The 230,686-nt window shown below is 40.0% G+C and carries 221 protein-coding genes, 1 other RNA gene, 3 pseudogenes and 4 riboswitches; of the genes and pseudogenes, 39 read left to right on the plus strand and 186 right to left on the minus strand.

The genetic code is table 11. The features are described from left to right. Positions 1 to 92, plus strand: a 92-nt coding sequence (locus tag LQ203_RS04685; RefSeq protein WP_230156708.1) for an IS3 family transposase, incomplete at its 5' end; no start/stop codon positions are given. A gap of 58 nt (positions 93 to 150) precedes the next feature. Here the strand turns inward: LQ203_RS04685 and LQ203_RS04690 are convergent. After that, positions 151 to 1,104 carry a DMT family transporter gene (locus LQ203_RS04690; protein ID WP_230156168.1) on the minus strand — a complete coding sequence of 318 codons (954 nt, stop codon included), beginning with the start codon at positions 1,102 to 1,104 and terminating at the stop codon, positions 151 to 153. A 315-nt stretch (positions 1,105 to 1,419) separates the two neighbouring features. Here LQ203_RS04690 and LQ203_RS04695 point away from each other — a divergent pair, with 315 nt between their 5' ends. Continuing rightward, a complete protein-coding gene (locus tag LQ203_RS04695) occupies positions 1,420 to 1,821 on the plus strand; it encodes a YnfA family protein (protein ID WP_290370523.1) in 402 nt (133 codons plus the stop codon). A gap of 641 nt (positions 1,822 to 2,462) precedes the next feature. On the opposite strand, the gene LQ203_RS27430 is transcribed toward LQ203_RS04695, so the two are convergent. From LQ203_RS27430 to ssrS, 3 genes are all read right to left on the minus strand, one after another. Beyond that, on the minus strand, positions 2,463 to 2,594 hold the full coding sequence (locus LQ203_RS27430; protein ID WP_290370524.1) for a hypothetical protein: 132 nt from the start codon (positions 2,592 to 2,594) through the stop codon (positions 2,463 to 2,465). A gap of 373 nt (positions 2,595 to 2,967) precedes the next feature. After that, the gene (locus tag LQ203_RS04700) at positions 2,968 to 4,335 is read right to left on the minus strand and encodes an aromatic acid/H+ symport family MFS transporter (protein ID WP_230156171.1); all 1,368 of its coding nucleotides are present in this window, start codon (positions 4,333 to 4,335) and stop codon (positions 2,968 to 2,970) included. Positions 4,336 to 4,672: 337 nt separating this feature from the next. Next, positions 4,673 to 4,860: non-coding RNA, 6S RNA (gene ssrS, locus LQ203_RS04705), on the minus strand. A 319-nt stretch (positions 4,861 to 5,179) separates the two neighbouring features. On the opposite strand from ssrS, the gene tatA reads away from it, so the two are divergent. Continuing rightward, entirely contained in the window at positions 5,180 to 5,386 is a 207-nt protein-coding gene (tatA, locus tag LQ203_RS04710) for a twin-arginine translocase TatA/TatE family subunit (RefSeq protein WP_230156174.1), read from the plus strand. 322 nt (positions 5,387 to 5,708) lie between these two features. On the opposite strand, the gene LQ203_RS04715 is transcribed toward tatA, so the two are convergent. Further along, the gene (locus LQ203_RS04715; protein ID WP_230156177.1) at positions 5,709 to 7,007 is read right to left on the minus strand and encodes a globin-coupled sensor protein; all 1,299 of its coding nucleotides are present in this window, start codon (positions 7,005 to 7,007) and stop codon (positions 5,709 to 5,711) included. A gap of 744 nt (positions 7,008 to 7,751) precedes the next feature. On the opposite strand from LQ203_RS04715, the gene LQ203_RS04720 reads away from it, so the two are divergent. Beyond that, positions 7,752 to 8,810 (plus strand): DUF3900 domain-containing protein, encoded by a 1,059-nt coding sequence (locus LQ203_RS04720; protein ID WP_230156179.1) that lies wholly within the window; start codon positions 7,752 to 7,754, stop codon positions 8,808 to 8,810. A gap of 575 nt (positions 8,811 to 9,385) precedes the next feature. Here LQ203_RS04720 and LQ203_RS04725 read toward each other — a convergent pair. Next, positions 9,386 to 9,817 (minus strand): hypothetical protein, encoded by a 432-nt coding sequence (locus tag LQ203_RS04725; RefSeq protein WP_230156182.1) that lies wholly within the window; start codon positions 9,815 to 9,817, stop codon positions 9,386 to 9,388. A gap of 286 nt (positions 9,818 to 10,103) precedes the next feature. Next, entirely contained in the window at positions 10,104 to 10,355 is a 252-nt protein-coding gene (locus LQ203_RS04730; RefSeq protein WP_230156185.1) for a hypothetical protein, read from the minus strand. Between the two features lie 143 nt (positions 10,356 to 10,498). Here LQ203_RS04730 and LQ203_RS04735 point away from each other — a divergent pair. Continuing rightward, a pseudogene (locus LQ203_RS04735) lies at positions 10,499 to 10,793 on the plus strand (DUF3898 domain-containing protein); the annotation flags it as partial. A gap of 306 nt (positions 10,794 to 11,099) precedes the next feature. On the opposite strand, the gene LQ203_RS04740 reads toward LQ203_RS04735, so the two are convergent. Then, positions 11,100 to 11,612 carry a GNAT family N-acetyltransferase gene (locus tag LQ203_RS04740; RefSeq protein ID WP_230156188.1) on the minus strand — a complete coding sequence of 171 codons (513 nt, stop codon included), beginning with the start codon at positions 11,610 to 11,612 and terminating at the stop codon, positions 11,100 to 11,102. 689 nt (positions 11,613 to 12,301) lie between these two features. Here LQ203_RS04740 and LQ203_RS04745 point away from each other — a divergent pair. Further along, positions 12,302 to 13,216 carry an iron-hydroxamate ABC transporter substrate-binding protein gene (locus tag LQ203_RS04745; protein ID WP_230156190.1) on the plus strand — a complete coding sequence of 305 codons (915 nt, stop codon included), beginning with the start codon at positions 12,302 to 12,304 and terminating at the stop codon, positions 13,214 to 13,216. 198 nt (positions 13,217 to 13,414) lie between these two features. Here the strand turns inward: LQ203_RS04745 and LQ203_RS04750 are convergent. The 3 genes and pseudogenes from LQ203_RS04750 to LQ203_RS04755 form a co-directional block, all read right to left on the minus strand. Next, positions 13,415 to 13,747: pseudogene (locus LQ203_RS04750) on the minus strand (tautomerase family protein); the annotation flags it as partial. Between the two features lie 138 nt (positions 13,748 to 13,885). Next, positions 13,886 to 14,062, minus strand: a complete 177-nt coding sequence (locus tag LQ203_RS27645; RefSeq protein ID WP_356713889.1) for a 3-hydroxyacyl-CoA dehydrogenase NAD-binding domain-containing protein — start codon at positions 14,060 to 14,062, stop codon at positions 13,886 to 13,888. A 53-nt stretch (positions 14,063 to 14,115) separates the two neighbouring features. Beyond that, entirely contained in the window at positions 14,116 to 14,490 is a 375-nt protein-coding gene (locus LQ203_RS04755) for a hypothetical protein (protein ID WP_230156192.1), read from the minus strand. Positions 14,491 to 14,874: 384 nt separating this feature from the next. On the opposite strand from LQ203_RS04755, the gene LQ203_RS04760 reads away from it, so the two are divergent. Together LQ203_RS04760 and LQ203_RS04765 are read left to right on the plus strand one after the other, a co-directional pair. Next, positions 14,875 to 15,606 (plus strand): IclR family transcriptional regulator, encoded by a 732-nt coding sequence (locus LQ203_RS04760; RefSeq protein ID WP_230156193.1) that lies wholly within the window; start codon positions 14,875 to 14,877, stop codon positions 15,604 to 15,606. Beyond that, positions 15,602 to 15,856 (plus strand): DUF3898 domain-containing protein, encoded by a 255-nt coding sequence (locus LQ203_RS04765; RefSeq protein ID WP_290370536.1) that lies wholly within the window; start codon positions 15,602 to 15,604, stop codon positions 15,854 to 15,856. The genes LQ203_RS04760 and LQ203_RS04765 overlap by 5 nt, the downstream gene beginning before the upstream one ends. Before the next feature lie 231 nt (positions 15,857 to 16,087). On the opposite strand, the gene LQ203_RS04770 is transcribed toward LQ203_RS04765, so the two are convergent. The 3 genes from LQ203_RS04770 to LQ203_RS04780 form a co-directional block, all read right to left on the minus strand. Continuing rightward, a complete protein-coding gene (locus tag LQ203_RS04770) occupies positions 16,088 to 16,507 on the minus strand; it encodes a hypothetical protein (RefSeq protein ID WP_230156195.1) in 420 nt (139 codons plus the stop codon). Between the two features lie 836 nt (positions 16,508 to 17,343). Beyond that, a complete protein-coding gene (locus LQ203_RS04775; RefSeq protein WP_230156197.1) occupies positions 17,344 to 18,306 on the minus strand; it encodes a peptidoglycan-binding protein in 963 nt (320 codons plus the stop codon). A 187-nt stretch (positions 18,307 to 18,493) separates the two neighbouring features. Next, positions 18,494 to 18,703 (minus strand): hypothetical protein, encoded by a 210-nt coding sequence (locus LQ203_RS04780; protein ID WP_230156199.1) that lies wholly within the window; start codon positions 18,701 to 18,703, stop codon positions 18,494 to 18,496. A gap of 255 nt (positions 18,704 to 18,958) precedes the next feature. On the opposite strand from LQ203_RS04780, the gene LQ203_RS04785 reads away from it, so the two are divergent. Continuing rightward, entirely contained in the window at positions 18,959 to 19,204 is a 246-nt protein-coding gene (locus LQ203_RS04785; protein ID WP_230156202.1) for a hypothetical protein, read from the plus strand. A gap of 549 nt (positions 19,205 to 19,753) precedes the next feature. Here LQ203_RS04785 and LQ203_RS04790 read toward each other — a convergent pair. The 5 genes from LQ203_RS04790 to LQ203_RS04810 form a co-directional block, all read right to left on the minus strand. Next, positions 19,754 to 20,248, minus strand: coding sequence for an antitoxin YezG family protein (locus tag LQ203_RS04790; RefSeq protein WP_230156204.1), 495 nt, complete (start codon positions 20,246 to 20,248; stop codon positions 19,754 to 19,756). Continuing rightward, the gene (locus tag LQ203_RS04795; protein ID WP_230156206.1) at positions 20,226 to 22,196 is read right to left on the minus strand and encodes a T7SS effector LXG polymorphic toxin; all 1,971 of its coding nucleotides are present in this window, start codon (positions 22,194 to 22,196) and stop codon (positions 20,226 to 20,228) included. The genes LQ203_RS04790 and LQ203_RS04795 overlap by 23 nt, the downstream gene beginning before the upstream one ends. Next, entirely contained in the window at positions 22,193 to 22,483 is a 291-nt protein-coding gene (locus LQ203_RS04800; RefSeq protein WP_230156208.1) for a YwqI/YxiC family protein, read from the minus strand. Before LQ203_RS04800 ends, LQ203_RS04795 begins: the two co-directional genes overlap by 4 nt. Continuing rightward, a complete protein-coding gene (locus LQ203_RS04805) occupies positions 22,483 to 22,911 on the minus strand; it encodes a DUF5082 family protein (RefSeq protein ID WP_230156211.1) in 429 nt (142 codons plus the stop codon). The genes LQ203_RS04800 and LQ203_RS04805 overlap by 1 nt, the downstream gene beginning before the upstream one ends. A gap of 242 nt (positions 22,912 to 23,153) precedes the next feature. After that, positions 23,154 to 23,402, minus strand: coding sequence for a hypothetical protein (locus LQ203_RS04810; RefSeq protein ID WP_230156213.1), 249 nt, complete (start codon positions 23,400 to 23,402; stop codon positions 23,154 to 23,156). Positions 23,403 to 23,854: 452 nt separating this feature from the next. On the opposite strand from LQ203_RS04810, the gene LQ203_RS04815 reads away from it, so the two are divergent. Then, positions 23,855 to 24,265, plus strand: coding sequence for a hypothetical protein (locus LQ203_RS04815; RefSeq protein ID WP_230156216.1), 411 nt, complete (start codon positions 23,855 to 23,857; stop codon positions 24,263 to 24,265). Positions 24,266 to 24,419: 154 nt separating this feature from the next. Here the strand turns inward: LQ203_RS04815 and LQ203_RS04820 are convergent, their stop codons facing one another. The 19 genes from LQ203_RS04820 to LQ203_RS04910 all read right to left on the minus strand — a co-directional run bounded on the left by LQ203_RS04820 (position 24,420) and on the right by LQ203_RS04910 (position 43,515). Then, on the minus strand, positions 24,420 to 24,713 hold the full coding sequence (locus LQ203_RS04820; protein WP_230156218.1) for a hypothetical protein: 294 nt from the start codon (positions 24,711 to 24,713) through the stop codon (positions 24,420 to 24,422). A gap of 287 nt (positions 24,714 to 25,000) precedes the next feature. Beyond that, the gene (locus tag LQ203_RS04825; RefSeq protein WP_230156221.1) at positions 25,001 to 26,026 is read right to left on the minus strand and encodes a serine hydrolase; all 1,026 of its coding nucleotides are present in this window, start codon (positions 26,024 to 26,026) and stop codon (positions 25,001 to 25,003) included. A gap of 119 nt (positions 26,027 to 26,145) precedes the next feature. Further along, positions 26,146 to 26,976, minus strand: a complete 831-nt coding sequence (gene nadE / locus LQ203_RS04830; RefSeq protein ID WP_230156223.1) for an ammonia-dependent NAD(+) synthetase — start codon at positions 26,974 to 26,976, stop codon at positions 26,146 to 26,148. Positions 26,977 to 27,010: 34 nt separating this feature from the next. Beyond that, complete coding sequence (locus LQ203_RS04835; RefSeq protein WP_230156225.1) at positions 27,011 to 28,480, minus strand: nicotinate phosphoribosyltransferase; 1,470 nt, start codon at positions 28,478 to 28,480, stop codon at positions 27,011 to 27,013. Between the two features lie 62 nt (positions 28,481 to 28,542). Continuing rightward, a complete protein-coding gene (locus LQ203_RS04840; protein WP_230156227.1) occupies positions 28,543 to 29,094 on the minus strand; it encodes an isochorismatase family cysteine hydrolase in 552 nt (183 codons plus the stop codon). A 15-nt stretch (positions 29,095 to 29,109) separates the two neighbouring features. Then, positions 29,110 to 29,874 carry an NUDIX domain-containing protein gene (locus LQ203_RS04845; protein WP_230156229.1) on the minus strand — a complete coding sequence of 255 codons (765 nt, stop codon included), beginning with the start codon at positions 29,872 to 29,874 and terminating at the stop codon, positions 29,110 to 29,112. 192 nt (positions 29,875 to 30,066) lie between these two features. Then, on the minus strand, positions 30,067 to 31,596 hold the full coding sequence (locus LQ203_RS04850; protein WP_230156231.1) for an acyl-CoA carboxylase subunit beta: 1,530 nt from the start codon (positions 31,594 to 31,596) through the stop codon (positions 30,067 to 30,069). Between the two features lie 23 nt (positions 31,597 to 31,619). After that, positions 31,620 to 32,402 carry an enoyl-CoA hydratase gene (locus LQ203_RS04855; RefSeq protein ID WP_230156233.1) on the minus strand — a complete coding sequence of 261 codons (783 nt, stop codon included), beginning with the start codon at positions 32,400 to 32,402 and terminating at the stop codon, positions 31,620 to 31,622. A gap of 20 nt (positions 32,403 to 32,422) precedes the next feature. Then, a complete protein-coding gene (locus LQ203_RS04860) occupies positions 32,423 to 33,322 on the minus strand; it encodes a hydroxymethylglutaryl-CoA lyase (RefSeq protein ID WP_230156235.1) in 900 nt (299 codons plus the stop codon). A 17-nt stretch (positions 33,323 to 33,339) separates the two neighbouring features. Next, positions 33,340 to 33,552, minus strand: a complete 213-nt coding sequence (locus LQ203_RS04865) for an acetyl-CoA carboxylase biotin carboxyl carrier protein subunit (RefSeq protein WP_101221971.1) — start codon at positions 33,550 to 33,552, stop codon at positions 33,340 to 33,342. Between the two features lie 39 nt (positions 33,553 to 33,591). After that, positions 33,592 to 34,941: an acetyl-CoA carboxylase biotin carboxylase subunit gene (locus LQ203_RS04870; RefSeq protein WP_230156237.1), complete on the minus strand. Its 1,350-nt coding sequence runs from the start codon at positions 34,939 to 34,941 to the stop codon at positions 33,592 to 33,594. 12 nt (positions 34,942 to 34,953) lie between these two features. Further along, the gene (locus tag LQ203_RS04875) at positions 34,954 to 36,600 is read right to left on the minus strand and encodes an AMP-binding protein (RefSeq protein WP_230156238.1); all 1,647 of its coding nucleotides are present in this window, start codon (positions 36,598 to 36,600) and stop codon (positions 34,954 to 34,956) included. Positions 36,601 to 36,712: 112 nt separating this feature from the next. After that, the gene (locus LQ203_RS04880; RefSeq protein WP_230156239.1) at positions 36,713 to 37,855 is read right to left on the minus strand and encodes an acyl-CoA dehydrogenase family protein; all 1,143 of its coding nucleotides are present in this window, start codon (positions 37,853 to 37,855) and stop codon (positions 36,713 to 36,715) included. Between the two features lie 97 nt (positions 37,856 to 37,952). After that, entirely contained in the window at positions 37,953 to 38,588 is a 636-nt protein-coding gene (locus LQ203_RS04885; protein WP_230156240.1) for a TetR/AcrR family transcriptional regulator, read from the minus strand. Positions 38,589 to 38,767: 179 nt separating this feature from the next. Further along, positions 38,768 to 39,529 (minus strand): hypothetical protein, encoded by a 762-nt coding sequence (locus tag LQ203_RS04890; RefSeq protein ID WP_230156242.1) that lies wholly within the window; start codon positions 39,527 to 39,529, stop codon positions 38,768 to 38,770. A 28-nt stretch (positions 39,530 to 39,557) separates the two neighbouring features. Continuing rightward, entirely contained in the window at positions 39,558 to 40,604 is a 1,047-nt protein-coding gene (locus LQ203_RS04895; protein ID WP_230156244.1) for a cytochrome d ubiquinol oxidase subunit II, read from the minus strand. A 15-nt stretch (positions 40,605 to 40,619) separates the two neighbouring features. Continuing rightward, positions 40,620 to 41,978, minus strand: a complete 1,359-nt coding sequence (locus tag LQ203_RS04900) for a cytochrome ubiquinol oxidase subunit I (RefSeq protein WP_230156246.1) — start codon at positions 41,976 to 41,978, stop codon at positions 40,620 to 40,622. Between the two features lie 575 nt (positions 41,979 to 42,553). Continuing rightward, positions 42,554 to 42,733, minus strand: coding sequence for a Glu/Leu/Phe/Val dehydrogenase dimerization domain-containing protein (locus tag LQ203_RS27650; RefSeq protein ID WP_356713899.1), 180 nt, complete (start codon positions 42,731 to 42,733; stop codon positions 42,554 to 42,556). Positions 42,734 to 43,008: 275 nt separating this feature from the next. After that, positions 43,009 to 43,515: an acyl-CoA thioesterase gene (locus tag LQ203_RS04910; RefSeq protein ID WP_230156709.1), complete on the minus strand. Its 507-nt coding sequence runs from the start codon at positions 43,513 to 43,515 to the stop codon at positions 43,009 to 43,011. Between the two features lie 598 nt (positions 43,516 to 44,113). Between LQ203_RS04910 and LQ203_RS04915 the strand changes: the two genes are divergently transcribed. After that, complete coding sequence (locus tag LQ203_RS04915; RefSeq protein ID WP_230156710.1) at positions 44,114 to 45,565, plus strand: flavin monoamine oxidase family protein; 1,452 nt, start codon at positions 44,114 to 44,116, stop codon at positions 45,563 to 45,565. Positions 45,566 to 45,697: 132 nt separating this feature from the next. On the opposite strand, the gene LQ203_RS04920 is transcribed toward LQ203_RS04915, so the two are convergent. The 3 genes from LQ203_RS04920 to LQ203_RS04930 are packed head-to-tail and all read right to left on the minus strand — an operon-like array spanning position 45,698 to position 49,327. After that, entirely contained in the window at positions 45,698 to 46,810 is a 1,113-nt protein-coding gene (locus tag LQ203_RS04920; protein WP_230156250.1) for a Ger(x)C family spore germination protein, read from the minus strand. Beyond that, entirely contained in the window at positions 46,807 to 47,901 is a 1,095-nt protein-coding gene (locus tag LQ203_RS04925; RefSeq protein WP_230156252.1) for an endospore germination permease, read from the minus strand. The genes LQ203_RS04920 and LQ203_RS04925 overlap by 4 nt, the downstream gene beginning before the upstream one ends. Next, entirely contained in the window at positions 47,873 to 49,327 is a 1,455-nt protein-coding gene (locus tag LQ203_RS04930; RefSeq protein ID WP_230156253.1) for a spore germination protein, read from the minus strand. The genes LQ203_RS04925 and LQ203_RS04930 overlap by 29 nt, the downstream gene beginning before the upstream one ends. Before the next feature lie 147 nt (positions 49,328 to 49,474). On the opposite strand from LQ203_RS04930, the gene LQ203_RS04935 reads away from it, so the two are divergent. Genes LQ203_RS04935 through LQ203_RS04945 form a run of 3 tightly spaced genes read left to right on the plus strand, consistent with a single transcriptional unit; the run spans position 49,475 to position 53,214 of the window. Next, the gene (locus LQ203_RS04935; protein WP_230156254.1) at positions 49,475 to 51,022 is read left to right on the plus strand and encodes a spore germination protein; all 1,548 of its coding nucleotides are present in this window, start codon (positions 49,475 to 49,477) and stop codon (positions 51,020 to 51,022) included. A gap of 18 nt (positions 51,023 to 51,040) precedes the next feature. Then, on the plus strand, positions 51,041 to 52,132 hold the full coding sequence (locus LQ203_RS04940; RefSeq protein ID WP_230156255.1) for a GerAB/ArcD/ProY family transporter: 1,092 nt from the start codon (positions 51,041 to 51,043) through the stop codon (positions 52,130 to 52,132). Continuing rightward, positions 52,129 to 53,214 (plus strand): Ger(x)C family spore germination protein, encoded by a 1,086-nt coding sequence (locus LQ203_RS04945; RefSeq protein ID WP_230156256.1) that lies wholly within the window; start codon positions 52,129 to 52,131, stop codon positions 53,212 to 53,214. Before LQ203_RS04940 ends, LQ203_RS04945 begins: the two co-directional genes overlap by 4 nt. A 42-nt stretch (positions 53,215 to 53,256) precedes the next feature. Here the strand turns inward: LQ203_RS04945 and cysI are convergent, their stop codons facing one another. Next, positions 53,257 to 54,975 (minus strand): assimilatory sulfite reductase (NADPH) hemoprotein subunit, encoded by a 1,719-nt coding sequence (cysI, locus tag LQ203_RS04950; protein ID WP_230156257.1) that lies wholly within the window; start codon positions 54,973 to 54,975, stop codon positions 53,257 to 53,259. Between the two features lie 27 nt (positions 54,976 to 55,002). Beyond that, a complete protein-coding gene (locus LQ203_RS04955) occupies positions 55,003 to 56,817 on the minus strand; it encodes an assimilatory sulfite reductase (NADPH) flavoprotein subunit (RefSeq protein ID WP_230156259.1) in 1,815 nt (604 codons plus the stop codon). Positions 56,818 to 57,158: 341 nt separating this feature from the next. On the opposite strand from LQ203_RS04955, the gene LQ203_RS04960 reads away from it, so the two are divergent. Then, positions 57,159 to 58,061 (plus strand): LysR family transcriptional regulator, encoded by a 903-nt coding sequence (locus LQ203_RS04960; RefSeq protein ID WP_230156260.1) that lies wholly within the window; start codon positions 57,159 to 57,161, stop codon positions 58,059 to 58,061. A gap of 301 nt (positions 58,062 to 58,362) precedes the next feature. Here the strand turns inward: LQ203_RS04960 and LQ203_RS04965 are convergent, their stop codons facing one another. From LQ203_RS04965 to LQ203_RS05020, 12 genes are all read right to left on the minus strand, one after another. After that, on the minus strand, positions 58,363 to 59,322 hold the full coding sequence (locus LQ203_RS04965) for a VOC family protein (protein ID WP_230156263.1): 960 nt from the start codon (positions 59,320 to 59,322) through the stop codon (positions 58,363 to 58,365). Between the two features lie 39 nt (positions 59,323 to 59,361). Beyond that, entirely contained in the window at positions 59,362 to 60,150 is a 789-nt protein-coding gene (locus LQ203_RS04970; protein ID WP_230156265.1) for an SDR family NAD(P)-dependent oxidoreductase, read from the minus strand. A gap of 41 nt (positions 60,151 to 60,191) precedes the next feature. Next, complete coding sequence (locus LQ203_RS04975; protein ID WP_230156267.1) at positions 60,192 to 60,701, minus strand: aromatic-ring-hydroxylating dioxygenase subunit beta; 510 nt, start codon at positions 60,699 to 60,701, stop codon at positions 60,192 to 60,194. Between the two features lie 21 nt (positions 60,702 to 60,722). Further along, positions 60,723 to 62,024, minus strand: a complete 1,302-nt coding sequence (locus LQ203_RS04980; RefSeq protein WP_230156269.1) for an aromatic ring-hydroxylating dioxygenase subunit alpha — start codon at positions 62,022 to 62,024, stop codon at positions 60,723 to 60,725. A gap of 39 nt (positions 62,025 to 62,063) precedes the next feature. Further along, positions 62,064 to 62,849: an aspartate dehydrogenase gene (gene nadX, locus LQ203_RS04985; RefSeq protein ID WP_230156271.1), complete on the minus strand. Its 786-nt coding sequence runs from the start codon at positions 62,847 to 62,849 to the stop codon at positions 62,064 to 62,066. 16 nt (positions 62,850 to 62,865) lie between these two features. Further along, the gene (locus tag LQ203_RS04990; protein ID WP_230156274.1) at positions 62,866 to 64,311 is read right to left on the minus strand and encodes an aldehyde dehydrogenase family protein; all 1,446 of its coding nucleotides are present in this window, start codon (positions 64,309 to 64,311) and stop codon (positions 62,866 to 62,868) included. Positions 64,312 to 64,324: 13 nt separating this feature from the next. Further along, positions 64,325 to 66,013, minus strand: a complete 1,689-nt coding sequence (locus LQ203_RS04995; RefSeq protein ID WP_230156277.1) for a thiamine pyrophosphate-binding protein — start codon at positions 66,011 to 66,013, stop codon at positions 64,325 to 64,327. 29 nt (positions 66,014 to 66,042) lie between these two features. Then, a complete protein-coding gene (locus tag LQ203_RS05000; RefSeq protein ID WP_230156279.1) occupies positions 66,043 to 66,834 on the minus strand; it encodes an SDR family oxidoreductase in 792 nt (263 codons plus the stop codon). A gap of 104 nt (positions 66,835 to 66,938) precedes the next feature. Beyond that, positions 66,939 to 67,877 carry a VOC family protein gene (locus tag LQ203_RS05005; protein WP_230156281.1) on the minus strand — a complete coding sequence of 313 codons (939 nt, stop codon included), beginning with the start codon at positions 67,875 to 67,877 and terminating at the stop codon, positions 66,939 to 66,941. Positions 67,878 to 68,003: 126 nt separating this feature from the next. Continuing rightward, positions 68,004 to 68,537 (minus strand): cupin domain-containing protein, encoded by a 534-nt coding sequence (locus tag LQ203_RS05010; RefSeq protein ID WP_230156282.1) that lies wholly within the window; start codon positions 68,535 to 68,537, stop codon positions 68,004 to 68,006. A gap of 279 nt (positions 68,538 to 68,816) precedes the next feature. Beyond that, positions 68,817 to 69,629, minus strand: coding sequence for an IclR family transcriptional regulator (locus tag LQ203_RS05015; RefSeq protein ID WP_230156283.1), 813 nt, complete (start codon positions 69,627 to 69,629; stop codon positions 68,817 to 68,819). Positions 69,630 to 69,741: 112 nt separating this feature from the next. Next, positions 69,742 to 70,572: an alpha/beta hydrolase gene (locus tag LQ203_RS05020; protein ID WP_230156284.1), complete on the minus strand. Its 831-nt coding sequence runs from the start codon at positions 70,570 to 70,572 to the stop codon at positions 69,742 to 69,744. 710 nt (positions 70,573 to 71,282) lie between these two features. Here LQ203_RS05020 and LQ203_RS05025 point away from each other — a divergent pair. Continuing rightward, complete coding sequence (locus LQ203_RS05025; protein ID WP_230156285.1) at positions 71,283 to 72,572, plus strand: MFS transporter; 1,290 nt, start codon at positions 71,283 to 71,285, stop codon at positions 72,570 to 72,572. A gap of 386 nt (positions 72,573 to 72,958) precedes the next feature. After that, on the plus strand, positions 72,959 to 73,141 hold the full coding sequence (yppF, locus tag LQ203_RS05030) for a YppF family protein (protein ID WP_230156286.1): 183 nt from the start codon (positions 72,959 to 72,961) through the stop codon (positions 73,139 to 73,141). Positions 73,142 to 73,351: 210 nt separating this feature from the next. Here yppF and LQ203_RS05035 read toward each other — a convergent pair whose 3' ends face one another. From LQ203_RS05035 to LQ203_RS05060, 6 genes are read right to left on the minus strand one after another with little or no spacing between them, the layout of a single operon-like run. Next, complete coding sequence (locus tag LQ203_RS05035) at positions 73,352 to 74,677, minus strand: gluconate:H+ symporter (RefSeq protein ID WP_230156288.1); 1,326 nt, start codon at positions 74,675 to 74,677, stop codon at positions 73,352 to 73,354. Between the two features lie 55 nt (positions 74,678 to 74,732). Beyond that, positions 74,733 to 75,455, minus strand: coding sequence for a GntR family transcriptional regulator (locus tag LQ203_RS05040; protein WP_230156289.1), 723 nt, complete (start codon positions 75,453 to 75,455; stop codon positions 74,733 to 74,735). Positions 75,456 to 75,472: 17 nt separating this feature from the next. After that, a complete protein-coding gene (locus LQ203_RS05045) occupies positions 75,473 to 76,486 on the minus strand; it encodes a sugar kinase (protein WP_230156290.1) in 1,014 nt (337 codons plus the stop codon). Continuing rightward, complete coding sequence (locus tag LQ203_RS05050) at positions 76,479 to 77,234, minus strand: KDGP aldolase family protein (protein ID WP_230156291.1); 756 nt, start codon at positions 77,232 to 77,234, stop codon at positions 76,479 to 76,481. Before LQ203_RS05050 ends, LQ203_RS05045 begins: the two co-directional genes overlap by 8 nt. Beyond that, entirely contained in the window at positions 77,231 to 78,340 is a 1,110-nt protein-coding gene (locus LQ203_RS05055) for a DgaE family pyridoxal phosphate-dependent ammonia lyase (protein ID WP_230156292.1), read from the minus strand. Before LQ203_RS05055 ends, LQ203_RS05050 begins: the two co-directional genes overlap by 4 nt. Next, the gene (locus tag LQ203_RS05060) at positions 78,318 to 79,421 is read right to left on the minus strand and encodes an amidohydrolase/deacetylase family metallohydrolase (protein WP_230156293.1); all 1,104 of its coding nucleotides are present in this window, start codon (positions 79,419 to 79,421) and stop codon (positions 78,318 to 78,320) included. The genes LQ203_RS05055 and LQ203_RS05060 overlap by 23 nt, the downstream gene beginning before the upstream one ends. Before the next feature lie 870 nt (positions 79,422 to 80,291). Here LQ203_RS05060 and LQ203_RS05065 point away from each other — a divergent pair. Then, entirely contained in the window at positions 80,292 to 80,612 is a 321-nt protein-coding gene (locus LQ203_RS05065; RefSeq protein WP_230156294.1) for a hypothetical protein, read from the plus strand. A gap of 168 nt (positions 80,613 to 80,780) precedes the next feature. Here the strand turns inward: LQ203_RS05065 and LQ203_RS05070 are convergent, their stop codons facing one another. Both LQ203_RS05070 and LQ203_RS05075 read right to left on the minus strand, forming a co-directional pair. Then, on the minus strand, positions 80,781 to 82,373 hold the full coding sequence (locus LQ203_RS05070; protein ID WP_230156296.1) for a long-chain-fatty-acid--CoA ligase: 1,593 nt from the start codon (positions 82,371 to 82,373) through the stop codon (positions 80,781 to 80,783). Positions 82,374 to 82,739: 366 nt separating this feature from the next. After that, positions 82,740 to 83,186, minus strand: coding sequence for a MarR family transcriptional regulator (locus tag LQ203_RS05075; RefSeq protein ID WP_230156298.1), 447 nt, complete (start codon positions 83,184 to 83,186; stop codon positions 82,740 to 82,742). A gap of 122 nt (positions 83,187 to 83,308) precedes the next feature. On the opposite strand from LQ203_RS05075, the gene LQ203_RS05080 reads away from it, so the two are divergent. Continuing rightward, a complete protein-coding gene (locus LQ203_RS05080; protein WP_230156300.1) occupies positions 83,309 to 84,496 on the plus strand; it encodes an MFS transporter in 1,188 nt (395 codons plus the stop codon). Between the two features lie 90 nt (positions 84,497 to 84,586). Here the strand turns inward: LQ203_RS05080 and LQ203_RS05085 are convergent, their stop codons facing one another. The 32 genes and pseudogenes from LQ203_RS05085 to LQ203_RS05240 form a co-directional block, all read right to left on the minus strand. Continuing rightward, on the minus strand, positions 84,587 to 84,817 hold the full coding sequence (locus LQ203_RS05085; RefSeq protein WP_230156302.1) for a hypothetical protein: 231 nt from the start codon (positions 84,815 to 84,817) through the stop codon (positions 84,587 to 84,589). Positions 84,818 to 85,089: 272 nt separating this feature from the next. Continuing rightward, positions 85,090 to 86,133: an oxidoreductase gene (locus LQ203_RS05090; RefSeq protein WP_230156304.1), complete on the minus strand. Its 1,044-nt coding sequence runs from the start codon at positions 86,131 to 86,133 to the stop codon at positions 85,090 to 85,092. A 53-nt stretch (positions 86,134 to 86,186) separates the two neighbouring features. Beyond that, positions 86,187 to 86,609, minus strand: coding sequence for a DUF1801 domain-containing protein (locus LQ203_RS05095; protein ID WP_230156305.1), 423 nt, complete (start codon positions 86,607 to 86,609; stop codon positions 86,187 to 86,189). Between the two features lie 486 nt (positions 86,610 to 87,095). Continuing rightward, the gene (gene nagE, locus LQ203_RS05100) at positions 87,096 to 88,571 is read right to left on the minus strand and encodes an N-acetylglucosamine-specific PTS transporter subunit IIBC (protein ID WP_230156306.1); all 1,476 of its coding nucleotides are present in this window, start codon (positions 88,569 to 88,571) and stop codon (positions 87,096 to 87,098) included. 176 nt (positions 88,572 to 88,747) lie between these two features. Next, entirely contained in the window at positions 88,748 to 89,986 is a 1,239-nt protein-coding gene (locus tag LQ203_RS05105) for a DUF1343 domain-containing protein (RefSeq protein ID WP_230156307.1), read from the minus strand. A gap of 12 nt (positions 89,987 to 89,998) precedes the next feature. Continuing rightward, the gene (locus tag LQ203_RS05110) at positions 89,999 to 91,939 is read right to left on the minus strand and encodes a glycoside hydrolase family 3 protein (protein ID WP_290370525.1); all 1,941 of its coding nucleotides are present in this window, start codon (positions 91,937 to 91,939) and stop codon (positions 89,999 to 90,001) included. Between the two features lie 211 nt (positions 91,940 to 92,150). Further along, the gene (locus LQ203_RS05115) at positions 92,151 to 93,167 is read right to left on the minus strand and encodes a MupG family TIM beta-alpha barrel fold protein (protein WP_230156308.1); all 1,017 of its coding nucleotides are present in this window, start codon (positions 93,165 to 93,167) and stop codon (positions 92,151 to 92,153) included. Next, positions 93,164 to 94,531, minus strand: a complete 1,368-nt coding sequence (locus tag LQ203_RS05120) for a PTS transporter subunit EIIC (RefSeq protein WP_230156309.1) — start codon at positions 94,529 to 94,531, stop codon at positions 93,164 to 93,166. The genes LQ203_RS05115 and LQ203_RS05120 overlap by 4 nt, the downstream gene beginning before the upstream one ends. A gap of 33 nt (positions 94,532 to 94,564) precedes the next feature. Next, a complete protein-coding gene (locus tag LQ203_RS05125) occupies positions 94,565 to 95,422 on the minus strand; it encodes a MurR/RpiR family transcriptional regulator (protein ID WP_230156311.1) in 858 nt (285 codons plus the stop codon). Between the two features lie 11 nt (positions 95,423 to 95,433). Then, positions 95,434 to 96,342 (minus strand): N-acetylmuramic acid 6-phosphate etherase, encoded by a 909-nt coding sequence (murQ, locus tag LQ203_RS05130; protein WP_230156712.1) that lies wholly within the window; start codon positions 96,340 to 96,342, stop codon positions 95,434 to 95,436. 257 nt (positions 96,343 to 96,599) lie between these two features. Then, positions 96,600 to 96,776 carry a hypothetical protein gene (locus LQ203_RS05135; protein WP_230156313.1) on the minus strand — a complete coding sequence of 59 codons (177 nt, stop codon included), beginning with the start codon at positions 96,774 to 96,776 and terminating at the stop codon, positions 96,600 to 96,602. Positions 96,777 to 96,889: 113 nt separating this feature from the next. Then, positions 96,890 to 98,071, minus strand: a complete 1,182-nt coding sequence (locus LQ203_RS05140; RefSeq protein ID WP_230156316.1) for an ABC transporter substrate-binding protein — start codon at positions 98,069 to 98,071, stop codon at positions 96,890 to 96,892. 21 nt (positions 98,072 to 98,092) lie between these two features. Beyond that, positions 98,093 to 98,800, minus strand: a complete 708-nt coding sequence (locus LQ203_RS05145) for an ABC transporter ATP-binding protein (protein WP_230156317.1) — start codon at positions 98,798 to 98,800, stop codon at positions 98,093 to 98,095. Next, the gene (locus tag LQ203_RS05150; RefSeq protein WP_230156319.1) at positions 98,793 to 99,557 is read right to left on the minus strand and encodes an ABC transporter ATP-binding protein; all 765 of its coding nucleotides are present in this window, start codon (positions 99,555 to 99,557) and stop codon (positions 98,793 to 98,795) included. Before LQ203_RS05150 ends, LQ203_RS05145 begins: the two co-directional genes overlap by 8 nt. 2 nt (positions 99,558 to 99,559) lie before the next feature. After that, positions 99,560 to 100,555 (minus strand): branched-chain amino acid ABC transporter permease, encoded by a 996-nt coding sequence (locus LQ203_RS05155; RefSeq protein ID WP_230156321.1) that lies wholly within the window; start codon positions 100,553 to 100,555, stop codon positions 99,560 to 99,562. Position 100,556: 1 nt separating this feature from the next. Next, positions 100,557 to 101,420, minus strand: coding sequence for a branched-chain amino acid ABC transporter permease (locus LQ203_RS05160; protein WP_230156323.1), 864 nt, complete (start codon positions 101,418 to 101,420; stop codon positions 100,557 to 100,559). Positions 101,421 to 102,602: 1,182 nt separating this feature from the next. Further along, positions 102,603 to 103,526 (minus strand): type I pantothenate kinase, encoded by a 924-nt coding sequence (coaA, locus tag LQ203_RS05165; protein WP_230156325.1) that lies wholly within the window; start codon positions 103,524 to 103,526, stop codon positions 102,603 to 102,605. Positions 103,527 to 103,650: 124 nt separating this feature from the next. Further along, entirely contained in the window at positions 103,651 to 103,947 is a 297-nt protein-coding gene (locus LQ203_RS05170; protein ID WP_230156327.1) for a hypothetical protein, read from the minus strand. A gap of 12 nt (positions 103,948 to 103,959) precedes the next feature. Further along, a pseudogene (locus LQ203_RS05175) lies at positions 103,960 to 104,367 on the minus strand (NAD(P)H-dependent oxidoreductase). Positions 104,368 to 104,409: 42 nt separating this feature from the next. Beyond that, positions 104,410 to 105,042 (minus strand): efflux RND transporter periplasmic adaptor subunit, encoded by a 633-nt coding sequence (locus LQ203_RS05180; protein ID WP_230156329.1) that lies wholly within the window; start codon positions 105,040 to 105,042, stop codon positions 104,410 to 104,412. A 2-nt stretch (positions 105,043 to 105,044) separates the two neighbouring features. Further along, positions 105,045 to 106,676 (minus strand): MFS transporter, encoded by a 1,632-nt coding sequence (locus LQ203_RS05185; RefSeq protein WP_230156331.1) that lies wholly within the window; start codon positions 106,674 to 106,676, stop codon positions 105,045 to 105,047. A gap of 318 nt (positions 106,677 to 106,994) precedes the next feature. Then, on the minus strand, positions 106,995 to 107,417 hold the full coding sequence (locus LQ203_RS05190; RefSeq protein WP_230156334.1) for a MarR family transcriptional regulator: 423 nt from the start codon (positions 107,415 to 107,417) through the stop codon (positions 106,995 to 106,997). A 398-nt stretch (positions 107,418 to 107,815) separates the two neighbouring features. Continuing rightward, positions 107,816 to 109,516 carry a sigma 54-interacting transcriptional regulator gene (locus LQ203_RS05195; protein ID WP_230156336.1) on the minus strand — a complete coding sequence of 567 codons (1,701 nt, stop codon included), beginning with the start codon at positions 109,514 to 109,516 and terminating at the stop codon, positions 107,816 to 107,818. Positions 109,517 to 109,646: 130 nt separating this feature from the next. After that, positions 109,647 to 110,048, minus strand: a complete 402-nt coding sequence (locus LQ203_RS05200; RefSeq protein ID WP_230156338.1) for a MaoC/PaaZ C-terminal domain-containing protein — start codon at positions 110,046 to 110,048, stop codon at positions 109,647 to 109,649. Further along, a complete protein-coding gene (locus tag LQ203_RS05205) occupies positions 110,045 to 110,497 on the minus strand; it encodes a MaoC family dehydratase N-terminal domain-containing protein (RefSeq protein WP_230156339.1) in 453 nt (150 codons plus the stop codon). The genes LQ203_RS05200 and LQ203_RS05205 overlap by 4 nt, the downstream gene beginning before the upstream one ends. 17 nt (positions 110,498 to 110,514) lie before the next feature. Then, entirely contained in the window at positions 110,515 to 111,279 is a 765-nt protein-coding gene (locus tag LQ203_RS05210) for an SDR family NAD(P)-dependent oxidoreductase (RefSeq protein WP_230156340.1), read from the minus strand. Between the two features lie 20 nt (positions 111,280 to 111,299). Further along, positions 111,300 to 112,475 (minus strand): acyl-CoA dehydrogenase family protein, encoded by a 1,176-nt coding sequence (locus LQ203_RS05215; RefSeq protein WP_230156341.1) that lies wholly within the window; start codon positions 112,473 to 112,475, stop codon positions 111,300 to 111,302. Between the two features lie 26 nt (positions 112,476 to 112,501). Continuing rightward, entirely contained in the window at positions 112,502 to 113,653 is a 1,152-nt protein-coding gene (locus LQ203_RS05220; RefSeq protein WP_230156342.1) for an acyl-CoA dehydrogenase family protein, read from the minus strand. A gap of 37 nt (positions 113,654 to 113,690) precedes the next feature. Then, entirely contained in the window at positions 113,691 to 115,292 is a 1,602-nt protein-coding gene (locus tag LQ203_RS05225) for a long-chain fatty acid--CoA ligase (protein ID WP_230156343.1), read from the minus strand. Positions 115,293 to 115,594: 302 nt separating this feature from the next. After that, positions 115,595 to 118,039, minus strand: a complete 2,445-nt coding sequence (gene parC / locus LQ203_RS05230; protein WP_230156345.1) for a DNA topoisomerase IV subunit A — start codon at positions 118,037 to 118,039, stop codon at positions 115,595 to 115,597. Beyond that, on the minus strand, positions 118,029 to 120,014 hold the full coding sequence (gene parE / locus LQ203_RS05235; RefSeq protein ID WP_230156348.1) for a DNA topoisomerase IV subunit B: 1,986 nt from the start codon (positions 120,012 to 120,014) through the stop codon (positions 118,029 to 118,031). Before parE ends, parC begins: the two co-directional genes overlap by 11 nt. A gap of 403 nt (positions 120,015 to 120,417) precedes the next feature. Continuing rightward, positions 120,418 to 120,828 carry a CoA-binding protein gene (locus tag LQ203_RS05240; RefSeq protein WP_230156350.1) on the minus strand — a complete coding sequence of 137 codons (411 nt, stop codon included), beginning with the start codon at positions 120,826 to 120,828 and terminating at the stop codon, positions 120,418 to 120,420. Between the two features lie 496 nt (positions 120,829 to 121,324). On the opposite strand from LQ203_RS05240, the gene plsY reads away from it, so the two are divergent. Beyond that, complete coding sequence (gene plsY, locus LQ203_RS05245; RefSeq protein WP_230156352.1) at positions 121,325 to 121,912, plus strand: glycerol-3-phosphate 1-O-acyltransferase PlsY; 588 nt, start codon at positions 121,325 to 121,327, stop codon at positions 121,910 to 121,912. Between the two features lie 61 nt (positions 121,913 to 121,973). Here plsY and LQ203_RS05250 read toward each other — a convergent pair whose 3' ends face one another. Further along, positions 121,974 to 123,272, minus strand: coding sequence for a globin-coupled sensor protein (locus LQ203_RS05250; protein ID WP_230156353.1), 1,299 nt, complete (start codon positions 123,270 to 123,272; stop codon positions 121,974 to 121,976). A 350-nt stretch (positions 123,273 to 123,622) separates the two neighbouring features. On the opposite strand from LQ203_RS05250, the gene LQ203_RS05255 reads away from it, so the two are divergent. After that, positions 123,623 to 123,772 carry a YycC family protein gene (locus tag LQ203_RS05255; protein ID WP_230156354.1) on the plus strand — a complete coding sequence of 50 codons (150 nt, stop codon included), beginning with the start codon at positions 123,623 to 123,625 and terminating at the stop codon, positions 123,770 to 123,772. Between the two features lie 205 nt (positions 123,773 to 123,977). On the opposite strand, the gene LQ203_RS27435 is transcribed toward LQ203_RS05255, so the two are convergent. Then, positions 123,978 to 124,112 carry a hypothetical protein gene (locus tag LQ203_RS27435; RefSeq protein WP_290370526.1) on the minus strand — a complete coding sequence of 45 codons (135 nt, stop codon included), beginning with the start codon at positions 124,110 to 124,112 and terminating at the stop codon, positions 123,978 to 123,980. A 192-nt stretch (positions 124,113 to 124,304) separates the two neighbouring features. Beyond that, positions 124,305 to 124,850: an 8-oxo-dGTP diphosphatase gene (locus LQ203_RS05260; RefSeq protein WP_230156355.1), complete on the minus strand. Its 546-nt coding sequence runs from the start codon at positions 124,848 to 124,850 to the stop codon at positions 124,305 to 124,307. 89 nt (positions 124,851 to 124,939) lie between these two features. On the opposite strand from LQ203_RS05260, the gene LQ203_RS05265 reads away from it, so the two are divergent. Next, positions 124,940 to 125,236 (plus strand): HesB/YadR/YfhF family protein, encoded by a 297-nt coding sequence (locus tag LQ203_RS05265; RefSeq protein ID WP_230156356.1) that lies wholly within the window; start codon positions 124,940 to 124,942, stop codon positions 125,234 to 125,236. Between the two features lie 43 nt (positions 125,237 to 125,279). Here LQ203_RS05265 and LQ203_RS05270 read toward each other — a convergent pair whose 3' ends face one another. The 7 genes from LQ203_RS05270 to acnA form a co-directional block, all read right to left on the minus strand. Further along, on the minus strand, positions 125,280 to 125,573 hold the full coding sequence (locus LQ203_RS05270; RefSeq protein WP_230156357.1) for a hypothetical protein: 294 nt from the start codon (positions 125,571 to 125,573) through the stop codon (positions 125,280 to 125,282). 26 nt (positions 125,574 to 125,599) lie between these two features. After that, on the minus strand, positions 125,600 to 126,031 hold the full coding sequence (locus LQ203_RS05275) for a thioesterase family protein (RefSeq protein WP_230156358.1): 432 nt from the start codon (positions 126,029 to 126,031) through the stop codon (positions 125,600 to 125,602). A 137-nt stretch (positions 126,032 to 126,168) separates the two neighbouring features. Then, positions 126,169 to 126,414: a small acid-soluble spore protein Tlp gene (tlp, locus tag LQ203_RS05280; RefSeq protein ID WP_230156359.1), complete on the minus strand. Its 246-nt coding sequence runs from the start codon at positions 126,412 to 126,414 to the stop codon at positions 126,169 to 126,171. Between the two features lie 67 nt (positions 126,415 to 126,481). Beyond that, the gene (locus LQ203_RS05285; protein WP_230156360.1) at positions 126,482 to 126,625 is read right to left on the minus strand and encodes an acid-soluble spore protein N; all 144 of its coding nucleotides are present in this window, start codon (positions 126,623 to 126,625) and stop codon (positions 126,482 to 126,484) included. Between the two features lie 145 nt (positions 126,626 to 126,770). Then, complete coding sequence (locus tag LQ203_RS05290) at positions 126,771 to 126,902, minus strand: FbpB family small basic protein (RefSeq protein ID WP_230156713.1); 132 nt, start codon at positions 126,900 to 126,902, stop codon at positions 126,771 to 126,773. A 264-nt stretch (positions 126,903 to 127,166) separates the two neighbouring features. Next, positions 127,167 to 127,700, minus strand: a complete 534-nt coding sequence (locus LQ203_RS05295; protein ID WP_230156361.1) for a TlpA disulfide reductase family protein — start codon at positions 127,698 to 127,700, stop codon at positions 127,167 to 127,169. A gap of 206 nt (positions 127,701 to 127,906) precedes the next feature. Then, positions 127,907 to 130,618: an aconitate hydratase AcnA gene (gene acnA, locus LQ203_RS05300; protein ID WP_230156362.1), complete on the minus strand. Its 2,712-nt coding sequence runs from the start codon at positions 130,616 to 130,618 to the stop codon at positions 127,907 to 127,909. 385 nt (positions 130,619 to 131,003) lie between these two features. Between acnA and sspO the strand changes: the two genes are divergently transcribed. Next, complete coding sequence (gene sspO / locus LQ203_RS05305) at positions 131,004 to 131,156, plus strand: small acid-soluble spore protein O (RefSeq protein ID WP_034312428.1); 153 nt, start codon at positions 131,004 to 131,006, stop codon at positions 131,154 to 131,156. Between the two features lie 163 nt (positions 131,157 to 131,319). Here sspO and LQ203_RS05310 read toward each other — a convergent pair whose 3' ends face one another. Next, positions 131,320 to 131,583 (minus strand): hypothetical protein, encoded by a 264-nt coding sequence (locus LQ203_RS05310; protein ID WP_230156363.1) that lies wholly within the window; start codon positions 131,581 to 131,583, stop codon positions 131,320 to 131,322. 115 nt (positions 131,584 to 131,698) lie between these two features. Between LQ203_RS05310 and LQ203_RS05315 the strand changes: the two genes are divergently transcribed. Next, entirely contained in the window at positions 131,699 to 131,842 is a 144-nt protein-coding gene (locus LQ203_RS05315; protein ID WP_083450736.1) for a small acid-soluble spore protein P, read from the plus strand. 215 nt (positions 131,843 to 132,057) lie between these two features. Here LQ203_RS05315 and LQ203_RS05320 read toward each other — a convergent pair whose 3' ends face one another. The 21 genes from LQ203_RS05320 to LQ203_RS27440 all read right to left on the minus strand — a co-directional run bounded on the left by LQ203_RS05320 (position 132,058) and on the right by LQ203_RS27440 (position 150,997). After that, positions 132,058 to 133,077 carry a thiazole biosynthesis adenylyltransferase ThiF gene (locus tag LQ203_RS05320; RefSeq protein ID WP_230156364.1) on the minus strand — a complete coding sequence of 340 codons (1,020 nt, stop codon included), beginning with the start codon at positions 133,075 to 133,077 and terminating at the stop codon, positions 132,058 to 132,060. Beyond that, positions 133,074 to 133,841, minus strand: a complete 768-nt coding sequence (locus tag LQ203_RS05325; protein WP_230156366.1) for a thiazole synthase — start codon at positions 133,839 to 133,841, stop codon at positions 133,074 to 133,076. The genes LQ203_RS05320 and LQ203_RS05325 overlap by 4 nt, the downstream gene beginning before the upstream one ends. Position 133,842: 1 nt before the next feature. Beyond that, complete coding sequence (gene thiS, locus LQ203_RS05330; RefSeq protein ID WP_230156369.1) at positions 133,843 to 134,046, minus strand: sulfur carrier protein ThiS; 204 nt, start codon at positions 134,044 to 134,046, stop codon at positions 133,843 to 133,845. Positions 134,047 to 134,060: 14 nt separating this feature from the next. Then, positions 134,061 to 135,185 (minus strand): glycine oxidase ThiO, encoded by a 1,125-nt coding sequence (thiO, locus tag LQ203_RS05335; protein WP_230156370.1) that lies wholly within the window; start codon positions 135,183 to 135,185, stop codon positions 134,061 to 134,063. A 1-nt stretch (position 135,186) separates the two neighbouring features. Continuing rightward, entirely contained in the window at positions 135,187 to 135,798 is a 612-nt protein-coding gene (tenI, locus tag LQ203_RS05340; RefSeq protein ID WP_230156371.1) for a thiazole tautomerase TenI, read from the minus strand. 41 nt (positions 135,799 to 135,839) lie between these two features. Continuing rightward, positions 135,840 to 136,616, minus strand: coding sequence for an energy-coupling factor transporter transmembrane component T (locus tag LQ203_RS05345; protein ID WP_230156372.1), 777 nt, complete (start codon positions 136,614 to 136,616; stop codon positions 135,840 to 135,842). Positions 136,617 to 136,632: 16 nt separating this feature from the next. Then, positions 136,633 to 138,099 carry an ABC transporter ATP-binding protein gene (locus LQ203_RS05350; RefSeq protein WP_230156373.1) on the minus strand — a complete coding sequence of 489 codons (1,467 nt, stop codon included), beginning with the start codon at positions 138,097 to 138,099 and terminating at the stop codon, positions 136,633 to 136,635. Positions 138,100 to 138,111: 12 nt separating this feature from the next. Beyond that, positions 138,112 to 138,696 carry an ECF transporter S component gene (locus LQ203_RS05355; protein WP_230156374.1) on the minus strand — a complete coding sequence of 195 codons (585 nt, stop codon included), beginning with the start codon at positions 138,694 to 138,696 and terminating at the stop codon, positions 138,112 to 138,114. A 14-nt stretch (positions 138,697 to 138,710) separates the two neighbouring features. Next, entirely contained in the window at positions 138,711 to 139,394 is a 684-nt protein-coding gene (tenA, locus tag LQ203_RS05360) for a thiaminase II (protein WP_230156375.1), read from the minus strand. A 129-nt stretch (positions 139,395 to 139,523) separates the two neighbouring features. After that, positions 139,524 to 139,651: riboswitch (TPP riboswitch) on the minus strand. Between the two features lie 265 nt (positions 139,652 to 139,916). Next, positions 139,917 to 141,278 (minus strand): aromatic acid/H+ symport family MFS transporter, encoded by a 1,362-nt coding sequence (locus tag LQ203_RS05365; RefSeq protein ID WP_230156376.1) that lies wholly within the window; start codon positions 141,276 to 141,278, stop codon positions 139,917 to 139,919. A 26-nt stretch (positions 141,279 to 141,304) separates the two neighbouring features. Beyond that, complete coding sequence (locus LQ203_RS05370; RefSeq protein ID WP_230156377.1) at positions 141,305 to 142,078, minus strand: fumarylacetoacetate hydrolase family protein; 774 nt, start codon at positions 142,076 to 142,078, stop codon at positions 141,305 to 141,307. Further along, positions 142,069 to 143,094 (minus strand): 4-hydroxy-2-oxovalerate aldolase, encoded by a 1,026-nt coding sequence (gene dmpG / locus LQ203_RS05375; protein ID WP_230156378.1) that lies wholly within the window; start codon positions 143,092 to 143,094, stop codon positions 142,069 to 142,071. The genes LQ203_RS05370 and dmpG overlap by 10 nt, the downstream gene beginning before the upstream one ends. A gap of 34 nt (positions 143,095 to 143,128) precedes the next feature. Next, positions 143,129 to 144,013, minus strand: a complete 885-nt coding sequence (locus LQ203_RS05380; RefSeq protein WP_230156379.1) for an acetaldehyde dehydrogenase (acetylating) — start codon at positions 144,011 to 144,013, stop codon at positions 143,129 to 143,131. 18 nt (positions 144,014 to 144,031) lie between these two features. Further along, positions 144,032 to 144,814, minus strand: coding sequence for a 2-keto-4-pentenoate hydratase (locus LQ203_RS05385; protein WP_230156381.1), 783 nt, complete (start codon positions 144,812 to 144,814; stop codon positions 144,032 to 144,034). 17 nt (positions 144,815 to 144,831) lie between these two features. After that, on the minus strand, positions 144,832 to 146,307 hold the full coding sequence (locus LQ203_RS05390; protein ID WP_230156382.1) for an aldehyde dehydrogenase: 1,476 nt from the start codon (positions 146,305 to 146,307) through the stop codon (positions 144,832 to 144,834). A gap of 45 nt (positions 146,308 to 146,352) precedes the next feature. Further along, the gene (locus LQ203_RS05395) at positions 146,353 to 146,814 is read right to left on the minus strand and encodes a RidA family protein (protein WP_230156384.1); all 462 of its coding nucleotides are present in this window, start codon (positions 146,812 to 146,814) and stop codon (positions 146,353 to 146,355) included. Further along, positions 146,798 to 147,823, minus strand: a complete 1,026-nt coding sequence (locus LQ203_RS05400; RefSeq protein ID WP_230156386.1) for an amidohydrolase family protein — start codon at positions 147,821 to 147,823, stop codon at positions 146,798 to 146,800. The genes LQ203_RS05395 and LQ203_RS05400 overlap by 17 nt, the downstream gene beginning before the upstream one ends. After that, complete coding sequence (locus LQ203_RS05405) at positions 147,808 to 148,368, minus strand: 3-hydroxyanthranilate 3,4-dioxygenase (protein WP_230156388.1); 561 nt, start codon at positions 148,366 to 148,368, stop codon at positions 147,808 to 147,810. The genes LQ203_RS05400 and LQ203_RS05405 overlap by 16 nt, the downstream gene beginning before the upstream one ends. A gap of 44 nt (positions 148,369 to 148,412) precedes the next feature. After that, a complete protein-coding gene (locus LQ203_RS05410; protein WP_230156389.1) occupies positions 148,413 to 149,162 on the minus strand; it encodes an IclR family transcriptional regulator in 750 nt (249 codons plus the stop codon). Between the two features lie 31 nt (positions 149,163 to 149,193). Then, complete coding sequence (locus tag LQ203_RS05415; RefSeq protein WP_230156390.1) at positions 149,194 to 150,675, minus strand: 4-hydroxyphenylacetate 3-hydroxylase N-terminal domain-containing protein; 1,482 nt, start codon at positions 150,673 to 150,675, stop codon at positions 149,194 to 149,196. A 190-nt stretch (positions 150,676 to 150,865) separates the two neighbouring features. Continuing rightward, positions 150,866 to 150,997 (minus strand): hypothetical protein, encoded by a 132-nt coding sequence (locus LQ203_RS27440; protein WP_290370527.1) that lies wholly within the window; start codon positions 150,995 to 150,997, stop codon positions 150,866 to 150,868. A gap of 238 nt (positions 150,998 to 151,235) precedes the next feature. Between LQ203_RS27440 and LQ203_RS05420 the strand changes: the two genes are divergently transcribed. Next, positions 151,236 to 152,042 carry a protein kinase gene (locus LQ203_RS05420; protein ID WP_230156391.1) on the plus strand — a complete coding sequence of 269 codons (807 nt, stop codon included), beginning with the start codon at positions 151,236 to 151,238 and terminating at the stop codon, positions 152,040 to 152,042. On the opposite strand, the gene LQ203_RS05425 is transcribed toward LQ203_RS05420, so the two are convergent. The 17 genes from LQ203_RS05425 to LQ203_RS05505 all read right to left on the minus strand — a co-directional run bounded on the left by LQ203_RS05425 (position 152,039) and on the right by LQ203_RS05505 (position 167,176). Next, on the minus strand, positions 152,039 to 152,206 hold the full coding sequence (locus LQ203_RS05425; protein ID WP_230156392.1) for a hypothetical protein: 168 nt from the start codon (positions 152,204 to 152,206) through the stop codon (positions 152,039 to 152,041). The two genes, LQ203_RS05420 and LQ203_RS05425, sit on opposite strands and share 4 nt — an antisense overlap. 327 nt (positions 152,207 to 152,533) lie before the next feature. Further along, positions 152,534 to 152,806 (minus strand): HU family DNA-binding protein, encoded by a 273-nt coding sequence (locus tag LQ203_RS05430; protein ID WP_230156393.1) that lies wholly within the window; start codon positions 152,804 to 152,806, stop codon positions 152,534 to 152,536. 179 nt (positions 152,807 to 152,985) lie between these two features. Next, positions 152,986 to 154,503, minus strand: a complete 1,518-nt coding sequence (locus tag LQ203_RS05435) for a cobyric acid synthase (RefSeq protein ID WP_230156394.1) — start codon at positions 154,501 to 154,503, stop codon at positions 152,986 to 152,988. A 12-nt stretch (positions 154,504 to 154,515) separates the two neighbouring features. Continuing rightward, positions 154,516 to 155,052 carry a cob(I)yrinic acid a,c-diamide adenosyltransferase gene (locus tag LQ203_RS05440; protein WP_230156395.1) on the minus strand — a complete coding sequence of 179 codons (537 nt, stop codon included), beginning with the start codon at positions 155,050 to 155,052 and terminating at the stop codon, positions 154,516 to 154,518. 14 nt (positions 155,053 to 155,066) lie between these two features. Continuing rightward, positions 155,067 to 155,630: a nitroreductase gene (locus LQ203_RS05445; protein WP_230156397.1), complete on the minus strand. Its 564-nt coding sequence runs from the start codon at positions 155,628 to 155,630 to the stop codon at positions 155,067 to 155,069. After that, positions 155,609 to 156,418, minus strand: a complete 810-nt coding sequence (gene cobA / locus LQ203_RS05450; RefSeq protein ID WP_230156399.1) for a uroporphyrinogen-III C-methyltransferase — start codon at positions 156,416 to 156,418, stop codon at positions 155,609 to 155,611. The genes LQ203_RS05445 and cobA overlap by 22 nt, the downstream gene beginning before the upstream one ends. Positions 156,419 to 156,432: 14 nt before the next feature. Next, entirely contained in the window at positions 156,433 to 157,833 is a 1,401-nt protein-coding gene (locus LQ203_RS05455) for a cobyrinate a,c-diamide synthase (protein ID WP_230156401.1), read from the minus strand. A gap of 17 nt (positions 157,834 to 157,850) precedes the next feature. Beyond that, positions 157,851 to 158,972: a cobalamin biosynthesis protein gene (locus tag LQ203_RS05460; RefSeq protein WP_230156714.1), complete on the minus strand. Its 1,122-nt coding sequence runs from the start codon at positions 158,970 to 158,972 to the stop codon at positions 157,851 to 157,853. Further along, positions 158,972 to 159,748: a precorrin-4 C(11)-methyltransferase gene (gene cobM / locus LQ203_RS05465; RefSeq protein ID WP_230156403.1), complete on the minus strand. Its 777-nt coding sequence runs from the start codon at positions 159,746 to 159,748 to the stop codon at positions 158,972 to 158,974. The genes LQ203_RS05460 and cobM overlap by 1 nt, the downstream gene beginning before the upstream one ends. After that, positions 159,745 to 160,452 carry a precorrin-2 C(20)-methyltransferase gene (gene cobI / locus LQ203_RS05470; RefSeq protein ID WP_098371853.1) on the minus strand — a complete coding sequence of 236 codons (708 nt, stop codon included), beginning with the start codon at positions 160,450 to 160,452 and terminating at the stop codon, positions 159,745 to 159,747. The genes cobM and cobI overlap by 4 nt, the downstream gene beginning before the upstream one ends. Beyond that, on the minus strand, positions 160,445 to 161,659 hold the full coding sequence (gene cbiE, locus LQ203_RS05475) for a precorrin-6y C5,15-methyltransferase (decarboxylating) subunit CbiE (protein WP_230156405.1): 1,215 nt from the start codon (positions 161,657 to 161,659) through the stop codon (positions 160,445 to 160,447). The genes cobI and cbiE overlap by 8 nt, the downstream gene beginning before the upstream one ends. Next, positions 161,622 to 162,755, minus strand: a complete 1,134-nt coding sequence (locus tag LQ203_RS05480) for a cobalt-precorrin-5B (C(1))-methyltransferase (RefSeq protein WP_230156407.1) — start codon at positions 162,753 to 162,755, stop codon at positions 161,622 to 161,624. Before LQ203_RS05480 ends, cbiE begins: the two co-directional genes overlap by 38 nt. Positions 162,756 to 162,760: 5 nt before the next feature. Then, complete coding sequence (locus LQ203_RS05485; RefSeq protein ID WP_230156409.1) at positions 162,761 to 163,408, minus strand: precorrin-8X methylmutase; 648 nt, start codon at positions 163,406 to 163,408, stop codon at positions 162,761 to 162,763. Positions 163,409 to 163,423: 15 nt separating this feature from the next. Continuing rightward, on the minus strand, positions 163,424 to 164,191 hold the full coding sequence (cobK, locus tag LQ203_RS05490) for a precorrin-6A reductase (protein WP_230156411.1): 768 nt from the start codon (positions 164,189 to 164,191) through the stop codon (positions 163,424 to 163,426). Beyond that, entirely contained in the window at positions 164,188 to 165,117 is a 930-nt protein-coding gene (locus LQ203_RS05495) for a sirohydrochlorin chelatase (RefSeq protein ID WP_230156413.1), read from the minus strand. Before LQ203_RS05495 ends, cobK begins: the two co-directional genes overlap by 4 nt. A gap of 20 nt (positions 165,118 to 165,137) precedes the next feature. Beyond that, positions 165,138 to 166,793: a precorrin-3B C(17)-methyltransferase gene (cobJ, locus tag LQ203_RS05500; protein WP_230156415.1), complete on the minus strand. Its 1,656-nt coding sequence runs from the start codon at positions 166,791 to 166,793 to the stop codon at positions 165,138 to 165,140. 14 nt (positions 166,794 to 166,807) lie between these two features. Beyond that, positions 166,808 to 167,176 (minus strand): (2Fe-2S) ferredoxin domain-containing protein, encoded by a 369-nt coding sequence (locus LQ203_RS05505; protein WP_230156417.1) that lies wholly within the window; start codon positions 167,174 to 167,176, stop codon positions 166,808 to 166,810. A 148-nt stretch (positions 167,177 to 167,324) separates the two neighbouring features. Next, positions 167,325 to 167,515: riboswitch (cobalamin riboswitch) on the minus strand. A 201-nt stretch (positions 167,516 to 167,716) separates the two neighbouring features. Further along, positions 167,717 to 167,913, plus strand: a riboswitch (cobalamin riboswitch). Here LQ203_RS05505 and LQ203_RS05510 point away from each other — a divergent pair. The 5 genes from LQ203_RS05510 to LQ203_RS05530 all read left to right on the plus strand — a co-directional run bounded on the left by LQ203_RS05510 (position 167,896) and on the right by LQ203_RS05530 (position 170,771). Next, the gene (locus LQ203_RS05510; RefSeq protein WP_230156419.1) at positions 167,896 to 168,054 is read left to right on the plus strand and encodes a hypothetical protein; all 159 of its coding nucleotides are present in this window, start codon (positions 167,896 to 167,898) and stop codon (positions 168,052 to 168,054) included. Its footprint overlaps the riboswitch before it by 18 nt. Positions 168,055 to 168,087: 33 nt before the next feature. Beyond that, positions 168,088 to 168,831 carry an energy-coupling factor ABC transporter permease gene (locus tag LQ203_RS05515; RefSeq protein ID WP_230156421.1) on the plus strand — a complete coding sequence of 248 codons (744 nt, stop codon included), beginning with the start codon at positions 168,088 to 168,090 and terminating at the stop codon, positions 168,829 to 168,831. Position 168,832: 1 nt separating this feature from the next. Further along, a complete protein-coding gene (locus LQ203_RS05520; RefSeq protein WP_230156422.1) occupies positions 168,833 to 169,144 on the plus strand; it encodes an energy-coupling factor ABC transporter substrate-binding protein in 312 nt (103 codons plus the stop codon). Then, the gene (cbiQ, locus tag LQ203_RS05525; RefSeq protein WP_290370529.1) at positions 169,131 to 169,907 is read left to right on the plus strand and encodes a cobalt ECF transporter T component CbiQ; all 777 of its coding nucleotides are present in this window, start codon (positions 169,131 to 169,133) and stop codon (positions 169,905 to 169,907) included. The genes LQ203_RS05520 and cbiQ overlap by 14 nt, the downstream gene beginning before the upstream one ends. Before the next feature lie 18 nt (positions 169,908 to 169,925). Further along, positions 169,926 to 170,771 (plus strand): ATP-binding cassette domain-containing protein, encoded by an 846-nt coding sequence (locus tag LQ203_RS05530; protein WP_230156423.1) that lies wholly within the window; start codon positions 169,926 to 169,928, stop codon positions 170,769 to 170,771. A gap of 103 nt (positions 170,772 to 170,874) precedes the next feature. On the opposite strand, the gene LQ203_RS05535 is transcribed toward LQ203_RS05530, so the two are convergent. The 10 genes from LQ203_RS05535 to LQ203_RS05580 form a co-directional block, all read right to left on the minus strand. Next, positions 170,875 to 171,096 (minus strand): YozQ family protein, encoded by a 222-nt coding sequence (locus LQ203_RS05535; RefSeq protein ID WP_230156424.1) that lies wholly within the window; start codon positions 171,094 to 171,096, stop codon positions 170,875 to 170,877. 215 nt (positions 171,097 to 171,311) lie between these two features. Further along, on the minus strand, positions 171,312 to 172,739 hold the full coding sequence (locus tag LQ203_RS05540) for an alanine/glycine:cation symporter family protein (RefSeq protein ID WP_230156425.1): 1,428 nt from the start codon (positions 172,737 to 172,739) through the stop codon (positions 171,312 to 171,314). Between the two features lie 466 nt (positions 172,740 to 173,205). Further along, entirely contained in the window at positions 173,206 to 174,780 is a 1,575-nt protein-coding gene (locus LQ203_RS05545; RefSeq protein ID WP_230156426.1) for an AMP-binding protein, read from the minus strand. Further along, the gene (locus LQ203_RS05550; RefSeq protein WP_230156428.1) at positions 174,774 to 175,982 is read right to left on the minus strand and encodes an acyl-CoA dehydrogenase family protein; all 1,209 of its coding nucleotides are present in this window, start codon (positions 175,980 to 175,982) and stop codon (positions 174,774 to 174,776) included. Before LQ203_RS05550 ends, LQ203_RS05545 begins: the two co-directional genes overlap by 7 nt. A 168-nt stretch (positions 175,983 to 176,150) precedes the next feature. Further along, positions 176,151 to 177,056, minus strand: a complete 906-nt coding sequence (locus tag LQ203_RS05555) for a LysR family transcriptional regulator (protein WP_230156430.1) — start codon at positions 177,054 to 177,056, stop codon at positions 176,151 to 176,153. A 124-nt stretch (positions 177,057 to 177,180) separates the two neighbouring features. Then, positions 177,181 to 178,419: an MFS transporter gene (locus LQ203_RS05560; RefSeq protein WP_230156432.1), complete on the minus strand. Its 1,239-nt coding sequence runs from the start codon at positions 178,417 to 178,419 to the stop codon at positions 177,181 to 177,183. A 295-nt stretch (positions 178,420 to 178,714) separates the two neighbouring features. Continuing rightward, the gene (locus tag LQ203_RS05565; protein WP_230156434.1) at positions 178,715 to 178,927 is read right to left on the minus strand and encodes an alkyl sulfatase C-terminal domain-containing protein; all 213 of its coding nucleotides are present in this window, start codon (positions 178,925 to 178,927) and stop codon (positions 178,715 to 178,717) included. A 41-nt stretch (positions 178,928 to 178,968) separates the two neighbouring features. Then, on the minus strand, positions 178,969 to 179,184 hold the full coding sequence (locus LQ203_RS05570) for a hypothetical protein (RefSeq protein WP_230156436.1): 216 nt from the start codon (positions 179,182 to 179,184) through the stop codon (positions 178,969 to 178,971). An 836-nt stretch (positions 179,185 to 180,020) separates the two neighbouring features. Continuing rightward, on the minus strand, positions 180,021 to 180,197 hold the full coding sequence (locus LQ203_RS05575; RefSeq protein ID WP_230156438.1) for a hypothetical protein: 177 nt from the start codon (positions 180,195 to 180,197) through the stop codon (positions 180,021 to 180,023). 74 nt (positions 180,198 to 180,271) lie between these two features. After that, positions 180,272 to 181,150, minus strand: coding sequence for a LysR family transcriptional regulator (locus LQ203_RS05580; RefSeq protein WP_230156440.1), 879 nt, complete (start codon positions 181,148 to 181,150; stop codon positions 180,272 to 180,274). 244 nt (positions 181,151 to 181,394) lie between these two features. Here LQ203_RS05580 and LQ203_RS05585 point away from each other — a divergent pair, with 244 nt between their 5' ends. Together LQ203_RS05585 and LQ203_RS05590 are read left to right on the plus strand one after the other, a co-directional pair. Further along, a complete protein-coding gene (locus LQ203_RS05585) occupies positions 181,395 to 182,021 on the plus strand; it encodes a chromate transporter (protein WP_230156442.1) in 627 nt (208 codons plus the stop codon). 50 nt (positions 182,022 to 182,071) lie between these two features. Then, positions 182,072 to 182,617: a chromate transporter gene (locus LQ203_RS05590; protein WP_356713942.1), complete on the plus strand. Its 546-nt coding sequence runs from the start codon at positions 182,072 to 182,074 to the stop codon at positions 182,615 to 182,617. A 199-nt stretch (positions 182,618 to 182,816) separates the two neighbouring features. Here LQ203_RS05590 and LQ203_RS05595 read toward each other — a convergent pair whose 3' ends face one another. The 3 genes from LQ203_RS05595 to LQ203_RS05605 all read right to left on the minus strand — a co-directional run bounded on the left by LQ203_RS05595 (position 182,817) and on the right by LQ203_RS05605 (position 185,630). After that, positions 182,817 to 184,133, minus strand: coding sequence for a Na+/H+ antiporter NhaC family protein (locus LQ203_RS05595; protein ID WP_230156444.1), 1,317 nt, complete (start codon positions 184,131 to 184,133; stop codon positions 182,817 to 182,819). 190 nt (positions 184,134 to 184,323) lie between these two features. Then, a riboswitch (SAM riboswitch) is annotated at positions 184,324 to 184,431 on the minus strand. Between the two features lie 311 nt (positions 184,432 to 184,742). Continuing rightward, the gene (locus tag LQ203_RS05600) at positions 184,743 to 185,414 is read right to left on the minus strand and encodes an SOS response-associated peptidase (protein ID WP_230156446.1); all 672 of its coding nucleotides are present in this window, start codon (positions 185,412 to 185,414) and stop codon (positions 184,743 to 184,745) included. A 60-nt stretch (positions 185,415 to 185,474) separates the two neighbouring features. After that, positions 185,475 to 185,630, minus strand: coding sequence for a hypothetical protein (locus LQ203_RS05605; protein WP_155727292.1), 156 nt, complete (start codon positions 185,628 to 185,630; stop codon positions 185,475 to 185,477). 354 nt (positions 185,631 to 185,984) lie between these two features. Between LQ203_RS05605 and LQ203_RS05610 the strand changes: the two genes are divergently transcribed. Further along, positions 185,985 to 186,737 (plus strand): 3-oxoacyl-ACP reductase family protein, encoded by a 753-nt coding sequence (locus LQ203_RS05610; protein WP_230156448.1) that lies wholly within the window; start codon positions 185,985 to 185,987, stop codon positions 186,735 to 186,737. Between the two features lie 199 nt (positions 186,738 to 186,936). Here LQ203_RS05610 and hutG read toward each other — a convergent pair whose 3' ends face one another. Continuing rightward, on the minus strand, positions 186,937 to 187,893 hold the full coding sequence (hutG, locus tag LQ203_RS05615; protein ID WP_230156449.1) for a formimidoylglutamase: 957 nt from the start codon (positions 187,891 to 187,893) through the stop codon (positions 186,937 to 186,939). Between the two features lie 121 nt (positions 187,894 to 188,014). Between hutG and LQ203_RS05620 the strand changes: the two genes are divergently transcribed. Continuing rightward, entirely contained in the window at positions 188,015 to 188,899 is an 885-nt protein-coding gene (locus LQ203_RS05620; RefSeq protein ID WP_230156450.1) for a LysR family transcriptional regulator, read from the plus strand. 714 nt (positions 188,900 to 189,613) lie between these two features. Here the strand turns inward: LQ203_RS05620 and LQ203_RS05625 are convergent. The 7 genes from LQ203_RS05625 to LQ203_RS05655 form a co-directional block, all read right to left on the minus strand. Then, on the minus strand, positions 189,614 to 189,967 hold the full coding sequence (locus tag LQ203_RS05625) for a DUF2294 domain-containing protein (RefSeq protein ID WP_230156451.1): 354 nt from the start codon (positions 189,965 to 189,967) through the stop codon (positions 189,614 to 189,616). A 21-nt stretch (positions 189,968 to 189,988) separates the two neighbouring features. Next, complete coding sequence (locus tag LQ203_RS05630) at positions 189,989 to 190,399, minus strand: phosphate-starvation-inducible protein PsiE (protein WP_230156452.1); 411 nt, start codon at positions 190,397 to 190,399, stop codon at positions 189,989 to 189,991. A 195-nt stretch (positions 190,400 to 190,594) separates the two neighbouring features. Next, positions 190,595 to 191,083, minus strand: a complete 489-nt coding sequence (locus LQ203_RS05635; RefSeq protein WP_230156453.1) for a DUF1641 domain-containing protein — start codon at positions 191,081 to 191,083, stop codon at positions 190,595 to 190,597. Positions 191,084 to 191,256: 173 nt separating this feature from the next. Beyond that, positions 191,257 to 194,208 carry a formate dehydrogenase subunit alpha gene (gene fdhF, locus LQ203_RS05640; RefSeq protein WP_230156455.1) on the minus strand — a complete coding sequence of 984 codons (2,952 nt, stop codon included), beginning with the start codon at positions 194,206 to 194,208 and terminating at the stop codon, positions 191,257 to 191,259. 539 nt (positions 194,209 to 194,747) lie between these two features. Continuing rightward, positions 194,748 to 195,764 carry a GTP 3',8-cyclase MoaA gene (moaA, locus tag LQ203_RS05645; protein ID WP_230156457.1) on the minus strand — a complete coding sequence of 339 codons (1,017 nt, stop codon included), beginning with the start codon at positions 195,762 to 195,764 and terminating at the stop codon, positions 194,748 to 194,750. A gap of 57 nt (positions 195,765 to 195,821) precedes the next feature. Then, positions 195,822 to 196,619: a formate dehydrogenase accessory sulfurtransferase FdhD gene (gene fdhD, locus LQ203_RS05650; protein WP_230156459.1), complete on the minus strand. Its 798-nt coding sequence runs from the start codon at positions 196,617 to 196,619 to the stop codon at positions 195,822 to 195,824. Between the two features lie 76 nt (positions 196,620 to 196,695). After that, positions 196,696 to 197,745 carry a P-loop NTPase gene (locus tag LQ203_RS05655; protein WP_230156461.1) on the minus strand — a complete coding sequence of 350 codons (1,050 nt, stop codon included), beginning with the start codon at positions 197,743 to 197,745 and terminating at the stop codon, positions 196,696 to 196,698. A 1,014-nt stretch (positions 197,746 to 198,759) separates the two neighbouring features. On the opposite strand from LQ203_RS05655, the gene LQ203_RS05660 reads away from it, so the two are divergent. Continuing rightward, complete coding sequence (locus tag LQ203_RS05660; RefSeq protein ID WP_230156463.1) at positions 198,760 to 199,113, plus strand: DUF2294 domain-containing protein; 354 nt, start codon at positions 198,760 to 198,762, stop codon at positions 199,111 to 199,113. 365 nt (positions 199,114 to 199,478) lie between these two features. Here the strand turns inward: LQ203_RS05660 and ggt are convergent, their stop codons facing one another. The 4 genes from ggt to LQ203_RS05680 form a co-directional block, all read right to left on the minus strand. Next, positions 199,479 to 201,554, minus strand: a complete 2,076-nt coding sequence (gene ggt / locus LQ203_RS05665; protein ID WP_230156465.1) for a gamma-glutamyltransferase — start codon at positions 201,552 to 201,554, stop codon at positions 199,479 to 199,481. 220 nt (positions 201,555 to 201,774) lie between these two features. Continuing rightward, positions 201,775 to 203,769 carry a TRAP transporter permease gene (locus LQ203_RS05670; RefSeq protein WP_230156467.1) on the minus strand — a complete coding sequence of 665 codons (1,995 nt, stop codon included), beginning with the start codon at positions 203,767 to 203,769 and terminating at the stop codon, positions 201,775 to 201,777. Continuing rightward, positions 203,762 to 204,268 (minus strand): DUF1850 domain-containing protein, encoded by a 507-nt coding sequence (locus LQ203_RS05675; protein ID WP_230156468.1) that lies wholly within the window; start codon positions 204,266 to 204,268, stop codon positions 203,762 to 203,764. The genes LQ203_RS05670 and LQ203_RS05675 overlap by 8 nt, the downstream gene beginning before the upstream one ends. Before the next feature lie 84 nt (positions 204,269 to 204,352). Next, entirely contained in the window at positions 204,353 to 205,327 is a 975-nt protein-coding gene (locus LQ203_RS05680) for a TAXI family TRAP transporter solute-binding subunit (RefSeq protein ID WP_230156469.1), read from the minus strand. A gap of 450 nt (positions 205,328 to 205,777) precedes the next feature. Between LQ203_RS05680 and LQ203_RS05685 the strand changes: the two genes are divergently transcribed. After that, positions 205,778 to 206,683: a LysR family transcriptional regulator gene (locus tag LQ203_RS05685; RefSeq protein ID WP_230156470.1), complete on the plus strand. Its 906-nt coding sequence runs from the start codon at positions 205,778 to 205,780 to the stop codon at positions 206,681 to 206,683. Between the two features lie 184 nt (positions 206,684 to 206,867). Here the strand turns inward: LQ203_RS05685 and LQ203_RS05690 are convergent, their stop codons facing one another. After that, complete coding sequence (locus tag LQ203_RS05690; RefSeq protein ID WP_230156471.1) at positions 206,868 to 208,910, minus strand: sigma 54-interacting transcriptional regulator; 2,043 nt, start codon at positions 208,908 to 208,910, stop codon at positions 206,868 to 206,870. Positions 208,911 to 209,112: 202 nt separating this feature from the next. Between LQ203_RS05690 and LQ203_RS05695 the strand changes: the two genes are divergently transcribed. Both LQ203_RS05695 and iadA read left to right on the plus strand, forming a co-directional pair. After that, entirely contained in the window at positions 209,113 to 210,534 is a 1,422-nt protein-coding gene (locus LQ203_RS05695; protein WP_230156473.1) for a C4-dicarboxylate ABC transporter permease, read from the plus strand. A 39-nt stretch (positions 210,535 to 210,573) separates the two neighbouring features. Next, a complete protein-coding gene (gene iadA, locus LQ203_RS05700; protein ID WP_230156475.1) occupies positions 210,574 to 211,746 on the plus strand; it encodes a beta-aspartyl-peptidase in 1,173 nt (390 codons plus the stop codon). Positions 211,747 to 212,115: 369 nt separating this feature from the next. On the opposite strand, the gene LQ203_RS05705 is transcribed toward iadA, so the two are convergent. The 6 genes from LQ203_RS05705 to LQ203_RS05725 all read right to left on the minus strand — a co-directional run bounded on the left by LQ203_RS05705 (position 212,116) and on the right by LQ203_RS05725 (position 217,472). After that, complete coding sequence (locus LQ203_RS05705; protein ID WP_230156477.1) at positions 212,116 to 213,108, minus strand: NAD(P)/FAD-dependent oxidoreductase; 993 nt, start codon at positions 213,106 to 213,108, stop codon at positions 212,116 to 212,118. Between the two features lie 173 nt (positions 213,109 to 213,281). Continuing rightward, the gene (locus LQ203_RS05710; RefSeq protein ID WP_230156479.1) at positions 213,282 to 213,530 is read right to left on the minus strand and encodes a ferredoxin; all 249 of its coding nucleotides are present in this window, start codon (positions 213,528 to 213,530) and stop codon (positions 213,282 to 213,284) included. 97 nt (positions 213,531 to 213,627) lie between these two features. Continuing rightward, positions 213,628 to 214,422, minus strand: coding sequence for an alpha/beta hydrolase (locus LQ203_RS05715; RefSeq protein ID WP_230156481.1), 795 nt, complete (start codon positions 214,420 to 214,422; stop codon positions 213,628 to 213,630). Positions 214,423 to 214,426: 4 nt separating this feature from the next. Beyond that, the gene (locus LQ203_RS27445; protein ID WP_290370530.1) at positions 214,427 to 214,555 is read right to left on the minus strand and encodes a hypothetical protein; all 129 of its coding nucleotides are present in this window, start codon (positions 214,553 to 214,555) and stop codon (positions 214,427 to 214,429) included. 341 nt (positions 214,556 to 214,896) lie between these two features. Next, a complete protein-coding gene (locus LQ203_RS05720; protein ID WP_230156483.1) occupies positions 214,897 to 215,685 on the minus strand; it encodes an SDR family NAD(P)-dependent oxidoreductase in 789 nt (262 codons plus the stop codon). A 506-nt stretch (positions 215,686 to 216,191) separates the two neighbouring features. Then, positions 216,192 to 217,472 carry an MFS transporter gene (locus tag LQ203_RS05725; protein ID WP_230156484.1) on the minus strand — a complete coding sequence of 427 codons (1,281 nt, stop codon included), beginning with the start codon at positions 217,470 to 217,472 and terminating at the stop codon, positions 216,192 to 216,194. Between the two features lie 763 nt (positions 217,473 to 218,235). On the opposite strand from LQ203_RS05725, the gene LQ203_RS05730 reads away from it, so the two are divergent. Further along, positions 218,236 to 219,258: a hypothetical protein gene (locus LQ203_RS05730; RefSeq protein WP_230156485.1), complete on the plus strand. Its 1,023-nt coding sequence runs from the start codon at positions 218,236 to 218,238 to the stop codon at positions 219,256 to 219,258. A gap of 311 nt (positions 219,259 to 219,569) precedes the next feature. On the opposite strand, the gene LQ203_RS05735 is transcribed toward LQ203_RS05730, so the two are convergent. The 10 genes from LQ203_RS05735 to LQ203_RS27450 all read right to left on the minus strand — a co-directional run bounded on the left by LQ203_RS05735 (position 219,570) and on the right by LQ203_RS27450 (position 230,318). Continuing rightward, complete coding sequence (locus LQ203_RS05735) at positions 219,570 to 220,325, minus strand: IclR family transcriptional regulator (RefSeq protein WP_230156486.1); 756 nt, start codon at positions 220,323 to 220,325, stop codon at positions 219,570 to 219,572. A gap of 178 nt (positions 220,326 to 220,503) precedes the next feature. Beyond that, positions 220,504 to 221,499 carry a biotin-dependent carboxyltransferase family protein gene (locus LQ203_RS05740; RefSeq protein WP_230156487.1) on the minus strand — a complete coding sequence of 332 codons (996 nt, stop codon included), beginning with the start codon at positions 221,497 to 221,499 and terminating at the stop codon, positions 220,504 to 220,506. Beyond that, positions 221,496 to 222,254, minus strand: a complete 759-nt coding sequence (gene pxpB, locus LQ203_RS05745; protein WP_230156488.1) for a 5-oxoprolinase subunit PxpB — start codon at positions 222,252 to 222,254, stop codon at positions 221,496 to 221,498. The genes LQ203_RS05740 and pxpB overlap by 4 nt, the downstream gene beginning before the upstream one ends. A gap of 22 nt (positions 222,255 to 222,276) precedes the next feature. Beyond that, positions 222,277 to 223,068: a putative hydro-lyase gene (locus LQ203_RS05750; protein WP_230156489.1), complete on the minus strand. Its 792-nt coding sequence runs from the start codon at positions 223,066 to 223,068 to the stop codon at positions 222,277 to 222,279. Between the two features lie 64 nt (positions 223,069 to 223,132). Beyond that, positions 223,133 to 224,272, minus strand: coding sequence for an NRAMP family divalent metal transporter (locus LQ203_RS05755; protein WP_230156718.1), 1,140 nt, complete (start codon positions 224,270 to 224,272; stop codon positions 223,133 to 223,135). 119 nt (positions 224,273 to 224,391) lie between these two features. Continuing rightward, entirely contained in the window at positions 224,392 to 225,150 is a 759-nt protein-coding gene (locus LQ203_RS05760) for a 5-oxoprolinase subunit PxpA (RefSeq protein WP_230156491.1), read from the minus strand. Between the two features lie 327 nt (positions 225,151 to 225,477). Beyond that, entirely contained in the window at positions 225,478 to 226,605 is a 1,128-nt protein-coding gene (solA, locus tag LQ203_RS05765; RefSeq protein WP_230156492.1) for an N-methyl-L-tryptophan oxidase, read from the minus strand. Between the two features lie 128 nt (positions 226,606 to 226,733). Further along, on the minus strand, positions 226,734 to 228,293 hold the full coding sequence (gene hutH / locus LQ203_RS05770) for a histidine ammonia-lyase (protein WP_230156493.1): 1,560 nt from the start codon (positions 228,291 to 228,293) through the stop codon (positions 226,734 to 226,736). Between the two features lie 75 nt (positions 228,294 to 228,368). Then, positions 228,369 to 229,754, minus strand: coding sequence for an MFS transporter (locus tag LQ203_RS05775; protein WP_230156494.1), 1,386 nt, complete (start codon positions 229,752 to 229,754; stop codon positions 228,369 to 228,371). 429 nt (positions 229,755 to 230,183) lie between these two features. Then, complete coding sequence (locus tag LQ203_RS27450) at positions 230,184 to 230,318, minus strand: hypothetical protein (protein ID WP_290370531.1); 135 nt, start codon at positions 230,316 to 230,318, stop codon at positions 230,184 to 230,186. Positions 230,319 to 230,686 lie beyond the last annotated feature (368 nt).

Here is a 230,686-nt window from a genome sequence, read left to right on the forward strand (position 1 = left end):
ATATCCATTACTACAATCATCAACGAATCAAGGTAAAATTAAAAGGCATGAGCCCGGTAGATTACCGGATTCATGCCCTCAAGGCTGCCTAATTAAATAAAGTGTCTAACTTTTTGGGTTCACTTCACCTCAAGGATGGACCTTTTTTATTCATTTCACACTTTGCTCCCCGTTATATTCAAGATTCACTTTTATGGAATGTTCTTTCTTCCGTCCAAAATAATTCGTGCCTACAACACCTAAAATGATTAGTATGGACCCGGCTATATCATAGATTGTTATCTGTTCATTAAGAATGAAAGCTCCCGCAGCAATCGTTACTACCGTAGAAAGATTTGCAAAAACACTCATTTGTGACGCTTTGATTTTTGATAAAATCGTATTCGATAATAACGATGTGACCAATGAAGCCAATATTCCCAAATACAATATGGAGCTGATGAATTCCGTGCTCGACAATGGTGAAAAGAATTCCAGCATCGTTCCTTGCTTTATATGGGAAACGAGTGCAGCCACATTAAAAATGACAAAGCCCGTTCCCATCATGAAAAAGGACATTTCACCTGGTGTATAGTCCTTGGCAAGTGAACGGGTCATTGTTGTATAACATGCGGTTGCGATACAGGAAAACAGGATCAGCACCATACCAAGCATGTCGGAAAAATTGATTGTGCTCCCTTTCACCACAAAAATAAAAATGACCCCCACCACCGACAAAACAATCGAAAGCTTTTGATATAAAGTTGTTTTCTCCTTCAAGAAATATCCAGCTATCATCAAGGTTAGAATCGGTGTGACGGCAGATAATATCCCTGCATCGGTTGATTGCGAGTACTTAAGTCCAAAAGTTTGAAAAGCAAAGAAAAGAGTTGGGAATAACAGTGAAAGCGGAACCAGGTTTTTAACTGACTCCCAGCTATAGTTCACCTTAATGACTTTTGCGGCGACAAGCAATGAAATGATGACGAAAGAAACGGTGAATCGAAACGCCAAAGTATCCAGCGGATCCGATTCAGCAATGGCCATTTTCGTAAATAAGAAAGATAGACCGACAATACTTGAATGAAGTATGGCCAACATGTATGCAAATGTTCGCGATTTCATGGATGCAACTCCTCAACTAGATTACTATAGTTTATTTTTAGGTATAATACCCTTTGCAACTGAATTGCAATCCAGGTTAGAGCTAAAAGATAATAATGCCTTAATCTTTTTAAAAGCTAAAATCTTAATAGATGAATATGCGGGCTATAGAGTCCCTTTGAAAGTCAAAATAACTCTCTTTTATAGAAGGATTATGCACATACTTTACCGGAGATGCCCCCATTTTTGAAAAAGGATTATATTTAAGACACTGCCAAGCATGATCATTTTCCGTTTCAATATGATAAAATTCAACCAGGAAGCGAGGATACATATATGTTAGTTACTACTGTAATTTTCCTTATGGCTGGTCTAGCCGAAATTGGCGGAGGTTACCTTATTTGGCTTTGGTTAAGAGAAGGAAAATCCATTTATCTAGGTTTAGCCGGAGGTTTCGGGTTGGTGTTATACGGCATCATCGCGACTTTCCAAACGTTCCCTACTTTTGGACGTGTATATGCTGCATATGGCGGGGTTTTCATTGTTTTATCAGTTTTATGGGGATGGGGCATCGATAAGAAAACCCCTGATTTAATGATTGGATTGGAGCTGCAATCTGTTTGGTCGGAGTGTCAGTCATTATATGGGGTCCTAGACACTAAAAAAAGGGCCTTATGCCCTTTAATTTCTTTTACCAGAATCCCAATTTGTTGTTTGGGCGTACTTCTCATTTCCTAGTATCTTCAGATTACCAAGTTCTCCATTGGATATTTTTCCATTCAACAAGGAAATCAGCTATTCGCGTATTTAAACATTTTCATACAGTGATTCAGCCTCGGTCTACATTATATCAATTTCTTTTCCTGCCTGATTAATGAACCAAATCGCCACTGCTGCAATGATGCATGGAATGGCAAAAGCTAAAAAATTGGCTTGCAATGACAACTTCATATCAAGCAGGACCCCACAGAAAGTGGGAGCGAGTATCCCGCCAATTTTGCCGACACCTGTAGAACGGATATCATTCGGATAATTCTGGTAAACATATGCATTCGTTACGATTTGTGTACCTGTTGTCGTACCTCCTGCAATGGCAATCAGAACATAAAAATGTCAACCGATAATGAATTATACATATATAGAACTAAATTCACTAGATTTCAACTTAATTTTTAGTATATTGCCAATAATCAAAGGCATCGGCCGCAATAATCCAACAAAAAAACTCTTATCATTGAGGGAAATGTCCTTTATACTATTCAAAATTTATGATAAGTAGCTACACTTACCAATATTTCATATTCTAAGTACTCAGTTATACATTTTTCAGCGCAAAAAAAAGCCCTCTTTTCAAAGAGGGCTTTTAACGATTATATGGATTAAGCTTCCAATGCTTCTTTCCTCTTTCTTTTCTTTGATTCAGTTATTAGATCAAAACCAAGGTAAAGGATAATGGCTCCGCCTAGCAATTTTATATATAACGGAATGTCCGCTATAAAGAAATAAATCATAGAGTATAAAACCCCTATAATGCATGACCAAAAAATAAAATGTTTTAAAATTTTCAAAGTAATGACTCCTCTCAAAAGGTGAGATTAATTTCTAGTTCGCTCCATTTCAAGGAGGAATTAATTTATCCGTAACCTCATTCTAACATTATTCATAATAAAATGGAGTGATACGAATACCGAAGATATGAACATTTAAGCAATTTTTCTCGTATATTTCATAATTGAAACTATTTTTTATTCAATCCGTTTGTAGTCAATTTTCGTAATTTCCGCTTAGAACGATAGGTTGATTGCCTCAGGAATGCCGTCTAAAACAAAGGTGCATGAAATGACAGCAAGGATAACCTTGCAAGACATTTCATGCATTTGATTTTTATAATACATTCACTTTATTGGACTCTACCCCTATTTCTTCATCTGTTTCCGCATGACCATTTTTATAATAAGCCATTTTCACTGGAACGAATGATAAAGCGATAGCGGCAATAAGACCTGGAATAGCGAAGGCAATGAAATTCAATTGGATGGGTAGCGCGATGGACAGTAAAAATCCACCAAGTATGGGTCCAAGCATACCGCCAATCCTTCCGATCCCAGATGCCACTCCTAGTGCCGTCGATCTAATGTTTGGTGGATAGTACTGTGATACATAAGCTTGGATAAGGTTTTGGGCGCCAATGGTACAGGCTCCCGCGATCGCCACCAACGTGTAAATCACGAAAGAACTTCCGCCCATTCCCAATAGTGTCAAGCTGACTGCCCCAAGCGCATACATCGGCACAAGCATTTTTTTAGATCCATATCGATCACATAGTTTAGCGATGATCAGCGTACCTACGATGGCTCCCCCTTGAAGAACGATCAAGAAACCTAAGCTTGAATTCAGGGCATACCCTGCCTCGATCATTAGCTTTGGAAGCCATGTATTCAAACCATATACCATCAATAGGCACATGAAAAAGGCAATCCAGAACATCAACGTGCTTAGAGCGCGGGAGTCCTTAAATAATCCAACCATCGGCATATTGGAATCCGTTTTTTTCACTTCTACAATTTCATCATTAATATCGAAGTTGCTATCCGGACTGACCTTGGATAATATTCCGATTAATTCCTCTTTGCTGTTAATTCTGACCAAATGCGTCGAAGCCTCTGGTAAACGTTTCATCATGAAGGGTAAAAATAATAATGGTATTCCTGCAAACCAAAATATTGACTCCCATCCTAATATCGGCATAAGCAGAATACCGAGTATCGGGGCAAGCATCCCCCCAAATGAATATCCACATAAAACGATCGAAACGACCATGCTCCGCATCGTTTTCGGTGCATAATCCGTCAATAACGCAATGACGTTCGGCATGATCCCCCCTAGCCCTAATCCCGCCAAAAATCGGAAAGTAGAAAACGTTGTGGGCGTATTCGCAAAGCCACATAATAGAGTAAATAAACTAAATAAAATCAGTGATATCGCAATAACGTTTTTTCTGCCAATCCGATCTGCTAAGGTACCAAAGAAAATCGCCCCGAACATCATTCCAAATAGACCGTAGCTGCCCATAGCACCCGCTTCCACAGAAGTAAGGTTCCACTCCTCCGTCAATACCGGGACGACCGTTCCGTAAACGACAAGGTCATAGCCATCGAAAAGGATAATTATGAAACACCATGCCAGCAACCCAAAATGAAAGCGGTTAAATTTACTGTTACTAATTACCTCGGTCGTGTTAATCCTAGCCATATAATTTTCTCCTCTCAAGGTGACTGTAGTAATTCCATCCAAATGATAGCGCTTACGAAAAATCCTAAAAAAATATAATCTAATCACCCTTTTTTATACAAATAGTGAACTAAGTTATCTAATTATTATTATAATAGGCAATTATCAGATATATCAATAAAAACTTTCAAAATTTTTTCATAAATCATAAAGCCTTACAATAACCCGTTTGAAAGATATACTGAATCCAGGATTATTACAAGGAATCATGATTTTCGATAACATCCTTATATATATCCATTTTCTTTGAAAAAACAAAAAACCAATTCCTTATCGGAATTGGTTTCTAATTCTAAATATGTAAGCCGCCATTGCCGTATTCAAGTAAGAAAGTTTTAAACCACCACTCCTCAAAGTGGGTGTTTGCAGAAAAAATCCTGTTGTCCAAGTCAGTGACGAGGCATAACATTCCTCTTTCAATGTAAAACTCCCTATTACAGCTTAAAGGTTAAAACTTAATTATCATTACGAACAACGCAGCTTGTATAGTTATAATACCTAACTTCCTTCAATCTTGCAAGTTTTTTTTCATGTTATTCTATATGCTTGTTAAGGAAAATAGTTGGATGCCCAATCTTTACATATGGCGAATCTCTCTATTAAATGGTTCAATCCAATCGTGTGGCTCTCTGCAAGTGCTCACTTTCTCTCCCTAAATCAATGTACAAAATTAGCTAGTAGAGATCCGCTTAAACCGAAGTATAATTTCAGCTGTTAAACCTTACAATAAATAGTAAATAACATTTGCAAATACTTGTCAGGAGTCTATAATATGAACTAACAGATTTGATTGGAGTGACTAGTTATGCTTTCAAACATTGGTTTTCCCGGTTTAATTTTAATCCTTCTTGTAGCTTTAATCGTTTTTGGACCGAATAAGCTACCACAAATCGGACGCGCAGTCGGCAACTCACTTAGGGAGTTTAAGGATGCAACCAAGGGAATAACAGAAGAAATTCAAGAGGAATTCAAGGATGACGTTCAAGCGGCAAGAAAAGAATCGATAAAATAAAGCATGAAAAAGACGCCTGCACGCAGCAGGCGTCTTTGATGCGTTTGAGGCATAGAACCGTCAGGCCACATCCCGACGTTTAGCTAAAAGCATGTTCTTCGACTTACACAAATTAGCTCATCGCTTTATTAATATAACATTTCCCCTTTGTAATTTCAAGAGAATTATTAAAATGGTTGATTTCGACATCACAACTCAAATTGCAAAGCGCTATTTAAAAAGAGCTTGGTTTTGTTCTAAAAACCTTTTTGAGGATTTTTCAACAAAATATTCTATCGAGTTGTTTAATAAAATATTAAATATCACGAAACCCCTTTCTACCCTACAAGTTCATCGTCGTTTGAGTCAGTTGATCCGAGGAAATGGCCACTTGATTGAACGCTTCGTTAATTTCATCGAATATATCATTCAGTTCTGTCATTTCTTTGGTGATATTTATATTCTGCTCTTTTACTGAAAGCATGGCATGTGCTATATCGGTAAAAAATATGCCCGTTTCTTTTCCTTGTTGCGTGCCTTTAGTAATCTCCCCGCTAACCACAGAGATTGATGAATTCATAACATTGGTAAAATGAGCAATGCCACTAACCAGTTTCACTACTTCTGAAACTGATTCCTTGGTATTTTCGGAAAGCTTTCTTACCTCTCCCGCAACAACCGCAAAGCCTTTACCATTTTCCCCTGCTCTCGCCGCTTCAATCGCTGCGTTCAATGCCAACAAATTAGTTTGATCTGCAATTGATGTGATAATCGTTACGATTCGCTCAATTTCCTTTGAGGTCTTGGCCAGCTGTTCCATATCCTTGGAAATGATCGTCATTTGCTCTTGCGTTTTAACCAATCTCTGCTCTAATCCTTGTAATAGCTTTACTCCTTCTATTGATTTTCCCTCTGCAACTATGGCAATCTCTGACCCCTTTTGAGTAAAGTCGTGAATTTCTACTACCTTATTCGCCATTAATTGAGTAGCTGAACTTGTTTCATGACTGATTGCTGCCAATTCTTCTGCATTATGATTCACCTGCAGTTTTATCGTTTCTTTTTCTTCTAAGTTTTTTTGACGAATCCTTTCATTTTCAAGCTCATACGCCTCTAAAACTATTTGCTGCTCTAAATTGAAAATTTTTGTGACGGCCAGAATGTGATTCTGATATTGCTCAATATCCTTTATATTGGAAATCACATAAATGATTATTGATTGCAGTAAATCTTGAAAAGCACTCATATACCATTTTGGCTGCAGTTCAATTCGCACATGTCCATGTGCGATAACGTAACGCTGTTTAATATACGCATCATTAATGTTTCCGCTAAACATTTCGAACATATGACGATGCAACGTCTTTTTCAACCTGTCAACGGAACTGTTATCTGATATGATTTTCATTAACGAGGATTCATTTTCTAGATTTTTATAAAAATTATCAACGATTTGGGTTAAATGTTCTTTTACTTTGTCTTGCAAAGAACGAATGATACATAAATCCCCAATCGTTAAATGGATCATATCGACTTGAAATAATACGCTCGGATAATCCATGATGTTTATCCCGACTTGTTCCTTAAATTGCATATAGTCTATTAAATCTATATTTTTTTTATTTCTCCATATACTTTTCATTATTGAAATGCCCTCCAATTTTTCTATCCATATATAATATTTCGACATACTACCTGTTAATCTTAATCTAATTTGATAAATTTCCCTCTAATGCAGATGATTTCACACAATTGTTTTGAACCAAATACGCTCAAACAAAAAACAACACTCCTGAGAGGTGTTGAATTCCGCTCCAGGCACTCGCTTTCCGCGGGCGGTCCGGGATGCGCCTGCGGGGTCTCCCTTGGACGCGCTTTTCCGCAGGAGTCTCGTACCTTCCGTTCCATCAACTTGTTTTAACATTTGGTAGAACCCTTTTTGTCTACAAACACAAACGGTCAAATTGTAAAAACCTAAAAAAACTGTAAACAAACTCAATTATTATCGAGTTTGTCCATAGTCTGAAACAACCCACACTTTAATAACGACCATTATGTTATTGATTCTAGTCGTTTATTTCGTACCTCTAGAGATCAATGAGTTAATTGTCATTACAATCAAATACGCAGGCCTTGACTATTCCATTTGATACTTTGGAATCTTTCCCATGCGTTCAATAGATCGATTTGGTGAGCTTTGAAAATTTCTAACACTATTTACAATGAATATTTATTTCTCTATCTTTATTTTCACGAAATAATAAACCAATATTTATCTAATCCTTCACACACCAATAGTTTGACGGAATCAAAGTACATCTCTATACTTATTAAGTCTTAAAAAAAGTACGGGAAATATGCTTAATAATTAGAGAAGGTGACATTCATGGATTTTACGATTGACTATCTGTCTTTTTATTTAATTCAAGTCGAAGGAAAAGGCGAACAGGCTGATAAGCGATTTAAACATTTTCAAACTCTAGATGCTGTAGAATACGAAGAAAGTCCTCTAAAGGATTTTTTGGATGGGGAATTGATGAAGATTTCCAAAAGAAAAGTGGACCGTCATCCAAAAACGGAACAAATACCGACGAAAATCGGTTCTTTTATTGTCGAAGGAGGACATGCACTTGATTCCAACCCTAATTACAATGTATTTAACCGTGTTCGCTATGCTAAATCGAAAGAAGAGTTCCAGCAGGAAAATGAACAATTCACAAGGTCTTATATTGACACAAGTGCCGTCCGTGGCGGTGTATTCCTCATTGCATCTGCAAAATTAACAAAGTATTTTGATGAGCCATTCGTATTCTTGTTAAAATGTGATTTCGAACCAAAGGTTGCTTCCATCTCGGATGAACGGACTTTGATCAGGCACGTTGAAATGGCGATAACCACAAAAAATATGAAATCGATTCAATACCCCTACATGCCCGAAGAAGGAATGGTCGAAGAAGCCGAACTGAAAATCCACCAGGCCTCACATGCCCGCTACTTCGAGGACTTCTTGAAATTCGTCGAATATGGTGAATCGATGCCTGAAATCATGAAAAACCAGGTCATCCACATGGTTCATGAACATGTATCCGCACAATTCGAAGAAAACAGTGACGAACTGCACAAATTCGAACAGGACCTGGAAATCTGGGAAACAAGCGATAAGCGTGAAATTCAAGAACGCCTTGAAACGCACCAGGTCGTCGAAGCCACAGCCCAGATTGTCGAGCATACACCTGAAGCCGAACTGCGAATGAAGCTTGGCAGTACGTCTGTCAAAGGACTTCTAGCCGATTTCGGCGAAAGCATTCATTTAGGGAAGATTAATGGGAAGTATGTATTGATGATAGAAGCCGATACGATACAGTTCGATAAAGGTGTTTCTCCTATTGAATTTCACAGGCCGGATGATTTGATGGAGATTGTGGAACGGATTAGTAGGAAGTAGATTGGTTTTGGAGAATTTTGAAGAGTTTTATATTGGCTTTTGTATGCTTTGTCAATGCTAGAAGTATTGAAATATATACGATTGCAAGGGTTTATGTGACCACATTTGTGACCACGAAATTAACGTTAAAAAGAGGGTTTGTGACCAAAAATGTGACCACGGTTGTGACCATAAAAAATAAAAAATCAAGGTCTTAGTGGTTTTGTTTTAAGGCTTCCATTTAATGAAATTATTATTTTTGCCGCTCAGCTTACAAAAAAGCAGAGTGGTTTTTCCTATTAAAGTTCTATACAAGCAAAATATAAAAATTCAAAAAAGGAAACGCTCAATAAAAGCATTTCCTTTTAATATTTATAGTGGAATAGTTTAAGAAGACCTACCTAGAGAATAAAATGCAGCTGGATAACAAAATCATTCTATCTATTTTTAAGCTCTCACTATCATATACTCTAAAACAGTTTTGGTTTTTCTTAAATCTGTATCGTTTAATCTATCAGCTGTTTTACTGCTCCCCAATCTTGGTTTGACTTCATCGTCAACCTTCGAAACTGTACTTTCATCACTTAAATCAAGTACTACTTTTGTATCAGGCTTCGGACTAGTATCGACAGTTTTCTCTTTTTTTGGTTTTTTTCTTCTTTTCTTCTCTCATTTTTTTCTTCCTCTGTCATCGATAACAAGTCAAATGCTCTATCCAAAGATGCATACTTTTGCTTCTTTGTTAAAATACCAAATACTTCTCCCTCTTTATACGACCCAGATTTGCTTTTTACATTAGCAGTAAAATAATCACAATCGGCTGAATGCTGTTCATGCCTCCAGTTCCTAAAATAGCCACGATTTAATTTACTATCATATACATAACTCATTTTTGCCTCACACCCTGTAAAAGCGCAATACAAATTCTCTCTGTACTTCTCCTCGTAATCTTTTGCTGACATAGATTCTACATTGACTTTCACTTCATTAGTATCAGAACGATAAATAACTTCATCAACACTTGCCACAAACCTCCACCTCCGAATTATTAAAGCTAATATAAGTTTTGATATGTACTACCGCTACATTCAATTTCATTTGAATCGACAAGTCTTGAATAAATTGATCAAAAGGTAATTTAATCGGATCAACACCAGCTAGAAATTCACTAAGATAATGTTCCGCTTCCTTCTTAACATTCATGTATTAGTAAAATTAATAAAACCACCAATCTTAATGACTGGTGGTTTTTGTGTATTTATAAAAAAGACAAAGTATTTTAAATCAAAAATACTTTGTCCCCCAATTAATATCCTAGAATAAACGGATGAACACGGCAACTCCGGTTAGCCCGAAGTCAAGGTTCAATACTTGTACAAATCTATTTCCAAGTAAACAACGTACAGCAGCTCTGTAGGAATCACCAGGATCTAAATTGTTAGCACAAGGAGCAGCACTTCCAATCACTGTAGCTTGTACAATTGTACGCTGAGCTAAAGGTATTATCGAAGCTCTTTCCCAAAGAATCGTAACTACATCAACAGATTTAGAACTAGAACCAGACATATAATTCACCTCTTTTCATTGTTAATATATTTAATGCAATTTCAGACAGCTTGGTTCATTCTTTTGTCATGCTACACAAAAAAAAGGCGATTTATTATCTGATTATTCAAGAAAAATTCTAGCAACTTATTCAAAAGGAAACGAGCGACAAAAGGGAAATCCAGGAACGCCTTGAACCCCCCCAAGTCGTCGAAGCCACAGCCCAGATTGTCGAACATACACCTGAAGCCGAGCTGCGAATGAAGCTTGGCCAGTACATCTATCAAAGGACTATTAGCCGATTTCGGGGATAGTATCCATTTAGGTAAGATTAATGGGAAGTATGTATTAATGATTGAATCCGATACAATAGAGTTCGATAAAGGTGTTTCTTCTATTGAATTTCACAGGCCGGATGATTTGATGGAGATTGTGGAGCGGATTAGTAGGAAGGTTTAAGGACTGGTGATGAATTGTGATCATTAAAACAGAGCCATTTAAGAGTATGTAATCGTTTGTATGATCAAAATTGTTATCATTTTATGCTCTTATGATTAAGGACACCTAATATATTAAATCAAAAAAGACAGTGAGATTATATTTTGCTTACTGTCTTTTCGTTTATGACTAAACATTATGTTATGAAACACATTCTTTCTTCATTGTCGTTTTCTCGCTTAGATGATTAACTCTTGGCATGTCATTCATTTGTTATTCTACAATCAAAAAACAATCACCTTATTATAAGGTGATTGTTTTTTGCCCCTATTCATTCGATAGATAAAGTCGATACGCCTTCACAATGATACCATCATCAGCAGGTTGGAAATCGAATTGCGGCAATCGTACAAAGCCCATACGTTCATACAATCGCATAGCCGTCTTCATAAAATCTGCGGTATGTAAGCCAATGTACTGTGAACCGTTTACTTTTGTTCGACGAATACATTCTTTAATTAATGCCTCTGCAACACCTTTGTGTCGTGCCTGTGGTGTGACTGCAAGCATTCTTATCTCAGGATAATCTAACATGTCAACAAGTCCTTTGTAGGCATCTGATTTCGCAGGAAACAAAGCAACACTACCTACCACTTCCCCATCTAAATCAGCAACTAGAAGTTCAACATCACTCTGTTCATCGGCAACTGACGATATAGATTTCTTCAGAGCATCCCAGTGCCCTTCAGGAATGCTTTGAGCATGTTCTTCATAGGCCTTCACTCTCTGTTCACGAATCATTTCTACTTCATAAAATAAAGCCTTACGAATTTTCACCATTTAATCCACCACTCCTCTTATTCAGCTACACCTTTAAAGTATACTCTCTTTGTTTATTAATCCAATAGAATATACATGCAAATTAGTCTAATAAGATCAAATTATAAAAATTCATATTTGTTCTATAAGATTTGCATAAAGAAAGAGTCAGTATCTAGTACGATTATGGTAGTTAAAAACAAAGCTAAAAAAGAGAGTTAATACAAAGTAATACTTTAGGAGTAAAACGTTTTCTTCCCTACTCAGATCCAAATATAATCCCAATTAAACGTAGCTTACCTTCATTGTTTTGCTCTTACTCTTGCTTCATTTGTCTTGGGCGTATACCTTAAATGTTGAACCCTTCTTTTGTGCCTTAATTTTCACTTTATAGTTTCCTCAACTATCCACTCATAATTTTGATTTTAAGCAATTGATCTGAAATAAAATTAAAAGAACACCGTTATAAACCACTGAAATTTGCCTACTTTATTCAACAAAAAGCCGAGGAATTATCCCTCGACTCTTTCGTTGAATTTTGAATAATCACCTTTATCCATATACCTACTTAAAAGTCCTTACTTCATATAGTTCACCAATCTAACGATAATCATTGACAATGATTATCATTACCATTAATATTTGAAGTAGTCATTGAAAATGACTATCATTATTAATTACATACTAAAATTAGCAAGGAGAAAATCAATATGAAAAAGCTATTCATTCCATTCCTACTCTTGTTCATACTTATTCTTAGTGCTTGTGGGAACAACGAGACAGGGAACGAAAATAATGCATCCAAGACTAAAAAAGAAACAGTTATGTATCAATCTGAAAATGGCCCAATTGAGATTCCTAAAAATCCAAAAAGAATAATTGCTCTCTCCAATGGACCTAATGTTTTGGCTTTAGAGGGTAATATCGTTGGCATTGATCAATGGACTAATATGAATCCCCTTTTTAAAGAAAGACTAAAGGGAGTGGAAGTCGTATCAGAAGATAACTTGGAGAAAATCATTGAACTGGAACCGGACCTAATCATAGCGGGATCTGAGATGAAAAATATTGATAAACTAAATGAAATTGCCCCTACTGTAGTATACACTTGGGGAAAATTAGATTATTTATCACAGCAAGTAGAAATCGGTAAACTCTTAAACAAAGAAAAGGAAGCAAAAGACTGGGTTAATGATTTCAAAGAGCGTGCAGAATCCGCAGGAGAAGCCATACGAGCAAAAATTGGTGAAGATGCAACCGTTTCTGTAATTGAAAATGATGCTAAGGAGTTTTATGTTTTTGGAAATAATTATGCACGGGGAACAGAAATATTGTATCAAGCAATGCATTTAAAAATGCCTGAAAAAGTAAAAGAAAAGGCACTTAAATCCGGCATTTATGTCCTCTCATCGGAAGTGCTTCCTGAGTATACTGGAGATTATATTATCTTTAGTAAAAATCCAGATGTTGTTAATTCGTTTGTGGAGACCGACACGTGGAAAAATATACCTGCAGTTAAGAACGATCGTATATTTGAAATAAATAGTAAAGCATCCACCTACAGTGATCCAATCACTCTAGAGTACCTTCTGGAATTTTTCGAAAAATCATTTCTTAACAATTAGTAAATAAAGAAGGAATTCTTATTAATAGAATTCCTTCTTTATTTACTATTTTTAATAGGGCTGTTTTCGTAAGGATTGATAGTATCGGTCCGTGTTAGTCCACGTTATTCGTGGGCTTTTTTTATTCGTCCTCCCTCACCCATCCATAACCTAGAACAACCGTTTCATTAACATACAAAGGATTTAAGAGAATTTCATTTATAATTTACCATTTAAAAATTGGGCTTCTCCTAGTCCAAAGCTCCAATCAGCATCCACATTGGTAACAATTGAAACCATAATATCCTTTGGTTCTATTCCACAATTTTCTCCCAACTCTTGAACCAAAACTTTATAAAAATTTTGCTTCTGATCTTCCCTTCTTTGCTTACTAGTTACACTTATTACTACTATGTTCTTACTTCTCTCAAAACCTAACCCGGTATCTTCAATTATTAATTCATGTACAGGATGCTGATGAACAATTTGATATCGATCTTTTTCGGGTACATCGAAAGCTTTAACAACTGCCCTGTGAGCAGCATCTAATAGATTTAAATATTTTCAGCCACCTTTTAATTACAAAATGTCAGAAGGCTTTATTTCAAACGCCTCTTTTTATACTTCTTGCACGATCCGCCCCTGCTCTTTTGTTTTACATTATTTGACTCCTCTATATCTTTCATCTCCTCAAACGATGAAGAAAAAGTCATTCTGCCAACATACATCATTTACTTCTTCATCAATTAATCCTCCTTTTCGTATTCTTCCATCCATATGATGTTGGAGCGACTCCTTTGTCTTTTTTAGATTTTCATCGTTTATATCATATACAACAACCGAATATCCCCTCATTGCACATATCATGGCGATTTGCGATACATTTGTTTCTTAGCCCATTACCGCTATTTTTGAGATTTTCAATTTGCATTCTCTCTCGCTTCTTTCTCTTGTTCCTCTTGAACTAGTAATCTTTTTAGTAACTTCCCCACTGTGTTCCGGGGTAATGAATCACGAATTTCAAACTCCTTTGGCACTTTGTAACGTGTTAGCTTAAGATAGCATTGATCTCTTAATCCGTCTAAATCGATTTGGCATCCATCTTTTGGAACAACATAAGCTTTTACGGTTTCTCCATTTTCTTGGTTTGGAATACCGACTACTGCTGCCTCTTTCACATCTGGATGCTCATATAGGACACCCTCAACTCCCTGAGGATAAATATTAAAGCCGCCAACAATAATCATTTCTTTTTTTCGTCCGACGATGTAAAAATAACCGTCTTCGTCCATCATGGCTAAATCACCAGTGTAAGCCGTCCATTTTGTAATGAGTTGTATGTTTCTTGCTCATTGTTCCAATAACCTTTCATTACTTGTGGACTTTTATTAATAATTCCCCAATGCACTTCGGTGGCAGTTTTTGTTTGTTATCATCGACGATAATACAACCAGTACCAGGCACCTGTATCCCGATACTTCCGACAGTTCATACTACATTTTAATAGAAGAATAAAGTGCACAACACTTCACTTTTCGTTGTCTTTTTGGAGCATCCCCTTTAATGATTGCAGGGACAAAGGAAACTAATCCATCTCAATAACTGGCCCATTTCCTTGCTATGATATAATATTTTTAATAATCATTTTATTATGGAATTTTACTTGGAGGATTTTATTTATGAACACGAAGATTTCGTCTACGGTGCAGCGCGCAATCAAAATTATCAATTTTTTAAATGAAACACCTGGTCCACAAGGAGTTAAAAATATCAGCGAAAACCTTAATATTTCTCCCCCTATCACCCATCGTCTGCTTACTACGTTGAAAATGGACGGTATGGTATTCCAAGATATAGAATCAAAAAAATACTCACTTGGTACGGTGTTTATTGATTATGCAAATAAAATAATGACCGATGTACCTTTTATCTCTATAATTGATCCGCAATTAATTAAATTAAGAGACGAAACTCAGGAAACGGTAGGCTTTTATATGTTAACGAGCATGATCAGGATGTGTGTAATTGAACATGTAAGTAATCAGGAAATAAGTAGAAGAGCAGGGGTGGGTAATAGGATTCCCCTACATCTTGGCTCAAGCGGACGTGTAATTTTGGCATTCCTTAGTGAAGGTTTACAAGCACAGGTATTAAGCATTCTTCCAGAGGAAGAAAGAAAAATACTTAAACAGAAACTGGAAACGATTGTAAATAACCGTTATTCAATAAATGAGGAAGAAATCACGAAGAACGTAGCTGCATTATCAGCACCTATATTCGGTGCAAAAGGGAAAGTCATTGGGGCTATTTCTATTTCAGGGCCAGTCTTTCGATGGAATAAAGAATCGATGGAACAACATATCTCTTTATTGTTAAAAACGACTGAAAGTATTTCAAAATCATTATATTAAAGTAAGATTACAGCATACCGATGGAGAATGTTATCAGCAAGCCGAACACCGTATGAAGCTTTGGAGTATGTCCGCCAAAGGACTCTTGGCAGATTTCGGCGATAGCAACCTTTCAGGGAAAATTCTCGGGAAGTATATATTGATGATTGAAGCCGATATGATCCACTTCGATAAAGGTGTTCCGCCGATGAAATTCGATAGGCTTAAAGATTTGATGGAGATCGTGGAGCGGATTAACAGAAAGGTTTGAAAGGAAATTAAAACGTGTATTTGAGCATTCTGTTACCAATAACAGTCATACAAAAGGTTTCTAGAGCATTCTTAACAGACAGAGGGAATAATAAAAGCATTCTCTCTGTCTGTTTGTACTACAAATCCAAATATTCTTTTGATGAAACTACATACCCTTGCTTTTAATAGTTAATAATTTTTTTTTTCATATTGTCTTCCTTCTTTCCAACTTTCGCCTTATTGGCCGAAGTTAGTAAGCTATGCGGGATACTTGCTTAAATTGATCCTTTGTGCACTGAATGAGGGTTTCATTCTCCTCGCCGTCTTCGTCGATCAAATAAATATACGCATTCGAAGTGTCTTTTTTCATTGCTCGGACAGCTACATCTGTGATTGCACCGACTGACCCTACAAGTGCTGTACTTAGAATTGTGTTGCTTTTAGTTTTAGCACCGTTACGATTTTGACTTTGTTCCCACTCAATCCGTGAAAGTGTGAAGTGCTTCTGTCCAAATGCCGTTGTGACCTTAACCTGGCCTGGCTCTCTACCCTTCATTATCGACATTTTATTAACGAGTTTTTTGCCTTCTACATGATCGGTTAATACGTGACCGCCTGCCAATACACCGACTGAAACCTGAGGTCTAAAAACCTGTTTCCAAAATCGCATAAAAGCACCGCCCCTTTTCCAATATATTATATTATATATACGCATCCGCCCACGAATTGGTTCATCTTGCCACGTTTGTATCCTTTACCCCCCTCACTCTCTTCGGCAAGGATGCTCCCGGATGAGCGCGCCGATATTAAGTCACCTCTGCTCACCGGCAATTAACACAAAAAAGGCCGCTGTCAAAACGATCAGCAGTCCGATATTAAAGTAGCCTAGTGCCCATGTTATATTAGATGACCGCGCGATTATTTAATCGAGTACGTGTGGTGTCATCGGTTATAAACATGAACTCCTTTTGCCTCACAATAGATTAGCATACCCCACTTAGTGTGGTTGCTCTATTGTCCGACTAAAAAAGAGCCCCATATAGGCTCTTAAAATAAAGTCTTAATTAATAATTTTATCCATCCAAAAAAAGATATCCATAACGGTATGCTCAAAGATGTACCAAACAAAAGACCTTTCAAGAAATTACCTTCGCGTTTACTCACCTTATTGAACACACCTTTCGGCTTCATATTCTTGAAATTATTATAAATGAAAGCGCTTCCTTTGTATATGAGTAGTTCGACACAGTATGTTGAATGCTCTTCAATGAAAAAGGAATCCGTTCATTTTATTGTTTGAAAGTCAAGATAAGAGGTGACTTCTTCCTTTTTAATAGGGTAGCAAGGATTTACAAATAGGGATATTAAATGAACAAGTTCATAGTGAAAAATAACCCATCCAAATCAATCTTTCTTAGGACCAACAAAAAAAGCCCCCTCTTAAATGATGGACCCTTTCAGTCATCTGAAATCATTTTGGCAATCTTGGTTCAACTCAATTTCATATCATCCGAATAGTTTTGCAAATGTATCTTCACCAGCAATACCATCGGCAGATAATCTTGCAGCCCGTTGGAATGCCTTCACCGCCGTTTCCGTTCCACTCCCAAAGATACCATCCATGCCATGTGGATTATACCCTTCCATATAAAGTACTGCTTGAAGGATATAGGTGATATTCCCTTTTGCCCCTTCCCTCACATTAGGTGAAGCCGCTTTTGTTTGAGGTCCCCATATTCCATCAACAATAAGCTTTGAACCATATTGCTTATTCAATTCGGTTTGGAAACCCTTTATCAGCGCTTTTTTAGTATTCTGACCATAATAACCATCCACATCTATTTTCACATTATAGCGGCTATTCAATGTCTTTTGAATGGACTTGATTGTTGGATTGCCACTGTCCTTAGGAGGTGTGTCTTTATCAATGACTTCCGATTCAACTTGTGTTACCGGTGGAGGGGTTGCATTCACTTTTGATATTAAAATAGGCTTTATTCCTGCTTTTAACTGAGAATAAGAAAGTCCGCCCGTCATATCCAAGTGCGGGTAATCTTTAAAATTTGACCAATCCCCGCCCCAAGTAAAGCCCAAGGATTTACCAATAGCCGCTGCCCTTCTCCATTTTGCATCAACTGTCCATATGGCATTCTTTCCATCATCACTGACTATGAAATAATCAATGGCTAGTCCATAGTTATGATAAGATTGACCTGGCATCGCGTTGGTCACGACCGGTTTCGATAAATCACTATAGTTTATTCCATTGTAGCTATAACCTAGGCGACCTTGACCATACAACTTAGCTTGCTCTTCCATAGAACGATAACCTGCACTGATTTGCACGAAAATTCCCTCTTGATATGCCCGTTTAACCATTTCCAATGCTGCTTCTTTAACGACTGGGTGTATCCCGCTCCCCATATTCTTTTCTGATCGATCCATTAAAGTTTCTAATTTAACTGTCAATATAATCACCTCCTAATATGTTATGGCACATATTAGGAAATGCTTGTACAACTACCTTGACGTTACAAAAAAACGCCCGAATTTCTTATTTTTCATATCATAAAATCCCTTTATATTTCAAATTTATGAAAATCTAAGTATGAGGTAAAAAAAAAAGCACGACCCTTAGGGAATGTGCTTTTTACTTTTATAGAGGTCTATTTTGATCTTCTTTCCCCTTACCAATAACTCTTATCAACTCATCCAGCTTTTCATTTCTTTCCTGATCTAATTTTGTCTTAGCATTAATGAATTTTATCACTTTAATGACAAAATAAATACTTAAAACAAGAAGTCCTAGATAAAACAAAATTGGTATGATTGCAAAAAGACCGATTAAACTACTGGCATGGTCCATGAAAATTTCTCCTAAAAGTAAAATATACTATTATTATACAGTAAAAACAGAATTAGAAGGAGAACTACACAAAAATCATCCACAGCTATCAGCACACGCCCATTCATTTAATTCTCTCCATTATATACTCTATAAAGAATCTTCTTTATTTATTACGTAAATCCGTAAAATTAACTCTATCTCAATCACTTAAGTTTTGCCTTCCAAACCTTGCCATCATATAATGGAGCTATTAAAGCTGAAGGGGGAATGCAAATGAACGAAGGAAGAGATCCATTTGTATCATCACTCGCTTCTCATTTAAATAAAAGGCTCACTCGTTTAGCAGAAGAAAGGGATATCAAATTAGAAAGATTGTTGGATAAATCCGTCGAATTGTTACTTGAATATATGGAAGATAACGAATTGATCAATGACCATGTTAAGTTAAACAATGTTGAAGCCATAAATAAAAATAATGAAATCATTCAGCAAAGTCGACAAATCCTTAATAAAGATTAGCTCAATAACACTCATCCATCTCGGTTGAGTGTTTTTTATGAATTATTATCCCTCTCACAATTTCGTAATGCGTACTAAATAAAAAAGGACAGTCACTAGGACTGCCCCTGTAGTGTAATGGCATACAGATTAATGATGATCCCTTTTTTTGCATTTTTTACATTTACAACGCTTTCCAGGGTACCATACTTTACTCGGGTCATTGTTCTCAAAACATTTTTCTACAAAACAACAATTTATCTCCATGCTAACACCCTCCTTACTATTGTATATGCAAGGTCTGATGGAAGGTGTGGACAAGTAGCTAAAATTTTCGACGTGAACGTAAGTTACTTCATTTTACGTGATTCTGGACAATTTCCCATGCTACTTTTTTCTAAGCCACTTTTTTGAAGTAAATCTAAATGAATTTAAGTCCTCATGACCTATTATCTGAAGAACTTGATATGACGTGAGATAATACATATTCATATTTCAACAATGAAAAGACAAAAGACCTTAACTTTACCGTTAAGGTCATACAAAAGAACATGCTTTTCTTATCCTCCATTATTCTTTCTTAAGGTATTCTTCTAAAATACTCTTATCATATTCAGATTCAGGTAAAAGGCCTAATCGACTATATTCCCAAATAACCCTTCTTTCGTGATCATCTGCATCTGAAAGATCTTCATAATCATAGTCAACCTTAAATTTACCGTTACTTTCTAAAATAAAAGTTAAATTGGTCCATTGTTCTTGATTATTATTTTTAAATTCATCTGATAATTCTTTTAAGGCCTTTATTAACCTCCGCCATGTATCTCTATACTCCCTTCTACTAATACTATGTAATTCAGGGATATCATGGCTATATATGAGTGTATCATTAATATTAGACTGATAGAAAAAGAACGCAGTCCCTGTCCCCTCAGTAATTTCTCCATACAAAATTACTTTACTCCATTCTTCTGGAATCATCTCATTTACAGTTTGAGCTATATTCTGATAATAATCATTTAGTTTTGATTCATTCAATTTTTTATCCCCCTGCTCTATTTTCAAATGTTCTTAACTCCCAACGACCATCGTCAATTTTATACTCTATGTCGAAACTTGTAGGTCGAGTTGAACTTCCCTCATACACAGGATAAATTTTCACTTCAACTGTTTTAGGAGGAATATTGTCTAAAGCTTTTGCCCAAGATATTTCGAGTTTTTTCCATTCTCCCATATTCAGGTTGGCATTCATAGGAACAAGGTTGTCTAGATGACCAGACCCTTTAAATATGCTAGCGATTAAGTGGCCCCCTTGATCATCTGGCAAGCGATCTTCCCTTCCAGCAATCCGCTGTGCATAATTGTTTCGTTTACCACTGCCTAAGTCGAGAGAACCTTCCACACTTGTTATCCGACCCTTTTCGTCTGTTTTATATAGATGACCACCAGGGGATGTATATTCAATATTGGGTTTTAAAACTTTCTTCATTCGCTCTCTTGTATAATGCTTTCCATACTCCACTTTTGTAATTTCAATGGATCCTTTTGCTAGCACTACTTTGCCTGTACCCTTACCACCATCACTCTTCACCGCAAACTTCTGTACAATATCCTTAATAGTCGTTTTATCAAAAGTCACATGCTTGAAGTTGTTTCCATACGCCGTGGCTAACTCTTCGACTCTGATACGAAGAGGTACTTCCACATTGCCGATTTGCCGGCCGAATACTTTTGCCTTCTGAACCTGCTTTTGCGCAAATTCCTTGCTGTAAGGGACGAACTTTGTACCACTCGCTACTTTATCTGCGATCTTGGCAGCACCTGCCACACCGCCGATTCCGAGTGCCATCAACAGGCCGTTTTGGCGCTGTTCCTCGGTTAGCTGGTTGCCGAACATGTCTTTGCCGGTGACCGCTTCGCCGAGGCCATTGGCTGCGAGGAGTCCGTAGATTCCGTATTCGGTTTTCTGGAGGAGGCTAAAGCCTTTTGTCGTTTTATAGGCATCGAGTGCGTGGTTCGCTGCGTTGAGTCCTTTGGCCGTTTTGTATAGGGCGCTGCCGCCTTTGATGGCCCTGCCGGCCCAGCCGACGACGGGGATGAATCCAGCGGCTGCCATGGCGCCGGCGGCGATTCGTTCGGCATCGGACAGCTTACGGCCCGTTACTGGATCGACTCCGGTTGAGGCCCTGATTGAATCATAATATCCCGTGAATTCCCCTGTAAAGGTTTTTGTGGTATCCCAGGCTTTTTCATACCATGGGCGGTTTTCAAGTTCTTCCATTTCGCGTTCGATTTTCCGGGCTTCGGCTTGTTCCTTTTTGAAGGTCTGATAGTCTTTCATCTGACCGGCGACTTCATCCTTCACTTGATAGACGTCACTATTCTTAAATGCCGATTGGTTGAACGTCATCGGCGAAACGTTGCCGTCCTGTTTGGTGGCATCAAGCAAGGCGCGGAATAAGCCAACGGCCACGTTTTCCTGCCCGACGGACACATCATATTCCTCGACCAATTGCCGGTCGACATTCTCGACCTTTGTCACGGTGTCATCCAGTCTCTGTCCGGCCAGCGTGATTTTTTCATTAAAGTCATTTTGGTTGAACATATCAAGAGGAAGGATATCGTCAATGCTGTTCAGGATCCTTTGAAGATCGCTCGCTTGTTCATCGACAAGCGACTTCGCTTGGTTAATGCCGGTCGAGACTTCGCCATCTAAAAAGGGAACCTCGACCACCGTATTTCCGGATAGATCCGCCTCTTCCAGGCTGGCCGGGATGCCTTCCAAAAAACTGATCTGGGTAGTGAAAAGTTCCATCCAGGCGTCCGCCACCTCGATTTGCGCTTCATAGAAGCTTTTGATGGCGGTGGCACCAGCCCCTTGAAACTCATTATCCAAGCCAACGATGCCCTGAAATTCCTTTTTCAGGGCTGCGACTTCTTTCTTTAATTCTTCATATTGCTTGGCACGCGACTTAGTTGCAGCCGTCAATGTCTTGGCTTCATATATTTTCATCGCGGCTGGTACCCATGTGAAGACGTATGGGCGATGGCTTCATCCTGATCTTTTAATAAGTCAATGTTGGCACGGGTATCTTCAACATTTTTCTGGACGATTTTGATATATTGCTCAAAGACCTTCTCCAGGTTCGTTTCCCGATCGATCCATTTCGAGGTGAATTCCAATTTATTGTTGCCAAGTTCGCCTGCCGGCAGATTTCCGAGCGTGACTGTACCAAGTGCCGTCTTCACCTGATCGACTTGCTTCGTTACGGCAGGATGATTCAGTTTGATTGTCGTCATTAAAACAACCGCCTTTTTAAATCTGATATTTTGCTTTCCAGCTGCTCAAATGCCTCTTCGCCTTTACTTAAAAGGTGGTCGGCTTCTTGGGCTATATTCCCCGCTATGCTCAGAAGCGTATTCTCGGCATTTAACTTTGTAATCATCGCTTCGATTTTCCATTGGTAATCGTCATAATCGTCATGAATGATACTGAACATCACATTATAGGCATCATGACGGGCTTCCTGAAAATGATCTGAGCGCTGCCCTGTCCAGCTGCCACCTAGCTCAGGGTCTTTTATTTTCCTGATCTCGTTAAGGCACATACTCTGTTCTCTTATAATATCGTTTTTCGCATCTACCAAACGTTCAATTTTCACATTTAAATCAGCTTTTTTACCGGAGATAGCAGAGTGTATATTACTCAATATATCTGCATATACCATGAAACTCACCTCAAAAACAGTATATTCCTACACTAACTGTCATATTTTTCTTATTTATCATTATAAGGATTATAGTCCGAGAGTTAAATAGGGAAAAATATGCTATTTTATCAGTTAAAAGAGAAGTTTGGCATACAAAAGTTTCATACATACCATATTCTTTATACCCTGAATTTTACCAATTTTAAACAATAAGTAAAAAATGTCACCTCGTTAGATCCCCTATAAAAATTTCAACCACTTTATTCAAACTGCCCCAGACTATATCTGTTCATCAAATCACCCTGAACAAACTCCCTGCAAGTAGAAGATAGATGTGACCGTTCGGGATGAATCAAATCTCCAAAAGGCAAATCACCGACAAATTTAACTTCGCCTTCAAAACTCTGTCCGGATTCAGCATCAAAACCGATTACTTTCACAAAGCAAGTTTTGTGTCCGGTTTTCATAAAATCAATTACCGTTAACACATGATTATGTACATCATTCATTCTTTTTTCCTCCAACCATGAAAACATTGAGTAAGGATAAGATCATACAAATTATTCTTTACTAACCTTATAAATAAAGAAACCGATCAAAACAATCATCGCTAAGATCGCTATAGGCATTAAAATATTGGAAATAGGTACACCTACTTTCCATGAAAAAACTTATTCTTTATTTTTCTATGTATTTTGATTGATCTATTCACCATTAACTATACCTTTATTTAGCTGTCATTGCATGTCTTGACTTTCCAAGACATCACTTATGCTTTTCTTATGTTTCCCAATAAAACGCGAAAGAATGAAACACTTACATAGTAGAAGATATACTCGCCTTAGCATGTTTATGATCGCATATTACGTTAATGTAAGGTCAGCTTTTACACCCCTGAAAACCAGCCCTCTTCTATATAGATTTATAACCTGCTATAATCTAAGGATTGGAGGTGTGAAAAATGAAAGAAATCATCCAGATATTAGCGGAAGTCGTCAATAATCTTCACGATTTCATTTTATTCTTTGTGAGTGACACATTAAATTCAAATGCAACGGACAAAGATCTGCATTTTTGGATAATGGGAATCATCGGTATCATCATATTTTTGTTCGTGTTATTTATATCTAATTTAATTTCCCGAATGCGTTTTGGGATTACGATACTCTCTTTCCTTTATACCTTTACTGTCATGGTTGTTTTAGTATTTGCCATTGAAATACAACAAGCCCTTACCAGCAGAGGGAATATGGAATTTCAAGATGCTGCGGTAGGTCTTTGGGGGTTCATCGTATTTTTCATCGTTTTTGCTGTACTATCATCCATCTTCCTTTTGGTGAAGAATTTTTTCAGGCCATCAAAAAAAAGGTAACGATAGGTCACCTTGCTTAAGATATTCCTTATAGCCGTTCGAATTTTTTATTGACGGGAATGAGGAAAAACTCTCTGTAGCACCATCTAAAATCGAAAGGTAAGGTTACAGGGAATTAAGTTTCGAGGCGATGTAACTGAACACCAAATATTAATTACTTCTGTTCATTTTCATTAAATAAATCGATGCTAAACAGATTAAAAGAATCGTCGTCATGATTACGTTCCTGATCATATCCGGATATTTCAGAACTATTTTCCTTACGACGGCGATTCACTTCCCGCAATTCCTCTTCTAGAAATTCTGCTTGACCGTGGGAAAGCTTAATTGTGATTTCATTATTTTGATCATCTGCAGCTTTCAAGAGAACATAGCTATCCGCTGCATTTCGTAAAGTTACATTACTTAGTGTTAAATTCATGTTTGCGAGTTCATATCTTGCTTTCATAACGTAAAAAGAACCTCCATCGGATCATACCCGTTAGAATTATGTATATTAAATATACTCTACTTTAAGATATTTAAATATACAAATCCTTTGTTTACTACTTTAGAACCAAAAAAAGCATCAATCCCGATATATATGGAATGAGGTTTCAAGTCTTTAACATGCTTTGTGACAATCCGGTCTTCATGACTGGTTTTGGAACCGATGTCCATTAGGATAGCTGATAACTCGGAGTTCAAGAAATGCTCATATTAAGGAACCTTTCCTTATCGAAAGGTTCCTTTTTGTTATAGTTCCTTCTCTATCACACAGGTAATATCGTATGGACCCATGCTTTCATTTGAAGTAATGACGGTTTTGATACGATTTTCCGGATATACCGCAGAATTGAAGCTTACACCCGGGTCATACCCCATGAGATGATATTTGAAAATCTCGTCATTTTTTTTACTTATCCATACACCATACCCGTAGTATTCCCCTTCATCTTCCGTAGAAATATGGGGTTTCAATAAAAGATTGGTATATTCTTGATTCAGTAACTGATTGGAAAATAACCCTTCCCAAAACCTGAACATATCTGATGCAGTAATATATGCCCCTCCATCCGCACCGCCTTTGATTGGAAGGGAATAAACATTTGTTCTCCATGTTCCGTTTTCATCGTCAATGTATCCCAGCGCCGTGTTTTTAGGAAGCTTGTCCATGGAGAAGTAACCGGAATCTTTCATTTCACAAGGCAGAAAAATATTCTTATTGATATATTCGGAAAATTCATGTCCTGTTAGTTCCTCAACAATCAATCCTAATAAAATATAGCCGGCATTATTATAATGGAATCGTTCCCCGGGTTCGAACATCATCATGTCATTTTGAAACATCGGCAGGAAGTCTTTTAATCTTTTTATATGGTACATCGGATTTTTCTGCCATAGCTCTTCAAAATCCTCCATCACGTTTTCATCAAAGTAATCAGGAATACCCGATGTATGTGTTAAGAGGTGATGTATCGTTACATTTTGATGGAAATCAGGAAACACGATCGAAAGACAGTCTTTTAGCTGAGAATCAAACCTAAGTTTCCCTTTTTGTATTAACTGGCAAATCGCAATCGCGGTAAACAGTTTACACCCAGAAGCAATTCCGAACCTTGTTTCAGTCGTATTCATCATTTCATCCGAGCGATTAGAATAGCCATGGGCTGAGCAATGGATCAGATCATCTCCCGTTTTCACACCAATTACTCCCGAGAATTCAATTTGCTTGCTGGTTTCGTTAATACACCTGGATAAATCCATATGTAAAGTAGACATTTAGTTTTCCCCTTTGCCGGAAAAATTTTCATTTATGATGCGTTGGTCATGGTGCTAGTTATGGTCCTGAAAAAATCCCGCATCTTATTGTGATGCGGGATTACTTATCTCAGCTTCTTTTATTTCCACCAAGTATCATAAACATTAATGGCTTCATTCCGTTTATGTTCGGTTTTGGTATACCAACCCTCGATGATTTCGGCAGCTTCCGTTCTGATTTCCTTACTTTCAAGGTAATCATCGATTTCATCGTAGCTAACACCTAAAGCAACTTCATCAGGGATTAAAGGTTTGTCATCTTCTAAATCGGCAGTTGGAATTTTCGTATAAAGACGCTCAGGAGCACCGACGAATTTCAGGATTTCCTTTCCTTGCCTTTTGTTTAATCTGTATAATGGGATGATATCCGCTGCACCATCACCATGTTTCGTAAAGAAACCTGTGATTGCTTCAGCTGCATGGTCTGTTCCAAGCACGACTCCTTTGTATAGTCCGGCTAAATCGTATTGCACCTTCATCCGCTCACGTGCTTTGACATTTCCTTTTAAGAAATCCGATAGCTTTTCAGGCACAGCTTCTTCCACTGCCTTTACTGAGGCATCCACTGCACCCTTGATGTTGACTGTTACCGTTTGGCTTGGCTTGATGAATTTCAAAGCCAGTTGCCTGTCTTCTTCATCAGCCTGTACTCCATATGGCAAGCTTACAGCCACAAACTTATAGTCGCTGCCATTCGTTTCTTCATTCAATTCATTGACAGCCGTTTGGGCAATATAACCCGCCAGTGTTGAATCTTGCCCCCCAGATATTCCAAGTACAAAACTTTTCAGAAACGTATTTTTCTTCAAATACCCTTTTAAAAGATCGACACTTTTCCTGAATTCGATTTCAGGATCGATCGTTGGTTGGACAAGTAATTTTTTTACGATTTCTTTTTGTAATGGACGCATTGGCATAGCCCCTCTTTCTAATGAAATAGCTTCGTCATTTCGTAAGCATTCTCTCTACATTGGCTTTAACTTCATCTATATTCCTCATTTTATTATCCCAACAATCCTGGCTCAGGTCTACCGGATATTCTTCAGGATTAAGTGCACGAAGGTATTCAGGCCATAATACTTGAAGGTTTTTTTTCGTGAAGGCCTTGATTTCGTCAATGGATGGTAATTCATAGATTAAACGGCCATCCTCGAAAATATTCTCATGCAAATCAACCGCATCGAAATCCGTGACAAATTTACTTAGAAAGGTATGGACAGGATGAAACATTTTTAATTTTTCCTGTTCCTGCGGTTTTTCATATTCCATGGCTAAATAATCGCCTTCAGCATGGTGGTTCACTTTATTGATGATTCGGTATACCCGTTTTAAGCCAGGTGTCGTAACCTTTTCAGGATTAGAAGAAATTTTGATGGTATCTCTCATATTCCCATCTTCACCTTCGATTGAAACCATTTTATAAACAGCACCTAGCGCTGGCTGATCATAAGCCGTAATCAATTTTGTTCCGATACCCCAAATGTCTATTCTTGCTCCTTGCTGCTTCAGGTTGATGATCGTATATTCATCTAGGTCATTGGAGGCAACAATCTTTGCATCATGGAAACCTGCAGCATCCAGCATACGTCGTGCTTCTTTCGAAAGGTAAGCTAAGTCGCCGCTATCAAGGCGGACGCCAATGAAATTGATTTTATCGCCGAGTTCCTTCGCAACACGGATTGCATTCGGAATGCCAGAACGCAATGTATCATAAGTATCGACTAAGAAGACACATTCTTTGTGTGAAACTGCGTATTTATGAAATGCCGTATATTCATCTTTATAAGCTTGGATCATGGAATGGGCATGCGTTCCTGAAACCGGAATGCCGAACAGCTTTCCAGCTCGTACATTACTAGTAGAATCAAAACCTGCAAGATAGGCTGCCCTCGCTCCCCAAATTGCAGCATCCATTTCTTGTGCTCGTCTTGAACCGAATTCAAGGGCTGATTCGTCGCCGATGACTTGTTTGATGCGCGAAGCCTTCGTTGCCACGAGTGTGTGATAGTTCACAATGTTAAGCAATGCCGTTTCTATTAGTTGGGCCTCACCCAGCGGTGCCTCCACCCGTAATATCGGTTCATTGCCAAAGACAAGCTCCCCCTCTTTCATGCAGCGAATCGCTCCCGTGAAACGGATGTTCTTCAAATAATCCAAAAATTCTTCATCGTAATGCAATTCCGTTTTTAAATAGTCGATATCACTTTCCGAGAAGCAAAAGTTCTGTAGGTAATGGACAATTTTTTCAAGTCCCGCAAAAATCGCATATCCGCTGTTAAATGGAAGTTTTCTGAAAAATATCTCGAAAACGGCCTTTCGGTCATGTGTTTTATCTTGCCAATAAGTTTGGGCCATATTGATTTGGTATAGGTCCGTGTGTAAGGCGTAACTGTCGTCGTTGTACTTTTTTTCCATGGATAGTTCCTCCCAAAAGAGAAGCATTCGCCTCCCTTCTATTCTGTTGCGTGTATGGATATTTATAGAATGGTTGCTCCAAGAGATCCTTTAAAATGCCCAAGCGCCCATTCGTGGCCGGTTTCATTGAATGAGGCCACCGCATTTTCATATATAAAAATAGTATAGCCTAAATTGTAGGCGTCAATTGCCGTATGTAAAATACAGATATCTGTACAAACCCCGACTAAATATACATCGGTAATGTGACGTTCCCTTAGTCGGAGATCAAGGTCCGTTCCTGCAAATGCCGAATAACGCGTTTTATCTATATAATGAACATTCTTCTGATTTTTATTTGTTTCATATTCTTCTTTTAACATCCCATATAGGTCCCTACCCATAGTACCGTTAATATTATGCGGAGGAAATAAATTCGATTCAGGATGAAGGTGGTCTCCTTTTTCATGTAAATCAATGGCGAATACAGTATAATCCCCTTGCTTGATAAATTCCTTGGTGATCCCGACAAGTGCCTTCTCAATATCCTGGCCTGGCTTCCCGCAGGACAATGAACCCCCGTCTGCCACGAAGTCATACGTATAATCAATATTGATCAATGCCTTTTTACCCATTTCACCTATTCCCCCTTAATAATAAATAGAGTCCATGACAACTTCTGCATTAAACCGGTAAAGTTGTGAAGGCCGATATGAATTACGTTTGGTTTTCTTCTGCATCCCTTTTTCATCCAAGACTTTCTCCAAGAACGGAAGTTTAGGGGCTTTTGCATAAAAAAGTGAATCTGCGCTTATTTTCGCATCATCTCTAGCTGTCAGCAATACGCGTTGCAGTTCAGACAGAGTAAACTCATCTGGCAGGAATTTTTGGGCTATCGTCGTTTGCACCATTTCTTTTTTCATTAAGTTCATCGCGTCATTAATGATTGTATAATGATCAAATGCAAGCTCTAATTGTAACGCTTCCTGTATCGTGAACAATTCAACCTCAGCTGCATCGTCATTCGCTTTTCTTTGATTGAGAAAATCTTCCTGGACAATGGCGTAAAAAGCATTGGATATGATCCAACCCCTGGGATCGCGTCCTGGGCGGTCATAAACACCAAAATGTTTGACATGGAACCCAGCTACACCCGTTTCTTCTTTTAATTCTCGTTTAGCTGCTTCATACGCAGTCTCCCTGGCGTTTACAAAGCCTCCAGGCAAAGCCCATTTATCTCCTTCAACATTTGGGCGTCCTTCCTTATCATTCGTCGCACGTTTGATTAACAATAGCTTTAAAAACATTTCAGGTGGGGCTTTCTCTGCCGTTTTCTGCGAAGTAATAGTAAAGATCGCAATGTCTGCTGTGTATCCATCTGGAGTAATATATTTCTTTTTTTCCTGCTGAACCATGGCAACGCTCACTTTCTTTCACTAAGTATGGGAATGAGTAATTAGTAAATCTTTAATTACTAATTATAGTACCCTTCCTTGTAAGATTTAGCAACTCTAAAAGTAATAAAATTTTCTCATTATTAGAAAAATCATTTATTTTACGCATGATAAACAGCCCGGTCAGGATGACCGGGCTTGTTTCTAGAATTTTTAGACGGGATAGACACCGTGTTTACGATCGGTAAATGTCAATTGTTTACTGCCATAAGCTTCAAATCGGGCGCATAATTCATCACGCAGGTCATTTGGCTGAATGATTCCATCAATTATCATTTCGGAGGCCAACCGGTAAATATCAATGTCTTCATTATATTCATTACGTTTCTGTTCGATGAAGGCAGGGCGTTCCTCTGGTTCCATTGCATTGATTTTATTGGCATAGACTGCATTGACCGCAGCTTCTGCCCCCATGACCGCAATCAATGCCGTCGGTAAGGCAAGGACGCAGTCCGGTTCAAAAGCGGGACCAGCCATCGCGTATAGTCCAGCACCATAAGCCTTTCGGACAATGACAGAAATCTTGGGAACAGTGGCTTCACTCATCGCCGAAATCATTTTCGCACCATGGCGAATGATCCCTGCCTGTTCGACCTTCGTCCCAATCATGAATCCTGGTATATCCACTAGGAACAACAGCGGTATATGGAAAGCATCACATAAATTGATGAACTTAGCTGCCTTATCAGCTGAATCATGGAACAGGACGCCGCCTTTGACACGCGGCTGATTGGCAATGATCCCTATCGTTTGTCCATTTAACCGGGCAAGCCCGGTAATTAATTCGGGGGCAAATAACTTCTTGATCTCACAAAACGATTGCCTGTCAATGATCCTGTCGATCAGGTCATACATATTAAAGGCTGCATTCTGATTTTTCGGGATCAGTTCTTCCAATGTTTTTTCAAATTCAGCAGGCAGCTCAGGTTTTGTGGCTTTAGGCTTTTCTTGATAATTTCCTGGAAAATAGCTTAAGTATCTGCGGGCAAAAGCGATGGATTCTTCTTCCGACTTAACAAGCACATCTCCGCATCCCGAAACAGAACAATGCATTTTCGCCCCGCCCATTTCCTCTTCGGTCACCTTTTCGCCAATGACCATTTCTGCCATTCTCGGTGAACCTAAATACATGGATGCATTACCATCAACCATTACGACAATATCACAAAAAGCAGGGATATATGCCCCTCCCGCTGCCGACGGACCGAACAATAGACAGATTTGCGGGACTTTTCCAGATAACTTCACTTGGTTGTAGAAGATCCGTCCTGCACCACGGCGTCCTGGAAACATCTCAACTTGGTCCGTAATTCGAGCACCTGCAGAATCGACTAAATATAGAAGTGGCAACTGTAGCTTATCAGCTGTTTCCTGAATCCGAATGATTTTCTCGACGGTCCTTGCTCCCCAGGATCCAGCTTTTACAGTCGAATCATTGGCCATGACACAAACTCTCTGTCCGTTGATTTTTCCGATGCCTGTAACGACACCATCTGCTGGAAGCCCATCACTGGCACAATTGGCAAAGAAAGCGTCCTCAATTTCAACCCCTTCATCAAAAAGCAGCTCTAGCCGTTCACGTACGAAGAGCTTTCCTTTTTCAGCATTTTTTTGATGGTATTTTTCTAAACCGCCTTTTTTAATCGTTTCAACCGTTTCGGTTAGTTTATCCGTCGTTACCATTCATGTTCCTCCTTCAATTGAAATCATTGACCCGTAAATACTGGCTTGCGCTTTTCCTTGAATGCTGACAGACCCTCTAGTCGGTCCCGGGTTTGCAACGTTGTCTGGTAACAGTCTTTTTCAATTTGCAGTCCGGTTTTCAGGTTCGTATCTGCCCCTTGGTTGATCGCAGCTTTTGCTGCCCTAAGTGCTAATGGGGCATTGACTGCAATTTCCCCAGCCAGTTTTTTCGCTTCCTCAAGTAAATGTTGGGGTGGATACACATGACTGATGATATTCAAGGCCTGTGCGGTTTTTGCTTCCAGTCTCCTAGCCGTAAAAATCAGTTCTTTCGCTGTTGGAACTCCGACGATCCGCGGCAGGCGCTGAGTACCGCCTGCACCTGGGATGATTCCTAATGCCGTTTCTGTCAGCCCCACCTTTGCCGTTTCCGATGCAATGCGTATATCACAAGCTAGTGCCAACTCCAATCCTCCGCCAAAAGCCGAGCCGTTAATTGCTGCGATGACTGGGACTGGAAGGTTTTCTACAGCGGTAATCGTGTCACCAATCAGCTTGACTGTCTCCTTGACCTTATCATCATTCATCCCTGCTCGTTCCTTAAGATCCGCACCAGCACAAAAGGCCTTTTCCCCAGCCCCTGTTAAAATGACGGTTCGCAAATTGGATTCATTCTTCAGTTCATCCAGCCCTTCGAATAAGCAATGAAGCAATTCTGTGGATAATGCATTAGCAGCATCCGGACGATTCAAAGTCACGATGGCAATTCCCTTTTCATCATGACTGATCTCAACTAATGAAGTCATAGCTTCCCCCTCCATTCCTATTAGTGGGCGTTATATACAGCCATCTGATGGCTAGGCAAAGGTTTCTCTAAAAAGCTTTGTATCATTGATGCTGCCTTTATTAGTTTTTCTTGATTGATGCCTGTGTGAATCCCCATATTATGAAGCATATGAACCAGGTCATCTGTAGCCACATTTCCGCTCGCACCTGGAGCATATGGGCATCCTCCTAAACCACCGAGCGAAGAGTCGAAAGTCTCCACTCCATAATCCAGTGATTGGAGAACATTGGCGAGTGCCATGCCCCTTGTATCATGAAAATGGAGGGCCATTTTGCTTATATCATATCTTTTAACAGCCCGTTCAAGGAACAAGGCAACCTGTCTCGGTGATGCAACACCTATGGTATCACCCAATGAGACCTCATTGATTCCGTATTCAAAAAGTTGGTCACAAACACGGAAGACCTGTTCGGGTGAAACCTCCCCTTCATAGGGACAGCCAAAAACGGTTGAAACATACCCCCTAACCGTTTTCCCGCTTTTTGCTGCTGAGCCGATGACATCCTTCATTACTGGAAGAGTATCGGAAATCGATTTATTGATGTTTTTAAGATTATGGGTTTCACTGGATGACATGAAAACTGAAACTTCATCGATATTGGCCTCAAGAGCCGACTCAAGTCCCCTTTGATTGGGAACTAGTGCGGCATAAGTGATATCGGGGTTGCGCTTAATTCCCTTAGCCACCTCTATGGAATCACTCAATTGTGGAATCCACTTTGGATGTACAAAAGAAGTCACTTCTATATAAGATAGGCCTGTTTCAGAGAGCTGATTGATCCAATCGATTTTGCTGTGTGCCGGTATCATGACCTTTTCATTTTGCAGCCCGTCACGCGGACCCACTTCCTTAATTGTCACATTTTCAGGCCAAATCATCTTACCACTCCGTTCTTTTATTCAATGACCGCCAATACGTCGCCCTCATTTACAAAATCCCCCTCATTTACTTTAAGTTCTTTAATGGTACCCGCTTCCTCTGCGGCAATGGGGATTTCCATTTTCATCGATTCCAAAATAATGATATCCTGTCCGTCGGTTACACTTTGCCCTTCATTTGCTACGATTTTCCATACGCTTCCTGCCATGCTTGCCTTTAATTCTGTCATCTTATATTCCTCCTGATCATTAATGTTTTTAAACAAGGTCTATACAGTCAATTTTTTAATATATTTGTCAATGAAATCCGTGGTCGTATCACCTTGGGAAAAAGCTTCATGTGAGATGATTTCCTTGAGAAGCGGAATGTTAGTTTTTATTCCTTCTATAATATAGTTGTCCAACGCTTCTCTTAACCTCTCGATTGCTTTTTCCCTCGAATCGCCGCTCACTACCAATTTGGCGATCATCGGGTCATAAAAATGGGATACGACGGATGTTCCATGAACAGCCAATTCATGGCGGATCCCATCCCCTTCCGGAAGTTTCATGCTGGTGATTTTCCCCGGTGCTGGATAAAAGGTTTTCGGGTCTTCAGCATATATTCGTACTTCTATCGAATGTCCATCCCTATTGATCTCTGCTTGAGTGAATTCCAGTTTGTTACCCGAGGCAATTTTAATTTGCTGTTCGACCAAATCGAATCCTGTAATTTCTTCGGTGACAGGATGCTCAACCTGAAGGCGAGTATTCATTTCAAGAAAATAAAAGTTTTTATCCGCATCCACTAAAAATTCAAGTGTACCCGCATTGCTATATCCGATGGACTTAACTGCTTTGATGGCAGCCAACCCCATTTTGTTTCTTGTTTCTTCGTCCAGGAATGAAGAGGGAGCCTCTTCCACGACCTTTTGGTGGCGCCTTTGAACGGAGCATTCCCGTTCCCATAAGTAAACAGTGTTCCCAAAGGAATCCGCTAAAACCTGTATTTCAATATGACGAGGCTTTTCTATCAATTTTTCAATGAACATATCTCCATTGCCAAAAAACAGCTGGGCCCGTTTTTGGTTCCCTTCGAAGGCTTTGGAAAGTTCTTCTTCATTAGTCGCGGCCTGCATGCCGATCCCTCCGCCGCCGGCTGCTGCTTTCAACATGACTGGATAGCCAATCTTCTCGGCAACGGCTGCCGCTTCTGCACTATCGATTAATGGACGTGAAAATCCTGGAACCAATGGAAGTCCCGCTTGCTCCATCTTTTTCCTTGCCTCGACTTTATTGCCCATCTGCTGGATGACTTCTGGTTTGGGTCCGATGAATATCAAGCCGGCTTCTTCGCATGAACGCGCGAAATTTGCATTTTCACTAAGAAATCCGTATCCAGGATGAATGGCCTCCACGCCTGCTTCTTTAGCAATTTCTAAAATCTTCTCGACGTTTAAATAGCTCTCCTGAACTCTCGGGCCTCCCAATAAATATGCCTCATCTGCTAATCCCACAAATGGCGAATCCGAATCTGCATCGGAATGGACGGCGACCGTAAGTATTCCCAACTTCTTACAAGTTCGGATAATACGTGATGCTATTTCTCCTCTGTTTGCGATAAGAATTTTTCGAATCATTCGATATCCTCCTTATTTAGTACGTTCCGTCAGTAGGTCAAGCGTTTGTTCCCGCAGCTTATACTTTTGAATTTTTCCGGATGCCGTCATTGGATAAGCATCGGTAAATTGAATGTATCGGGGAATTTTATGAAAAGATATTTTCCCTTTGCAATACTCTATCAATTCTTTCTCCGTCAGGGCTTCACCTGCTTTCAATATGATCCATGCCGCTACCGCTTCCCCATACTTCTGATCGGGAACCCCAAGTACCTGGACATCGAGAATGTCAGGATGCTGATAGAGGAATTCTTCTATTTCGCGCGGATAAATGTTTTCCCCTCCACGTATGATCATATCTTTCAGCCGGCCTGTAATCTTGCAATAGCCATTTTCATCCATCACGGCTAAATCTCCCGTGTGAAGCCAGCCTTCAGGATCAATAGCCTGCTCCGTAGCTTCCGGGTTATTATAATATCCCTTCATTACATGGTATCCTCTTGAACAGAGTTCCCCCTGTTTGCCGCGCGGAACTTCTTCTCCAGTAGCTGGATCGATAATTTTCACTTCCACCTTCGGCAGGGCCCTTCCCACTGAGGAAACCCGAAGCTCGATCGGGTCATCCGTTTTAGTCATCGTAATTCCCGGAGAAGATTCGGTTTGACCATAAGTAATCGTAATTTCAGAGATTCCCATCTTATTCACCACGCTTTTCATGACTTCGATCGGACATGTGGAGCCTGCCATGATTCCTGTCCTCAAAGACCGTAAATCATATTGGTCGAAGTCATCGAGATTAAGTTCTGCGATGAACATCGTCGGTACACCATGTAGCGCCGTACATCTTTCTGCTTCAACGGCCTGAAGGACAGTACGAGGATTAAATTCCACGATGGGCACCATTGTGGCCCCAACGGAAACAGAGGCCATCGTACCAAGGGAACAGCCGAAACAATGAAACATGGGAACGGGGATGCAAAGCCGATCATCCTTCGTAAGCTTCATGCATTCAGCGACGTTCAATCCGTTGTTGACCAAGTTAGAATGAGTCAACATCACACCTTTTGGAAATCCTGTCGTCCCTGATGTGTATTGCATATTAATCACATCACCGGATGCTAATTCCCCCATCCTCATGTCCAATGACTCCTCTGAAACGGATGCGCTCCCGCTAATGACTTCATCCCACGAAAACGTGCCAGGGTAACGTGTTTTGCCTAAAACGATGATATTTTTCAATTTTGGCAGTTTCTCAGATTGTAATTTTCCAGGTTTTGCAGTTTTCAATTCAGGGACAATTTCATACAGCGTATCTATATAGGAATGATCCTTGTATTGTTCCATCAGGATGATCGTCGTCGAATCCGACTGCTTAAGCAGATATTCCAGTTCACTTGAACGGTAATTAGTATTGACCGTAACCAGAACCCCGCCCATTTTCGCGGTGGAAAATTGGGATATAAGCCATTCAGGTTTATTGGACGCCCAAATAGCGATATGTTCCCCTTTTTTAATATCAAGTGACATGAACCCCCGGGCCGCCTGTCGGCAAATCTTTTCAAATTCGCTGTACGTATGGCGAAGTCCAAGTTCATGGTAAACCACCGCTTCATTATCCCCGTATTGTTCAGCAGTCTTTTCAAGCAGTTTTCCGATCGTAACATCTAGCAAATCAGACATCAAACTCCTCCTATCAAATAAAAGTAAGAGTGAACGCTTTTTGCTGTATAGATAACATCTGCCTTTCCAGTAAATGAAACAATGTATTATTGTTCATTTGCGTTCCAAAAAATTAACAGCCTAATTGTCTGGCGATCACGATTCTTTGAATCTCGGATGTGCCTTCCCCAATTTCCAATAACTTTGCATCTCTTAAATAGCGTTCCACTTCATATTCCCGCATATAACCAGAACCGCCATGTATTTGAATCGCTTGATTGCTTGCGCGGAACGCGGTCTCACTTGCAAAAAGCTTGGCGTATGCCGCTTCCTTTGCAAAGGGTTTTTTATTGTCTTTTAACCATGCAGCCTTATATACCATATTCCTTGCCAATTCAATTTCCATGGCCATGTCAGCAAGTTTGAATTGAATCGCCTGGAAACTTGAAATGGATTTACCAAATTGAACGCGCTCTTTTGAAAAAGCTAAAGCCTTATCAAAGGCTGCCTGTGCTATGCCGACGGCCAAAGCGGCAATTGATATCCTTCCACCATCCAACGTGAATAAAAACTGTTTAAATCCTTTGTCTGGATCACCCAATAAATTTTCCTTTGGCACTCGGACATTATCAAGGATGATTTCACACGTATTGGAAGCGCGAACACCCATTTTTTCATAATTGCTATTGATGGTCAGCCCTTTGGTATCCGTTGGCACGATGAATGCCGAGATAATGTTCTTGCCATTGGAATCTTTACCCGAAACAGCAGTAACAGTGATGGTTCTTGAATAGCTGGCATTGGTTATCCATGTTTTCTCACCATTTATCACATATTCATCACCTTCTAATACCGCACTCGTTTTCGTACCGCCCGCATCCGAACCCGCATTAGGTTCTGTCAATCCGAAAGCTGCCAGTGTTTCACCGGTCGTGATGGGAACCAAATATTTTTGTTTCTGTTCCTCGGTTCCGAAATAGTAAATGGGACTTGCTCCGAGCGAAACGGCTGCTGCATAACTTAAGCCGGTTCCCCCGCACGCTTTGCCAACCTCTTCAACGGCAATTGCATACGATATCGTATCTCCGCCCGAACCGCCATATTCTTCAGGAAACGGAATTCCTAGCAATCCGAGTTTCCCCATTTTTTTGAATACATCCTCCGCAAACATCGACTTTGCATCTAACTCTATCGCAATGGGTTTAATTTCCTTTTCTGCAAATTCCCTAACCATTTCTTTAATCATCTGCTGTTCTTTAGTAAGTGAAAAATCCATATGTTCATTCCCCTTTCGATTGAGACCGACTAGTTGGTCTGTACAAACCAAGTTTTACTGTTTAATCCACAGCCAATTGGTTCTTCAGTAAAAATGGCTAGGTGATTTCCGCTTCTTTTTGTTTATCTGTCAATAGGGCATTCAGAATTAAATCTACGTATATATCACCGATTTCATCGATCGTTTTTCCACCGTCCCTTTTGTACCATTTGTAGGACCAGTTCACCATGCCCAGAATGGACATGCCGGTAATTTCCACCGGCAATTCGCTGCGGAATATTCCCTTGTCAATGCCTTCTTTGATGACGGAAAAAATGATTTCTTTATACATTTGACGCTTTTTTTTGATTGCTTCAACATAAGGTGGTTTTAAGTAAATGCTTTCTTGATAGAAAACTGAGATGTGTGGTTTATAGAGGTCAAAAACTTTAACGAATGATTGAATGATTTTTTGCATTTTTTCTGTCGGATGGGTACTTTCAGAAATGGCTTCCTGTGCTTTTATTAAAACATATGTAATAAAATAATCATGGATGACAAATAAGAGTTCATCTTTGGAAGAGAAATGGTGATAAAAACCACCCTTGCTAGTTCCGCATGCCTTAACGATTTCGTTAACGGAGACACCATGAAAACCATGCTGATCGAAGAGCGTCAACGATGTTTCAATTATTTTTTCTTTTAACTCCGTAAGACTGCACCCCCTTTTGTATCCGCTTACATTTAACGACATAAAGAGTATGGTTATGTAGTTAACTGGATTTATTTAAATTTTACCAAATATTTAAAAATTGTCAATTTTTAAATACAAAAGAAAAACAGCCCCCATGACCAAGAGCTGTCACCACAATAGAACGGAAGGATAGGCAATGGGTTAAACTAAAGTCCTATCCTTTTTACCATGCTCATTGCCTATTCATTCTTTTTTGCCTTGACTGGCATGACATTGGCTTTTACTAGCTGCCAGCCCTTGTCATAAGTCCATACCGATTTAATCTCCAATATCGGATCACGTTCATCGGATCCTTTTACATGTTGGATCCCCATGAGCCCCTTTCCTTTGCCCAAAATGGACTTGATGTCAAGCGTTGAGTATGGATCAACCAAAAGCTCGGTTGGTTCATTTAGCTTTCCATCGTGGTAAATGCCCAATTCATCATACGTTTGTTTTCTAGACCTGACATCTATCACCACAGGATTTTGTCCTTCAATTATGATTTCTGCTTTGTAACCGTCAAGAAATTGGGCCATTACAGGGACAGGTGGCGGTACTTCCAGTTCCTGCACTTTCCCATCTTTGAACGTATAGGCGTAACTGGTAATCAAACGATCCTTGCCTGCCATCAAAACCGTGACCAATACGTCCTGAATCCCATCCTTATTCAAGTCCGCAACCTTTAAATCAGGATTATAACCTGCATCCAGCGGGACGCTGATTGTACGGCGATTGCTTTCAACGCTCAATTCAATTTTTTTCAGAAACTTGCTTCCTATCTCATATGGCAGTCCTTGAACCTGGATGATGTCTATTTTCTGATCACCTGTTACATCTCTTTTTGTGGAAATATATGTGCCATCAACTTGAAAATTTTTATCATGTGCCTCAACTGCTTGATAGCTCAAAAAGAGTGAGATGACTAAAACCGCATATTTTAGCAGATCTAACTTTTTCATAATGATAACCTCTCTTTTCCAAGATGGACTAATTTGTCATTTGCCGCCGTTTGAACTTTCGACGCTGATCTTTCATGAATATGGACCAGAAATAATAGAAACCTGGAACTAATATCGCAAAACCGACGATATATGTGGCAAAAACTGCCCGGAATGATGTCGGGTCGGTAAACCCTGAAAGGATCGTGACATTTGGATAAATGATATAGGGTAAATGAGCGAGTCCGTAAACATAGCTGCCGATTAAATACTGAATGATGATCGCGATTACGGCGAGGCGAGGCATTCCTTTGACCTCCCGCTTAGAAAAATAGGGAAGATACAAAGCTACCCCGCTAATGATAAAAAAGATTAGCGAAACGAGTAACAATGCTGAGTTTTTCATCATCCCTTCGTAGAGCCAATTCGCTTCATTTTTTAATGTGAACATCACCATCAGTGCCATGACTAACATGAGCGGTCCGGTTATCATCGCATCCCTGCGGTATATTTTGTATGCTTTCATTTCATCAGCCTGTTTGGAGTAATCAGACAGTAGCAATGATGATAAAAAAAGCGTGCTCATAATTCCGAACCCCACAAATGCATACTCATTAGGACTCGTGAATAGTTTAGAAAGATTCAATTCTTCATTTCCTCTCACGCCTTCGACAAATCCAAGGTGTGTGATTGGCAATACGCTGATTAATAGCCCGGGTATGATCAATCCCGTTAATCCTGATATATACGTTAGCACTTTTTCATATTTATCTACGCTATGTGAAAAAACCAAGAACGCACTCCTAATGCAAAGAAGCACCAAAATAAGGCTCGCTGGAACGATCAAGGCTACTCCAATCGGAAAAACTGCACCTGGGAATAAACTATAAATCGCAATAACAAGACCAACGACAAAGGTATTAGTCACTTCCCACGTTGGTGATAAATAGCTGTTCGCTATCTTCGTAGCATTCGTTTCTTCCTTCTTAATGTAAGTCATGGCCCAGAAGCCAGCGCCAAAATCCATAGAAGCCATGATGGCATAAAGAAAAATAAAGCCCCAGACCAGTGTTATTGCAAGAAGAGCATCACTCATTGACCTTCCCCCCTTTTATGAGTTCGAATCGAAAAGCCTCACATCTTTCTGTTCGGCTTTATAAATATCATCCATCACAGAATGACGTTTAAAATAATATAAAAGTGTAAACACGACAGATACGCATAAAATGAAATAGACAAGAATGAACATCGAGAATAAAAAACCAAGATTTTCATACGAAGTTACTGAATCCGCTGTGGAAAGCATCCTGTATATCGTCCATGGCTGCCTGCCTGTACAAGCAAAAATCCAACCGCATTCAATCGATATCACCGAAAGCGGACCTGCAGCAACAAACAGCCAGAGAACCCATCTCGGGTACTCCTTCTTCAGCCACTTATTCCATACCAATGCAAACAAGGCTAATGCAATTAAACCTGAACCAATGATGACCATGGCGTTGAATAAGATATGGACATAAAGCGGCGGCCAATACTCTTCTGGAAAATCGTTCAAACCGGTTACGACCGTATCGAAACTGTTACCTGATAAGAAGCTTAAAACCCATGGAAATTCAATCCCATACTTCACTTCCTGGGCTTCCCTATCTGTATAACCGAATAAGGTCAGACCTGCATGATCCTTCGTTTCGAACAAGCCTTCAGCGGCCGCCAATTTCTCGGGCTGTTCCCTATATAAATGCTGGGTTGTCGCATGGCCGTTGAGTGCCGTCAAAAAAGAAAAAACCAAACCTAAAACGATACTGAGCTTCAGTGCTTTTTGGTGAAAATTATATTCAGTAGTGCCATATTTGTTCTTTAACATCTTATAGGCTGCAACTGCCGCTACGACAAATGCGCCTGTTGTATAAGCAGTCAGTGCCGTATGTCCTGCTGTCACTAAGAAGCTAGGGTTAAAGAATGCCGCCCAAGGATCAACATCGACTATTTCCCCATTTTCAAACCTGAACCCAGCAGGTGTACCCTCGAAAGCATGGACATTTGATATCAAAACAGCTGAAGCCATCGCTCCGAATGCAACAAAAAATAAACTCACGATACGGGCCCATGGCTTGATTTTTTCAGCAGCGTACACGTAGATGGACATGAACAATGCTTCAACCATGAATGCATAAATCTCGATTTGGAACGGAAGCGCCATGACACGTCCAATCACTTCCATGAATCCAGGCCATAATAGGGAAAGTTGCACACCCGCAATCGTACCAGTCGGGATACCAACCCCAAGTAACACTCCTAATGTTTTGGTCCAGCGTTTGGCCATGACCACATACTGTAAATCCTTAGTCCTTTGATACATCAATTCCGCAGCCAACATCATCATCGGCAATCCGACGCCAATCGTTGCAAATATGATATGTACAGCCATATTCGTCCCGAACATCGCACGGGCCATTTGTATATGATCCATACTGTCTTCCTTTCTAAGCTTTGTCTCTTGGTAGTATCTCCGCTGGAAAGGAAAATATTTAATAATATTCCACAATCTAAGTTTTCATAGGTTTTACAGAAGGTCAGAATTTTACTTATTGATTTTTTTTGATGTTTGTTTATTGAGTATTCTATCGAGGTTATTATTAGGATAATTTTACTTCGGTTGATGCTTCTTAACCGAGTTAACTGCTTGTACCTTCTATATTTCCCCGCCTAGGCTACCAATTAATACGGTGTGCCGATTGCAATCTTAATTGCTTCTTTGACACTGTCAAACTACATCGTAACGAAGACCGGTCGAAAGATTCCTTCTTGTTAGATCGTCATTTCGTTCATTACATCAGCAAAAATAGTAGATTTCACATAGAAGTCTCCGTCCAAACCTTTTGGCTTGCCTGAACCACCAGCGATAACTTTCGCACTGTTGAACAATTCTTGATTCTTGTACCACTGCTGCTAAACTGCGAATTCTTCAAAATTCTCTAAAGAACTGTTTATTCAGTTTATATTTCCTTCACATAAAAATACACACATACCCTACTATATAGTAGTCTATGTGTGTATTCCGGCCTGCATTGACTTTTGCCCAATTTCAAGAATATTTTTCCTATTTACGCCTTTTTCTCTACCAGAAGGAAGATCAAAAATCCCACATTTTATACTCATCCACATGGATAAAGCAGTTACTTCTGGATGAAAACGAACTCGTCCCTTGTAGGTCCAACTATTCATTTTGTTGAGAACGATAGCCGGTGAACACTGTTACTGAACCATCACCCATTCGAACAAGAATTCGTACAGTATGGATTCGAAAAAGTTATTTCAGTAACTGTACATTTCAATGTTATATCCTAACTTTTGAATTACTTTTTTTATAATAGACTGGTTCTAACTTAGTAAATTTAATATGTCCTTTGCTTATTGTCCGGTTTTTGACTTGATCGATATTGATAAGGATTGCCTCTTGCCTTCTTTGCACTCATAGGTTATAAGTTTCTATATGAAAGTTAAGGATAATCTACATTTAAAAACGTAGCCACATCTTTGCTTTTTTGTTTTCTCTGACTACGCATCCTGGCTCGATCTAATGCCGTTTCATGTAATTTTTTTTCTTCTTCTGTCTCCGGAATAACTTTTGGAACACGTGTTGGACGTTTATGTTCATCAAGTGCAACAAATGTTAATAGAGCAGTCGCTGCAATTCTGCGTTCACTGCTTTTTAAATCTTCAGCAATAATTTTCACAAATACCTCCATTGAAGATGTGCCTGTCCATGCGACATAAGATATAAAACAAACTGAATCTGTTGTCCGAATGGGATGTAAAAAGTCAACTGAATCTGTTGAAGCAGTTACACATTCGCTGCGACTATGACGTGCTGCAGAAATCGATGCTACTTGATCGACGTCACTCATTAATCGGCCGCCAAATAATGTATTATGATTGTTCACATCATTTGGAAATATACGACTTGTTCTTATCACCCTTGATTCTCTGCAATATTTTGCTTCTATAAACCCGTCCTCCTAAAACATGGGACCTGAAATCACCCTTGTAAACTTTTATATATGGTTATATTATGATAAAATTTTGAGCTTTTTATCCTTAAAACACGATCGGCCAATTAGCCTAGTGTTCCGAGAATGTACAGCTTGCTTTCCCAGTTTCGAACTCTAAACGTAAAATAAATAACTTTCTGTGAAAACTTCACCCATTGTTATGCCGATTAGCTTTTGGTTTCAAAAGACAAAGATTGAAAATACATTATTGAAATTCGAAACAATGAATTTAATCATTTTTGAAAAACTTCCTTGCAACGCTTGATGCCACAGGTATTTAATATCCACTTTCTTTATTGCTTGATCATCTTTTAACCACGAATCAGATTATTCATTTCCTGCACTTTTAAATTATCTAATAACTGAGTATTCCACATAAAGGATAAACATAGTGGAATATGATAGCCATAATCAATCATGACAATTTATTGAAGATCCTTCATAAATGGAGACCCATTAGGAATATGATAGCGTAAATCCCAAATAGGAAAGTGTAACCCAGAGAGGAGAAAACACTTTGTCCTTTTTCAGAAATTCGCTTTCACCCGATCAAATGCTGACTGCGATCAGATACGGCCTTGGACCTTCCCAAATCCCCAAAAAAATCATAATCATTGGTGCCGGCATGTCTGGGTTGGTTGCAGCATCCCTTTTAAAACAAGCGGGGCACGATGTAACGATATTGGAAGCAACCGGGAGGGTCGGAGGACGTGTATTGACCATACGGGAGCCATTTTCAGAAGGTTCCTACCTTGAAGCCGGTGCCATGCGCATTCCGAATTATCATTACTTAGTGGCTGAATATATCAAGAAGTATGGTTTACGAGTCAACACTTTTGTGAACACCACTCCTAATGATCCCATTTATGCCAATGGAATCAAGACGACCGCTGCCATCTATCAACGGAACCCGGATATACTGAGGTACCCTGTAGCTCCCCATGAAAGAGGAAAAACAGCTGAGGAATTACTCAACATGGCAATTAAGCCTGTAACTGACTTTATCAATCAAGACCCCATTAATAATTGGAAGATCGTCATTAATGAATTTGACAAATACTCCATGAGTTTCTTTTTGCAGTACAATCCAGTAGGGGTGAGTCTATCATCGGGCGCGCTTGAAAGCATTAAAGTTTTATTGGGTATAGAAGGATTCCCTGAACTTTCTTTTCCTGCCTTACTTCGGGAGCTAATGCCAATCTTTAATCCAGAGACAAATTTTTACTCAATCGAAGGAGGCAACGACAGGCTTCCATATGCTTTTCTACCTGAATTGAAGGATCATCTAAACTTCAGATATGAAGTGACAAAGATCATTCAACATGATAATCAAGTAACCATCCATTCCAAACATACTCAAAGCAGAAGACCCTTAACGGTCACCGGTGACCTTGCCATCGTGACTATCCCTCTTCAATTGCTGCAATTTATAGATATTGAACCCCGGAATTCCTTTTCCCATAATAAGTGGAAGGCAATAAGAGAACTCCATTATGCTGCGTCCACAAAAATTGGACTTCAGTTCACACATAGGTTTTGGGAAAAGGAAGGAATCTTCGGAGGTAAATTGACGACCGATTTACCCATTAGATTTTCTTATTATCCCAGCCAAACGAGCAACCAGAGTGAATCCGGTCTCATCTTAGCAAGTTATACATGGGAAGATGACGCCACTTTATGGGATATACTTCCAGAAAATGATCGTTTACAACACGCGTTGAAAAATTTGGCAAAGGTCCATGGAAAACAAGTGTATGATCACTTTTTATCAGGAGCTTCTTATAGCTGGACACTGAATCAGTATGCATATGGCGCTTTCTCCATGTTTAAACCTGGTCAGGAAACGGACCTGTTTCCATACATCCCAACCCCTGAAGGAAGGGTCCACTTCGCTGGCGAGCATACTTCAACCGTACCAGCATGGATTGAAGGAGCCATTCAATCCGGCATCAGGGTTGCACATGAAGTGACGAATCTTCCAAGAACATTCGATGAGCATGGATAAAATGAAGGTACCTTTTCTTTGAAGTTTTAAATCAATTAAAGAACCGTGACAAAAAAACCTTCCCATTCGGAAGGTTTTTCATTCAGAAGATTTATCTCATCATTTGGAATGTAATTTTTTGAACATGCCTATTCACTTTACCCCTCCTTTTGAGCCAAAGTCTATGATCCTTAGGTCCACCTGATAATTTATATCGGCATTACTGAAAATTTCGTCCCATTTGTTCTTATTTTTCTCCCAAAACTTTGGATGCTGATTTTCCACATAACGATACAATCCTGCTACTCCCGTTTTATATTTATGCTGTAATTTCCAAACGATTTCCTCAACGTCCTCCTCCACTTTATCCTCGGCAACACGCTCAGCATCTTTTAAATAGCTTTTTTTGAATGAATTTTCTTTACCATACCAATCTTCCGAAAGCCTTGTTGTGTAACCGACTTTGACGTTGATCGTCAAATGATCGCCATTCAATTCTGTCGTGACTTTTCTCTTTGTCCGTTTAATCACTTCGACACTGAAAGGATTACCGTGATGTACCGCTTCGATTATTCCTCCTTTCACCTCTCCGTTCAACCAATTTAAAGAAGCTATATCCTCATTATTCATGACTCCGACCAATTTTGAATTGTTAATCACTCCTGCGCCCTCCAATATTAATTTCTTACCTTTAATTTCAACGCCCTGAATGGCAAAGCTTCCATCTGACTGCAAACTTGATGAAGCATTGCCCAGTGTTAAAGGAGGAAGGATTTTATTCGTTCGCTTCACATTATCTTTCAATTCATATATTACATTCGAAGGGATCTCCCCATAGTCGGCTAACCCCAAAATCTCCCTTGTCGGCCTCTTTGTTAAATAAACAAGACAACTTCTTCTTGTATTGTTATCGCGTATAGATTGATTTATGATTGCTTCCATGGGGATTTTCCTTAATACATCTTCATTAATGAGTAATATACGCTGGTGATTGGTTAAAACTGTATTGGTGATGAGCAAGGAATCCCTTATTGCCTCGTGCAGAGTTTTGGCACTGACGGTGACATTTTTATATTTTAATTGAGCTTGGTTTTCCTGCAAGCTATTTCCTGGAGGTACGAGAATTTGCTCTGTTAACATGATTTCGTTTTTCTTTTTACTTTTATCGATTCCCATTCCCACCACAAGGGATAATTCTTCAATATTATGACTGTCCCAACAGCTTGAAAGCAATGGAATAAGCAAAATCAACCATAGTCTTTTCATCCGCTTCTTCTACTCCTTTTCAATTGAACAATGATGAAAGTAATAATTGGCAACCCGATTAATATAAAGGGAAAAATATAACCCAGTATATCGCTAAATGTAAAAATCTCGATTGTATTTTTAGGGATTTTGGCTAGAAAAAAAACGAGCGGAACCAGAACAATAAGGTTCGTTGTATAGGAATTGTTGAAAATTTCAGTCAGACCTTCTGCTGCGAAGTAATAGTAAATCGCATGTGTACAAAAAAACTGAAGAATCCATGTGATTAAGAGAAATAGCTCTAAACGCTCTATAAATATCCCTTTTACTTCATACGACTGAACAAAAGAAATCGTCGGCCAAGTAACAGATTTAACTTCGGGCACAGTCAGTGTAGCCACAACCAGAACATATGTAATCACATATAAAATGACAGGAATGAAAAACCCGATTAAAACTCCACTCTTTACCTTATTTTTATTTTTAACTGTGCCAAACATAAAGATGAACAGTTCAATCCCAAAAAAAGATAAAGTCCCAGAGCCCATTCCCTTCATCACAGGGAGGAATCCTTTGCCAAGGACAGGCTGCAGATTTTTTATATCGATTACCTTTATACTAAGCAAGTAAATAAGTAAAACGATGACAATTGTCAGTGGAAGAAAGAAGACGCACACTTTTGCTATGGCTTTTATTTTGCCTGTCAAAAGATGCACAGTCGCTAAAATCATGGTAAGTATCACGATTTCAACCGGCGTTTCCTCCAATAAATAAAAACGAACCATTTCACCCATTGCAAGCACTTCAAAACTTGCCACACCAGTAAAGTACACCACAACGATCAATCCAACCATTTTATAGAGCCACTTTCCAAATGCCTCCTCCATGTATGCGTAATAGTTAGTAACTTGATGTTTCTTTAACATGACAATCAATAAACATATGAAAAGGCTAATTAAGACCCCATTAAAAATTAAGACAATCCATCCATCGGACGAATTAATTTTTTCAGTTATCGTCCTTGGCAGCGTCAGCATCCCAACACCTAACATGCTGCAAGAAATGATTGCAGCCAATTCTCCACTAAGAATTTTGCCGTCCGCTTGACTCAAGGATGTTACCTCCTTTTTTCCGCTTCGGTAACCTGAAGAACGCGTCCTTCCAAGTCTTTTTACCAATGAAATCCATTGGTTGAAAATAAGGTTCTTGAAAGCTAGTCAATTTTGACAAATGGCTGATCACGATGATAAAGAATAAAGTGGTTCCGTATAGACCTAGTACGGCGGAAAAAATCATCGCGCCAAACCTTAATGCCCTGAAAGCAAGACCGAAGCTATATTGCGGGACGGTAAATGAGGTAATCGTCGTGATCGAAACGATGATGACCATGAGGGAACTCACAATATTCGCTTGAACAGCTGCTTGGCCGATTATGACCCCACCAACCAACCCAACCGTCTGCCCGATGGGAGATGGAAGACGAATACCTGCTTCGCGAAGCAGTTCAATCGTCAATTCCATGATGATCGCTTCAACAAAAGGCGGAAAAGGAACGTTTTCCCTTGTACCTGCTATGGTCATAGCAAGCTCTGTCGGCAGCAATCCTGGGTTGAACGAAACTAATGAAATATATATTCCTGAAAGAAATACGGTGACAAATAATGAAAAGTAACGGAGGGCACGCAAAAAAGAGCCTGCTACCCATCTTTCATAATAATCATCCGGAGACTGCAGCAACATCGTGATTGTCGTCGGTGCCATCAATGCAAATGGCGAACCGTCCATCATGATGACCACCCTGCCCTCCTGCAGTGCTGCCAGTACTTTATCCGGACGCTCCGTGTTCTGGATTTGCGGGAATGGTGAAAACGCCGTATCTTCAATTAGCTCCTCAAGCATACCCGAGTCTTGAAGATCGGTTGCTTTTACTTCATTGACCCGCTGGTTGACTTCTTTTATCAAGGAATCGCTTGCTTTACCCTCGTAATAGATCAATGCAACTTCTCGCTTTTCCATCGTCCCAATTTTATGCTGTTTAACGATTAGACTCGGATGACTTGAATACTGCCTAATTAAGCCGATATTTTCCTGCAGGCTTTCGATAAACCCGATCTTCGGTCCACGGACAACCCTCTCTGTCGATGGCTCACTAAGAGCGCGAATTTTTTCTTTTTCAAGATTCAAGACATAACCTGTCACGATTCCATCTATAAATAAAAGCGTTTTTCCATCAAAAATGTACTCCTTGGCTTTTTCATAGGTTTCTATATCTTGTTCTCTGACAGGACAGATTTTGGATAAGACCAGCTGCTCGATCGAAATCGGGTGATTGGTTTCAACCTGGGCAGCTGATAAATCCAGAACGATTTCATTAAATGCAGGATAATCCATCGTTCCATTGACAAAAACAAATAAACCGGTGGATTCATAACCGGGAATGAACACCTCTTTAAAAACTACATCATCTTGCATATCCAATAGAGATTTCAAATTTTCCTGTTTTTGATCCAATCTTTTATGCAAGGTCTTGGTTTGCATGGTGAACTCCTTTAATAAATGCGTTTTATTCTTACTATCCTCCTTTTTTCATCTTTATATTCGATTAAGGAAAACGAGATTAAAAATAACAACCCTATTCAAAAATGGTTAATATGTAATTTAATTGCAAATGATAGGATAATAAGCTTGAGTTTAGAGGTGACAACATTGTTTAACCGCAGAAAGTTCAATAAAACAAACCAACAAAAAAACGATATAAATAACGAATTAACTAAAATTTCCGATGTAAGGGATCTATTTAATGCCCTTTCTTTATCTAATGATTTCATGAACCATCAAGGAACATATAATGGCGTAGGTTATTGGGTATCTTTTTACCGCTCATTAATTGACGCGCAGGAGCTACACAAAAATGTTCTATCTGTCATACCATCTCTGGAAACGATCAATTTGGAACAAATGAAAGATAGCATTCCTATAGAAGACACCCTCATCACCAGCACAAAGGTTGTTATTGAGGAAAGGATCATGCGAGGGGCCATTGCGATTCGGTTGGATTCGAATCTTGATGAGTGTTTGTTGATAAATATTGCCGCCAGCCGTGGTCGACAAGTTGATAAACCCGAACTTGAATTTGGAATCATAAGTCCTCAAGAAGCTTTTGTCGAGGATATTGATATCAATCTGAATCTAATCAGAAAAAGGCTGCCTATCCCAGAGTTGCAGGTGAATGAAACGACTGCGGGCACCTTAACTAAAACAAAAGTCGCCGTTTTATCTATAGAAGGAATTGTTGATCAGAAAAATGTTGATACCGTTATACAAAGGATCAATGACGTAGATTTTGATGAAATATTGGATGGATCTCACCTCGCACAAATGCTTTATGATGATTCAAATACCTTGTTTCCTCTTTTTCTATATACGGAAAGACCTGATCGCATCACAAGTGCATTAGCTGAAGGTAAAGTAGCCCTGATCGTAGATAGATCCTCTTCCGTTTTAATTACCCCAACCATTTTTTTGGAATACTTTATTACGATGGAAGATTATAATATGCCCTGGATTCCAGCGTCGGCATTCCGTTTATTACGAATATTCGCGGTCGCTTTTTCCATATTCGCTACCCCCATTTATGTAGCTGTGCTGACTTATCATTATGAACTCATTCCAAAAGACCTTTTGGAAACGATTGTCACATCAAGGAACTTGATTCCTTTTCAGCCATTGATTGAAGCTTTATTTCTAGAAATTTCCATTGAATTATTACGTGAAGCAGCCGCCAGGCTGCCAACGAAAGTTGGTCAGACATTAGGTATCGTCGGCGGTATCGTTATCGGACAAGCTGCTGTTGTAGCAGGCCTGACCAGTAACATCTTGTTGATCATCGTTGCCCTATCGGCACTGGCATCATTTGTAACGCCTATTTATAAAATGGGCAATGCCATTCGGTTACTGCGGTTCCCCTTTTTATTGGGGGCTCAAGTTTGGGGGCTTCTTGGAATTTCCATATTGTCCGTTTTTTTGATGACACATCTTATCAAGCTAACTTCGATGGGACACCCATACCTGGAGCCCATATATCCCTTCCGCATGAAAGATTGGAAAGACAGCTTTGTTCGGCTTCCGTTTAATCTTTTTAAGTCGCGACCTGTAAATTTACGCACAAAAAATACAGAAAGACAGGCACAGACCAAAAAATCACCAAACAAAAAAAATGATTTTAATGAATGATTTGAATGAGGGTCCTATATGAACCAAGCAGGTGTTAATGAAAAATATAAGGTTTCACCGTTCTATGTGTTTTTTTTAGTGCATTCGATGCAAACAGGAATAGGTGTGTTAAGTTTTCAAAGAGTTTTAGCGAAGTCAACGGGGACGGATGGCTGGATGTCGATACTCCTAGCCGGACTGATCGTTCATATTTTTATTTGGATTATCTATAAAATCTTCAGTATTGTACCTGGTGATATCATTACCGCCAATAATCAAGCATTCGGGAAATGGATTGGGAATTTCTTCAGTCTATTATTCGTTTTTTACTTTTTGATTCTTGGGATGACAGTCATGATCAGCTATATAAATATCATACATGTATGGATGTTTGAAGAGGTAGGTTCTTGGGCTTTTTCTTTGGTTTTCTTGATTCTGATTTACTATATAAATACGGGAGGGTTCCGGACGATTACGGGGATTACCTTTTTAAGCAATATATTAACATACTGGCTTTTATTTGTTCTTTTTTATGCCTTGAAATATTCTGAGTTCACCAATTTGCTTCCTATGTTCACCCACAGCCTATTGGATATTATGAAAGGAACTAGAGAAACTTCCTTAACTCTGATTGGCTTTGAGTTGATCCTGATGTTTTATCCGTTCATCAAAGATGCAGAAACTTCTCAAAAATATGCTCACGCCGGAGCTTTAATGACAACGTTAATAACCGTGTTCGTTTATGTAGTTTCACTGGTCTTTTATTCACAAAAACAGTTGGTCTTAAATATATGGCCTACACTGACAATGACCAGCATTGTCGAATTTCCCTTTATTCAACGGTTTGAATATATAGATATTTCATGGTGGGCCATAGTTATCATTCCAAACATGACCATTTCCTTGTGGGCTGCCAGCAGGGGTATCAAGCGCTTATTCAATGTCCAGCAAAAGTATCCGTTATGGGGGATATCAATTTTTATTCTCCTTATCAATATTTTTGTTTTTGATATCGATTCCATTTATGTATTGAATAAAATAATCAACCCATATGGGGTGCTCTTCATTGTTGTATACTTGCCTCTTTTATTGGTCATCATCTATATAAAGAAAATGAGGAATCGTTTATGAGAAAATTACTTCCTGCTATCTTGGCTCTTTCCCTTCTTTGCAGCTGTGCACAGCCAAGAGTGGTTGACGAGGTTAATATGTCCCAAGCCATAGGCTACGATTTAATCAAGGATGATATGATCGAAGGAATATTCGTCATCCCCATTTTCCAACAAGATACGATGGGTAAATATCAAATCTTAAGCGGAAAATCCACGACGGCGAGTGATGTCCAGGCTGTCGTTTCCAAAAAAGCGGATAAGCCGGTGTTGCTTGGACAGACTCGCATCATTTTATTCAGTGAGGAAATCGTTCATAAAATCGGAATTACAGAACTGACCGATTATCTTTATCGTGATCCCCAACTTGGCAACAGGATTATCTTGGGCATCGTCGAAGGAAAGGTAAAGGACGTCGTTAATACGAAACCACCAAATTCGAATGTGAATATTGGAATTTTTTTATCGGATTTAATTAAACAACAAAATATAACCGGGAACGGACCGGATACTAACCTTCATCTTTTTTTAAGACATTCTTTAGAAAGTGGAGGTGATTCGTATCTTCCTATAATAATAAAACGTGGTAATCATGTAGCTGTTTCCGGTAATGCCTTGTTTCATGAAAATAAGATGGTCAGTAAAGTGAAAACTGGAGATATGTTTGTTTTCAAGACATTAGTTCAATTTCATAGACGGGGAATTTACAAATTCAAATTAAAAGACAAGAAAAAAAGCTATATTGTAGTGGAAAGTATCCGAAGCGGGTCAAATTATAATATATCCGGCTCAGAGAGTCAGCCCTCCATTACCATTAACATCAAAATTAATGGTCAAATCAAGGAATCAATGAGGAGTGATAACCTTACTAATAGAGAGATGGTTAAAAAGATAGAACACGATATGGAAGATGATTTAACCAGACAGGCTAACCGCCTTATTGCAGAATTTCAGAAAAAAAACATTGACCCCATTGGCTTAAAGGAAAAATACCGCGCCAAAAATAAAAAAATGACCTATGAACAATGGAAAAAGATATATCCCACGATGGATATTAAAGTAAAAACTAAAGTTAACATTATTCAAACTGGCGTATCGGAATGAAAAGAGAGGCAGGAATGCATTCCTGCCTCTCTTTCGTTTTAGTCAATCATGAAAATTCGTTCCGTCCGTCACTTCTTTTACGATGCCAGCCTTGATGACAAAGTCCCCGAAATGCTCTCCTTCCTGACGTTCTTTCGCATAACGGGAAAGAAGTACACGCAACTCTTTTAAAATTTCTTCCTCACCAATGTTTTCACGGTACATTTTGCTTAGTCTGCTTCCATCGAATGCAGCACCGAGATACATATTATATTTCCCAGGTGCTTTACCGATAAAACCAATTTCTCCAAGTGCATGCCGGGCACAGCCATTCGGGCAACCGGTCATGCGGATCGTAATTTCCTCGTTCCGCAGTCCGTTTTCATCAACGATGGTCTCAATTTTATCAAGCAGCACCGGCAAATAACGCTCTGCTTCTGCCATTGCCAATCCGCATGTTGGAAGGGCCACGCATGCAATCGAGCTACGGCGGATCGCTGAATGATGTGCACCATCCGTCAAACCGTATGTTTCAAGCAATTCTATGATCTTCTTCTTTTTCTGACTTGATACATCGGCAATGATCAGGTTTTGATTGGCGGTCAAACGGAAATCACCCGTATGAATTTTTGCGATTTCGCGCAAACCGGTCATCAGCTTGTAATCATTGATATCGGCGATTCGGCCACCCTCGACAAATAATGTAAAATGCCATTTTCCTTGCATGCCTTTTACCCAGCCATAGCGGTCACCATTATTGTCAAAATGATATGTTCTCGCTTCCTCCAGTTTCCATCCTAACCGATTTTCAAGTTCAGCCTTTACCGGTTCGAGCCCAAGCCTGTCAACCGTATACTTGAACCGTGCATTTTTCCTGACGGAGCGGTTTCCGTAATCACGCTGAATTGTAATGATCTTCTCAGCCACATCCACTATTTTGTCTGGCTGGCAAAATCCGATTACTTTGGCTAGCTGGGGATATGTCGCTTTATCACCGTGTGACATTCCCATACCGCCCCCGATCGCCACATTAAAACCAACGAGTTTTCCACTTTCAACAATTGCTATGAAGCCAAGATCCTGAGAGTAGACATCAATGTCATTAGATGGAGGAACCGCAATGCCTATTTTAAACTTCCTTGGCAAATAAAGTGGTCCATACATTGGTTCGACTTCTTCCAATTCAGGTGTTCCGACTACTTTTTCTTCATCAAGCCAGATTTCATGGTATGCCCTTGTTCGGGGCAATAAATAATCACTCAATTTTTTCGACCATTCATATACTTCAGAATGGATTTTGGATTGAAATGGAATCGAATTGCACATTACGTTCCGATTTACATCACCGCATGCCGCGATGGTATCCAGCATGGACGCATGGATTTCCTGAATGGTTTTTTTCATATTCCATTTTAAAATACCGTGCATTTGAAACGTCTGTCTTGTCGTCAATTTCAAAGTGCCGTTGCCGTATTTCTGAGCGAGGTCATCCATAACAAGCCATTGAGATGGCTGTGCAACCCCACCTGGCATGCGGACACGCAGCATGAACTGATAGGCAGGCTCAAGTTTTTGTTTTTGGCGTTCATTTCGAAGATCCCTGTCATCCTGCAAATAGCTGCCGTGATGTTTCATTAATCGATTGTCATCATCTGGAATGCCGGCGCTGATTCGATCGAGCATCACTTCTCCAAGTGTTCCTCGCAAATAATTGCTTTTTTCTTTTATTTGCTCAACATCACTAGGCGGGCCTTCCGGTGCTTTTAATAGTAGGTTCACCATGTTGTAATCTCCTTTTCATCCTTATTTTCAGTACACATCACGTTGATAGCGTTTATTCTGTTGCATTTCGTCTAGGTAAGCTTGCGCATCAGCATGGCTCATTTGACCTTCTTTTTCAATGATCTCAATGAGCGTATTATGGACGTCATGTGCCATATTTTTTTCGTCACCGCAAATGTATAGCGCCGCTCCTTCTTGAAGCCATTCGTATAATTCTCTGCTCTGCTCCTGCATCCGGTGTTGAACATACACTTTTTCATCCGTGTCACGCGAAAAGGCAACATCCATTTTCGAAAGTACACCTGTTTTCAACCACTTTTGCCATTCAGTTTGATATAGGAAATCGGTCACGAAATGCTGATCCCCGAAAAAGAGCCATGTTTTCCCTTTCCCATTCATTTCTTCCCGCTCCTGGATAAAGGATCTGAACGGAGCAATTCCTGTCCCCGGTCCAACCATGATGATTGGAGTGTCTGGGTTCTTAGGCTGCTTGAAGTTCTGGTTATGCTGAATGTATACAGGCAGCGTATCCCCTTGCAGTATACTGTCGGCACATAATATCGAGCAGACACCTTTTCTTTCCCGTCCGTGGCTTTCATATCGGACAGCTCCGATTGTCAAATGCACCTCATCCGGATATGCGGATAAGCTATTCGCGATCGAATAAAGACGGGCTGGCATTTTTCGAAGGATGGAGATGAACTCTTGCGCCGATTCACCCCATGAACCAAAATCAAGGACAAAATCAAGCAAATCACGGCCTTCACGATATTCTTTTAGTTTTTCTTCATTTCCAGGTGATAGAAGTGCCTTTAAATCCTCGTTGCCTGAAAGCTGTGCTGCTTGCTCAAGGAGTGATTTTGTTAATACGGTTATTTCAAAATCAGAGATGAGCGATTCCCTAAATTTCCGAAGGTCACCTTGCTTGTTGACCTTCACGACCTCTTCTGATTCCCAATTGAGTTCCTTAAGAAGCATATCCACTAAAACCGCATCATTCTGCGGATAAATACCAAGGCTGTCACCAGGTTCAAATGTTAGGCCAGAGCCCTCCAGTGATAATTCGAGATGGTGTGTCTCTTTATTGGAGCCACGGCCGTTCAAGTTTATATTTTCCAGCACCTCCGCTTTAAACGGGTTCGTCCTGGAATACGCGTGAGCATTTACTGGAGCTGCCGTAGTTGGAACGGCGGTAACTTTACTCCCTTGCTCCTCACTTAAGCTAGTAATGACTCCTTCCAGCCATTCTGCAGCAGGCTCATCATAATCAAGGTCACAGTCCGTCCGCGGGAAAAGCCGCGTCCCGCCCAGTTCTTCCAGGCGCCTATCGAATTGTTTTCCCGTTTCACAGAAAAACTCATATGAGCTGTCCCCAAGCGCCAATACGGAAAAGCGGAGATCTTCAAGTCTTGACGCCCTTCTGCCATGAAGAAACTCATGGAATGACAACGCATTATCCGGTGGATCACCTTCTCCGTGCGTACTTACCACAATAAGAAGATTCTGAACCTTTTTCAAGTTGTTCACTTTATAGTCACTCATGGATGAAATGGTTACTTGATATCCATTACCCTCAAGCGTTCTTTTAGCATTATCAGCCAATCCTTGAGCATTTCCCGTCTGTGAACCGTAAAGGATGGTAACCTCTTTTGATATTGTCTTCCCGCTAGATTGAGCTTCCATCACCCGTACGTCGGCTGTACCTGTATCGGACACTGTCAAAGTTGCGGCCAGAAAACCGCTCAGCCAAACTTTTTGTGTTTCTGTCAAGCTTGGAAGTAGATTGTTAAGAAGCTCTGCCTGTTCATGATTAAAAGGACTGTTACTTACTTGAAGTTGCACGTTTTCCACCTCACAAAGGAATATAAACTTATGTTAGTTGATTCTTATGTATTACGAGTGGGTTTAAACTTTTTTCTCAATCTATGAAACTCATTTACTCCTATAGATCAAGTTGGTTTTAACCGTAAAAAAATTTAGAAAATTCAGCTCACTTAAGGAGGGAACACTTTTTCACAGCTCGCTATAAATAAAAATAAGGTTATTAAGGACGATCGCCTTCCCTAGCCTAGACTCTTCCTAAAATAAGTTTCTCATTAAACTTTACCAGAAGGCACATCATTAGTAAAATATATATAATTTATTGCAACTATTAAGAATATTAATAATAAGGCGGGATTCCTATGTATTATGATGCTTTAAAAACATTTGTGACCCTTGTAGAAGTAAAAAACTTTACAAAAACAGCTGAAATGCTGCTTATGTCACAACCAAGTGTAAGTTTACACATTAAAAAATTAGAGGAAGAGTTTCAAACCAAATTATTTCTACGCTCCCCTAAATTCTTAAAAGTCACTTTAACAGGAGAAATCCTGTACGATCGGGCTAAGCAAATGCTCACCATCTATGAACAGACCAGACAAGACATATTAGAACATGATAGGTCCATCAAAGGGGAATTAAAGATTGGGGCAAGTTTTACAATAGGAGAATACATATTACCTTCATTACTCAATGACCTTCAAAAAGACTATCCGGAACTTGAGCTTCAAGTTGTTATTGGAAACACCGAAGAAATTGTTCAAGCCGTTCGGTTATACAAAGTGGATATTGGTTTAATCGAAGGTCAAACAAATGAAAAAGAGCTTTCCGTACACCCCTTTATGCAAGATGAGTTATTCGTCGTTTCTTCGAACGATCATGAGCTCGCTTGTAAACGCGAAGTAGCGATTACTGACCTACATAACCAAGCATGGGTAACTAGGGAAGTTGGATCTGGTACACGTGAATACCTTAATCACGTCATACGTTCAAATGGCTTGAAAATTAAATCGATACTTACCATAAGCAGTAACCAAGGAATTAAAGAAACACTTATAAAAAATGGTGCAGGTCTCGCTCTTCTCTCCCGAAGTGTCATTGAGAGGGATGTTCAAAATAAATTACTTTCGATTATACAGTTGAAAAATGAGTCCTTTAACAGAACGCTTTCGTACGTCTATTCCCCAATTATGGAAGATAAAAAGAATGTCAAGACTTTTATAACTGAATTAAATAAAAAGTGGCCTATGAAGCCAAGCCGATAGGATGACCATTGGAGAAAACGTTTTCATTAATCTATTACATGTAAAAGACCTTATGATGTGTATATCAAACTATATAAATATGTAACAACATTTCGCAATATTTCCATCCATACCGAGTCATGGTTGGAAATATTGCATGCCATTGCCTTATACATGCTTTTGGGATTTCACATGTCTAGTGAATCAGCTAGTAGGAGAATGCTGAAAAATGGCTGTACGATAACTTTAACCTAACCATGTAAGTGTGATGAGTTCATGAAATCGCAGCATGAACACCATTTAGTGGTCACATGAACAAGATTTACCCATCAAAACGTTCTAGCAATTCAATAATCACTTTATAAGTCGATGTTGTATCCATATAGGCATATCTTCCTTTTCCGTTAAAAAAGTTTCCTGTCTGTATGACCGGATAGCCCATTTCTTCTAACATCTTCATTTTAGCCTCCATGTCTTTAACGACAAAAGAGATATGGTGAACACCCTCACCATATGTTTCAAGATGATCTTTCCACGTACTAGGTGATTCGCCCGGCTCGATCAATTCAATCTGAATGAACGGAGTATCAATGAACATATATGTTGATTTTCCTTCGGTGGGCTTCCCTTTGTAAATCACATTTGTAATTTCGGTTGATCCAGAATGAATGATGGGAGGTTTTTCAATACCCAACAACTTACAATATGCATCTGCAGCCGCATCCAGGTCTTTTACAACTAACGCAAGCTGTTCCACTTTGTTAGTCCCTAATAACGGCTGAACACTTGCATCTTCTGGTTTTTCCCATGCCGTTTTTCTTGTCTCTTCACTTTCAAGCAGTTCAACTAACGTTTTGTGATCATCTAGTGTATCCACATATACATACCGGCCGTCACTCGAAGTGAATTCACCCGTTTGCAAAGCTGGGTATCCACTTTTTTCCATGATTAGCAGCTTCTTTTGAATAGAGTCTACATCAAAAGCAATATGGTGGATCCCTTCACCTACTTCATCCAGGAACTCACGCATCGTTCCTGGATTTTTATCGGGTTCTATTAGTTCAAATTGGACGGTTGGTGTATTTAGAAAAGCCAGTTTAGATCTTGCCTCCGTTGGTACACCTCTAAAGGTCACTTTCGATACTGTACTATCACCCGTTAGAAATGGATCTGTCATCTTAATGCCTAGCAATTTTGTAAAAGCTAGATTAGCAGCTTCAATATCTTTTACAACGAATGCTAATTGATTAATATTCCTATTGCCCAAAAGTGGTTCAGTCATATTTATAAACCTTCTTTCTAAGTTTATTTAGGTATAAACTCAACCAAGTCCGCGAACTGACAAACCACCATCACTGGAAATGACTTCGCCAGTAATTGCGCGCGCTTCGTCCGATGCTAGGAGGACATAAGCACCAACATGATCTTCGGGCATCTGGGCAAGCTGAAGTGGGTTTCTTTTCTTTATGCTGCTGGCCTTCGTCTCATTATCCACGATTTTCACAAATGGTTTTAGAGGTGGTATGACCGATAATGCTGTCAGTGTTCCTCCAGGTGCTACAGCATTAACGCGAATATTCGGTGCGAGTTCGAACGCTAGTTGCCGCATCAAACCGATTTGAGCATGCTTGCTGGCTGTGTACCATACGCCGCCTCCATCAGGATAGAAACTTGCACCAGATACGGTGAAAATAATATTGCCATTTGTTTTTTGCAGTTCATCAAGAGCTGCTTTCGCACCGAAGAATGAGCCTTTAACATTAATATTGAGCAGAAAATCATATGCTTCGGAAAGTGCATCGGGAGTTACGTCAGAAAATTTTGCAAATCCATCGAAGACTCCTGCATTAGCAATGAAAACATCGAGCTTTCCAAATTGCTCGACAGTGGCCTGTACAGCCTTTTCATTGTCTTCGTAAATACTTACATCTCCTTGGTTAATGAGAATCTCTTCTCCAAATTCCTCTTTCATTTTCTTTAACGTTTCCAAAGAGCGGCCAATGATGCTGACTTTTGCCCCTTCTTGTATAAAACGTCGAGTGACAGCTTCCCCTATACCCGAATTGCCTCCGGTAATCAACACCACTTTATCCTTTAACCCCGTTGCCATTGTAACCAACCTCCATATGATCTTTTATGTGCTAGTCAATATTATACGAAGATAGCAAGATTCCTAGTATTTATCGTTGTTTGGTCGACAATGAATACTCGTTTGGAGAGTTTCCATTTACCATCTTCAAATATGAATTCATCATTTCTTTCCCCCGAAATCAAATCGTGTTGAATATCGGTGCTGCGGCTTCGATAGATAAGCAGATAGCTCTTCACGATTGCCTTTTCCCCTTCAATGTAGTCTTTAACGCTCACGTTAGAGACAAAACGCCGTGTTCTTGATGGCGGGATTTCGGCCCATGCATAATCCGTTTTCAATCGATCCACACGCAGCCTCAACAGCTCGATATCATCATTAAATGTGAACATGTCTGTCGAATAATCCGGACGTTCCACACCTTCTTTATTGACTCGCACAGGCATTTGATAGCGCAAGCTAGAGTGCATTAAATCGAACCAACCATCAAATTCAATATCATCCAGCAATTCTGCTTCATCATACAACCACTGTTCAAATTCACATTTAATCAGCATTTTTTCCACGTTCATTTCCCTTCCCCCTCCCGTTTATCATTTCGTCATCAATTCCAACCAGTATTTGTAAAAATTCCGTTGGCTCGCTTCTGTGAATTTATCATCGTAAGCAATCCCCGGCCCTATAAAATCAACAGGTTCACGATGAAGACCCATAGTATAATTATAGGTTAAATTCTTTATAAAAGGCATTGGGCCTTGGGCTGCTTCTGTAATGTCCGTAAATACTTCCGTATCATCCTGTTCAAAAATACCGGATGGGCTAAAGGTCAAGATAAACGAATCTCTTGACCGGTCTTTCCAATCTTGAGAGGCGTTTTTTTCCACAAGCATCCAAGCAATCACTTCCATTTTATTGTGACCAATTGGGCGCCACATTCTAATGGAAGTGTTAGAGATAAACTGGTCTTTGATTTTTGTATGGGAAATTAAGAATGACAAGTTCGGGAAAACGTTTCCAATCATATTCTTTAAGTTTGATAACACTTCATACTGTTCTTCAGACAAATTACTTTTAAATTCTTCTTTCAATTCTTCCGGGAATGCGAAGTCGGGATTCGGTGTCCCTAAATTTAATCCATGGCCGTTATCCATATGGATTTGAAAACCACGCTTCGAGTAGGTTGCGTTGGGTACCATGCCCAGTTTTGCAATGGAACCATGTGTGACCATCGTGTGATAGGAATCACCAACAAAGTTATCTGAACCCACTTTCCAGTTGGAATTGACAATGAATCTTTGAGGGACCCCGATCACTTCCATTTCAGCGCGCCCTACGAGTAAATCCAAATACCATTTTATATCGCCAAGAAAATCTTCAAGCGGCTCGGCTTCTTCATTCCAAGTTCCAAATAAAAGACCTTTATAGGATTCCAGTTTCACTTTGTGAAGACCCATTTCTGAACGGTCAAGCGTACCTCCATAAATATCCTTTTGCAGGGGCACACCCACGAGCTCCCCTGTGTTTTTAAAATTAAAACCATGATAAGGACATGTAAATAAAGATTTGTTCCCCTTATCTGCACGACATAGCTTCATTCCACGATGTGTGCACATATTGTAAAATGCGCGGATTTCCCCTTCACCATCACGCGTGATGATGAGCGAGTAGCCAGCAAGTTCGCGGGTCATGAAGTCACCTTTGTTTGGAACTTCAGATTCATGGCCGACAAACACCCATGTTTTCAAAAACACTTTTTCATGTTCGATATCGTATACCTTTTGATCTCCCAGGAGGTATGCAGGTATGACGCCTTCCTCTGGTTTAACCGTTTCATTCAAATAGTTAACAACTTGATGTTTAGACATTTCTTCTAATGATTTATCTGTTTTAAGCATATTTTTTCCTCCCCCTTCATTAGCTTGATTTATCATTCATTACCCGATTTGAAGGCACTTTTCCTTGTTTTGCAGCGTAGCCAAAACACTTAACGCGGCTAGATAACTCGTTTTTGGATTATTTGGCATCGGATCATTTTCCACTTCAAGTCTGAATTTCCCGAACGAACCTGACGCTTCAATTAGGTGAATGTTTTTAGTCACATTTGGATCGGCAATGATTTTCACTTTCGTCTTTTCAGGTCCAAGACCAGCCAATGACAGCACAATCGCCACATTAATATTTCTCGGAAACTGCTTGATCGCTTCTGAAGCCGATCCTTGGAATAAGACCGTTTCTTCTACCAATGACGAACCTGATGGCAATGCGTTGGGAGGCTTTCTTGTGGTTATGCAAACGGATTCAAGTCCATTCACAGCTTTTGCCGATTTAAGTACATCAAGACCTCCGATCGCACCAGAAGGTAGGAAAATATTAACGTTATTATTTCTGCAAATATTGTTTGATTCTTCTGCAAATCCAGCATCCGCCATCACTCCTATGCTGCTTAGCAAAAGATCTTTTCCGCTTTTAAGAACGGTCATTGCATACTCTTCTGCAGCTTCAATCGTTGCTGCTTCTATGACTACATCCACATCCGATTTAAGAAGTGCGTCGACATCCCTATAGGACTGTGTACTAAATTCCTCAGCTAGTTGGGCTGCGATTTCTTCACGGCGTGCATAAATCGCAACGATTTTCCCACCTGGAAGAAGTCCGTCATTATTTATTGCCTGAAGCAGGAATTTCCCGATGTTCCCGCATCCGATTAAGCCTAATTTCATGAAGTTTCATCCTTTCTCAATCAGCAAACCCGAATGAATCTGCAAAGAATTCCAACCCACAATGCCTTGTTTCCCGGGAAACGCCACTTTCCTTTAAACCAGGGAAATCCAGAGCCAAGTCGCTGAAAACGGTATGATTATTATGGAAAACCGCACCAGCTTCAAGGCGATCTGCCATTTCGATAGCAATATCTTCATTCTCGGTCCAAACAGATGCACGCAGGGCAAACTCACTATCATTTGCTAATTTTACAGCTTCATTAATATCATTGAAAGGTAAAATTGGAATGATGGGTCCGAATTGTTCGACCCGAACCACTTCACTATGCTGATTGACACCTGTAATAATAGAAGGAAGCATATAGTAACCTTTATCCCAAGTTTCTGGATTTAGTTGAATGCCTGCAGTGATTATGTTTCCGCCTGAATGTTCCGTTCTTTCGATCAAGCCATTCACGTAGTCATACTGTGCTTTATTATTCAATGGACCCATTGTTACATCAGGCTGAATACCATCACCAACTACCACCCGATTAAATTCTTTAGTCAGTTTTTCAACAACCTCATCAAAACGTGATTCTTGGACGTACACTCGTTTAACCGCAGAACACACTTGACCTGAGGCTCGTAAAATCCCCATTCTCAAACGTTTGATTGCCGCTTCATCCATATTGGCGTCCTCCATGATGATAGCAGGATCATTGCCGCCAAGTTCCATATATACTTTTTGTAGATTTCCAGCTGACTTCTTCATTATATCTTTTCCGGTTTCAGTACTCCCGACAAATGCCACTGTCCGGACTCGGGAATCCGAGCAAAGTTTGTCACCGATAGCTTTTCCTGATCCTGACACTATATTGATGACTCCCGGAGGAAAGTGTTCCGCTACTACTTTCAAAAAAGTCATAATCGTTAATGGGCAATTCGTGGCAGGTTTTACTACAACGGCATTGCCTGCTAAAACAGCAGGTATAACCCGTTTAAAGGTTAATATCATTGGAGAATTCCACGGTGTGATAATTGCCGTGACTCCTCTTGCTCTTCTTCTGATTTGGACTTTTTGTTTTCCTGGAAGCACTTCTGGTTTCCACCAATCAAGTAACTCTGCCGCGCAGCCTTTCATGACTTCAACACAGCGTAATAAATCTTTCTTAGCTTCAACAAGGCTTTTCCCATTTTCCCGGACAAACATGGTTACATTTTCTTCAATTACTTTTGATAATTCTGCTGCCGCTGCATTCATCCGGTTAGCCCGATCACATATATCCGTTCGCGACCATGTTCTAAAAGCCTTTTCAGCCGCTTCGATCGCATCATTGACAATTTCCTCAGAACATTTTGCCACCTGGCCAACCACTTCCGATGTGTTTGCAGGATTGCTCACATCAGCTTTTTCTGCACTTTCCATCCATTCTCCATCAACAAGGTATTTTCCTGAAACAAATGGGTACGTCGAAATCATTCAAATTCCTCCATTATAATTTTTTGGGCTTAAAAGCTTCCGCAGCTCCTGGAGGTCCTCCAAATGGCTTGGCCATCGGTCCCACAGCTTCCATATCAACAACGATCATTGAAGGCTTACGTCTTTCTTTCGCCTTTTTCAATTCGGATACGAATTCATCTCCAGACCCAATCCTGACAGCATTAAAGTGCATGGATTCTGCCAGTTTTACGAAATCGGGACTCAATAAATCCACGGCTACCTGTCGCCCATACGCGGCTGTTTGAATATTGCGAAGAACCCCATAGCCTGAATCATCAAACAATACGATGATAACTGGTAAGTTTTCTTCAGCTGCCGTTACCATTTCCCCGACATTCACCATAAACCCACCGTCTCCAGCCATCAGAACCACGGTTTTATCCGGACATCCCTTTTGGGCACCAATTGCAGTCGGAAGACCTTGACCAATTCCTCCCCCTGATGCATGAATGGATGTTCTCGGCTCACGGATTTCAAATAAACGGCTGCCCCAAACGTTTGCCTGTACAGTTACGTCACGAACTAATATCGTATCAAACGGTAATATCTCCCTCATGCCATCTACAAATTGCTCATAAGGACCTAGCGTTTCTCGAAGTTGAGCGCGCACTTCATTTCTAAGCGAACGGACTTCTTCTATATAAGAAAGTTCCGCTTGTACTGAATTTTCTTCAAGCTTCTGATTAATGGCAGCAAGCATATCTTTGGCATCGCCAACCAAACCTAGCGTTGCTTTATAGTTTCGGTTAATCGCCTGCAAATCCGCATCAATCGCTATATGTTCTTCAGGCACCGGTACCTTCCAATTGGACGTTTCATTTCCTCTGAATCGGACACCTACGCTAATCAATAAATCCGCATTCCTTAAAAACTCTTTTGTTGGCTCATAAGCCGCAAAATGTCCTATACATTGTTCATGGGTTTCCGGGATCGAACCTTTTCCAGATTGACTGGTTATTACTGCTGCACCCAGGATCTCCGCCAATTTCCGCAACTCTTGCGTGGCATTGGCACTGATGACCCCACCTCCGGCCCATATCACAGGACGGCGTGCTGCAACTATTTTTTGTACGGCTTGTTCAGGAATGAATGCATTTGACTTTATTTCAACCGATGATTCCCGTACCCCATCGAGCGAGAGATCTTCTATGATAGCCGATTGGTAATCAATAGGAATCTCCAAAGTAACTGGTCCCGTCGGCGCAGTCAATGCTTCTGTTATCGCCTTCCTTACAACTGCAGCAGTTTGGGCAGGATTTCTAAGCCTTACAGCATTTTTACAAGCGCCGCTCATCATTGAGAGCTGGTCTTTACATTCATGTATGTATCCTCTGCCCGTTCCAAGATAAGAAGAAGCAACTTCCCCTGTAAGATGTAGAAGAGGGACGCCAGCGGCCCAAGCTTCCACTAATGAACCAGCCGCATTTCCCGCCCCTGTTCCAGTACTGGTAATCACTACACCTAATTTACCAGTCGCGCGGGCATAACCATCGGCCATATTGACTGCACCGCTCTCTCCGCGGGAACAAATGAGTTTAATGCTACCTTCTCTAAGAATCGCATCATAGATAGGCATATTATGAATACTGACAATCCCAAATGCAGCTTCCACTCCTGCAAGCACGAGCTCCTTTACGATGGAATCGGCAGTTGTGAACTCTATTTTTTCTTTTATTTTCATCGCGTTATCCTACCTTTTTTATAATATGATTATAATGCCTTACCGATCGCTCCTGCCGTTTCAATTGTCGAACCCGCTACATAACTTGCTTTGTCTGAAGCAAGGAAAACAATGACACTGGCGACTTCTTCTGCTTCGCCTACACGACCGAGTGGAATATTCCGTTTCTTCGCAAGATCACCGTAATATTCTTCCGGATCCATATCAGGTGCATTTTTCAATCTTCTACGCTCCCATTGATCGGTCCGGATCAATCCAAGACTCACGGAATTCACTAGTATATTGTCAAAGGCTAGTTCCTGGGACAGCGTTTTGCTTAAATTCAAGAGACCAGCCCGTGCTGCTGCAGTCGCTACCATGTGACGTTCCGGTTCTTTAGCAAGTGTTGCATTAATATTAATGATCCGACCGCCTCCCCTTTTCACTAAATGAGGGTGCACAGCACGAACCGCATATATAATGGCAAAAAACTTTAATTGAATTTGTTCATCCCACTGGTCATCCGTAATGTCAAAAAAGTAACCCATCACGCTTTGACCGGCTGCATTCACCAATATATCGATCCCGCCGAACCTTTCAGCCGTCCCATTAATAAAAGAATCCACATCCGACTTTGAGGTGACATCACAAGTTGATGCAAAGATATCTGCCTTATCACCAAATGTGAGCAAATGACTTTGGGCATTTTCCATACGCTCGCTGCTTCTGCCGCATATAGCCACTTTCGCTCCCTCAGCTAAAAACATTTCTGCTGTTTTTAAGCCCACGCCCGACGTGCCGCCCATAATGACAGCCACTTTTCCTTTCAAACCTAAATCCATTCTCATCACTCCTTTTCAAAGCCATTTTCCTTAAACGCTGTCCCTTAATAGTACAAAAAGGTAACTTTACGCGGATGGGAAATGGCGGATAATGTAACTTCTTCTCATTTTTCCGCCAAGACTGAATCATCTATTTCAGCATCCACCCAGCCCGGATCAGGATCTCCTCCCATTGCCTTGCGTGCTTCGGGCTTCGGAGGCCCAGCAATACCCCATTGATCCATTAAGTGCGGTACCCGTTTCCATACACGTGCTCTCCATTCTGATTCATCTTCAATCGTTTCCAAATAGCATGTATACTCCATAACGAAACCGCCTGGGTCCTGAAAATAACAGAAAATATTGTCTCCAGGGCCATGACGCCCAGGTCCCCAGAGTTCTGACAGCCCCGCTTTTCGAACATTGCTTATGCCGCGCATCAGTTCATCCACGGAATCGACTTCGTATGCAATATGATTGACGGAGGCATGTACATCTTGGTTAAAGGCAATGGAGTGATGCTTCCTATTGCACCTTAGAAAAGACATTTGGTGCTCGCTCCAATCAGTCACTTTAAAACCAAGTACATCTGTATAAAACTCAACGATCATATCTAAGTTTTTTGTGTTCATGACAACATGATTCAGTTTCACTGGATCTACATTTTTATTGTTCCAAACGGATGTTTGAACCTCCACCCAAGCTGAAAGCTCAATCACTCGGTTTTCTGGATCGATGAACCTCAGGCCATAACCAGCACCTGCTTCCTCCAAATATCCAGGTTGTTTAATAATTCGAACTCCCTTTGATTGCAATATCTCAGCTGCACGGTCCACTGCATTTTTATCGACCATGCCGAAAGATATATGGTGCAACCCACGTTTTTCACCATTATGAAGGCTTAAAATATGATGTTCCGGTCCAGCGCCGCGAAAATAAACGGTATTCTCTTCTTCTGGAACATCCACTCTATCCAGTCCCCAAACCTTTTCATAAAACACTGCTTGCTCGTCAAAATTCGGCGTAATCAAACCAATATGTCGTAAATGAGTAATTCCAAGCATCTTTTTTATACCTCCCATAAAATAGATTGCTTTTTTGATAGGTTGCATCGACCACATTTAACAATCTAATCGAAAAGGGCGCCTCATTAATTTTCATAATGCAGGTGCCCCTCTTTGGTAAAATGATCAGTCTTTAATGATGGCTTCTCTTTCTTTGGAGCGTTGCTTACGTAGTTCTTCCAGCGCGCTTCCTTCAGGATATGTTGGCAGGTTAGGCTTCACTGCCCCAAGCATTACAAGCATGCGCGCCTCGACATCGCCGTCATTTCTAATTCCCCGATATACTCCAGGCGGGCTGCTGATGCAGTCTCTTGCACTTAGTTTGATCTCATGCACTTCGCTATAGCTATCTTCTTGAATCAAAGCCGTAACTTCACCCTCAAGAATGAAAAACACTTCTTCTACATCATCGTGAAGGTGTAAAGGTCCGATACATCCCGGGGGAAGCACCATTGTACTGAGTGTAAAATGCTCACCAGCAATTACATTCGTATCGTTATTCGCCGTGGCCCCACGTCCGATATACCTCATCTGTGCACGTTTATAAGCTGGATCGACTTCTTCTTGGAATTTCAAGACGTTCCAATCAAGTGTACGGTCTTTCAATCTAGCAACATGTTTTTTTTCAAAGTCTTTCACTGAAAAGGTTTCTTTTGTCATTTTAAAAATCCTCCCTTATTGGTTGTTTCTAACTCGCATTGTGTTTCATTAGCAAAACATTGTTTTATCTATGAATTAATTCTAAAATGAAACCCTTACATTGTCAATGAGTTTTTAGAATATTTAAAACTATTTTTATAATCCGAACAATCCACTCTCTTGGAATAACTTGAAACATCTCAACCGAATAGTTCATTTTCAAAACGACAAAAAAATGTGGATACCCTATAAAGGTATCCACACTATCGAAATTTCATTTTTCAGATTGACACTTAAACATTATAAGAAATCATCATGTTGAAACGGCTTAGCTCCACTATATCCCATATAAACGGATAACTGCCGAGATACCTCCAACAGTTTCGGCAAGGCGATTTTATCGATGAAATCTTCCTGGTAAGCCGACTCTGTTGCCACGACATTCAAGGCAGCCAATACTTTTCCAGTCCGATCAAAAATTGGAGCGGCAACGGAAAGGATCCCTGGGTGGAATTCCCCGCTTGTCATTGAATAACCATTTTCCCGAATGGATTCCAACTGTTTTTGAAACTCACCCGGCGTTGTAAGGGTTTTGTCTGTATATGGAGTGAGGTTTGAGATTTTGAACATTTGCATAAGCATTTCTTTCGGCTGATAAGCCAAAAGTAATTTCCCATTGGCCAACGCATGTGCTGGCAGTCGTAAACCTATGTTTACATTGACGGCGGATACCCCTCTGATAGGGGCACTTCCTACATACACAACTTCCTGCCCATCCAAAATGGACAGATGGCAGGAGGCTCCGATTTCATCACGAAGAGTCTCCATATAAGGCTGGACTATTTCCTGGAATTTCAAGCTATACAAATAACTGAAACCCAATTCAAGGACTTTAGGGGTTAAACTATAACGTTTTGTATGTTCATCCTGTGACAGATATCCAATATTTTGTAATGTAAATAATAATCGATAGGGTACAGTTCTGCTTACTCCCAGTTGTTTTGCAATTTCTGAAAGCGATAAACTCGGTTGTAGTTCATTAAAGAGCTTAATGATTTCCAAGCCTCTTACCAATGAATTCGCACTATATTTCTCTTTCTCTTCGCTTGCCATTCAAGTATTCCTCCCGTTGTAAAAAAACTATTCAGTTACGCTGACTGTATTAAAAATTGACACCTTGAAAGAAAAAACTTGCAGTATATGTACAACTTAGCCTGCAAGTTACTTAGTAAATGTTTTGTATCTTGCTTGCTTCATTTTTGGCCAATTGTCTCTGTAAAAACTGTGTAACCAATTCATTGAACACCCTTGGATCTTCCTGATAGCATAAATGGCCGGTATTCGGTACGATGACAAATTCGGAATTCGAAATCAATTCATGAAAAATTCTTGATTCACTCACAGGTGTGACCTGATCCAGTTCACCACACATCACCAATGTCGGTACAGTAATGGAAGAAAGGATATCCATTTGGTTTAAATTTGATAAAGAGTAAGAGACAGAACGATATCCAGCAGGACGCACTTGCGACATGATGCGCTCAGCTTCCTTCACCACCTCTGCAGGAGCATTTGGCGACACTAGCGCTTTCACTCTTTTTTTTGCAAGTTCACTTGGTTTTAACGTATCGATGGACTGTAATCTATTCTCGAGTTTTCGCTTATTTTCTTTTAGGCTAACACCAGCTGCCCCACGTGTCGCATCAGAAATGATCAAGGCATCAACCATTTCCGGGAAACGGCTTGTAAAATCAATAGCGATTGCCGAGCCCATCGAATGACCGAGTAGGTTAACGGATTGCAAACCAAGACTATCAAGAAATTCTTTCAAGACATCCGCAAACTGTGAAAATTCGTGAAATTCTGCTTTAGGATCGGAGCTTTCCCCGTACCCTGGTGCGTCCCAGGCAATTACTCTAAATTCTTCACTCATCTGACTGAGCTGTTGACTCCATGATTGAGAATTATTCCCTAAACCATGCAGGATAACGAGAGCTTTACCTTCTCCCGATTCCCGATAGTGTATCGAGTATTCTTTTAGTTGACTAATTGGCATCCTTTCTAACCTCACAATCCTTTTCTCTTCATGGATAAATAGTTTATGTGTTTATTAATTAAATCATATTTACATATATAAAACTATTCGAACGGTCTATCTTCATTGACGTACCGATAGAATAACACTGAATGAATCTTGATCACCCAATTATATTGAAATATGCAAATAAGAAAAAATAAAAAAGATCACTCATATGTTCCGTCATTTACATCTTGTGATTTTCCATAATAAGTATTTCACATATAAAACATTATACCTGAATTATAGATTTTTCTGATTTTAAATTCAATATGAATAAGTCAGAATTTTTAATAATTTGATATAAATTACTTTATTTACACAAAAAATCAAATCTCCTTCCATTTTGATTAGTGGTCCTTCATCTGATTCTCAAGAAAGGTTTCTGCATGCAGGATACGACGAAAAATAATCCACCGTTTATTTATTCTAAAAATAAAAAATTATCAAAATATTAAATTGACAATCAAATCTATTTATTTTATCGTTAATAAAGTAAAACCATGTTTTCCTAACAAAACACTAATCATGCATATTCATCTGTCAGTATTTTGAAGAAAGGCGAAATTTGGTCCCTTAAAGTGAATTCATCAATAGTAGATTTCTTAATTACCGTAATTCACTTATTTTCACGGGTAATTGTTAAGAGTGTTTTAAGTAATGCTAACAATAGACAAGGAGATGGTATTATGTTAAATGGGCAAAAAAGATGGTTGTATATTGCCGTTCCCATTTTTTTCTTTTGGTTTTTTGGACAAATTGATAAGGTTGGCATTTCCATCATTCAAACTGATCCAGAATTCTTGAACGCGCTCGGTATAACAGGCGATGATAAAAATGCAAAAATCGGTCTTCTTTCTTTTGTTTTCACCATAGCTTATGGAGTGTCCAATCTTTTTTGGGGCTTCATCATCGATAAATTAGGTGCTCGAAAAACAGCCATCGCCGGTTTATTCGTCTGGACAATTACCATGATTACTTCTGGCCTGGCAAATTCATATGAAGTGTTTTTATTAAGCAGGATCATTCTTGGTTTTGGTGAGGGGATGATGATACCTGTATCAGGGAAATTCATATCCAACTGGTTTAATAAACGGGAATTAGGTAAGGCCCAGGCATCATGGCTTACCGGAAACTATTTAGGTCCGGCGATTGGAGCCGTTTTATTGGTTCTCGTAATATCTTTACTCCACTGGCAAGCCGCTTTCTTTATGCTTGCAGCCTTCAACTTAATTATTAATATCCCTATGTTCATCTTCATGACTAGAAATACACCTGAAGAGCACCCCCATGTCAGTAAGGAAGAATTGGCATTCATTCGCCAATCGTATGACCAAGATAATGAAAGCAATGCTTCTGAGAATAAAAGTTTCGCTCAGGATTATCGTTTCTGGATAGTCTGGTTCGGCATGCTCGTATGTTCTTTCCTTTTTTTCGGCATCAGCATTTGGCTCCCTACCTATCTTATCGAAGCGAAAGGGTTTGAAAAGGAAGGGATGTCAAGCATTACTTCCCTGTCTTGGCTATTTGCTTTAGGATTTGTCGTCGCATGCGGTTATCTCGCCGACAAAACGAGGCGTCCAAGTTTGATGGCCTCGATTCTATTTTCATTGACAGCTGTCTTTTTAACAGTAGCAGTCTTCATTCCCAATCCTATTATGGCCGGGATATGTATGGGACTGGCAATGGGATGTCAAGGCGGTGTATTCCACCTAAGTAATATGCTCATGGTAAAATACTCAACACCCCAAACCGCCGGACGGGCTGCGGGTCTGTTAGGATTCACGAATATCATGGGCGGCTTTTCCAGCTATATTATGGGCTGGCTTCGCGACTTATCTGGAGGGGACTTCAGTACATCGATTGCCATGCTGATTTTCGCAGCCATTTTAGGTTTGGGAGCATATATATTCTCCATAAAAAAAGAAGCGGCAGAACTATCTTTATCGCCTTTGACTGAGCAAAAAATCCAAGTATGAAGTGAGATCGTAGGCTCCTTGTAAACTCAGTGCGAACATGGGGTTATATCATTAATAGAATTTACAGCCCTTGAATTCTCAGGGGCTTTTTCACCTTCTTTTGGATTTAGATCAACGTTTATAACCATTTTTCCATCCCCCCCATTCATTCGATCATCTTGAAAACATCAAGCAGGTTTATTATAGGGTTATTAAGAGTAAAAAGAGCTCATACCAATTGGTATACCTCTTTTCTCATTCGCCGAAAAAAGTTTGTCCATTTCCCTCAAACCATTTCTTTTTTTGTATAAAAATGTCGATAGTTAAAATATTCAAAAAATGATAATTACTTGAATACCCGTGTTATATTGTTAATGAAAAAAATACTTGTCAAGTAAGGTGAGTGTGTGACTATAGAAGTTTTAATACTCCATTATATTCAGGAAAAACGTCAAAAGCCTAATCATGCCAATGAATTGTTGGATTATATTCAGAAAGAATATGTAAACGGGAAGCTGTCAATCCTTCAATATAAAAGGCTCTGTCAGGATTTATATCTTCGAGGTGCAAAACAAACATATTCTGGATAATACTAAATACCCCTGTCATTGGGATACCACTTCGAGAAAAAATGTTACTGGCCAGTTGCATCGGACTAACTTAAAGATATTCAATCCCTTTTCATTTACTAACAAGGAACCATCACTTTATATTTTCCAAATTGAAAAGCCCCCGTGAAATGTCACTAATGACATTTCACGGAAGCTTACTTTGGCAATTGCAAAATTTCCTTATACAGACTATATGAATATGTCCAATATTAAAACAAGGCCGAATGCCACAAAAGAAAGTAAAGTTTCCATGACTGTCCAGGTTTTGAATGTTTCTTTAACAGTTAATCCCATATATTCTTTCACTAACCAGAAACCGGCGTCGTTAACATGGGAAAACATAAGGGAACCGGCTCCCGTGGCAATAACAAGTAATTCTAAGTTAACACCAGTCATATTGGCAACGACCGGTGAAACAATTCCAGCAGCCGTGGTCAAAGCGACGGTTGCAGAACCAGTGGCAATCCGGATCAATCCGGCCACCAGGAATGCTAGTACGATTGGTGATAATGATATTTCTTCAGACATGGAAGCGATTGCAGTCCCTACACCACTATCAATTAAAATTTGCTTGAATCCGCCACCCGCACCGATAATAAGGATTATGGAAGCTAATGGCAACAAGCATTCTTCCGTTAACTTTTTAATTAGTGATTTGTCCATACCTTGTCGGTAGCCCAAGAAATAGTATGCTGCAAAACAAGAGATTAATAAGGCGATCACTGGACTGCCGATAAATAATAAGAACTTTTCAATGGAACCCGGTAGTGGCAGATAAGGCGCCACGACAGTTAAGACCATTAACAATACAGGCAGAAGGATGATAAAGAACGAAATTCCTGTTCCTGGTAATCCATTTGATTTTGTTTCCACTCTGATTAAATCAGGTTCCCCAACAGGAATGACCCGTTTATGAATCCATTTTGCGAATAAAGGTCCTGCAATCACAGCTGTCGGGAATGCGATGATCAAGGAGTAAAGAAGTACGTGGCCCATGTTTGCATTATAGATTCCTATTGCTGTCATGGCTCCTGGATGCGGTGGTACCAGCCCATGCACGATCGATAATCCGGCAAGCACTGGTATTCCGATTAATAAGATGTTCACTTTGGTTGACTTACGAATGGAAATGACCAAAGGAAGCAATATGACTAAACCAACTTCAAAAAATACCGGAATACCGATGATGAAACCAGAAAGAAGCATGGCCCATGGCAGATTTTTCACGCCGAATTTATGAATGAAGAAGTCAGCTACCTGCATACCAGCACCTGAGTCGGACATCATCTTCCCTAAAATGGTCCCTAAGGCCAAGATGCCAATAAGATGTCCAAGTACAGCTCCGACACCGGTTTCATAAGCTCCTACAATTTTGTCCATAGGCAGACCAGAAAACACAGCTAAAAATAAACTGGCTACAGTCAAGCTTATGAATGCATGCCATTTCCACCATGATACCCCTAGAATAACAATGACGATTGCTAACAGCGTGATTCCTAATAAATATAGCTCCATATGTTCTTCCCACCTTCAAGAAATCGCTTACAATTGAACCAATACAATAAATCGATTATTGTACCGGCTCGTTATAAGTCACAATGTAGTTCTGTTTGGCCGTGTTATAATATCCTTCACTATATTCCATGACATTCCCGTCCCCATCACTGGAAATCCGAATCCTTGTTAGTACCGGACTATTGTTTTCGATTTTCAGTGTTTCGCAAATGTTATCGGAAGCGATAGTAACGGCAAACTCATCTCTGAATGTTTCAAGTTTGACGTTTTGATCTTCCAAAAAGCGGTACAAAGAATTGATTTGGACCTCTTTTATCTCATCATGGTTTAGATCAAGTGAAACATAATGTGTAAAGTAAATATAAGGTTCATTATCCAATAAATATATTCGTTCGATTCGTATGCAGTGGTCACCAAATAAAGAATGCAGCTTAGAGTCTGAAGAAAGGTCAACTTGGCTTATGTTTAACATTTTTTTTACCATGAAGTGCCCTTCCTCCACCAATAGCTCTGTGAAACGCTTTCCTTTAGAAAGTTTGACAATCGAACCATTAGCAATGACTCTAGTGCCTTTGCCGCTTTTCTTTTCAACATAACCCTCTTGCACGAGTTCTTTAATTGCATTGCGGACAGTGACCTTACTTACATTAAATTCTTCTTCCAATAGAGGCTCAGAGGGAATGTTTGTGTCGATGGCATAAACCCCGTGTAAAATACGATCCTTCAATATTTCTTTTATCTGTAAATACATCGGTCCATTTTTTCTGTTCACATTCATTCCTGATCTCCTGCCTTTTATCTCTTAATATCTTCCATTTTACCTTCCATTGCCGAGAGTATCTCCTTTTCGGTTGCCAAAGGAGTATCCCCAACGACAGTACACGCCAGCATTCCTGATACAGCCGCAAAGCGAACTGTCTTTTCAGGGGAATATTCCTGCATTTCGCCATGTAAAATTCCGCTGGTATATGCATCGCCTGAACCTATTCTATCATATACGGAAAATGATAAGATATCGGAAAAGTAAAATGTTTCTTCCTTGTACATGTATCCCCTCAATGTATGGGTATTATCATTGTTGATCGAACGATGTGTCCCTGCTATCGATAGAATATTGAATTTTTTAGCCACTTCAGGAATTAACTCATTAAGCTGCTCTTCTCTCGTGGAGCCTTTTGACTTCATTCCTAAAATATATAAAGCGTCTTTTTCATTCATCATGACGATATCAGCCAAGTAAAGCATTTCCTCATAATGAGGCTTAGCGTCAGCGTAACCTCCCTCCCATAAGGAAGGGCGGTAATTGCAATCGAAACAGACCGTACCGCCTTTTTCTTTGACTTTTCTAGCCAGAACCTTCATACTTTCTCGAACGTTTTCTGACATCGCAAGCGTGATTCCACAAAAATGGATGATATCCGTTTTTTCCGCAATCATATCCATATCATAATCGGATAAGGACGCTGTATTAAAACTGCTTTCCAGTCGATTTGAATAGGTGACACGGCTCGCCCGTTGTCCGAAACCATTTTCCAAAAAGTACATCCCCAAGTATTTTCCGCCTCTATAGAAGAAGTCGCGTCCAATACCTAAGCGCTGCAAAGAAGAAACCGCCGAATCCCCAAGCGGGTTATCTGGTAGTTTTGTCACAAGATACCCATCATGCCCAAGCTTTGTCATCGCAGAAGCAACGTTTACCCCCGTGCCTGAAAAGGAGTATTGTAATGTGTTAGCCTGTGTTAGCATTTCATAACCTGGTACCTGCAAACGCATCATCACTTCTCCGAATGCTACAATTCTTTTAGGCATGCTTTTCAACCAATTTTTTGGTTATGGTTAATAATTTTCGTACATCCTCCCCATTCGTTTTTCCAGTTTCTTCATCGATGATGGAAGAATAGACATGGGGAATGATTTTAGGCACTTTTGCTTCTAAAGCTATTTCCAGAATGGTTTCGAAATTTTCTAAATCGATTCCACCAGTTGGTTCTAAAGCAAACCCCTCTTCGCCACAAGCTTTTGCCACTGCACGATATTCATCTTCATGCTTCAGCCCTTTCATCGGGAAGTATTTCAGAGCATTTCCACCCATATCACGAACCAATGCTATGGCGGCTTTAATAGGGACAATGGCAGTTTCACTTGCACCTGCACTTACTGGACCAGTGGAAATATTCACATAACCAACTTTACCAGTTGGAGAAACAAGTGAATTTATCCAACTATCCTTCTCACCTAAATTGGCCCTTGTAGCACCTACACTTGGAAAAACCTGATTAATATGACTGCCGGGATAGTATTTTGCAATTTCTGCTACAACTGCTGCCTGTCTATTATCACCAGCGCCCAAACCAATTGAAACTGCTTCATCAATAGCTTCCCCGTACTCTTTCATTGCTGTAACGCCAGCTTCTACAGTTGGATAATCCTTAGAAAGAACACCCACCAATACATGACCTTCCGCTGCTTCAAAGACTTCCACTGCATTTTCCACACTATTAGCTAGTACATTCAGGGCTACACGATCATTAAAAAACCGTTTGTTTATGTTAGTCATCCTTGATTTCCTCCTAAAATGGTTCTTAACTGAGCTTCAATTACGTTGATATCATCACCTTGCAATGGACGTGGATCTATATCGAAAAACCCTTGCCGTATACCATAATCACGCGTATAAATGGCAATATCGCCATTTCTAAGCTGCTCGTTCACTTCTTTCGCCGTTGTTTCCGTAACCGAAGGATCGATGGAAATACGTGCTCTATATATGGCACGACCCGCTTCATCTTGTACAATCGTTACTTTTACGCCATTGATTGAATCGAGTGATGTGAGCACTTGTAAACTTGCTTTTTCTTTCTCGCTATTATCCGTTTTGACAAAATACTCATCCAAAGCCTGAAGCAGCCCAAAGGTAGTTTCCTTACCGACCTTCATACTCCTGCCGATACAATGCAATTGAACCTTTAGCCATCCGATATATTTTTTTCTGCCAGCTACGATACCTGATGTTGGTCCTTCAATGGCTTTTGACCCACTATAAATCGCTAAATCGGAAAATTGTACATATTTCTCCAGGTCTTCCTCCGCTGCCGCATCAACAATCAGAGGGATATTATTTGTTTTGGCCACTTCCCATGCTTCTTCGACCGATATCATATTTTTTTGAACGGCATGATGTGATTTTACGTATAAAATGGCGGAAGTATTTTCATTAATGGCATCCGCAATATGCTCTGCCTTTCCTTCGTTTGCATACCCAACTTCAACCAACTTTCCGCCACCAAGGTAAATCATGGTTTCAACCGGTGCACCATACTGGACGTTATGGCCTTTCAACATGATGATTTCATTTTTTTGAATAGGATCTTGATGAAGTCTTTCGCTTTTCCTTCTGTTCCCTTCAGTCACGATCGCTGCTACGGAAAGGGCGATTCCACTGGATGCAGAGTTTACGACAACCGCTGCTTCGGATTGAAGTAAATTTGCTATATGCTGACCAGATTTATCGACCAAATCAGAGATTTCAACATAATTTTGTCCGCCTTTTTTCATCGCGTCCATCACCGTGTCAGTTGGAGCAGAAACTCCCAATATGCTCATTCTTCCGCTTGCATTGATGACTCTTTTCAGGCCGTATTTAGCATTTAATGAACTCTCCATTTATAACCACTCCTTTTACGACAACTCTTTTATCTGCCATTCTTTTTTCGCCTTCGGAATCCAGTAAAAGGGTCGACTCATCTTCGATTGAGAATAGTGTCAGGTTCGCAATATCCCCAACTGCAATCCTTCCCAGCTCTGGCTTATGCAACCAAGCTGAGGCATTAACCGTAACTGCATCGATTACCTCTTTTAATGGATATCCGAGATACAAAAATTTAGTAAGCACACTTGCCATGCTAAAAACTGGCCCATTTACTCGGTTTCTCCGATATATATCCGTACTGATCGTATTGAAGCGGATCCCCTTCTCCTTCGCCGTTTCAGCAGTCGGAAAAGAAAAACTTGCTGTCCCATGACCGACATCCAAATGCACACCACGTTCAATTGCTTTACTGAACTCAGGTAAGGGTTCTCCATTCTCATCAAATAAATTATTGGCTTTACCATTTAAGTAATGTGTAATAATGTCTTCTTTTTCAAGTAAATCAAGGACCTCTTTAATATCAGGCGGCCCTGAACCGATATGAACCATTAATGGTAAACCAGTATCAGCCGAGAACTTCCTAGCGATTTTTAATGGCTCGACACCATTTGGACCAACCACACTTTTACTTATTCTCGCTTTTAGTCCAACGATAAAATCACCGTGCTCGGAAATAGCTTTTCTTAATTCCACTTCGTCCAGCCATGAAATATCCGATAACTCATCAATCCTTTTCAATCCAATCCGCGAAATATTCAGAAAGGCGAAAACGTTCGTTTTGGAATTTTCACAACTGCTAACAAGATCGGATATCCTGTCAGCCCCGGTACTTCCTGCATCAATGATCGTTGTTACACCTGTTTTATATCCAATTTCATCAACATCGTCACCATAAGGATCAAATTCTGGGAAGGCATGTACATGCATATCAATCCAGCCGCTGGAAACAACAACTTTGTCCTCATAATCTATTATTTCATCTCCAGTTGCAGTTCCGGGCAGAGCGATTTCTTTAATCATCCCATTTTCCAATATGATATCCGCTGCATTTCCCTCTAACATCCTTACATTTTTCAGAACTAGCCTACCTGTCATTTTCCTCATCCTTTTCGGTAAATCCTATCGATTGTAAGTAGCATTGTATACGTTTCCAATGAATTGTGAGGATTCATTTCATCTCTTTACAAAAATAGATTATCATATATCCTCAAACTAATCAATATAACGTTATAATGTTTGATTTGAATTTACATAATTTTTATTAGATCAACGCTTATTTTTCTATGTGCTTCTTAGTTTCTTCATATAATATGATCTTATTAGCTTTTTTTAATTTTTTCGTGCCATTCATAAAAAAAAGGCGGGACGAAAAACAATCTGTTTTTCGTCCCGCCTTTTTTTTTTACGAATTCACAAAATCCATTGATGTAAGTTTCTATTCTAATTATCCGGAAATAATGCTTTTTTTAAAAAAACTAACTCTAAGTCAGACTAAAGACAAAAGGGTTTAAAGGGTTTAAAGGGTTTGAACGTTGCCTCCAGGCACCCGGCTTTCCGCGGGCAGACCGCCCTCGACGCCTTTGCGCCTATGGGGTCTCACCTATACACGCTTTTCCGCAAGGAGTCTAGCACACTCGCTCCAATCAACTTTGTTTCAAAATTTAGATAGAACCCCTTTGTCTACAAACTGATTTATATCCTTTTTTTCTTTTTATTCAACCATATAATTAATCCAATTATTGCTATAAATAAAATTAATATGTCTATGTTGTACATAGAAAATAAATTTCGATCAGCTATTATTACTGAGGACATCCTGATTATAAAACCTAGACATATCGAAATAAGTACAATTATTACTCTTTTAAAACTCCTTTCCTTAGTTTCCATATTTATCTTGACCTCCCGCATATAGTTATATAGTACGATATTATACAAATACAACCAACAGCAGGCAACATTGAAATGAGCAAACCTATTGCTCATCAAGCTAAACTAACAAATACCCAATTAGGAAAGATGGTAAAGGCTCATCAAAAGGGAACAACATCGTTAAGCATCGTAAGAACTCTTGTGTTTGCAGGTGGCCCAAACGCACCAGCAGGAGTAGCTACTGCACTGGCATCAGCACTTGCTGGCAGTCCTAATAGTTTAATAGCAGCATATTATTCCGGAAAACACGCTTATCATATATCAGTCTATGCTAGTGGTAATAAAACAAGTTTATCTAAAATAACGTATATATATTACACAAAGTCAAATCTTTCATTTAGAGGCCCTCATTAATTAATCTATCTCGATCCTAGTACTACAGAGGAAATGGCGCTTTCCATAAATACAAAAACCAAGAATGCTTATTCAAAAGCATTCTTGGTCTTGTTATTTGCCGTACTTTATTTGATTTTAACTTTTTATGACAACACCTTACTATATATCCCGTTCCTATTAAAGCCTTTAATTTACCTTTTTCGATCCTTTCCAATGGATTTCCCTTAAACGATATTTTTGCAGTTTTCCCGTTGCCGTTTTCGGTAAAGACTCTACAAATTCAACTTTTGTCGGTGCTTTAAAGTGAGCCATTTTTGAGCGGCAAAAGGTAATGATCTCATTTTTCGTCACTTCCACATTGGGGTGCAGTACAATGATTGCCTTAGGCGTTTCACCCCATTTATCGTCTGGGATGGCAATAACCGCCGCCTCCAATACATCAGGATGTTTATACAATACCCCTTCCACTTCAGTCGAAGAAATATTTTCTCCTCCCGAAATGATTAAATCCTTTGCCCTGTCCTGTATTTCAATATATCCATCAGGATGGGTAACTGCCAGATCCCCAGTGTAAAACCAGCCATCCCTAATGGCTTCGGCCGTCCTTTCCGGATCCTTATAATACCCTTCCATGACAACATTTCCGCGAGTGATGATTTCCCCTAATTCCTTCCCATCCCAAGCGACCTCTTTCCCGCCTTGATTGACCACCATCGTTTCCCCATTAAAAACCAATTCAATACCTTGTCTTGCCTTTATTATGGCTTGTTCTTCCGCTGATTTAGCTTCAAATTCATCGTTCCACTCGTTATATAGGATAAACGGGGAAGTTTCCGTTAATCCATAGACATGTATCATATTCAAACCAAGGATTTCCTGAGCTTTATGAATAAGCGCTGCTGCTGGAGGAGCACCTGCCGTTGCCATCCGTGGCCGTACCTTGATATCAGTATCTTTTGCTTTAGGATCATTCACTAGCATATTGACGACAGTTGGTGCTCCACATAACAATGTAATATTATGCTGTTCGAATAAATGGAGGATATGAGGGGGATCAACTTTTCTTAAACATACATGAGTCCCGCCAGCAGCCGTGATCGCCCATACGCCGCCCCACCCATTGGCATGAAACATTGGCAGGGTATGGAGGTACACATCATCATGCTTTAAACCAAGATGATATATGAAATTGGCAGCATTCATGTAATTCCCGCGATGTGTCAACATTACCCCTTTTGGTTTCGATGTCGTTCCGCTCGTATAATTAATAGTCAAAAGCTGATTTTCATCGATTTCACCCTCTGGCAGTCCAACTCCATCATTTGCATGCAGGATGAAATTCTCATAGTCTATTCCAGGTAAAGTGGTTTCATGCCCTTCAACAGGCACGATAATGATTTTTTCCAATGATAATTCAGTTAAGATTTTCTCGATTGGAGCCGTGAATTCCTCATCGACTATTAATATTTTTGAATCGCTATGCTTGATAATATATTCCAAATCCTCAGCAGAAAGCCGGTAATTCAATGGCACCATGATCGCACCGATTTGACAAATGCCATAAAAGCATTCCAGCATATAATGAGTGTTTGGCAGCATTACTGCAATATGGTCGTCTTTTTCAATTCCTGAAGAAAGCAATGCTTTGGAAAGTTGATCGACCCGGTTCCCGAATTCTCTGTATGTATACTCTTTCTCTTCATCGATGACAGCCACTTTATGAGGATAATATTTTACGGCCCTGCGCTTCCAATCCATGGGGGTTAATGGTGAAAACATTTTACCCAACTCCTTCTATTATTATTTTCATTGCTTATATTTATTTAAATGAAGCGCAATCCTCTGCCTGGTTCGTTAATCATGAAGAGTCACTGAGAAAAAATCCTTAGATGACTAAGTCCGTTTCACCTGACCTTTAGACCACCGGTGAATGGAAAAAAAGCGAAAACAGAATAAATTTATGGGTATGGTTAAAAACAAAAAGTTTGTGAAAACACTTATAGTTAATTGACTTTTCTGATAATTCACCCCCTAAAAGCAGTGAGATTAGAGAAGAATTCACTGCTTTATTAAAAAAGGACCAGTTGAGATGAACGATGATGCTTTTTCTTTCTATTATAATGGAACCATTACCCTTTAGTAAGACTATATTTTATTCTCTAAACATGACGACACATGTTCGGTTAGTTTCCCCACGATTTGTTTAAGGCGTACGGTTTCCTCTTCATTTAAGACGCTATAAAAGTCACGAAAGATTTTGGCGAAACACATATTGATGGAATGATAGGTTTCTCGTCCACTTTCGGTGGATTGAATGTAAACGACCCGGCGATCATCCTCACTATGTACCCTTTCAATCAAATTCTTCCGTTCGAGCCGGTCAATTAGTGCAGTTCCAGCAGCAGGTTTGATCTTCAAATGATTCGAAACATTTTTGGCAGCCATGGATCCGTCCAAGACTATTAATTGCAGTGCGCGAAACTGTACAGAAGTCAAATCGTATTTAACCAATAACGGTTCCACCAATTCCTGTGAGAGTCTGCTTAGCTCTTTAATCTCAATATGTAAATTATACAATTCACTTGAATTCATGTTTGACAATCCTTTCTTATTGACAACTATCTATCTAAAACTATAACATAATTAACGTATCAAAAAATTAACCATGCGAATTAAATTGGTTATTGATTTCCAAAGAGAAAGAGAGGCTGTCCATGTCAGCAGAACAACGAAAAAAGATCATAATCCTCATGATCAATATGTTTATAGCAATAGGAAGTTTCGGTATCATCATTCCCATTTTACCTGCATACCTTGCCTCCATTAATCAAGGCGGAACAGCCGCCGGCCTAATGATCGCCATTTTCGCAGGTGCTCAACTTATCTTTTCGCCAATTGCGGGGAAATGGACTGACCAATTTGGGCGCAGAAAAATGATTATTTATGGATTGGTCGGTTTGACTTTATCCATGTTTATTTTTTATGCAGTCAATTCTATTTGGTTATTGTATGCTTCTCGTATAATCGGTGGAATTGGAGCCGCTTTGCTTATTCCAGCAATATTTGCTTACGTTGCAGATATCACAACATTTGATCAGCGGGCTAAAGGTAATAGTTTAGTATCTGCCGCCATGTCACTGGGAATTGTAATCGGTCCAGGGATTGGTGGATTTTTAGCTGATTTTGGCTTAAAGTTTCCATTTTTGATTTCTGCGCTAGTATCATTATCAGCAGTGGTCTTTTCTATTTTTGTTTTAAAAGAAAGCGAAACGGCACAAGTTGCCCAAACTACGGAAGCCAAGAATGAATCGATGGTTCGCAAGATTGCCTTATCTGTAAAAATGCCTTATTTCATCCCACTGATCATTACACTTGTAATGAGCTTTGGATTAATGGCATATGAGTCAGTAATTGGTCTTTATCTTGATAATCAATTCAATTCAAGTCCTAAGGACATCGCCGTCATGGTTACAGCTACCGGAATCGTCAGCGTAATCGTTCAACTGTTTGTCGTTGACCGGATTGTACGCCGTTTCGGGGAAATTAATGTGTTGAATATCTTTATCAGTGTTGCAGCCATCGGTTTCCTCCTATCACTTTTTGCTTCAAGTTACCTGATTTTCTTTTTAATCTCACTAATCATCTTCCTTTCCACATCCATCTTACGTCCAGTTCTGAACACGCTGATTTCGAAGATGGCAGGGAATGAGCAGGGCTTTGCAATGGGTATGAATAATGCATATATGAGCATCGGAAATGTGCTTGGACCCACTCTTGCCGGAATGATGTATGATGTCCACATCACCTATCCGTTCATGTTAGGCCTTTTCCTCTTAATCATTACATTAATGATCACCATGGCTTGGCAAAAACGATCTCTTCATTCGAAGGCATTATCCTAGAGCTGAAGAAAGCAATATCCTTTTAACACCATAAAGAAAAACCCCCGGATAGCGGTCACTATTCGGGGTTTTTTTATGATGTTTATTATCCTATCCTCTTGTAATCGTGATCCTCCAAAACTGTTTATTCACGAGTAAAACGTTCGAATACCAGAGTAATTGCTCAAAATTCACGAGTAAACGTACGATTCTCACGAGTATTTGCTCAAAATTCACGAGTAAATGTACGAATCTCACGAGTATTTGCTCAAAATTCACGAGTAAACGTACGCATCTCACGAGTATTTGCTTAAAATTCACGAGTAAATGTACGAATCTCACGAGTATTTGCTCAAAATTCACGAGTAAACGTTACAAATACACAAATTCGCTTCCAACTTTCGAATATTTGCTCCAAACTCTTGTGTTAATAGCTCAAATCATACGTAACGCTCGAATTCCAGAGATGCTCCGTAAGTCTCTTAGGTAGCTTTTTCCCTAATAAACCGGAATTCGTGTAAATGACCACAATAAAAAGCGGCCCTTTTCCTCTAAAAAGGCCGCTTTTTATACAGTGCTTCTCATTCCATATTGTTATAAGGGGAAAATGAATTTCATTTAATATAAACGGCTTTCTTCCCTTTACTGCTTTCAAAAGCCGCATCGATGATTCTAATGACGGAAAGGCCCTCCTGAGCAGTGACCGGAGCTTTTTTCCCATTCAAAATACTCTCAGCAACTTCCTGGTAATACGTTAAATAAGAACCATGTTGAGTTTGAATGGTTTCATGTGTTTCATTTTCTCCTTCAATCGTAACTAAGTGACCATAAAATTCAGGATCATCTGCACCCCAAGAGTCATCCAACGGTTTTTTCCCCTCACTTAAGGCTGCCTCTTGGCAATCAAGACCGTACTTGATAAATGATCCTTTACTTCCATGCACCTGAAAGCGCGGTCCATTAACCGGAACGATTGAGCCTGAATGCAATATTACTCTCAGCTTTTCATACGCTAATATCACATGGAAATAATCATCCGTTTCGGCATTCTCTTTTTGCGAAAATACATCAGCCCATACGAATTGCGGCAACCCAAACAAATTCAAGGCTTGATCGATGAGATGTGACCCTAAATCATATAACATACCTGATCCCGGGCCTGGCTTTTCTCTCCATCTATCCCTGACCACCGGCCTGAATCGATCATAATGTACTTGGTATGTATTGATTTCCCCAAGCACACCATCATTGATAAGTTTTTTTACCGTCAAAAAGTCATTATCCCATCTCCGGTTATGATAGACGCTTATTAGGAGTTTCTTTTCCTCGGCAATCTTAATGAGCTCTTCTGCCTCCCAGGCCTCCACTACCATAGGTTTCTCCAAGACGACATGTTTACCTGCTAACAAGCTTTGTTTGGCCATTTCAAAATGCAACCCGCTTGGTGTCGTAATAACCACCAAATCAATGGATCCGTCTTCAAGAATTTCATCCAAGCTTCCTACCACTTCCACGTCCTTCAAATCTTTTTGGACTTTTTCCTGTTTGGAACTGACTACTTTCGCTATTTGAAATTGCCCTAATACACTAAGTAAAGGCGCATGAAATGTAGCTCCTGACAATCCGTATCCCACTATACCCACTTTAATTTTTCTCATTTTCGTTCCCACTCACTTTCTTGTTCAATCTAAAAAACATGCACTTACCTTTATTACACTTCAGAATATTTTTCTCTCAGAAACTTTACAGACTGATTAATTAATTCTTCCAAAACATTGATGCTAATATCTGCCACTTTATTGATGTACACACAGCCTTTTCCGGAAGTGTATTTTCCAAAAGCCTGCAATAATTCTCCCCTTTTTATGTCACCCGGAGCAAGATATAAACTTATTTTTGCTTTTCGAGGTGAAAAGCCGACTAGGGGGGCATCGCCTTCGTGACCAGATTCATATTTATAATGATAGGTACCGAACCCTATGATACTCGGTCCCCACATCTTTGCTTCAAAACCTGTCGTTTTTGTGAATATATCCAATAATTCATATGCATCTTCACGCTTTTTAAGATTATCGACTCTCTCAATGAACTCAATGACACTGCTGTCTGTTTCCTTGGTTTTTTGTTGATACATGATCGGAACCACTCCCATACTAAAAAGTAGTAAAATTAAAAGGTTATCCTATGCTCTAAACTTAGAGGTTGACATTTATGTATGCAGCTACAGCTTAAACAAATCTTGAGGATCATTTCTGTTGTTGGGTTTACAGGAAATCACAGCCATTTACAATAGATAATATGGAAATCCTGACTCTTCAAATGAAAGACTGAAGAAATTCATTGATAGCCTTTACCCAACGCCCTTAATATATTATAGAACATCGATTCGTTTTATTCTAATTTCAGAGCAGAGTATATATAGATAAATCTTCAATATTATATTTGTCCCTAATATGACACCACTATTTTTGGCAGATTCTTGATTTCTCATTAAAATCACTACGACCAGATTGGATTCAGGGGCACAATACTGATCGTAGCGTATCCATATATTCACATTCATAAACCAGTAGTTTTATATAAGTAGAATTGGAAGGCACAATACAGTTTATCCCAAACCCTATTGTCTTCGGATCTTTTCAATTTCATCAGCTATGAATTGTACCTGCGTCCCTACAATGACTTGAATGCTTTGAGGACCAACGATATTAATTCCTGCAACCCCTGTCGAGTTGATTTTATTCTGATCGACAGCTCCCATATTCTCCACTTCAACTCTTAAACGGGTAACGCAATTATCAACAGAAATTACATTATCGTCTCCGCCTAATGCCTCATAAATCGCAGAAGCCATAGCAAAGAATTTACTCTCATTAGACTCGACTTCACTGCTGGCCGCTTGTACATGCTCTCCTCCACCTTCAAGCCCATCATCTGGGTCATCAGCTCTACCAGGAGTCATTAAATTGAACTTGGCGATCAAGAAGCGGAATAAGAAATAGTAGATGACAGCAAAAACCAGGCCTTGAAGCAGTAGCATATAGGGTTCATTTGCCAAGGGCAACCTTGAACTCAAAACAAAGTCAATAAATCCAGCACTAAAACCAAACCCTGCTGTCCAATGGAAAGTTGCAGCAATAGCTAACGAAATTCCGGTCAATAAGGCGTGCACCACAAAAAGGGCTGGTGCAACAAACATGAAGGCAAATTCCAATGGTTCAGTAACTCCTGTAAAAAATGAAGCGAATCCCGCTGCGAGCATTAATGAAGCCACTTGTTTTTTCTTCTTGGTTTTTGCCGAATGGTACATGGCAAGAGCTGCAGCAGGCAAACCGAACATCATGACAGGAAAGAATCCCGCTTGGTACATGCCTGTGGTTCCTTTTATTCCCTTTCCTGCCCAGAAATTGCCGATATCATTGAGTCCTATTACATCAAACCAGAATACGGAGTTTAACGCATGATGTAAACCCGTTGGAATCAACAGCCGATTGAAGAACCCATAGAGTCCCGCTCCAGCCGCACCTAATTCACTTATACCTTCACCAAATATAACTAACCAGGAGTAGATAAGCGGCCAAACGAAGAATAATATAAGGGAAACCAGCAACATAGCAACAGCAGTAAGTATGGGGACAAGCCGTTTACCACTAAAGAAAGCGAATGCATCTGGCAGTTCGACCTTACTAAACCGATTATACATAGAGGCTGCGATAAGTCCAGAGAGAATTCCGACAAATTGATTTCCTATTTCCTCAAATGCTGGATTAACATCTTTAACATCGACTCCCTGCAGCATAGCTACTGATTCTGTCGAAAGCAATGTCGTTACGACTAGATACGCTACTAACCCGCTCAAAGCGGCTGATCCGTCTTTACCTTTCGACATCCCCAATGCTACCCCTACAGCAAACAGGATAGACATATTGTCAATGATGGAAGAACCAGCTTTGATTAAGAAAGCCGCTAATGGACTTCCCGCTCCCCATCCTGCTGGGTCTATCCAATAGCCGATCCCCATCAAGATGGCTGCTGCCGGCAATACGGCTACTGGAAGCATCAAGGAACGACCAATTTTTTGAAGGTATTTTTTCATCCCGCTTTCCTCCTGACCATTACAGATTTAGGGTAAACCCCATATTCTATTAGACAACGCTTCCTTCCATTTTAGAACTTCATTTCATATATTAATTTTCATATAACCATTTACTCCTCCTTCAAGTGATCCCAAAAAAAAGAAAAGTCCAAATTGACTTTTCTTTTTTTTACCTTTTATTTATAGAGCAAGTAATGTTTGCGAACCTTTTTAAAAGTATCCTGCTTTACTTGATATTCTTTCATGATTTCATTTACTGATGAACCATCTTCAATTCGTGACCTTACCCAGCCATTTCCAATCAATAGACTGAAATTGTTTGCTTTGAGGAATTCAAAATCACCAGGATATAAATCATGAATGGTCTTGATGATGTGAAGTCCAGTAGGTACGGCTTTGAATTCCTCTCTATCCGTTACATAAATTTCCACCCCATGGCTTAGTGTACCTGCATGCTTTGAGAACATAGGTGTAAAAGAGGCTGCCCTGAATTTTACGCCAGGTAACCGTAATGCATTTAATTTCCCGGCAAGTTCATCGCTGTTTATATAAGGAGCACCAATCAATTCGAATGGTTTTGTCGTGCCTCTGCCTTCCGAGACATTCGTCCCCTCGATTAATCCTGTAGCGGGATATACGAATGTAGTGGAAACTGTCGGCATGTTCGGTGATGGCATAACAAACGGGAGCCCCGTATCGTCATAATCCATATCTCTCTTCCAGCCTTTCATCTGGATGACCTTTAGATCTGCTCCAATATTAAATTCCTTATTGAACAACATTGCGAGTTCCCCAACTGTCATCCCATGCTTAAGCGGTATGGGGTACAAACCAACAAACGATGAGAATTCAGATTCAAGTACCGGTCCATCCACCGACTCCCCGCCTTGTGGGTTCGGACGGTCGAGCACGATAAAGGGGATATCATTTTCTTTTGCTGCTTCCATTGCATAAGCCATCGTGTAAATGTACGTGTAATAGCGTGTTCCGACATCCTGGATATCAAATACAAGAACCTCAACATCTTTTAACATTTCAGGCGTCGGTTTTTTCGTTTTACCATATAAGCTATAAACGGGTAACCCTGTTTTTTCATCTATATAATATTCCACACTTGCACCAGCTTGCGCATCTCCACGAACTCCATGTTCGGGACCAAATAACGCCGTCAACTGAATATCCGGATCGTCATGAAGTAGATCGACGATGCTGTTTAATTTAGAATCGATGCCAGTTGGATTCGTAATCAATCCGACTTTTTTTCCTCTTAACACGTTCTTTTCTTCTTTTAAAAGGACTTCAATTCCAGTACTGACTTTTTGTTTTTTCTTCTCTTTGACAGCCGTTACACTTTTTGAGGAAACGATGCCGAAAGAAAGCAGACAAATGGAAAATATGATCATGATTCTTTTCAATTTGTTTCCCCCTTATTTATTAATGGGTTTTCCTGATTTTATATCTAATCCATATCCAAATTTATAAAGACTTTCAGAGGGATTAGTCACTGATGGTATATCGACAGGTAAAGCGCCTTTAGGTTTTGATTCTCCAAAAATCGTCGAGATGCCTGCAGGAATATTAGGCTGTCGATAACGCCCATTAGAATAACCTTTATATCCATATACAGCAAGCACCGCTTTCGCTTCCTCAAAGTTTGCAACGTCATAAGGGTTTCTTAAACTCATTAAAACAAATTCTTTATCTTTCTTCTTCGCTTGATTCATGACCGCTCTTGGAAAGGCTGTTGCCCACTTTGAAGGCTCTTGAATGCTATCATCGATCACACCATCCTTGATAGCCGGATCGTTTTTGACAATATAGGAACCAGTTATGACAAAGTCTGTCTCATCAATAAGTCTTGCCACTTGATCTGTAAATGATTTTCCCGAGAAACTCATACCCGATACTTGCACTTTTTTTATTTTCTTTTTCTCAGCTAATTCGCTGATGCTCCTTTTCATTGATTCAACTTGGTCATCAAAAGGAGCAAGAACTAAAACTTTATCATTTTTCTTAGGTTTGAACGGCAATGTTCTGCCTTCATTTTTCAATAGAGTGATGGCATCCTCCGCGATTTCCCTTTCTTTTTTCAAATGATCTTTATTTCCGACCACTTGAAGCGCGGTTTTGATTTTTTTATCGATTGGCGTTTTATCAGGGTTTAAAATCCCTCTTTTCTTTTTTAAATTCAGTATCCTCGTTACAGATTGATTCACTTGATCTAGAGGAATTTCCCCGCTTTCCACTGCTGCCTTCACCGCATTGAATACAGAGGTGATATTTTTTTCCATTTGAAGCGAATTTACTTGTGCAGGCATCAAGGCAATGTCGACTCCCGATTTCAGGGCAAGGACCACGGCTTCTTCCTGTCCGAAATTGTCTGCAATGGCTTGCATATTCAGAGCATCTGTAACCACAACGCCGTCAAAACCCATTTCTTCACGTAATAGACCTGTGATGACCTTATGTGACAATGTTGCAGGAACCATAATTTCTTGTCCGTCTTTTTTACTGATATACGTAGTGTCATCGAATGAAGGAAATTGAACATGTGCAGTCATCATCATATCCACTCCAGCATCGATGGCTCTTTGAAAGGGAACCAACTCGATGGAACGCAACCGCTCTTTATCATGAGAAACAAGAGGGAGACCATAATGACTATCGACCGCTGTATCTCCATGGCCAGGGAAATGCTTGGTGGTTGCTATCATGTTCTGATTTTGCAATCCTTTTATCGTCTGAATGCCAAGCTTTGATACAAGTTCTGGATCAGAGCTGAAGGATCGAACGCCAATAACTGGATTTCCGGGATTATTATTGACGTCGACAGACGGACCAAAATTCACATTTATGCCGAGTGACGATAGTTCCCGTCCAATAATTTCTCCAGTTTTATAAGCGTAACTCTCTTCTCTGGCTGCACCAAGTGCCATATTACCAGGAAGGTTCGTTCCAGTTTGAAGGCGAGTTACGATTCCTCCTTCCTGATCAATCGTTATAAACAGCGGAAGGTCTGGGCTTGCCATCTGTAAACCATCGGTTAGCCGTACCGTTTGTTCGGTATCGACTACATTCTCAGCAAACAGGATCACACCGCCTAGATGATACTTTTTAATGATGCTTGCAACTTCAGCGTTCATTTCAATGAACCCTGTGGCCCTCCCTTCTCCTTCTTTCTGCCAATTACGAAAATCCGGCATGAGCATTTGACCGACTTTTTCATCCACCGTCATGTTTTCTACGATCTCCTGAATATCCAATGCTGGTTTTTCATTCTCTAAACCCTTTGCTGTCGCATTCCCACCAAGAAAGGATATAACCAAGAATACTGCAATCCCAGCAGAGGCCCATTTTTTCTTTAACATTAGGGTTCCTCCTTTATACTTTTTTAGTTCTTGTATCAACACTTCCATGCCCACTACAATGAAAGAGTTAAAAAAGAAAGTAAAGTACCTGTATGGATCCTCTAAAGAAAACAGGCGGAATCCACGATCATTTCAGCCGCCTTTCTTTAACACGCCTTCATGTCAAAATGGGAAATACCCCGCTTACCCCAGAATCATTGATCGTTGGAACTCACTGGCCTTCACTTTTCAGAACTATGGATTGACCAGGTTTTAGAAGGGCCAGCAGGGGCAGATCTTCTTCTATAACTTGCCCTATCACATTGACTCGATGATCTTCCCCCATATCTTTCTTGCAAATTTGAACCTCTCCCCGATACCGTCCGTATGCGTCATTGTCCATCGTTATGGATCCAAGGCTGCGTGCAACTGTATTACTCGGCTCAATATTCGCTGTGACCCGGGTATTTTGCAGCCGGTAAACATGTTGAGAAACATCTGGCCTCAATTTGTACTGACGGCTGTGCAAAATTCCGGATTTCATTCTAATAGATAGAATATTTTGTTTTTTGTAGGCCGATAGATTCTCAAGTAAATCATTCTCCGTTCCTTGATCTCCAACGAAAACTCCTTCGACATATTGAAACAGCTCAACACCGGCAGCGTAAGGATTCATCAGCCTGTGTTTTTCAAGCGTCGGGAGCCCGTCATGCAAAGGCCCGCGTTTATTCCCTGCACCCGGGATAAAAGCAAAAATCGGTATCCCGTATTTCTTGAACATCCGATTTTGTTCATGAAAGAATTCTTCCTCAAGGCCCGTTTCACGCCTTGGATAAAAGTTATGCCAAGCTATCAATCTTTCCGGTTCCACTCCGCTTTGAAGCACGGCTAGAAGTTCATCTTCAGTCAACGTACTTGCGTTTAGTGAAAGGGAAAATATCTTTGACAAAGATGTAACCGTTTCTTGGTCAAACCCATCATCAAGCCGAATTCCTTTAACTCCTAATGGCAATAAATCCGTTAATTTACAGATTCCCAAATGATCGAGCGTGTTTAATGAGACATCTGCATGAATTTCCATTCCATAAGATTCCGAGAGCTTTAAAAGTTCGATCATTCTCTTTACGAGATCACCCTTCTCTTCAGGAATATGAAGCGAGGTAAACGCTCGCTTCACTCCTATGTTAGCAGCATGAATGATTTGGGCTTCTGCATGTGGATCCTGTAGATAAAAAGAGATTCCAATCACTTGAATTCAACCGCCATTTCATCTTTAAATCCAAACAAATAGGTAAAAATAAATCCTGCTACGTAGGATAGGAGCAATCCAGCCAAAAACAGTCCGATTTGATTAGCATGCACTAAAAAGGTAAGCGGCAGTCCAGATACACCGATGGCCGATGTCGCAATTCCGAAATGAGCTTGGAATGCTCCCCCTACTCCTGCACCTAAACAGGCGGTTAAAAAAGGCCTGCCAAGTGGCAGCGTCACTCCAAATATAAGGGGTTCGCCGATACCAAGCATTCCTGACGGAAGTCCGCCGCCGATTGCTCTTTTTAAACTCGCTTTCTTTGTTTTCATGTAGATGGCAAATGCCGCGCCTACTTGGCCCGCACCTCCCATGGCCAAAATGGGAAGAAGGGGATCATCTCCAATCGAATTGATCAATTCTAGATGAACAGGCGTCAAACCTTGATGTAAACCAGTTATGACAAGAGGAAGGAAGGCCGCACCAAGCACGAATCCAGCTACAACACCACCGAAATCCAATACATTCAATAACCCTGTCGTAATGGCATCCGATAAAAATCCGCCTACCGGCATAAACACAATGTACGTAACAATCCCAGTAATGAGCAAAGCGAAGGTTGGCGTCAAAATGATATCCAGTGATTGTGGAATGAATTTCCTGACCTGTTTTTCCACCAAAGCTATAAATATCGCGGCAAAGAGGACTCCTATTAACCCTCCGCGGCCAGGGAGCAAATTTTCACCGAATAATGAAATGTCGCCGACGGCCGGATTGATGACCAAGATACCCGCCAGTGCCCCAAGTGCGGGGGAACCACCGTATTCCTTTGCTGCATTCGTCCCCACCAAAATTCCCAAGTAGGCAAACAACCCAGATCCGATAACGGTTAAAATGATAGCTACTTGCGATTCTGCTGCAAGCCAGCCCGCTTGAACGATCGCTTTTGTAATTCCGGTTATCAAACCTGATGCTACTAATGCGGGAATGAGAGGAATGAATATACTTGCAATCCTGCGTAAGAATAGTTTAAAAGGTTTCGCGTTTTTCCTATTAATCTCTGATTTGTTCTTCGAGGCCATTTCTTTTAAGTTCAAGCCGTCAGAAAACGCTAAAAGCTTTTCGAATTCTGTATGAACCTTATTCACCACGCCTGGTCCTAATACGATTTGTATCGTTTCTTCTTCAATGATACCAAGAACGCCTTCCGTATTTTTTATTTCTTCCATGTTTATTTGTGAACGATCGATTGGCAATACCCTTAGTCTGGTCATGCAATGTGCTGCTGATGCTACATTTGATGCCCCGCCCAATTTCCCCAATAACTCTTCTGCTAAACTGGTGTACTTATCTCCCTTGCCCATTCAAAAGCCCCCTTTTCCAATATTTCGAAATGTTCATTTATATCGATCTGTCATCGATTTAATTGCAGCTTTTGTGTTATCAATATATTGGACAGTTTCTTCATATTGCTCTGAAGCCATCCCCAAAAACAAAATATCAATCATATATAACTGTGCCAATCGTGAGGATGTTGCAGCACTTCGAAACGGTGCTTCATTTGAAAAGGATGTATATAGCGTCGCATCACACAACGAAGATACCGTTGTTTGACCAAAATGAGTCAGTCCGATCGTTTTGACCCCACGTTCTTTTGCTAGCTTCAGGATATTGACAACTTCAGGTGTTTCACCGGAAAATGAAATGGCAAAAACAATGTCATTTACATCAGCATTGGCAATCAAGGTTGCAACTAAATGCATATCTGTAAAAGCCGTTGCCCCTCTATTGATTCGAAGCAATTTTTGCTGGGCGTCTGCAGCGACAATATGAGAGGCACCCACTCCACAAAAGTGGACGGTTTTAGCGTTCAGCATCAGCGTAATCGCATGTTTGAGATTGTTGTGATCGATGATTTCAGATGTGTCGCGAATGGTCTGAATCGAATTACTCGTCGTTTTTTCTACAATCCGATACAGTGATTCCAAAGGCTCGATATCCCGGTAGCCCTGTTCAACAGTCTTCATCAAGTCTCCAGCTATCCGTATTTTTAAATCTTGAAATCCTTTTACTCCGAGCGATTTACATAACCTAATAACGGCAGCCCCGCTTGTTTTAGCAGAAGTACTCAATTCCTGTACAGTGCTATTCACCACTTCATGAGGATTTTGAAGAATATATTCTGCTAGTTTTTGTTCCGATTGCGGGAGCTTGCTCAACATCGTCTGTATAATGGATAATCCTCCTGTAGCCATTGCACCTCTCCTTAATCTTCATAGATCGAGATGGCTTTTCTGACATCTCCATCCGCTTTTTCTAGTAACTCCATTGCTTTAACATAATCTGTTGACGTTTTTATCATGACAATTGCTGGTTTAACTTGATTATTTGCTTTTTCAAGCATTTTAGAGGCATGATCATAATCAGCATCCGTTACAGTTTCGATCATGCTGATGGCACGATCCTTCAGTTTTTGATTGCTTACCTTTACATCAACCATCAGATTTTCATACACTTTTCCCACTCGGATCATGGTAGCCGTTGAAATCATATTGAGGACCATTTTCTGAGCGGTTGCCGCTTTCATCCTTGTGGAACCTGTTAAAACTTCTGGTCCGACCACCACTTCAATCCCTATATCAGCTTCTTCTGTGATGCTCGCATTTTCATTGCACGATAAAGCCACCGCTTTTGCCCCAACTTTTCTTGCATAACGTAAAGCCCCTCTCACATAAGGGGTACGGCCGCTTGCCGCAATGCCAATAACCGTATCATCCGCTGTAAGATCCACGTCCATTAAATCACATTCCCCAAACTCTTCTTTATCCTCCGCTCCCTCAATGGCCCGAACAAACGCCTTTTCCCCTCCTGCGATTATTCCCAGCACCATTTCAGGTGGTACGCTGAAAGTCGGCGGACATTCCACGGCATCAAGAACACCGAGTCTTCCGCTCGTTCCTGCCCCAATGTATATGAGTCTCCCTCCTTTCTTTATCGATTCACAAGCCCATTCAACTACTGTTCTAATTTCCGGCAAAACTTCCTGGACGGCTGCTGCCACTTTTAGATCTTCCTTATTGATTGCTGAGATGATTTCCAACGTATTCATGCGATCGATGTTCATCGTCCCTTCATTTCTCAATTCAGTCGTTAATGAACGCAGATGTTCTTCCATAGACAAATAAGTCCTCCTATTATTCTTCTCTTAAATATAATTTCATTTTTTAATAGATAAAATTGAAATTATATTTCATATTATATTCAATGATAACGCTTTCATTACTTAAGGACAAGATATTTTTGTAATAATTGTAAGATATAGATCATTCCCCTTAAAAACCCAAGCGCACCAGTATCTCTCTTTGGAATCAAATAAAAAGCCTTACATGGATCTGGCTACTTTATCAAGTCGCCGCCGTTCCATTTCTTTACTTAATAGGCACTGGCAATCACGATATCAAACAACATTCTCTTTTGCAGGTAACATGGCTGCCATCTAGATAAATTCACTCCAAGCTTGAAATAATGGAGTATATTGCCGTTATCTACTCTATCATCGGAGCTTCCTATTTTTGGCACTCCCGATTTTTTCAAAAAAAACGTGTACATTGCCCCTCCAAATGGACAACGTACACGTACAAGAAATATACCAATATGCTAATCTAGGACACTGCGTCTAAATAATATCGACTTTGATGGACAAGCCCCATCCCTTTTTCCCCTTAGCGAACGGGCACCACTTTTCCATCTTCAACCGCTCCCACGACAATGGTCGATGCGAATCCGCCATTTTCATCAATGGAAGGAATATCGTATATTTTTTGATCTGGCCCCATATTTGTAAGCCCATCCTGCATGTGTTCACGAATAGCCTTAGCATCATCAACACTTCCTGCAGATTTCATCGCTTCTACAAACGCATACATGGCAATATAATTCAAACCGACTTCGGAGCTCGGATCTTCCTTATATTTTTTTTGATATTTCTCAACGAAGGCTGGCACTGCGTCTTCATCTGAATCCATCAGTGGCAGAACACCTATTGAACCTTCCAATGTTTCATATGACCCTGCAATCGGCTTCATTTGATCTAGCTTTGCCTGATCCATAATAATGAAACCACCTTTAAACCCTAACTCCCGAGCTTGCTTCGCCACTTTTGCCGTAGGTTCCGAAGCACCCCCGATAAACAGCACATCAGGATCTTTTTTCAATGCATTGGTAACAATCGTAAAGAAATCGGTTTCTTTGGCGAAATCAATGGATGAATTATAAACGACCTTCCCCCCTTGTTTTTCCCAATGTGGAAGAACCGCTTCCGTCCAGTCTTTACCGTATTGAGAAGCGGTCGGCAATGCTGCAATTTTCTTGCCAAAATGCTTCATTGCATATGTTGTAAAAGGTTCGATATATCCTTCGTAATTCGGTGGAATTCGAACGGTCAATGAATTTCCGCTATCGGTCACTGATGGTTCACTCGTATATGCGCCAATGATGAATTTCTCTTGTTCATTAAAGACCTGCAGTGCCAGTACACCCCCGCTATGCGGTGTAAAAATGATTGGCGTATCATATTCCTGAATTAATCTTTTAGCATTCGCCCCTGTTTCATTTGGTAAGTATTTATCATCCAATGATACTAAATTCAGCGTGTATTTCTTACCCTTTACATCAAACCCGCCTGCATCATTAATTTCATTGACGGCCATTTCGACACCATTCAAAGTCCGTTTCCCATATAGAGCTGCTGCCCCGCTTAATGGACCACTAAAACCAATGTTCACGACATTCTCACTTTTCCCTTTACTGCCACTGCTGGACGCGGGACTTTCTCCTTTATTGCAACCAGCCAAAACAATCATAATTAACACCAGAAAGACAAATGATACTTTCAGTTTTTTCATATATATCCCCCATTCCTATTTTCAGGCTCCAATATATGCTTTCTTTACTTCGTCATTGGCCAATAACTGACGTGCTGTCCCTTGAACGACAATTTCCCCATTTTCATAGACATATCCTTTATCTGCAATTCTGAGTGCAGCATTCGCGTTTTGTTCAGCAAGCAGGATTGTGATTCCCTCACGGTTTATTTCTTCAATGACTTGAAACATCTGTTCGACAATAAGAGGTGCAAGTCCAACCGAAGGCTCATCAAGCATCAACAATTTTGGCTTGGACATCAACGCCCTTCCTATTGCCAGCATTTGCTGTTGGCCGCCGCTCAGGCTTCCGGCTTCATCTTGGTGCTTTTCTTTTAAAATAGGGAATAAATGATAGACGTATTCCAACAAACCCCTGATTTCCGCCTTGTTCTTTCGGTGAATATAGGCACCCATTCTCAGGTTTTCCTGGACGGTCATTTGTGGAAATAGTTTACGGCCCTCTGCACACTGTACTATTCCTTCCCGTACATTCTTGTCCGGGGCCCTGCCTCCTATGGGAATGCCTTGAAAATGAATTTCTCCCTGTGACAGCTTACTGATACCGCTGATTGAACGAAAAGTCGTACTTTTTCCTGCCCCATTAGCTCCTAACAATACAACGATTTCCCCTTTGGAAACCTCGATATTCACATGTTTAATGGCAGTAAAACTCCCATAAGCCACTGCAACATCCGTTAACTTAAGCACTCGCACTACCTCCCAAATAGGCTTTAATCACCGCTTCATTTCCGCGGATTTCCTTAGGTGTGCCCTCGGCAATTTTTTCCCCGTAATTAAGGACCATGATGTGATCTGCCAAGTTCATGATCATATGCATTTTGTGCTCGATTAAACATACTGTCAGTCCCGATTGATTTAATTTTTTAATCAGTTCCGTCAGCCCTTCCGTTTCATCCGGGTTGATTCCGGCAGCAGGTTCATCAAGAAAGATAATTTCCGGTTCCGTTGCAAGGGCTAGGGCAATGGCTGTCCGTTTCTTTTCCTCCTGAGAGATGCTAGATACCATTCTGTCGGCCGATTTCGTCAATCCAACAATATCAAGTACTTCCATTGCCTTATCCCTGCATGCTGCTTCCTCTCGTTTTAAGCGTTTCGTTCTTAGGATGGCATCCATCAAATTGGATTTTGTTCGAAGTCTATGCCCGACAATGACATTATCCAACACGGTCGATTGATCAAACAGGCTTGTCGTTTGAAAGGTCCTTGAAATCCCAAGGCCCGCTATTTCATTGGCACGGAGCTTGGTGATGTCAATCCCTTTAAATAGCACCGTCCCTGAACTTGGTCGATGAAAGCCACTGATCAAGTTGAAAAATGTGGATTTCCCTGCACCATTCGGTCCGATGATTGCATTGATTCCTCCTTTTTCAATCATAAAATCCACATTATTGACCGCCGCTAATCCACCAAACCGTTTTGTCAAATTCTTCGTTTCAATCAGCAAGTTCATCCCTCCTCTGCCTTAATGGGAAATTCTTTTCTCACCCCTGACATTTTCTTACCTTTCCGCTTGCTCTGCCAATCAAAGACGGCTCCCGTGATTCCGCGAGGATAAAAGATGATGATCAATGTAAGCAATGGACCGAATATCAACATTCGATATTCTTGGAGGAATTGAAGGTTCTGTGAAAGGATCACAAGCAGTAATGTACCAACCAAAGGACCTGAAAGTGTTCCGATTCCACCAACCAATAAATACATCAAAAGATCGAACATGATGGATGTGGAACCAATATCAGGCCCAATGAAACGAATGAATGAAGCATACAAGGCACCTGCCAGCCCAGCGAAAAATGTGGATAGGACAAATGCGGTCAACTTATTCTTCATTGTCGATATACCAATCGTTTGAGCGAGGTCCTCGCTGTTCCTGATGGCCATGTAAGTCCTGCCTGTCAACGAGCGGATAATTCGATAGACGATTAAAATGACGGCAAGCAAGAAAATGAGGACTAGATAATATTGTGAAGCAGCAGTTTCAAATGTGATGGGACCGATATTTCCAGGAGCAGGGATGCCGATCAATCCTCTTACACCCTCTGTAAGCCCCTCCCATTTATCGATGACCAGATAGATGATGTAACCCACACAAAGGGTATATATCGCGAAAAAGTGTTCCTTTGTCCTTAATGCGATCAAACCGATTAAAAAACCAATGGCACAGGTGATTAAACAGGCTCCAACAAGTGCCAGCCAAAAGTTCATTCCCGTTTTAACCGTCAGCAGGCCGAGCGAATATGCCCCAATTGCAAAAAATCCAGCATGTGCAAGTGACAGATAACCTGTATAGCCTGATAATAAATTGATTCCATATACAGCTATCGCCCAAATGAATGAAAGTGTCAGTATGTGAAGATAATAGTCGTTTTGTGCGATGAAAGGGAATGAAAATGCAAGGATGATAAGAGCAATAAGTCCATTGCGTTTCGTTAAAATCTTCAAGCTACCTCTCCCCCTTGGCAAAAAGACCTGTTGGCTTCACGGTTAATATTACGACTAAAAGAATGAAAGCAATGATGTCTTTATAATCATTAGAAATATATGTTGCGCCAAGGCTTTCGCTGAAACCTAGAATATATCCGCCAACGATCGCACCCGGAATGCTCCCCATCCCGCCCAGTATGATAATGACGAATGCTTTTAAGATGACTAAATGCCCCATTCCAGGAAAGACAAGGTTAATCGGTGAAGCAAGGGATGAAGCGATGGCGGCTAATCCCCCAGAAATCATGAAGGTCAGCATCGCAACTTTATTAATGTTGATTCCCACCAATGACGCACCTTCACGGCTTTGGGACATCGCTATTATCGTTGAACCGGTATACGTTTTCTTAAGGAAGAGATAAAGTAAAACCATCACCGCAATGGCTGATACGATGATCAATAAACGCTGAAGGGTGAATGTCAAGCCCATGATATTGACGACTTGTCCATATGGAGATGTCATTGTATGGAAGTCGGCACCCCAGACAAATTGGGCAAAAGCTTCAAGAAAAAGAAGAATGCCGATTGCTGCAATTTTATCGTGCAATGGAGGTGCCTCCCTTAACAAACGGAATACGAAACGCTCCAAGAGGACACCCAACAAGCCAACAACGATAACGGATACAAACATGGCAAGCCAGTAATTGACCCCATATAATGTCATCATCGACAATGTGATATATCCTCCTAACATATATAGGGCACCATGCGCAAAGTTCGGGATATGCAAAATTCCATATACTAGCGTCAGTCCGAGGGCAACTAGACTATAGACGCTGCCAATCGTCAATCCATTAAAAAGCTGCTGGATCAAAATATCCATTTACTTCCTCCCTGAATAATTATTTAATTTTACTTGGCCGCTCATTCACTGATTGCTTACAATCCTGTCCATATTTGGAAAGCACTCATCTTTAAGGAAACCAATTATCTTACGCTAAAACAAAGGATCTCTTTCAAACCATTTCTTCCTTGACCAGCTGGCGCTTTTAGTTTTACCATCTGCATTAAGCGGCAATGATTGTTTTTACATGAAATTACTAAGACACTTTATAATGGTTCAACAATCGATAACAATGACCATCTAATGCTTCTTGATCGATAACAATTCCCTGCTTTGGGACAACAAACGCTATAACTTTACCACTTGTCCAAAGGCACTGAAGCTCACCACCTATTTATATTCATTTAAGAAGTAGCTGATAAAGCCTTTGTGTTGATAGCGCTTTCATTTTTGATCAAGTATTTCTATTGCGCATCTTCTGGAATCCACCTATTTTCCCTTACAGTATTTAAGGGATTGAATGGTATGATGATCATTCCCAGTTTAGTTTGATCGCCGGATAATGGGCTTTTATAAATCATGATGATTTCCAAGCAGGAGGCCAATTTTATTTCCAAGCCTTATACCATGCTGCAGCAGTCCATACACATATCATTTCATTTAAGTAATGATTCGTTCTAAGATGAATGCTGACAAATCCTAAAATATCACCTCCGTGTTGTATAGTTTTCTTTCAATTTCTCTGAATGACTGGATCGTTCAACCCTCTCACCTCGCCCTTTCTACAGAGTTATTCCGTAGAACAATTTTCCTATTATGAATGCAAGTGCCGTGCCATAGTTAAAACACTATCAAAACAGCAAATTTACCAGACGTGTGAATTCATTATTGAATTGTAAAAATGAAATGAAAGGGCTCCATATGGGTTAACCGTCATTCAATTTTGACTGAATAAAACCATTTCTGAATTAATTAGAGCATAAAAATGAAAACGGAAAATTACGGGACACTTAAGTAAGTCATTAAGCGCAAATCGACAAAAATAAGGGGTTACCGATAAAGTAACCCCCATACTCACCTATTCTTTTCATTGACCTTTAATCGATATTTTTTAAGTTTCCTTATTGTTGCCTGGAAACTGCATGTTCAAGCGGCGCTGAATTAAGGTTTTCATAAAAATTCGTTAATATAGAGTAATGGACCTCGCGAACAAAGTATGCATTATAACTTTCGTAAAAAGATATTTTCAACGTTATGATTTGACCCTTTCTTCAAAACTATATTGGCTCGCCCTTTTGTCGGTAATATATTTTCAAGTAAATTCACTAAATTAATTTCTTCCCAAATTTGAGTCGCTAGCTTAATAGCATCTTCTTTAGACAAGTTTGCGAAACGACAAAAATAGGATTTGGTATCTTGAAAAGCTGTCTCTTGAAGTAGGAGAAACCTCTCGATATACCATCTTTCTATGTCCTGTACCTCAGCATCAACATAGAGTGAAAAATCAAAAAAGTCACTGACAAATATTTGACTTTCTTTGTCCACTTGTAGAACATTAACACCTTCCACTATTAAAATATCTGGATTACAGATAGTTTGCACTTCATCCGGCAGAATATCATACGTCAAATGTGAATAGATCGGTGCTTCCACTTTATCTTTCCCTGCTTTTACATCTCCGATAAAATTAATTAATTTTTGAGTATCATAACTTTCAGGAAACCCTTTTCTTTTCATCAGTCCTTTTTTTTCTAAAAAGTCATTTGAGTACAAAAAACCATCTGTTGTAACTAAGCCTACGTTTCTATGATTGTCCCATCTAGATAATAGTATCTGAAGTATCCTTGCTGTTGTACTCTTCCCTACAGCAACACTCCCTGCAATTCCAATAATATAAGGTACTTTTTTAGCGTTATTTTTTAGAAAGGAAGTAGTAGCGGTATGAAGTTGCTGAGACGCTTTGACATATAAATTAATTAAACGAGTCAAGGGCAAATAAATCTCTTCTACTTCATCAATGGATATTTCTACATTTATTCCCTTTACATTTTCTAATTCTTCTTCAGTTAAAGGAAGAGGAGCGTGATTTCGTAAAGATGCCCACTCTTTTCGATTGAATTCAAAATAGGGAGTATAGGAACTCATGATTTATGTTACCTCACTTTTTAGAGTTAAGTTCATTCTTAGGAATAATTCTACACTTATCTGTTTTTTTCATTCTCACGCTTACGATTCATGTTTTTTAACGCTTTTCTATAATCTTCATCCTTCATAGCCAATCGACTATGTTCAAATCTTCCTGCGTCGTGTACTGGAAACCTTGAAGGGCTTGGCGGTAGGTCTGACCGTTCATGCGCTGAACCTGCCCTTTTGAATCGGCGGTACCAATTAGAGTCTCCTCTAGAACCAATTCAGATTTGTCAGGTGAATGGATAGCTTCCTTACCAATTTCATTTATAACCGCTTCATGTGCCCCTTCTTCTTTTGAAGGTGACCAAAAATTAATTTTGAATAATCCCGCCATAACAGCCTTAGCCAATACTATACAAGCAATAATGGTCACCATCTGACCAACTCCTTACTGTACATATGCTAGATTTTGTGTGACTTCCGCTACACGTTTTCCTAAAGCTCTTCCTAACTCTTGGGCTTGCTTAGGAAGCAAATCTGTACGATCAATGGTAGCTTCTAATCCTCCATGAACAGTAGCAGTGGTACAAAATACAGCCCCAATTTTGTTTATCAGCTTACCTTCTGCCCATAAAAACCCTAATTTATCAATCCAAGCTTTTTATCCAGAGCTAATCGTCCCGAAATGTCCAGGACATCCCGATACATTCGCATCATTTCTGATAGCTATTATACTTCAGATTGTTCCACATGATCGATAAACACTACTGCACCCTTCTTGAGCACCGTCTGCTAAAGAATCCGCCAGTGCCTTTGTATGTTCACCTTCGCTATCATAGACAATATAGATTTTCATAAAGTTTCCACTCCTCTTCGGTGCATTCATTCCAATTTTCGTCTACAACGAGATTTTGATTTTAGCATTCATACCAGGAAGCACTTTGGCAGATGGATTCATAATAGAGATTTTAACAGAAACTTTTTGAGTGACCTTCGTGAAATTGCCCGTATTTTGCTCTGGTAACGTCGAAAATACAGATTTCGTTGCATAGCCGATTTCTTCTACTTTTCCTTCGAAAGTTACATCGGTATCGCCATCAACGTTTATATCCACTGAATCACCTTTTTCAATGTCCTTTAAATCTGTTTCTTTGATGTTGGCTGTAATGAATAAATGCTTGAGGTCTGCAGCCTGGGCAAGCACTTGGCCGCCTTGTACTAACTGGTTATTACCCGTTCCATTTTTAATAATCGTTCCCCCCATGGTCGACTTTATGGAAACGGTTTGACCTCCTTCATCAATTGTTCCTATTGTATTTCCTTTTGTAACAGATTTACCTTCTTTGATATCCCATTCTTTGAGCATACCAGAAGCTGGTGCTACAATTTGAACCATGTCTGCAGATACCTTCGCATCATCGGTTTTAACAAAGCTCTCATTTTGATAATAAAAGTAAGCACCGCCCGCTAGTAAAGCAATTATAACAAGAACCCCTAAAATATTCGCAATTATCAAACGATCTTTTCTCATACTTATTTCCCCTTTTTATTAGTTTTTTCCGATGGAGCTGGAAGTAAAATGTGCTGCTCTTTCTGCACAAGCGACCTTCCTTTACCGGTTACAGTCTTTCCAATGGAAGCCAACAGCATGATAATGCCTAATATCAAAAGAATGGTGAATAAATCATGGTAAGCTCCTAGAAGCGCACCTTTTTGGCTATTCACAACCATCGAGTAATAGGCCATGCTTTTTGCCTCTGTCAGTGTCTGTCCATTATTGATGTAGCTGCGGACCAATTCGGCCATCTCCGAGTTAGTCTGGGGGTTCAATAGTGAAATTTCTCCTCGAACATCTTCATAGTGAATCGCATGCATTCGATAAGCGAACCATCCTAGTACTGGTGCAGCAATTGCACCAATTAAATTTCTCATTGAATGTAGGGATGTCGACCTTAGCGTTGCCTTGTGAATGTCACCTGCTAATGCTGTTCCCAATGCACCTGATATTAGCACCATGCTTATGCCAACACCTATACAAGCCATCTGAACATTTATTGCCGTTAAAGAAGCCTGGGTTCCAATTGCTCTCCATTGAATACTGACAATTATTATGATGATGGATCCTACCATTCCCAGTCTCCCTGCACCCCATTTGTCATACAGCAGAGTACAGACAACACCTGACGCCAGGAAGCCCACAAAAAACCAAAAATAAAAATAAGTAAGGTATATGAATGGAGGATCAAGAATGTTACGCAAAAACCCATTCGCTCCTGCAATCGCAACGATTAGAGCAATATGAGCGGATATAGCCATAATGGTTCCTGAAACCGTTTTTGCTGACCATAATGATCGGATTGGAATAAGCGGATCAACAGCATTAACTTCAACCGCTATGAACAACACCCCCAATAGAAGCGCAATCACAAGAAATGGCCAAACCTGATTTGATGTAAAGCCGTTTTCTTGTAAATTATACAGCGGGAAAATCAAGTCCATTATTAATAAAGTGAATAAAAGTATTCCCTTCATGTTAAGTTTCGCTCCTGAGTTTAACTCTGGCTTCTTTTTGGGTAAGATTCTGAACCCTATTACAAGGCAAATAAGGGATGAAAGAATATTTAACAAGAATATCCAACGCCACTCAGAAATACTCAAAGATAAGGATCCAAAAAATGCACCAACCGCGCTACAACCAAATAACCCACCTATCGCAAACAATAAAAACAGATTACGCACCTTGTTTGGGTAAGATCTTAAACTATGCGGAAGGATTGTCAAAAACAATACTCCTGCACCTAAACCTTGGAGTGATCTGCCAATGGTGAGCGGAATGATCCCCCAGCTTAGAATATTGATGATCGTTCCACCAATGAATATGAAAATGAAAGTGAGATAAATTTTTCTTGTGCCATATTTCATGGGAAGGATACGGCCGAATGGGAGACCTAGCGAAAAAGCCAAATTTGAGCAAATGGATGGAAGTAACATAACTTGTGTACTTAAGTTAAGTCCATTTTGAATAACCATTTGATTCAAGATGTAGGAAAGACTTGTAAAGTATTGAGGCCCAAAAGAAAATAACGTTAATATAGACATGAGCACATATTCCGGTAAAAGGGGTTTCTTTATTTCGCCAACCAATACATTATTTGGTGAATTCATATAATTCCTCCTTTCTTTCTAAGCTAATTTTAAATGTGAAATTCCATTTATTAATCATGTTTAAAGAAAAAAGTCTTCACCATCCATTCATAATGATTAATAAAACATGTTACCTAATCAAACTTGCTATTTACAATTTGTATTATACAATATACATAAAAAATATAGCAATAAAAATATTACTCAAACAACCCTAAAACACGGTAAGATGAAAAAGCCTAATTCAAATAAAAACATTTGAATTAGGCTTTTTCATGATGAGAATAATTAAAATATATAATAATTAATACTGTTTACTGCCCATCAAAATTCGGATTATCATTGTTTCCAGTTCTTAATATCCCGATTCAAACGTGTTAAATTTTTCTGAAGAACGTTTAAATCTTCCTTTGACCAGTCTTTTAGGATATCTGATAATCTTTCGTGACGAGCCTTCTGAGCGTTATGTAATATTTCTTGCCCTTCATTGGTAATTTCAATTAAGCTGATTCGTCCGTTTTTCGGATCTGGATAGCGGCGAATGAATTCCTTTGACTCCAAAGCGGCAACCTGGCGACTTGCGGTAGATACATTCAGTCTCAAATGGTCTGACAATACATTAATGCCTATTGGCCCATGTTTATCCAATTCACTAAGCAGTAAATACTCAGATCGATCTAGGTTGCCTATTCGACTACTAGGAGATGTTGTTAGACGTACAAGCAGGGCGATGTCATATTCAATTAACCGGATTGAGTCCAAATCTATATCTCCTTTCTAGTAATTTATTTGAAAAATAATTAAGTTGAACGAGTGTAGCTGGTTCTTTATTTTCTTATTAAAATGATCCACTACTCTTGTATGTGTATAAAAACAATATACATGATTTTCAATCTCTTACCAAGTTTTAAAGCTTTAATAAATCGTTATAAATCAATATATTGGATAGGAGTTAATCAGATATTTAATTGATAATTCCCCTGTATGTCTCCGACCTTCTGAAGCTTTGTGTGAAATTCTGTATTGTTAACTATGGTTATATGTAACTCTTGCCCCTCCCGTGAATAAATCGGAATTTTTACGTCTATAGCATATTTAGTCAAAAAAACTGCACCTCCCTTTGTTAGATGTTGTTCAACAAGGGAAGGTGCAGTTTATACTCACCTATTCTTTTCACTGACCTTTAAGCGATATTTTTTAAGTTTCCTTACAATTGTTGCCTGGCTCGAATCAAGGGCTTCTGCGATTTCATATGTAGTTTGGTAGGTTTCCGCTGCTTTCGTCAAGATTTCCTTTTCTGCTTTTTCCACCGCTTCTTTTAGAGTTAGGGGTGAATGATAGTTCGACTGATTCAGCTTATCCGGTCGATATTCTTCGGGCAGATCGTTGATCGATAATAATTGATTATCCGTTAGCACGACGAGCCTTTCCACAATATTAATCAATTCACGGACATTTCCTGGCCAATCATGTTGAAAAAAGTATTCTTTCAGTCTCGAATCAATTTCTTTTGAAAATTTATATTGTTCGTTTGCTTTCCTTAAAAATAAGTCAGTCAATGCTAAGATATCTTCTCTTCTTTCCCTTAGTGGAGGAATTGTAATAGGAATGACATTCAGCCTATAAAAGAGGTCTTCACGAAAATCACCGGATTTGACCATTTCCGATAAATTGCGGTTTGTGGCTGCTATTATGCGTACATCGATTTTCTTTGGTTTCGTTCCTCCGATTCTTTGAATCTCCCTTTCCTGAAGGGCCCGAAGTAGCTTTACTTGCAGTTGCAGGGGAAGCTCACCAACTTCATCCAAGAATAAGATCCCACTCTCTGCCAGCTCAAACATCCCTGGTTTACCTTTTTGATTGGCGCCGGTAAAAGCTCCTCCTTCGTATCCAAAGAGCTCGGATTCCAATAAATCCGCCGGAATGGCCCCACAATTGATTTTAATGAAATCTCCTTTTTTAGATCGGATGCTCCGATTATAAATATTTCGTGCAAGCACATCTTTTCCAACGCCCGTTTCTCCTAGAATGAGTACAGTCGCATCAATATCCGAAATTCTTTCAGCAATCTCATAAATCGATTTCATTTTATCACTGACAAAGACGACTCCATCCTTACTTGTTATCTTCCGCAGTTTTTCAATTTCCTGCTTGTATTGATTATTCAATTCATTCACTTTCGTCAACTCATGCATCAGTTCATTTAAATCAGATAAATCCCTTATATTCGTAACGACTTGTTCTATTTCCCCTTTTTCATTAAAAACGGGACTACCGGTTATCAATGTTTCTTTTCCAGCAAAATTATCCTGTACGACAGATACCGTTCTTCTCAGCTTTACTACCTTATGCGTCACCGAGGCATTCAAGATGCCACGTTTAATTAGTTGGTCCACCGACTTACCTATATAATACTCCTTTGGAATGCCAGTGATCCGTTCAATTGCTGAATTCGTATACAGAGTAATCCCTTGTTGATCGGTGATATATATCCCATCATAGGAATTTTCGATAATGGCATCGAGAGCGCGATTCAGTTTTTCCGAATCATGAGCATCACTCAATAAATCATCCAAAAACTGTGTTTCCCTGCCTATATAAAGAATATTGTCATTATCGATTTGTTTCATTAATAAAAATAAATACCGTTTGTCACGCAGTCTTGCAGCTGCAAGTCTTTTATTATCGAGAAATTGCCACTCATCAAATAGTTCGGTTAATGCTGCAGTTCCATTGTGATTCACCATTGGATGGAAGTACCTGCCCCAATCCTTGATCCGGTCTTGAGAATCCACGACTAGTGCAGGAAAGGTCATTCCTTTGAGCAAATTAATCCGAGAATCCTGTTTTACTTGATTCATTACTAGTTCACCGCCGCAAAAAGAATTCTTTTTAAGTACAATTCTGGAAAAATTACGAATCTCCTTTAAAATTGTCGAATTTTACTCCTAAAAAAAGTAGTGATGAAATTAATTTCATCACTACTTTCCTTCAGAAGACCTTAAAAATAACCTCTCCACTGATCGCTTCCTTCCCTGACTGATTAGTGGCTGCAACTTTGAAAAAATACCTATCTTCTTTTTTTTCTATTAAATCCGCTTGAAGGGTTATCACATCATTCAATAAAACCATACCTTTGAAACGAATCTTGTATTCTTCGATAAATCCGATTTCATAAAGATTACTGAAAAGCTTTGCAAGGTTTCCCATCGTCCACATACCATGTGCAATGATTCCGGGAAGACCTGCATTTTCCGCTTCCTCATCAATCGTATGAATCGGATTGAAATCCCCAGATGCACCAGCATACTTAATGAGATCCAACCGAGATACAGGATCCAGCACAATAGAGTGTAACGAGTCACCAATATGCAGTTCGGTTAATGTCGTCACTTACTCATCACCATCCTTCTGATCGTTTCATTGATAATGACAAGCTGTTCAGCTGTAAAAACAATTTCCCCTTTTGCATCGGTGCCATAATTTTTAAAGGCGAGAAATCCCATTTCCCCTTGTTTTCCTTTTTTCTCATAGTAATCCTTCACTTCCGTGTAACAGGTGATTTCTTCCCCAACCTTAAGCGGCCTGTTGTAGCGGTAAATCTGCTCGCCATGGATCAACCCTTTGCTCGGAAGGTTCAAGCTTTCAATTGTTCCAAAATCAAAGACCCTGGGGAAAGTAGGCGGTGCAATATTCGTTCCATATCTTGATTGCCTTCCTATTTCTTCATCGATGAAAATCGGGTGGGGATCACCAATTGATAATGCAAATTTTTTAACGGCACCCCGTTCAACTATATTTATAACAGGTTTGGATCGTTTTCCAATACTTTCGTTGAACATAAAATCCCGCCTTTCCTTTAATTTTTTGGACCGCCCGCAACATATAGAACCTGCCCACTAATGAATGAGGATGCTTCATCGGCAAAGAATGCAACAGCATGAGCAATATCACTTGGCAAACCGCTTCTAGCAACAGGAATACTGTTCGCCCTATCCTGGATGAATTGCTCAAAACCCACTCCCACCCGTCTGGCTGTTTCTTTCGTCATTTCGGTTTCGATAAAGCCAGGTGCAACCGAATTCGCTGTTATCCCAAATTTACCGAGTTCGATCGCAAGCGTTTTTGTTAACCCCTGAAGCCCAGCTTTTGCGGCTGAATAATTAGCCTGTCCGCGGTTCCCGAGGGCTGAGGTGGAAGATATATTGATGATCCTTCCATATTTATTTGCAACCATATGCTTCTGGGCGGCACGTACTGCATTGAAGGTACCTTTTAAATGTACATCCATCACCGTTTGCCAATCTGCATCGGTCATTTTAAAAAGTAGATTATCTCTGATGACCCCTGCATTATTCACCAAAATATCAAGAGAACCGAATGTGTCAGCTATTTCCTTTATGGACGCTTCGACTTCTTCGGATTCCACCACATTGGCCACCTTTGTGAAAATGGCATACCCCTTATCCCTTAATTCATTTCCTGTTGATGTCAAGACCTCTTCATTAATATCGATAATGGCCACCTTTGCGCCTTCACTTGCAAATAACTCGACAATCGCCCTGCCAATCCCTCTGCTTCCACCTGTAACTAATGCGGTTTTACCTGAAAATCTCCCTGTCATACTCATTTCCTCCTAATCTATTATAAGAATTGTCCTAATTTAACATGTCCCTTAATTAAATTTCTGGAAATGATCATCCGCTGTATTTCATCTGTTCCATCATAGATCCTCCAAAGCCTTGCCTCACGGTACCAACGCTCGATAGGAAGTTCTTTCGTATAACCCATGCCACCGTGTATCTGCAATACGCGATCAACGACACGATTCCCCATATTCGCTCCATACAGTTTGGCCATCGAAGCTAAATGGCGATTATCTTCTCCATTATCAAGGGTGTATGCCGCATTCAACACAAGCCACCTCGCCGCTTCGATCTCTACAGCCGAATCAGCAATTTGCCATTGAATAGCCTGACGCTCAGCAATCGGCTTACCGAATGTAACTCGTTCTTTCGCATAGTCTATAGCCATTTGAAGCAATCTTTCTGCAGAACCGACAGCGCGCGCGCCCACGATCCATCTTGCAAATCCAATCCATTCCAAACCTAGTTTATAACCACCATCTATCTCTCCTAATATGTTCTCTTCAGGTACCCTTACATTATCGAAAACTAAACCGGCAGGTCCCCATTCTCCCATTGTGTTGATATACTCGGATCTCCAACCCATGTCACGGTCTACAATGAAACAGGTTACCCCTTCCGTGCCTGTTGCCTGATGACGTTCCTTGTCGGTAACGGCGATGACCATGACGAAATCGGCATCATTACCACCCGTAATGAACGTTTTTTCTCCATTAAGCACCCATTCGTTACCTTCCTTTACGGCTGTCATTTTAATATTACGTGTATCGGAACCTGCCCCCGGCTCCGTCATCGCAAAACATGACTTTTTCTCCCCGTTAATGGTTGGAATCAGATACTTCTTTTTCTGTTCCTCATTTCCATAATATAGAATATTATCCGCTGAACCGCCAAAACTGAAAGGTACAAACGTTTTTGATACTTCCATCAAGACAATGGCCATCATAAGCTGGCCTAAGTCTGCCCCGCCAAATTCTTCCGGTGTATTGATGCCCCAAAAACCCGCCTTTTTTGCTTTTTCCTGTAATTCTTTTAATGTCCCCTCTGGTAAACTAGGTTTTCCTGCCATTTCATTTCGAAGTACTTCATTTTCCAAGGGTATCAATTCGTTTTCAACGAACTTGCGTATTGTTTTTTGCACCATTTTTTGTTCATCCGATAGTCTTAAATCCATTATAACCCCTCCACTTTCCAATTAGACTAGTTTTGATATTTTCTCTTCAATTGTCCAGTAATGATATTTTTCTGGATTTCGGATGTACCTTCATATATTCTAGTGATTCGGGCGTCCCGGTAGAAACGTTCAACTGGATAATCCTTCATGTATCCCAGTCCGCCATGAATTTGAACGGCCTTATCAGCGACACGATTATAAACTTCTGAACCGTACAATTTCAGCATTGCCGCTTCTTTAATGATTTTTTCTTTTTGATCGACCATCCAAGCGACTCGGTATGTGAATGAGCGGAGTGCCTCTATCTCCATGGCCATCTCTGCAATCATATGTGATACAGCTTGATGATCAATGATCGGAACATCAAATTGCTCACGCTCAGTAGCATATTTAGTCGATAGATCTAGCAGGTATTGACAGGACCCCAAATTTCTTGCAGCAAGACCTGCTCGGCCATTTGCAAGGATTTTCAAGGCATTTACATACCCTTGCCCAACGTCCCCCAGTACATTTTCAGCCGGAACCTCGCAATCTTCAAAAACCAATTCGGCCGAATGTGAACCTCGAAGTCCCATCTTCCTTTCAAAGCTACCCACTCTAAAACCCGGAAAATCCTTTTCTACTATGAATGAGGTGATTCCTTTTGCGCCTTTATCTTTGTCTGTTACGGCCATAACTGTAAAAATATCTGCTACATCTGCATTCGTTATATAATGCTTAGTCCCATTCAGGATATACTTATCGCCGCTTTTGACTGCCGTCATTTTGAGATTCGTCGCATGGGATCCAGCTGCTGGCTCAGTTAAAGCAAAAGCGCCAATTTTATTACCGCTTGCCATATCTGGCAAGTATTTTTCCTTTTGCATTTCATTGCCCATTTCGACGATCCCAACCGTCCCAATACCTGTATGGGCACCGATCAGAGTGGTATATCCATTATGTGTTTTGCCGATTTCCTCATACAAAGCACATTTCCCTACCATACCGATGCCGAGTCCACCATACTTTTCCGGGATACTAAGTCCGAATAACCCGATATCCTTCGATAAATTTATGATGGATTCTGGAATATGGTCTTCATCCTCTATCTGCATGGAAAATGGATCGATTTGCTCTTCGATAAACTGGCGTATATTTTCTTTTAAAAGCAGGATGTCTTCATCTAAGCGAAAGTCCATTTGCATTCCCCTTTATACGATTTGATTGTTAGCGTTTTCATATTTTGTCCGAATAAGTGATATATTTTTCTTGTAGCTTTCGTTTTAAGATTTTACCGACTGCAGTCTTGGGCAGTTCGTTTTGAAATGTGATTATTTTAGGTACTTTAAAGGCAGCTAGCTGTTTTCGGCAATATTCCTTCAATTCTTTTTCAGCTATCCATTCATTTGGCTTTAGAACAACCGCTGCATGTACTGTTTCACCCCGATATTGATCGGGAACACCAAACACGGCAGCTTCCAGTACCTTAGGATGGCTGTATAGAACATCTTCAATTTCAATTGGATAAATATTAAAACCGCCTGCGATGATCATTTCTTTCTTGCGTCCCACAATGTAAAAGAAGCCATCTTCATCCATCTTGGCGATGTCACCGGTATACAGCCATCCGTTTTGAATCGTTTTCTGCGTCTCTTCGGGCATACCCCAGTAACCTTTCATCACCTGTGGACCCTTGATGACCAATTCGCCTGGAGTATTGACCAAGAGGGATGGCTCACCAGTAATGCTGTCAATAATGGCGGCATCAGTATTTTGTATAGGAATCCCGATGCTTCCGGGTTTTTGCAGCCCACTAACCGGATTACGGTGTGTCACTGGTGATGCCTCGGATAGGCCATAGCCCTCAGCAATCTTTGATCCACTCACTTCGTTAAACCTTGACAAGACATTCAGGGGCAATGGCGATGAACCCGAAACGCACGATTTCAATGAATCCAGTTCAAATGGATGTGACTGATAATATTGTAATAACGCAATATACATAGTTGGTACGCCAGGAAAAATAGTCGGTTTACGTTTTTTAATAATATCGACGATCTCCGCCACATCAAACCGAGATACAATTATTAATTCTCCGCCATTATAAAACGTCAGGTTCATTCCTGAAGTCATGCCATAAACATGAAATAATGGAGAAACAGCAAGTACCCTTTCCTTCCCCTTTTGCGTATTGATTCTTGAAGTAGCCGCACTTTGCAGCGTATTGGCCACGTTGTTTCGATGGGTTAGCATCGCTCCTTTTGAACGCCCTGTCGTTCCTCCTGTATATTGAAGGACAGCGACATCTCTAGCAGGTTCGATTGGTACAGAGAAATCTGCCTCATTTACTGAAAGCAGCTTTTTTGTCATTTCACATTTACCTTTTTCCAGCGATACGCTCAACATCTTTTCAACATCCGTTTGGGCTATAATGGCTTCAACTATTGGCAATAAGTCATCAAGCACAATGATGTACCTTGCACCTGAGTCTTTCAGGACATGTATCAGTTCGTTTGCCTTGTACATAGGATTGATTTGGACAACAATAGCACCATTTAAAAGTGTTCCGAAAAAACTGATTGGATATTGCGGACAATTAGGAAGCATAAGGGCCACCCGATCTCCCTTTTCAATCCCTTCATCAGCAAGAACGCGGGCACATCTTTTCACTAACCGCCCTAACTCTGAATATGTATACCTTTGCTCCATGAACGTAACCGCTATTTTATCCGAATATTGTTCGACTGAGCGGTAAAATAGGTCTGTCAAAGACATGTCAGGAATATTAATCTCCATTGGATTTCCGGACGGGATATGCTTCTTCCAAGGTCTATCCATTTGTCCTCCCCTTTCTTCATTCATAAAAATAAAGAAGTCATACTATCAATATGCAAGGAGTGTGCCAAAAACAAACCGTTAAGTTAAGTAGATTCTATTAACATGAAAATTCAAAATTGAATTATTTGTTGTCACATTACGATTAATAGGTTTGTATTATCAGGATTTAAAAATGACTCAATAAGTCATTTTTGACTTAAGAGGGGCATATTTGGGGATTGGTTTCTTAAACGAAATAACTGTTCATTTGGAAAAATGAAACGGGATGCTGATCATGATCAGCATCCCGTTTAAAATATGATTCACTGCTCTAAGGCAGACTCATCTTCAAATGATATTTTCCACAATTCTTTCGCTTTTCCACTAACGGTTTCATCAAAAACAAACGATCCATTCGTGTATCGATCATGATTTTTTAATGAAGCGGCATGGATGGTTTCAATGGTTCCCTTTTCCGAAAGGATGAACAGACTGTCGGTTTTGTTAACGGTATCAAATCCAATGACCCGATGAGGATTCGATTTCAATTCCCTTAAGACCACGACACCGCGTTTTGCCCGGCTCGTTTTTTCAAACTCGGTTAATTTCATTTTCTTGATGGCACCGCGCTGGGTAACGATAAGAATAGATTCTTTACTATCTTTGGCTAAAAACTTTCCGCCAATAACATAGTCGTCTTCTTTCAAATTAATCCCCTTGACACCTGCTGCCCGGACACCGACAACACTTACCTCTTCTTCATCAAACCATAAACTATAGCCGTAATGGGTGACAAGGAATAAATCCGCCTGTCCATCTGTATGATGAACATCGACCAGTTCATCATCACCTTTCAAATTGACACCAACTAACGGTTTTGAATGTCGCTGGGCTTTATAAGAAGCTATTTCAGTCTTTTTCACCATACCGTTTTTCGTGATGAACACGAGGAATTGCGGCAGGGTGAAGTCTTTAATAGGAATCGCTTTTATGATTTGTTCTTCCCTGTCAATTGGAATGATGTTCGCGATATGCTGGCCGGTTTCCTTCCAGCGAATATCAGGAAGCTGATGAACTGGGCAATAGAGGTAATTCCCTTTTGATGTGAACAGCAACAGAACATCCGTTGTATTCATTTCCAGTCGCTGGAGCAGTCGATCGGAATCCTTCATGCCAAAATCGAGCCCGCCTGATGCTGCATATGACCGTAATGATGTCCGTTTGACATAACCTTCCTTCGTCACTGTCACCATCACGTCTTCACTCGCAATCAAAACTTCAAGATTGATTTTGATTTCTTCAATTTCTTTTTCGATTTTGGAACGCCGTCCATCATCAAAGCCCTTTTTAATGAAACGAAGTTCTTTTTTTATTACTTGAAGAAGCACCTTTTCACTGCCAAGGATCTTGGTCAATTCCTCAATTTTATTTTTCAATTCCGCTGCCTCTGCCTCAAGTGCTGTGATATCCGTATTTGTCAGTCTATATAACTGTAAGGAAACAATGGCTTCAGCTTGCGCTTCTGTAAAAGCGAATTTAGCAATGAGGTTATCTTTGGCATTCCGTTTGTCTTTAGACGCACGGATGACGGCAATGACTTCATCCAAAATGGACAAGGCCTTCACTAAACCATCGACGATATGTGCCCTGTCATGTGCTTTTTGCAATTCATAACGGGAACGGTTCACAATTACCTCTTTGCGGTGTTCGATATACGCATCGAGCATTTTAGGCAGGCTCATCAATGTTGGCCGTTTTTTATATATCGCGATCATATTAAAATTGTAAGCAATTTGCAGATCGGAATTTTTATATAGATAATGCAGGACGCCATTGGCATCCGCTTCTTTTTTCAGTTCGATGACAATTCGCAGGCCGGTACGGTCCGTTTCATCCCTTACTTCAGCGATTCCCTCGACTTTTCGGTCAAGACGGAACTCATCCATTTTCTTAACAAGGTTCGCTTTATTGACTTCATATGGGATTTCGGTGATGACGATCTGCTGTTTGCCGCCACGAATCGTTTCCACCTCCGCCAATCCGCGAATGATTATTTTCCCTTTACCTGTTTCATAGGCTTTGCGAATGCCTTCAATCCCTTGAATGATACCCCCTGTAGGAAAATCCGGTCCCTTAATGACCGTCATTAAATCAGCGACTGTCGCTTCAGGTTTATCGATTCGCATAATGGCAGCATCAATGACTTCACCTAGTTGATGCGGCGGGATTTCGGTTGCATAGCCGGCAGAAATCCCTGTGGAGCCGTTTACAAGCAAGTTAGGAAACATCGCTGGCAATACTATGGGTTCTTCCGAAGTATCATCAAAGTTCGGTACAAAATCAACCGTCCTTTTTTCAATATCACGTAACATCTCGGAGGCAATCGATGAAAGCCTCGCTTCTGTATACCGCATCGCAGCAGGCGGATCACCATCAATACTACCATTGTTACCATGCATTTGAACCATGACGTTCCGCAGCTTCCAGTCTTGGCTCATCCGCACCATTGCCTCATAGACAGATGAATCTCCATGAGGGTGATAGTTACCAATTACATTACCGACCGTTTTGGCAGATTTCCTAAATCCTTTTTCCTGCGTATTTCCTTCTACATGCATCGCATACAATATCCTGCGTTGAACAGGTTTTAATCCGTCCCTAGCATCTGGCAGTGCCCGATCCTGGATAATATATTTACTATAACGCCCGAAGCGATCTCCAATAACGTCTTCTAGCGGCAAATCTCTAAACGTTTCTTCAAATACCATCGTTATTGACCTCCTCTTCAATCGACATATTTTCATTATCTAAAATATTCGATTCTTCTTCGAGACCAAAAGCGACATTGGCTTCAATCCATTTACGGCGCGGTTCAACCTTGTCACCCATTAAGGTCGTCACACGTCTTTCTGCACGGGCACCATCATCGATCTTCACACGTATCAAGGTCCTGGTTTCCGGATTCATGGTGGTATCCCATAATTGATCGGCATTCATCTCACCCAGCCCTTTATAGCGCTGAATCATATAGCCTTTCCCCACCTTGTCTATCGCTCCTTGAAGTTCCTCATCACTCCAAGCATATTCAATGACTTCCTTCTTTCCTGTCCCTTTACTCACTTTATATAAAGGTGGCAAGGCGATGTAAACCTTTCCTGACTCAATCAACGGTTTCATATAGCGATAAAAGAAAGTGAGCAGAAGCACTTGGATGTGGGCCCCATCTGTATCGGCATCAGTCATGATGATCACCTTATCATAGTTGGTATCCGGCGTATTGAACTCCGCCCCGACCCCTGCACCGATAGCATGAATGATCGTATTGATCTCTTCATTTTTAAAAATATCCGCTAGTTTCGCTTTTTCCGTATTGATAACTTTACCCCGTAATGGCAGCACTGCTTGGAAACGGCGATCGCGCCCTTGCTTTGCGGATCCTCCAGCCGAGTCCCCTTCGACAAGATACAATTCATTCCGCTCAGGATTTTTCGATTGAGCCGGCGTTAATTTTCCAGAAAGGATGGCATCGGATTTTTTCCGTTTCTTCCCGCTTCTTGCATCTTCACGTGCTTTGCGCGCTGCTTCTCGGGCCTGGAACGCTTTAATCGATTTTTTAACCAAAAGGGTGCTCGTGGTTGGATCTTCTTCAAAAAAGTAGGCTAAGTGCTCTGACACAATGGAATCGACTGCAGAACGGGCTTCGCTAGTTCCAAGTTTGCTCTTGGTTTGTCCTTCGAATTGAAGAAGTTCTTCAGGGATACGTATAGAAATTATTGAAGACAAGCCTTCACGTATATCGGTACCTTCGAGGTTTTTATCTTTTTCCTTCAATAGACCCATTTTTCTTGCATAATCATTAAATGCCCGTGTCATGGCCGTCTTTAAGCCAATCTCATGGGTGCCGCCGTCTTTTGTACGAACGTTATTTACAAAGCTTAAAATATTTTCTGAATAACCATCATTGAATTGAAAGGCGAGTTCGACTTCTATCCCATTTTGTTCCCCTTCTAAGCTGACTACACGATGAAGGGTCTCTTTTTCTTCATTTAAATAATCAACAAACGCTTCAATTCCATTTTCATAGTAAAAAATTTCATTATGGTCGTTACGCTCATCCGTCAATTCTATCTTCATGCCTTTTAAAAGAAAAGCTGATTCGCGAAGACGCTCACATAGGATATCATAATTATAAGTCGTCACCGAAAATATTTTTGGATCGGGCTTAAAGTGGATTTTCGTACCAGCTTGATTGGTTTTACCGATTTTCTCAAGAGTCGTTTCTGGCTTTCCGCCATTGAAAAACCGTTGTTCGTATATGAACCCGTCCCTTTTGATAGTCACGACAAGCCATTCAGACAACGCGTTAACGACCGAAGCACCGACTCCATGAAGGCCTCCGCTCGTTTTATATCCGCCTTGTCCAAATTTACCCCCTGCATGAAGAATCGTCAAAATGACTTCAGGCGTCGGTTTACCCAATTTATGCATGCCAATAGGCATTCCGCGCCCTTTATCTGACACACTTACACTGTTATCTTTATGTATTTTCACACTAATTTGGTCTCCATAACCAGCCAAAGCCTCATCTACGGAGTTATCGACAATCTCGTACACTAAATGATGAAGTCCGCGTGCATCAGTACTGCCGATATACATACCGGGACGTTTTCTGACCGCTTCGAGTCCTTCCAGTACCTGAATTGCATCATCATTGTACTCGATTGTTTTTACTTTCTTTGCCACAGAAATTCCCCTTTCCTAACTAAACACAATTTCCGGGCCAAATCATACTGCAATGAAATGACTCACTAGCTTTAACAAATTAATTCATACGTTACTATCATATAAAAAGTATAATACTTTAACGAACAAAGAACAAGTGTTCTATTTTTTTCGTCCCTTTTATTAGCGTTAGCACCTTTAGTGCCTGTCACCTTTGTTGAAAACGTATCATAGCTACCATACTAATTGTAGCGGTAAATTTTCATTTGGCAAATATACTTTTACTATTTTAATCAAATTAATCTCAAATTTGCTTGGCTATGCCCGCCCGCTAATAGCCCGCTATAGCTGGGCCTAATTGATTTTCTCCAGCTGAGACATCGGCAAACTTTTAAAAAAGAGCGGAATTTCCGCTCTTTTTATATTACTTAGTAAGGGCGTGTTCGACTTTTATACATCGATCCATGATGACAGTATAACCTTTTTCTTTCAAAAAATTATAGGCTTCCTCATTTTCTACACCCAGCTGCGCCCAAAAAATATCAGCATCGATTTCTGCAAATTCTTTAGCAATCTCCGGTAGAAACTCTGAACGGCGAAAAACATTGACGATATCGATATGCCCTTCAATATCTTTCAGGGCTTTCACTGCCTTAACTCCCAATACTTCAGATACAGCAGGGTTTACCGGGATGATTTCATACCCGCTATCCTGCATCGCCTTCGATACCATATAAGAAGTACGCTCAGGATTATTTGATAAACCGACAACAGCAATGCGCTTCGATTTTTTCAACATCTGACCCATTTCTTCCCTGCTTGGATTTTCTATCATACTTATCAATCCCCTTTATAATAAAATGTAATAATTGCATAAAGAGTATACCTTAACAAAGATATTTTACAGAGAAAAGCTGATTATTACCATAATAAAGAAAAACAATTATATAACAAAGAGAAAGTATTTTTAAAGGTATGTCTCACTCAATTATCTTTATATTTTATACAGACTACCATGTTTTGTATCAATTTATACAAATGGGTATCCTCCATTTATATTAACGAAAATAAGAAAACATAAACCCTTTATCCTTCAGAGAACTTAAACGTATATCAAAAGATGCATGTTCATCAAGGGAAATTCATTTTTTTAGTGGATTTTTTTTCGGACAGCCATACCATTTTGTCACGAAAATGTTACAATAAGAGAAACTTATCAGGTATTTTAAGGCTGTTTTTGACTATTTCACGTCTATTTTTGAAAAAGGGAACAATCAGCCTCTTAAACGTGATAAAATAAGAAGATTTTTCTTTAAAGAAAGGGTCATAGAATGCTTACATTTATCACTATACTGTCTGCCTACTTGATTGGATCGATTCCTTCCGGTTTAATTATCGGAAAAACCTTTTACAAGATCGACATCCGGGAGCATGGCAGTAAAAATCTGGGCGGGACAAATACCTTCCGGACACTAGGTGTCAAGGCAGGGCTTACCGTTACGATCATGGATATACTTAAAGGGACTTTAGCTACTTTTCTTCCTGTATTGCTAGGCGTGGAAATGAATTTATTGCTAGCCGGCGTTTTTGCAGTCATCGGGCATATGTTTCCCATTTTCGCAAACTTTCGGGGCGGAAAAGCGGTGGCAACTTCTGCTGGTGTCATTCTTGCTTATGAACCATTATTTTTTGTGATTGCCGTTATCATATTCTTCATTACCTTATACATATCCAAATATGTCTCGCTTTCTTCCATGATTGCTTGTCTTCTTGCTCTTATATACAGTTTAGTATTTCATACTAAGGATTTTCCCCTTATTATTGTAATGGCTATATTGACAATTTTCATTTTTTACCGGCATCGGGCGAACATCAAACGGATTATCGATAAAACTGAACCAAAAGTCAAATGGTTTTAAGAGGAAGTTTTGACGCATATCCAAATATAAATAAGCCCGTCCGCACGGGCTTATTTATATTCTATAATTCATTTGCCGTGTTGTTCAGGATGCCGGCATGTCCTGACACCTTTTCAGTAGAGTTCCCTATATCTTGGATGACGGATACTAATCCCTGTATTGTCATTTCCATCTCTTTTGAATCCGTTATATTTCCTTCGATCACTCCTATAATTTCATTGAAGGACTTTTCGGTTAAATCCGATTCTTCTTCACCCGCTTGAACGACTCCCTTGACCTTGTGTATGGAATCAACCACTTCTCTCATAAATTCACCGGAAGTATGAACGATTGCATCTATCTCAGTGATTGAATTTTTAGTCTGTTCAGCAAGCTTCCTGACTTCATTCGCAACAACCGCAAATCCTTTACCATGTTCACCAGCACGTGCTGCCTCGATGGCTGAGTTCAATGATAGTAAATTTGTCTGGTCGGCTATCCCCTGAACAAGCTTTACAAACTCGGTAATGCTTAGGAAAGATTGGTTTAACAAAATGATATTTTCATCAACATTTTTCATGAATATAACAAGGTTTTGTATCTTTTCCGTCAAGGTCTGCATGCGATTCTGCCCCTCTTCAGCTATCGTTCTTGAATGAAGTGTTTGTTCAGCCCGCGTTGCAATTTGCTCTTTGACATAATACCCGTTTTCTATCAGCTGTTTAACGGATGCATCCGTTTCTTTACTTAATAATAGTACTTCTTCACTAATCAGCGAGATTTTCTTTTTCACTTCCTCTTTTATTTCATTATAATGATTTTCCCTTGCTTTTAAATTTTCCGCTTCATAGGCTTCAAGTACTAATTGCTGTTCGAGATTGAGTATTTTTCCTATCGCTGTTATTAGTGCCCGTTGCTCTTCTTCATTCTTTGTTTGTTCATAGACAATCTTCAGCAATAAATTCTCTACATTTTGAAAACCGGATGAATACCAGCGGGGCTGTAAGCCAATTCGATAATGAGTCTTCGCCACCTTCGTTCGTAATTGAACAAATTCATCGTCAATCACACCATTGAATAGTGATAGCATATGAGAAATTAGCGTTTTCCTCAATTTTTCCACTGTGCTGTGCTGCGTTATTATCCTTTTCAAATCAGGAACCTGTAGAATCGTTTGATAAAAGGCATCCACAACTCTTTCAACCTGAGGTTCGATTGCCGCTCTAAAAGCATGAATCAATTTTAAATCGAATTCGTTTAAATCAATGATATTTACCTGAAGTCTCACTTGTACACTGCTTACATTCAATATACCATCCATGTCTTTTGCTTTTTGAAGCCAGATTGCTTTTTCCGGCTTCGCTTTTATGAAAAAGCCCATTTCCTACTACCTCCTGTTCTTATAGATTGAGATTAGGTGAACCTTAAGAAATCCTATCAAATCAACACCAACCTTTATACCAGTTTTATCAAAAATCCAATGAAATTTTCGTAATAAAAACCAAAAAATAGTTCGTTAAGACTACACCTTTTTACTTTATTCTGCTCTCCAGCCAACTCATTGTCAAGGTTAAATGAACTAGGTGATTCCTGCATTCATCTACGACTTTCCATCAAAGGTTTGGTAAAGGTTACTTGTTTAATGAAGAAATGGCCATGTAAGGATTGAATAATAGAAGTGCACAGGATAAACTGGAACTAGTTAATAATCTACTAATAGGAGAAATATCCATGAAGCCATTACAAATCTCACCGGAAACCGCATTAAAGTTATCCAAGTCCCTTAACTTACCCTTGGAGCAAATCATGCATATGCCTACACCCATCTTGCTGAGAAAGCTTGCAGAGGCTGAAGCAAAAGAAAAAGAAAATACAAAATAGCTACAGGAATCTGCAGCTATCAGACTGTAGGCAAACTTGATATTCATCAAGTTTGCCTATATTTTTTTTATGGTTTTTACAATTTAAACGTTGATGGAACGCAGACATTCGCTCCAATCCACTTTGTTTTAACAGTTGAATAGAACTCCAATTGCCATTGACTACAGTCTACTTGAGGTATTACGGATGCTCACTAAACTTGTTTCTATTCAGTGAGTTCAACTTTATATGTATACTTTAGATCCACTTTTGCCATCGAACGTATTTGATTCGTTAAATAGAGGCCGCCATTGATTTCACGTTCAATAACATTCATAGAATTCATCGTAAACATATTCATGTTTACGAAAAAATCCTTCTTGTGCCTGTTTGTGTATATGGCAAGGCAGGTGTAATCTCATTTTCAAATAAGTATCTCGTACTATTGGGTGTTATATAAGCTGCATCTGCGGCAACAGGTTCGGGATTTCCAACTCTTCTAATCACGTTTACCTTTGCCCGGCTGGTGAATCCTTGAAGTATTCTATAACGACTACAGAAGGATATCGTGAATATAATCACCGAAAGAAAAACCGCGCATGGGCGGTTTTAAATGGTTCAACGTCAACTTTCTAGCAACATGAGGCAAATGCTTCTTTTTGACGGATATTAATTGATCATTTTCATAGATACAAGCAAACTCCAGTGGTGGGTCATCCAATAATATATCCCTTAGGTAATACTTTATGTTGGACACGACTTCATCCGCCTCCATTACCCATTGATATGGCTTCCACGCAAGCTTTCCTTCATCACAGGCACTAAGTCTCCCCCCAGTATCTTCAGCTCGGTAGACATACATTCCGCCCGTTTGGTTCCATGTCACTAACCCTCGAAAGGTCAGCCTCTTCACCCTTAATCCAGTTTCTTCAAGAATTTCGCGTTCCATCGATTCACGGATAGTTTCACCTTGTTCTATTTTCCCACCTATCCCATTCCATTTATGCCTATTCGGTTCTTTTTTGCGAAATAGCATCAACACTTCATCTTCGGTGGATCTTGTTCGAGTAATGAAACATATATTATATATAATTTCCATGGTGTTTCCTTTCTGAAACGCACAATATTCGCATCTACTTCATTATTACTTTATACTTAAATAACGAACCTTTAGGAAGGAGAATTAATATGAAACTGACCATTTCCGATCAAGCAGCTAAGTGGTATATTGATGAGTTGGAGCTACAAGAAGGCTCACATTTGCGCTTTTATGTAAGATATGGTGGATATAGTACCGTCCAAAGCGGATTTTCATTGGGTATCATGCAAGAAGAACCTGAAAATGCAGCAGCCGTATTAACAATAAATAAAATTAATTTCTATGTAGAAGAAAAAGATATCTGGTACTTTGATGGTCATGATTTACATATTACCTTTAACGAAAATCTGACTGAACCTGAATTTCATTATGAAAAAAGTGCATGACCATGCAGCAGCTTCCTGTAAGCTGCTGTTGCATTTTTTCTAATTAATCGAGCAGCAATTCATTAATATTTTCCGCTTTAAGAATTTCCTTTTGCTTATCACCTAATAGGTCATAATGCGAGTAGCCATCCTTCCTGTGATGAATCCACTCTTTTTTCAGACCGTATTTCTTACCCCACTCCGATAAACGATCTAAATCTTTGCACCCCACTTTTGTGACCGTCTTGCAACCAGGAAATCGGTCATCCAGCCAATAATGAGTTAAAAAGGCAATTTGACCTTGATCGATTTGCTGCTTCCAGGCCACTACATCTGCCCGTTTAATGCCAAAAGCCATTTATAAAATCACCTCAATTATTGTAATTAAACCATTTCATCCTGTTTTTTATTTTTCTCATAGGCCTCATGCCAATCTGGAAACATTCGTTTGATGGATATTGGGCGGAAGCTGTCCTTTTTAACACAAACGTGTGAGGAATGACCAGTGGCCGCCACTTCACTTTTCCCATTAACGATTTCATAACCATAAATGACCCGTAAGCCGTCATACAATTCGATCCAGGTCTTTACCTTTACCTTATCACCATATCGGACAGGTGTTTTATACGTAGCCTGAATATCCATGACAGGCGAAAGGATTCCATCCGCTTCCATATCTGCATAATAAAACCCTAAATCATTAATCAATTTTGTTCTGCCTAGTTCCATCCATATAAAATAATTTGCATGGTAAACGACACCCATTTGGTCCGTCTCGGCATACCGCACTTCAATTTCGTTTTCAGCTATGAACATTTTCTTTCCCCACTTTCATTTCTAAAGCAATATAAACATTTTACCATAACAGCAGTTCAACATTCATTTATGCTGTTTTGACAGGAAAATGGAAAGGGAAGAAAGATTTCGATCTTCTTTCTCCCCTACCTATCCACTTAAATATTATCGTTATTATAACCGCTTTCCCGTGCTTCTTGCTCATCTTGCATTTCTTCCTTCATGCCATCAATGCTCTTTCTTCTTCGCTCATTTTTTGCCTCTATTGCCATTTTCCCCTCCCCAGAAGAGAATGATAACGTTTCATTTGCTTCGGTTATGTTCTCTTCAGTATTTTGAATCGCATCCTGTATTTTTTCAACATTATCCAAACGATTATCCTGATTGTGTTTATCTGTGCCCATTATTTCCACCTCAAGTTAATTTTAGTTTACATAATAATATTATTACAAATCGTTATTCAGGCTATCCTTACTCGCCTTTAGTTTGAATTACCTGAGCATGTTTGCCTGATTTGTCCTGCATTTGCTTGCCATTATTCCCACCGGCTGCTCTTGGTTGTGTTCCCAGATGGCTCGGTCTAAAGTGTTTGGAATCTTTTTTTGGATTACTCATTTTATCGCCTCCTTCTCTTATCATGGATAAAAAGGAGGCATTTCATGAATGCCAGTTTTTGAAAAGGCCAAGAAAAAGAGCCAGCACATTGAAGAGGACCTTCAAAGTACAGGCTCATATTTTCGAACGAAAGCCTTGGCAAATGTTATTCAGCCTTTTGCATATGCCTTTTTTCAATACGTTCCTCAAGTCTTTCCATTTGTTTAAGGTCCATCAGTAATTCCTTTTTATTTTCTTTAATTAATTCTTCAAATGTTCTTTTTCTTTTTTTCATGATTTTCACCTACTTATTTTTAGTTTATTATTCAGCATGGCCAAATTAACGTAAAATTATGACTATATGGTTTCCATTTCATAAATTGTCATAATTATCAGTTTTTTCAAACCGATAATTTTCTATTACTATGCCCTCTATACTTTAACCCTTTTTCGTGTATATTAACCAAAAATTTCGAATTTTTTTAAATCTTTTCATTAACTTTTGACAATTTTGTTAACATATTTTAGTTCCATGAGAAAACGGAACCGTTAAAAGGTTCCGCTACTGCATGCTATTGATATTTCGCTCCATATCTTTTAGTTGCATGGCCGAAATTACCTTATGCCTGATGATGCCTTCTTTGTCGATGAAGTATGTAGTCGGAATGCTAAGAATCTTATAAAGCTCATTCACTGGATTTTTTGCACTTTGACTGTCCAAAGGAATGGTAAAAGTTATCCCATTTTCCTCTGCAAATGCTCGGACATCGTTTTCCGGGTCAATATTGACAGCAAGAATGACCACATCATCACCTGCCTGCTGCGAATATTTCTGCATATCCGGCATTTCCTTTTTACATGGCGGACACCACGTAGCCCAGAAGTTCAGCATTACCTTTTTTCCTTTATAATCCGATAATTCAACCTGTTTACCATCCAAAGTCTCTAGGGAGAAATTCGGCGCTTTAGCGCCAATATTCAATCCTCCCAAAGAATCTTTTTCCTCATTTTTGGTCGGTTCATTACCCATCGCCTGCACGATCGCTACCGTAATCAGTGACAGTAAGACAACCGAAGCAATAATTTTTTTAACCATACTCGTCCCCCTAGTCCCATTACAACCAAAATATTTGCCCGTTTCCAGAAATAGAACAACTTCCTACTCCATCTTAACAATAAAAGGATATCCGGAAAAGTGCTTATCCTATAATCATATCATGTTATTCCTCTGTTTCAAAAACTTGACACACAAAAAAAAGCGGTAAACCTAACTTGTAGGTTTACCGCTGTAAAAAAGCTGAATTAGCCTTTTAATTTATTACGTAATACCATTTGAAGGATACCGCCATGACGGTAGTAGTCGATTTCGATTTCAGAGTCGAAACGAACAAGTACATCAAATTCTTTTACGTTTCCAGCTTCATCAGTAGCTGTAACTGTTACGATATCACGTGGTTTAACTGTTTCGTCGACTTTAACAGCAATCGCTTCTTTACCAGTTAATCCTAGTGTTTCAGCGTTTTCGCCTTCTTTGAATTGAAGAGGAAGAACACCCATTAACGCAAGGTTAGAACGGTGAATACGTTCGAAGCTTTCAGCGATAACTGTTTTGATGCCAAGAAGGTTAGTACCTTTTGCAGCCCAGTCACGAGAGCTTCCCATACCGTAGTCTTTACCAGCAATTACAGCAAGACCTGTTCCATCAGCTTTGTATTTCATACAAGCATCATAGATAGCCATTACGTCGCCAGTTGGCCAGTAAGTAGTGTAACCACCTTCTGTACCTGGAGCAACTTGGTTACGGATACGAATGTTAGCGAATGTTCCGCGCATCATTGCTTCATGGTTACCACGACGAGAACCGTAAGAGTTAAAGTCACGTGGTTTCACTCCGTTTTCACGAAGGTAGATACCAGCTGGTGTATCTTTACCGATTGCACCTGCAGGAGAAATGTGGTCAGTTGTTACTGAGTCACCGAATTTACCTACTACGCGCAAGCCAGAAAGTGGGTTAACGGAACCTGGTTCTGGTGATAATCCTTCAAAGAATGGAGGATTTTGAATGTATGTTGATTTAGAATCGAAAGCGTAAATCGCTTCGTTGCTTGTTTGGATTTCATTCCAACGTTTGTTATCGTTGAATACCGTTTCGTATTCTTTACGGAATAATTCCGGTGTTACCGTTGCTTTAACAGCAGCGTTAACTTCTTCTTGTGATGGCCAGATATCAGCAAGATACACATCGTTGCCGTCTTTATCTTTACCAAGTGAATCATTGTTAAGATCGAAGTCCACAGTACCAGCAAGTGCATATGCTACAACCAAAGTTGGAGAAGCAAGGTAGTTTGCTTTCACTAATGGATGAATACGACCTTCGAAGTTACGGTTACCCGAAAGTACTGAAGTTACTAGAAGATCTGCTTCAGCAACTGCCGCTTCGATTTCGTCCGCTAATGGACCTGAGTTACCGATACATGTTGTACAGCCGTAACCAACTACGTTGAATCCTAATTGATCAAGGTATGTTTGAAGACCTGCATCACGAAGGTAACCAGTAACAACTTTAGAACCTGGTGCTAATGATGTTTTTACATAATCCGGAACAGTCAAGCCTTTTTCAACTGCTTTCTTAGCAATAAGACCTGCCCCAAGCATTACGTATGGGTTAGAAGTATTTGTACAGCTTGTGATTGCAGCAATTGCGATCGCACCTGTTTTCATTACCGTTTCTTTACCATCGGCAAATTTAACAGTTACTTCTTTATCCAATTCAGAGTTGTCCATGCCGAAACCTTGGTTACCCATAGGTGCATTGATAGCATCATGGAAAGATTGTTTCATTTGAGAAAGTGGAATCAAATCTTGCGGGCGTTTAGGGCCTGAAAGGTTTGGTTCAATTGCTGAAAGGTCGATTTCCACAACATCATTGTATGCTGGATCTTCGTTTTCAGGAGAGTAGAACAATCCATTTTCTTTGCAGTAAGATTCAACCACTTTAATTTGTTTTTCATCACGGCCTGTTAAGCGCATGTAATCGATCGCTTCTGCATCAACAGGGAAGAAACCAACTGTAGCACCGTATTCAGGAGCCATGTTAGCGATTGTTGCACGGTCAGCAAGTGGAAGGTATCCTACTCCAGGACCGTAGAACTCAACAAATTTACCAACTACGCCGTGTGCACGAAGAACTTGAGTCACTTTCAATGCAAGGTCAGTAGCTGTTGTTCCTTTAGGAAGTTGACCAGTCAGTTTTACACCGACTACTTTAGGTACCGGGAAGTATGAAGGCTGTCCAAGCATGCCTGCTTCTGCTTCGATACCGCCGACGCCCCAACCAAGAACACCAATACCGTTGATCATTGTAGTATGAGAATCTGTACCGAATACAGAGTCAGGGAATACTTCAAAATCTCCGCTTGGAGTTTCAACTGCATGCACTACGTTCGCAAGGTACTCAAGGTTAACTTGGTGAACGATACCAGTTGCTGGTGGAACCGCACGGTAGTTATTGAATGATTTTTGAGCCCAGCTTAGGAACTGGTAACGCTCTGCATTACGTTCGAATTCAAGATCCATATTGGCATCAAGGGAATCGATTGTACCTGCTTTATCAACTTGTACAGAGTGGTCAATTACAAGGTCAACTGGAATTTCCGGGTTGATTTTGTCAGGATCTCCACCAAGTGCAGCGAATGCATTACGTAGAGAAGCTAAATCAACAACAACTGGAACACCAGTGAAATCTTGTAGGATAACACGAGATGGCTTGAAAGGAACATCTATATCTTGTTGCTCGCTTGTTCCCCATTTAGCAAGGTTCGCAACATGTTCTTTTGTGATTACTCTTCCGTCTACTTGGCGAAGTACCGCTTCAAGTAACACTTTAATGGAATATGGAAGGCGAGATACTTGGCCGTCCCCTGCTTTTTCAATAGCTTCTAGGCTGTAGTAGTTGTAGCGTTTCCCTTCAATTTCAAAGGATTTACGCGCTTGGTATACGTCATTTTTCGTCATGAATATTACCCCCTATTAAACTGTCAGAACGTATTCTGCACATAAAAGTAAAACCTGGTTCACTGAAACCATGTTTACAATAAATATAAGTAAAAAAGTTAGTTTGTCGAATTTTCTCTATCTTCTCCCACCCTAACTCTTCCTTCAACTTAATACTAATATAGAATTGAGTATAAGTAAATATCAAGAAAGTTATTGTTTTTGATAAGTTTCTCTTATAGAAAAAATTCCCTCACATATTAAAGTGCTTTTAGAAAGCCTTGCTGATAGGCCATTTATTGAAAATCCTCCCATTTTTGACCTGATAAATTATTCCAGTAAAACTTATTACTCATACATACATAATCATTCAGCATTATCGCATTCTATGGATGGAGGTGTCGAAATGACAAAACAAAAGGCTAATCATGTAATACCAGGCATGAATGCGGCAAAAGCGCAAGGTAATGGAGCGGGATACAATGATGAATTGGGAAATGAACCGCCATTATCCGAAATGCAAAGGCAAAATAATAAAAAAAGAAAGAAAAACCAATGATCTTCCTCATCTCTAGGCTTTAAACAGGAAAGGCTTTTTGAAAATGCAGATACTCTGCATTTCTCAAAAAGCCTATTCCATTCTCAAGTAAAACGCGTAAACTTATGAGTAAAGTGCATAAACTCACGAATAAACGAGGATGGTTCTGAACAGAATCAGTCACTCAATAGTCCTCTGAATTGACTTCATTGACGATAGCTTGTATATCCTGTTCGAATTGTTTCAATTGTTCTCGCTGATGCTCGGAAGCAGTGACTAAAGCAGATTGTATTTGCTGATAGGCCTCGTTCACTTCTTGCTTCACATGTTTCAATTCTGTGCCGTAGTTCGGTGTGGTCTTTTCTAAGGATGAATATACATCATTTACTTGTTGGTAACTTTGCTGGGCTTCTTGGAATGTCCTTCGCTTATCTTGTTTATCCTGCATTAGTGTTCAGCTCCTTAATTAGTATCCATCCATAGGATGTACGAGGTTTTCAAATATATGTATGTGAATAAAATTTCGCGGACTGATTATCTTAAGTAGTAGGAGGGATCAACACATGAACAAAAATGATGGTAAAGATATTCGAAAAAATGCACCTAAAGGAAATAACCCAGGACAACCTGCCCCGCTAAGCGGTTCACATAAGGTGAAAAATAGACAGCACTCCCGTCAGAAACATAACAGCAGTCACGATATGTAATGTAAGCTTTTATATATGCGTTCCATAACGAAGCGGTGCCGCCCTTTAAAAAGGCAGACACCGCTTTTCTTCTATTATTAATATTTACGCAAAAACAAAACGCGGATAGCAAAAAACTTCCTATTATATGCCCGTTTTTTTGAGCGACTCTTTCACTTACCCAAAACCGTTTATCGTGAATATTTAGTGATAGCCATTCCCGTTATCAAAGTTATTCAGCCAAAATAGCGGTGATATAACGTTTTGGCCTCTGCAATATCTTTTGTTCCATGTATCAAGGCTCGTCCGTCTTTAAAAACGACCAACCGATGGGTTCCGATTGTAAATGAAAGTAAATAAGGATTTCTTTCGATTTTACCACCTTGAGCCAGCAGATTTTTTTCGAGTTCCTCAAAATCTCTATCGTGCTTCATCGACGGCCGAATCTGGACAGAGTCCCTTCCGCATAAAACGGCTGTTTTTGTTCGATTCGAATAAGATAGGTGGGGATAGGTTGGATTCTTCCCACATGACAAACAACAGTCATTTTTTAATTTCGCTACATTTATGGATGAATGTTCGTTTTTCCAAAGATCGAATGAAACGATTTTGTTTCTTAGAGATGCATAATCGTCGACAAGAATTTTTAAAGCTTCTGTCATTTGATGGGCAACGACGGTTTGTACGGCAGGGCTAATGATTCCCGCCGTATCACAAGTCATCCCTCCCATTGGAACCGTTTCCAGCAAGCAATTCAAACATGGGGTCACCCCAGGGATCACCGTGAAACTTATCCCATAACTCCCTACACAGGCCCCGTAAATCCATGGTATTTTAAATTTTTGTGCACTATCGTTAATAAGCATCCTCGTATCGAAATTATCAGTTGCGTCCACTATTAAATCCACGCCACAAACGAGTCGCTCCAGTTCATCAACCGAGACATCAGACACAAGCGATTTTACGATAACATCTGAATTTAACGCATTTAAACGATTCTTGGCAGCCACTGCTTTTGGTATTCTTTTTTCAGCATCCTCTTCACAATAAAGCTGTTGTCTTTGAAGATTGCTCCACTCAACATAATCTCTGTCAACAATGGTCAGTTTCCCAATTCCTGCACGTACAAGGCTTTCCGCGCTTCCCGTACCGAGAGCACCCGCTCCAATCACCAAAACATGTTTTTGGCGAATTTTCGATTGCCCTTCTACCCCTATTGGGACAAAAAGAGCTTGACGTGAATAACGCTCATTCATCCAATGCTCATTCCTTCAACTGGACTGCTTGCAATGGCATACTCATTTTTTTCTATTCTGCCGGCTTCATAACCCAAGCGACCTGCCTCAATGGCAAGTTTCATTGCTTTCGCCATCTTGATTGGATCTTTTGCACCGGATACTGCAGTATTAAGCAGAACACCATCTGCCCCTAATTCCATGGCGATTGCCGCATCTGAGGGTGTTCCTATCCCCGCATCAACAATTACTGGAACATCGGATTGTTCCATGATGAATCGTAAGTTCAGTGGGTTTATAATGCCTTGACCAGAGCCAATTGGTGAAGCACCAGGCATGATTGCATGGCAACCCACTTCTTCAAGCCGTTTTGCAAGCAACACGTCATCCGAAGTATAGGGTAATACGATGAATCCAAGTTTCACTAATTCTTCAGCGGCTTTCAAGGTTTCAATTGGATCAGGCAGTAGTGTTTTTTGACAACCAATGACTTCTACCTTAATCATGTCACATAAACCAGAGGCCTTTGCAAGCTGGGCTATGCGCACTGCTTCTTTAGCCGTTTTAGCTCCTGCTGTATTGGGAAGGAGTGTATATTTTTTCAAATCAAGCTTTTCTAAGAAATTAGGTTGAGTGGCTTCAAAGATATTCATTCTCCGGACTGCAAAAGTTAATATTTCCGTCTCTGAAACTTCCACCGATTGCTTTTGAACATCGAAATTCGGATATTTTCCAGTACCTAATAATAATCTTGAAGAAAATTCATAAGAACCAATCTTTAACATATCATCCGCCTCCTACAAAATGTACAATCTCTACCTTGTCACCATTTGACAAACGTGTTTCACTTTGATTTTCTTTTGCCAGTATTTCATCATTCAATTCAACGATCACTACTTTATGATGTAAATTAAAGTGTTGCAAAAGTTCTGCAACAGTTGACTCATCTTCAGGAATGCGTATTTTTTCCCCGTTAATAATCAATTCCAATTCAATCACCTCCATTAAGAAAAAATGGTCTGTATCGAACGATTCAATCGAAAAGCGGACCATTCAGGATTTGTCTTTCTTTCCACAAGGTCCGCTATAAGCACGCCTGTAATTGGAGAAAGAAGGATACCATTCCTGTAGTGACCCGTTGCAATGAAAAGCCCTTTGCATGCTGGATGTTCACCAAAGTACGGCAGGCCATCACCTGTTTGAGGGCGTATGCCTGCCCATGTTTTTTCCCATTCGGTTCCTTTTATTGCCGGAAGCAATCGCGTTGCCTTTTCTATTAACGTCGAAATCCCTTCCATACTTACCTTTTGATCGAATGTGTTCGCTTTAACCGTTGCCCCGACAATGATTCTCCCGCCAACTTTGGGTACAAGATAGCAGCCATGTGAAAAGATCGTTTTTTCTAGCAATGGACGATCAGTCAGGACGGAAAAGCACTCTCCCTTTACCGGGTAGGTATCGAGGTTTATCCCTGATTTTTCAAGGAGGAAAGCACTCCACGCCCCACTTGCTACAATTACATTTTCACTAGAGAATTCGCCTATATTAGTGACTACTCCTTTTACAGAGCCGTTTTCCGTACGAAAATCAGAGACATGGACAAATTCCCTTATATCAACACCAAGGGCAGCTGCAGATTTACTAAAAGCGAGCGACAGACTTGTTGCTGAGACTTGTCCATCCTTCGGGATATACATGGCACCCTTAATCTCATCCGAAAGAAGCGGTTCCGATTTCCTTATATCGGCAGTCGATAACCATTCCGCCTCAAGTCCGGCGTTTTGCTGGATTTTGATCATGTTCTTCATCTCGGCTACCTGATCATTCGTTAAGGCCACTTTAAACATACCTTTATTCACTAATTCGATGTCTATTCCGCTTATGTCTTTCAATTCTTCTGCAAGGGCTGGAAACATCCCCCTGCTTTTGCTTGCCAATGTAAAAAGGGGGTTATCAGCTTCCAACTCGGATTGAGCTCCTAACATCCCGGCTGCAGCACTGGATGCTTTACTGGCAAGTCTATCTTTTTCCAATAAAAGGACCTTTTTACCTCGTTTGGCTAATTGAAAAGCAATGGATCCACCAATTACTCCTCCTCCAACAATGATTGAATCATATATGGAATTCATCTTATGTCTCCTTTCCTAAAGACTTCAAATATTGTTTAACAGCTATAACCGGATGTTCAGCTTCAAGCACACCTGACATGACCGCGATTCCTTGTGCACCCGCATCCCGCACGACATGACAATTGGAAGGTGTTATTCCGCCTATTGCAATAATCGGAAGATTAACATTTCTTGTGATTGCATGAAGCTCCTCCACTCCCTTGGGAGGAAGGCCGCGTTTCGAGTCCGTTTCAAAAACATGTCCATAAATCGCGTAATTGGCTCCATTACGGAAGGCCGCTTTCGCTTCATCCATGGAATGGATCGAACAGCCGACACTCATCTCTGGAAATGATCCTTTTACGACTCCGGCATCTAAACTATGAAAAGCCAATTGCACGCCAAATACTTTCTGTGCCCAAGCTACATCCACTCGGTCATTAATGATGATTTTAGATAATGGGATCTTCTTGTCATGTAATAGGGTTACTGCTCGATAGAGTTCTGATGCACTCATATGCTTTTCCCTTAAATAGAAGAAATCAACATATTCCTGAATGCGTGAAGCAATCTCCACGAACTTTTCAATTGGCTGTTTCCCAGTTGAAATAATATGCAATTCCTGTCCATTCATACTAAGAACCCCTTAACTAGTAAAGTTACAATCTCATACATTCATATAGGCAGTAATGGGAATTGAATCGATAGATAAAACCCAGCCAACAGCAGGATGATAAAATACAGAATGAATCCATGGTCTTTTTTTGAAAACCCAAATTCATAATAGTATGTTCGATCCCGAGTGTCTGAAAATCGCTTCGCCTCCATCGCAACCGCGATTCGGTGAGCCCGCCTAATGCTTCCGGATAACAACGGGATGGAATAGGCTTTCATTTTAAAATATACCGATCTAATCCCTTTTCCCTTTTCAAAACCACGTACCTTCATCGCGTTTCGTATCGTTTGGAACTCCTCCATCATGATGGGGATGAGCCTTAATGCCGCCATGAAACTATAAGCATATTTCGGTTTAAGCTTAACTTGCTGCATTAACGAATAAAACAAGTTCACGGGTCTCGTCGTCAAGGAAAAAGTTAAACCTAGTGCCGCAAAAAGCAAGGCTCGAAAGCCTACCAGTAATCCCCTCATGAAACTTTCTTCCGTAATCGATATAAGACCCCACTCAAACCAAAGTGTCTCACCTTTACCGAATAAAATCATTGTTAGAGAAGTGGATATAAAAATGAAACAAAACGGGATGGACAAAAGCAAAATGTGTTTAATCGAATGCCCGGTAAAACACAAAAATAAGAGTAAAACTCCAAGCGTCACATTCATCATATAATTCAGATCATGAATGAATAACGCCACAATGCATAATACAATCAATGCGACAAGTTTAAGGCTTGGATTGACCTTATGGAGCCATGTTTCTGCACTTGAAACAATCACCTACATGACACTCCTTTTAAAATGATAAAACTTTGGTCTCCACAAATCCGGATTGGGTGCTGACCTTTTCATCACTTATTACGTCCCCATCTTTTACCGTCCAGATCCTGGTTGCAAAGTTATTTGAAATATGATCATCATGAGTTACCATGATCACTGTTATTCCGCGCCTTCGGTATTCCTCAAACCATTCCAGTAATGCAAAGGTATTTTTCGAATCTTGACCAAAGGTGGGCTCATCCAAGAGAATGATTTTTTTTTCAATTACGATTGAGGCAGCTACGCTTAAGCGACGCTTTTGACCCATTGATAATTGAAACGGATGTTTATCTTGATGCGCCTCTAGGCGGAACACTTCGAGCAATGAGTGGACTCTCTCCCCTATTTCTTGTTGCGTTCTTTTGTCAATTCGCAATGAATAAGCAATTTCTTCATATACAGAATTTGCAACGAACTGAAACTCAGGATTTTGAAAGACAAACGTCATATGATCGGTTAGATTTTTCACCCTTTTAATAGGGGTACCCATCAATTCATACGTGCCATTCGTTTTTATGAACTGCATCAGTGCGTGCAAAAGAGTACTCTTCCCCGCACCATTTTCTCCCCTGATTACAATCCATTCACCTGAATGGACCTGCAGCTCTTCAACTTTGATTTTCTCTTCTTTTTTCCGAAAACCACTAAAACCTTGGACTTGCATAAGGGGGACACCGTCACTGGATTGGTGTTCGCGAATCGGTTTATTGTCGTGTATATATTCATCCCAAACACCAGGGAACCAAATTCCGTGTTCCTTCATTTCATTTTTATATAGGGAAAGGATGGTATCTTTTGGACCATCAGCTATGATTTGACCGTCATCATTAAAAAGCACGATTCTATCAATGAATTCTAAAACATGGTCAATTTTATGTTCCACGATAATAACGGTCTTGTCTCGTCCAATTCCCTTCAACAAGTCCCAAATTTCTTTTGTTCCTTCCGGATCAAGCATAGCGGTTGGTTCATCCAAAAATATCACTTCTGGTTCAAGTGCCAATACCGAAGCAATCGCCAGACGCTGTTTCATGCCGCCTGATAATGTATCAATACTTGTATGAATAGTCTTTAGGTTCAATCCAACTTGACGGAGATGATGTTGGATCCTCTCTTTCATTTCTTGCTTAGGAACGGATAGATTCTCAAGGACGAAAGCAATTTCCTCATCGGCAAATGGCATGCAAAACTGACTATCAGGGTCTTGAAAAACATATCCCCATGAAGTAGGCCACTTCAATTCTTCCGCTTTCATCGGGACTTCGATGGAATTTGGTATCAATCCACTTAACACTTGTAAAAGTGTGGACTTACCACATCCTGATGGTCCCAACAAAAGAACTTTTTCACCCCTATCAAACGAGACGGATAGGTCCTTGAATAGCAAGGACTCATCTCCGGGAAATTTCATTCTTAACTTTTCTACATGAACGATTCGTTCCATGGTCATCAACCTCTACTTTTGGTCCAGTTCTGCATAATCCTTACTGGAAACCGGACGTACAAGATTAGTTACTCCTGTTGCTTCCAGGACTTTAACTAGATAGTAAGCAGTCACTCCGGCAAAGAAAATGGAGCCTATGAACCTCGCAATCATGAATAACGATAGATTCCAAAGAGAGAGCGCACCTATTTCCCCATATGCAAAATCCATGAGGACTGATCCCAGGCAGGATGCTATCGCCGCTAATACAGCGACCGACATATTGAACTTTTTATATTTGAACGCCATGAAAACTAGTTCCGCGAACAATCCTTGTACAACTCCATATAAGAGTACGGTTAGCCCCCATGGTGAACCTAGAAAGAATTCTCCGGAAGCTGCAGCAATCTCCGCCAGTAGCGCCACACCCGGTTTCCTCAAAACTAAAAAGGCAACGGGTCCAGCTATAAACCACATCCCATAAATAAGTTGATCTACATGTAATCCTAATGGTTTAACGGAATAATAAAGTGAACCCCAAACGATATAGACTATTCCAAATGCCACGGCAATCACGATCGTGACTAATATATCCGTTAATTTCAACCCTTTTTTCATTGTTTCAATCTCCTTTATACCTCTAATGTTTCCTTATGCACCGGCCATGTCTCTAGACGATAAGCCATTTCCCAAAATGAGTATTCATATTGGCTGCTAAGAATAAAATGCTCCTTCATTCTTTCCCTATCTACATCTGTTACTTTTTCAGCAATCTCATCAAGCCTTGCAATTTGTTCTTCGACCAAAGAGCGGAACCACTCTCCTCCGTAAGCCGCTATCCATTCTTGATATATCGGCTCTTCCGGTTTACACGCTTTCAGCTTTTCGCCGATTTCATAATACAGCCAATAACATGGCAAGATAGCTGAAATAACATCCCCTAAATGACCAGAATATGCCGCACGATACATATGGGAAGTGTAAGCATAAGCAGTTGGTGCAGGTTTGAACTTTTCCCTTTCTTCTTTTGTGATCCCTAATCTCTCAGAAAAATTTTCATGAAGCTTCAACTCCGCTTCATATGTTCCTTGTGCATGGCCGGCAAGCCTGCTTGTTGTATGTAAATCTGTAGCCTTGACTGCTCCTAAAGCTTGAACTCTGGCAAAATGTGATAAGTAATAGGCATCTTGCTTGACATAAAAACGAAAACACTCTATGGGCAATGTGCCATCGCCTATTCCTGCAACAAATGGATGGTTAAAACTTGCTTCCCAAATATGATCAACTTCCTGGCGGATTTCCTCTGAAAACTTCATCTTCATTACCTCCAATTTTTATTTTTCCAATGAATGATACGGGAAAATACCTCCTCTTTTTTGACAAATAAAAAACCACTTTCTTTGACGTAAAGAAAGTGGTTGTACTTGAAATAATACAGAAACGTATTGTTCCAGACCCCACTTCCCTACGCTGGTATAAACCAGATCAGGTTCTAAGGGTCTTAAAGTCATACTTTAATCTCAGCTTCTCAGGTAAAATAGCTTTTACCAATAAAGCACCCCTAGTGGTACAAATTGTATATATAATTCATTTGCCTTTATATTAACACGATAAATCCAATTGTCAAACGGATTAGAAAAGTTTTCAAGCATTGATGTAGATTAATACTTTATAGGATTAATAGCCTTTCAAGCTTGTATCCCCCTCTAACCATGCGATCTATGCTGGTTGGATTGATAAAAAAAGGTTGAGAAGTTTATTTCGTTATTTACTCGTAAATTCCGTTGATTTACTCGTGAGTTTGCGTGTTTTACTCGTGAATTCCGTTATCTATTAATTTATGCATTTGTTGTTGCTTTTAGTTTTATATTTTCCTCAATCTGTGTTTTATCATAGCTGCCATACTTCTCTTTCACAACCAGTAACGCTAAGGCCGCCATTATGCTCGGAACTGTGAAGGCCATAAATGCATTTTGTGGCGAATAGTTTGCAGCCAGCAATAAACCTATTAATGTAGGGGCAACAATCGCTCCAATTCTACCAAACGCCAAGGCCCACCCTATCCCGGTGGTCCTTATCTCACGTGGATAATACTCGGAAATATACGTATTGGCCAAATTCATCGTACCCACTGTACAGGCACCTCCAAAAGCGATTAAAATATATAATGCCACTGCATTTGAGGTTAATCCTAATATTACAAAGCAGACCGTACCAATGGCACAGAGGGATACAAGTACTCTTCTATGACCCATTTTCCCAACTAAGTACCCTCCAATTATCGATCCGCCAATTTGCCCTAACCCCGATATAAGATTGAAAGATAAACTGGATGTAAGGCCGTATCCGGACTGCTGCATGATTTTCGGTAACCATGTATTGAGTCCGTATACCATAAGTAAACAATTAAAGGCAGCTACCCAAAACGCAAATGTACTAAGAGTACGCTTATCTTCAAAGAGTTTCTTGACTGGAAAGCCTTTTGCCCTTTCTTGGACCTTGGCAAACTCATAGTCGTCCGAGTCTTTATAGTCGCCCTCTGGATCAATGCGATTCAAAATTCCGGCAAGTTTTGCCCCTTGTTTTCGAATAACATAATAGGAAAGCGATTCAGGAAATTGCTTCATGAAGAATGGCAGTGCCAGTAAGGGAAGCGCCCCAATCCAATATAATACCCTCCAACTCATTTGTTCCATCACATACATTCCAATTAAAGAAGCAAGAATGCTTCCAATTGAATAACCACAGTACATTGTAGTTACAATGAGCACCTTATACTTTTTGGGTGAGTATTCCGCCATTAAGGAGATAACGTTTGGCATTAATCCTCCCATTCCCAAGGCTGCTATAAATCGCATGATCGAGAAAAAGGCAGGATTTGGGGCGAAACTTGAAAGTAATGTAAAAATGCTGAATATACATATGCTAATGGCAAGCACTTTTTTTCTCCCTATTTTATCCGCCAGGGGTGCAAATATGAGGGCTCCTACCATCATTCCGAACAATGAATAACTTGCTATTCCGCCAGCTTCGACTGGCGTCAAGCTCCATTCCTCCATCATCAAAGGTAAACCTACTCCGTACATGGCTATATCAAATCCATCGAAGGTAATTGCGAACAAACACCACATAAAGACCATTAATTGAAAACGGCCAAATTTACTATTCCCCACCACTTCCGAAGCATTAACTTCACGCAATTATTTCCCTCCTCTTTGCGAGTTTTTCACGATATCACTTGTAATGTCAGTTTCCCCAGTTCACCGTAATCTGCTATAATTTCATCGTTTGCCTGTATGGAAACGGCATCTGTAATCCCACCTACTAAAACAATCATTCCAGCCTGAATGGAAAGTCCTTCACGACTAATCATTTTTACAAGTTCGACAATGGAATGAATCGGATGATCGAGTACAGCTTCCCCACGACCCCTCTTTTGTATTTCACCATTTTGATAAAGCGTAACTTCTGCTTGAGCCCAGTCCGTGTGATATGGTGAATAAGCTTGATTGCTAAGCAGAATTTTGGCTGAAGATGCGTTATCCGCTACTACATCTGTAAGTGTAAAGGAAAAATTTTTATAACGGCTGTCAATAACCTCTAAAGCAAGAAATACACATTCTACAGCCGGCCAGACATCTTTCGCCGTTATATTTGCACCTTTCAATTCTTCTTTAAACAAAAAAGCAAATTCGGGTTCCACTCTCGGATGAATGAATTCCCCAACTTTTAAGACTGGTTTAGTTAGTTCCATGGCAGATGTCAACCTGCCATAGATCGCTTCCTCCACTCCTACTTGCTGTTGTTTGGCTTTGCTCGTCAAGCCCATCTTCCACCCGATGAATTTGTTATCACCGGTGATCGTCTCATTTATGCTCAGCTTCTGAATTTCATAGGCTTGATTTACTGTGAGTTCAGGATTGGATAATGTAAGCTTATCCATTTCACGGCCATTTTTTTGCGATTCGGCTACCCTTTTTGCTAGTTGAACTAGTTCCATCTCATAGTCCCTTCTTTCTGCAATGCCATTTGCTTTGCTACTTCAATAATCGTATCTTCCTGTCCGCCAACGACTTTTTGCCGACCAAGCTCCATCAAAATATCCCGAGCGTCCACTCCATACTTTTTCGACGCTTTATTTGCATGCAATAAAAAGCTGGAGTAAACGCCACTATAGCCCATGATTAAACTCGAGTCTGTTATTTCCTGGGGCTTGGGCATGATTGTATCTCCAACCTCCTCCGAAAGATCAAGCATTTTATATAAGTCAATATCAGTACGGATACCCAGCCTATCCAGCACGGCAACAAGCACTTCCGTCTGGGTATTACCAGCTCCTGCACCGAGACAGCGGATGCTGCCATCAATTCGATTCGCCCCCTCTTCAATTGCTACAAGTGAATTTGCCACAGCGAGCGATAAGTTATTGTGAGCATGAAAACCGATATCGATATTCAGGTTTGTTTTTAATAAATTGATCCGCGTCTTCACATCTTGGGGCAAAAAAGATCCTGCTGAATCAACAACGTATACAGCATCGGCTCCATAGGATTCCATTAAGTAGGCTTGCTCAAGAAGTTTTTCTGGTGATGCCATGTGAGACATCATTAAAAACCCGATTGCTTCCATCCCGAGATGTTTCGCAGCTTCCAGATGTTGCTTTGATACATCCGCTTCAGTAACATGTGTTGCGATGCGCGCCATTTTGGCGCCTACATCAGCTGCTTCTCTTAAATGATCAATTGTCCCTATACCAGGAATTAAAAGCACTGAAATAGCGGATTCGCCGGCCACCTCAACAGCCGCTTCAACTAATTCAATATCATTCACTTTTGAGAAACCATATTGCAAGGATGATCCGCCTAGGCCATCTCCATGGGACACTTCAATATAAGGGACACCTGCAGCACTAAGTTTCCCTGTCAGGTTCTTTACTTGTTCGATCGTATATTGATGTGCCACTACATGACTCCCATCCCGCAAAGCCACTTCCGTTACTAATACATCTCTATCCAAATGAACCCCACCTTTACCACTTCAATTTTCTTTTTCAAACATAACTTTTGAAATGGTTTTTCGCCATTTCTTCCCCTACTTTTACAGCTGAAGCCGTCATTATATCCAAATTACCTGCATAAACGGGAAGATAATCTCCCAACCCTCTCACTTCCAGAAATACTGTTATTTGTCTCCCATCAATTATCGGCTCTGTCTTCAGACGGTATCCAGGCACATATTCAGAAACTTTTTCCACCATCTTATAAATGGATGTTATTACCGCTTTCTCATCAAAAGAATCTGACTGAAGCAGACAGTGAATGGTATCCCTCATAATGAGTGGCGGTTCGGCAGGATTTAGCAGAATGATAGCCTTTCCCTTTTTCGCTCCACCCACCTGCTCTAGGGCCCTTGCAGTCGTTTGTGTGAACTCATCAATATTAGCCCGAGTTCCGGGACCGGCACTCCTGCTTGAAATTGTCGCGATTATTTCGGCATATTCGACCTGGGACACTTGACTGATCGCATGAACAATTGGGATTGTCGCCTGACCGCCGCATGTAATCATATTAACTTCCATTTCATTCAGATTTTTCTGTAAATTAACAGAAGGAACAACAAAGGGTCCGATCGCGGCCGGTGTCAAATCTATGACCTTTTTATTCAGCTTTTTCAGGGCTTCATAGTGAATCATCACGTGAGCCTTCGCGGATGTGGCATCATACAAAATGTCTGCAAGCTCCGGATGTTCCAAAAATCCATCCAGGCCATTTGCAATGATATGATGTCCGTGCGATCTAGCCCTTATCAAACCCTCTGAATCCTTATCGATACCAATCATTACCGACATTTCGAGAACATCCGATCGATGAATTTTCATCATTAAGTCCGTCCCGATATTCCCTGATCCAATAATGCCTACTTTTAGTTTTTTCATGGCAGTTGGGCTCCTTTCTCACTTAAAATATACCGATACCTTCCCTAACTTTTCTCCAAAGTCAGCAGAAAAATGGTCACCAGCTTTCGCTTCGATTGCGGCGGATAGTGCACCGGATAAGATGACTTCACCAGCATTCAATGAACCATTAAACCCATGAAGTTTATTGGCAAGCCAGGCTACACATGCTGCTGGATTTCCCAGTACTGCCTCACCTGTTCCTTGGTTCATGAAATCCCCATTTTTATATAGGCTCATTTGGACGGAAGGGAGGTCGATATCACTTAATTGAATTTTGCGATTTCCCAGTATATATAAGCCGGATGAGGCATTATCCGCCACAGTGTCCGGAAGTTTAATCTTCCAGTCCATCACCCGGCTATCAACCACTTCGATCGAAGCAACCACATAATCCGTGGCATCGATTACATCATCAACTGTAATATTGGGACCATGCAGATCCTTCTTTAAAATAAAAGCTACTTCTGCCTCCACTTTCGGTTGAATCAATCGTGAACTGGAAATGCGGCCATCATTCTCCACCTTCATCCCATCCAGTAAATGTCCGTAATCTGGTTCATTGACTCCCAGAACTTCCTGCATAGCCTTTGAAGTCAAGCCTATTTTCTTTCCCGATACTTCCAGACCGGACTGGATTTTCCTTCGAATCGTTTCAAGCTGAATTTGGTAGGCATCCTCCACGTCCAAATCTGGAATTTCACTGGTGGGGGCCAATATTCCGATTCCTGTTTTTTCCGCTTTCAAAAACCTAGCAGACCATTCTGTTAAACTAGCGTTCATGATGCTTTCCTCCGTCCTTATAATTTAATCGTGACATTAGACAATTCACTGTAAAATTCGAAGCTATGCGCTCCACCTTCACGACCTATGCCACTTTGTTTCATGCCTCCAAAAGGTGTGCGCAAATCACGCAAATACCAGGTATTCACCCAGATAATGCCCGCTTCTATTTTAGAAGCAACACGATGCGCTCTCCTTAAATCATTGGTCCAGATCGTTGCCCCCAGTCCGTAATGAGTGTCATTAGCGTGCTCTAGTACCTCTTCTTCCGTTTCAAAAGGCATGACCGTTACAACAGGACCAAAAATTTCTTCCCGTACGCAACGGGATTCACGAGTAACTCCGGCAATAATTGTCGGTTCAATGAAAAATCCTTTTTCAAACTGTTCGGCTCTTTTTCCTCCGGTTAATATTTTCGCCCCTTCTTCTTTCGCCAGATCAATGTAACTCATCACTTTTTGATAATGCTCTTTTCCTATTACAGCTCCTACTTCCGTTTCGGTATCAAACGGATCCCCGACTTTTAATTTTTCTGTTCGCGCGACCATTTTTTCAAGGAATTCGTCATACAATTCTTGCTGAACATAGATACGTGATCCACATAAACAAACTTCACCTTGGTTCATGAAGCTTGATTTCAAAGTCGTTTCGATAACTTCATCAAGATTCGAGTCTGCAAACACAATATTGGGATTTTTCCCGCCCAGTTCAAAAGAGATTTTTTTCAATGTAGGTGCAGCAGCTTTCATAATCGCTGTTCCCGTTTTAGTTTCCCCTGTAAATGTTATCGCATCGACGTCCGGATGTTCGCTTAGAGCAGCTCCGGCTGAATTTACACCATATCCATGCACAAGGTTGACAACTCCATCGGGAACTCCCGCTTCCTTACATATTTCCATTAACTTTGTCGCTGTCATCGGTGTCAGTTCAGCTGGTTTCATAACCGCTGTATTGCCAGCTGCCAGGCATGGTGCCAATTTCCATGTCAACAATAGCAAAGGTAAATTCCAAGGATTGATCATCCCTACCACACCTACTGGTCGCCTAATCGAATAATGAAGGGCAATGTTGTTCTGATTGAAGGATTCATTACCAAGTGTAGTGATATAGTCCGCAAAAAAGTGGAAATTGTGAGCTGCACGTTTGATGTCCATTTCCAGTGCAAGGCTGTATGGTTTCCCTGTATCTAGGGTTTCCAACATTGTCAGTTCTTCTTTCTTTTCCAAAATGAGATCGCCGATTCTCCGTAGAACCGCGGAGCGTTCATTATCGGTAAAAGATTTCCAATGACCCTTAAGTGCATGTCTTGCTGCTGAAACAGCCAGATTCACCTCCACTTTTCCTCCTTCTGCAACCCATCCAAGTTTTTCTTCCGTTGCGGGATTGATATTGTCAAAGGTTTTTGATCGATTTGGATTCAGGAATTCCCCATTAATAAAGTGCCGGCAATCTATTGATTTAGCTGTATTTATACTATCTTTTGCTGCTTGCATGAACATCCCTCTCCCTTTATTGAGACAATGGCTCAGTCAAGTGCCTCAATCTTGTATTTCCACAATCATTTCAATTTCAATTGCTGTGTTATTTGGAAGCTGGGACATTCCCACTGCTGACCGAGCATGTCTACCCCTCTCACCAAACACGGCAACAAGCAGGTCTGATGCGCCATTCAATACTTTGGGCTGTCCTGTGAAATTTTCTGCAGAATTAACCATGCCTAGAATTTTGATTACCCTCTTCACTTTGGATAGTTCTCCAAGCTCGTCCTTCAGCACCCGCAGAAGATTAATCATTGACTGCCTCGCTGCCTGATACCCTTCTTCTTCCGTCAGCTCAATGCCAAGCTTGCCGTGATAATCATCGACACCTTGTCCGGATGTGAAAATCAAATTTCCCACCCTGACGTGGCTGACATAGTTACCGACCGCTTCCCTTGGCGGCTCAAGCTTGATTCCAAGTTCCTCAAGTACTTGTTCTGGTGCTTTAATCTGTTTTTCCATGCTTCTCCCCTCGCGATTCCAAATTTAAAAACCTCAATGCATTTCCCCCTAGTAGATTCGCTTTCACTTCATCTGAAAGATTTAGAGTGTCATCAATCACTTTACCTGGAGGATTTTCTCTCAATAAAAATGGATAGTCGGAACCCATCAGCACTTTCTTATATCCAAAACGGTCAATCAAATACTGAATATTCCGGGTATCATAGTTCAGGGAATCGAAATAAAACTTTTGTGCATAATGGCTTGGTGGCATGGATGTTTTTCTTAAATCAGGCCATACTTCCCATCCCTGATCAATCCGCGGTAAAATATATGGAAATGAGCCCCCGCCATGTGCAAAACAGAGTTTCAGATCCGGGAACTTTTCCATTACGCCACTCCATAAAATGCTTGCTGCCGCCAATGCCGTTTCACTCGGCATTGCGATTGTATACATCAGGTTATGCCGTTCCGTTCGGTCTTTTGCCATAGTCTCCCATGGGTGTATAAACAGAGGGACATTCCATTTTTCAGCCATCTGGAAGAATTCCAATAAAACAGGGGAATCTAAATTTTCCCCGTTTACGTTAGTACCGATCTCGATCCCCGCCAGACCAAGTTCAAATTTACATCGTTCCATTTCGCCAATTGCCACTTTCAAATCCTGAAGCGGTACAGTACCAAGGCCGATGAACCTGTCTGGATGCCTGTTCACAGTCTCGGCAATAAAATCATTCTGGAACTTGGACATGTATAGTGCCTGATCTATAGGCGCCCAGTATGAAAATGTCACCGGCACCGGCGAGAGCACCTGCATATCGACTCCTTCGGCATCCATATCCTGAATGCGTTTTTCCGGGTCCCATACCTGGTCAGTCACTTTCCTGAACAGCTTTCCGCTTACCATGATATCAGCCCCGCATGAACATTTCCGCTGCAGCACCGGCCAGCGGCCCTGACCAAATTCACCCGTTAAGTCCGGCAAGTCCAATGGAAGAATATGTGTATGGAAATCTACTCGCATTTCCAAGTCTCAACGTTTTCTGACATGACATGACCGCATTCATGACAGGTGCGAAGTTCCTTGTTTCTGTTGAAAGCCTCAATGGCTTCTTTCACCTGGACCTCAATATTCGTCAATTGGATCGTAACTTTGTGCATCTCATGGTTACAATTCCCGCAGAACCAAACAAAATCTTCAAGCTCATCTTTCGCACGCTTTCGCTCTATGACAATGCCGTAAGTATCCGATACACGGTGAGGGGAATGAGGTACATCAGCTGGCAGCATAAACATTTCCCCTTCTTTCACCTCAACTACTTCGCGTTCGCCGTTTTGATTGATGCATTCAACATAGCAGGAACCTTTTATCTGATAAAATAACTCGTCAGAAGGGTCTACATGAAAATCACGCCGATAATTCGGCCCCCCAAGAAGCATGACAATGAATTCGGAATCTTCCCAAAGCACTTTATTATTAACCGGCGGTTTCAATAAATTTTTATTGTCTTCAATAACTTTCATTACGTTTAATGACCTAGCCTGTAATTTTGCAGATTGAGCATATCCTTTCATAAATAAACTACCTCCCGTTTCAGTTTTTGTAATAGTCAAAAAATTTACATTAATGACATATAACCGACTTGCTTTGATATCATTTGTGCCGAACGAATCACCGACTGAATAATTCTCGTTTTTTCTTTCCCAATCATATAATTTCGCTCACCGACAAGGTTAAGGGCAGCTATAACTTGGCCATTGTAGGATTTAATGGGGGCAGCAACACCATATAACCCAAAATCATTTTCATCATCACTAATCGCATATCCTTGTTTGCGGACGGCCATTAATTCTTCATTCAATTGGTTAATGCACGTTATCGTATTTGTTGAGTGCTTCAATAGCCCTTTTGCAAGCGTAGGCTGAATAAAGGATGGGTTAAAGGCAAGTAATACTTTTCCGCTGCTCGTACAATGAGCTGGTTTTCTTGCTCCTATATATGTGGTTATGTGCTCAGCATGAGGGGACGACATTTTCATCACAAATCTGACTTCGCCTTCGTGAAACATACCAATGTGAGAATTCCCTCTAAATTGCAGGACAAGATTACTTATGATCGGACCTGCCTCATAATGAATATCCTGCTGATACATGACTTTACTGCTCCACTCAAGTAACTTCCATCCAAGTCGGTATTTTCGATCTTTGACTTGAATCAGCATCCCTTCCTTACACATCGTTTTCACTAGATGATGAGTTGAGCTTGGACTCATATTCAATTTTTCAGCGATTTCCTTATTTCCAAGTGAGGGTTCTTCATTAGTGAATAAATCAAGTATCTTTATTACCTTCTCAACGGACGAAATCATGTCGCCCCCCCTCCCTATTCAACTATTAAAATTACTGGTTAACTGCATCGATGGCTACTTTCACCGATTTGTTAAGCACTTCATCGACCATGGTAAACTTCTTGTTTTTCTTATATTTATTATAAAAAATGGCCCTTTTCCGAACTGGATCACCCGTGTAATAACGCTCGTATTGAAGGAGGCGCTGACCAAATGCTTCCCCGCATAAATCCCATGCAAGTTTAAACACCCTTACCCGCTCTTCTGCTGAAACTCCGCTACGTCCTCCATAATATTTATCGATATCACGGCGCAATTCCGGATTATCAAAGTCGGCCCCTGTCGGTGACATCAACAGCCCTCCAGCTCCAATGGTCTGGATAACCTCTATGGCACGGGGATACATCTCCGGAAGGAAACCCCTAATCGTTTCCAATGCATCCGGATTTGGCCGGGCCTCACCGTATTCATTAATCGTGTACTCATATTCCGCTACCCGGAGCAATGAACGGATGACTTCGACGGATTGAACAAGTTCACCCAAATCACGCTGTACATGCAGGAATCCATCGACTCCGATAGAGTCTGCCACTTTACAAGCGACTTCAACTGCAAATGCCAGTTTTATATATCCACGCACTCCTGATTGGTGAGCAGGCTGTTCAGCAATTCCCGTCATTGGATACAAGCGGTTTGCCGCCTCCACATTGTTGTATAAAAAGACACGATCCCAGGGAACCAGGACATCATTAAATACAAGCATGGCATCCATTTCCTCATAACGGGAGGCCAGTGGATGGTCGAACATCGAACGTGTTCCGTCCTGCATTGGTTCCCGGCAAATTATGCGCAGTCCAGGCGTATCGATCGGCAGGGCAAATGCTACCGCATGACGTTCATCTCCTGGTGTGAATCCAGGAAAAGAATAGATAATCACCTCATCCGTAATGGGCGCCAGGGTGGCTAACATCTTTGCACCTCGGACCAATATCCCTTCCTCTTTTTCCTCAACGGTCCCTAAATGGGTATATGTTTCTTTTTGTTCATGTGATTGTTTGCTTCGATCATTTTGGGGATTAATGATTGCATGCGTTAAGAATAAATCATTGTCACGAATATAGGTATAATAATCCTTTATGTTCTTAGACCAGTCTTTATTGTATTTATCAAGAAACCAGGAATTATGTGCCATGGAAGTGACTACGACATTTAAAAAATCAGGCGTTCTCCCCATAAGTCCATATGTCATTCTGGCATACACTTCAAATAGTTTACTTCTTTTTTGCAAATCTTCAGATGTCTTAGGGAATAAGAAAGCATTGTTAACACGTTCTCCGGTTTCTTTACAAATGTGGGTGATTTCATCTTGATATTCCGGGTCATGTTGAATGTCATACAACTTCGCAATTTCTTGTATCGGCTGTTTAAAAATTGGCTCATTATAAATATCCTCAACCACTTTTCCACCAAGCCAGACTTCCGGCTTTCTGGATTTAATCCTATTAATATATTCTTCGCCCGTTTTAATGCCCATATTGATCCCCCCATTTTCCCTAGATAAAAAGTAAGCGCTTCCAAATATTCGCGATATAATTCCTGGATCTCATCGATGAACGATATATGATCACCAACATCATTCTCTTTCCATGGTTTGCATTCCATCCAAGAGTTTCCTGTTTACTGCCCGCAAATTTCCGCTAGTTCAGGCTTTTATGAATTGACACTTAAGCAAGCGGGGGATCCAAGGTAAACGACTTCACCGTAATACCATTTTGAACTTTCCCATCAAACCAACACACTATCGTAACTCCGGTTGGGAATGTACCAAAGCAATTTCTCAACTCGCGCCCATCCATCTTGTCACCTCCTACTCTTTGATTATGAATTCATTATAGTTAACTTAAAAATTTAATAATTGCTCAAATTTCATAATATGAAATTACGAATTTTTTTTTTGCTTTTTTCATTGACAATAATCATTAATAAAAGAACTCCTCGAAGAAAAGACTTTCATTACCGCATGATCAAAAATCAATGTTAAACTATCCATGTTCAGTTCATCATAATGGTTATATGTGTGCTTGATTCGAATAAATGAAAGTGGTGAGGGAAGTTTCCATTTGGCGTACCTTTAGAAAGATCTATCAATTTTTTGTAGATATACCTTTAAAAAAAGGAGTGGTTTTACATAACCGCTACGAAATCACTACTGTAATCGGAACAGGAAGCTACGGGATCGTTTATCATTGCACGGATTTGAAAACGAATGAGAATAAAGTGATCAAACAACTTCGGAAAAGTAAGCGCCGCAGCAAAAAAGAGCTGAAACAGTTTGAAAATGAAATTTCCATATTACGTATGTTAAATCACAAAAACATGCCCACATTTCACGAGAAATTTTCACATGATGGGAATGTTTATTTAGTGATGAATTTCATTGAAGGGAATAATTTAGAAGACCATATTTTCTTAAATCATATAACATTCAATGAGAAAGAGTCTCTATTTTTTCTTGATGAGCTGGTCGGATTAGTATCTTTTTTACACAACCATGACATCTACCATCAAGATTTACGCATTCCAAATATTTTACTTAAAGACCATGAGCCTATTTTGATAGACTTTGGTTTGTCTAAAATGAACGTTTCAGCCGATTTCGCAAAAGAATCCATTTTGGAGCTGAAACGGCAGGATTTTTACGATTTGGGAGAAATACTCTTATATATACTTTATACGACGTACTCAGCCAAAAATAAAAAGGCTCTTCCTTGGACAGAAGAGCTTTCGTTAGAAAAAGAAACCGTACATATACTGAAAAGGTTATTAAGCATCCAAGAACCTTATTCAGATATCAGTGAAATCTCATTGGATCTGCAAGCTGCATTAGAGAAATTGCATTAGCTGCTGCTGCCCCGCCCTTTTCTCTTATAGCGGTCACTTCCGCTCATAGGGGATCGTTTATACCCTCGGCTGCTGCTACTGCTGCCTCGGCGATAATGACCATGTCTCCGTTCACTGCTGCCTTGGGAAAGTTGTTTGATTTTTTTCATTATTTTCCTTAACATATCTTTCACCTCTTTCGTTTAGTTTGAAAGCCTGTTATTCATTTAGCCTAACATAGCCACCGGATAAACCTTATTAATAAGTACTATATTTTTTTTCATTTGTGTTACACCCCATTGCTGCTTACAAAGAAACTCCTAATGGCCTTAACATAACTATCCCCACCCTAACAAAAAATAGACTTTTTATTAAACTTTTCCACTTTATTCTACTTTAAATTGTAATTATTGATAAGTAAAGACTAGGGGAAGTGGGAATCATCTAACGAAAATGTCACTACAAAAAACCCCGGCGATATTTCATCTCCGGGGTTTTTCTTCATACATATTTTATTTTACAGCTTCTTTTAATTCTTTACCTGCTTTAAAAGCTGGTACTTTGCTGGCTGCAATTTGTATTTCTTCACCTGTTTGTGGGTTTCTTCCTGTACGAGCTGCACGGTCGCGCACTTCAAATGTACCAAAACCAACTAGTTGGATCTTTTCTTCTTTAGCAAGTGTAGTCGTGATTGTTTCAAACAATGCATCCACTACTTTTTTTGCGTCTTCTTTTGTTAGTTCAGCTTGTGCTGCTACACTGCTCACTAATTCTGTTTTATTCATATGAACACCTCATCCTTTTATATTCTTTAAAGTATGTAGAGAAGACAACATAACATATCTTATATACGTCTGTCACTTAATATGGCTAAATAAAAGGAATTTTAACCTTTTCCCAATGTGTTTTCAGTGGTTAAAAGGCTTTGATCAACAGGATAAAATGATTTTTCCGTGACCATTTTTCAACTTTCCGTGGTTTCCAGCTGCAGCCATTGATAGATGGTTTCCATATCAATGTTTTCTTCCAAATGGGAAGCCAATAGATTATACGCTTCTTCCCTACGCTCTAAGTCGCTTTGAACGTTTTCCTTCACTTCCTCCAACCCCTTGTTCCTTCGAATTTGGTTAACTAGTAATCTAGTAAACAAGCGATTATGGAAAATTCCATGAAGATATGTGCCCATGACCTTGTTGTCAGTGGATATGGCTCCATCCTCTCTTCCATCCTTCAATAAAAGAAAAGGCCTTACTTCTGATTCCAAAGTCGTTCTGCCTAAATGGATTTCGAAACCGTTCAGATTCATTTCACCTTCCATTACCCCAGCAGAAAGGACACCTTCCATTTGTACCGTTTTCTTATCTGCTTGAAAGACGGTTTCCACCGGTAGAAGCGAAAGTCCTACTGCGTTTTCTCCATTGCCTTCGACTGCGTCAGGATCGAAAAGTTTAGTTCCAAGCATTTGAAACCCGCCGCATATACCAAAAATAATTGTTCCTTGTTCACGTAGTTTTTTAATGGGGCCATCCAATCCCATGCGCATGATCCACTCTAAATCTTCCATCGTGTTTTTTGTACCCGGCAAAATAAGAAGGTCAGGATTACCTAACTCATGGATACTTCCTACAAGCCGGACACCCACTCCGGGTTCATCAAAAAAAGGATCGACATCGGTAAAATTGGAGATCCGCGGAAATCTCAAGACTGCTACATCGATAGGAAACTCAGCTGTTTTAGGTTTTTTAAAGCGTAGGGAAGAGAGTGCCAATGAATCTTCCGCTTCTATATTCACTTCTAAATAGGGAAGCACTCCGAGAACCGGAATACCGGTTTCCTTTTCGACCCATTCAATGCCGTCGTCCAATAATTCACGCATGCCACGGAATTTATTGATGATGATTCCCTTTACACAATCGCGTTCATCTTGATCCAATAAGGCAAGTGTCCCAATGATGGATGCAAATACTCCACCACGGTCAATATCAGCAACTAAAATGACAGCAGCATCCGCAAGCTTTGCCATTCGCATATTTGCAATATCCCGGTCCTTAAGGTTAATTTCAGCAGGACTTCCTGCTCCTTCGAGCACGATGATATCATATTCATCTTGAAGTTTCTCCACTGATTTACGAATGATAGGCATGGCTTCCTGGACAAATTGATTTCGATAGCTTTTTGCATTCATATCAAGAAAATGTTTTCCGTGCACAATGACTTCCGAAACCATATCCTGCTTCGGTTTCAGTAGTATTGGATTCATATCAGTGGTTGCCGTGATTCGTGCTGCCTCTGCTTGCACTCCTTGAGCCCGCCCGATTTCACCGCCATCCAAGGTTACATAAGAATTCAAAGCCATGTTTTGTGATTTGAATGGGACGACACGAAATCCTTTATTGGAAAAAACCCGGCAAAATGCCGTACAAATCAAACTTTTCCCTACATCGGATGACGTCCCCTGAATCATAATGGATCGTGCCTTCATTTCGACCACCCCCTAAAACTCTAATCCTTTGACAGCGCCGATGCCCTCGTCATAATAATGCTTGGTCGCCTCAATGGATGAAACCAAATCCGCCATTTCCATCAGCTCTGGCTTGGCATCCCTACCGGTAATGACTACATGCATATGAGCGGGACGATTACGAATCGTTTCGATAATGTCATCCAGTGGCAAGACATCTTCAATCTGGAATTTGGAGATGGCTAATGCATTGTTCAACTCATCCAGGACGAGTAGATCGATGTCAGGATCACTCAGAGCCTGTTTCGCCTTTTCCCATGCTAACGATAATGCGCGGCGATGCTCTTCTGGTGTCTTGGTCCATGTAAAACCAATCCCAAGCTGTTCCATTTTAACGCCTAATTTATTTAATGCCAACGCTTCTCCATATGTACGTTCTGGTGATTTTATGAATTGAAGGAATTTAACATTCATTCCCCTTCCGATTGCCCGTAAAGTCACCCCTAATGAAGCAGTCGTTTTCCCTTTCCCATTTCCCGTATAAATAAGCATTAATCCTCTGCGTGCCATTATCTAACCCACCTTCATAGCCAAACTGTTTTTTCTATGTATGAAGTCCTTTTAGTAGCAGGAACTGGTTGATCATCTTTTGGATATCCAACAAAAATGGTGCCGATCACTTTTTTGTTTTCCGGTGAACCGATAAACCCGTGCAGTCGTTCATCCCTGACAAGACCCACTCCCCTAGTACGCCAAACGAATCCAAGACCAAGTTCTTTCGCGGCAAGCCACATCGAATGGACAGCACAGCAAGAGGCAAAAACATTGTCTTCGGATGAATCCGGATCGTCTGGCAGCAAATCAGAAGTCACAACAATGATAAGCGGTGTCGTCTTTACAACTTCCAGTGAACTGTCAATCAATTTTGGTTTGGTCGGGAAGCGTTCATGTAAATAACTTTCAGCCAACCTTTCGTAACGGAGCTTAGCTTCTCCCTTGATGACATAAAAACCCCACGGTTCACGCAGTCGATCGTTAGGGGCATATGTAGCTGCTTCCAATAGCATCCTGATTTTTTCATCTTCCACGTCTTTATCTTCGTAATTCCTTATTGCTCTGCGTTCCTTCAATTCTTGAATGATGGACATTCCGACTCATTCCCTTCAATAATGGACTCTGATTCAATCATTCTATCAAACCACTGGATTTTTTCTCTTAATTGGACGACATCGCCTACTAGGAAGATTGACGGATTTTGAAACTCTTCTTTCAAAGCTAGCAAAGGAATCGAATTCAACGTACCGGTGATCGTCCTTTGTTTTTGTGTCGTACCCCATTCAATGACGGCCACTGGCGTATTACCGTCCCTGCCATGCTCCATCAATTTTTCACAGATAAACGGCATATTCCCTATTCCCATATAAAAGGCGATGGTATCGATTCCTTGAGCCAATGCCTGCCAATTCAGGTTATCTTGCCCCTTGTAATCACGTCCATGTCCTGTCACAATCGCATAACTAGACGCATGATCACGATGGGTAACCGGGATACCCGCATAAGCCGGAGCCGCGATTCCCGCTGTGATTCCTGGGACGATATCATATTCAATCCCATTGGCAGCCAGTATCTCGGCTTCCTCCCCACCCCGCCCAAAGACAAATGGATCTCCGCCCTTTAGACGAGTTACATTTTTTCCCTGCAAGGCTTTTTCTACTAAAAGTTCATGAATTTCATTTTGTATGAGATGATGTCTCCCTGGTGATTTCCCGCAATATACTAGTTCTGCGTTTTCTTTTGCATAGGTTAATAGTTCTGGATTGACTAGCCTGTCATATGCAATGACATCCGCCTTTTGGATACATTCCAGTCCATATACCGTAATCAGTTTCGGATCTCCGGGACCCGCACCGACCAGATGTACTTTTCCCGGTTTCATGCTCGTGCCTCCTCTTAATCTTCAAAAAATATCTTTTCCTTGTTAGATCCGTTTTTTTGTTGTAAGCAAGCATCCATCCAATTCTCGACAAGCGTTGGATTGGATGCAAAATGAAAGTGAGTATACCCAGCAACAAGGTTACCCAATACACATCCCTCTTGTTTCGAGCCGAATCTGCCTTTGGCCTCATACGCATGTGGAAGTTCAGCATTTGCTTCAAATGTCGAATAATGAAATTCATGACCTTTTGCCTGCTCATGATCCTTGATTAAAAAATTGCTTGGAGTTCCGGTAATTTCACGATATCCAAGTGCTGCAAGCTTTTTCTGCATTCTAATCCTGCCTGGAATCACCCCTGCCATCTGATGCGTTTCTCCGGAAGTGGTTTCAATCGATTGGCTCAAAAACATGAAACCGCCACATTCCGCCAAAGTCGGCATCCCCTTATCAATGGAGCTTCTGATGGATCTAATAGCACTCACGTTACCGGAAAGTTCGGCTGCGAATTCCTCAGGAAAACCGCCTCCAAGGTATAAACCATCAGCTTCCAATGGAACTTCATCCCCTTTTAATGGAGAAAAATACTTGATGTTCGCCCCTTTCGCTTCGAGCAACTCAAGGTTTTCTTGATAATAAAAATTAAAGGCTGCATCTTTTGCGACGGCAATGCACACGCCTTTTTTATTTTGGGGCTGAAATATATTTGAGTTTCCACTTGAAACGGCACTTGTCTTAGACAAACGGTACAACTGATCGACATCGATGGTTTCCATGACTAATTGTGCAAGTTTATCGAAAAACGGGTTAAGTTCCCCGCGCTCAATAGCAGGAATTAGACCCAAATGACGGCTAGGAATATTAATATCCAATTCCCGCTTCATATATCCCAGCACCGGAACATCGCATTCTTGCTCAATGGCCGCTTTGACTATGTTGTAATGCCCCTCACTGCCCACTTGATTGGCAATAACCCCAATGATGTTCGGACCGGTTGAAAAGTCCTGAAACCCTTTAACAATGGCGGCGGCACTCCGCGCCATGCTGGCACAGTTGACAATCAACAAGACAGGGCTTTGGGTGATCATGCTGATTTCAGCCGTCGACCCTGTATTCGATAAAGGACTTTTGCCATCGAAAAAGCCCATGACTCCTTCGATGATTGAAATATCAGCTCCTATACTTGCTTTGTTAAGTATTTCGCGAACGGTATCGTGTTCAAACATCCAACTGTCAAGATTGCGTGAAGTACGTCCTGTAACTGCGGTATGATAGGTTGGATCAATATAGTCAGGACCACATTTGAATCCTTGAACGGTATAGCCTTGCTTCTGTAGAGCTGCCATGATCCCGATTGTCAATGTCGTTTTTCCGACACCGCTTCCGGTACCCGCGATGACCAATCTTCTATCGCTCATTCATGTTTCCCCCCTTCTTAAAAAGGAATGATCCCAACTGATATGGTGACGTTCCCCGACTTTTTCTTGACCAGTACCAAATGTTCCGCTTTTGTATAAATTCTAACAGCTGGTTCACTCACACCGTATGCCCCTGTGTATTTAAATACTGTGTCGGATGGCGCTTCGATTTTAGCTTGATTAAGCTCTACTGGTTCATAATGCACAAATTCCCAGCCAAACTTCTTCACTACTTCAATCAAACCAATTTCGTCTTTCTTTAAAGATATTGTACAGATCGCTTTAACACTTTTTATGGAAAACGATAATTCCGCAAGTGTTTCTGCAATTACCTGCTCAATTTCAGCAGTCGATGTTCCCCTATTGCAACCAATACCGAGAACAATGACTTTAGGACGATAAACGATACCATTTTCCAAGATCTTCTTTTCCGACTCTCTAAGCAATCGGTGAGTCACGACCAGAGCTGCTTGTGGCTTTGCTTGAAGCGCTTTTTCAATGGATGGGTATACGATAATTTGCTCAGGTAATGTCGTTTCATACGACCACCAGTTCCGTTCACCTGACTCCTGTACAACAGCGACATGCTCTTCATTAACAACGGATGCACTTACTGGCGTCAATTTTTCTGCAGAATCCCAAATCCAGCCAAAGCGCTGGCCGAATAAGTCGACAGGAATCGTTTTTTGTACATCTGAAGCCGTCGTGATTATAGCATTTGCGTCAAGGGCTGCTGCGACTTCCTTAGTCAGTTCATTTGCACCTCCAAGATGCCCTGACAATACGCTGATAACATTTTCTCCCTTGTCATCAATGACAACCACACCTGGATCCGTTTTCTTATCCTTTAAAATGGGGGCAATCATCCTGACGACCGCTCCGAGTGAAATAATTAAAATGATTCCTTTATACTCCTTGAATAGGGCTGGTAAAAGCATACGGACACTTCCCGAAAAAAGCTGGATCTGTTTCCGTTCCTCGTCCCCTTTTTCAAACTTGCTCATGTAATAAAGATCGGCATTTGAAAAAACGGTATGTAAGTTTCGGGCTAGTTGAACCCCATGCTTAGTAATTGCCACGATTGCATAGGAATGTGATGTCTTAATGGGAGCAAGCTCCTCTTCTTTCAATTCAATGATCATGGCTTGACCCCTTTTCGGTAACCATGGGTAAAGCTCGCATCATATAGTTTTGAACGATACTCATCTTTATCATGGATATTGGGGTCCAAGGCCCAGCCTGCCAAGATCATGGCATGCTTACGAATGCCATTTTTGCGCATATCATCGTCAAGATTCGATAAAGTGGTACGGACAATTTTTTGGTCCGGCCATGTTGCCCGTTGAATGACGGCAACAGGCGTATCATCTTTCCAACCGGCTGCCTGGAGTTCTTTGACGATTTTTTTGGTTAAGGTCGCGCTCAAGAAAAGGGCAATCGTACAATGATGACTCGCTAAATCCCGTAATTTTTCGAATTCCGGAACCGGTGTACGTCCTTCAGCTCTCGTTAAAATAAGAGTCTGGGTTAAATCGGGTATCGTCAGCTCGGCACCAATAGCCGCTGCTGAAGCGAATACCGAACTTACGCCAGGAATCACCTCATAACCAATATCCTCTTTCTTCAATAAGACAATCTGCTCCATAATTGCACCGTACATAGCAGGATCACCTGTATGGATTCTGGCAACCATCTTTCCTGCTTTAACACGATCAACCATAATGTCAACAATTTCTTCCAAATGCATGCCAGCCGTTTTCAGGACCTCGGCATCGGGTTTTGCCTTAGCAATCAATTCCTCATTCACTAATGAATCCGTATATAAGATCACATCAGCCGTTTGGAGAATGTTCAATCCTTTTACAGTAATCAAATCCGGATCGCCCGGGCCGGCACCTACAATATATATCTTCATTTCCTCACCACCATCAATGTTAAATATTCCAGTTCTAGTCCTTCCAATTCACTTACTTTCCAAATCACTTCTTCATCGGATGTGACTTTGGTTACGACCGATGCCTTTTCAAGCAAGTCTAAATCTTTTAAAACAGTAATCATTAAATCAATGACTTTTGCCACTTTGATGAACACCACGGCATCATGATCTTCAATCGCCTTCTTCATCGCTTCATAATCATCTCTTGCAGGAACGATCGCGACATGATCATCCCCATCAGCCAAAGCGATGCCCAACCTTGACGCAGATCCATTAAACGAAGAAATGCCTGGGACTGTCTTGATTTCGACTTCTGGATGCAGCTCCTGCATCAATTTCATCATATGTATGAACGTACTATATAAAAGAGGATCACCTTCCGTAACGAAAGCAACATCTTTTCCTTCATTTAATTTTTGCCAAACCTTTTCAACCGTTCCGTTCCATTCCCGATCCAAAATCGCTTGATCTTTCGTCATCGGAAATACAAGGCCCAGCATATCCTTCTCTTCAGGACGAATGTACACTTCAACGATACGATGGGCGTAGCTTTTACTTCCTTTTCTTTTTTTCGGATACGCAATGACCGGAGATTCCTGAATCACGCGAAATGCCTTAACTGTAATAAGCTCTGGATCGCCCGGACCTACCCCAAGGCCATATAATGTACCAAGATTACTCATTTGTGTCTTCCTTTCGTTTTGCAGTTATGATATAAACCGGATTAAGCGGTACAAATCGGTTCATTCCCAATATCGGCTTACTTCTGGAGATTTGCGCATGCATGATGGACGTGTCAAACCCGGCTTCACCAAATGCCTCATTAGCCCTGTAAAGATTCTCTATTGTTGCAGCGTTAAGAACGATTCTGCCTCCTTCTTTCAGCCTTTTGCAGCAAGTATTGATTAGATCTACCATTTCGCCGCCAGTCCCGCCAATAAAAATCGCATCTGGATCTGGAAAGGTTTCCAAGCCTTGCGGAGCTTTTCCATGAATCGCTGTTAAATCGGTACGAAATTTACGTTGATTTTGATAACAATTTTCTAAATCAGGCTCGTTTTTTTCAATTGCATAAATTTGGCCTTCAGGTGCAAGCTTAGCTGCTTCTATTGCCATGGATCCCGTACAAGTCCCAACATCCCAAACTATACTGCTTTTCTTTAGCTTCAATGCATGCAGGCTTAATACTCGAATTTCCTTTTTGGTTATGAGGCCTTTATCCGGCTTCCGCTGTGAAAATTCTTCATCTTCTATCCCTAATGACCAACTCGGCCCTTCTGATTTCCGTTTTAAAATGACGACGTTCAACGGGGAGAATTCACGCTCCATCATTTCATCAAGTTCATACCAACCTGAGGTTTCCGTTTCCCCTTGAAGATTTTCGGCCACAAATGCCCGATATTCTGTCATTCCATACGAAAGGAGATATTTAGCCAATTGGTTGGGACTATTTTCAACGTCAGTAAGCAAGGCAACTTTTGCTTTCCCATCAATCCTTTGTGCCAGCCCTTTCATACTGCGACCATGTACACTAACAAGAAAAGCATCTTGCCAGCTCTCACCCATTTTTGCAAAAGCAAGTTGAATGGAACTGAAATATGGGTAAACTTCCATGTTGATTTTGCTGGAAAGATAGCCTCCCATTCCGTAAAATAATGGGTCACCGGATGCTAAAATAACAGTTGGGCGAGTTTCCTCCTGCAGTTGTTCTACAACTGTTTTCAAACCGCCCTTTATGATAATCTTTTTGCCAGAATAGTTCGGAAAGAAGGATAAGACCCGCTCACCTCCGACCAGCACTTCACTTTCTTCTATCCATTGGGCATATTGAGGCAGTAAGCTTTCCTGACCGTTATCCCCTATCCCGATTAATTTCATCGATTGACTCAATTCCAACAGCCCTTCCCAATAATTGTCCTTTCAACGAATAAATCGCCGTTTCCATTTCAATGTCACCCTTCACTTGCTTTATTGCAGAGTGACAACAGGATTCACATAGTTTATTAAAAAATTCAAAATTATTAATCTCTGACATCATGTCCCCTACCTGTGAAGCGGTGTTTGCATTCTTGATTTCAAGAACCAGTTCTTCTTCAGCTCCGACGCTTTGGGCAATTTCCGATAGAAATCCGAAATCGACCGGAGCACTTTTTGAATGGACCATCATTACACCTTGGGCAACTTTTGAAAATTTCCCCATCATGCCGACCAATGACACCTTTTTAATTCCCTGCCTTTTACATTGCTTTAGCGAGAATCCTACAAAGTCACCCATTTCAATAAAGGCTTCTTCAGGTAAATCAGGAAGAAGGCCCATTGCATACTTTTCACTCCGCCCCCCAGTGGTTAGGACAAGATGCTCACACCCACTCGCCTTGGCGACACTGATAGCCTGGACGATACTTGCCATATAGGCGGAACTGGAAAAAGGGACGACGGTGCCCCTTGTTCCCAAAATGGAAATGCCTCCCACAATCCCCAAGCGCCCATTTAATGTTTTTTTTGCAATTTCTTCACCTGCCGGAACGGAGATAACGACTTTCACACCTCTATCAATCTTAAATTCTTCCAATGTTTGCTGCACAGTGGATAAGATCATTTTGCGCGGTACAGGATTAATGGCCGCTTCCCCTACAGGAACGGGAAGCCCGGGTTTGGTCACTCGCCCCACACCAATCCCTCCATCCAAGATGATCCCAGGAGCATCCGACCAGCTGACAGTAGAAATGATATGTGCCAAATGGGTGGCATCTGGATCATCTCCAGCATCTTTAATCGTTTCTGCACTAACCGAATTTTCCGATATATCATATCTCTCAATGGTGAAAGTGGCATCACGGCCGATCGGCAAGGAAATCGTAGCCTCCTCAAGGGCATCCCCCGTGATCAAAGCGGTCAATGCCGCTTTAGTCACGGCTGTCGAACATGCCCCCGTCGTATACCCATGACGCATTTGTGAGGGATCTTTTTTTACTTTCTTTTCCATGTTTATTAACTATCAGCTAAAAGGGAAATTGCGTTCAATGCTGCAACCGTGACAGTACTTCCACCTTTTCGGCCAATATTCGTAATGAATGGCACTTCTGTGATCTTAGCCAGTTCCTCTTTCGACTCCGCTGCAGAAACGAACCCAACAGGCATTCCAATAATTAAGTCCGGCTTTGCAATCCCTTCTTTAATAAGGCGAATGAGCTCAAGTAAAGCTGTAGGTGCATTGCCAATGGCATAAATGCCCCCTTCATTTTCCTTTACCGCTTTTTGCATCGAAATGATCGCTCTTGTCGTATTCAAACGTTTTGCTTCGACCATCACATCTGGATCTGAAATGTAGCAATGAACGTCCCCCCCGTGTTTTTGAAATCTTTTTTTGCCTGTACCGCTCTCGATCATTTGCACATCCGCAATGACATGTCTACCTTTGCGAATGGCTTCCACACCAGCTTGAATGGCATTTGGATGGACGATGACACTTCTTCCCAATTCAAAATCAGCTGAAGCATGAATGACCCGGCGGACGATCTTCCATTCATCCTCAGAAAAATCATGATCGCCCATTTCTTCAGCTATCATTGAAAAACTATAATCATATATTTTGTCTGGATCTACCGTTAGTGGTTTGAAATCCGTTTTAAAATCCATCTTGCATTCCTCCTATTATTTATTCAACTGATTATTCAACTCGGCAATAACATGATCAAAACTGGAATGAACATTTTGATAGTCAACATCTGGCCTTGATATCATAATCGTCTCTATTCCACATTCCAACGCGGCTTCCAATTTCTCATCAACCGCACCGACCTTGCCACTTTCTTTCGTTATCATCAATGTGACGCCATACTGTTTATATAGGGCTTTATTTAATTCTTTGGAAAATGGACCTTGAATCGCAACGATATTTTTTTGTTCAATGCCTAGCTGCGCACATTTTTCCATATTATCCATGCGTGGCAGCATTCTCGCTATCACTCTAGTATTATCGAGCCCTACCAATTCTTTTGCGAAGACAGCCAGGGTTTTACTTCCGGTCGTGAGCATGATGACTCCCCGTTTTACGGCGGCAAGCTTAGCAGCTTCTTCATAATCACGAACCACTATCAGTTTGTCATTCTGAAACCGTTGACTTTCACGCTCATAACGAATATAAGGAACATTTGCTTCCTTTGCTCCGTTAAGTGCGTTTTTTGATGCTTCTTCCGCAAATGGGTGACTTGCATCAACTACAGCCTGAAAACCTTTTTCAGTGATTAAAGAGGTCATATCCTCTGCAGTTAATCGGCCAATCCGGGTGGATATTCCTGCATCTTGCAAACTCTTTGCCGCCGACTCGGTTACAACAGTTGCCAAAACCCGGAATCCAGCCTGCTGCATTTCAATCGCTAATTCCCTTGCATCACTTGTACCCGCTAAGAACAAAATCATTTTGACGTCCCCACCGCTTGTTCATCATGGTCATGATCGTGATCGTGGTCATGATCGTGATCGTGGTCATGATGGTGATGGCCATGTTCATCATCATGGTGATGGTGATGATGCGCATGTCCATGTTCCTCAACATATAGACGATAATTTTCCATATCACGTGCCCCGCTTGATTTGCCTTCACTGGCTTCCGTTACACGTTCTTGCAGAATGTTCTGTAAGGTTGGATGATACCCAAAATACTTCGCCAAAATAAATTCCCGATCAAGATATTGCTCTTGATAGCCTTTCAGCATATCCTCCATTCTTTCCATTAACACCCCCGTGAAGAGGAAATATGGCAGCATCACTATTTTTTTTGCCCCCAACCGGATGCATCGTTCAATGCCTTCATCAACATGCGGGTCCGTTACACCCATGAACGCTGTTTCGACCCATTTAACGTTTAATTTTTCCCATAATAATCGTGAAATTTTATAGATATCACTATTTGCATCAGCATCACTGCCTCCTCGGCCAATTAGCAATATTGCTGTCTCAGCTTGTTCCGAGGATGTATCGAAGCCGGCTTCCTCAAGTCGGTCTGTCAGGATCGTCAATACATCATGGTGGACCCCGATCGTTTGACCATATGTGAATTTCACTTCTGGATACTTGGTTTTCCCATCCTCTATTTCAGCTGGGATATGTAATTTTGAATGTCCTGCATGCAACAAAATGATCGGTATGACGATAACTTCCGTAGCGCCCCGGTTTACACAATTTTCAATACCTTTGGATATATTCGGTTTTGCAAATTCCAAAAAACACGTTTCAACCAAATAGGCGTCATCCATTGCCGGAATCATATTTTCAATAAACTTGAGGACCTCTTCATTTCCTGAAGCCAAGCGGCTTCCGTGACCTACGAATAATACTGCTTTCATTTACTTTCCCCCTCTTTAAATTAGTCTTCACAAGGCGCAGGCTCTATGTGTATTTTGGGAGCAATGTCCTGATAAGAATAACTCTGAATCTTTTTGGCACGTTTGAAGTATTTAAACAGCCGCTCATTTGGATGGGCATTTTGCTTATACTCTTCTACAATGTCCGTGATCAATGCAACAAGCTGTTCCGGATCAATGCCTTCCGCAACCGGCTGACCTGGATGGGCTGTTCTTCCAACTGGTTTAGCTCCAAGGAATAAGTCAAATTTCCCTTTTCGGAAGACAATCCCGATGTCATCCATCACGGCGCTATAACAAGCCATTCCACACCCATTAAAACCGATGTTCAGTTCCTTAGGCATTTTCATTCCGCCAAGCACCCGGTGTATTTCATCCGCATATGGTATGGATTCCGCTTTTTCACCATCACAGAAATCACAGGCTTTTAATGTCAGTACATCTCCAATCGGCGATAATAGAAAGTTTGCTGATTGCAATTTCCCCGTAATGACTTCCGGGTCCGTTGTCGGGATCTTTAAAACGATCTTATGATTTGGCGTGTATTCCATCGTTCCCTTTTCCCCGACAACTTCCGCCAGTGTCATCATTTGTTTGGGAGTGAATTGTTTATTCGCCACACCTGGACTTACGGCAAGTTCGAATACCGACTCCATTTTTTGCTGGACAATCGGCTTAATGGATTGCTGAACGGTTTGACCCTTCACTCTTGACAAGGCTTCCATTGCCATTTCAAAAGAAGCGGACTTCTTTTCTGGTGCTTTTGTAAGTAATCCAACTCCTCCAGCAGGCTCGGTTAAGGTTTCTTGCATGGAATCGGCTTCTTGATCTAATGCCCACGGTTCTGCTTCTTTTTGCAGACGCTGATGCGGCTTCAATGTTTGCTTTTCCGAATTCAATGTATATTTCCTCTGATAACCTCTTGGTGTGATGATTTTGTCATCGTATAAGAAGGTGGATGAATTACCGATAATGACGGTGGTCAACATTCCAATATCGTGATTCAACATATCTTTCAAATTGGTTATGACAATATCCTGCCGATCGCGATAAGCACTTTTCACCAACCCGACAGGTGTATCTGGCGAACGGTAGCGAAGCAGAATTTTCTGTGTTTCAACAATTTGCCTAGTCCGCCTGCCGCTGCGCGGATTATAAAGGGCAATGACAAAATCAGCCATTGCAGCTGCTTCCACCCTTTTAGCGATTAGGTCCCAAGGAGTTAAATGATCACTGAGGCTGATCGTACACGAATCGTGCATGACTGGTGCCCCAAGTAAAGACGCACATGAATTAATGGCAGAAATACCAGGAATGACTTCAATGCCTACCCCCGTTTCTTCTTTCCACCCTTTTTCAATCAATACTTCATAAACCAACCCTGCCATTCCGTAAACACCGGCATCTCCACTGGAAATGACAGCCACTTTTTTTCCCAACTCCGCTTGTTTGACTGCTTCCTGAGCACGTGATACCTCTTCAGTCATCCCCGTACTAATGATCGTTTGATCTGTAAGCAGTCCCTGAATGAGTTCAACATAAGTTTTATAACCAATGATGTAGTCACTTTCTTGAAGGGCTTCGACAGCACGTTTGGTAATGTGTTCAAAATTCCCTGGTCCAAAGCCCACGACGAATAATTTACCGTTTGTACTCATTAAGACATCTCCTTTTACGATTTGTTCTTTGAAATACCTGTATGAGCAGGAAAATCAGGATTAGGGGCCATTTCCCCATCAGTAAATTGATAAATCATTTGAGGTACAAACTCCCCATCATCGATAGTACGCACAATCTGCCGACCAAAGTCAGGGGAATCCACTCGATACCATTTCCCTTGGGGATAGGCAATCACAACGCAGGCATCCTTACATCTTCCGTTACAGCGAGTCCTGGTTGTATGAATTTTCAAATCCAGTCCCTTTGAAGTAATTTCATCGCGAATCGCTTGAGTTACTTCTTCCCCACCCTTTTTCATGCAACTGCTTCCATTGCAAATCAACAAATGCGTATTTGTACCCTTCAAGTTCCAAGTAGTCATCTTCTTCCTCCTGAGTTCAGGGAAAAGGCAAAATAAAAAACCTTAACATAAGAGTCAAGGTTTAAAAAACTATATGAATGAGAAGCCTTCCGCAAATATGCTGAATCTCCCAAAATCGTCATAGTCCTTCTACCTTTCCCTCCGAAAAGTATCATACAATTTCAAAAGCAGGTTTCCTGGCTTACGCTTCATTTTACTTTGTCCCTTCCCGGCTTTAAGCCAGTGGTTATCGACAAATTCATCAGCGTTTACAGTAGCGGGGGCTGCATCGGATTTTCACCGATTTCCCTATTATCCCTTGCATATTCACACAAGAGCACTTTTAAAATGAAATATTTGGTTTTATTATACAATTATAGCTAACCTTATCTATCATATAACAACTTTAGCAAAATTCAATAGTTTATTCCGACTGTTTAGAAAAGTTTAATAGTGTAAATCCAGCCATAAGCCTTTCCTCTCTGCGATTTTAGTGAAAAAAAAAAAGAGAGTGTAGCTGGAATTATTTCTTTATGGTACACTATACGAGAATTTTCGAAATAATTACATAAGTTTTATGGTGTTGAATTTCTCGGAATTCAGCTTAAAAGGGAAGCCGGTGAAAGTCCGGAGCGGTCCCGCCACTGTAAAGGGAAGTCCTATTACGTTAACATTTATCCACTGTCAAATGAGATGGGAAGGATGTAACGGGACAATGAACCTAAGCCAGGAGACCTGCCATGAAGCGTGAAACTGTTTCAGCCTACGAGGATGGGTGTGCGGATCAGGCAGAATGGCCCATATTGGTTTATGCTGCAAAATTCCTGTTCATTACGCACTTCTTTCTTTTGAGAGAAGTGCTTTTTATGTTGGGCGCCGCTTTTCTTCTAAAGTTTTGATCAGAAAAATTAAAGGTGTTGAAAGGAGAAAGAATGAAAAGAGTCAATTGGAAAATTCTTTATTTTGTCATTTTACTGCTTCTTGTCCCAAAACGTGCGATGGCCATGCATATCATGGAGGGCTTTTTACCAATTGAATGGGCCATATTTTGGTGGGCCGTGACCCTTCCATTTCTAATCTTGGGTTACCGGTCCATTAGGTCCAAAGTAAGGGAAAACCCAGAAACAAAAATGATGCTCGGTCTATCGGGTGCATTCGTATTCATATTATCTGCCTTGAAGATTCCTTCCGTTACGGGAAGTTCTTCACACCCTACCGGAGTTGGTTTAGGTTCCATATTATTCGGGCCATTGGCCATGAGTGTCGTAGGCTCCATCGTTCTATTATTTCAAGCTGTTCTACTGGCTCACGGAGGATTGACGACATTAGGGGCCAATGCATTTTCCATGGCTGTATGCGGACCTTTCATTGCTTACTTTGTCTTCAAGGGCGCAACTAAATTGGGGTGGTCTTTTTCGCTGGCCGTTTTCTTGGCAGCTGCTTTTGGCGATTTAGGAACCTATGTGGTAACTTCCGTTCAACTTGCACTTGCTTTTCCATCCGAGGTAGGTGGATTCATGGCCTCATTCAATAAATTTGCTGGAATATTCGCCCTGACCCAAATTCCCTTGGCAATCAGCGAGGGATTATTGACAGTGGTTGTGATGAATTTCCTGAAAAAATACAATCTAGGCGAATTGAAATTACTGCGAGTTTTATCTAAGGAGGCCCGTTAACATGAAAAAAAGTTTATTGCTACTTTTCCTGGTCGTCATTCTTGCCACCATACCGTTAATAACCCAACAAGGAACGGAATTTGGCGGTGCCGACGGCGAAGCTGAAGAAGCCATCACTAAAATTCAGCCGGAATACAAGCCTTGGTTCAATAGTATTTGGGAGCCGCCAGGTGCAGAAACCGAGAGCTTATTATTTGCGCTGCAAGCTGCAATCGGAGCTGGTTTCATTGGATACTTCATTGGCGTAATGAGACAAAGGACTAAACAAACCAAACAAGAAATGAACGAAAAATCGAAACATGTTACTCATTGATAAATATGCCTATTTCAATGGGCTAAAGGATGTACATCCATTGGAAAAGATGATTTTTGCACTCTCCCTTATGCTGTTTTCGTTAACGGTAAGGGATTTGGCCGTTTCGCTCATCACTTTTATGGTGATGAGCGCTTTAATCATTTTTGTGGCAAAAATCCCGCCTTCGTATTATCTAAAATTACTCTTATTACCAGGATTCTTTCTATTATCAGGCACACTTACCATCCTTTTTTCTATCTCCAGTACATTTACTTCGATACCGAATATTTGGTGGTCCTGGAAAGTCGGAAATTGGCAAATTTTCATCAGCGATGGCAGCATTGGTACAGTGATCAATTTGATCACTGTCGTATTTAGCAGTATAAGCTGTTTATATTTCTTAACCTTGACTACACCCATTACCGTCATTCTATCCGTACTGCGAAAACTTAAAGTCCCTTCCTTATTGATCGATTTAATAGAATTGACCTATCGCTTCATCTTTATTTTTTTAGATACAGCTTTGGCCATTCACTTAGCACAAGCTTCAAGACTGGGATATGGTTCGGTAAGGCAAGGCATTCGATCTCTCGGGTTACTAACCTCATCATTATTTTTGGGAGTATTCCAGCGCTCTGGGCAATTGACGATGGCCATGAACGCAAGAGGATATCAGGAGAACCTTTCTTATATCGAGGATACTTATACCTTTTCCTCACGCAATTGGCTGATCGCCATTGTAATACTAGGAAGCTTAATCCTTATTTATGGATATATGTAAATTGGAGGCAATTCAAAAATGGAAGAGCATATTTTTAATATAGAAGGCCTCACCCACCGATTCGCAGATGGGACGTTTGCTTTAAAGGATCTATCTGTAACGATTCAACAAGGTAAAAAAATTGCCTTATTAGGCAATAATGGAGCCGGTAAATCGACTCTATTCCTCCATTTAAATGGTCTTTTACAGCCTACTGGAGGAACAGTCAGATTTAAGGGCAAGAAAATGAAATATGACCGTAAAGCATTATTATCCTTACGAAAACAAGTCGGAATCGTTTTTCAAGATCCCGACTCCCAGCTTTTTTCCGCTAATGTTCAACAGGATATATCGTTTGGACCGATGAATTTAGGATGGGATAGAAATGTAGTCCAGGAGAAAGTGCAATGGGCGATGGATCAAACGGAAGTAACGGAAATGAAAGACAAACCTACCCATTTTTTGAGCTTAGGGCAAAAAAAACGTGTCGCCATTGCCGGGGTACTTGCCATGGAACCCGATGTCTGGCTCTTAGACGAGCCTACCGCTGGATTAGATCCTTATTTCTCCAGACAGATCATGGCTCTGCTGGACAGTATCCACCACCCAGACAAAACGATAATTCTATCAACCCATGATGTTAATTTAGCCTATCAATGGGCTGATGAAGTCGTTGTCATGAACGATGGAAAGGTCATATACCAAGGGGACCCTGTATCCGTTTTTCATGATGAAGACATTTTGGTGAAGGCTCATCTCGAGAAGCCGTGGGTTTTTGAAATGTTTCAAGCCCTTCTTCAATCAAGAATACCCGGAGAAAAGGAACTTGTCCCAAGAACGAAGGAAGAGTTGCTAAAAAAAATCGAGACAGAAAAAATTTATTAATTAAAAACCCCTAGCTTGTTTCATCATTCAAAAAGCTAGGGGATTAAATCGTTATATTCTTAAAATATCAGACGAAAATTCTTGACCCTAATCAAAAAACAAGTCATTTCCTTTCTTCCTCAGATCCTTCTTTTTTAATCTCGATATCCTTTACGTTTACATCATCAATGACAGCTTTTATCTCGCCTTCCGCATAAGTATCCGAAACTTGTTCGTGGGTTGTAGCCAATCCAGAAGATAAAGTATCTTCCCGTTTATAATCGCTGACATCATATGTTCTTCCTGCGATTTCTGAAGATTCATTTTTTGATTGCTTGCTATCCATGGTTTTCACTCCCAGTTTTCAAATTGTCCAATCATCGATTGACAGCAGTAATAGAGACAAAGGTATTTTGTGTAAAAAACAAAGCAATATTCAATAATGATAAAAAAAGGAGGAAAAAAGGCTGACTCTACTTATTTTCAATCAATTGATTTCACAAAAAAAACTTACAAGCAAAATCCCTTCTCAAGGACTTTACATGTAAGCTTAATAAGAGGTTAGGCCTCCTTCTTCACATCCATATTATCGTTTGGGTCACCCCAACATTCCACATTCTTCAAACCTTTAATATTGTTCACATGGAAGACAGGATTTTTCCCACTTTTCTTTTGCTTTTGATAATCCGCCAGTGCAGCAAATGCAATCTTCCCTAGTAATGCTATGGCTATCAGGTTGATAATGGCCATAAGGGCCATCAGCAAGTCAGCCAGTCCCCAAACAAATTTCAGTGAGGCAAGCGAACCGAATATCACCATCCCTACAACTGCGATACGATAGATGTTTAACCAAACCTTATTTTCATTGATGAAGCCGATGTTCGACTCCCCATAATAATAGTTACCCACAATGGAACTAAAGGCGAATAACAGTACAATGATGGCAAGGAAAATACCAGCCCAAGATCCCAATGCGGTTCCAAGGGCATTTTGGGTAAGGACGATTCCATCCGTTTCCTTCGATGTATAAAGACCTGAAAACAAAATGATGAAGGCAGTCGAACTGCAAATGATGAGCGTATCGACAAAAACACCTAGAGACTGAATGAGACCTTGTTTGACAGGATGACTGACATCAGCTGTCGCGCCAGCATTAGGTGCACTACCCATCCCGGCTTCATTTGAAAACAAGCCGCGCTTGATTCCTTGCATCATGGCTGCTCCCAGTACTCCGCCAGCCACTTCTTTTATTCCATCGAATGCACTTTCAAAGATCAAAGCAAAAACACTCGGTAACTCGGTAATATTCATGATGATGATGATCAACGCCACTATCACATATGCTCCTGCCATGATGGGAACGATTACTTCAGATACCTTTGCAATCATTTTGATCCCGCCAAAAATGATGACAGCCGTTACGATAGCCAGGATGATAGCCGTAACCCACTTTTCAATTCCAAATGATTCGTTGAATGCGCTTGTAATCGTATTGGCTTGTACCGAATTGAAAGCAAGTCCAAATGTAAGCGAAATCAACACAGCGAACGTGATCCCCATCCAACGGGCATTCAATGCTTTTTCCATATAATAGGCAGGACCGCCACGGAATGCATCCCCATCCTTGACCTTATAGATTTGAGCAAGTGTACTTTCAATAAAAGCCGAAGCAGCTCCGATCAGTGCTATTAACCACATCCAGAAAACGGCTCCCGGACCTCCCATCGTGATTGCGATGGCAACACCTGCAAGGTTACCCGTTCCTACCCGCGATGCCGTGCTTATGCAAAATGCCTGAAACGATGTCACACCTTTTTTATCAGCTGTGGCCCCTTCGCCCAATAGCCTGAACATTTCCCCTACCATTCTGAATTGGACAAACTTCGTGCGGACGGAAAAATAAAGACCCAATCCAATCAACATGATGATCAATATGGAAGACCATAACACATCATTTGTCTCACTAATAAATTTTTCTAACATCTCCATTAAAACAAACCCCTCTACTTAACTCTAAATATTATTTCAAAAACATATACAACTATAATTTATTTCCCGATTCATTAGGGAGATAAACAAATGAAGCCCATAAAAAAAGGAAATTCCAGAATGAATCTCCAATACAATAATATATTATATCCTAACTCACATTTTTTTTCATTCATGATTTGGTGGAATCAACCGAAAAAATATAATATTTCAATATCATTCTCTAATGATAATAATCTTTCTGACTCACTTCATTTAACATTCACTACAACGTTAAATAAATTCCATTGTTATCCTTAATATTCAAAAACATCTTAGATATAGTGCATAAAAGCCTCACACGTCCCGATTCCAGGTTATCATGCGAGGCTTATTTTGCATTCATCTGCTCTATCTTATATTCTGGTTTGCTGTAGGTCTCAATGTTGAAATTAGGCTTTTTTATGATATCCTTGTTCTGCCTCTCCTAGATGGTTGGAATACCTTGTGCAAACATCTTTCTTAATTCTTTCTTGTCAATCTTTCCAATCGGCGTTAATGGAAACTTATCAATAAAATAGGCTACTTTAGGAACCATATACTTAGAGGTTCTTTGTTTGCAGAAATCAATTAATTCCTCACTAGTACAGGTCAATCCTTCTCGCAGTGTTACCACGACACAAACTACTTCTCCCCAATCTGGATGGGGAACGCCTATGCAAGCACTTAATGCAACAGAAGGGTGCTGGTTCACCACTCGTTCCACTTCTGAAGAATATACATTCATCCCGCCTGTAATGATCATATCTTTCTTCCTATCTACAATATAAAGGTAACCGCTTTCATCCCATTTACCAATATCACCAGTGTAGAACCAACCATCACGGATGTATTCTTGGGTAAGATCAGGTCTTTGATAATAGCCTACCATCATTGCTGGTGATTTTACGATAATTTCTCCAAACTCGGATGGTTTTACATCATTTCCATCCTTATCAATCAGTCGAACTTCGGTGAAAATGCACGGTTTTCCACAGCTTTTCAAAATTTCCGAATTGTTATGATAAGCCCATAAATGAGCGCTTTTCGATAGTCTGGTAATGACAATATTACACTCTGTCATGCCGTATTGCTGGCGCATGATAGGCCCGAATACTTCAAAAGCTTCTTTAAGGCGCTTTTGTGAAATTGGTGACGCGCCGTAGAAGATATTGCGCATGGAGCTCATATCATATTCCATCTTCTTTGTCTGATCAAGGAGTCTGTATAACATTGTCGGTACCATGAATGTCGTCGTAATTTTATGTTCCTTTATCGCCTGTATGAATGCTGCAGCGTCAAATGAGCCCATCACATAGACATGGACGCCCGAAACAAGGGATCTCCAAAGTAATGAACCGGCAGAATGCACAATTGGCGTACTTATCAATACCCGGTCTCGGTCGTCTAGCGGGTCTTCGATAGCCGCAGAAAGTATGGCGGCGCCGAGTCCTTTCTGGGAATGCATGACGCCTTTGGGTGTACCCGTCGTCCCGCCTGTGTATGACAGAAGGGCAATGTCTTTTGCTTCAGCTAATGGCAAGTCCATATTTTTTATTTCACCGGGCCATTGAAACTGTTCAAACTCCTCCGGATAATTAATATTAAATCCAGGAAGCCCAATGATATGGACACCGTCCTTCTTCATTTCTTCGAAATACTCAAATAAGGTGTCAAAGTGTGTCTGGGTAGCTATTATGACCACTTCTGGTTTTGCTTCCTTTAAAATGAATTTTATTTCTCGTTTCCCCAGTTTTTCACTTAATGGTACTAGGGTAGCTCCACATTGCTGGATAGCCAAACCAAACATCACACTTTCCAAACTGTTTGGAATGATAGACGCTATGCGGACACCCCTTCCTGCACCCAAGCGAAGTAAATAAGAAGAGATAAGTTCTGTTTTTCTCCATAACTCTTCGTAAGTTATCGTTTCTCCGTTTGGCAACAAGGTAATGGCCGGCAGTTCTCCAAATCGTTTCATTCCTTTATTCAACAGTGACTGAAATGTCAACTTATTCAGCACGGATCATTTCCTCCCTCGATAATGCATTTCCCTTTTAATAATGCTTTGGCAATTGTATTTTTTTGAATTTCTGAGGTTCCGCTTAATATCCGATACATTCGTGCACTCCTGTACATCTTTTCTACTGGATGCCCTTTTACCAAGCCTTTAGAGCCAAAGATTTGGATAGCCTTATCGGCCACACGGCTATTTACTTCTGAAGCAAACAGTTTAGCCATGGAGGTGCCTGCCCGATCTTCTTGTCCTTGATCGATTTTTTCAACCACATCATAGACCATGCACTTTGCCGCGTAGATTTCCGTCGCCATTTCTGCGAGCATATGCTGAATTGCCTGGAAGTCACCGATAGGCCGGCCGAATTGGACTCGCTTTTTAGCATGTTCAATAGATAAATTGAGAAGGTGTTGAGCCATCCCGATGAAGCCGGCCGCATGGGAAGCGCGATTTGTGTTTATTCTTTTCAATCCGAGCAGTAACCCTTTTCCTCTTTCTCCGATTATATTGGCGGCAGGAACTCGACATTGATTAAAATTCAATTCAGCATGTATGCGTTCTCCTGATAGTGGGACTTGAATGTCTCCTAGTTCAAACCCCGAATGATGGGGTGTTTTTTTATCTACCAGGAAAGCAGTGATTCTATCTTCTTTTTCTCCTTTCTGAGTTTCTTTCGCTATGACAATGGCGAAATCAGCATAGGGGGCCGCACTGATAAAATGCTTTTTACCATTTAATATATACTCATTCCCGTCTTTAACGGCTGTTGTTTCGATAGCAAAAGCATCTGATCCAGCATTTGGTTCTGTAAGGGCAAAGCAGCAGCTAGCTTCTCCCGTCACCACGGGCATCACATATTTTTCTATTTGCTCCTGTGTAAAACTTTCCAACATCTGACCAATTCTTAGCGGCCCGCCAACCTCCCCTATAACCTGCCCCCATAAAACCGCTCCGGAACGGGCCAATTCTTCCTTAAACATGCATAGCCCTTTTAAGCTAACATCTTGTCCCCCATATTTTTCAGGGAGGTTAATCCCGTAAAAGCCCAATTCCCTGGAGCGTTTTCTTACCCATTGTATGGCTTCCATCGGGATATCCTCTTCAGCGTTTAATTCATGCTCCTGTTCGTAGGGAAGCAATTCATTTTGAATAAAATCCTGTAACTTTGTTTGAAGCACCTCTAATTTCTCTTCCTTCATAGTTACCATAGTTTTCCCCTTTCACCTTTGAATTTTGCATTTAATTTAATATTCAAAATGTTATAAAATTAATTTTAAATGTAAATTATATTTAAGTAAATTAAAGAAATATGATACAAACATAAGAAATATTGATGTAAATACAAAAAATATTAGTTTCCCAATCACTATAGGAAACTAATATTTAAGAGTAGTGTAGAATTCGAGACATTTAATAAACTCTCTTGCAGCTTTTGAAAAATGTTGCTTCTTAGAGCGAACGTAACCGAATTCCATTGAATTATTTTCTAGCTCCACCAAAGGAATAGCCACAAGTTCCCCGCTTAGGAAATAGGGATCGCTGTTAATTCCAATATCATACGAAAAGGAAATGGCTAATCCTTCAGCGACCGTTTTTTTGATAATCTCTGTATTATTTGTGAAAAACAAAATATTCATCTCACCGTATAGAGTAAAAAATTCTTTAATAAATGTCTTCATTCTTGGTCCATTGTAGACGACTAAATCTTGGTCCAGCAACTCTTGTGGGGTTATGCTTTTCCGGTTCACTAGAGGGGAATTCTTACTGACCGACACAATTACTTTTGCTTCCATTAGGGGCTGAAATTCCAACTCATTTTCTTTCGGTCTAACCTTTGGAATATTTAATAGTCCGATGTCTATCTTATCATTCAGTATATCTTCGGTTATCTCTTGTCCCCCTTTCTCTTCAATCATAATTTTCACCTCGGGATACTTCTTCTTAAATAACGCTAATGATTTAGGTAAAACCGTAAGAAATAAACCTTGTGTAGATGATAGGCGTAACTCTTTTTCCATCGTATCTGAATGTATTTGGGCACTGTCTCTTATTTCTTCCAATTTGCTTAATACTTCAAGAGCTTTCTGGATGATTTCCTTTCCATCTTCTGTAGGTATGGTTCCTAATCGTGACCTCTTGAAGATTTTTATACCTAATTCCTTCTCCAAACTCGTAATGGCCATGCTGATTCCAGATTGAGAGATATGAAGGCTTTCTGAAGCCGTGGAAATCGAGTTAACCTCGGCTACCTTAATGATATATTCCAATTGTTCAATATTCATGGTTCATTCTCCTTCTATCCTATTACAAATATAATACCTCTAACAGAAAGCCCTTTCAATTATAGAGAAGGAGAATCAGAACCCATCACAATGTCTGTACCAAAGCAGGACTCCATTCCTAATTTTAAACTATGGTAGTTGTTTTTTCGTATTCTTTAGCTGGCTGTGCCCGATTATTTTTAATAGATACGGCAACAACCATTCCCAATAGCGCCGTTATCACCAAAAACAGGAAAGCTGCATTATAGGAGTCATTAAACAAACTGATAATCAAACCGAGGGCTAAAGGAGAAATCGCACCTGCAATTTGACCGGCAAAAGTTACGAGTCCGGAGGCAGAGCCCGTAAGTTCCTTTGGTGAGTATTTTATGATGATCGTGTATAGAACGGTTCCAAAGAAGGACAGCGCTACGGAGTTGAGAGTGAGATAAGTGATGATAAGTGCTATAGACGTGGCGTTAGACATTAAAAAGAGAAAAATTGCCGATAATAAAGCACCTGCAGCGGCAAGATACTTCTCCCGGTTAGCCATATGCTTATCCAGAAGCCAACCACTTACATTAAACATCAAGAAACCAAAAATATAAGGGATTGCCAATAAACCCCCGGCTGCTATTAAATCAACCCCTTTTTCCTTAACCAAATATATAGGCATCCAAGTGATCAGACCATAGTTGATAATATTTGATATAAACTTGAAAGTTATGAGTTTCCAAATGTTTTCGATTTTAAATAAAAGTTTCAGAGCAACCTTTTTTTGTTTCGGTTTGTCTGTTTTAACCTCTTGAGTTTCTTGAGGCTTTAGAATGAACCAAATTCCGAAAGAAATTAATATCCCTAGAATTCCAGCAATGGTAAACATGCCCCTCCAACCGAAAGCCACCACCATGGAAGCGGCAAGTGCAGTACCTAATATCCCGCCAATATTCTGGGCAGACAAGAAAAACGAATTTGCCCGGCCCCGTTCTTCTTCCGGGAAGTTATCTCTTATAGTGGACATACTGGCAGGATAGAAAGGCCCTTCACCTAACCCGAACAGAAAACGGATGAATATTAAAGACATAAATGACCAAGCAAACCCCGACATTACCGTGAACAAAGACCAACTGAATAAAGAAACAGTAACCATGACTCTGGCTCCGTACTTATCGGTCATCCATCCACCAAGCGGTTGCATGAGAGAGTAACTAACAAAAAATATACTGATTAAAAAACCTGTCTGGGACGTATTGAGATGAAACTCATCTGCAATTGGAATAATACCGACATTTATGGCAACACGATCAAAAAAGCTTAAAATCATTCCAACAAATAATAGGCCGCTAATCATTAATTTTCGTTTCTTACTTGCATACAGCTGCATTCCCCATCACTCCATCTTTTTATATTTCCACAAAACTCCCCCTTGAAGGAAGCGCTTACAATCCCTTTCAAATTACAAGACTTGAAATTTTTCTGTTTATGGTTATTGATTATTGTTCTGTGACTTTTAGGAGCGTTTCATTCATTAAAAAACAATGAATGAATTTATTAAAACGAAACAGGATGCCTACAGGATTAATTGATACATTCAAACCCATGAGACTATATATTAGACTCGTGGGTACAGATATTGGTCACCGATCCATCCTGCTTACAGAATATAAAGCGATTGATTATCACGGAGTAACGATATTAATCTTTGGTTGAAATTGATCCAGCAAAGACAAGAAATCTTCGAATTTTTCTTTATTACCGGAAATAGAAACTTTCCCGGCCGCCTTTATTTTGGATAAATCTTCACGTCCTAGAGCAATCTGATAGAAGGTTATTCTATCTAATGTTAATGTTGCATCAGGAGACGCCATTTTCCCTTTTTTGAAATTTAACACAGAATTATCCAGATCAATCATGTAATTAGTTTTCGAATCTGTTATACAGTATAACTTGCCGGCTGATCTTCTTTGATGAATGAATATCGATTGCTATCCCATACTACGTTACCTTTTGAATTTTTAATTGGATTCATATTTAAAGGTGCAATAAATCCCTTATGTAAATTTCTGAAATCTTCCTTATCTTTAAAATCCAACTGTTTATAAACAGCCTTATTTGCTGAAATTGTTGAATGTGTTGCCGGCATTGGCATATCGGGCGCAGCATTTGTAACAGAAGGTCCTACTAGTAAAACAAAAACAAATGGAACGGAAACATTCCTTTAATAAAAGATTTATTGGACATTCCATACCCCTTTCCCATTTGAGTTTTTAGATATCAAAGTTGTAATTTCTTCCTTATATTGAAACGATAATCTTTTTATTTTTTTAAATATTTAGAATAATGTAACTTTATTTTATAATTGATTTGTCATTAAGTAAATTTACTATTTTTCATAGTAACTTCAATTTTATTTATATAAAATCCACTTGTATCCATTAATACAATTCGTTTTTTAGCTATGGCTCGGAAGCTAAAAAGCATACATGCATACTTAATTTGCGGTATATTTTGAACATAAAGACATTATGAGATATTTTTTTCTATAGAAAATATGTAAGGCCCCATTTTGTTATACATTTCATATAAAGGTGCGTAAGCTGTATATCCAAATGCAAAAATGCCCCTCTCTATTGAGAAGAACCTTTATCCAATGTAAAAACCTCTAACTTTTTATATTGTAGAAGTCTTTGCTTTTGCATCTCCTAATTCGAACCTTTAAGCTGGTTTAACGAAGATTGAGAACTCAATTCTAAAAATTAGAAGAAAGCCTGCGGCAAAAAAGAAGGAATACACAAAACCAAGTGATACGTTTTCGTATGCGATTGTCAAGCACACTAGTGATAAAAGGCCTCCCTGCTATATTCATAAACGATGCGCTTTGGCTCGTCATTAATCCTGATCGGCCAGGAAGTAACTACATTAAAACCTGAAGGCTAGTCATTAAAAAAGTATAGGCACAACCTTTTGCCATGCTTTGAGCGATGGTTATCCAGGTAGAGGCATGAAAATCGTGATGGAAGCCAAGACCATGTCTGTCATCAATACGCTATATCCCGATTTCATCTCTGCGATTCTAGTAAGGTAACCTGGCATCCATAGTCCCAGCCACATCGTTAACCAAAACCATGAAAACGCTGCCAATAAACTATTTTCAAAAATCATTTGAACACTTTGTCACCTGCCAAAAATTTCACTTTAAATATAACCAAGCGATGAGAGGTGACGTAATTCATTCACTATCGAAGAAAATCCACAAAATTAGACACCCCTATTTTATTAAAACGCTTGTTTTTCCTGACGAGCCACAGATTTCTTGTTATATCTATTCTGGAAATACCCACTTCCCGCAAAAAACCTTGTTCCAATTCCCTGGCAACTGTCAACCTTGGCAAAATGCTGATCCCAAGTCCAGCCTCAACCGCACTTTTTATCGCTTGAGTACTACCAATCTCCATGTAGCTTTCTATTTTTTCTAAAACCCCATGCTCCCTTAACATGTTTTCTACGATAAGCCGTGTCCCTGATATGGATTCACGCCATATCATCCTTTCATTTCCCAATTCCTCTAGCTGGATTTCTTTTCTGTCTTTCCATGGGTGGTCAAATGGACAAACCAATATCAATTCGTCTTCGGCGAACTTGTCTACAATAAAATCGGTGTTTTCCACAAGTCCTTCCACCAAGGCCAAATCAATGACATCGTTTGATAAATCCTCCAGAACCCGTGGGGTATTTTTTATCGTTAATGTCACTTTTATTTCAGGCTGTTGTTTTTTGAATTTCCCAAGCAAGCTCGGCAACAAATACTCACCGATTGTCAAGGATGCACCTACTATGAGGTTAGCATTGTACTCGCCCGTTGATTGCTGAATCACTACTTTTGAATGGTTAAAGTCATTTACAATAGCTTTTGCAAAAGGGTATAACAACTTTCCTGCTTCCGTCACTCTCAGCCTCCCTTCCTCACGGTCGAATAACAAAGTGTTATAAAATTTTTCCAATTGATGAATCTGTCTTGTTGCCGCGGGTTGAGATAAGAAGCTTAACCTCGCTGCCTGGCTTATACTTCCTTCATCCACCACTAAACAAAACATTCTTAGATTTTCTATTTTCAAGAAACCGACCTCCTTGTCTTTTAATGGTTTAATAAAATGATAGCATCATATAGCTAAATGGTGAAATAAGAAAATAACGCTATTTCCCCAAATTAGGTGGGCCTTAATGAAATTCTATATAAAACGGATAAAGCTTCTGGGTATAACGTTTTGTTATACCCGATGATTTTGTTGCAATTTACCCATTCCTTTTTCTTTGATATGTTAATGATAAGAATTATACAGAGCAGCAAAGGAAGTGAGTATGTCAATGAAAGGACAATGGAAAACACTGTTCCAATTATTTTGGACCTTTTTTAAAATGGCACCTGTGACATTCGGAGGCGGGTTTGCGATGATCCCCTTAATCGAAAAAGAAGTAGTGGAGAAGAGAAAATGGCTGACAAGTGAAGAAGTTACGGATGTTTTTGCTTTATCTCAATCCGTACCGGGAGCTGTCGCCATTAACTCCGCCACCTTTATCGGCCATCGAATTGCCGGAATGAAGGGCGCAATGGCAGCCATGATGGGTGTTTCATTACCTACCTTTTTAATTGTACTACTTCTCGGCATTTTATATTTTTTCATTCAGGATAATCCGAAGATAGAAGCCGCATTCATATCGATTAGAGCTTCCATAGTAGCCATCATCGCCTTCGCAGCTATCAAGATAGGAAAAACAGCTATTGTTGACAAATCAACTTTCATTATTTTAATAGTTGGTCTTCCTGCCCTTTTCTTCGTTCAACCTGTTTTAGCTATATTAGCAGGAGCAATAGCGGGTATTGTGTCTATCTCCATTAAAAGGAAATTAGGTTACGAAGTCCAGTTGGACCGAAAAGAAAAGAAAGAAGAAACTGATTTCGAACCTTTCATGGGTGCAGGCATATAGGTAAATCAATAAAGGGTCTAACTAATTTTCAAGAAAGCGTGTGATTAAGAATGATGGACTTGTGGGAGTTGTTTAGCACCTTCTTTATAATCGGCTTTGTATCGTTTGGTGGCGGATACGCCATGATTCCCGTAATAGAATCGGAAGTCTCACAGCACGGATGGATGACGACGCAACAATTCACCGATGTAATCGCTATTTCCGGCATGTCTCCCGGGCCAATCACCACCAATAGTGCCATTCTTGTAGGCTATTCGACTGCTGGATTAGCAGGAGCCATATCATCCGTTCTCGGAATCTTGCTTCCTGCTATTATTTTCGTAACAGTTATAGCCACCTTCTTCAGTAAATTGAATCATTATCCAATTATTCAATCCATGTTTTATGGATTAAGACCCATTGTCACTAGTCTAATCCTCTTTGCAGCGATCAGTTTTGCTCTTTCCAATCATTTGATAGGCCTGAACTTTTCATGGCATACGATAAGCTTATTACTCGTTTTTGGATTATCGTTATTTGCCCTATTGAAATTACGCTGGCACCCAGCCTATGTCATTATTCTTTCTGGTTTAGTTGGTGTTGTCTTCTATTCATAACGACTAGCTCACACAACCATTATGCGTTGGGTTAATCAATATGAATCGGAATTCCTAAACAGTGATAAGACTTAAACTGATGGAAGAGCGAGGGTGACATCGCTCTTTTTAATTATTTTTCACCAATGTTTCCATACACCTTATAAAGTAAAACCCTGAATCTAATGATTCAGGGTTTATTTTCATGCTTATTCTCATTTTAAGAAGTACGTTTCTTCGCTATATCTTCTCCCGCCTGAAATCGTGGAAAACCAATCAAGATTGCTATCACTCCACAAACGCCAATTAAAAGTGGGTAATATGAATATGGCAAGATGCTAATCGGAGAAATCTTTGCTACACCCGCCGCTATCAGAAGCTGGGCCCCATATGGAATTAACCCTTGGATACAACAGGCAAAAACGTCAAGCAGGCTCGCCGATTTACGGGGATCAATCCCATACTGTTCAGCAATATTTTTGGCAAGAGGTCCGGCAATAATTATTGAAATCGTGTTATTGGCCGTTGAAAGGTTAGTCAAACTAACAAGCCCGGCAATGCTGAATTCAGCGCCTTTTTTTGATTTACTATTTCGGAGCACGACTTGGAGAAGATAATCAATGCCGCCATTATGTCTGATGACAGACACCATTCCTGCAATTAAAATGGCCAGGAAAGAGATTTCATACATTCCCGCCATCCCAACTCCCGTCTTTTGAATGACATCCAACAGTTTATAACTGCCATCCGCCATACCGATCATACCTGCAAAAACAATCCCTGTGGAAAGAACCAGGAACACATTGACACCTGCCAATGCTGTGATCAAAACACCAAGATAAGGAAGGATCTTCACCCAATTATATGAATGTTGGGAGATGGAGGCTTGTTCTCCCATTGTTAAAATTCCTAGGATGGCACATGTGATGATGGCAGCAGGTAACACGATGAAAAAATTCACTTTAAACTTATCCTTCATTTTAGTGCCCTGAGTACGAACTGCCGCTATTGTCGTATCTGATATGAAGGATAGGTTATCACCAAACATCGCACCACCGATAACGGCGGCCATTGAAAGGGCAAGCGAAATATCAGTTTGCTCACTAATTCCCACCCCTATAGGTGCAAGCGCTACAATCGTTCCCATGCTTGTCCCCATTGATAAAGAAATAAAACATGCGATAATGAAAATCCCTATCATTAAAAGATTTTGCGGAAAAACCGCAAGGGCAAGATTCACCGTTGATTCAACTGCCCCCATGCCATTTGCAACTTCTGAAAAAGCGCCGGCCAAAAGGAAAATGATAACCATTAACATAATATTGGAGTCCCCGGCACCTTTACAAAAAATTTCGACCTTTTCATTGAAAGACTCTTTTCGATTCATTGCCAATGCGGCGGCTGATGCAATTGAAATCGCTACAATCACAGGAAATGAATAAAAATCTTTTGTAATGACCCCTGAACCTATAAATAAAATTAAAAACACGACAAATGGGATCAACGCCCATGGATTCCCTTTATTGTTTGTACTCATGATGAACACCTCTTTTTATTTTTCCCATGACATGTGTCACAGCTCTTATTCTTTTAACAGTTTTCGCAAATATCCCCTATTAAAAGATGATAATATCCCAGTCATGGAAGAATGCTAAAAAAACTGTAAGCAAAAAAAGACCCCTTCTATTAAAAACAAGAAGAGGTCTTTTAATTTATAAAAAACACCCTCCTTATCTTTCAGGCTAGAATCTGCCTGCTGGATTTGGCACAGCACTCCTATTAAGTCTGCTGCCGAGACATCTTCGGGCCAGTCCCTCCGTCTCTCTTGATAAGAAGATCTACATTATATAGTGAAAATAATATCAAATGTCACGAAGTCCTCAGAAAAGCAGCAGGCTGGAAACTTGCCGAAACCACTCTAAGTTTAGATGAGTCCACTTTCTGAAAGTGACATCGAATGTCAAATTGAAAAGCAAATATAAGAGTACAGCATTTTGTTTATTATCGCAAGGTTAAGTTAAAATTATTCCACATGATTAAAAAGGGATTTTTATAAGTGCAGTAAATAAGTTTTATTAACATTACACCCCCTAATATCGCCATTTATTGGGAAGGAACGAATATAAAAAAGAGGTCTAAAGACCTCTCAGCAATTTTTTTGTATTAGGGTAGGTGAATTATTTTTAGTCGAGTTCACATCAGTCGATACTTCAAATGCTTCCATCTGTTCCGAATCGAATGACTTTAAATATTGCTGCAGATAGGCAGGATCATTAATGGATGGATTCAACCAATCTTTTTCATCTTCCGGTTTAAGGATGACAGGCATACGATCATGAATCCTGGACATTAGCTCATTAGGAACGGTTGTTATAACGGAGCATGAATATATACTGATGCCTTCGGGAGATTTCCAGAATTCCCAAAGACCGGCCATTCCAAATGGAGCATGAGTCTTAAGTTTTATTCGCATCGGTATTTTTCGCTCTGGTGTCTTCTTCCATTCATAAAAAGAGTCAGCGACTATCAGGCATCGTTTCTTCTTATACGCATTCTTGAAGCTTGCCTTCTCAGCAATGGTTTCCGCCCTGGCATTGATCATTTTGTAGCCCACTTTTTCGTCTTTTGCCCAAAAAGGAATGAGCCCCCACCGAAGATATCCAAGTCGATTCCTAGTTCCGTCATTAATGACGGAGAGCACGGAGTGGGAAGGTGCAATATTATAGCTGTATTGGTATTCCTCATCAAATGATCCTTGGATATCAAACCGTTCTTTTATTTCTTCAATGTCAGTGAAAAGGGTGAAACGTCCACACATAATATCGCCTACCGTATTAAGATTTATTACAGTGTAACAAATGGAACGGGCAGGCACAAATCAGCGTTCTAAAATCCTGATGTCGGTAAATGGTTGATTAAATAATTCACTGGAAATCAAAAGAGTGCCAAGGACTTCTCTTTCATCTTCAGCTTTAATGATTTCTGACAAAATTAAGGTACTGCCATTCCTGACCGTAACATTATATTCATTCATAAGATCACCCCTCATAAGACTAGATGGTTGTTATTATAAACCAAAAACCCACAAGTATCAGTATTGAACTTTGGTAGATTCATAGTTAATCCTCTTATGGTGTGTCTGCCATAGAGGTTCCTTTGCTGTTGCTACATAGGTTTAATCAATCGAAGTAATGCCTGGACCGTAAATCCTTGTAAGGAAGCGTTACATTTACGCGTACGTAAAAAGACTGTCCATGAATTTATTGAAATATGTTAATTTCATGGCTACTAAATTATATAGCACTCGGAGGATACTTGATTATAATTGAAATAGCGTGCTTTATAAATTAATAAGATTTCTTATGAAATCCATTTGGGGGGATAAAACATGCAAGACTTAATGGGGAAAGTGGTTTTAATTACTGGAGCAAGTTCTGGTATTGGCCGTGCGACAGCTGAATTACTTGCATCTAAAGGAGCAAAAATCGTCGTTAATTTCCGTTCAAATGAGAAAAGTGCTTTAGAAGTTATAAAAAATATTCATAAAAATGGTGGACAAGCAATATCAATTCAGGCTGATGTTACAAATAAAGAACAAGTCGATGAAATGGTTAAACAAGCCGTTGATTACTTTGGGTCAATTGATGTGTTAGTAAATAATGCTGCTGGTGGCATTCGACAGAGTACATTTATAGATGCAAGTGTAGAATTGTGGGAAGAAACATACAAGCTAAACATTACGAGTGTCCTTTTGTGTTCACAAGCTGTCTTAAAGTATATGATTCCTAGAAAAAAAGGGAGAATTATTAATATCTCTTCAACAGCTGCAAGAATTGGTGGTGCTGGCGAAAGTATTCATTACGCGGCGACGAAAGGTGCTTTAAATACAATGACGATTGGCATGTCCAGGGAACTAATCGAACACGGAATCATTGTAAACGGAGTGGCTCCTGGGGTAGTGGAAACACCTTTCCATGAAAAATTCGCACCAAATGATGACCGTCTTGCCCGTATGTCTGAAGCGATTCCAATTAAACGAATAGCAAAACCAATTGAGATAGCAGAAAGTATAGCCTTCCTTGCATCCGATGCTTCAACCTACATATTAGGAGAAATCATAAATGTTAGTGGTGGAAGATAATTCCCTGGTTTGGTTTAAGTCATTTCATTAATGATGTGAAGCCCTTCAGATTTTATACTGAAGGGCTTCTTGTTTGTTCTAAATCATTATTTAATAGGGAATGCATCCTTAGGATAAGATACGTATCTCGAGGGAGCAAATTTACTTGCAATGGCAGACTTGTCATTGTTGGGAGTTTCCCCTAATCCCTATCCATCTATTATTTAAAATTCAGCAAAACCTCATTTATTAAATGTGCTGCCAATGTAACGGTTTTATTATTTTCGTCCAACGAAGGATTCACTTCCGAGACATCAAAAGAAAGGATCTTTTCATTTGATACGACATGCTTAATTATGGAACGGACCAATTTCGGATTCAGTCCAAACGGCGATGGTGCACTTACGCCAGGTGCGTAGGCTGAATCAATAACATCCGTACACAATGTAAGGATAATGAAATCGTTTTTACTAATAAATTCATTTATTCGTTGCGTAGTATCATCCATTTCGTTCAATGACAATTCTTCTTCCAATATGTATTCTACCTTACTCCTCTTGGCCGTTTCAAAGAGTGCTTTCGTATTGCCTTGTTTTTGGATTCCAACACATAAATATCCACAACTGTGATCTTCGTCCAAAATCTGTTTAAACATCGTTCCTGACGAACTTTCCAATTCATAAGGTCTCATATCAAAGTGAGCGTCTATATTAATAATTCCTAATCTAGCATTTGGTCCAATGTATTTTCTAATTCCTAGATAATGGCCATAAAAGGTTTCGTGTCCTCCGCCCAAAATGATAGGTATCGTTTTACTCTCCAATAACTGGGCAACAGCTGCTCCAAGTTGAGCTTGTGCGGCCTCCATCTCTTTACCTTCACATACTACATTTCCAGCATCCACCAGCTCTGTTTGCGAAGATAAATGACAAGGTAATTTTGCCAGCGCTTGCCTTATATATTCAGGGCCCTCTGCAGCACCAATCCTGCCTTTATTCCGTTTGACACCTTCATCACTTTTGAAGCCTATCATACCAAAGGTCCTGGAAGCTTTGTCAGAGATGGTTAAATCGGAAATCGGTGCCAAGCGGACTCTTTGGTGGTATCTGAAGCTGTCCATATCAGTCTTGGAATCCACTCTTCCATTCCAATATTCTAAAGTCGGTTTAATATACATAATTTCTCCTTTATAAAAAATTCTGAAATGTCTTTTTTTAAAATTATAATTGAGATAATATATAATTACCAATACAAAATTTTAATATATCCATAGTTTAAAACTATAGAAAGGAGAATATATGGATCTTCGCCAACTTAGGTATTTTATTACGATCGTTCATGAAAAGAGCTACTCTAAAGCGGCTAAAATACTCCATATCTCTCAACCTTCATTAAGTAATGCCATAATGAAATTAGAAAAAGAAGTTAGTTTTCAGCTTTTGGAACGTAATACAAGAGGATTGGAGTTGACGGAAGCAGGCGGTATTTTTTATACAAGATCTGTGGATTTGCTAAGAAGATTCAATAATATGCAAGTGGAACTTGAGGAAATGAAGCAGGTTGGAAGTGGGACAATATCTATAGGCTCCATTGAATCTTTCAAATTTTGGTTCCCCAAGATCATCAGGAATTTTAAAATCCTATATCCTAATATTCATATAAAAGTTAAAGAAGTCTTGGGGGAAGAGAAAGTTATCGATTTCTTGAATCAGTATAATGGACATTTCACCATCACGAACCAGCCAATTAACAACGATGAAATCATGTCTATTCCCCTCTATAATGAAAAATTCATACTTTTGGTCCATAAAGATGACGACTTAAATGAAAAAGGTTCCATCACGTTCCAAGACCTTGCTGGGAAAGAATTGATCATCAGTACAACTGGTTTTCAAACAAGAGATGATATTTTGAAAGCCTTTAAAGAGGAAAACGTAAATCCCAATATTTTTTACGAAATAGAAAGACTTGAAACAGCTTGCAGTTTGGTGGAAGAGGGACTTGGGGTTACAATTTTACCGGAAAGCTATATAAAATCCGCTGTAACACCCAATACTGTAATTCGGGCAATCGATACGAATGTTTTGGAAAGAACAGTTTACCTGGCCTATTTGAAAGATCGATATCTCTCTCCTGCAGTATGTAAATTAGTTGAAGAGATACGAAGCTTTTTTAAGATGTAATTTCATGAATAATAAACCGTTCCATCACTTATTGAATTAAAGGAAAACACTTTATGCTTCCTGCCAATTATGAAGGTTTCCCACTCATGATTTGTCGGAGTTTCATGTGTTTTCTTTTATTCATTCAAACGTCCACGTCAAGTACGAATATCGTTTTTATTAAATACATGGCTGTTCCATTTCTTCTACTATGAATAACGGGCTGATAGAATATCTCGAGAACAATGTAAAAACTCTTAAAGTATAAAAATTCAATCCTCCGAGCAAGACCCGTTTTAAGAACTTCTTTGTTCTTACTTCTTTTGGGTTCACAATTTTTTTCGGTGTTCCCTCTTCCACTATGACATTTCATGCGTGACGACAAACATCATGTTCGCCAAAAAACGTTCAAATATGTGTCCTTAATAATTGTGGCTAATTCAAAGCATGCAATACATTGAAATGCTTTGCCAGTCACTACTAATAAGGTTGGTTCGCACATTAGAACGTTTTATATACGTTATCGAATTTCTTACAACTCAATCCAGTGGTCCTCCCCCACTTAAACTTCTCTAAGTTTATTTAAGCATATTACTTAGCGAAGTTTAGGAGATAAAATAATAGAGCCCAAATTCTCAGTGTCATAAATGAGAGACTGGGCTTTTTTACTTCATCAATGCTTTATGGGTAAAACCCTTACTTCTGAAACCTCCCTTAATCGAGAGCTGCGCTAAACTACGGCTGAATAGGTTTGTCAAACACATAAATCGTCATCGCAGTATCAATGTCTATATTAATATCTGTAAAGATGCTTAGAATTTTCGCATCCATCATTACCTCAATTTTTCTCAGAACTTCAGGATCCTTATAAATTTGCTTGACTAATTTAGTTCGTGTTTCATGAACCATCCGCTGTCCTTCTGTAGAGCCCATCATAAACTTTTCAACATTCGTCAGATTACCTTTCATCTCACTAATTACCCAAGGACCTACAAGACGAGTAGTAATTTCCTTTGGTCCATTTCCAACATACTCCTTGCGTATTTCACGAAGTAACATATTGAATTGATGTTCTCTATTTTTTTTCATTCCATTTCTCCTATCTATCCTTTAATCATTTTTAGCTTCCGGGTGAGGTAGCATTAGATAACTTATTGTAAGTACAAATACCACCGCAGCTAACCATAAAGTCTGGATTGAATTTGCATTATTCACTATGATAAATCGAATGGTAGCTGTAATCCCAATATAAATTAGATATCTTAATGGGAAATGGTAATCTTCCCTGAAATATTGTACGATCATGGAAATGAATCCGAAATATAAGAAAAATATCAATATTTTACCGAAAGTACCATGGACATCCTTATTGCCCCAATAAACATCATTCAAAATGTAGTAAAGTTGCCGAAAAAGAAAATATATAAGAATAAAACTAAGAATAATCAATGATGTATTCAACACCGTTTGATAAAGTTTTATCAGCCACTTAGCTTTTTTTAATCTGTATGGCCCAAACATTCAGGATCCTCCATTTTTATCATATCTCCTTATCTGAATGAAATTGCCCCTAAAAAATAATTAAGCTCGCTTTCTACTTTCCACTGCAAATCATGCATAAAAGCATGCGTCAATAAAGAACATACTCACATAGATGACGATAAGATAGTCCATGAGTACGAACAGTAGATCAGTTTTCCTTTGAGTACAAAACACTTACTTTGATTGACCCTTTAATCCTTCGCCTAACCCTTTTAACAAATCAAGAGAAAACCTCATTACACGATTAACATCAGGATCTCTCATTAATTTTACTAAATCGAAAACACTCACTTTTTTATTTAACTGAAATCCTTCTTCTGCTTTTTGAAGCCCTTTTGACAGTCCTCCCACCAGTTTTTTCGTCATTTCAGGATTAAGTTCAGTCAACACTCCTGCCGCTTCCATTGCATTGTTAACAGCATTTGTTACAGGTGGACGCAGCAATTGTCCCACTGCAATTTTTGCCACTTTCTCTTTTGCTTCAACGAGATTATTGATAGCTCCAAGAATTCCACTTTCGTGAAGTTCTTGGAGAAGTTTAATTGTTTCTTTAATCCCATCTGCATTTTGGGATAAATCTTGTAAAACCTTTTCAAGCGTTTGATCTTGTTTTTCTTTTTCGGTAAAGGTTGGTTCATCTATCTTCGTAATTGGTTTAGCCATTATTTTTTACCTCCCGGTGTATTCAAATCTGCGAGAGCTTCAAGAATGCTCATTTTATTGAATCTTTGGATCTGCATTTTCCGATAAATCTTGAACGACCTGTTTAAGCATTTGATCTCGTTTTCCTTCTTCCGTCAGAATTAATGAATCTAAAGTCTTCTTCGGTGTTTCCATTACTTTTTTACTCCTGATATATTCAAGTCTGCAATTGGCTCGTAATCTTTCCGTGCCCATTTCCGTTCCACTTGTACGCCTAACTGAGGATTACGCGTTGCATAACGAGGGTTATACATTGGAAGTGATCTGTTTCCTTTTGCTTTCATTAACTCCATTTTTACTTTTATCTGTTTATATGCTGGAGTTTGTGTCTTAACATCACCAACACTTCCTGTTAAAAGGTTGATTGCATTTTCATGACTTACTGAGTGCATTGGAACGTACAGTTCTTTTCCTGTAACTCGATCTGTTACGACTGCATGAAGCTTAATTGCACCGTAAGGAGAAATTAGACGTACTAATGATCCATCTTCTACCTTACGTTCTTTTGCAAGTTCAGGCGAAACTTCTACGAATACCTCAGGTAATTTATACTGAAGTCCTTTTGATTTATTTGTCATATTCCCTACGTGGAAATGCTCCAAGAGTCGTCCGTTGTTCAAAGTAAGATCGAAATCTTGTGTGAATTCAATAGGTGGAACATATTCTGCAAGAGAAAAACGCGCTTTTCCATCAGGAAAGTTAAAACGCTTTGTATAAAGAAGCGGTTCATCTGTGCCGTCTTTTTGCACGGGCCACATTAAACTGTTCCATCCTTCAAGTCTTTCGTACGATACACCCGCAAAAGTTGGACAAAGACTTGAAATTTCGTCCATAATATCGCTTGGGTGTTCATAGTTCCAATCCACACCCATATATTTAGCAATTTGCTGAATGATCCACCAGTCTGGTTTTGATTCTTCTAATGGCTCAAGTGCTTGATACAAACGTTGAATGCGACGCTCTGTATTGGTGAATGTTCCATCTTTTTCAAGAGACGGAGCTGCCGGCAAAACAACATCTGCAAATTGTGCAGTTTTTGTTAAGAACACATCTTGTACAACAAAGAACTCTAACTTACCGAGCGTGTCATGCACATGATTGGAGTTTGAATCTACCCATGCCATGTCTTCCCCCATGAGATACATGGCTTTCAGTTTGCCTTTCTCTGAGGCTTCTAGCATATCAATGTTCGTAAATCCAGACTTTTCAGAGATTTTTACGCCATAAGCTTTTTCAAAATTAGCACGTGCGACATTGTCTGTTAAACGCTGATTGCCAGCGAGCCATTGTGGAAGAGCCCCCATATCACATGAACCTTGCACATTATTATGACCGCGAAGTGGGTATGCTCCCGTTCCAGTTCGACCGAAATTCCCCGTTACAAGCAGAAGGTTAGCGATAGCTCCTGATGTATAGGAACCTGCAATATTTTGAGTAACACCCATTCCCCATAAAATACATGTTCCTTTTGATTCATGAATCATTTTAGCTGTCTTAATCAGTTGTTCTTTTGGAAGGCCAGTCACTTTCACTGCAAAGTCTAGCGTATATTTATTAAGAAGTTGCAGATACTCTTCGTAGTTATTTACACGAGCTTTAATGAATTTTTCATCATGCCAACCTTGATCAATCATATATTTTGCAACAGCAGTCAACCAAACAAAGTCTGTTCCTTGTTTTGGATGTAAAAATAAATCAGAACGCTCTGCCAGTTCATGCTTACGAAGATCTGATACAATCAATTTCTGTCCGTGTAATTTCTTAGCCCGCTTAACTCGTGTTGCTAGAACAGGATGTCCTTCAGTTGGGTTTGCCCCAATCGTGATAACAAGACCTGCACTTGCAATATCCTGAATGGTACCTGAATCCCCACCATATCCAACAGTGGCAAGTAACCCATCTGTCGCAGGCGATTGACAGTAACGAGAACAGTTATCCACGTTGTTTGTTTCAAACACTTGACGGGCCAATTTTTGCATGAGATAGGATTCTTCGTTCGTCGTTTTCGAAGAACTTACAAAGCCGAGTGCATCTCCTCCGTACATTTCTTTAATGGCACCCATTTTTTCTGTAATTAAAGTAAGTGCTTCATCCCAAGTAGCAGGAACAAATGCATCTCCTTTCCGAATTAAAGGAGTAGTAAGGCGTTGTTCACTATTAACAAAGTCCCAACCAAATTTCCCTTTCACACAGGTGGAAACACTGTTTACAGGACTATTTTCAGTTGGCTCAACTTTTAAAATTTCACGTCCTTTAGTCCATACTTCAAATGAACATCCTACCCCACAGAATGTACATACTGTTTTCGTTTTTTTCGTACGGGTATCCCGCGCGGCTGCTTCTACTTCTGATAGGGCAAAGATTGTTTTATAGTCCGGTTCGACTTCTTTAATGAGATCAACCATTGGATTTAACAAATCCTTCGGAATGGCTGTCATAAGCCCCGCTTCGCCCAACATTGATTTTTCCATTAAGGCGTTACATGGACAAACTGTGGCACACTGTCCGCAAGATACACAAGAAGAGTCATTGATGGATTTACCATCATCCCACATTACACGTGGGATTTCTCGTTCCCAATCGATAGATAGAGTTTCATTCACCTGTAGGTCTTGACATACTTCTACGCAACGTCCGCAAAGGATACATTGGTCCGGATCGTATCTGTAAAAAGGATGTGACATATCCACTTCGTATCCTTTTTCACGGTATGGACGAGTTTGATGTTCAATTTCCAACAACTCGGCTGTGTTATGAACACGACAATTTCCATTGTTATTGTCACAAACCGTACAATACAGTAAGTGATTCTCCAAAATACGGTCCATCGCTTCTGTTTGGGCAGCTTTGGCCAATTCTGAGGAAGTCAAAATATTCATTCCTTCCTCAATTTCTGTCGAGCACGCCCTCATAATTTGTCCATCAATTTCACACATACAGGTATCACAGGTTTGGATGGGACCTAAAACTTCTGAATAACAAATATGTGGGTGCTCTACTCCTTGTTCCAGTAGGTAATCAAGAATTCGAGTCCCCTGCTTTACTTCATGTTGCTGTCCATTAATTTTTACTAGGACTGTTGCCATTTTACATTCTCCTTTTTTTAAAAATCAAAAAAGCCCGCCATAAAATAGATTGTGCAAATACAACACACATTCTATTTTATGGCGGGCTAATAACTAAGCAGTTTTTATCCTACTAGTGATCATTCTCACCACATCATATAATAAAAAAAACAGGACATTAAGGCAATTCGTCGTTACCTAACGTCAATGACTTTTTTATATTTGAGTCTATATTTCTATTATAAAGTTTAACCTCAACAATAGATTGAATTTTTCAACAGGATTTTCCCTTTTAAAAATCAATTTTCCTTCATTTTTACATTACCATATAATCCCATTTATTCGAGTGAAATAAAAGGATTCTTATTCCACTAAACTGCCCCGTTAGTTCATCAACAACATCCTTTAACAGAGCCATTTTTTAAATAAGATTCCAACTATTTGCACAGAACAGAAACACTTGGTCACTTAAACACACATTCCTTTTCCACCATATTTATTTCTAGTGCAAACCACAATGCTTCCAAACCACATTTGAGAATACTTCCAATCTTTAAATGTTAGCCACCAATATGAGACATTTCTACTTTAGTGCTGTTTCTTGAAACATTCCCATTTTTTCTTTCATCAGAATAGCGATCGCTACGATGATTCCAAATATCCGAAATTTTATTTGAAATCACAACATCCGACTCTTCTGAGCGAAGTAATTGACGAAGATCATAACCTTTTGATGCAAATAAACATGTATATAATTTCCCTTCAGCAGATACTCTAGCCCTGGAACAAGTAGAGCAAAATGAATCGGTCACAGATGAAATTATTCCAATTTCTTGATCACTGTCTTTATACCGATATCTAGTTGCCACCTCTCCTACATAATTTGGCTTAATTTGTTCTAATGGCATGACTTCTTTAATTCGATCTAAAATCTCTTGCTTGGTCATTACTTCCGTCATTCTCCAGCCATTTGAATTTCCTACATCCATATACTCAATAAACCTAAGAGTATGTTTATGTTCTTTAAAATATTTCGCCATTGGAATGATATCTTGATCGTTTTTCCCTTTTTGAACAACCATGTTCATTTTCACTTTTAAGCCTGCATTAGAAGCTGCCTCCACTCCCTCTAAAACTCTCGCAACTTTGCTTCTATTCCCATTTAACTGATTAAAACGTTCATCATCTAAGGAATCAAGACTAACTGTCACCCGTCTTAACCCAGCATTAAATAACTCAGGTGCAAACTTTTTAAGAAGAGAACCATTTGTCGTAATGGCAATGTCTTCTACTCCATTAATTAAATTCAAACGATGAATCAATTCAGGAAGGTTCTTACGTAATAAAGGTTCCCCCCCTGTAATACGTATTTTACTGACACCTAATGAAACAAATATACGGATCAATCGCTCCATTTCATCAAAAGAGAGGATTTTATCCGAGGATAAAAAAGAATAATCAGGCCCAAATATTTCCTCAGGCATGCAATAGCGACAGCGAAAATTACAACGGTCGGTCACAGATAAACGCAGATCTCTTAATGGGCGTTCTAATTTGTCCAAAATATCATTTTCCATGTTTTTCGTGTCTCCTCCTATTTTTGACAACCAACTAACATAATCGCATATTATTTCTTATTGTTTTTGTTGAATTCGTTCTACACATGTATAAATATTCATAGATTGATTACGAATAAAACCAACTGTCGTAATCCCTAATTCTTCTGCCAACTGTAATGCCAATTCAGTCGGCGCCGATTTTGAAAGAACTACCTCACAACCAATTTTTGCTACTTTCAATAAGATTTCTGAAGAGATACGACCGCTAAAAACAATGATTTTATTTCCAATCGAGATATCATTTTTTAAACAATATCCGTATATTTTATCCAACGCATTATGTCTTCCTATGTCCATCCGACTTAACATAAAACCGTTTAAATCACAGAGAGAGGCATTATGAACCCCTCCCGTATCTTGGAAAATCGTCGCGGAAATTTGTAAATTATTCATTAAACGAAAACAATCATCCGGGGTGAGCTTGACTCTGATTTTATTCATCTTCTTAGCGGTTAATGCATCGTTAACGAAGACAAAGCCTTGTCTGCTCATTCCACAGCACGATGTAATATAACGCTTATTTTGGAAATTTTGGTAATAAGGATTCAATTTATCTATTTTCACATGTACATATCCTTCTTTTTCTTGCACCCAAATGTCTTTAATTTCTTCATATTTCCGTATAATTCCTTCAGATGCTAAGTAACCGATAACCATATCTTGAATATATTCAGGTGTACAAACCATCGTAACAAATTCTTGTTCGTTAATTTTTACTGTAACTGGAAACTCTGTAACAATTATATCTTCAGCATTTTCAATATGTCCGTTTGTGAATCTAAGAATTTCCCTTTTCTCCACTGCTGGTTTCATATAGCACTACATCCTTTAAATTTTTTAACGGAAATTTCTACCTTCTTCATTGAAAAGAATGATTTTTGATGGATAACTATCCTCGATGAACCAGGTCTTGAGCTAGAGATGTAAACATCTCACCAGTAAGCCAATCTTCATCGTATACACATGAACCTTTATTTTCCTCACGTTTGGCAAAAGGGATTCTTGCGATTACTTCGGATTGCAGCTGTTGAGCTAGCATATCGCCGCCACCCTTTCCAAAAAGATAGTTCCTCGAACCATCTTGTTCTTCATAATATGCCATATTCTCAACGATACCTAAGATATCATGATTGGTATGTTTCGCCATAGCACCTGCTCTTGAAGCAACAAAAGAAGCGACATGGTGAGGAGTCGTTACGATAATTTCCTTTGCCTGAGGAATCATGGCAGCTACATCTATGGCTACGTCTCCTGTACCAGGAGGTAAATCTAGAAGGAGGTAATCCAGTTCCCCCCAATGCGTGTTGGCAAGGAAGTTTTGAATCCATTTGTTTAGCATGGGCCCTCGCCACATAACGGGGTTATTATTGTTTGTAAAAAAACCCATGGACATGATTTTAACGCCCTGACTTACAAGTGGAATGACTGTCTGGTCAATCATGGTTGGCTTTTCTCCAACTCCCATCATCGCAGGGATACTAAATCCGTAAATATCCGCATCTAACACCCCGACTTTTTTCCCCATACGGGCCAAAGCAGTAGCCAGATTAACGGTAACCGTTGATTTTCCCACTCCGCCTTTACCACTTGTCACTGTAATAAATTTCACACCTGAATCAGGTTGTAACATGTTAGGCATTCCTGTTTCTGTTGTAGCACTTTTCTTTAAAGTTTTCGTTAATACAGCCCGTTCTTCTGGTGTCATAGAACCAAAGGTTAACGAAACACTTGAGGCTCCAATCTTTCGAAGTGAATTTTCAACATCATCTTTTATTTTTGCTTTTAATGGACAGCCTTGGATTGTTAAAACCACTTCAAGTTGAACATGTGTACCATCCATTTCAATATTTCTCACCATGTTCAAATCCACGATACTTTTATGCAGCTCGGGATCTTGAACATGTTTTAGAGCGTTCATTATTTGTTCATGTGTCAACATATCTCTCAGTCCTTCTTTATTTAATAGTTTCCTTCTCCTTATGGTTAATTGCCTCAGATAAAAAATTGAAAAGATTATAGAGATCATTGCAAAATCCCTATCATTAAATATCACAGAATAACTGATAGTAGAGTTACTTTAATAATTCACTGTTTGAATGATCTGTTCTATTTCATGATATTCTCCATTAATCTTCTTGAGCTATTCATAGCATATTGAACTCTCCTTTTTTATAAACAAAAAGCCCACCATAAAATAGATTGTGTACATGCACATGCAATACACAGTCAATTTTATGATGGGCTAATTACTAAGCAGTTTATCCTACTAGCGATCCATCTCATCACGTATAACAAAAATAAAAAACAGGACATTATGGCAATTTTTCATTACCTAATATCAATGATTTTTAATATATTTTTTAATATATTTTCATTATAATACTTTAAATGTTCCACCTCAATAGCAAATTACAAGTAAAGATACAAAAGCGATCCTTATATAAGTGGTTTCGAGTAACGATATCTCAAAAAATGTTTCCCCAAAAATTTTGATAATGTCCTTCTACTTATAATAATATTCTTCTTGTTCTGATCAAAATATAGCGTGATCTAATTTCATATTAAGAAGTAATTTTAATTATTATTTTTTTAATTTCTTTTTTTCAACACTTTTTAATTATACTTTAATCATTAATTAAAATGAATAAGTAGATAAACGATCTTCCATTATTATTTTTCATGGAGACAAAAAGTGACTTTAAATACATAATATATATATATAAGATTTTTGCGCAGAAAGACTCACTTCGCCGAACTACTTAATAGTGCCTACCCAACAAGCGATTTATCTTTTGGAGTAAAAAATGAACAATGAATTTTCATAGTATGAATAAATGAAAAGTTCAATTTTTTATCTTATTTACGTCTTGACAAAATAGAGGTTATCTAGAACCAGTTATTTAATATTAAACCCAAAGTTAAACAGATTAAACGATTAGATAGGAGAAATGGAATGACAAAAAACATGGAGCATCAATTCAATATGTTACTTCGCGAAATACGCAAGGAGTATGTTGGAAATGGACCAAAGGAAATCACCACTCGTTTTGTAGGTACCTGGGTAATTAGTGAGATGAAAGGTAATCTGACGAATGTTGAAAAGTTTATGATTGGCTCCACTGAAGGACAAAAAATGGTTCATGAAGCTCGAACTAAATTAGTAAAGGATATTTATCAGGATCCTACCGTGATGAAAAAGCTTGAGGAGTTGATGCAAGCGAAAATTTTGAGCATCTATACGGATATTAATATAGATATTGATACTGCTATGACTATTTTTGTTTTCGATAAGCTTATTCAGCCATAGTCTTATCTAAAATATGTACCACTTTTAGAACAAGTTGTTTCACAAATTGAATCGTTAATTCAATCTGGTGGATGGAGAGAAGGATGGTTTGTCGCTTTCGGGACCGCGTTGATCCTCCGCACGATTATTAAACAACAAAGCTGAAATGTACTACATCAGGAAAAACATGAATGGCCATAAGAAATTGCAAAAAGTGAGCGTATACATCCAGGAGGTTAAAAGTCCAACGATTGATTAATTAATGACCAAAAAACATTCCCCTTATGTCAATGCACAAGGGGAATATTAATTTCATTGCTCTGGCCATTTTTCCTCGTATTAACAGCTTGCTAGAGGAATTTCAGTCTATTTTCGTCTGGATAAAATTAATTCGTGACACTACCATCTTCGTCTGAATCTTCAATATCTGCCGGATCTTTTTCCAATAGTGCCTCTTTGTCTTTTTCGTTCCATTTTGCTTTATATCCTAATGATTTCCCTACACTTAACACCGGTAGATACGATTTTTTATCTGGTTTAAATGTTTGTAAGTCCCCTGTTTGGATTACACCTAAACCAAGTAGCAATTTGTCTGATTGGATATAGGGTTTTTCATCTATCAGTTTCATTTGTTCAGCTGTATAAGGATAAATGGCTCCATTCACTTTTAAGGTAAACGGTCCCTTTTTTTCTTCTTTTATTTCTTTTGGCTTTTTCGATTTATAGGAAACATTATACACTCCTTGAACAGTTCCTTCTCTCGTATTATCGGCTCCTCCATACATTTTCCCCTTTACATAATCATAAATAACAGCTTGCACATTTCCGATATGCTGGGGTTTTTCTTCATAAACATGGCCTTTTGCCATTAACTCCAACCTTGTATTTTGTTCAATTCCCGGTTCCCATCTAGCCGTCGGATAGTCAGCAGAATAAATACGTGGCGCTAATATGGCATCTTGAATTAGCATTTTATGATCAAGCACGTTCATAATCGTTTCAGATACCGATGCTATTATCGTCGCTCCCCCTGGTGAACCAATGGCCATGAAGGGATTGCCATCTTTTAATACGAAGGTCGGGGACATACTGCTTCTTGGTCTTTTTCCTGGTTCCACCTGGTTAACTCCACCCGGTGTTGCATCAAAATCCGTCATTTCATTATTTAGCATGAATCCATAATCAGGTACCATGATACCTGATCCGAATACTTGCTCGATTGTAGTCGTATAAGCAACCATATTTCCCCATTTATCCATTACAGAAAAATGGGTTGTTTGACCGATCGGTGTTTTCTCTTCTTTTACCTTCTCCATTGAAGTGGGTACTTTGCCCTCATACTTCCATGGATCGCCTGCTTTGACATCAGCTGTTGATCTATTTGGATTAATGAGTTTTCGTCTTTCTTTAATATACTCTTCATCCAATAGTCCTTTTGTTGGTACATCATAAAAATCTTCATCTGCCATATAGGCAGCTCGATCGGCAAAAGCGAGATGCATGGCTTCCGTGAGATAATGAAGATACTCAGGGGTGTTCGCCCCCATCTTTTGTACATCGAATCCTTCCATAAGCTCCAGGATTTGTAGAACAGTCAAGCTGCCTGAGCTTGGTGAAGCTGCCCCTACCACTTCAAATCCCCTATATTCCGATTTAATTGGCTCTCTTTCTTTCACTTCATAGTTTTGCAAATCCTCAGTTGTCATCGTTCCTTCACGCTTTTGAACTTCTTTGGTAAGGGCTTCCCCGATTTCACCTTTATAAAAAACGTTAGAACCTTGTTTTTTTATTAGCTTAAGAGTCTTTCCCAGATCTGGCTGAACGAGGGTGTCTCCCTCTTCCAATGGCTTTCCGTCTGGTACAAAAACTTTTGCAGCCGCTTGGTTATTTTTAAGCTTTGTTACATTTTCATCGATATATTGTGCTGTTGCCCAATTGACTTTTACCCCTTCTTCAGCTTGTTTAATGGCCGGGCCTATGACTTGTGATAATTTCAATGTTCCATATTTCTCAAGAGAGGTCTCCACCCCCATCAGAGTTCCAGGAACAGCAACCGCTTTACCAGATGTGTGCCGCTTACTAAAAGGAACAGGTTTTCCCTTTTCATCTAAAAAAAGTTCAGGCGTAACATTTTGCGGTGCCATTTCGCGATTTTCGATCATCGTTATTTTATTTTCCTTTTTATTATAAATCATGATAAAACCACCGCCACCGATTCCAGACATCATTGGTTCAACTACATTTAGCGATAATTGAATGGCTGCTGCTGCATCGACTGCGTTTCCACCTTGTTTTAATATCTTAATGCCCGCTTCAGCTGCTAAAGGATGGGAAACTGATACAATTCCTTTTGTTGCTCCCTTTCCCATTGACCCATCCACTCCAGGGACACTTGCAAAAGCTGGTGTGATCATACAAAAGAAACTGAAAGTAACTAAAATAAAACTTTTTAAAAATTTCATGAATTAGTCTCCTTTCAAAATAAAACAATTTGGATTTTACCATAAGGCATCTGGATATACGGGCCAATGACTCTGCTATTGCAAGTAAGAATATGCTGGTTGATCTCTAAAATAGCAGTATGCACATTCCCTGCTCTCATTGATGTCTCATTTCAAATAATCACCCCCTAGAATGTTTAGAGTTCAATTAGCCTTTTCTTCTGGATTGATATCCGAAGACTCAATTTTTATCCACACTTTGCTTATATTCCAAGATATTGGGGCTGTCGTGATTGTCACTCTTCCAAAGATATTGTAAAGCCAGTAATACCAAAAATGCAGCTAATCCAACGATGTCCGATATCGTTTCAGGATAGATTAATAGTAAACCAACGATTATAGCGATGATTCTTTCTAACCAGTGCATCTTCCTCATCCAGTAACCTATAACACCCGCACCAATTGCAACCATGCCTGACATTGCTGTAAGAACGACCCAGGCAACCTCCATCCAAGTTGTATCGATCATTAGTAATTGTGGAGAGAGAACAAAAACATACGGAATGATAAATGCAGCGATAGCAAGTTTTGATGACTGAATCCCCGTTTTTATCGGTTCACTGCCCGCTACCCCTGCCGCTGCAAATGCCGCTAATGCAACAGGAGGAGTTATATCTGCTATAATGCCGAAATAGAAGACAAATAGATGTGCAGATAAATCAGGGACGCCAAGCAAAATGATCGCAGGTGCTGCAATCGTCGAAGTGATCACATAGTTGGCAGTTGTAGGTGATCCCATTCCCAAAATAAGTGCAGCTACCATCGTTAGCATCAGTGTTGGAATCAAATATCCACCAGACAAATCGATTAATCCATTTGCCAGTTTCAGCCCTAGTCCAGTTTTCGTAACGATTCCTACAATAATGCCGGCTGCTGCAGTTGCAGCTGCAACCGACAGTGCCGTTCGAGCTCCATCCACCAATGCATAAATGATATCTATGAATTTCATGCGGACATCCTTGTTTATGAATCCTACAAGAACCGAAATGGCAATGGAATACAGTGCTGCATGTGTAACCGTGATATTCAGCATGAGCAAGAAGATAATGGCAAGGATCGGTATTAGTAAATAAAATTTGCCGAACACTTCCTTCTTACTTGGCATCTCTTCTTTCGTTAATCCACGTAGCCCAAGTCGTTTCGCTTCAAAATGGGTCATGATCCAAATTCCTGAAAAGTAAAGGATAGCTGGAATCGCAGCCGCCTTTGCTATATCCCAATACGTTATTCCATTCCCAATGAACTCAACCATTAAGAATGCCGCTGCCCCCATTACCGGAGGCATCAATTGACCGCCTGTCGAAGCGGCCGCCTCCACTGCCCCTGCGAATTCCTTCTTATAACCAAGATTTTTCATCATCGGTATCGTAAATGCTCCTGAAGTGACAACATTAGCTACAGAGCTTCCGCTAATCGTTCCTTGAAGAGCACTGGAAAAAATCGCAACCTTTGCGGGTCCCCCTATCCTTCTGCCGGCTATGGCGGTTGAGAGATCATTGAAGTATTGACCGACACCTGTCCGGACTAGAAAGGATCCAAACAGTAAAAATAGGAAGATGAATGTCGATGACACCGCTAACGGAGTACCTAAAATACCCTCTGTCGAGAAGAACATCGTTTGCACCAAACGCTCCAAAGTTAAACCGCGATGAGCGAGGAATCCTGGCATATACTGTCCAAAAATCCCATAGAAAATGAATAATAAAGCAATGACCATAATAGGAAGACCCACTGCACGCCTGGTTGCCTCCAAAACCAGCAGAATGGCCATTAAACCAACTGCAAAATCCAATATGCCTAGACGTCCTACATTCATGACGATATCTTCGAAAAATAAGGGCCAATATGCACCTACCCCGATACTAAGGATCGCTAATATGATATCGTACCAGGCAATTTGAAACTTTCCTTTTTGACGCTTCTTTCGGATTGCAGGAAATAGTAAAAAAACCAAGGAGAGTGCAAACCCTAAATGTATCGTCCGTTGGATTTGGGCTGTAAAAACGCCAAAAATAGCAGTATATAATTGAAATAACGAAAAAGCTAAAAGTCCAAAAAACGCAATGTGGCCCAAGACACCAGTTAATTTCCTTGTCCCGGCTTCTGGATCATATTTTTCCAATAACTCCTGTTGTTCTGCTTCGGTTAAATACTTCGTTTTTTCTTGATCAGCCACTAATTTTCACTCCCTTCAACTGTTCCCATAAAGAAATTCTTTCTGATGAAATCCTGACCCATGTACCTGGTTTAATAAAGTCTGCCAATGTGTAAGTTTTTTCATCATATATTAAACGATGGTTAGCTCTGACTTGTCCTACTCGTAAATCTATATAGGCGAAATTGCGATTCATATTTTTTATGAAGTAGGTACCGTCTTTCTCTTCGAATACTTCCTCCCCCTCTGCATTAGAAGGCATACCGACTGCAAAATCATGATATGCAAGTTCAGTTTGTTTGATTTGCTTATCCGATAACCGATATGATTCCAAAACATCTGTGAGGTGAATGGAGTGTGTATACTTAATCTTGAATTCTTTTTCTTTTTTCAAAGGAAAGTATGCGACTAATTCCCCTTGGTCCTCGAAGGAAAAGGCAATTACATGCTTATAAGGAAAAAAGAATAAAAAAGCGATGAGCAGAGGTATACCAAAAGCCATGAAACTCTTGAATTTCATAGGCACCCCTTTCAAAACTAGAATCACATTAAGAAAAAAACGAAGCCGATAGGCCACATAAAGCGAGCTACCGACCAAATTGCATTACTTGGAAACACCTTTTTCTTTAAAGTATTTTGCTGCTCCAGGATGAACTTCCATTTCCCCTAATCCTTCAAGTGCAGTTTCTGCTGTAATGAACTTGCCTTTTGCATGTGTGATTTGATCTGTGTTATCATAAATAGCTTTAGTCATTTCATAAACTAAATCTTCATCAAGATCCTTTGTAACCACTAACATCGCTTTAACAGCAACTGTTTTTACCTCGGATTTGATTTTGTACGTACCACTTGGAATGGTATCTTCAGCATAGTATGGATACTTTTTAACCAATGCTTGGATCTTTTCCTCTGCAATAGGCAGGATAATGATATCATTTTGTACGGACAGCGCTTCAACTGCACCAGTTGGTGTTCCGGCAGTAATGAAAGCTGCGTCAATATTTCCTGCTTGGATTCCTTCGGCCGACTCATCGAAAGAAAGATTTTGTCCTTTGATATCTTTCTCAGACAAACCATGAATCTCCAGGATTTGCATGGCATTGATGTATGCACCAGAACCCGGTGCACCTACTGATACCTTTTTACCCTTTAAATCCTCGATTGATTTAATTCCACTTTTTGCTGTCGTTACAATTTGAACAGTTTCAGGATATAAAGAACTGATGGCCATTATATTGTCAATGGGTTTCCCGTCGAACATTTCTGTTCCTTCAAGTGCATATGCGGCGATATCCGTTTGCGAAAAGGCAATTTCAGCCTCTCCCGCCCTTATCGTTTCCATGTTTTCGGCGGAGGCACCAGATGTCTGAGGTGTTATGTTCGCTTTTGTTTTATCGGAAATGATTTTTCCAATTTGTCCACCGAGTGGATAGTATGTACCTCCCGTTCCACCAGTCAACAAACTCAAATTTTGGTTTCCGCTGCCCGAGACACCTGTTTTACTGTCTCCGCAGGCCGTGATAATACCGAATACCGTCAAAATCATGACCAATAAAAAGCACTTATGAAATTTTTTCATAAAACTCCCCCTCATGTGTTTTCATCATCTGCAAAAGATGATAATGTTATTATTCTACCGACCACCTCACTTTCCCTTTTTTTACAAAATTAGACACTTAAACTAAAAGAACTAGTATTTGATTAAAAACTTTTATAGAAATCGAAATAACAAGCATAAATGTGCAAAAACACCTATTAAAAACAAGGGAAATCCGCTTTCTTATAGTAATATATTACCTTTTATTACCTATTTTTCCTTTCTTTAAGGATAATATTGACTCTTCCATTTTAGAAATATATTATTGTTATAAACTTATAAGTCTATATTATAAAATGACCTTCCTAGCATATTTCTAGCCTTTAATCGTTATTTCCAGCGTTTGTTTGAGAGGGAATATTAGAAGTCCACCCTTTCTTTTACCAGCCATTTTTGCAGTGTTTTTCAAATCCAACTGAAGTGGGTGATTGTATGAATTTCCTATCCCTCCGCTATTTCATAGAGGTTTCCAACCATCTTAGTTTCAGTGAGGCTTCCAAAACCCTGCATATATCCCAGCCCGGACTTAGCCAACAGATTTTATCCCTCGAAAAACAATTAGGCTTTAAATTATTGAATCGAACGACAAGAAAAATTACATTGACAGAAGAAGGAGAGTACATCTATAAAAAACTAGCTCCTTCCTTTGAAGATATTGAGAAAACAGTGAATTACATAGTTGAAAATAAAACCATTCCCAAGCCTAAACTGAATATTGCTACCGTCCCCTCTGCAGCTAGCATATTTATCCCGAAGCTATTAAAAAAGGTTGTGGGGGAATACCCGGAAACAGAATTTTACGTTCATGAAACAACATCCTCAAGGGCCGTAAAACTCGTAAACCAACAAAATTATCACATCGGTTTCATCCGAACGCCCATTCACAGTAACATCATCGCCAATGAAGGATTAAGCATGATTGAATTCATGAGATTCCCTTTACAATTAGTCGTTTCCATTGATCATCCACTAGCCCAAAAGGATGCTATACATTTATACGAAGCAAAAGACGAACCTTTTATCCATTATGATGCCGTTCAAGCACACTCCCTTCAATTCCTTTTGGAAAAGGCATGTCTGACTGCTGGATTTTCACCTAAAGAATTATGTAAAGGCTCTGAATTACTGACGATCGCCAATCTAATATCCAATAACTTAGGTGTAGCACTCATGCCAGAAGATATGGTGAGTTTGTTGGGAAAAAGCAAAGTTAAAGCCTTGAACATCGATAACTCGGAATTATCCAGTTCCATATCGGCAGTATGGAAAAACACAGATGCATCAATGCTGACTAAGCATATTTTGAAAACGTTAGAGAATGATCATGATTTCAAGTAAAAAGAACTATACTAATCAGTGTTAAAAAAGCCCCATTTCTCTTTTAAGACACTGAGAAATGGGGCATTTAATATTGGATAATTTCACCTCTTAAACTTCTTATTGGCGATGGGGCGGGACCCCTTCCATAACTTATAAAAACCTTATATTAGCAAACTCCCCATATTGGTAGTGACTAATTATATCAATGCATAGCATGCTTTGACTTAAGAAAATATAAATACTCTATTCCAGCAGCGGTTATCTTAGTGCCGGCCCTTCCTCTGCCTTTGACGACAAATCCTTCGCTTTCTAAAATATCCAAGCGGCGACGGATCTGCTGAGGGGACAAGACAAAGGCCGTTTCTTGACTTTGACTTGAAATCAGTTCTCTGCTTGCCGCTTTCCCTTTTTCATTGCATTGCTTGATTACTTCCAAGATGAAAGCGCGCTCCTGCATTTCGAGCATACTTTCACAGACGGGATAATCCGCCGTCACACTTACTTCCACAAGCCCGTGCATGAACGGAAGGTCACTTTTCGTCACGACATTTCCCTCACAAACCGTCAGCATGTAATCCATTGTGCTTTTAAGTTCCCGTATATTGCCGGGCCATTCATATTGCATGAAATACTCCAGAACGTCTTGCTCTACTTTTACCCACTTCCCGCTTTTTGTGATGAGATGCTTTATCAAAAGTGGAATATCCGCTCTTCTCTCTTTGAGTGACGGTATGTAAAGATTGAGTACATTCAGACGGTAAAACAAGTCTGTTCTGAATGAACCGTCCCGCATCTTATCATGAAGATTTTTATTCGTAGCGGTAATCACCCTAACATTAATGGGAATGATTCTTTTGCCGCCAATTCTGCGGATTTCCCCCTCCTGCAGAACTCGAAGCAGATGGGATTGAACTGTGAGACTTATGTCACCAATTTCATCCAAAAAGATAGTCCCGTTATCCGCCATTTCAAACAGCCCTTTCTTGCCTCCCCTTTGCGCTCCTGTAAATGCCCCTTCTTCGTAGCCAAACAATTCACTTTCAAGTAAAGTTTCTGTTAAAGCGCTACAGTTGACAGCCAGAAACGGCCCGTTCTTTCGCAAAGAATGCTCATGAATAGCATGAGCAAACAGCTCTTTTCCTGTTCCTGTCTCACCCTGGATCAAAATTGGATGCTCCGACAAAGCAAGCTTCTTGGCAATCTGCTTACGCTCTTTCATTACTTCATCCTCACCGATAATATCATCAAAGCAGTATTTCGTATAAAAGCCTTTATTTCGCATTTCTCTTTGTGCTGTCTTTTCTATTTCAAAGGCTTGATGTACACTTTTGAAGGTTGCCACGATTGTATTTTCTTTCATCATTTGCAACCTAAAAATCACCACATCCACGCCGTCTATGTCGAAGAACTTACTTTCCTCATCACTTTCCATGATGAAATCGGTAATATCCCGGCGATTCATTACATGCTCTAGATACTTATTAACCACATCTTGGGCTTCAACATGGAACAGCGCCGCAAGCTGGTTATTGAATACCGTTATCAGCCCTTTCTCGTTAACGACCAATATTCCGTCATCGACAGTCCCCAACACATTTTGGATGTGTTCGCTCATCTGCAAGGCAACCCGCTCTGCATACAAAAGCTTACGTTGTAATTCAATGATATTGCTAATATACCTTTCTGAAATCTTAGAGGATATATCCTTGTTCAAACCGCAGCATTCTACAACTTCCAGAATTGTTGTTATATCAAAAAGACGCACGCCTATATCGATAACTTCTTTTATGTAGGAGGGGCAAAGATGAGTTTCCCCTGGTGAAACGGCAATTTGGACATCCTCATAAAACAATATCCCCTTCCGAAAAGGGATAAATTTAACATGATCGATACCAAGCTGATATAAGGATTCAATAAGACTTATAGTGGCATCATCATCATCATTTACCAGCAGAACTGCTGTACCATCAGGTATTCTTAAAAGTTTGTCAATGTATTCATGATTAACTGTTCTCTTTCCCACAATTATTTTCTCGGCATGTACGCTATACATACCCTTTTTATTCTCATAAGCGGCATCTGATGAATATAAGATCATTCTATCTTCCAGAGAAAGTGGTATTCCTTCATCAGCAGCATAGCTTGTGACATGAACATAGTCTCCAAGCAATTGTTCCAGCTGTTCCTGCAAGGCTTGCTTTGTTTTTGAGCTTCCCGCAATAAGTGTAAGTGAGGATTTTGACATAAAAACACCTACCTCTCCCTTCAAATTGGTTCTATTATATCACCAAAAAGAACCAATAAAGACCTTAAACTCCAATCCAACCATAAAGATTTCATAAAAATCAATCTTTACATATTGGCATGGATTTTGCTTGTTACCTGTATAAAGGAGGAAAAGCGTTTTAATTCTATGCATGTATTTTAAAGACAAAGGAGAGACACTTATGAGCCAAATAGAAGAGAAGGTTGTTTCGCTTGGAACATCAGGAAAAAAAGAGAGAAAAATCAATGTGTTTGTATTGCTGCTCTGCATTCTTGCAATAGCAACTCTATTCACTTACATTTTGCCTGCAGGGGAATATGTACGGATTGAAGCGGACGGACGGACTACTGTTGACGCCAATTCTTTCAAATGGATAGAATCCGCACCGGTCGGATTTTTCGATATGATGAAAGCTATTCACACAGGCATGGTAGAAGCCGGAAATATTATCTTTTTCTTATTGATCATCGGAGGGTTTTTCGGTGTTTTAAGAGCAACAGGTACGGTCGATGTACTGATCGCCACAATGGCTCGGAAGTTGGCGAAGCGTGAAAAGTTATTGATTCCTGTCGTGATGCTGTTTTTCGCTGTAGGCGGCTCCTTAATGGGGATGGCGGAAGAAACACTTGCTTATCTTCCTCTTATCATTCCACTGGCATTGGCTCTGGGATTCGACACTATTACAGGAACCGCCATTGTCATAGTAGGAGTAATGTCAGGGTTTACAACTGCCGTCATGAATCCATTCACAGTTGGGCTTGCCCAAGGAATCGCAGAATTGCCGATGTTCTCAGGTATAGGCTTCCGCCTTATTTTATTTGTTATCGTCTACCTGGTTTCCGTTCTTTATATCTATCGTTACGCAATGAAGGTAAAGAAAAATCCTTCTCAAGGAATCTACGGAAAATATACAAAAGAAGAATCAAAAAAACTGCTGCAATCAAGTGCGAAGTTAACAAAGGGACATAAGTTCATCTTAGGCGCTTTTTTAATTAACTATATCGTCTTGGCGTTTGGAGTTATCAAGTTTCAGTGGTACATGACAGAAATCGCTGCCTTATTCATCGTATTGACGATCGTAATTGGAATCATCGGAAAATTATCAGCAGATCACATCGTCAACTCCTTTATCAATGGCTCCGCAGCCTTGCTCGGCGGTGCTTTGATAATCGGCGTATCACGCGCCATTCTAGTCGTATTGAATGAGGGACATATCGTCGATCCTATGCTTCATCAAGTATCTGAATCTATCCAGCATATTCCGGCCTATTTAAGCGTTGCCGGCATGTACAGTTTCCAAACTCTTATTCATTTCATTCTAGCGTCCGGCACCGGTCATGCGATGCTGACCATGCCAATTATGGTGCCGCTTGCAGACATATTGGAAATTACACGCCAAACCGCAGTGTTGTCCTTCTCTTTTGCGGACGGAATCGGAAATATGATTTTCCCGACCGCTACCACCTTGATGGCGGGCTTGGCAATCGCAGGCATTCCGTGGACAAAGTGGGCGAAGTGGATTCTCCCGCTGGTGCTCATTCAATATCTCATCGGATTGATAGCTGTCATCACAGCTCACTTTATCGGATATGGTCCATTCTGATTTTATAGATTACTAATTATACACAGGAGGAGAAACGCATTGCTTACTTTAATCAAAAATGGCGAGATATACTCACCCAATTACTTAGGACGGAAAGACATATTGATTACAAATGATAAAATCGCATTCATAGATGACAGAATCGAAATTCCTGACAACTTTGCTCCTATTCAAATCATTGATGCGACTAATCTTTTGGTTGTTCCAGGTTTTATCGATTCACATGTTCATATAATCGGCGGGGGCGGCGAGGGCGGATTCAAAACCCGCACCCCCGAGCTACAGCTCACTGATATTACAACTTCAGGAATTACAACACTGGTCGGCTTACTTGGCACGGACGGAACTACGCGTAGAATGGAGAGTCTTCTCGCCAAGGCGCGTGCGCTTGAAGAAGAGGGTATTTCCTGTTTCATTCATACTGGCTCCTATCAAGTGCCAGTTAAAACATTGACAGGTAAAATCGAAGACGACATTATTTTAATCGACAAAATAATCGGTGTCGGGGAGATTGCCATCTCAGACCATAGATCATCAGAACCCACATTTGGAGAATTAACTAAAATCGCCGCAGCGGCTCGCAACGGCGGTATCCTGTCAGGAAAGGCCGGTATTATAGAAGTGCATGTAGGGGACGGTGATGGAGAGCTCTCATTGTTACATGAAATTGCTGATAAAACCAACATTCCGATTCGGCAGCTCCATCCGACACATATCAACCGAAATGAAGGATTATTCAGGGCGGGAATTGATTACGCTAAGAAAGGCGGATACGTTGACTTTACTACAAGTACCATTCCTCAGTTTTTAGAGGAAGGGGAAGTGAAGTGCAGCATGGCCTTGCGCATGATGCTTGAAGAAGGGGTTCCAGTCGGTCACATCACCTTCTCTTCAGACGGGCAAGCAAGCCTTCCCTTTTTTAACTCCCATGGGGAGTATGCCGGCCTTCAAGTAGGAAAAGTATCATCGCTATATCAAGAAGTGCGTGATGCTGTTTTAGAGGAAGGCATCCCTCTGGAAACCGCACTGAAGGTCATCACCACAAATCCCGCACAAGTGCTGAAGCTTTCAAGCAAGGGCAGCATCCAATCCGGGAAGGATGCCGATATCGTATTGTTACAAAAGGAAACATTGACAATTGACACTGTAATGGCAAGAGGACAAGTTATGGTAGAAAAGGGGGTTACTTTGATAAAAGGAACATTTGAATGAATAACAGACAAGGTACACGTTATCGCAAAATTGTCATGTCTCGCATTGTTTGGATCCCAATGGGCATCGCCTGGTATTTACCTTTCTTCTAAAAAATCTTGTTCTATCCTTACATGGTCCGTATTATTGGATATATGTTACAGGCGCCTTCCTTAAAACAATCTAAAAAGTCGAATTCCTAGCTGTGAAGGAATTCGACTTTTTGCTATACAAAAATTTCTGCGTATTGAATCCAATAAATGCTTTTTCAGTCATCATTATTTGAACAATATCCAATTGCCTCTCATTACATTTAAATCAGTTTATTGAGACGCCCTATCCGTCACTTTTTACTTACGGGTCTCGCAGAGCCTCGTTACAAGCTATAGGTCAACTAAATAAGGAAGTACTATGCATCGGCTGGACTTTCGCTTTAGGATCAATATAAGCTTTAGCATTATTGACTGCCGTTGGGCCTTCACCAAATCCGGAAGCAATTAATTTAACCTTTCCATCATACGTACAAATATCCCCGGCTGCGTAAATGCCTGAAATATTTGTTTCTTGTTTGGAGTTAACGATAATTGCATTTTTATTGATGTTTAGACCCCATTCTTTAATCGCACCAAGAGAAGAGACAAAGCCGTAATTAATAATTAAATCATCTACGTCCACCACTTCTTTTTGTTGAGTCTTAGTGTGTTCTAAAACAATTTGAGTAATCTGATCTGCTCCTACCAGTTCTGCAGGAATATAAGGTGTTTTGACCTCAACAGAGGAATTCACTAATTTTTCGACACTATGTTCATGAGCACGGAACTTATCTCTTCTGTGTATCAATGTTACTTTTTCAGCAATCGGTTCTAACATAAGGGCCCAATCAACAGCAGAATCTCCACCGCCTAGAATCGCCACTTTCCTTCCTTTAAAGCGGCTCATATCATTCACAAAATAATGTAAATTCTTATTTTCGAACTGTGTTGAATCTTCTAATTCTAGTTTACGAGGCTGAAAAGCTCCATTTCCAGCAGTAATGATTACTGATTTTGAGAAATGCGTTTCAAGGTTTGTTGTGATCTTAAATGTTCCGTCTGCTTGTTTTTCTAACTGTTCAACTGCTTCTTCAAGACAAATTGTTGGTTCGAATACCTTCATTTGTTCTTTTAAATTCTCTATCAATTCCTGAGCCCTTACTTTTGGAAATCCAGCTATATCATAAATGAATTTTTCAGGATAAAGAGCCGAGAGCTGTCCTCCCAATTGAGGAAGACTTTCAAGGATTTTCACCTTTGCTTGCCTCATTCCCCCATAAAACGCCGTAAACAACCCAACTGGGCCCCCGCCAATTATTGTTATGTCATAGACCTTCTTTTCTTCTGTCATTGTAATCACTCCTTGTCATTCTATGTTGGTTGCTCATACTGAAAATGATTTGCTGATTGTAAGAGATTGACTTGTAAAGTTTCTACAAAAAATAAACTAGAGGTGTCAATTTCCTTAGTTAATATTCATCTATAATCCGTTACAAACGTCCTCATTGATTACATTTATAAATATTATTCAAATTTATTAGGATTACCATCAAAGGATATTTGAGCTACTTTAATAGAATCGGTTGGACATCCTTCTGAAGCATCTATCATATCTTCCTCGAGTTCATCGGGTATGATCTCTGCCCCAACATTATTATCCAATATAACAAACGCAATACCTTCTTCATCGTAATCATAAATATCAGGAGCTGAAGCACCACAAGCTCCGCATGCAATACAAGTTTCTTTATCCACGATCGTATAGTTTGCCATTTTTACTATCCATTCCCCTCTCTAATATAAGCCCTGTTTTTTTACTAAGGCATTTATAAGGTTTTGAAGCCTTAGGCAATTCCTATTCTTTATTTCCTTACTCGATATCATTCAAAAATTCTAGGATGCTTGAATTAAACTTTCTGGGATTTTCCTGGTAACACAAATGACCGCCATCTGGAATTATCACTAGCCTGGAATTTATTAATTCTTCATGAATTGCTTCTGATTCCTTTATAGGCGTTACAGTATCCAATTCACCACAAATTACAAGAACAGGAACATCTATATGAAATAACGATCTCATTTGATTTAGATGATAAAGAGAATAGGCTACCGAACGGTATCCTGCCGGTCTTATCTGTGTCATGATCTCTTTTACTCGCTTATAGACTTTTTCTGAAGCATGGGGAGATAGCAAGGCTTTTATCCTGATTTCCGCTATCTCCTCAGTAGAAAGGTTTTCTATCGAAAATAATCGATTTTTCAATTTCGTCTCGTTCTCTTCTGGGGTTAGAGCAGCAGCCCCTCTTGTCGAATCGGCTAATATAAGTTTATTAATCTTATTTGGGTACAGGCTACAGTACTCTATCGCAATTGCCGCTCCCATTGAATGGCCGAGCAGATGGATTTTTTCCAACTTTAGTTGATCTAGCATGCCGTTCAGAATCCGTGCAAACTCTTTAAAATTTCTAAATTCCTCTGCTGGATCTGAACTTTTTCCATAACCAGGAGCATCCCATGCAATTACTGTATAATGCTCCTTTAATTCCTGGATTTGCTCCTTCCATGACTGTGAATTATTACTCATACCATGTAACAATACTAATGGTTCTCCATTACCTTCTATTTCATAATGAATACTTAAATCTTCTACTTTTACGTATGGCATAATATCAGTCCCCCTTACTTGTAATTGGTATATCTTTCTTGAGCAATGGATTTCCAGACTGCTGTAATTTTTTAGGAAAATATCTAACTCTTAATTCACCTATACTTGAAATACCTTTTCTTAAAGTAGCCAATGATTTACCTCATTTAGTTTCTCTTGACGGAAATAGCTTTCGTTTTGATTCGATATGGAAAGTGCTTCCTTACCTGCAATGTCCGGAACTTGATCTGTTTATCGATACGTTTCCCTGACACTGTCGTAAAGCATCAACATCAGTAGCGTTCCAGCAACATCTTATGATTTGTTTCCAAAGAACCACGAACTAAATAAGGATTAATCAAACCTCGACAAATAGCGGACTGATAACAGGGATTTTTTTATGTAACAAGACACTAAACTTAAGTAGCAGACATTCCATTTCCTTTCCGGTCTTACAAATAAAGCAAGATACAGTATTCCCAAAACTGTGCCAGCCTAGCCAAGTCCTCGCACTGACAATCCACCATCGCTGGAAATGACTTCACCTGTAATCGCGCGTGATTCGTCAGAAGCTAACAGTACATACGCCGCAACGTGATCTTCCGGCATCTGGGCAAGTTGAAGAGGATTTCGTTTTTTTATGCTGCTTGCTTTCGTATCATTATCGACGATTTTCACAAATGGACGCAGTGGCGGGATCACCGAAAGTGCTGTCAATGTACCCCCAGGCGCTACCGCATTTACCCGGATAGAAGGCGAGAGCTCGAACGCAAGCTGGCGCATCAATCCAATTTGGGCGTGTTTGCTCGCTGTGTACCAAACACCGCCGCCATCTGGATAAAAACTTGCACCGGACACAGTGAAAATTATTGTGCCATTTGTTTTTTGCAGTTCTTCAAGAGCTGCTTTCGCTCCGAAAAAAGATCCTTTTACGTTAATATTGAGAAGGAAATCATACGCTTCGGAAAGCGCCTCAGGAGTCACATCGGCAAATTTAGCAAATCCATCGAACACGCCGGCATTCGCAATGAAAACATCTAACTTTCCGTATTGTTCGACCGTAGCTTGGACCGCTCGTTCATTGTCTTCGTATTTGCTTACATCTCCCTGATAAGTAAGGATATTTCCACCAAATTCTTCTTTCATTTTCGCTAATGTGTCTTTAGAGCGGCCGATAATGCTCACTTTTGCTCCTTCTTGTATAAAACGGCGTGTGACAGCTTCCCCTATTCCTGAAGCTCCCCCTGTAATCATTACGACTTTATCTTTTAAGGTCATTCCCATGGTCTCCACCCCTTCTATTATTTTTTATTCCTGGTGAACGGTTATACAAAGATCTAGGTTTCAATCATGTATACGGTCTTGATAGAGAGCACATATTTTTTTCAAATTTCTTATGGGACATTAATCTTCTCTTTATTCATGATATTAGTTTCATATATAAAACAACGTTTTAATATAAACAATTTTAGTAGTCTGTAAAAAAATGAAACCACCTTTTGAAATACCCTACTTGATTTGCAACTCGTGATTCCAAAATATATCAATCTGTGGTTATCCTTACTCCTATGTACTCGTAAAAGGTCTACAAGATTTGACTCTTGACGACTTCATTGTAGCTTCTCAGTAAGATTCCAGCTCGTATTCTTACTGAGAAACCACTTCTAAAAAACGCATTATATTAAACTTTTAGCCTTTTATCGATTTATCGAACACCAATTCCGCTAGAACCGCTAGAGGCTTTACTTCATTTGCCAAGTGGGCTGCTGCTGTCCACTAGATTTACCCAATTACAAAGTTACTTTATTTCCCGTCGTGTTACTTAGGTGATATTCAAGAGCTTCTTGTTTAATCATAAACAAATACGCGACAAACCCGAAAGCGGCTGCTACAATCAGCATAGCAATGGAAGGACCAAAATTACCGTCAGACAAATCGCGGCTCCACCCCATAATATAGCTTGAAAATCCACCCATAATATTTGTGAATCCCATTAAACCGGCTGCACGGCCCGCTGTTTCAGGTGTTGAAAATTTAATGATGAAAAAATTGGTTAGATGAAACATTCCTCCCTGAGATCCCATAGCGAGCCCCATGGAAACGCCAGCCAAAATAGGACTTGGTGCAATAACAGCAATTGTCAAAAATACGGCTGTCAGTATGAAAAGAATCGTCGCCAGTAAACTCGGGCGCTTCGTTTTGTCCGCCAAAAATCCCCCAGCCAGGACAAACCCAAGTGCAAATAGCCAGGATAATGAAGTAATCCCAGTCATCGCTTCCCTTTCAAAGCCTTTAGCCTCAACAAGATATGTAGGCAGCCAAATACTGATTCCAAAGAAAAGAAAGGACGACATCAAATTGCCAAACCAGACAATCCAATAACGATAATCCTTAGCGAAGAATTGCTTCGACTGCACATCATTAGCCTCGTCTTTTTGGCGAATATAGGAGACTTCTTCTTTACTGACGCGTGGATGTTCTTCTGGCGTGTTACGAGTCAATAACAGGAACATTGGAATATTGATAAGTAAGTTAAAGGCAGCGAGGGCAAAGAATGCCGCCTGCCAATGAAACGTTGAAATAATCAGAATGAGTATAACGGTACCCAATGCCGGGCCAAGATAGTTGCCCGTAATCCAGAATGACTGTGCCCTGCCAAGTTCTCGTTTATTAAACCAATTCGAAATAAATTTACCAGATATCGGAATCATCATACCTTCCCCAATTCCGAGGATGACCCTGCTGATTAAAAACATTTCGTATGAAGTGGACAGCCCCCCCATCACCATGGTTGCTGTCCATACCAGTAAACCTAAAACTGCTGTTTTCCGTGCGCCTAACTTGTCAATAATAACGCCCCAAAAAATGTTGGAACAGGAGTATGAAATCATGAATATAAAGGAGATCAAACCAATTTTTTCATTTTTATCCGGGCCGGTTAATCCAAGATCGCTTAAAAATCCCGGATCCGTTTGGATAACGGAGATACCCACTTTATCAATCTGCCCGAAAAACCAGAAGAAAAAAATAGGAATTGCAATGTACAACCATCTTTTTTGACCTTGTAACATGTTATTTCCCCCTTATAAATAGGCTCCTTTGAATGCGCTTTCATGATTTCCGACAAAGAAAATGTCTATCATACTATTAAACTTGACCTACTCCTCCTTTCAAAAAAATAGCAGCAACCCATTGTTTTATATAAAAAACAATGTTACCGATATTTAATGTTATATCGAATTTTCATAATAGTCAATAATATTCAAACTATTTTTTTCAAGACAAAAAATAGTTTTGTATACAAAACAAAATAAAGTATTGTTTCGTTGAAAACAACACGAAACAATACCTTCACCATTGACTTTCCCTGTATCACATAAAACCGGATAACGTTTCTGCAAATTTTGAGCCTTAGGAAACTCCTATGGAGCCCCCCTCCTACTGTTCCAGATTAAAACCTTTTACTTGAACGGACTCTAGACTTAGTAGATTCTTCAGTCCGTAGCATCTCCGGATTTTGGGCATGATGGACATTTTCTCGATTCGATTAATGAAGTTTCAAAAATAATTATTGAGTTGCATTAATCATGGATTCCTGTTCAGCACCCCAACTTATGCTACAGCTTGAGGTGAATAAAGCATACAATTCGTGAACCGCCCATCAACAATTCCTTCGATAGGTAAACCCAAAATTGAAGAATGATTCTTCATCCGCTCAATCATTGTCTTTCTTTTATAACGATTCTTTATACATATATAAAAATTAACTATTTTTATTATTTATCACTCAATGTTAGCCTTTTGTTATACGATATTTGAAAGGATGAGAGATGAATGACTATACAATATTCTCAGTTCACAGTATTCGGATTGGGTCCCATCGGAATTGAAATTCTACGCAGTGCTTACCAAACCAATCCACAATCGATTATCGGTGTTGTCGATATTGATCCAGATAAGGTAGGAAAGGATATTGGCTCATTAATCAATGAAAAAGAAACGAACAAGTGTGTAGTCTCCCATATACAGAAAGTAAATACTGAAGCTGACCATCCTATCGCCCTACATGCAACCGGTTCCAACGCACAACAAGTATGGCCCCAAATCAAAGAGCTGCTAGATTACGGCTTTTCAGTGGTTTCCACCTGTGAACAGCTTTCCTACCCATGGCATCGCTACCCCCTACTTTCAAAGGAAATAGATGATTATGCTAAAGCAAAAGGGCTTAGTGTCATCGGGACCGGCATCAATCCGGGGTACATCATGGATACTATGGCCATTTCTTTTACAACAGTATTGACCACGGTTAACCAAATTAAGGTCAATCGTAAAGTTGATGTTTCGAAAAGGCGCCTCCCTTTACAAAAAAAGGTCGGAATCGGGATGACCAGAGAAGAGTTTGAATTTTTAGCTGAACGGAATAAAATTGGGCATGTAGGTCTTGAGGAGTCTGTCAGGTTAATCGCTTATGGGCTGAATTGGAATCTTTCAAGTGTTATCAATACCATTGAACCAATGATTGCAAGCGAAAATATGACCGTTCCGCTAACTACCTTAAAACCTGGTGATGTTAAGGGGCTTCATCAAATTTCCACAGGCAATACTGTTGACGGAAAGCAAATTTCCTTGGATTTAACGATGTCTGCAGGAATTAAACAGGAAGATGAAATCGTTATCGAGGGGAACGAAACCCAAAGGTTGATTGTTCCAAACGGCATTTTTGGAGATACAGCAACCGCAGCAATGATTATCAATACCGCTAAGCAAATTGATGCCCTCCGTAAACCAGGTTTACTTACAATGGCTGACATCGGGGTGCCGAGAAATATAAATCAATCACACTTTGTGCGTATTTAATGGCTAACCAACAATCTTGCGTATAAGACTTACGATATTAGCAAAGGTGAACCCCGAATGGTTCACCTTTTCGATTTGGCCCAGTATTTATTCCAAGATCAAGAACGATGACGATCAATGAAATGGTTGCTGATAAGCACTTCCAAATAAAGCCGCAAACATTACACCAGGTACTGTTGAGCATGCTAACATGACAAAAAACCACCATAAACGGTGGCTTTACTTCCTATATGTAGGAATCGACTATTTTATGTAATTTATCTTATTTCAGGAAAATATATTCCGGAAATGACATGATTTTTCTATTTTCATTAATGTGTTTGAGAACCAAGTTTCACGGAAATCGAATTGGCTGCTTTCGTTACTTTGTCAATCAATTCAGGCAAGCGGTCTTCCTGAAATCTCACTTCAATCCCAGCCACACTAATACCAGCTACTATTTGACCTTTACCATTGAGTATCGGTGCACTCACCGCTTTTGTATAATCCTCAAGTTCTGATGAAGTTATCGTGTAACCATTCATTCTCGCTTCATCCAAAGCATGACGGAGTTTAGTTTTTTCCGTTATCGTTCCAATGGCGATTGGTTTTAATTGAATCCTTCCCAAATAATTTTCACGCTCTTCTTCTGGCAAATAAGCTAGGATGATTCGAGAATCGCCAGCATATAATGGCGAACGCCTTCCAATAGATGTATAAAGACGAACAGGATGCAGGGTGTCCACCTTTTCAATGTACATGGCTTCGTCCTTATCCCTCACAATTAAATTCACTGCCTCTTCAACATCATCCCGTAGGTCTTTCATGATGGGATAGGCAATTGATCTGATATCCAAACGCTCTCCCACCAGTTGACCAAACTGCAGAAATATAAGCCCAAGTGAATAATATCCATCATCATCCCTAGTTAAAAACCCCATTTCTTCCAATGACCCCAGCATTCGGTGCAATGAGGTTTTTGGCAGGTTGGAAATTACCATCATTTCATTAAAGCTGAGTTTCGGATGATTGATGAAAAGGGTAAGGATTTGCATGGATTTAACGACGGTTTTGTTATGTGCTTGCATACATAAGTCTCCTTTCATGATACAAGTTATCCTGGATGTACTCACATACTATCATTCTATAATAAAACAAGGAAAAAAGGATATAATGGTATACAGTAAAATACATATAAGGGAAAAGGAAAAAGAAAGCACTCTTTAAGAGTACTTTCTCATCGTTTACGACTTCTTGCTGAAGGAACTATATGACAAACCATTTTTTCAGAGCTAATGAAATCGAAACCTGTAATTCTTTCAATTGCAGTTCTTTTTGAAGGAAAAGCCGTTCTGCCTCTTTTAAGGTCACCCGTGAGAATTGAATGGATTCCCCTGGTTTAACTTGTGCAATCATTGGTAAATCGGCTGTAATCACCTGTGCTATTTTAGGATATCCTCCTGTTGTTTGGCTATCTGCAAGGAGAATGATCGGGTTTCCATCAGGAGGAACCTGTACGGACCCATTAGTTACCGCTTCTGATAATAGATTCCCGTTATCCTGTAACTCTAACTTCGGGCCTGATATTCTATACCCCATACGGTCAGATTGATTGGAAACTTTAAATGAACCTTCTACAAAACTATCTTTACTTGAGTTTGTGAAATATTCGTACTGGCTTCCTTCGATGAAACGGATGGAAGGCTTTCGATCTGGAAAAAACTCCTTATTATTAACAAACCACTTTGGGAAGGCAAATGAACCTTTGACCTCCCATTCACCAAGATTTCTGGTAGATTCATTACATTCCAACAGATCGTCAGCTCTTAATGCCCTTCCCTTATAGCCGCCAATCCCCCCCCGTAAATAGGTGCTTTTACTACCCATTACTTCAGAAATGGTGAATCCTCCCGCCACAGATAAATAAGCCCGGCAACCTGATTTACACCCTTCAAATCGAAGAATCGATCCTTTTTTCACATATATGGGCTTCCACATCGGTGCAATCCGGCTGTCAATGGTAGGTGATAAATCACCACCTGTTATCGAGATCAAGCAGTTTTTCTCCACTTTAATAGTCGGACCCATTAATGTTATTTCTAAGGCCGCTTCTCCTTCTTCATTACCAACCAACATATTGGCAATTCGTAAAGAATATCCATCCATTGCCCCGCTTACTATCACACCATGTTGCTGAAATCCTTTTCTTCCAAGATCTTGTATACTAGTCAATAATCCCGGCTTGATTACACGTAGGCTCACTGTAACCCCTCCTTAAGGACCATTTCTTCATACTCTTGATTAGAAACCGGATGGAATTTCACAATGTCTCCTGCTTGTAATAAACTTGGCGGATTTACATTTGGCAAAAATAATTTCGTTGGCGTTTGTCCGATTAACTGCCATCCTCCAGGTGTTGATATGGGATATACACCCGTTTGCATACCGGCAATTCCAACTGCCCCTGTTGGTATCGTCATTCTAGGAGAAGAACGCCTAGGCGTCGCTATTTCTTCAGATAGTCCCCCTAGAAACGGAAAGCCAGGTGCAAATCCGATCATATAGGCCAAATACTCACCGGTTGAATGAATATGAATGACTTCATCAGTGGTCAAATTATTATAACGAGCTACATATTCCAAATCCGGTCCATATTCCCCTCCATAACACACGGGAATGGAAACCGTCCGATGTGTCAGCTTTTTACCTTCTTGTATACCCTGTAATTTCATGTCCAAGATGGAACGAACCACTTCATAGGGAGAAATGTCTTCCATCCCATTGCTTTGTTTTTGATTCTTATAGATAACCAGCGGATCATAGAATACCGTCAAATTCGTAAATGCAGGTACACATTCTATAAATCCTACAAAGGGTTCATCTTCCAGTGAATCCAAAAACAATTTTATTTTTTTGTGAATGCTGTATTCCATTCCATTCCCAAATGTAATCACGATTGCGGAATCGCCCAAGGGAGACAGTTTACATGCAGTTTTATTCAAAAGCTTTTCCGACATAGAAATCAACTCTTTCTGTCCATTATAAAACGCCTAATTTTTCATCACGAATGTCCGTTATAAACATATGTCCAGGTGCATGTGTGATCATGATTTCAGGTTTGGTTTCCATAGCAATGGATTGAGGCGTGACACCACATGCCCAAAAGACTGGGACTTCCCCTTCACGAATCGTTACTGCATCACCAAAATCGGGATTCTCTATACTGGACACCCCTATTGCTTCAGGATCGCCGATATGGATCGGACCACCATGAACTGCCGGGAAACGCGATGTCACTTGAGCTGCCCTCACTACATCTTTTTGGGGAATCGGCCGCATGCTTGCTACCATATTCCCATGAAAAATTCCTGCTTCGATACACGGAATATTGGTTTTATACATCGGTACATTGCATCCCTCATCAATGTGACGAATCGATATATCATTATTTAAAAGTGCGTGTTCGAAAGTAAAGCTGCATCCGATTAAAAATCCTACCATATCTTCTTCCCAGTAATCTGAAATATCCGTTACTTCTTCCACTAATTCACCATACTTATATACCCTATATTTAGGAATATCGGTGCGTATATCTCCAGACTGGGCAGCAAATGCAGGAATAGGTGAACCAACTTCCGTTACATCCAGCAATGGGCACGATTTAGGGTTGCGCTGGCAGAATAATAAAAAATCAAAAGCATGCTCTTTTTTTAAGATGGCTAGGTTCGCTTGTGCATACCCGTTAGCCATGCCAGCAGTCGGTTTAATCCATTCATTATTTCGAATCATGGAACGTAATTCTGCCGGGGTTGCTTGGGAAAGATCAATCATAAATCATTCATCTCCTATGGACAGCTGGCAGTTAGCAGTAAACTGCCAGTCGCATTCATCATCATCAAAAAAGTGCGGGTAGTTGCTTCACTAATGTATATGCACCCATTAATGCCATGACGACTACTACAAATACACCGGAAATCGTCAACCATAAAGGATGCTTATAATTACCTACAATATTTTTCTTATATGCAGCAATCAATAGCGTACCAAGGGCGATTGGTAAAATCAGACCATTTATCGCTCCAACTACAAGCAGAACTTTAACCGGTTGACCAATTAACAAAAAGCAAATAGTCGATACGACTATAAAGCCGATGATTATCCAGTTTGCCTTATTATTGATTTTTTCGCTGAATGTTCTGATAAAGGAAACAGAAGTATATGCCGCTCCAACAACTGATGTGATTGCGGCAGCCCACATAACGATACCGAAGATTTTATATCCTACATTACCAGCAGCGAGTTGAAAAACGGATGCTGCAGGGTTATCCGGATTAATTTGTAAACCTTTCGAAACAACACCCAATACTGCTAAAAATAGTGCAACACGCATTACCGTAGTTATCAATATTCCCATTACCGAACTCTTTGTGACTTGTGGTAATGCGTCAACACCTTTCACGCCTGCATCCAATAGACGATGCCCCCCCGCAAAAGTAATATAGCCGCCTACAGATCCACCCACCAATGTGACGATTGCGATAATATCGATTTTATCAGGTGCAAAAGTCTTCACTACTGCTTCCCCGACTGGAGGAGAGGTTGTCCAAGCAACGTAAATCATCAAACAAATCATAAAAAATCCGGCAATTTGCGTAAAACGGTCCATGGCTTTTCCCGCTTCTTTCACGACAAATATCAAAACGGCGATGACGGCGCTTATTGTCGCACCCACAGTTGGGGATATTCCCGTCATTGCATTTAGACCAAGCCCAGCTCCTGCGATATTTCCTATATTAAATGCGAGACCACCCATAACGATAAGTGCCGCAAGGACATAACCGAGTCCAGGAAGAACCATGTTTGCAATCTCTTGCCCTCGTTTTTCAGATACAGCTATTATGCGCCATACATTTGTTTGGGCAAAAATATCAAGAATGACAGAGATTAGAATAACGAAGCCAAAACTTGCCGCTAGACTTTGGGTGTAAACGGTTGTTTGCATTAAAAAACCTGGTCCTATTGCGGATGTTGCCATTAGGAATGCTGCACCTAACAATAAAGTACGGTTTGTTTTTGGCTTAGTGGGAGTCTTTTTCTGTGATGTTGTATTTTTAATTGGCTCCAATGGAATCTGCCTCCTGATTGTCTTGATTTTTATTTGAATGACTTGACTGTTATTTCTGATAATTGTAAAGATTTTTTCACATGTCGAGCAAAGGTTAAAGCATGTGCCCCATCCCCATGTATACAAATGGTATCAGCTCTTAAAGTCACATCGGATCCCTGCTGGGACAAGACTTTCCCTTCTTTTACCATGCGAATGACTTGCCCAACGGCATCATCATCATTTTCTATCATTGCATCCTTCTCCAAGCGAGAGGTCAATGAACCATCTTTTTGATAGGTCCGATCAGCAAATACTTCACTGGCCGTTTGTAATCCGATAGCCTGTCCAGCCCGTATTAGCTCACTTCCCGACAAACCAAATAAAATTAGCTCAGGATTCACGTTATATACAGCTTCAGCAATGGCCATGGATAACTCTTTGTTCTTTGCGGCCATATTATACAAAGCTCCATGTGGTTTAACATGCTGCATACTTCCGCCTTCTGATTGCAAGAAGCCATTTAAAGCCCCAATTTGATAGACGACAAGATCATAAGCTTCCTGTGGTGTTACAAACATATTCCGTCTGCCAAAACCAATTAAATCCTGGAAACCTGGATGTGCCCCGATTTTGACAGCCTTCCCCATTGCAAGTTGTACCGTTTTTCTCATGACCGTCGGATCACCGGCATGAAATCCACAAGCAATATTGACTGAAGTTGCATAATCTAAAATCTCTTTGTCATTTCCAATTTGATAAGCACCAAAACTTTCGCCTAAATCACAATTCAAATCAACCGTTTTCATTTTACCCTCTCCTTTTTACCGGAAATTTCTGTTTATTAATCGCGTAAATATGTAAGAATGCTTCATTTCACTTAAACCATATGAATATACCGAAATTCGGAACTTAAGTTTCATATTTCGGAATATTCATATTCTACCATGTTTTAATTATTTCGACAATACTTTGTTAGATAACCTAACATTTAGTTTTGTCTACTATCATGCTTCAGGTTAATGGTAGAAGTACTAATATAAAAAAGCCGTTGTTCCTCTGATTAGGAAACAACGGCCTTGATTACAATAATTATTGCGCATTTCATGACATTCGATGTTGAGACAGGACTTTTCTTAGTTAAATCGATTTATAGAAAATAATGATATATCTTCCTTGCTCGTACCGGAAATGATCAGGTCACTCAGAATCTCTCCCATGATACTGCTGAATTTAAACCCGTGTCCAGAGAATCCTGCTGCAATAGCAATGTGTGGATAATAAGGATGTTTATCCACTATAAAGTTCTCGTCAGGGGTCATGGTATAGATGCAAGTTTTCCCATATTTCATTTTTTGATCAGTAGGCATATATTGCCGTAAAAACTTCACCAAATCTCCTTCATCTTCTTCCAATTCACCAAAACCTTTTATACAGCCATCAGGATTTATGCGTTCTCCACCATCATGTCTCCCTATTTTCATTCCAGAACCATTTATACTTGGAAAGCCATAATATGTACCAATAGAAGTATCAAAAGTAAAAGCTGGAAAGTCATGATGATTATATAATTTTTCATTTGCATGAAACCATGCAAATGTTTTTCTGATAGGTTCTAGAGGCAGATTTAAATCTAACATCGCTAATATTTTTGGAGCCCATGCCCCAACTGTAACCACTAAAGATTCTGAGTGGAATGTCTGTTCATCCGTTTTAATCGTGACCCCATCACTATGAACTTCTATCTTCCTTACATGACTGTTTATATGGAAGTCAGCACCATGAGATTTCGCAAGTTGTTGATACGCTCTGATGCACTCTTCACTATTTAACACGCCCGAAGTCGATTCAAAGCACCCAATAAAGTCCTCTGGCAGTGTTATACCAGGCCATCTATCATGAATTTGATTGGAATCCAAGATTTCCATTGGTAAACCATATTCCTTCGAACCAGCTTTCACTTGTTTAATGAAGGCGGAATTTTGGCTTCCAGCATTCAGGACCCCCGTTGGAAGAAACAATTGTTTACCCGTATTTTTTTCCAACTCCCCCCATAGCTTTTGGGATTTAAGTGCCAAAGAAACATACTCCCTACCTTCACCATAAGCATGTCTAATAATTCTTGTTTCCCCGTGATGGCTGCCTTTATTATGAGGAGGAACAAAGGAATCCAATAATAGTACTTTTTGTCCCTTTTTTGATAGAAAATATCCTGAAGACATTCCCATGGATCCAGCTCCAATTACAATTACATCATAGTGCATCTTGCTTCCCTCCTTTTTAGATGAATCATACAATCATTCTAGTTTAACAGCAATCATTCATATGATCCTTAATGAAAAAGGAAGCCCCTTTACTCTATAAAATAAAGTAAAACAGCTTCCATCTTTTTTTAGAACTCCATTTCCCCAATCGCCTTTTCAACTAGCATAACTATTTCCCCTTCATGAATTTGTCTATAAATCGCTTCAATGTCAGGGTGAAAAAAGCGATCTTCTTCCACCATCGGGACTTGGCTCCGAACTAAATGATATATACCTTCCGTAACCGGGGACGGTTTCAATGGTAGATGAAAATCCATTGCTTGCGTGGCCGTCATCAGTTCAATGGCTAATATATATTCAAGTTTCTTTGAAATTTGATAGGCTTTCTTCGAAGCGAAATAAGCAAAACTTATCAAATCTTCTTGATTAGCGCATGTAGGGGTATTATCTACTGTGGCTGGATGAGAGAGCACCCTTATCTCGTTTAATAGTCCTGCGGCTGTATATTGCGGGATCATGTAGCCACTATTTAAACCAGGATCCACCACTAAGAAATTAGGTAATTCACTAAGGTGATGGTTTACTAGGCGATCTATTCTACGTTCAGTTATTTTCGCTAGGTTTGCTAATGCTATGGCTATCGTATCCGCGTATATCCCTATAAATGAACCATCAAAATTTCCAGCCATGAGTGCAATCCCATCTTCCTCTTCCGGAAAAATCAAAGGATTGTCACTTACAGAGTTCATTTCATTCTCAATTGAAACAGCAGCGTCTTTCAATACTCTTTTTATGGCTCCATGGACTTGTGGAATGCATCGTAAACTAAGCGCATCTTGTAATCTATGTTCCTTGTATGTATCAATGATTTGGCTGTCTTCCAGTATCCTTGTAACATTTCTGGCTGTCTTAGCCTGTTCCTCATGCTTTTTTATTGCATGGGGACGGGGATCAAATGCCTTAATTGTACCTTTTAGCACTTCTAAGGACATTGCACCCGTAATGTCTGCGGTTTTAGCTGCTTGCATACTATTGTATAAAGCTAGAGCAGCCATAGCAGTGACGGAAGGAGTTCCGCTTATGAGAGCCAGTCCTTCTTTACACCCAAGCGTTACAGGCTTTAATCCGGATTTAGCTAACGCACCCTCTCCCGGTAGAAGCTCATCGTTGTACCACGCCCGTCCCTCCCCGATCAACAATAAGGCCATGTGTGCTTCAGGAGACAAATATCCCACTGACCCATCTCCTGGAACATAGGGAAGTACATCGTGATTTAATAATGAAGCAATAAGTTTTAATACTTGTAAACGGACACCTGAATAACCCTGGCCTAAATTTACAAGTATCATCAATTGAATGGCTCTTACTACTTCTTTTTCAAGAGGTTCCCCAACCGAAACAGCATGAGAACGAACAATATTCCGTTGAAGGGTTTCTGCGTCTTCTGGAGAAATCACCTCCGTCATATTACTGCCAAACCCTGTCGTTACACCGTAAATCAATCTATTATCATCTAAAAACTTTTCTATTAAGCTTCGTGATTGATCCACTCTTTCACAATACGCCTGTGTGAAGGTAACGATTGCACCATATCTTGCAACCGCTATCATCTCATTGATTGATATTGCATCATCACCCAGTGCAACCTCTTTAATATCTTTAGGATGTAAACAATCGGTCGTTGTCATCCTTACACATCTCCTCTCCTATGACTCTTCAAGAAGGAGAAAAAAGTTTTGATCCTTCTCATTTAGAAATTAATCTTATGTTATTTTCTTATTTTCTGTAAAGGGAATATCGGTTCCCTTCGAAAAGTTCCCCGCTTCTAGTAATGGGTCACTCGCTTCATGCAAGGAAAGATTCTTCGTTTCAGGTGCCCAGGCGATCGATACAATCAAACCGATTAGCAGAACTACAGCCATACCAATCATTGATGTACTTAATCCGAATGAATTTAGACTAATGGGCAGCAGAAATGTTCCAATTGCAGAACCAATTCGACTAATTGCCGTAACCATACCTATTCCAGATCCACGAATCTCAGTTGGAAAAAGCTCTGCTGGGTATACTAATGTAAGGTTTGATGCTGCTGACATGAAAAATGTAAAGATCAAGAAGGCTGTCAACATTAAGAATTGAGAACTATTGTGTAAGAAGCTGAGTGAAAACAATGAAACAGTAAGGACCGTAAAAGCCCCGATCGTAAATCCTCTACGAGAAAATTTCGCGAGTAACCAAAGTCCGAAAATTGCCCCAACAAGCAAGAATAGATTTAACATAGTATCGGCAAAAAAGTTTTGTTCAAAACCCATTGTACTTAGTATCGACGGAAGGAACGTGTAGATTGCAAAGTACGGAATAACAAGAGTTAATTTGAATATTCCACCAAAAGCCGTACGTTTACGAAGTTTTTTGCTGAAAAGTCCACTAAATCCAAGAGTCTTTTGATTTTCCGTACCAGTAACCGTTTCTCCCATTTCAACGTTCGATCCAAGGTGTTTTTTTACTATATGGCGAGCTTCTTCGACACGCCCCATGCTGACAAGCCATCTTGGTGATTCAGGCGTTCCTATACGTAAGATCAAAACCACAATAGCGGGAATAGCAGCACTAATAAGCATCCAACGCCATGAGTCTGACCCAACCTGTCCCAGGTAATGACCAACAAAGTTTGAAGCTACATATCCAAGCGTCCATACTACGTTTATAGATGCGAGAAGCGAGGAGCGATACTTTTTTGGTGAAAACTCGGCGAGTAGGGTCGTACCGACAGCATAATCTCCTCCAAGTCCAAAACCAATTAGTAACCGTAAAATGAGAAGTTCTTCTGGACCACTAACAAAAAATTGTAAAATAGTAGCAATCGTGATCAGTAAAAAGTTTACGAGAAAGATTTTCTGTCTGCCAATACGATCAGAAAGTCTTCCAAGTACCAACGCTCCCCCAAAAAGACCGATTAATGCAGAACTTCCGATCAATCCAGTCCACATTGCATTTAACTCCAATTGAGGACCAAGTAATGTCAGAGCCATCGCGATGATTCCAAGTGAATAACCATCACAAAAGCTTGATCCAAAGGTAAGGCCAGCAATACGAAAATGAAACTTATTAAATGGGGCATCGTCCATAGTGATCTTTTGTTCGTTCAAAGTATCCCCTCCATTTTTTGACTATTCAGATATATTGACGTAAAAAATTAATTTACAATGAAATACACTCAGGCAGGACCTCCGTCCTCTAACAACTAATTCGACCTGAATAATCTAAACACAAATTGCCCACTCCAGCATGCATTACTCAATATTCATTATTTCACCATTTGTTTTCGCTTTGAAATACTTTTACCTCCTAACTATTAACCTAATTTTATTATGATAATCTCACAAAAAACATTATAAAATAATGATTATCTTATAATTTATATTACGATATTATATATCTATTGTATTTTCACAAAAAAATATTAACACTTATAAAAAAAATCTTTTCGTTATGTTGCCAAACTAATACAGGCCAAGAATGGTAGATTTCATATAGTTGCACTATCCTCATTCTCCTATATTTTCTATAAAAGAGTCTCAATCATTGAAATAAATGACTTCACTAAGGATTTTACATCCTTGTAATTCCTCGAATTTTGCCCTTGCTTCCTTTTCAGTGTCATACTCAAACATTCTTATCCTGTTCTTCGCATGAACAGTGATTATCCACATAAAAACTTCCTCCCCTCAGAAGGATTTTTTTTATAGCCTTATTTCCATTAGAGATTATTACATTTTAAACCAGCCACGGAAACACGAAGAATCAGCCGGCTTTTTAACTCCAACCATATAGGCTAAATGTGTTCCTCGGATAAGCTTTCCAAAGTCTTTAAAATGACATGATACCCAGTCCATAATTAGTAATAACATTTATTCCTTCTTGTGCTGTGGAGGATTAAACCTATTTAGAAAAGTATCTATCTTGGAGCAAGCAGCTAAATCCAACTTCTCGTATATACATATGTGATTCTCTTGAAACATCCTCTTGCGAAAAAGGAGCAATCGCCTTAACCATTGCTCATCATAAACTTATTTATTGG

The sequence above is a fragment of the Peribacillus sp. Bi96 genome, assembly GCF_918698115.1.
Taxonomy (GTDB): domain Bacteria; phylum Bacillota; class Bacilli; order Bacillales; family DSM-1321; genus Peribacillus.

Coding starts and splice junctions, on each gene's coding strand:
- LQ203_RS04690 (WP_230156168.1), bottom strand. CDS start 1,104: ATGAAATCGCGAACATTTGCATACATGTTGGCCATACTTCATTCAAGT.
- LQ203_RS04695 (WP_290370523.1), top strand. CDS start 1,420: ATGTTAGTTACTACTGTAATTTTCCTTATGGCTGGTCTAGCCGAAATT.
- LQ203_RS27430 (WP_290370524.1), bottom strand. CDS start 2,594: ATGATTTATTTCTTTATAGCGGACATTCCGTTATATATAAAATTGCTA.
- LQ203_RS04700 (WP_230156171.1), bottom strand. CDS start 4,335: ATGGCTAGGATTAACACGACCGAGGTAATTAGTAACAGTAAATTTAAC.
- tatA (WP_230156174.1), top strand. CDS start 5,180: ATGCTTTCAAACATTGGTTTTCCCGGTTTAATTTTAATCCTTCTTGTA.
- LQ203_RS04715 (WP_230156177.1), bottom strand. CDS start 7,007: ATGAAAAGTATATGGAGAAATAAAAAAAATATAGATTTAATAGACTAT.
- LQ203_RS04720 (WP_230156179.1), top strand. CDS start 7,752: ATGGATTTTACGATTGACTATCTGTCTTTTTATTTAATTCAAGTCGAA.
- LQ203_RS04730 (WP_230156185.1), bottom strand. CDS start 10,355: ATGTCTGGTTCTAGTTCTAAATCTGTTGATGTAGTTACGATTCTTTGG.
- LQ203_RS04740 (WP_230156188.1), bottom strand. CDS start 11,612: ATGGTGAAAATTCGTAAGGCTTTATTTTATGAAGTAGAAATGATTCGT.
- LQ203_RS04745 (WP_230156190.1), top strand. CDS start 12,302: ATGAAAAAGCTATTCATTCCATTCCTACTCTTGTTCATACTTATTCTT.
- LQ203_RS27645 (WP_356713889.1), bottom strand. CDS start 14,062: ATGATATGTGCAATGAGGGGATATTCGGTTGTTGTATATGATATAAAC.
- LQ203_RS04755 (WP_230156192.1), bottom strand. CDS start 14,490: ATGATGGACGAAGACGGTTATTTTTACATCGTCGGACGAAAAAAAGAA.
- LQ203_RS04760 (WP_230156193.1), top strand. CDS start 14,875: ATGAACACGAAGATTTCGTCTACGGTGCAGCGCGCAATCAAAATTATC.
- LQ203_RS04770 (WP_230156195.1), bottom strand. CDS start 16,507: ATGCGATTTTGGAAACAGGTTTTTAGACCTCAGGTTTCAGTCGGTGTA.
- LQ203_RS04780 (WP_230156199.1), bottom strand. CDS start 18,703: ATGGACCATGCCAGTAGTTTAATCGGTCTTTTTGCAATCATACCAATT.
- LQ203_RS04785 (WP_230156202.1), top strand. CDS start 18,959: ATGAACGAAGGAAGAGATCCATTTGTATCATCACTCGCTTCTCATTTA.
- LQ203_RS04795 (WP_230156206.1), bottom strand. CDS start 22,196: ATGAAAATATATGAAGCCAAGACATTGACGGCTGCAACTAAGTCGCGT.
- LQ203_RS04800 (WP_230156208.1), bottom strand. CDS start 22,483: ATGACGACAATCAAACTGAATCATCCTGCCGTAACGAAGCAAGTCGAT.
- LQ203_RS04805 (WP_230156211.1), bottom strand. CDS start 22,911: ATGGTATATGCAGATATATTGAGTAATATACACTCTGCTATCTCCGGT.
- LQ203_RS04810 (WP_230156213.1), bottom strand. CDS start 23,402: ATGAATGATGTACATAATCATGTGTTAACGGTAATTGATTTTATGAAA.
- LQ203_RS04815 (WP_230156216.1), top strand. CDS start 23,855: ATGAAAGAAATCATCCAGATATTAGCGGAAGTCGTCAATAATCTTCAC.
- LQ203_RS04820 (WP_230156218.1), bottom strand. CDS start 24,713: ATGAAAGCAAGATATGAACTCGCAAACATGAATTTAACACTAAGTAAT.
- LQ203_RS04825 (WP_230156221.1), bottom strand. CDS start 26,026: ATGTCTACTTTACATATGGATTTATCCAGGTGTATTAACGAAACCAGC.
- nadE (WP_230156223.1), bottom strand. CDS start 26,976: ATGCGTCCATTACAAAAAGAAATCGTAAAAAAATTACTTGTCCAACCA.
- LQ203_RS04835 (WP_230156225.1), bottom strand. CDS start 28,480: ATGGAAAAAAAGTACAACGACGACAGTTACGCCTTACACACGGACCTA.
- LQ203_RS04840 (WP_230156227.1), bottom strand. CDS start 29,094: ATGGGTAAAAAGGCATTGATCAATATTGATTATACGTATGACTTCGTG.
- LQ203_RS04845 (WP_230156229.1), bottom strand. CDS start 29,874: ATGGTTCAGCAGGAAAAAAAGAAATATATTACTCCAGATGGATACACA.
- LQ203_RS04850 (WP_230156231.1), bottom strand. CDS start 31,596: ATGGTAACGACGGATAAACTAACCGAAACGGTTGAAACGATTAAAAAA.
- LQ203_RS04855 (WP_230156233.1), bottom strand. CDS start 32,402: ATGACTTCATTAGTTGAGATCAGTCATGATGAAAAGGGAATTGCCATC.
- LQ203_RS04860 (WP_230156235.1), bottom strand. CDS start 33,322: ATGATTTGGCCTGAAAATGTGACAATTAAGGAAGTGGGTCCGCGTGAC.
- LQ203_RS04865 (WP_101221971.1), bottom strand. CDS start 33,552: ATGACAGAATTAAAGGCAAGCATGGCAGGAAGCGTATGGAAAATCGTA.
- LQ203_RS04870 (WP_230156237.1), bottom strand. CDS start 34,941: ATGATTCGAAAAATTCTTATCGCAAACAGAGGAGAAATAGCATCACGT.
- LQ203_RS04875 (WP_230156238.1), bottom strand. CDS start 36,600: ATGTCTGATTTGCTAGATGTTACGATCGGAAAACTGCTTGAAAAGACT.
- LQ203_RS04880 (WP_230156239.1), bottom strand. CDS start 37,855: ATGGATTTTTCACTTACTAAAGAACAGCAGATGATTAAAGAAATGGTT.
- LQ203_RS04885 (WP_230156240.1), bottom strand. CDS start 38,588: ATGTCGTTAAATGTAAGCGGATACAAAAGGGGGTGCAGTCTTACGGAG.
- LQ203_RS04890 (WP_230156242.1), bottom strand. CDS start 39,529: ATGAAAAAGTTAGATCTGCTAAAATATGCGGTTTTAGTCATCTCACTC.
- LQ203_RS04895 (WP_230156244.1), bottom strand. CDS start 40,604: ATGAGTGATGCTCTTCTTGCAATAACACTGGTCTGGGGCTTTATTTTT.
- LQ203_RS04900 (WP_230156246.1), bottom strand. CDS start 41,978: ATGGATCATATACAAATGGCCCGTGCGATGTTCGGGACGAATATGGCT.
- LQ203_RS27650 (WP_356713899.1), bottom strand. CDS start 42,733: ATGAATAGTTGGACCTACAAGGGACGAGTTCGTTTTCATCCAGAAGTA.
- LQ203_RS04915 (WP_230156710.1), top strand. CDS start 44,114: ATGCTGACTGCGATCAGATACGGCCTTGGACCTTCCCAAATCCCCAAA.
- LQ203_RS04920 (WP_230156250.1), bottom strand. CDS start 46,810: ATGAAAAGACTATGGTTGATTTTGCTTATTCCATTGCTTTCAAGCTGT.
- LQ203_RS04930 (WP_230156253.1), bottom strand. CDS start 49,327: ATGCAAACCAAGACCTTGCATAAAAGATTGGATCAAAAACAGGAAAAT.
- LQ203_RS04940 (WP_230156255.1), top strand. CDS start 51,041: ATGAACCAAGCAGGTGTTAATGAAAAATATAAGGTTTCACCGTTCTAT.
- LQ203_RS04945 (WP_230156256.1), top strand. CDS start 52,129: ATGAGAAAATTACTTCCTGCTATCTTGGCTCTTTCCCTTCTTTGCAGC.
- cysI (WP_230156257.1), bottom strand. CDS start 54,975: ATGGTGAACCTACTATTAAAAGCACCGGAAGGCCCGCCTAGTGATGTT.
- LQ203_RS04960 (WP_230156260.1), top strand. CDS start 57,159: ATGTATTATGATGCTTTAAAAACATTTGTGACCCTTGTAGAAGTAAAA.
- LQ203_RS04965 (WP_230156263.1), bottom strand. CDS start 59,322: ATGACTGAACCACTTTTGGGCAATAGGAATATTAATCAATTAGCATTC.
- LQ203_RS04970 (WP_230156265.1), bottom strand. CDS start 60,150: ATGGCAACGGGGTTAAAGGATAAAGTGGTGTTGATTACCGGAGGCAAT.
- LQ203_RS04975 (WP_230156267.1), bottom strand. CDS start 60,701: ATGAACGTGGAAAAAATGCTGATTAAATGTGAATTTGAACAGTGGTTG.
- LQ203_RS04980 (WP_230156269.1), bottom strand. CDS start 62,024: ATGCTTAAAACAGATAAATCATTAGAAGAAATGTCTAAACATCAAGTT.
- nadX (WP_230156271.1), bottom strand. CDS start 62,849: ATGAAATTAGGCTTAATCGGATGCGGGAACATCGGGAAATTCCTGCTT.
- LQ203_RS04990 (WP_230156274.1), bottom strand. CDS start 64,311: ATGATTTCGACGTACCCATTTGTTTCAGGAAAATACCTTGTTGATGGA.
- LQ203_RS04995 (WP_230156277.1), bottom strand. CDS start 66,013: ATGAAAATAAAAGAAAAAATAGAGTTCACAACTGCCGATTCCATCGTA.
- LQ203_RS05000 (WP_230156279.1), bottom strand. CDS start 66,834: ATGGATTTAGGTTTGAAAGGAAAAGTGGCTGTCATTATGGGCGGCACG.
- LQ203_RS05005 (WP_230156281.1), bottom strand. CDS start 67,877: ATGCTTGGAATTACTCATTTACGACATATTGGTTTGATTACGCCGAAT.
- LQ203_RS05010 (WP_230156282.1), bottom strand. CDS start 68,537: ATGACAAAAGAAACCTTTTCAGTGAAAGACTTTGAAAAAAAACATGTT.
- LQ203_RS05015 (WP_230156283.1), bottom strand. CDS start 69,629: ATGGCAAGCGAAGAGAAAGAGAAATATAGTGCGAATTCATTGGTAAGA.
- LQ203_RS05020 (WP_230156284.1), bottom strand. CDS start 70,572: ATGCCAATTAGTCAACTAAAAGAATACTCGATACACTATCGGGAATCG.
- LQ203_RS05025 (WP_230156285.1), top strand. CDS start 71,283: ATGTTAAATGGGCAAAAAAGATGGTTGTATATTGCCGTTCCCATTTTT.
- LQ203_RS05035 (WP_230156288.1), bottom strand. CDS start 74,677: ATGGAGCTATATTTATTAGGAATCACGCTGTTAGCAATCGTCATTGTT.
- LQ203_RS05040 (WP_230156289.1), bottom strand. CDS start 75,455: ATGAATGTGAACAGAAAAAATGGACCGATGTATTTACAGATAAAAGAA.
- LQ203_RS05045 (WP_230156290.1), bottom strand. CDS start 76,486: ATGCCTAAAAGAATTGTAGCATTCGGAGAAGTGATGATGCGTTTGCAG.
- LQ203_RS05050 (WP_230156291.1), bottom strand. CDS start 77,234: ATGACTAACATAAACAAACGGTTTTTTAATGATCGTGTAGCCCTGAAT.
- LQ203_RS05055 (WP_230156292.1), bottom strand. CDS start 78,340: ATGGAGAGTTCATTAAATGCTAAATACGGCCTGAAAAGAGTCATCAAT.
- LQ203_RS05060 (WP_230156293.1), bottom strand. CDS start 79,421: ATGACAGGTAGGCTAGTTCTGAAAAATGTAAGGATGTTAGAGGGAAAT.
- LQ203_RS05065 (WP_230156294.1), top strand. CDS start 80,292: ATGAGCAAACCTATTGCTCATCAAGCTAAACTAACAAATACCCAATTA.
- LQ203_RS05070 (WP_230156296.1), bottom strand. CDS start 82,373: ATGTTTTCACCATTAACCCCCATGGATTGGAAGCGCAGGGCCGTAAAA.
- LQ203_RS05075 (WP_230156298.1), bottom strand. CDS start 83,186: ATGAATTCAAGTGAATTGTATAATTTACATATTGAGATTAAAGAGCTA.
- LQ203_RS05080 (WP_230156300.1), top strand. CDS start 83,309: ATGTCAGCAGAACAACGAAAAAAGATCATAATCCTCATGATCAATATG.
- LQ203_RS05090 (WP_230156304.1), bottom strand. CDS start 86,133: ATGAGAAAAATTAAAGTGGGTATAGTGGGATACGGATTGTCAGGAGCT.
- LQ203_RS05095 (WP_230156305.1), bottom strand. CDS start 86,609: ATGTATCAACAAAAAACCAAGGAAACAGACAGCAGTGTCATTGAGTTC.
- nagE (WP_230156306.1), bottom strand. CDS start 88,571: ATGAAAAAATACCTTCAAAAAATTGGTCGTTCCTTGATGCTTCCAGTA.
- LQ203_RS05110 (WP_290370525.1), bottom strand. CDS start 91,939: ATGTTAAAGAAAAAATGGGCCTCTGCTGGGATTGCAGTATTCTTGGTT.
- LQ203_RS05120 (WP_230156309.1), bottom strand. CDS start 94,531: ATGGGCAAGGGAGATAAGTACACCAGTTTAGCAGAAGAGTTATTGGGG.
- LQ203_RS05125 (WP_230156311.1), bottom strand. CDS start 95,422: ATGGCTACAGGAGGATTATCCATTATACAGACGATGTTGAGCAAGCTC.
- murQ (WP_230156712.1), bottom strand. CDS start 96,342: ATGGAAGAACATCTGCGTTCATTAACGACTGAATTGAGAAATGAAGGG.
- LQ203_RS05135 (WP_230156313.1), bottom strand. CDS start 96,776: ATGTACACGTTTTTTTTGAAAAAATCGGGAGTGCCAAAAATAGGAAGC.
- LQ203_RS05140 (WP_230156316.1), bottom strand. CDS start 98,071: ATGAAAAAACTGAAAGTATCATTTGTCTTTCTGGTGTTAATTATGATT.
- LQ203_RS05160 (WP_230156323.1), bottom strand. CDS start 101,420: ATGGATATTTTGATCCAGCAGCTTTTTAATGGATTGACGATTGGCAGC.
- coaA (WP_230156325.1), bottom strand. CDS start 103,526: ATGAGTTCCTATACTCCCTATTTTGAATTCAATCGAAAAGAGTGGGCA.
- LQ203_RS05170 (WP_230156327.1), bottom strand. CDS start 103,947: ATGGTGACCATTATTGCTTGTATAGTATTGGCTAAGGCTGTTATGGCG.
- LQ203_RS05180 (WP_230156329.1), bottom strand. CDS start 105,042: ATGAGAAAAGATCGTTTGATAATTGCGAATATTTTAGGGGTTCTTGTT.
- LQ203_RS05185 (WP_230156331.1), bottom strand. CDS start 106,676: ATGAATTCACCAAATAATGTATTGGTTGGCGAAATAAAGAAACCCCTT.
- LQ203_RS05195 (WP_230156336.1), bottom strand. CDS start 109,516: ATGAATCAAGTAAAACAGGATTCTCGGATTAATTTGCTCAAAGGAATG.
- LQ203_RS05205 (WP_230156339.1), bottom strand. CDS start 110,497: ATGTTCAACGAAAGTATTGGAAAACGATCCAAACCTGTTATAAATATA.
- LQ203_RS05210 (WP_230156340.1), bottom strand. CDS start 111,279: ATGACAGGGAGATTTTCAGGTAAAACCGCATTAGTTACAGGTGGAAGC.
- LQ203_RS05215 (WP_230156341.1), bottom strand. CDS start 112,475: ATGGATTTAAGACTATCGGATGAACAAAAAATGGTGCAAAAAACAATA.
- LQ203_RS05220 (WP_230156342.1), bottom strand. CDS start 113,653: ATGGACTTTCGCTTAGATGAAGACATCCTGCTTTTAAAAGAAAATATA.
- LQ203_RS05225 (WP_230156343.1), bottom strand. CDS start 115,292: ATGGATAGACCTTGGAAGAAGCATATCCCGTCCGGAAATCCAATGGAG.
- parC (WP_230156345.1), bottom strand. CDS start 118,039: ATGGTATTTGAAGAAACGTTTAGAGATTTGCCGCTAGAAGACGTTATT.
- LQ203_RS05240 (WP_230156350.1), bottom strand. CDS start 120,828: ATGATAGAAAATCCAAGCAGGGAAGAAATGGGTCAGATGTTGAAAAAA.
- plsY (WP_230156352.1), top strand. CDS start 121,325: ATGCTTACATTTATCACTATACTGTCTGCCTACTTGATTGGATCGATT.
- LQ203_RS05250 (WP_230156353.1), bottom strand. CDS start 123,272: ATGGGCTTTTTCATAAAAGCGAAGCCGGAAAAAGCAATCTGGCTTCAA.
- LQ203_RS05255 (WP_230156354.1), top strand. CDS start 123,623: ATGAAGCCATTACAAATCTCACCGGAAACCGCATTAAAGTTATCCAAG.
- LQ203_RS27435 (WP_290370526.1), bottom strand. CDS start 124,112: ATGAATATGTTTACGATGAATTCTATGAATGTTATTGAACGTGAAATC.
- LQ203_RS05260 (WP_230156355.1), bottom strand. CDS start 124,850: ATGGAAATTATATATAATATATGTTTCATTACTCGAACAAGATCCACC.
- LQ203_RS05265 (WP_230156356.1), top strand. CDS start 124,940: ATGAAACTGACCATTTCCGATCAAGCAGCTAAGTGGTATATTGATGAG.
- LQ203_RS05270 (WP_230156357.1), bottom strand. CDS start 125,573: ATGGCTTTTGGCATTAAACGGGCAGATGTAGTGGCCTGGAAGCAGCAA.
- LQ203_RS05275 (WP_230156358.1), bottom strand. CDS start 126,031: ATGTTCATAGCTGAAAACGAAATTGAAGTGCGGTATGCCGAGACGGAC.
- tlp (WP_230156359.1), bottom strand. CDS start 126,414: ATGGGCACAGATAAACACAATCAGGATAATCGTTTGGATAATGTTGAA.
- LQ203_RS05285 (WP_230156360.1), bottom strand. CDS start 126,625: ATGAGTAATCCAAAAAAAGATTCCAAACACTTTAGACCGAGCCATCTG.
- LQ203_RS05295 (WP_230156361.1), bottom strand. CDS start 127,700: ATGGTTAAAAAAATTATTGCTTCGGTTGTCTTACTGTCACTGATTACG.
- acnA (WP_230156362.1), bottom strand. CDS start 130,618: ATGACGAAAAATGACGTATACCAAGCGCGTAAATCCTTTGAAATTGAA.
- sspO (WP_034312428.1), top strand. CDS start 131,004: ATGACAAAACAAAAGGCTAATCATGTAATACCAGGCATGAATGCGGCA.
- LQ203_RS05310 (WP_230156363.1), bottom strand. CDS start 131,583: ATGCAGGATAAACAAGATAAGCGAAGGACATTCCAAGAAGCCCAGCAA.
- LQ203_RS05315 (WP_083450736.1), top strand. CDS start 131,699: ATGAACAAAAATGATGGTAAAGATATTCGAAAAAATGCACCTAAAGGA.
- LQ203_RS05320 (WP_230156364.1), bottom strand. CDS start 133,077: ATGAATGAGCGTTATTCACGTCAAGCTCTTTTTGTCCCAATAGGGGTA.
- LQ203_RS05325 (WP_230156366.1), bottom strand. CDS start 133,841: ATGTTAAAGATTGGTTCTTATGAATTTTCTTCAAGATTATTATTAGGT.
- thiO (WP_230156370.1), bottom strand. CDS start 135,185: ATGAATTCCATATATGATTCAATCATTGTTGGAGGAGGAGTAATTGGT.
- tenI (WP_230156371.1), bottom strand. CDS start 135,798: ATGAATGGACAGGAATTGCATATTATTTCAACTGGGAAACAGCCAATT.
- LQ203_RS05350 (WP_230156373.1), bottom strand. CDS start 138,099: ATGGAACGAATCGTTCATGTAGAAAAGTTAAGAATGAAATTTCCCGGA.
- LQ203_RS05355 (WP_230156374.1), bottom strand. CDS start 138,696: ATGAAAAAAGGGTTGAAATTAACGGATATATTAGTCACGATCGTGATT.
- tenA (WP_230156375.1), bottom strand. CDS start 139,394: ATGAAGTTTTCAGAGGAAATCCGCCAGGAAGTTGATCATATTTGGGAA.
- LQ203_RS05370 (WP_230156377.1), bottom strand. CDS start 142,078: ATGGAACTAGTTCAACTAGCAAAAAGGGTAGCCGAATCGCAAAAAAAT.
- LQ203_RS05380 (WP_230156379.1), bottom strand. CDS start 144,013: ATGAAAAAACTAAAAGTAGGCATTATTGGATCAGGGAATATCGGGACG.
- LQ203_RS05385 (WP_230156381.1), bottom strand. CDS start 144,814: ATGAACGCTAGTTTAACAGAATGGTCTGCTAGGTTTTTGAAAGCGGAA.
- LQ203_RS05390 (WP_230156382.1), bottom strand. CDS start 146,307: ATGCAAGCAGCAAAAGATAGTATAAATACAGCTAAATCAATAGATTGC.
- LQ203_RS05395 (WP_230156384.1), bottom strand. CDS start 146,814: ATGGAAAAACAGATTAAAGCACCAGAACAAGTACTTGAGGAACTTGGA.
- LQ203_RS05405 (WP_230156388.1), bottom strand. CDS start 148,368: ATGAAAGGATATGCTCAATCTGCAAAATTACAGGCTAGGTCATTAAAC.
- LQ203_RS05410 (WP_230156389.1), bottom strand. CDS start 149,162: ATGATTTCGTCCGTTGAGAAGGTAATAAAGATACTTGATTTATTCACT.
- LQ203_RS05415 (WP_230156390.1), bottom strand. CDS start 150,675: ATGGGCATTAAAACGGGCGAAGAATATATTAATAGGATTAAATCCAGA.
- LQ203_RS27440 (WP_290370527.1), bottom strand. CDS start 150,997: ATGGATGGGCGCGAGTTGAGAAATTGCTTTGGTACATTCCCAACCGGA.
- LQ203_RS05420 (WP_230156391.1), top strand. CDS start 151,236: ATGAAAGTGGTGAGGGAAGTTTCCATTTGGCGTACCTTTAGAAAGATC.
- LQ203_RS05425 (WP_230156392.1), bottom strand. CDS start 152,206: ATGTTAAGGAAAATAATGAAAAAAATCAAACAACTTTCCCAAGGCAGC.
- LQ203_RS05430 (WP_230156393.1), bottom strand. CDS start 152,806: ATGAATAAAACAGAATTAGTGAGCAGTGTAGCAGCACAAGCTGAACTA.
- LQ203_RS05435 (WP_230156394.1), bottom strand. CDS start 154,503: ATGAAGGCACGATCCATTATGATTCAGGGGACGTCATCCGATGTAGGG.
- LQ203_RS05440 (WP_230156395.1), bottom strand. CDS start 155,052: ATGGCACGCAGAGGATTAATGCTTATTTATACGGGAAATGGGAAAGGG.
- LQ203_RS05445 (WP_230156397.1), bottom strand. CDS start 155,630: ATGTCCATCATTCAAGAATTGAAGGAACGCAGAGCAATAAGGAATTAC.
- cobA (WP_230156399.1), bottom strand. CDS start 156,418: ATGAAACCGGGAAAAGTACATCTGGTCGGTGCGGGTCCCGGAGATCCG.
- LQ203_RS05455 (WP_230156401.1), bottom strand. CDS start 157,833: ATGAGCGATAGAAGATTGGTCATCGCGGGTACCGGAAGCGGTGTCGGA.
- cobM (WP_230156403.1), bottom strand. CDS start 159,748: ATGAAGATATATATTGTAGGTGCCGGCCCGGGCGATCCGGATTTGATT.
- cobI (WP_098371853.1), bottom strand. CDS start 160,452: ATGAGTAATCTTGGTACATTATATGGCCTTGGGGTAGGTCCGGGCGAT.
- LQ203_RS05480 (WP_230156407.1), bottom strand. CDS start 162,755: ATGGAAAAGAAAGTAAAAAAAGATCCCTCACAAATGCGTCATGGGTAT.
- LQ203_RS05485 (WP_230156409.1), bottom strand. CDS start 163,408: ATGGATTTTAAAACGGATTTCAAACCACTAACGGTAGATCCAGACAAA.
- cobK (WP_230156411.1), bottom strand. CDS start 164,191: ATGATTTTGTTCTTAGCGGGTACAAGTGATGCAAGGGAATTAGCGATT.
- LQ203_RS05495 (WP_230156413.1), bottom strand. CDS start 165,117: ATGAAAGCAGTATTATTCGTAGGTCACGGAAGCCGCTTGGCTTCAGGA.
- cobJ (WP_230156415.1), bottom strand. CDS start 166,793: ATGAGTACAAACGGTAAATTATTCGTCGTGGGCTTTGGACCAGGGAAT.
- LQ203_RS05505 (WP_230156417.1), bottom strand. CDS start 167,176: ATGACTACTTGGAACTTGAAGGGTACAAATACGCATTTGTTGATTTGC.
- LQ203_RS05510 (WP_230156419.1), top strand. CDS start 167,896: ATGAAGCGTGAAACTGTTTCAGCCTACGAGGATGGGTGTGCGGATCAG.
- LQ203_RS05515 (WP_230156421.1), top strand. CDS start 168,088: ATGAAAAGAGTCAATTGGAAAATTCTTTATTTTGTCATTTTACTGCTT.
- LQ203_RS05520 (WP_230156422.1), top strand. CDS start 168,833: ATGAAAAAAAGTTTATTGCTACTTTTCCTGGTCGTCATTCTTGCCACC.
- cbiQ (WP_290370529.1), top strand. CDS start 169,131: ATGTTACTCATTGATAAATATGCCTATTTCAATGGGCTAAAGGATGTA.
- LQ203_RS05530 (WP_230156423.1), top strand. CDS start 169,926: ATGGAAGAGCATATTTTTAATATAGAAGGCCTCACCCACCGATTCGCA.
- LQ203_RS05535 (WP_230156424.1), bottom strand. CDS start 171,096: ATGGATAGCAAGCAATCAAAAAATGAATCTTCAGAAATCGCAGGAAGA.
- LQ203_RS05540 (WP_230156425.1), bottom strand. CDS start 172,739: ATGGAGATGTTAGAAAAATTTATTAGTGAGACAAATGATGTGTTATGG.
- LQ203_RS05550 (WP_230156428.1), bottom strand. CDS start 175,982: ATGGTAACTATGAAGGAAGAGAAATTAGAGGTGCTTCAAACAAAGTTA.
- LQ203_RS05555 (WP_230156430.1), bottom strand. CDS start 177,056: ATGAATATTGAACAATTGGAATATATCATTAAGGTAGCCGAGGTTAAC.
- LQ203_RS05560 (WP_230156432.1), bottom strand. CDS start 178,419: ATGCAGCTGTATGCAAGTAAGAAACGAAAATTAATGATTAGCGGCCTA.
- LQ203_RS05570 (WP_230156436.1), bottom strand. CDS start 179,184: ATGCCAATGCCGGCAACACATTCAACAATTTCAGCAAATAAGGCTGTT.
- LQ203_RS05575 (WP_230156438.1), bottom strand. CDS start 180,197: ATGATTTTTGAAAATAGTTTATTGGCAGCGTTTTCATGGTTTTGGTTA.
- LQ203_RS05585 (WP_230156442.1), top strand. CDS start 181,395: ATGTCAATGAAAGGACAATGGAAAACACTGTTCCAATTATTTTGGACC.
- LQ203_RS05590 (WP_356713942.1), top strand. CDS start 182,072: ATGATGGACTTGTGGGAGTTGTTTAGCACCTTCTTTATAATCGGCTTT.
- LQ203_RS05595 (WP_230156444.1), bottom strand. CDS start 184,133: ATGAGTACAAACAATAAAGGGAATCCATGGGCGTTGATCCCATTTGTC.
- LQ203_RS05600 (WP_230156446.1), bottom strand. CDS start 185,414: ATGTGTGGACGTTTCACCCTTTTCACTGACATTGAAGAAATAAAAGAA.
- LQ203_RS05605 (WP_155727292.1), bottom strand. CDS start 185,630: ATGAATGAATATAATGTTACGGTCAGGAATGGCAGTACCTTAATTTTG.
- LQ203_RS05610 (WP_230156448.1), top strand. CDS start 185,985: ATGCAAGACTTAATGGGGAAAGTGGTTTTAATTACTGGAGCAAGTTCT.
- hutG (WP_230156449.1), bottom strand. CDS start 187,893: ATGTATATTAAACCGACTTTAGAATATTGGAATGGAAGAGTGGATTCC.
- LQ203_RS05620 (WP_230156450.1), top strand. CDS start 188,015: ATGGATCTTCGCCAACTTAGGTATTTTATTACGATCGTTCATGAAAAG.
- LQ203_RS05625 (WP_230156451.1), bottom strand. CDS start 189,967: ATGAAAAAAAATAGAGAACATCAATTCAATATGTTACTTCGTGAAATA.
- LQ203_RS05630 (WP_230156452.1), bottom strand. CDS start 190,399: ATGTTTGGGCCATACAGATTAAAAAAAGCTAAGTGGCTGATAAAACTT.
- LQ203_RS05635 (WP_230156453.1), bottom strand. CDS start 191,083: ATGGCTAAACCAATTACGAAGATAGATGAACCAACCTTTACCGAAAAA.
- fdhF (WP_230156455.1), bottom strand. CDS start 194,208: ATGGCAACAGTCCTAGTAAAAATTAATGGACAGCAACATGAAGTAAAG.
- moaA (WP_230156457.1), bottom strand. CDS start 195,764: ATGGAAAATGATATTTTGGACAAATTAGAACGCCCATTAAGAGATCTG.
- fdhD (WP_230156459.1), bottom strand. CDS start 196,619: ATGAAACCAGCAGTGGAGAAAAGGGAAATTCTTAGATTCACAAACGGA.
- LQ203_RS05655 (WP_230156461.1), bottom strand. CDS start 197,745: ATGTTGACACATGAACAAATAATGAACGCTCTAAAACATGTTCAAGAT.
- LQ203_RS05660 (WP_230156463.1), top strand. CDS start 198,760: ATGACAAAAAACATGGAGCATCAATTCAATATGTTACTTCGCGAAATA.
- ggt (WP_230156465.1), bottom strand. CDS start 201,554: ATGAAATTTTTAAAAAGTTTTATTTTAGTTACTTTCAGTTTCTTTTGT.
- LQ203_RS05675 (WP_230156468.1), bottom strand. CDS start 204,268: ATGAAATTCAAGAGTTTCATGGCTTTTGGTATACCTCTGCTCATCGCT.
- LQ203_RS05680 (WP_230156469.1), bottom strand. CDS start 205,327: ATGAAAAAATTTCATAAGTGCTTTTTATTGGTCATGATTTTGACGGTA.
- LQ203_RS05685 (WP_230156470.1), top strand. CDS start 205,778: ATGAATTTCCTATCCCTCCGCTATTTCATAGAGGTTTCCAACCATCTT.
- LQ203_RS05690 (WP_230156471.1), bottom strand. CDS start 208,910: ATGTCAAAATCCTCACTTACACTTATTGCGGGAAGCTCAAAAACAAAG.
- LQ203_RS05695 (WP_230156473.1), top strand. CDS start 209,113: ATGAGCCAAATAGAAGAGAAGGTTGTTTCGCTTGGAACATCAGGAAAA.
- LQ203_RS05705 (WP_230156477.1), bottom strand. CDS start 213,108: ATGACAGAAGAAAAGAAGGTCTATGACATAACAATAATTGGCGGGGGC.
- LQ203_RS05710 (WP_230156479.1), bottom strand. CDS start 213,530: ATGGCAAACTATACGATCGTGGATAAAGAAACTTGTATTGCATGCGGA.
- LQ203_RS05715 (WP_230156481.1), bottom strand. CDS start 214,422: ATGCCATACGTAAAAGTAGAAGATTTAAGTATTCATTATGAAATAGAA.
- LQ203_RS05720 (WP_230156483.1), bottom strand. CDS start 215,685: ATGGGAATGACCTTAAAAGATAAAGTCGTAATGATTACAGGGGGAGCT.
- LQ203_RS05725 (WP_230156484.1), bottom strand. CDS start 217,472: ATGTTACAAGGTCAAAAAAGATGGTTGTACATTGCAATTCCTATTTTT.
- LQ203_RS05730 (WP_230156485.1), top strand. CDS start 218,236: ATGACTATACAATATTCTCAGTTCACAGTATTCGGATTGGGTCCCATC.
- LQ203_RS05735 (WP_230156486.1), bottom strand. CDS start 220,325: ATGCAAGCACATAACAAAACCGTCGTTAAATCCATGCAAATCCTTACC.
- pxpB (WP_230156488.1), bottom strand. CDS start 222,254: ATGTCGGAAAAGCTTTTGAATAAAACTGCATGTAAACTGTCTCCCTTG.
- LQ203_RS05750 (WP_230156489.1), bottom strand. CDS start 223,068: ATGATTGATCTTTCCCAAGCAACCCCGGCAGAATTACGTTCCATGATT.
- LQ203_RS05755 (WP_230156718.1), bottom strand. CDS start 224,272: ATGGCAACATCCGCAATAGGACCAGGTTTTTTAATGCAAACAACCGTT.
- LQ203_RS05760 (WP_230156491.1), bottom strand. CDS start 225,150: ATGAAAACGGTTGATTTGAATTGTGATTTAGGCGAAAGTTTTGGTGCT.
- solA (WP_230156492.1), bottom strand. CDS start 226,605: ATGCACTATGATGTAATTGTAATTGGAGCTGGATCCATGGGAATGTCT.
- hutH (WP_230156493.1), bottom strand. CDS start 228,293: ATGACAACGACCGATTGTTTACATCCTAAAGATATTAAAGAGGTTGCA.
- LQ203_RS27450 (WP_290370531.1), bottom strand. CDS start 230,318: ATGTGGATAATCACTGTTCATGCGAAGAACAGGATAAGAATGTTTGAG.